Source organism: Enterococcus sp. LJL120, from assembly GCF_054871765.1.
This window is the reverse complement of sequence record NZ_JBTXLV010000003.1, coordinates 230,687-446,354: the sequence shown is the minus strand read 5'-3', so window position 1 is coordinate 446,354 and position 215,668 is coordinate 230,687. Positions and strand designations below refer to the sequence as shown.

Annotated in this window: 211 protein-coding genes, 2 tRNA genes, 3 pseudogenes and 1 riboswitch (1 of these 217 only partly in view); of the genes and pseudogenes, 79 read left to right on the top strand and 137 right to left on the bottom strand. The window is 38.6% G+C overall.

The genetic code is table 11. The features are described from left to right. The 9 genes and pseudogenes from ACYSNU_RS07440 to ACYSNU_RS07400 form a co-directional block, all read right to left on the bottom strand. Nucleotides 1-322 (bottom strand): annotated as a pseudogene (locus ACYSNU_RS07440) (hypothetical protein); the annotation flags it as partial. A gap of 126 nt (nucleotides 323-448) precedes the next feature. Beyond that, entirely contained in the window at nucleotides 449-781 is a 333-nt protein-coding gene (locus ACYSNU_RS07435) for an HNH endonuclease (protein WP_461736545.1), read from the bottom strand. A gap of 80 nt (nucleotides 782-861) precedes the next feature. Next, the gene (locus tag ACYSNU_RS07430) at nucleotides 862-1,272 is read right to left on the bottom strand and encodes a sigma factor-like helix-turn-helix DNA-binding protein (protein ID WP_461736544.1); all 411 of its coding nucleotides are present in this window, start codon (nucleotides 1,270-1,272) and stop codon (nucleotides 862-864) included. An 11-nt stretch (nucleotides 1,273-1,283) separates the two neighbouring features. Next, nucleotides 1,284-1,505 (bottom strand): helix-turn-helix domain-containing protein, encoded by a 222-nt coding sequence (locus ACYSNU_RS07425; protein WP_461736543.1) that lies wholly within the window; start codon nucleotides 1,503-1,505, stop codon nucleotides 1,284-1,286. Further along, nucleotides 1,498-1,731 carry a hypothetical protein gene (locus ACYSNU_RS07420; protein WP_461736542.1) on the bottom strand — a complete coding sequence of 78 codons (234 nt, stop codon included), beginning with the start codon at nucleotides 1,729-1,731 and terminating at the stop codon, nucleotides 1,498-1,500. The genes ACYSNU_RS07425 and ACYSNU_RS07420 overlap by 8 nt, the downstream gene beginning before the upstream one ends. After that, nucleotides 1,732-2,148, bottom strand: coding sequence for a RusA family crossover junction endodeoxyribonuclease (locus ACYSNU_RS07415; RefSeq protein WP_461736541.1), 417 nt, complete (start codon nucleotides 2,146-2,148; stop codon nucleotides 1,732-1,734). Then, entirely contained in the window at nucleotides 2,145-2,534 is a 390-nt protein-coding gene (locus ACYSNU_RS07410) for an HNH endonuclease (protein ID WP_461736540.1), read from the bottom strand. The genes ACYSNU_RS07415 and ACYSNU_RS07410 overlap by 4 nt, the downstream gene beginning before the upstream one ends. Before the next feature lie 196 nt (nucleotides 2,535-2,730). Next, entirely contained in the window at nucleotides 2,731-3,207 is a 477-nt protein-coding gene (locus tag ACYSNU_RS07405) for a hypothetical protein (RefSeq protein ID WP_461736539.1), read from the bottom strand. A 246-nt stretch (nucleotides 3,208-3,453) separates the two neighbouring features. Continuing rightward, nucleotides 3,454-5,706, bottom strand: coding sequence for an AAA family ATPase (locus ACYSNU_RS07400; RefSeq protein ID WP_461736538.1), 2,253 nt, complete (start codon nucleotides 5,704-5,706; stop codon nucleotides 3,454-3,456). A 121-nt stretch (nucleotides 5,707-5,827) separates the two neighbouring features. Here ACYSNU_RS07400 and ACYSNU_RS07395 point away from each other — a divergent pair, with 121 nt between their 5' ends. After that, a complete protein-coding gene (locus tag ACYSNU_RS07395; protein WP_461736537.1) occupies nucleotides 5,828-6,661 on the top strand; it encodes a DUF4393 domain-containing protein in 834 nt (277 codons plus the stop codon). On the opposite strand, the gene ACYSNU_RS07390 is transcribed toward ACYSNU_RS07395, so the two are convergent. From ACYSNU_RS07390 to ACYSNU_RS07370, 5 genes are read right to left on the bottom strand one after another with little or no spacing between them, the layout of a single operon-like run. Then, on the bottom strand, nucleotides 6,648-6,800 hold the full coding sequence (locus ACYSNU_RS07390; protein WP_461736536.1) for a hypothetical protein: 153 nt from the start codon (nucleotides 6,798-6,800) through the stop codon (nucleotides 6,648-6,650). The genes ACYSNU_RS07395 and ACYSNU_RS07390 overlap by 14 nt on opposite strands. Before the next feature lie 52 nt (nucleotides 6,801-6,852). Then, entirely contained in the window at nucleotides 6,853-8,442 is a 1,590-nt protein-coding gene (locus ACYSNU_RS07385; protein WP_461736535.1) for a DEAD/DEAH box helicase, read from the bottom strand. Nucleotides 8,443-8,452: 10 nt separating this feature from the next. After that, entirely contained in the window at nucleotides 8,453-8,959 is a 507-nt protein-coding gene (locus tag ACYSNU_RS07380) for a hypothetical protein (protein ID WP_461736534.1), read from the bottom strand. A gap of 12 nt (nucleotides 8,960-8,971) precedes the next feature. Then, complete coding sequence (locus ACYSNU_RS07375) at nucleotides 8,972-10,009, bottom strand: ATP-binding protein (RefSeq protein ID WP_461736533.1); 1,038 nt, start codon at nucleotides 10,007-10,009, stop codon at nucleotides 8,972-8,974. Nucleotides 10,010-10,012: 3 nt separating this feature from the next. Beyond that, nucleotides 10,013-11,314 (bottom strand): AAA family ATPase, encoded by a 1,302-nt coding sequence (locus ACYSNU_RS07370; protein WP_461736532.1) that lies wholly within the window; start codon nucleotides 11,312-11,314, stop codon nucleotides 10,013-10,015. Nucleotides 11,315-11,367: 53 nt separating this feature from the next. Between ACYSNU_RS07370 and ACYSNU_RS07365 the strand changes: the two genes are divergently transcribed. Beyond that, nucleotides 11,368-11,640, top strand: coding sequence for a hypothetical protein (locus ACYSNU_RS07365; protein WP_461736531.1), 273 nt, complete (start codon nucleotides 11,368-11,370; stop codon nucleotides 11,638-11,640). Between the two features lie 12 nt (nucleotides 11,641-11,652). Here ACYSNU_RS07365 and ACYSNU_RS07360 read toward each other — a convergent pair whose 3' ends face one another. From ACYSNU_RS07360 to ACYSNU_RS07350, 3 genes are all read right to left on the bottom strand, one after another. Then, complete coding sequence (locus ACYSNU_RS07360; protein ID WP_461736530.1) at nucleotides 11,653-11,889, bottom strand: hypothetical protein; 237 nt, start codon at nucleotides 11,887-11,889, stop codon at nucleotides 11,653-11,655. 34 nt (nucleotides 11,890-11,923) lie between these two features. Then, complete coding sequence (locus tag ACYSNU_RS07355) at nucleotides 11,924-12,706, bottom strand: helix-turn-helix domain containing protein (RefSeq protein WP_461736529.1); 783 nt, start codon at nucleotides 12,704-12,706, stop codon at nucleotides 11,924-11,926. An 85-nt stretch (nucleotides 12,707-12,791) separates the two neighbouring features. After that, nucleotides 12,792-12,929 carry a hypothetical protein gene (locus ACYSNU_RS07350; protein ID WP_461736528.1) on the bottom strand — a complete coding sequence of 46 codons (138 nt, stop codon included), beginning with the start codon at nucleotides 12,927-12,929 and terminating at the stop codon, nucleotides 12,792-12,794. A gap of 77 nt (nucleotides 12,930-13,006) precedes the next feature. On the opposite strand from ACYSNU_RS07350, the gene ACYSNU_RS07345 reads away from it, so the two are divergent. Next, nucleotides 13,007-13,429: a hypothetical protein gene (locus tag ACYSNU_RS07345; RefSeq protein ID WP_461736527.1), complete on the top strand. Its 423-nt coding sequence runs from the start codon at nucleotides 13,007-13,009 to the stop codon at nucleotides 13,427-13,429. Here ACYSNU_RS07345 and ACYSNU_RS07340 read toward each other — a convergent pair. The 4 genes from ACYSNU_RS07340 to ACYSNU_RS07325 are packed head-to-tail and all read right to left on the bottom strand — an operon-like array spanning nucleotide 13,404 to nucleotide 14,259. Next, nucleotides 13,404-13,607: a hypothetical protein gene (locus ACYSNU_RS07340; protein ID WP_461736526.1), complete on the bottom strand. Its 204-nt coding sequence runs from the start codon at nucleotides 13,605-13,607 to the stop codon at nucleotides 13,404-13,406. The genes ACYSNU_RS07345 and ACYSNU_RS07340 overlap by 26 nt on opposite strands. Before the next feature lie 19 nt (nucleotides 13,608-13,626). Continuing rightward, nucleotides 13,627-13,818 (bottom strand): hypothetical protein, encoded by a 192-nt coding sequence (locus ACYSNU_RS07335; protein WP_461736525.1) that lies wholly within the window; start codon nucleotides 13,816-13,818, stop codon nucleotides 13,627-13,629. Between the two features lie 12 nt (nucleotides 13,819-13,830). Beyond that, nucleotides 13,831-14,061 (bottom strand): MerR family transcriptional regulator, encoded by a 231-nt coding sequence (locus ACYSNU_RS07330; RefSeq protein WP_461736524.1) that lies wholly within the window; start codon nucleotides 14,059-14,061, stop codon nucleotides 13,831-13,833. A 15-nt stretch (nucleotides 14,062-14,076) separates the two neighbouring features. After that, nucleotides 14,077-14,259 (bottom strand): hypothetical protein, encoded by a 183-nt coding sequence (locus ACYSNU_RS07325; protein WP_461736523.1) that lies wholly within the window; start codon nucleotides 14,257-14,259, stop codon nucleotides 14,077-14,079. 297 nt (nucleotides 14,260-14,556) lie between these two features. Between ACYSNU_RS07325 and ACYSNU_RS07320 the strand changes: the two genes are divergently transcribed. The 3 genes from ACYSNU_RS07320 (at nucleotide 14,557) to ACYSNU_RS07310 (ending at nucleotide 16,615) form a co-directional block, all read left to right on the top strand. After that, on the top strand, nucleotides 14,557-14,925 hold the full coding sequence (locus ACYSNU_RS07320; RefSeq protein ID WP_461736522.1) for a helix-turn-helix domain-containing protein: 369 nt from the start codon (nucleotides 14,557-14,559) through the stop codon (nucleotides 14,923-14,925). Between the two features lie 10 nt (nucleotides 14,926-14,935). Then, nucleotides 14,936-15,361 (top strand): ImmA/IrrE family metallo-endopeptidase, encoded by a 426-nt coding sequence (locus ACYSNU_RS07315; RefSeq protein WP_461736521.1) that lies wholly within the window; start codon nucleotides 14,936-14,938, stop codon nucleotides 15,359-15,361. A gap of 87 nt (nucleotides 15,362-15,448) precedes the next feature. Then, nucleotides 15,449-16,615: a tyrosine-type recombinase/integrase gene (locus ACYSNU_RS07310; RefSeq protein ID WP_461736520.1), complete on the top strand. Its 1,167-nt coding sequence runs from the start codon at nucleotides 15,449-15,451 to the stop codon at nucleotides 16,613-16,615. Nucleotides 16,616-16,739: 124 nt separating this feature from the next. Here ACYSNU_RS07310 and ACYSNU_RS07305 read toward each other — a convergent pair. Then, nucleotides 16,740-16,812, bottom strand: a tRNA-Thr gene (locus ACYSNU_RS07305). Nucleotides 16,813-16,937: 125 nt separating this feature from the next. On the opposite strand from ACYSNU_RS07305, the gene ACYSNU_RS07300 reads away from it, so the two are divergent. Beyond that, nucleotides 16,938-17,180: a hypothetical protein gene (locus ACYSNU_RS07300; RefSeq protein WP_461736519.1), complete on the top strand. Its 243-nt coding sequence runs from the start codon at nucleotides 16,938-16,940 to the stop codon at nucleotides 17,178-17,180. A 97-nt stretch (nucleotides 17,181-17,277) separates the two neighbouring features. Here the strand turns inward: ACYSNU_RS07300 and ACYSNU_RS07295 are convergent, their stop codons facing one another. The 10 genes from ACYSNU_RS07295 to ACYSNU_RS07250 form a co-directional block, all read right to left on the bottom strand. Further along, the gene (locus ACYSNU_RS07295) at nucleotides 17,278-17,565 is read right to left on the bottom strand and encodes a hypothetical protein (protein WP_461736518.1); all 288 of its coding nucleotides are present in this window, start codon (nucleotides 17,563-17,565) and stop codon (nucleotides 17,278-17,280) included. Between the two features lie 251 nt (nucleotides 17,566-17,816). Beyond that, complete coding sequence (gene upp / locus ACYSNU_RS07290; protein ID WP_461736517.1) at nucleotides 17,817-18,446, bottom strand: uracil phosphoribosyltransferase; 630 nt, start codon at nucleotides 18,444-18,446, stop codon at nucleotides 17,817-17,819. Nucleotides 18,447-18,512: 66 nt separating this feature from the next. Beyond that, nucleotides 18,513-19,751 (bottom strand): serine hydroxymethyltransferase, encoded by a 1,239-nt coding sequence (gene glyA / locus ACYSNU_RS07285; protein WP_461736516.1) that lies wholly within the window; start codon nucleotides 19,749-19,751, stop codon nucleotides 18,513-18,515. 74 nt (nucleotides 19,752-19,825) lie between these two features. Beyond that, nucleotides 19,826-20,836: an L-threonylcarbamoyladenylate synthase gene (locus ACYSNU_RS07280; protein ID WP_461736515.1), complete on the bottom strand. Its 1,011-nt coding sequence runs from the start codon at nucleotides 20,834-20,836 to the stop codon at nucleotides 19,826-19,828. Between the two features lie 174 nt (nucleotides 20,837-21,010). Continuing rightward, nucleotides 21,011-21,850, bottom strand: coding sequence for a peptide chain release factor N(5)-glutamine methyltransferase (gene prmC / locus ACYSNU_RS07275; RefSeq protein WP_461736514.1), 840 nt, complete (start codon nucleotides 21,848-21,850; stop codon nucleotides 21,011-21,013). Further along, on the bottom strand, nucleotides 21,843-22,916 hold the full coding sequence (prfA, locus tag ACYSNU_RS07270; protein ID WP_461736513.1) for a peptide chain release factor 1: 1,074 nt from the start codon (nucleotides 22,914-22,916) through the stop codon (nucleotides 21,843-21,845). The genes prmC and prfA overlap by 8 nt, the downstream gene beginning before the upstream one ends. A 109-nt stretch (nucleotides 22,917-23,025) precedes the next feature. After that, nucleotides 23,026-23,607, bottom strand: coding sequence for a thymidine kinase (locus tag ACYSNU_RS07265; RefSeq protein WP_461736512.1), 582 nt, complete (start codon nucleotides 23,605-23,607; stop codon nucleotides 23,026-23,028). A gap of 290 nt (nucleotides 23,608-23,897) precedes the next feature. Continuing rightward, nucleotides 23,898-25,106, bottom strand: a complete 1,209-nt coding sequence (locus ACYSNU_RS07260; RefSeq protein WP_461736511.1) for a glycerophosphodiester phosphodiesterase family protein — start codon at nucleotides 25,104-25,106, stop codon at nucleotides 23,898-23,900. 227 nt (nucleotides 25,107-25,333) lie between these two features. Then, complete coding sequence (locus ACYSNU_RS07255; RefSeq protein WP_461736510.1) at nucleotides 25,334-25,933, bottom strand: histidine phosphatase family protein; 600 nt, start codon at nucleotides 25,931-25,933, stop codon at nucleotides 25,334-25,336. Nucleotides 25,934-26,251: 318 nt separating this feature from the next. After that, nucleotides 26,252-26,668: an Hsp20/alpha crystallin family protein gene (locus ACYSNU_RS07250; RefSeq protein ID WP_461736509.1), complete on the bottom strand. Its 417-nt coding sequence runs from the start codon at nucleotides 26,666-26,668 to the stop codon at nucleotides 26,252-26,254. A gap of 233 nt (nucleotides 26,669-26,901) precedes the next feature. Here ACYSNU_RS07250 and ACYSNU_RS07245 point away from each other — a divergent pair, with 233 nt between their 5' ends. Beyond that, nucleotides 26,902-27,753 carry a hypothetical protein gene (locus ACYSNU_RS07245; protein WP_461736508.1) on the top strand — a complete coding sequence of 284 codons (852 nt, stop codon included), beginning with the start codon at nucleotides 26,902-26,904 and terminating at the stop codon, nucleotides 27,751-27,753. Between the two features lie 104 nt (nucleotides 27,754-27,857). Here the strand turns inward: ACYSNU_RS07245 and rbsK are convergent, their stop codons facing one another. Together rbsK and ACYSNU_RS07235 are read right to left on the bottom strand one after the other, a co-directional pair. Continuing rightward, on the bottom strand, nucleotides 27,858-28,754 hold the full coding sequence (gene rbsK / locus ACYSNU_RS07240; RefSeq protein WP_461736507.1) for a ribokinase: 897 nt from the start codon (nucleotides 28,752-28,754) through the stop codon (nucleotides 27,858-27,860). Between the two features lie 95 nt (nucleotides 28,755-28,849). Further along, a complete protein-coding gene (locus tag ACYSNU_RS07235) occupies nucleotides 28,850-29,359 on the bottom strand; it encodes an HdeD family acid-resistance protein (RefSeq protein WP_461736506.1) in 510 nt (169 codons plus the stop codon). Nucleotides 29,360-29,557: 198 nt separating this feature from the next. On the opposite strand from ACYSNU_RS07235, the gene ACYSNU_RS07230 reads away from it, so the two are divergent. The 3 genes from ACYSNU_RS07230 to ACYSNU_RS07220 all read left to right on the top strand — a co-directional run bounded on the left by ACYSNU_RS07230 (nucleotide 29,558) and on the right by ACYSNU_RS07220 (nucleotide 33,122). Beyond that, nucleotides 29,558-30,958 carry a TrkH family potassium uptake protein gene (locus tag ACYSNU_RS07230; protein WP_461736505.1) on the top strand — a complete coding sequence of 467 codons (1,401 nt, stop codon included), beginning with the start codon at nucleotides 29,558-29,560 and terminating at the stop codon, nucleotides 30,956-30,958. A gap of 111 nt (nucleotides 30,959-31,069) precedes the next feature. Beyond that, the gene (locus tag ACYSNU_RS07225) at nucleotides 31,070-32,419 is read left to right on the top strand and encodes a MurT ligase domain-containing protein (RefSeq protein WP_461736504.1); all 1,350 of its coding nucleotides are present in this window, start codon (nucleotides 31,070-31,072) and stop codon (nucleotides 32,417-32,419) included. Further along, nucleotides 32,412-33,122, top strand: a complete 711-nt coding sequence (locus tag ACYSNU_RS07220; RefSeq protein WP_461736503.1) for a type 1 glutamine amidotransferase — start codon at nucleotides 32,412-32,414, stop codon at nucleotides 33,120-33,122. Before ACYSNU_RS07225 ends, ACYSNU_RS07220 begins: the two co-directional genes overlap by 8 nt. Nucleotides 33,123-33,206: 84 nt before the next feature. On the opposite strand, the gene manA is transcribed toward ACYSNU_RS07220, so the two are convergent. Both manA and ACYSNU_RS07210 read right to left on the bottom strand, forming a co-directional pair. Then, on the bottom strand, nucleotides 33,207-34,157 hold the full coding sequence (gene manA, locus ACYSNU_RS07215; protein ID WP_461736502.1) for a mannose-6-phosphate isomerase, class I: 951 nt from the start codon (nucleotides 34,155-34,157) through the stop codon (nucleotides 33,207-33,209). Between the two features lie 81 nt (nucleotides 34,158-34,238). After that, nucleotides 34,239-35,267: a serine hydrolase domain-containing protein gene (locus ACYSNU_RS07210; protein WP_461736501.1), complete on the bottom strand. Its 1,029-nt coding sequence runs from the start codon at nucleotides 35,265-35,267 to the stop codon at nucleotides 34,239-34,241. A gap of 186 nt (nucleotides 35,268-35,453) precedes the next feature. Between ACYSNU_RS07210 and ACYSNU_RS07205 the strand changes: the two genes are divergently transcribed. From ACYSNU_RS07205 to ACYSNU_RS07135, 15 genes are all read left to right on the top strand, one after another. Further along, nucleotides 35,454-35,526: transfer RNA gene (locus ACYSNU_RS07205), tRNA-Thr, on the top strand. Between the two features lie 447 nt (nucleotides 35,527-35,973). Further along, on the top strand, nucleotides 35,974-36,621 hold the full coding sequence (locus tag ACYSNU_RS07200; RefSeq protein WP_461736500.1) for a hypothetical protein: 648 nt from the start codon (nucleotides 35,974-35,976) through the stop codon (nucleotides 36,619-36,621). 284 nt (nucleotides 36,622-36,905) lie between these two features. Continuing rightward, nucleotides 36,906-40,016, top strand: a complete 3,111-nt coding sequence (locus ACYSNU_RS07195; protein ID WP_461736499.1) for a DNA methyltransferase — start codon at nucleotides 36,906-36,908, stop codon at nucleotides 40,014-40,016. Between the two features lie 704 nt (nucleotides 40,017-40,720). After that, nucleotides 40,721-40,876: a hypothetical protein gene (locus ACYSNU_RS07190; RefSeq protein WP_461736498.1), complete on the top strand. Its 156-nt coding sequence runs from the start codon at nucleotides 40,721-40,723 to the stop codon at nucleotides 40,874-40,876. A gap of 1 nt (nucleotide 40,877) precedes the next feature. Next, nucleotides 40,878-41,657 (top strand): hypothetical protein, encoded by a 780-nt coding sequence (locus tag ACYSNU_RS07185; protein WP_461736497.1) that lies wholly within the window; start codon nucleotides 40,878-40,880, stop codon nucleotides 41,655-41,657. A 56-nt stretch (nucleotides 41,658-41,713) separates the two neighbouring features. Then, a complete protein-coding gene (locus tag ACYSNU_RS07180; protein WP_461736496.1) occupies nucleotides 41,714-42,019 on the top strand; it encodes a hypothetical protein in 306 nt (101 codons plus the stop codon). Nucleotides 42,020-42,397: 378 nt separating this feature from the next. Further along, nucleotides 42,398-44,047, top strand: a complete 1,650-nt coding sequence (locus tag ACYSNU_RS07175) for a hypothetical protein (protein WP_461736495.1) — start codon at nucleotides 42,398-42,400, stop codon at nucleotides 44,045-44,047. Beyond that, the gene (locus ACYSNU_RS07170; protein ID WP_461736494.1) at nucleotides 44,047-45,009 is read left to right on the top strand and encodes a DUF6998 domain-containing protein; all 963 of its coding nucleotides are present in this window, start codon (nucleotides 44,047-44,049) and stop codon (nucleotides 45,007-45,009) included. The genes ACYSNU_RS07175 and ACYSNU_RS07170 overlap by 1 nt, the downstream gene beginning before the upstream one ends. A 75-nt stretch (nucleotides 45,010-45,084) precedes the next feature. Then, nucleotides 45,085-45,714, top strand: a complete 630-nt coding sequence (locus tag ACYSNU_RS07165) for a recombinase family protein (RefSeq protein WP_461736493.1) — start codon at nucleotides 45,085-45,087, stop codon at nucleotides 45,712-45,714. 277 nt (nucleotides 45,715-45,991) lie between these two features. Next, a complete protein-coding gene (locus ACYSNU_RS07160; protein WP_461736492.1) occupies nucleotides 45,992-46,249 on the top strand; it encodes a hypothetical protein in 258 nt (85 codons plus the stop codon). A gap of 15 nt (nucleotides 46,250-46,264) precedes the next feature. After that, complete coding sequence (locus tag ACYSNU_RS07155) at nucleotides 46,265-46,645, top strand: hypothetical protein (protein WP_461736491.1); 381 nt, start codon at nucleotides 46,265-46,267, stop codon at nucleotides 46,643-46,645. Between the two features lie 27 nt (nucleotides 46,646-46,672). Next, nucleotides 46,673-47,785 carry a hypothetical protein gene (locus ACYSNU_RS07150; RefSeq protein ID WP_461736490.1) on the top strand — a complete coding sequence of 371 codons (1,113 nt, stop codon included), beginning with the start codon at nucleotides 46,673-46,675 and terminating at the stop codon, nucleotides 47,783-47,785. 605 nt (nucleotides 47,786-48,390) lie between these two features. Further along, a complete protein-coding gene (locus ACYSNU_RS07145) occupies nucleotides 48,391-48,555 on the top strand; it encodes a hypothetical protein (RefSeq protein WP_461736489.1) in 165 nt (54 codons plus the stop codon). Between the two features lie 11 nt (nucleotides 48,556-48,566). Further along, on the top strand, nucleotides 48,567-48,689 hold the full coding sequence (locus ACYSNU_RS07140; protein ID WP_461736488.1) for a hypothetical protein: 123 nt from the start codon (nucleotides 48,567-48,569) through the stop codon (nucleotides 48,687-48,689). A 269-nt stretch (nucleotides 48,690-48,958) separates the two neighbouring features. Continuing rightward, complete coding sequence (locus tag ACYSNU_RS07135; protein WP_461736487.1) at nucleotides 48,959-49,237, top strand: helix-turn-helix domain-containing protein; 279 nt, start codon at nucleotides 48,959-48,961, stop codon at nucleotides 49,235-49,237. A 369-nt stretch (nucleotides 49,238-49,606) separates the two neighbouring features. Here the strand turns inward: ACYSNU_RS07135 and ACYSNU_RS07130 are convergent, their stop codons facing one another. Continuing rightward, nucleotides 49,607-50,386: a hypothetical protein gene (locus ACYSNU_RS07130; RefSeq protein ID WP_461736486.1), complete on the bottom strand. Its 780-nt coding sequence runs from the start codon at nucleotides 50,384-50,386 to the stop codon at nucleotides 49,607-49,609. Nucleotides 50,387-50,501: 115 nt separating this feature from the next. Between ACYSNU_RS07130 and ACYSNU_RS07125 the strand changes: the two genes are divergently transcribed. From ACYSNU_RS07125 to ACYSNU_RS07105, 5 genes are all read left to right on the top strand, one after another. Next, the gene (locus ACYSNU_RS07125; RefSeq protein ID WP_461736485.1) at nucleotides 50,502-52,412 is read left to right on the top strand and encodes a DNA methyltransferase; all 1,911 of its coding nucleotides are present in this window, start codon (nucleotides 50,502-50,504) and stop codon (nucleotides 52,410-52,412) included. Further along, on the top strand, nucleotides 52,412-55,036 hold the full coding sequence (locus tag ACYSNU_RS07120) for a DEAD/DEAH box helicase family protein (protein ID WP_461736484.1): 2,625 nt from the start codon (nucleotides 52,412-52,414) through the stop codon (nucleotides 55,034-55,036). Before ACYSNU_RS07125 ends, ACYSNU_RS07120 begins: the two co-directional genes overlap by 1 nt. A 265-nt stretch (nucleotides 55,037-55,301) precedes the next feature. After that, a complete protein-coding gene (locus ACYSNU_RS07115; protein WP_461736483.1) occupies nucleotides 55,302-55,922 on the top strand; it encodes a hypothetical protein in 621 nt (206 codons plus the stop codon). Between the two features lie 59 nt (nucleotides 55,923-55,981). Beyond that, complete coding sequence (locus ACYSNU_RS07110) at nucleotides 55,982-57,466, top strand: FRG domain-containing protein (protein ID WP_461736482.1); 1,485 nt, start codon at nucleotides 55,982-55,984, stop codon at nucleotides 57,464-57,466. Nucleotides 57,467-57,761: 295 nt separating this feature from the next. After that, nucleotides 57,762-58,520 carry a hypothetical protein gene (locus ACYSNU_RS07105; RefSeq protein ID WP_461736481.1) on the top strand — a complete coding sequence of 253 codons (759 nt, stop codon included), beginning with the start codon at nucleotides 57,762-57,764 and terminating at the stop codon, nucleotides 58,518-58,520. Between the two features lie 10 nt (nucleotides 58,521-58,530). Here the strand turns inward: ACYSNU_RS07105 and ACYSNU_RS07100 are convergent, their stop codons facing one another. Then, on the bottom strand, nucleotides 58,531-58,746 hold the full coding sequence (locus ACYSNU_RS07100; protein WP_461736480.1) for a hypothetical protein: 216 nt from the start codon (nucleotides 58,744-58,746) through the stop codon (nucleotides 58,531-58,533). A gap of 147 nt (nucleotides 58,747-58,893) precedes the next feature. Between ACYSNU_RS07100 and ACYSNU_RS07095 the strand changes: the two genes are divergently transcribed. From ACYSNU_RS07095 to ACYSNU_RS07065, 7 genes are all read left to right on the top strand, one after another. Then, nucleotides 58,894-59,910, top strand: coding sequence for a hypothetical protein (locus ACYSNU_RS07095; RefSeq protein WP_461736479.1), 1,017 nt, complete (start codon nucleotides 58,894-58,896; stop codon nucleotides 59,908-59,910). A 160-nt stretch (nucleotides 59,911-60,070) separates the two neighbouring features. Beyond that, nucleotides 60,071-61,390, top strand: coding sequence for a tyrosine-type recombinase/integrase (locus ACYSNU_RS07090; RefSeq protein WP_461736478.1), 1,320 nt, complete (start codon nucleotides 60,071-60,073; stop codon nucleotides 61,388-61,390). A gap of 545 nt (nucleotides 61,391-61,935) precedes the next feature. After that, the gene (locus ACYSNU_RS07085; RefSeq protein WP_461736477.1) at nucleotides 61,936-62,550 is read left to right on the top strand and encodes a hypothetical protein; all 615 of its coding nucleotides are present in this window, start codon (nucleotides 61,936-61,938) and stop codon (nucleotides 62,548-62,550) included. 247 nt (nucleotides 62,551-62,797) lie between these two features. After that, nucleotides 62,798-63,457: a response regulator transcription factor gene (locus ACYSNU_RS07080; protein ID WP_461736476.1), complete on the top strand. Its 660-nt coding sequence runs from the start codon at nucleotides 62,798-62,800 to the stop codon at nucleotides 63,455-63,457. Between the two features lie 88 nt (nucleotides 63,458-63,545). Then, on the top strand, nucleotides 63,546-64,448 hold the full coding sequence (locus tag ACYSNU_RS07075; RefSeq protein WP_461736475.1) for an ABC transporter ATP-binding protein: 903 nt from the start codon (nucleotides 63,546-63,548) through the stop codon (nucleotides 64,446-64,448). Beyond that, on the top strand, nucleotides 64,445-65,191 hold the full coding sequence (locus ACYSNU_RS07070) for a hypothetical protein (RefSeq protein ID WP_461736474.1): 747 nt from the start codon (nucleotides 64,445-64,447) through the stop codon (nucleotides 65,189-65,191). The genes ACYSNU_RS07075 and ACYSNU_RS07070 overlap by 4 nt, the downstream gene beginning before the upstream one ends. Before the next feature lie 21 nt (nucleotides 65,192-65,212). Next, nucleotides 65,213-66,112 carry a sensor histidine kinase gene (locus tag ACYSNU_RS07065; RefSeq protein WP_461736473.1) on the top strand — a complete coding sequence of 300 codons (900 nt, stop codon included), beginning with the start codon at nucleotides 65,213-65,215 and terminating at the stop codon, nucleotides 66,110-66,112. Nucleotides 66,113-66,280: 168 nt separating this feature from the next. Here the strand turns inward: ACYSNU_RS07065 and ACYSNU_RS07060 are convergent, their stop codons facing one another. The 14 genes from ACYSNU_RS07060 to ACYSNU_RS06995 all read right to left on the bottom strand — a co-directional run bounded on the left by ACYSNU_RS07060 (nucleotide 66,281) and on the right by ACYSNU_RS06995 (nucleotide 82,522). Further along, nucleotides 66,281-67,882 (bottom strand): CTP synthase, encoded by a 1,602-nt coding sequence (locus ACYSNU_RS07060; RefSeq protein WP_461736472.1) that lies wholly within the window; start codon nucleotides 67,880-67,882, stop codon nucleotides 66,281-66,283. A 214-nt stretch (nucleotides 67,883-68,096) separates the two neighbouring features. Next, entirely contained in the window at nucleotides 68,097-69,206 is a 1,110-nt protein-coding gene (ald, locus tag ACYSNU_RS07055) for an alanine dehydrogenase (protein WP_461736471.1), read from the bottom strand. Nucleotides 69,207-69,471: 265 nt separating this feature from the next. Continuing rightward, nucleotides 69,472-70,812 carry a type I glutamate--ammonia ligase gene (glnA, locus tag ACYSNU_RS07050; protein WP_461736470.1) on the bottom strand — a complete coding sequence of 447 codons (1,341 nt, stop codon included), beginning with the start codon at nucleotides 70,810-70,812 and terminating at the stop codon, nucleotides 69,472-69,474. Between the two features lie 47 nt (nucleotides 70,813-70,859). Next, nucleotides 70,860-71,240 carry a MerR family transcriptional regulator gene (locus ACYSNU_RS07045; protein ID WP_265458574.1) on the bottom strand — a complete coding sequence of 127 codons (381 nt, stop codon included), beginning with the start codon at nucleotides 71,238-71,240 and terminating at the stop codon, nucleotides 70,860-70,862. 220 nt (nucleotides 71,241-71,460) lie between these two features. Next, complete coding sequence (locus ACYSNU_RS07040) at nucleotides 71,461-72,315, bottom strand: formylglycine-generating enzyme family protein (RefSeq protein ID WP_461736469.1); 855 nt, start codon at nucleotides 72,313-72,315, stop codon at nucleotides 71,461-71,463. Nucleotides 72,316-72,319: 4 nt separating this feature from the next. Further along, nucleotides 72,320-73,099, bottom strand: coding sequence for a sulfite exporter TauE/SafE family protein (locus tag ACYSNU_RS07035; RefSeq protein WP_461736468.1), 780 nt, complete (start codon nucleotides 73,097-73,099; stop codon nucleotides 72,320-72,322). After that, nucleotides 73,096-74,220 (bottom strand): SPASM domain-containing protein, encoded by a 1,125-nt coding sequence (locus ACYSNU_RS07030; protein WP_461736467.1) that lies wholly within the window; start codon nucleotides 74,218-74,220, stop codon nucleotides 73,096-73,098. The genes ACYSNU_RS07035 and ACYSNU_RS07030 overlap by 4 nt, the downstream gene beginning before the upstream one ends. A 30-nt stretch (nucleotides 74,221-74,250) precedes the next feature. After that, on the bottom strand, nucleotides 74,251-75,726 hold the full coding sequence (locus ACYSNU_RS07025) for a sulfatase-like hydrolase/transferase (protein ID WP_461736466.1): 1,476 nt from the start codon (nucleotides 75,724-75,726) through the stop codon (nucleotides 74,251-74,253). A 44-nt stretch (nucleotides 75,727-75,770) separates the two neighbouring features. Beyond that, the gene (locus ACYSNU_RS07020; protein ID WP_461736465.1) at nucleotides 75,771-77,690 is read right to left on the bottom strand and encodes a beta-glucoside-specific PTS transporter subunit IIABC; all 1,920 of its coding nucleotides are present in this window, start codon (nucleotides 77,688-77,690) and stop codon (nucleotides 75,771-75,773) included. Nucleotides 77,691-77,795: 105 nt separating this feature from the next. After that, nucleotides 77,796-78,620, bottom strand: coding sequence for a PRD domain-containing protein (locus tag ACYSNU_RS07015; RefSeq protein WP_461736464.1), 825 nt, complete (start codon nucleotides 78,618-78,620; stop codon nucleotides 77,796-77,798). 233 nt (nucleotides 78,621-78,853) lie between these two features. Next, nucleotides 78,854-80,092, bottom strand: a complete 1,239-nt coding sequence (hflX, locus tag ACYSNU_RS07010; RefSeq protein WP_461736463.1) for a GTPase HflX — start codon at nucleotides 80,090-80,092, stop codon at nucleotides 78,854-78,856. 1 nt (nucleotide 80,093) lies between these two features. Next, the gene (miaA, locus tag ACYSNU_RS07005; RefSeq protein ID WP_461736462.1) at nucleotides 80,094-81,029 is read right to left on the bottom strand and encodes a tRNA (adenosine(37)-N6)-dimethylallyltransferase MiaA; all 936 of its coding nucleotides are present in this window, start codon (nucleotides 81,027-81,029) and stop codon (nucleotides 80,094-80,096) included. Then, nucleotides 81,022-81,804 (bottom strand): glycerophosphodiester phosphodiesterase family protein, encoded by a 783-nt coding sequence (locus ACYSNU_RS07000; protein ID WP_461736461.1) that lies wholly within the window; start codon nucleotides 81,802-81,804, stop codon nucleotides 81,022-81,024. The genes miaA and ACYSNU_RS07000 overlap by 8 nt, the downstream gene beginning before the upstream one ends. Before the next feature lie 196 nt (nucleotides 81,805-82,000). Further along, nucleotides 82,001-82,522: a hypothetical protein gene (locus ACYSNU_RS06995; protein ID WP_265458762.1), complete on the bottom strand. Its 522-nt coding sequence runs from the start codon at nucleotides 82,520-82,522 to the stop codon at nucleotides 82,001-82,003. A 207-nt stretch (nucleotides 82,523-82,729) separates the two neighbouring features. Here ACYSNU_RS06995 and clpP point away from each other — a divergent pair, with 207 nt between their 5' ends. After that, a complete protein-coding gene (gene clpP, locus ACYSNU_RS06990; RefSeq protein WP_265458566.1) occupies nucleotides 82,730-83,323 on the top strand; it encodes an ATP-dependent Clp endopeptidase proteolytic subunit ClpP in 594 nt (197 codons plus the stop codon). Between the two features lie 58 nt (nucleotides 83,324-83,381). Here the strand turns inward: clpP and ACYSNU_RS06985 are convergent, their stop codons facing one another. The 3 genes from ACYSNU_RS06985 to ACYSNU_RS06975 form a co-directional block, all read right to left on the bottom strand. Further along, on the bottom strand, nucleotides 83,382-83,867 hold the full coding sequence (locus ACYSNU_RS06985; RefSeq protein ID WP_461736460.1) for a gamma carbonic anhydrase family protein: 486 nt from the start codon (nucleotides 83,865-83,867) through the stop codon (nucleotides 83,382-83,384). Between the two features lie 95 nt (nucleotides 83,868-83,962). Continuing rightward, a complete protein-coding gene (locus ACYSNU_RS06980; protein WP_461736459.1) occupies nucleotides 83,963-85,729 on the bottom strand; it encodes an ABC transporter ATP-binding protein in 1,767 nt (588 codons plus the stop codon). Beyond that, the gene (locus ACYSNU_RS06975) at nucleotides 85,726-87,456 is read right to left on the bottom strand and encodes an ABC transporter ATP-binding protein (RefSeq protein ID WP_461736458.1); all 1,731 of its coding nucleotides are present in this window, start codon (nucleotides 87,454-87,456) and stop codon (nucleotides 85,726-85,728) included. Before ACYSNU_RS06975 ends, ACYSNU_RS06980 begins: the two co-directional genes overlap by 4 nt. A 561-nt stretch (nucleotides 87,457-88,017) precedes the next feature. On the opposite strand from ACYSNU_RS06975, the gene ACYSNU_RS06970 reads away from it, so the two are divergent. The 5 genes from ACYSNU_RS06970 to ACYSNU_RS06950 all read left to right on the top strand — a co-directional run bounded on the left by ACYSNU_RS06970 (nucleotide 88,018) and on the right by ACYSNU_RS06950 (nucleotide 92,817). Continuing rightward, complete coding sequence (locus ACYSNU_RS06970; protein WP_265458558.1) at nucleotides 88,018-88,230, top strand: DNA-directed RNA polymerase subunit epsilon; 213 nt, start codon at nucleotides 88,018-88,020, stop codon at nucleotides 88,228-88,230. Between the two features lies 1 nt (nucleotide 88,231). After that, nucleotides 88,232-89,908, top strand: a complete 1,677-nt coding sequence (gene rnjA / locus ACYSNU_RS06965) for a ribonuclease J1 (protein ID WP_265458557.1) — start codon at nucleotides 88,232-88,234, stop codon at nucleotides 89,906-89,908. A gap of 227 nt (nucleotides 89,909-90,135) precedes the next feature. After that, nucleotides 90,136-90,672, top strand: a complete 537-nt coding sequence (locus ACYSNU_RS06960) for a TetR/AcrR family transcriptional regulator (protein WP_265458555.1) — start codon at nucleotides 90,136-90,138, stop codon at nucleotides 90,670-90,672. 239 nt (nucleotides 90,673-90,911) lie between these two features. Further along, a complete protein-coding gene (locus ACYSNU_RS06955) occupies nucleotides 90,912-91,490 on the top strand; it encodes a LemA family protein (protein WP_461736457.1) in 579 nt (192 codons plus the stop codon). Between the two features lie 10 nt (nucleotides 91,491-91,500). Then, the gene (locus ACYSNU_RS06950) at nucleotides 91,501-92,817 is read left to right on the top strand and encodes a TPM domain-containing protein (RefSeq protein WP_461736456.1); all 1,317 of its coding nucleotides are present in this window, start codon (nucleotides 91,501-91,503) and stop codon (nucleotides 92,815-92,817) included. A 61-nt stretch (nucleotides 92,818-92,878) separates the two neighbouring features. Here ACYSNU_RS06950 and ACYSNU_RS06945 read toward each other — a convergent pair whose 3' ends face one another. The 4 genes from ACYSNU_RS06945 to ACYSNU_RS06930 all read right to left on the bottom strand — a co-directional run bounded on the left by ACYSNU_RS06945 (nucleotide 92,879) and on the right by ACYSNU_RS06930 (nucleotide 98,278). Then, entirely contained in the window at nucleotides 92,879-93,337 is a 459-nt protein-coding gene (locus ACYSNU_RS06945) for a GNAT family N-acetyltransferase (protein ID WP_461736455.1), read from the bottom strand. Nucleotides 93,338-93,529: 192 nt separating this feature from the next. Continuing rightward, nucleotides 93,530-95,977 (bottom strand): DNA translocase FtsK, encoded by a 2,448-nt coding sequence (locus ACYSNU_RS06940; protein ID WP_461736454.1) that lies wholly within the window; start codon nucleotides 95,975-95,977, stop codon nucleotides 93,530-93,532. Nucleotides 95,978-96,093: 116 nt separating this feature from the next. Continuing rightward, on the bottom strand, nucleotides 96,094-97,191 hold the full coding sequence (locus ACYSNU_RS06935; protein ID WP_461736453.1) for an aggregation-promoting factor C-terminal-like domain-containing protein: 1,098 nt from the start codon (nucleotides 97,189-97,191) through the stop codon (nucleotides 96,094-96,096). Nucleotides 97,192-97,426: 235 nt separating this feature from the next. Continuing rightward, a complete protein-coding gene (locus tag ACYSNU_RS06930) occupies nucleotides 97,427-98,278 on the bottom strand; it encodes a putative ABC transporter permease (RefSeq protein WP_461736452.1) in 852 nt (283 codons plus the stop codon). Between the two features lie 185 nt (nucleotides 98,279-98,463). Here ACYSNU_RS06930 and ACYSNU_RS06925 point away from each other — a divergent pair, with 185 nt between their 5' ends. Beyond that, nucleotides 98,464-100,203, top strand: coding sequence for an ABC transporter ATP-binding protein (locus ACYSNU_RS06925; protein WP_461736451.1), 1,740 nt, complete (start codon nucleotides 98,464-98,466; stop codon nucleotides 100,201-100,203). Beyond that, nucleotides 100,193-101,938, top strand: coding sequence for an ABC transporter ATP-binding protein (locus ACYSNU_RS06920; protein WP_461736450.1), 1,746 nt, complete (start codon nucleotides 100,193-100,195; stop codon nucleotides 101,936-101,938). Before ACYSNU_RS06925 ends, ACYSNU_RS06920 begins: the two co-directional genes overlap by 11 nt. Nucleotides 101,939-102,079: 141 nt before the next feature. Here ACYSNU_RS06920 and ACYSNU_RS06915 read toward each other — a convergent pair whose 3' ends face one another. After that, nucleotides 102,080-103,027: an alpha/beta hydrolase gene (locus tag ACYSNU_RS06915; RefSeq protein WP_461736449.1), complete on the bottom strand. Its 948-nt coding sequence runs from the start codon at nucleotides 103,025-103,027 to the stop codon at nucleotides 102,080-102,082. Between the two features lie 218 nt (nucleotides 103,028-103,245). On the opposite strand from ACYSNU_RS06915, the gene adhP reads away from it, so the two are divergent. Beyond that, the gene (gene adhP, locus ACYSNU_RS06910; RefSeq protein ID WP_461736448.1) at nucleotides 103,246-104,262 is read left to right on the top strand and encodes an alcohol dehydrogenase AdhP; all 1,017 of its coding nucleotides are present in this window, start codon (nucleotides 103,246-103,248) and stop codon (nucleotides 104,260-104,262) included. A gap of 37 nt (nucleotides 104,263-104,299) precedes the next feature. Here the strand turns inward: adhP and ACYSNU_RS06905 are convergent, their stop codons facing one another. Then, the gene (locus tag ACYSNU_RS06905) at nucleotides 104,300-104,827 is read right to left on the bottom strand and encodes a folate family ECF transporter S component (protein WP_461736447.1); all 528 of its coding nucleotides are present in this window, start codon (nucleotides 104,825-104,827) and stop codon (nucleotides 104,300-104,302) included. A gap of 34 nt (nucleotides 104,828-104,861) precedes the next feature. Continuing rightward, a riboswitch (THF riboswitch) is annotated at nucleotides 104,862-104,960 on the bottom strand. A 175-nt stretch (nucleotides 104,961-105,135) separates the two neighbouring features. On the opposite strand from ACYSNU_RS06905, the gene ACYSNU_RS06900 reads away from it, so the two are divergent. From ACYSNU_RS06900 to ACYSNU_RS06885, 4 genes are read left to right on the top strand one after another with little or no spacing between them, the layout of a single operon-like run. Next, nucleotides 105,136-105,510 (top strand): GntR family transcriptional regulator, encoded by a 375-nt coding sequence (locus ACYSNU_RS06900; protein ID WP_461736446.1) that lies wholly within the window; start codon nucleotides 105,136-105,138, stop codon nucleotides 105,508-105,510. Continuing rightward, on the top strand, nucleotides 105,510-106,361 hold the full coding sequence (locus tag ACYSNU_RS06895) for an ATP-binding cassette domain-containing protein (protein WP_461736445.1): 852 nt from the start codon (nucleotides 105,510-105,512) through the stop codon (nucleotides 106,359-106,361). The genes ACYSNU_RS06900 and ACYSNU_RS06895 overlap by 1 nt, the downstream gene beginning before the upstream one ends. Next, nucleotides 106,358-107,014, top strand: a complete 657-nt coding sequence (locus ACYSNU_RS06890) for an ABC-2 transporter permease (protein WP_461736444.1) — start codon at nucleotides 106,358-106,360, stop codon at nucleotides 107,012-107,014. The genes ACYSNU_RS06895 and ACYSNU_RS06890 overlap by 4 nt, the downstream gene beginning before the upstream one ends. 33 nt (nucleotides 107,015-107,047) lie before the next feature. Then, a complete protein-coding gene (locus ACYSNU_RS06885; RefSeq protein WP_461736443.1) occupies nucleotides 107,048-107,302 on the top strand; it encodes a hypothetical protein in 255 nt (84 codons plus the stop codon). Nucleotides 107,303-107,383: 81 nt separating this feature from the next. On the opposite strand, the gene ACYSNU_RS06880 is transcribed toward ACYSNU_RS06885, so the two are convergent. From ACYSNU_RS06880 to ACYSNU_RS06870, 3 genes are read right to left on the bottom strand one after another with little or no spacing between them, the layout of a single operon-like run. After that, a complete protein-coding gene (locus ACYSNU_RS06880) occupies nucleotides 107,384-109,285 on the bottom strand; it encodes an ABC transporter ATP-binding protein (protein ID WP_461736442.1) in 1,902 nt (633 codons plus the stop codon). Then, nucleotides 109,282-111,009, bottom strand: coding sequence for an ABC transporter ATP-binding protein (locus ACYSNU_RS06875; RefSeq protein WP_461736441.1), 1,728 nt, complete (start codon nucleotides 111,007-111,009; stop codon nucleotides 109,282-109,284). Before ACYSNU_RS06875 ends, ACYSNU_RS06880 begins: the two co-directional genes overlap by 4 nt. Continuing rightward, on the bottom strand, nucleotides 111,010-111,675 hold the full coding sequence (locus ACYSNU_RS06870; protein ID WP_461736440.1) for a TetR/AcrR family transcriptional regulator: 666 nt from the start codon (nucleotides 111,673-111,675) through the stop codon (nucleotides 111,010-111,012). 361 nt (nucleotides 111,676-112,036) lie between these two features. Here ACYSNU_RS06870 and ACYSNU_RS06865 point away from each other — a divergent pair, with 361 nt between their 5' ends. After that, entirely contained in the window at nucleotides 112,037-112,660 is a 624-nt protein-coding gene (locus ACYSNU_RS06865) for a WxL domain-containing protein (RefSeq protein WP_461736439.1), read from the top strand. Nucleotides 112,661-112,672: 12 nt separating this feature from the next. Continuing rightward, nucleotides 112,673-113,713: a DUF916 and DUF3324 domain-containing protein gene (locus tag ACYSNU_RS06860; protein ID WP_461736438.1), complete on the top strand. Its 1,041-nt coding sequence runs from the start codon at nucleotides 112,673-112,675 to the stop codon at nucleotides 113,711-113,713. A gap of 80 nt (nucleotides 113,714-113,793) precedes the next feature. Here the strand turns inward: ACYSNU_RS06860 and ACYSNU_RS06855 are convergent, their stop codons facing one another. Continuing rightward, nucleotides 113,794-114,561 carry a formate/nitrite transporter family protein gene (locus ACYSNU_RS06855; protein WP_461736437.1) on the bottom strand — a complete coding sequence of 256 codons (768 nt, stop codon included), beginning with the start codon at nucleotides 114,559-114,561 and terminating at the stop codon, nucleotides 113,794-113,796. 283 nt (nucleotides 114,562-114,844) lie between these two features. Here ACYSNU_RS06855 and ACYSNU_RS06850 point away from each other — a divergent pair, with 283 nt between their 5' ends. Beyond that, nucleotides 114,845-115,465: an FMN-dependent NADH-azoreductase gene (locus ACYSNU_RS06850; RefSeq protein WP_461736436.1), complete on the top strand. Its 621-nt coding sequence runs from the start codon at nucleotides 114,845-114,847 to the stop codon at nucleotides 115,463-115,465. Between the two features lie 245 nt (nucleotides 115,466-115,710). Here the strand turns inward: ACYSNU_RS06850 and ACYSNU_RS06845 are convergent, their stop codons facing one another. After that, nucleotides 115,711-116,889, bottom strand: coding sequence for an AI-2E family transporter (locus ACYSNU_RS06845; RefSeq protein WP_461736435.1), 1,179 nt, complete (start codon nucleotides 116,887-116,889; stop codon nucleotides 115,711-115,713). Between the two features lie 210 nt (nucleotides 116,890-117,099). Next, a complete protein-coding gene (locus ACYSNU_RS06840; RefSeq protein WP_461736434.1) occupies nucleotides 117,100-117,459 on the bottom strand; it encodes a PTS glucitol/sorbitol transporter subunit IIA in 360 nt (119 codons plus the stop codon). Nucleotides 117,460-117,602: 143 nt separating this feature from the next. On the opposite strand from ACYSNU_RS06840, the gene ACYSNU_RS06835 reads away from it, so the two are divergent. Beyond that, complete coding sequence (locus ACYSNU_RS06835; RefSeq protein ID WP_461736433.1) at nucleotides 117,603-118,625, top strand: lactonase family protein; 1,023 nt, start codon at nucleotides 117,603-117,605, stop codon at nucleotides 118,623-118,625. A 77-nt stretch (nucleotides 118,626-118,702) separates the two neighbouring features. Here ACYSNU_RS06835 and ACYSNU_RS06830 read toward each other — a convergent pair whose 3' ends face one another. The 6 genes from ACYSNU_RS06830 to ACYSNU_RS06805 form a co-directional block, all read right to left on the bottom strand. Then, a complete protein-coding gene (locus ACYSNU_RS06830) occupies nucleotides 118,703-119,809 on the bottom strand; it encodes an NAD(P)/FAD-dependent oxidoreductase (protein ID WP_461736432.1) in 1,107 nt (368 codons plus the stop codon). Continuing rightward, on the bottom strand, nucleotides 119,806-122,379 hold the full coding sequence (locus ACYSNU_RS06825) for a YfhO family protein (protein ID WP_461736431.1): 2,574 nt from the start codon (nucleotides 122,377-122,379) through the stop codon (nucleotides 119,806-119,808). The genes ACYSNU_RS06830 and ACYSNU_RS06825 overlap by 4 nt, the downstream gene beginning before the upstream one ends. A 153-nt stretch (nucleotides 122,380-122,532) precedes the next feature. Further along, complete coding sequence (locus ACYSNU_RS06820; RefSeq protein ID WP_461736430.1) at nucleotides 122,533-122,823, bottom strand: DUF5960 family protein; 291 nt, start codon at nucleotides 122,821-122,823, stop codon at nucleotides 122,533-122,535. A gap of 287 nt (nucleotides 122,824-123,110) precedes the next feature. Beyond that, nucleotides 123,111-125,015: an endonuclease MutS2 gene (locus ACYSNU_RS06815; RefSeq protein ID WP_461736429.1), complete on the bottom strand. Its 1,905-nt coding sequence runs from the start codon at nucleotides 125,013-125,015 to the stop codon at nucleotides 123,111-123,113. A gap of 320 nt (nucleotides 125,016-125,335) precedes the next feature. Continuing rightward, nucleotides 125,336-125,686 (bottom strand): DUF488 domain-containing protein, encoded by a 351-nt coding sequence (locus ACYSNU_RS06810; RefSeq protein WP_461736428.1) that lies wholly within the window; start codon nucleotides 125,684-125,686, stop codon nucleotides 125,336-125,338. Between the two features lie 14 nt (nucleotides 125,687-125,700). After that, nucleotides 125,701-126,126, bottom strand: a complete 426-nt coding sequence (locus tag ACYSNU_RS06805) for a GNAT family N-acetyltransferase (RefSeq protein ID WP_461736427.1) — start codon at nucleotides 126,124-126,126, stop codon at nucleotides 125,701-125,703. A gap of 137 nt (nucleotides 126,127-126,263) precedes the next feature. On the opposite strand from ACYSNU_RS06805, the gene ACYSNU_RS06800 reads away from it, so the two are divergent. Beyond that, entirely contained in the window at nucleotides 126,264-127,172 is a 909-nt protein-coding gene (locus ACYSNU_RS06800; RefSeq protein ID WP_461736426.1) for a lactate/malate family dehydrogenase, read from the top strand. A gap of 170 nt (nucleotides 127,173-127,342) precedes the next feature. Here the strand turns inward: ACYSNU_RS06800 and ACYSNU_RS06795 are convergent, their stop codons facing one another. The 13 genes from ACYSNU_RS06795 to ACYSNU_RS06735 all read right to left on the bottom strand — a co-directional run bounded on the left by ACYSNU_RS06795 (nucleotide 127,343) and on the right by ACYSNU_RS06735 (nucleotide 138,945). Then, nucleotides 127,343-127,810: an Lrp/AsnC family transcriptional regulator gene (locus ACYSNU_RS06795; RefSeq protein WP_461736425.1), complete on the bottom strand. Its 468-nt coding sequence runs from the start codon at nucleotides 127,808-127,810 to the stop codon at nucleotides 127,343-127,345. 296 nt (nucleotides 127,811-128,106) lie between these two features. Beyond that, nucleotides 128,107-129,114, bottom strand: coding sequence for a DUF4340 domain-containing protein (locus ACYSNU_RS06790; RefSeq protein ID WP_461736424.1), 1,008 nt, complete (start codon nucleotides 129,112-129,114; stop codon nucleotides 128,107-128,109). A gap of 9 nt (nucleotides 129,115-129,123) precedes the next feature. Further along, nucleotides 129,124-130,734, bottom strand: a complete 1,611-nt coding sequence (locus ACYSNU_RS06785; RefSeq protein WP_461736423.1) for a Gldg family protein — start codon at nucleotides 130,732-130,734, stop codon at nucleotides 129,124-129,126. 10 nt (nucleotides 130,735-130,744) lie between these two features. After that, nucleotides 130,745-131,608, bottom strand: a complete 864-nt coding sequence (locus tag ACYSNU_RS06780) for an ABC transporter permease (protein WP_461736422.1) — start codon at nucleotides 131,606-131,608, stop codon at nucleotides 130,745-130,747. Continuing rightward, entirely contained in the window at nucleotides 131,608-132,615 is a 1,008-nt protein-coding gene (locus tag ACYSNU_RS06775; RefSeq protein WP_461736421.1) for an ABC transporter ATP-binding protein, read from the bottom strand. The genes ACYSNU_RS06780 and ACYSNU_RS06775 overlap by 1 nt, the downstream gene beginning before the upstream one ends. 300 nt (nucleotides 132,616-132,915) lie before the next feature. Next, nucleotides 132,916-134,313, bottom strand: a complete 1,398-nt coding sequence (gene gltA, locus ACYSNU_RS06770) for an NADPH-dependent glutamate synthase (protein WP_461736420.1) — start codon at nucleotides 134,311-134,313, stop codon at nucleotides 132,916-132,918. After that, entirely contained in the window at nucleotides 134,306-135,139 is an 834-nt protein-coding gene (locus ACYSNU_RS06765) for a sulfide/dihydroorotate dehydrogenase-like FAD/NAD-binding protein (protein ID WP_461736419.1), read from the bottom strand. The genes gltA and ACYSNU_RS06765 overlap by 8 nt, the downstream gene beginning before the upstream one ends. A gap of 256 nt (nucleotides 135,140-135,395) precedes the next feature. After that, nucleotides 135,396-135,809, bottom strand: coding sequence for a DUF3021 domain-containing protein (locus tag ACYSNU_RS06760; protein ID WP_461736418.1), 414 nt, complete (start codon nucleotides 135,807-135,809; stop codon nucleotides 135,396-135,398). Beyond that, the gene (locus tag ACYSNU_RS06755; protein WP_461736417.1) at nucleotides 135,810-136,265 is read right to left on the bottom strand and encodes a LytTR family DNA-binding domain-containing protein; all 456 of its coding nucleotides are present in this window, start codon (nucleotides 136,263-136,265) and stop codon (nucleotides 135,810-135,812) included. Between the two features lie 16 nt (nucleotides 136,266-136,281). Continuing rightward, nucleotides 136,282-137,142: an ABC transporter permease gene (locus tag ACYSNU_RS06750; protein WP_461736416.1), complete on the bottom strand. Its 861-nt coding sequence runs from the start codon at nucleotides 137,140-137,142 to the stop codon at nucleotides 136,282-136,284. Beyond that, nucleotides 137,126-138,025: an ABC transporter ATP-binding protein gene (locus ACYSNU_RS06745; protein ID WP_461736415.1), complete on the bottom strand. Its 900-nt coding sequence runs from the start codon at nucleotides 138,023-138,025 to the stop codon at nucleotides 137,126-137,128. The genes ACYSNU_RS06750 and ACYSNU_RS06745 overlap by 17 nt, the downstream gene beginning before the upstream one ends. 307 nt (nucleotides 138,026-138,332) lie before the next feature. Beyond that, nucleotides 138,333-138,746: a hypothetical protein gene (locus ACYSNU_RS06740; protein WP_461736414.1), complete on the bottom strand. Its 414-nt coding sequence runs from the start codon at nucleotides 138,744-138,746 to the stop codon at nucleotides 138,333-138,335. Further along, on the bottom strand, nucleotides 138,736-138,945 hold the full coding sequence (locus ACYSNU_RS06735) for a helix-turn-helix transcriptional regulator (RefSeq protein ID WP_461736413.1): 210 nt from the start codon (nucleotides 138,943-138,945) through the stop codon (nucleotides 138,736-138,738). Before ACYSNU_RS06735 ends, ACYSNU_RS06740 begins: the two co-directional genes overlap by 11 nt. 219 nt (nucleotides 138,946-139,164) lie before the next feature. Here ACYSNU_RS06735 and ACYSNU_RS06730 point away from each other — a divergent pair, with 219 nt between their 5' ends. Continuing rightward, on the top strand, nucleotides 139,165-140,403 hold the full coding sequence (locus tag ACYSNU_RS06730; protein ID WP_461736412.1) for an MFS transporter: 1,239 nt from the start codon (nucleotides 139,165-139,167) through the stop codon (nucleotides 140,401-140,403). Between the two features lie 92 nt (nucleotides 140,404-140,495). Here the strand turns inward: ACYSNU_RS06730 and ACYSNU_RS06725 are convergent, their stop codons facing one another. From ACYSNU_RS06725 to ACYSNU_RS06715, 3 genes are all read right to left on the bottom strand, one after another. Beyond that, nucleotides 140,496-140,759: a type B 50S ribosomal protein L31 gene (locus ACYSNU_RS06725; protein ID WP_265458465.1), complete on the bottom strand. Its 264-nt coding sequence runs from the start codon at nucleotides 140,757-140,759 to the stop codon at nucleotides 140,496-140,498. A 99-nt stretch (nucleotides 140,760-140,858) separates the two neighbouring features. Beyond that, entirely contained in the window at nucleotides 140,859-142,154 is a 1,296-nt protein-coding gene (gene rho / locus ACYSNU_RS06720) for a transcription termination factor Rho (protein WP_265458464.1), read from the bottom strand. Next, entirely contained in the window at nucleotides 142,151-143,428 is a 1,278-nt protein-coding gene (locus tag ACYSNU_RS06715) for a UDP-N-acetylglucosamine 1-carboxyvinyltransferase (RefSeq protein WP_265458462.1), read from the bottom strand. Before ACYSNU_RS06715 ends, rho begins: the two co-directional genes overlap by 4 nt. 180 nt (nucleotides 143,429-143,608) lie before the next feature. Here ACYSNU_RS06715 and ACYSNU_RS06710 point away from each other — a divergent pair, with 180 nt between their 5' ends. Beyond that, nucleotides 143,609-144,358 (top strand): helix-turn-helix domain-containing protein, encoded by a 750-nt coding sequence (locus tag ACYSNU_RS06710; RefSeq protein ID WP_461736411.1) that lies wholly within the window; start codon nucleotides 143,609-143,611, stop codon nucleotides 144,356-144,358. A gap of 46 nt (nucleotides 144,359-144,404) precedes the next feature. On the opposite strand, the gene ACYSNU_RS06705 is transcribed toward ACYSNU_RS06710, so the two are convergent. Continuing rightward, a complete protein-coding gene (locus ACYSNU_RS06705) occupies nucleotides 144,405-145,274 on the bottom strand; it encodes a class II fructose-bisphosphate aldolase (protein ID WP_265458459.1) in 870 nt (289 codons plus the stop codon). Nucleotides 145,275-145,555: 281 nt separating this feature from the next. On the opposite strand from ACYSNU_RS06705, the gene ACYSNU_RS06700 reads away from it, so the two are divergent. Next, nucleotides 145,556-146,413, top strand: coding sequence for an AraC family transcriptional regulator (locus ACYSNU_RS06700; RefSeq protein ID WP_461736410.1), 858 nt, complete (start codon nucleotides 145,556-145,558; stop codon nucleotides 146,411-146,413). A 427-nt stretch (nucleotides 146,414-146,840) separates the two neighbouring features. On the opposite strand, the gene ACYSNU_RS06695 is transcribed toward ACYSNU_RS06700, so the two are convergent. Continuing rightward, a complete protein-coding gene (locus tag ACYSNU_RS06695) occupies nucleotides 146,841-147,494 on the bottom strand; it encodes an HAD hydrolase-like protein (RefSeq protein WP_461736409.1) in 654 nt (217 codons plus the stop codon). 185 nt (nucleotides 147,495-147,679) lie between these two features. Here ACYSNU_RS06695 and ACYSNU_RS06690 point away from each other — a divergent pair, with 185 nt between their 5' ends. Both ACYSNU_RS06690 and ACYSNU_RS06685 read left to right on the top strand, forming a co-directional pair. Next, nucleotides 147,680-148,654, top strand: coding sequence for a ring-cleaving dioxygenase (locus ACYSNU_RS06690; RefSeq protein ID WP_461736408.1), 975 nt, complete (start codon nucleotides 147,680-147,682; stop codon nucleotides 148,652-148,654). A gap of 218 nt (nucleotides 148,655-148,872) precedes the next feature. Continuing rightward, nucleotides 148,873-149,493 (top strand): flavin reductase family protein, encoded by a 621-nt coding sequence (locus ACYSNU_RS06685; protein ID WP_461736407.1) that lies wholly within the window; start codon nucleotides 148,873-148,875, stop codon nucleotides 149,491-149,493. A gap of 223 nt (nucleotides 149,494-149,716) precedes the next feature. Here ACYSNU_RS06685 and ACYSNU_RS06680 read toward each other — a convergent pair whose 3' ends face one another. From ACYSNU_RS06680 to fumC, 15 genes and pseudogenes are all read right to left on the bottom strand, one after another. After that, nucleotides 149,717-150,292 carry a hypothetical protein gene (locus ACYSNU_RS06680; protein ID WP_461736551.1) on the bottom strand — a complete coding sequence of 192 codons (576 nt, stop codon included), beginning with the start codon at nucleotides 150,290-150,292 and terminating at the stop codon, nucleotides 149,717-149,719. A gap of 264 nt (nucleotides 150,293-150,556) precedes the next feature. Continuing rightward, on the bottom strand, nucleotides 150,557-151,444 hold the full coding sequence (gene rsmA / locus ACYSNU_RS06675) for a 16S rRNA (adenine(1518)-N(6)/adenine(1519)-N(6))-dimethyltransferase RsmA (RefSeq protein ID WP_461736406.1): 888 nt from the start codon (nucleotides 151,442-151,444) through the stop codon (nucleotides 150,557-150,559). Next, nucleotides 151,441-152,028, bottom strand: coding sequence for a ribonuclease M5 (gene rnmV / locus ACYSNU_RS06670; RefSeq protein ID WP_461736550.1), 588 nt, complete (start codon nucleotides 152,026-152,028; stop codon nucleotides 151,441-151,443). Before rnmV ends, rsmA begins: the two co-directional genes overlap by 4 nt. Further along, the gene (locus ACYSNU_RS06665) at nucleotides 152,021-152,794 is read right to left on the bottom strand and encodes a TatD family hydrolase (protein ID WP_461736405.1); all 774 of its coding nucleotides are present in this window, start codon (nucleotides 152,792-152,794) and stop codon (nucleotides 152,021-152,023) included. Before ACYSNU_RS06665 ends, rnmV begins: the two co-directional genes overlap by 8 nt. 160 nt (nucleotides 152,795-152,954) lie before the next feature. Further along, nucleotides 152,955-154,106: pseudogene (gene nagA / locus ACYSNU_RS06660) on the bottom strand (N-acetylglucosamine-6-phosphate deacetylase). 34 nt (nucleotides 154,107-154,140) lie between these two features. Further along, a complete protein-coding gene (locus ACYSNU_RS06655) occupies nucleotides 154,141-154,863 on the bottom strand; it encodes a GntR family transcriptional regulator (protein ID WP_461736404.1) in 723 nt (240 codons plus the stop codon). Between the two features lie 199 nt (nucleotides 154,864-155,062). Continuing rightward, nucleotides 155,063-156,103 (bottom strand): PTS system mannose/fructose/sorbose family transporter subunit IID, encoded by a 1,041-nt coding sequence (locus ACYSNU_RS06650; protein WP_461736403.1) that lies wholly within the window; start codon nucleotides 156,101-156,103, stop codon nucleotides 155,063-155,065. Further along, complete coding sequence (locus ACYSNU_RS06645; RefSeq protein WP_461736402.1) at nucleotides 156,093-156,896, bottom strand: PTS mannose/fructose/sorbose/N-acetylgalactosamine transporter subunit IIC; 804 nt, start codon at nucleotides 156,894-156,896, stop codon at nucleotides 156,093-156,095. The genes ACYSNU_RS06650 and ACYSNU_RS06645 overlap by 11 nt, the downstream gene beginning before the upstream one ends. Before the next feature lie 27 nt (nucleotides 156,897-156,923). Beyond that, complete coding sequence (gene agaB, locus ACYSNU_RS06640; protein WP_265458436.1) at nucleotides 156,924-157,406, bottom strand: PTS galactosamine transporter subunit IIB; 483 nt, start codon at nucleotides 157,404-157,406, stop codon at nucleotides 156,924-156,926. A gap of 92 nt (nucleotides 157,407-157,498) precedes the next feature. Beyond that, on the bottom strand, nucleotides 157,499-157,777 hold the full coding sequence (yajC, locus tag ACYSNU_RS06635; protein ID WP_461736401.1) for a preprotein translocase subunit YajC: 279 nt from the start codon (nucleotides 157,775-157,777) through the stop codon (nucleotides 157,499-157,501). A 2-nt stretch (nucleotides 157,778-157,779) separates the two neighbouring features. Next, complete coding sequence (locus tag ACYSNU_RS06630) at nucleotides 157,780-158,211, bottom strand: PTS sugar transporter subunit IIA domain-containing protein (protein ID WP_461736400.1); 432 nt, start codon at nucleotides 158,209-158,211, stop codon at nucleotides 157,780-157,782. Nucleotides 158,212-158,888: 677 nt separating this feature from the next. Next, nucleotides 158,889-160,208: pseudogene (locus ACYSNU_RS06625) on the bottom strand (ISL3 family transposase). A gap of 267 nt (nucleotides 160,209-160,475) precedes the next feature. Continuing rightward, nucleotides 160,476-161,978: a glucosyltransferase domain-containing protein gene (locus ACYSNU_RS06620; protein ID WP_461736399.1), complete on the bottom strand. Its 1,503-nt coding sequence runs from the start codon at nucleotides 161,976-161,978 to the stop codon at nucleotides 160,476-160,478. A 513-nt stretch (nucleotides 161,979-162,491) separates the two neighbouring features. Further along, entirely contained in the window at nucleotides 162,492-164,498 is a 2,007-nt protein-coding gene (gene metG, locus ACYSNU_RS06615) for a methionine--tRNA ligase (RefSeq protein WP_461736398.1), read from the bottom strand. A 121-nt stretch (nucleotides 164,499-164,619) separates the two neighbouring features. After that, nucleotides 164,620-165,987 carry a class II fumarate hydratase gene (gene fumC / locus ACYSNU_RS06610; protein WP_461736397.1) on the bottom strand — a complete coding sequence of 456 codons (1,368 nt, stop codon included), beginning with the start codon at nucleotides 165,985-165,987 and terminating at the stop codon, nucleotides 164,620-164,622. Between the two features lie 141 nt (nucleotides 165,988-166,128). Between fumC and ACYSNU_RS06605 the strand changes: the two genes are divergently transcribed. Beyond that, nucleotides 166,129-166,410: a hypothetical protein gene (locus tag ACYSNU_RS06605; protein WP_265458425.1), complete on the top strand. Its 282-nt coding sequence runs from the start codon at nucleotides 166,129-166,131 to the stop codon at nucleotides 166,408-166,410. 80 nt (nucleotides 166,411-166,490) lie between these two features. Here the strand turns inward: ACYSNU_RS06605 and murB are convergent, their stop codons facing one another. Further along, nucleotides 166,491-167,402 (bottom strand): UDP-N-acetylmuramate dehydrogenase, encoded by a 912-nt coding sequence (murB, locus tag ACYSNU_RS06600; RefSeq protein ID WP_461736396.1) that lies wholly within the window; start codon nucleotides 167,400-167,402, stop codon nucleotides 166,491-166,493. 83 nt (nucleotides 167,403-167,485) lie between these two features. Continuing rightward, nucleotides 167,486-168,400 carry a Gfo/Idh/MocA family protein gene (locus tag ACYSNU_RS06595; RefSeq protein WP_461736395.1) on the bottom strand — a complete coding sequence of 305 codons (915 nt, stop codon included), beginning with the start codon at nucleotides 168,398-168,400 and terminating at the stop codon, nucleotides 167,486-167,488. Nucleotides 168,401-168,492: 92 nt separating this feature from the next. Here ACYSNU_RS06595 and ACYSNU_RS06590 point away from each other — a divergent pair, with 92 nt between their 5' ends. Together ACYSNU_RS06590 and ACYSNU_RS06585 are read left to right on the top strand one after the other, a co-directional pair. Then, on the top strand, nucleotides 168,493-169,248 hold the full coding sequence (locus ACYSNU_RS06590; RefSeq protein WP_461736394.1) for an exodeoxyribonuclease III: 756 nt from the start codon (nucleotides 168,493-168,495) through the stop codon (nucleotides 169,246-169,248). A 24-nt stretch (nucleotides 169,249-169,272) separates the two neighbouring features. Further along, the gene (locus tag ACYSNU_RS06585) at nucleotides 169,273-169,809 is read left to right on the top strand and encodes a 3'-5' exonuclease (protein ID WP_265458417.1); all 537 of its coding nucleotides are present in this window, start codon (nucleotides 169,273-169,275) and stop codon (nucleotides 169,807-169,809) included. Between the two features lie 175 nt (nucleotides 169,810-169,984). Here the strand turns inward: ACYSNU_RS06585 and rfbD are convergent, their stop codons facing one another. From rfbD to ACYSNU_RS06560, 5 genes are all read right to left on the bottom strand, one after another. Continuing rightward, the gene (gene rfbD / locus ACYSNU_RS06580) at nucleotides 169,985-170,830 is read right to left on the bottom strand and encodes a dTDP-4-dehydrorhamnose reductase (RefSeq protein ID WP_461736393.1); all 846 of its coding nucleotides are present in this window, start codon (nucleotides 170,828-170,830) and stop codon (nucleotides 169,985-169,987) included. Between the two features lie 111 nt (nucleotides 170,831-170,941). Beyond that, nucleotides 170,942-171,970 carry a dTDP-glucose 4,6-dehydratase gene (rfbB, locus tag ACYSNU_RS06575; protein ID WP_461736392.1) on the bottom strand — a complete coding sequence of 343 codons (1,029 nt, stop codon included), beginning with the start codon at nucleotides 171,968-171,970 and terminating at the stop codon, nucleotides 170,942-170,944. A 19-nt stretch (nucleotides 171,971-171,989) separates the two neighbouring features. Next, complete coding sequence (gene rfbC / locus ACYSNU_RS06570) at nucleotides 171,990-172,571, bottom strand: dTDP-4-dehydrorhamnose 3,5-epimerase (protein WP_461736391.1); 582 nt, start codon at nucleotides 172,569-172,571, stop codon at nucleotides 171,990-171,992. Between the two features lie 2 nt (nucleotides 172,572-172,573). Continuing rightward, a complete protein-coding gene (gene rfbA / locus ACYSNU_RS06565; RefSeq protein WP_461736390.1) occupies nucleotides 172,574-173,443 on the bottom strand; it encodes a glucose-1-phosphate thymidylyltransferase RfbA in 870 nt (289 codons plus the stop codon). Between the two features lie 129 nt (nucleotides 173,444-173,572). Beyond that, complete coding sequence (locus tag ACYSNU_RS06560; RefSeq protein ID WP_461736389.1) at nucleotides 173,573-174,697, bottom strand: MraY family glycosyltransferase; 1,125 nt, start codon at nucleotides 174,695-174,697, stop codon at nucleotides 173,573-173,575. A 174-nt stretch (nucleotides 174,698-174,871) separates the two neighbouring features. Here ACYSNU_RS06560 and ACYSNU_RS06555 point away from each other — a divergent pair, with 174 nt between their 5' ends. Genes ACYSNU_RS06555 through ACYSNU_RS06540 form a run of 4 tightly spaced genes read left to right on the top strand, consistent with a single transcriptional unit; the run spans nucleotide 174,872 to nucleotide 178,188 of the window. After that, complete coding sequence (locus ACYSNU_RS06555; protein WP_461736388.1) at nucleotides 174,872-175,663, top strand: glycosyltransferase family 2 protein; 792 nt, start codon at nucleotides 174,872-174,874, stop codon at nucleotides 175,661-175,663. A gap of 21 nt (nucleotides 175,664-175,684) precedes the next feature. Continuing rightward, entirely contained in the window at nucleotides 175,685-176,512 is an 828-nt protein-coding gene (locus ACYSNU_RS06550) for a glycosyltransferase family protein (RefSeq protein WP_461736387.1), read from the top strand. Beyond that, entirely contained in the window at nucleotides 176,509-177,222 is a 714-nt protein-coding gene (locus ACYSNU_RS06545) for a glycosyltransferase family 2 protein (protein ID WP_461736386.1), read from the top strand. The genes ACYSNU_RS06550 and ACYSNU_RS06545 overlap by 4 nt, the downstream gene beginning before the upstream one ends. Before the next feature lie 18 nt (nucleotides 177,223-177,240). Beyond that, complete coding sequence (locus ACYSNU_RS06540) at nucleotides 177,241-178,188, top strand: glycosyltransferase family 2 protein (protein WP_461736385.1); 948 nt, start codon at nucleotides 177,241-177,243, stop codon at nucleotides 178,186-178,188. Nucleotides 178,189-178,347: 159 nt separating this feature from the next. Here ACYSNU_RS06540 and ACYSNU_RS06535 read toward each other — a convergent pair whose 3' ends face one another. From ACYSNU_RS06535 to map, 11 genes are all read right to left on the bottom strand, one after another. Continuing rightward, nucleotides 178,348-179,610, bottom strand: a complete 1,263-nt coding sequence (locus ACYSNU_RS06535; RefSeq protein ID WP_461736384.1) for a lipopolysaccharide biosynthesis protein — start codon at nucleotides 179,608-179,610, stop codon at nucleotides 178,348-178,350. Between the two features lie 17 nt (nucleotides 179,611-179,627). After that, nucleotides 179,628-180,410: a glycosyltransferase family A protein gene (locus ACYSNU_RS06530; protein ID WP_461736383.1), complete on the bottom strand. Its 783-nt coding sequence runs from the start codon at nucleotides 180,408-180,410 to the stop codon at nucleotides 179,628-179,630. Beyond that, nucleotides 180,400-180,753, bottom strand: a complete 354-nt coding sequence (locus ACYSNU_RS06525) for a DUF2304 domain-containing protein (RefSeq protein WP_461736382.1) — start codon at nucleotides 180,751-180,753, stop codon at nucleotides 180,400-180,402. The genes ACYSNU_RS06530 and ACYSNU_RS06525 overlap by 11 nt, the downstream gene beginning before the upstream one ends. Then, nucleotides 180,753-181,469 (bottom strand): glycosyltransferase family 2 protein, encoded by a 717-nt coding sequence (locus ACYSNU_RS06520; RefSeq protein WP_461736381.1) that lies wholly within the window; start codon nucleotides 181,467-181,469, stop codon nucleotides 180,753-180,755. The genes ACYSNU_RS06525 and ACYSNU_RS06520 overlap by 1 nt, the downstream gene beginning before the upstream one ends. Before the next feature lie 289 nt (nucleotides 181,470-181,758). Then, nucleotides 181,759-183,021: a glycosyltransferase family 4 protein gene (locus ACYSNU_RS06515; RefSeq protein WP_461736380.1), complete on the bottom strand. Its 1,263-nt coding sequence runs from the start codon at nucleotides 183,019-183,021 to the stop codon at nucleotides 181,759-181,761. Between the two features lie 19 nt (nucleotides 183,022-183,040). Next, on the bottom strand, nucleotides 183,041-184,363 hold the full coding sequence (locus tag ACYSNU_RS06510; protein ID WP_461736379.1) for a DUF2142 domain-containing protein: 1,323 nt from the start codon (nucleotides 184,361-184,363) through the stop codon (nucleotides 183,041-183,043). Then, nucleotides 184,360-186,405: a rhamnan synthesis F family protein gene (locus tag ACYSNU_RS06505; protein WP_461736378.1), complete on the bottom strand. Its 2,046-nt coding sequence runs from the start codon at nucleotides 186,403-186,405 to the stop codon at nucleotides 184,360-184,362. The genes ACYSNU_RS06510 and ACYSNU_RS06505 overlap by 4 nt, the downstream gene beginning before the upstream one ends. 2 nt (nucleotides 186,406-186,407) lie before the next feature. Next, nucleotides 186,408-187,664 (bottom strand): ABC transporter ATP-binding protein, encoded by a 1,257-nt coding sequence (locus ACYSNU_RS06500; RefSeq protein WP_461736377.1) that lies wholly within the window; start codon nucleotides 187,662-187,664, stop codon nucleotides 186,408-186,410. Between the two features lies 1 nt (nucleotide 187,665). Beyond that, complete coding sequence (locus ACYSNU_RS06495; protein ID WP_265458385.1) at nucleotides 187,666-188,463, bottom strand: ABC transporter permease; 798 nt, start codon at nucleotides 188,461-188,463, stop codon at nucleotides 187,666-187,668. A 232-nt stretch (nucleotides 188,464-188,695) separates the two neighbouring features. Continuing rightward, nucleotides 188,696-189,703, bottom strand: coding sequence for a YihY/virulence factor BrkB family protein (locus ACYSNU_RS06490; RefSeq protein ID WP_461736376.1), 1,008 nt, complete (start codon nucleotides 189,701-189,703; stop codon nucleotides 188,696-188,698). A gap of 22 nt (nucleotides 189,704-189,725) precedes the next feature. After that, on the bottom strand, nucleotides 189,726-190,490 hold the full coding sequence (map, locus tag ACYSNU_RS06485; RefSeq protein WP_265458381.1) for a type I methionyl aminopeptidase: 765 nt from the start codon (nucleotides 190,488-190,490) through the stop codon (nucleotides 189,726-189,728). Between the two features lie 375 nt (nucleotides 190,491-190,865). On the opposite strand from map, the gene ACYSNU_RS06480 reads away from it, so the two are divergent. The 3 genes from ACYSNU_RS06480 to ACYSNU_RS06470 all read left to right on the top strand — a co-directional run bounded on the left by ACYSNU_RS06480 (nucleotide 190,866) and on the right by ACYSNU_RS06470 (nucleotide 194,305). After that, a complete protein-coding gene (locus ACYSNU_RS06480; RefSeq protein WP_461736375.1) occupies nucleotides 190,866-192,725 on the top strand; it encodes an LTA synthase family protein in 1,860 nt (619 codons plus the stop codon). Nucleotides 192,726-192,744: 19 nt separating this feature from the next. Next, nucleotides 192,745-193,185 carry a flavodoxin gene (locus tag ACYSNU_RS06475; protein ID WP_461736374.1) on the top strand — a complete coding sequence of 147 codons (441 nt, stop codon included), beginning with the start codon at nucleotides 192,745-192,747 and terminating at the stop codon, nucleotides 193,183-193,185. Between the two features lie 289 nt (nucleotides 193,186-193,474). Next, nucleotides 193,475-194,305: an NUDIX hydrolase gene (locus tag ACYSNU_RS06470; RefSeq protein ID WP_461736373.1), complete on the top strand. Its 831-nt coding sequence runs from the start codon at nucleotides 193,475-193,477 to the stop codon at nucleotides 194,303-194,305. Between the two features lie 124 nt (nucleotides 194,306-194,429). Here the strand turns inward: ACYSNU_RS06470 and ACYSNU_RS06465 are convergent, their stop codons facing one another. Further along, nucleotides 194,430-194,870 (bottom strand): hypothetical protein, encoded by a 441-nt coding sequence (locus ACYSNU_RS06465; protein WP_461736372.1) that lies wholly within the window; start codon nucleotides 194,868-194,870, stop codon nucleotides 194,430-194,432. 440 nt (nucleotides 194,871-195,310) lie between these two features. Between ACYSNU_RS06465 and ACYSNU_RS06460 the strand changes: the two genes are divergently transcribed. After that, nucleotides 195,311-196,030, top strand: a complete 720-nt coding sequence (locus ACYSNU_RS06460; RefSeq protein WP_461736371.1) for a CoA transferase subunit A — start codon at nucleotides 195,311-195,313, stop codon at nucleotides 196,028-196,030. 13 nt (nucleotides 196,031-196,043) lie between these two features. Next, a complete protein-coding gene (locus tag ACYSNU_RS06455; RefSeq protein WP_461736370.1) occupies nucleotides 196,044-196,694 on the top strand; it encodes a 3-oxoacid CoA-transferase subunit B in 651 nt (216 codons plus the stop codon). Nucleotides 196,695-196,956: 262 nt separating this feature from the next. On the opposite strand, the gene ACYSNU_RS06450 is transcribed toward ACYSNU_RS06455, so the two are convergent. Beyond that, nucleotides 196,957-199,632 carry a cation-translocating P-type ATPase gene (locus ACYSNU_RS06450; RefSeq protein ID WP_461736369.1) on the bottom strand — a complete coding sequence of 892 codons (2,676 nt, stop codon included), beginning with the start codon at nucleotides 199,630-199,632 and terminating at the stop codon, nucleotides 196,957-196,959. A 293-nt stretch (nucleotides 199,633-199,925) separates the two neighbouring features. Next, nucleotides 199,926-200,870, bottom strand: coding sequence for an SMP-30/gluconolactonase/LRE family protein (locus ACYSNU_RS06445; RefSeq protein WP_461736368.1), 945 nt, complete (start codon nucleotides 200,868-200,870; stop codon nucleotides 199,926-199,928). Between the two features lie 167 nt (nucleotides 200,871-201,037). Between ACYSNU_RS06445 and ACYSNU_RS06440 the strand changes: the two genes are divergently transcribed. Next, nucleotides 201,038-201,922: a helix-turn-helix transcriptional regulator gene (locus tag ACYSNU_RS06440; protein ID WP_461736367.1), complete on the top strand. Its 885-nt coding sequence runs from the start codon at nucleotides 201,038-201,040 to the stop codon at nucleotides 201,920-201,922. Between the two features lie 113 nt (nucleotides 201,923-202,035). Here the strand turns inward: ACYSNU_RS06440 and ACYSNU_RS06435 are convergent, their stop codons facing one another. From ACYSNU_RS06435 to ACYSNU_RS06410, 6 genes are all read right to left on the bottom strand, one after another. Further along, nucleotides 202,036-202,779, bottom strand: coding sequence for a tRNA 2-thiocytidine biosynthesis TtcA family protein (locus ACYSNU_RS06435; protein ID WP_461736366.1), 744 nt, complete (start codon nucleotides 202,777-202,779; stop codon nucleotides 202,036-202,038). A gap of 157 nt (nucleotides 202,780-202,936) precedes the next feature. Further along, nucleotides 202,937-204,793, bottom strand: coding sequence for an LTA synthase family protein (locus tag ACYSNU_RS06430; RefSeq protein ID WP_461736365.1), 1,857 nt, complete (start codon nucleotides 204,791-204,793; stop codon nucleotides 202,937-202,939). A gap of 400 nt (nucleotides 204,794-205,193) precedes the next feature. Continuing rightward, nucleotides 205,194-206,018, bottom strand: coding sequence for an ammonia-dependent NAD(+) synthetase (gene nadE / locus ACYSNU_RS06425; protein ID WP_461736364.1), 825 nt, complete (start codon nucleotides 206,016-206,018; stop codon nucleotides 205,194-205,196). Nucleotides 206,019-206,045: 27 nt separating this feature from the next. Further along, nucleotides 206,046-207,509 carry a nicotinate phosphoribosyltransferase gene (locus ACYSNU_RS06420; protein ID WP_461736363.1) on the bottom strand — a complete coding sequence of 488 codons (1,464 nt, stop codon included), beginning with the start codon at nucleotides 207,507-207,509 and terminating at the stop codon, nucleotides 206,046-206,048. A 339-nt stretch (nucleotides 207,510-207,848) separates the two neighbouring features. After that, nucleotides 207,849-208,202 carry a DUF1827 family protein gene (locus ACYSNU_RS06415; protein ID WP_265458363.1) on the bottom strand — a complete coding sequence of 118 codons (354 nt, stop codon included), beginning with the start codon at nucleotides 208,200-208,202 and terminating at the stop codon, nucleotides 207,849-207,851. 27 nt (nucleotides 208,203-208,229) lie between these two features. After that, on the bottom strand, nucleotides 208,230-208,586 hold the full coding sequence (locus ACYSNU_RS06410) for a DUF1827 family protein (protein ID WP_461736362.1): 357 nt from the start codon (nucleotides 208,584-208,586) through the stop codon (nucleotides 208,230-208,232). Between the two features lie 135 nt (nucleotides 208,587-208,721). Here ACYSNU_RS06410 and ACYSNU_RS06405 point away from each other — a divergent pair, with 135 nt between their 5' ends. After that, entirely contained in the window at nucleotides 208,722-209,483 is a 762-nt protein-coding gene (locus ACYSNU_RS06405; protein ID WP_461736361.1) for a MerR family transcriptional regulator, read from the top strand. Between the two features lie 160 nt (nucleotides 209,484-209,643). Here ACYSNU_RS06405 and ACYSNU_RS06400 read toward each other — a convergent pair whose 3' ends face one another. From ACYSNU_RS06400 to ACYSNU_RS06385, 4 genes are all read right to left on the bottom strand, one after another. Next, nucleotides 209,644-210,570, bottom strand: coding sequence for a LacI family DNA-binding transcriptional regulator (locus tag ACYSNU_RS06400; RefSeq protein ID WP_461736360.1), 927 nt, complete (start codon nucleotides 210,568-210,570; stop codon nucleotides 209,644-209,646). Between the two features lie 119 nt (nucleotides 210,571-210,689). Beyond that, a complete protein-coding gene (locus ACYSNU_RS06395) occupies nucleotides 210,690-210,971 on the bottom strand; it encodes a hypothetical protein (protein WP_461736359.1) in 282 nt (93 codons plus the stop codon). 304 nt (nucleotides 210,972-211,275) lie between these two features. Further along, the gene (locus tag ACYSNU_RS06390; RefSeq protein ID WP_461736358.1) at nucleotides 211,276-212,640 is read right to left on the bottom strand and encodes an aldehyde dehydrogenase family protein; all 1,365 of its coding nucleotides are present in this window, start codon (nucleotides 212,638-212,640) and stop codon (nucleotides 211,276-211,278) included. Between the two features lie 209 nt (nucleotides 212,641-212,849). Then, nucleotides 212,850-213,197, bottom strand: coding sequence for an iron chaperone (locus ACYSNU_RS06385; protein WP_461736549.1), 348 nt, complete (start codon nucleotides 213,195-213,197; stop codon nucleotides 212,850-212,852). Between the two features lie 173 nt (nucleotides 213,198-213,370). Between ACYSNU_RS06385 and ACYSNU_RS06380 the strand changes: the two genes are divergently transcribed. The 4 genes from ACYSNU_RS06380 to ACYSNU_RS06365 all read left to right on the top strand — a co-directional run. Then, nucleotides 213,371-213,811, top strand: a complete 441-nt coding sequence (locus ACYSNU_RS06380) for a GNAT family N-acetyltransferase (protein WP_461736357.1) — start codon at nucleotides 213,371-213,373, stop codon at nucleotides 213,809-213,811. A gap of 12 nt (nucleotides 213,812-213,823) precedes the next feature. Beyond that, a complete protein-coding gene (locus ACYSNU_RS06375) occupies nucleotides 213,824-214,408 on the top strand; it encodes a DEAD/DEAH box helicase family protein (RefSeq protein ID WP_461736356.1) in 585 nt (194 codons plus the stop codon). 13 nt (nucleotides 214,409-214,421) lie between these two features. Continuing rightward, the gene (locus ACYSNU_RS06370) at nucleotides 214,422-214,952 is read left to right on the top strand and encodes a putative immunity protein (protein ID WP_461736355.1); all 531 of its coding nucleotides are present in this window, start codon (nucleotides 214,422-214,424) and stop codon (nucleotides 214,950-214,952) included. A 369-nt stretch (nucleotides 214,953-215,321) separates the two neighbouring features. After that, nucleotides 215,322-215,668 carry the 5' portion of a hypothetical protein gene (locus ACYSNU_RS06365; protein ID WP_461736354.1) on the top strand. It continues 304 nt past the right edge of the window, so the window shows 347 of its 651 coding nt (coding positions 1-347); it begins with the start codon at nucleotides 215,322-215,324; its stop codon lies beyond the right edge, outside the window.

Here is a 215,668-nt window from a genome sequence, read left to right as displayed (position 1 = left end):
TATAAACAAAAGAACACGATGCAATCAACGCTGAAAGCACCGCACTATCAAAAAACACATCTGGATTGTTCGCTTGAAAAATCTCATTCACTTCAAAATTATCATTGATAAATTCTCGAAACACCAAGCGGTCCGCAAGGCTGTCAACACCCTTTGCACACCAACCTAAAACTGAGCGATATCGTCGTCTAATTTCTTCTGGAATAGTGATGCCTACACTTCTATCAGTGTATTGCATAGCGTATTGCCTATAGCGCATATCCACTCTTTGTTTATGTGATTCAAGCTTTTTTCGTAAGTATTCAATGCCTTTTGATTCCATTTTTTCAACTCCTTAAAATGTCGCGCGAGAAAAAATGTACAGTGACGGCGTGAAGTACGGGCAAGCCGCCGGTGGGGTGGGTATCCCCCCTTATATATTTTCTCTAAAATTCTTCACCTTTAAACTTTATGATCTATACTCAGACCAATTTAAGCTTTGCGGCAAATTCCTATTTCCTAATGTTTTGGGTTCATTTTGTTTGTTATTAAACAGTTTGTCCGACTTCTGTCTGTTACAACTCCAGTGAGCTAGCTGTAGGTTCTCAATGGCTGATGGGTGTCCACCTTTATTTATCGGTACAATATGATCGACAACCGGACTCATTGGGTCGGGTGCCCTCAACCTTTTATCAATTGGCTTACCACAAATCCCACAAATGTTTTGAATCTTTAATAGTTTCTTTTTATTTTTATCAAAAGCAACCCGGTGGGGTCCTTGTCTATCAGCTCTTAATACCAATTCACACCTCCGACTTACATAAAAAAGGCAGCCCCTAGGGGACTGCCTAAAAATGATATAAATTTTCTAATATCAGTATATCATGATTTTGCAATGGGTAGTGTCACATCATTGTCACTATCTATCTTTTTAAGGATATCCCGATGTTTATTCCGAATATAACCATAATTATGGTTTAATTCCTTTGCGATTTCTTTCAAAGTCAGACCTTCAATATATTTCATTCTTAAAATATGCTGGTCCAGCCCTTTAAAACTATATATCAGGGTCCGCAAATCATAGATCTGATTCATCTTGTCGGCTAAACGTTTCTCATGATCTGCAATAATATCCTCTAACTTGGAGGCTTTAGATTCTTTTGTTAACGAATAGCGGCCAAGGTCTTCAGGATTGCACCAACGCTTTAACTCTGATTTATACGTTTCAAGCTCCCAATCAAGATAATATATTTCCTGTTCTAATTTTTGATAGCCATTTAACCACTCGTACAACGGCGCCCCTCCTAAACTGTTCTGAAAAAATTAATGACATCCACACCTAATCCTTTTGCTAGTTTCTCTAAAACATCGATGCCGGCATTCATTTTTTCATGTTCGATTAAATAGATTGTGTTGGTAGAAATGCCTGACTTTGCAGCTAATTGTTTTTGCGTGATGCCATTTTTAGCATTTCGATAATAATAAACGTTCATGGCTACACTGTTTCTAATATCGTTGTCAGCCATGTAAATTACCTCCTACGATTTTTTGATAATTCTCATCTTGATACTTCAATATCCCAGTTAAAAAAATATTCACAAGCGGATGATTGTTGTACTTATCCCCTAATTCACCAAGGGATTTCATTAACCAATCCCAATAGTATTCAGTTGTAATAGGATATTGCTGCATCATCTGATTTGAATCATCCATAAAATTCTGAATGTCTTTAAACACTGATTCCCAATCCATCTACACCGCCTCAATTCGAATATAAATTCCTGGTATCTCCGCCCAAAATTTTTCTGCTATCAAACTAACCACATAAGAATCATCTTTCCAGAAACCTAGCTTAGTCATGCAATCCTGCAGCAACTTATTGCTGTTGTCTAAATCCGGCTTTGTATATTTCCATTCGCCATCCTCGTGATTCCCTGTAATTGGGAAACACCATTTAACAATTAACCGCACGGGCACCAGATATTTCTTTTCAGGAGCATGTTTAGCCAAGTGACTCATTAGCTTCATTCTTGCATTTTGTAAATCAGGTGGTTCGTAAAAATGCGGCTTACCATTTACTACAGAAACTTTCTTTTCCTGAGCTGTGGTCTCTGGGGCGATCATATGCATAAAAAATTCAATAGTTTCATTACCATGTTTTTCAATCATTCAGCGTACCTCCATATATATCCTAATGAGGTACCCTTCTTGGTTTTACATACTTTTATAATATTTTGCCTTCGGGCCCCAGTAATCCTTTCAGCCTCCCTAACGCTTGGATAGGTTTTAACAAAATTACCATCTTTATCAAATTGGCTCACTTTTTTTGAAGTCGTTTTAGCTCCGTTGATTGCTCCAATTTTACTATCTGCATTTCTATGTTTATCACTAATGACGTGTAATCCTGTTTCGAAAGCATGGATAGCATTGTCTGAAAATGTAACCCATTCTAGATTAGTTAACTTTGGATTTCCTTTATTGCCATCAATATGATTTACAACTGGTAAATTATCGGGGTTAGGAAGAAATGTTTCTGCTACTAATCTATGAATCATCCGTTGATTTACAACACCATTATTACTTAATCTAATACTAAGATATCCATCATATTTTTTTATAGGGGCTAATAATCTATTTGATTTATAAGAAAAAATATCTCCTCAGTTGAAACTCTGTATATACCTTCATACCCTTTAATATCTTTAAAAACTTTTTGAGTTTCAGGCGGAATTATTGGCATAAAAAATTCAATCATTCCATCTCGCCTTTCTCATAGTCCGAGAACATTTCAATGTACTCATTTGTTTTATTTTTGAATACCATAGGTTCCTCCGCTACATACACACACCCATAATTATTCTTTTCGCCAGGAATATCTGTAGCAAATCGATTGAATAATTTCTCTTGGCATTTCGGACATTTACAAAACGAGTTTCCCCACATAGTAGTCGACTTTCCACTGTAGCCACAGAATGGACAAAGTATTTCAACCTCAACACGAGTACCCTTTTCAATCCATTCGTTCTTTTTAACTGGCATATCCAAAGATTTTTCAATAGCGGAAGATGAGGCATTTGTATTTTCGCCATTTGTCGGACTATCTTCAATAAATAAAGATTCAAAATTTCCTGTAGACAATTGATGCGCCATCAAAATTTCATTTGTACTCAATTCTCTATCAGATTTCAGTGTAACTGTTAGTTCCATTCCTTGAATAACTATTCTCATTGTAAAAGCACCACTTTCTTGTTATTTTATTTTGGTATAGTCCAATATTTTTTATTTTTTTCCTAGCCATTTTTGTCTCGCTGTATCCTTTTGTCTACTCTATCCCTTGAAAAGGGAGAGTAGACAAGGATAGCGGACAGCGGTGCGACAACGTTTATAATATTGTCGAAGCTAGTCGAAGCTATTTAGCTATCAACGAACAACTTTGAATTGTCGAAGCTAGTCGAAGCTATTTAGTTTAGACGATTAAGAGTCCTTCTTCTTCGAAAGACTTCCATCTTCAATTGTAAATTTCTCGTGTTTTTTTACACGAGAATAAACTGTATTCCGTGCGACATCTAAATAGTCTGCTACCATCATTACATCAACTGGTCCGCCGTTTTCACTCAAAATATTAAAAGCTTCTTCTAATTCCTTTTTGCTTTTCTCACTGCGGGTTTCATTGGCTTTCTGAGTTCCTTTTCTCCATTTTTCCTTTGAGTCTTCTTCTAAGGAAATATCCTGTAGAGCGTCATCAAGCACATGGATTGGGTATCTAAACCATGCATTGACTGTTTTAAATTTAGGGAACTCTCGTAATGTACCATCGATTCTCCATGCGCTGGCCTGTCTGGCTAATTCAACGGCTTTGACCCTGTTTTGTTCGACAACTTTAAGAACTTCCTGAGATTTAATGGCTGCCATTAAATGATGTTCCATTTGCTTTTTGCTGAAGCGGTCATCAATACCAATATCATCATAAGAAGGATTGAACTGGCTAATAGCTGCAGAATAGGTATCGCAGATTGCTTGATTTTCCAACACCATATACCTATCTTCTGTGACGGGTAGCTCAATTAAATCTAAGATAGCATCCGGATCCCGAGCAAATACACCTGAACCACTTGAACGGTCAATAGAGTTTTTCCCGCCCTGAGAACCCTTTGAATGATGATGACAATAGATGACTGCGCAACCTAGTTCAGTCGCAATCTTATCGAATTGATTGGTGAAGTTAGCCATTTCGTGTGCGCTGTTTTCATCACCAGTTAATACTTTGTAAATTGGATCAATAATAACTGCGATATAATTTTCTTTTTGTGCTCGACGAATTAACTTGGGGGCCAATTTATCCATCGGTGAAGTTTTACCACGTAAATTCCAAATATCGATGTTCGATACATTGGCATGTCCTTGGCCTAAGGTATTATAAATTTCGACAAATCGTCTCTTAGCCGAACGTTCATCTAATTCAAGGTTGACATACAAAACTTTTCCTTTAGTACAATCAAACCCCATCCATTGACGACCTTCCGCAATAGCTATGGCTAATTGGATTAGTGAAAAAGACTTGCCGGCTTTTGATGGTCCGGCGATTAGCATTTTATGTCCTTGTCTTAAGACATCTTTAATCAATTCTGGGGCTAAAAATATTTCACTATCAAACAGGCTTTCAAGACTTTCAGGATCTGGCAAATTATCATTCATATCTTCGATGTACTCTTGCCAATCCTCCCAACTAGGTTTACCGATATTTGTAGCAACTAAAAATTGCTTGCTATTTCCACGAATAAAACCAGGGAATCGAGATAAGCGAGAAGGATTTTTATTTTGCTTATCAACTTTTAAGCCATTTTTTTCTACGATTTTATAGAGATAATCCACCCGTTCTTGATATTGAGGATAATTAACGGCATCCACTTTAACAATCGCGTGAAGGCTTTTTGAACCACTATGAGTCAAAGCAACGATTGGCAACTCTAATTCTCTTAAAATTTCATTTTGTTGTTCTATAGCCATGCTGTCTGATTCGACTAAAGCATATCTGAAATCAACGACATTAGTATTTTTAACGCCTTCACCGTCTAATGGATTGAAACGAATCCATGCGCCACTGTTCGGGTTGGGATCGCCTAATACTGCCCCAATATCCCCCTTACTACGCCGGATTCCATCAATCAATTCACCAGCTGTTTTAGTATATACACCAGATGATTTAGGCAGCCATTTCTCACTGTCGTCGCCTCGTTTAACTGGAAATCCATCGTTAACGTAGCCAACGATATCACCAGGATTGAATACAGCTTCTAGGTAATCAATGATTTCTTTTGATGGGTCCCAAATTTTCGGCTCATTGATTTCCTTCCCCATTACCCAGTCTGTATTAACTAGCCGATAGCCTTTATCCACTTCAACTGGAACAAAACTATCGTTCCAGCCAATTACTGAATCGCCGTCCTCACCAGAGTATTTATAATCACTCTCCCATCCATTGTCTTTGGCTAGTTGTGTGATAGTAGCGCCAGTAACGGGCTGGTTACTTCCTTCAAAGCTATCCCATTTTTTGTAGGTTTCACCTGAATGATACCTGCCGCTGTCTTTTGCAGACCAACTATCCCAATCGGAAGCGGTGTATCCTTCATGCTTCAGTGCCATCCCAACGTTGACCCACTCTTGATAAGAAAGCAGAGCGGGATCAACATATTCTAATAATTCAACTAAATCTAGTTTGCTTTCCAATTGACTAGTTCCTTTCGATTACTAATTATTTATAGTGGGCTAAACCCCACGTTAATTTACTTTTTGAACATTTCCTATTTGACCTCATTCTGTTAAACTTAATTAAAAAAGAGGTGGTCGAATGCTGGAACTAATCCCCACTGCTGTAACAACTTTTGCTGCAGCTATGACAGCTAATGCTTTCAAAGGAGCAAAAGGTCCTGCGCAAGCTTTAGATGATATAATGACCTTGGCAGGTTTTGATAAACTTAATTTTTATGCTGAAAAAAAACGTGCTAACAAAGAAATTTACATCAAAGATTATAAAGAAAAAATCGCCCAAGAAATTATCCATATTCCGGAAGAAAATTTGCAAGAACCAAAATTATCAATAGTTGGGCCTGCAATAGAAGCATCTAAGTACTATATAGAGGAAGATATACTTCGATCTATGTTTGCAAAATTAATAGCTTCCTCTATGGATATCAAGAAGAATAATTATATTCATCCATCATATATAGAAGTGATTAAACAGCTATCTCCAGTTGATGCGGAAATTATATCAACTCATTTTCTTAGAAAAAGCCCACAAGAAATAATTTCACTATCCTTAGTAAGTTCAACTGGACAATTTAAAAAGACGCACTCGAATCTTTTTTACAATACCCATTATCGTAATCATCAAGTTCTTATTGCTGCATCTATTGAGAATCTTGAGAGACTTGGCCTTCTTGAAATAGATTACACTTCTCAATTAAGTAGCGCACAATATTCTGACGACTACATAAAACATTCAACGGAATACAAAGAAGCTTTACATCAAATGAAAGAAAGAAATCAAGATTACTATATGCGAAATGCTATAGCAGGAAAAAAACTTGATTCTGATTTTAAATATTTTACTGATATTCAGATACAAAGAGGAAATATTACTATGACAAATTTTGGGAATAATTTTTGTACTACTTGTCTCTAGACAAGTAGTTTTTTATTCTTTCTGTTTCTTCTTCAAAAAAAATATCCATCCATTTTTCAATCATCTTCATCTGAAATTTCATAATCCCAAAAGAAACCGATGCTGAAACCATTGCGGAGACTATTATTATTTTTATCATTTGTTCCTCCTTACCAGTCTGCTAAAGCCGCAGTTAACCGACTTTAGCTAAATTAATTATTTTGATAGGTTGCAGGAATAATTCCAGCAGGAGTCCGCCATCCGTTTGAAGCAAATCGATCTATCATACGTTTTGCTGATTCGAATTGCCAGGTCCCGACATTTACAAAACCCCGACCTTCTAAAAATCTAATTTGTTTTGGTGTCGCTAAGCCTTCGACTCGACGCTTTTCAAGGCGGTCTAAAATCATTGCTGCTTTACCGGCATTGTCAACTTGATCAGGTAAAATTCCTAATTTTTCTAGAGACTTCACCTGTTTTTCAGAAGGCGGAGCCATTTCCCAGCCAAAACTTGGCACATAACTAGTAAGGTCCTCGGCTTGAATTGACATTTCGAATTGTAATGGGTCCACTAATTTCCGTTTACGCTTACGCATTTCCGCTAATTGCTTGGCTAAGGCTTCTTCACGTTCAGCAATGACATCTTTTTCAGCTTGGGCCTCAGCTTCTTCTAAATCTAGTCCAAAACCGGCTAAACCTGCTTCTTCGATATTTTCAGTCATTTTATCAGCTACATCTTTGTTTTCAGCTATTAAATGCGCTGGATGACAAAGCTCATGGCGTTCTGTATGCCAAAGGAAATCGAGCAGTAAAAGTTCTTCCTTCCCGGGGAACAATCTAGTGCCACGGCCAATCATTTGGCTATAAAGTGAGCGGACTTTCGTAGGACGGAGAACAACAATACAATCAACAGCTGGTGAATCCCAACCTTCGGTCAGTAGCATCGAGTTGCACAAAACGTTGTATTTATTATTTTCGAAGTCTTCCAAAATTTCCGCTCGGTCCTTTGATTCACCGTTAACTTCAGCAGCTTGAAATCCTTTTTCGTTTAAAATATCTCTAAACTTTTTTGATGTTTTAACTAACGGTAGAAAAACAACTGTCTTCCTGTTTGAACAGTGCTTCACCATTTCATCAGCTATTTGGTAAAGGTATGGCTCAAGTGCCGTGCCTAAATCTTTTGTTTTAAAGTCACCGGCTTGTTGAGCAACAGCGGATAAGTCTAACTTCAGAGGAATAGTTAAAGCCTTAATTGGAGATAAAAAACCTTCTTTTATTGCTTTTGGCAGTGTATATTCGTAAGCCAAGGATTCAAAATAAGAACCTAAATTTCTCATATCCCCTCGGTCAGGTGTTGCTGTCACTCCTAATACATTCGATTCCTCAAAATGGTGTAACACCCGTTGATAGCCATCACTAATGCAATGATGAGCTTCATCAACAACAATTGTGTCAAAAAAATTGGGAGGAAATTTACTAAGCCGTTTCTCACGCTGCATAGTTTGAACAGAACCAACCACTACCCGAAAGAAACTTCCGACACTTGTTTCTTCGGCCTTCTCTGTTGCCGTTTTTAGTCCTGTAGATTTTTGAAGCTTGTCAGAGGCTTGGTCTAATAACTCACCTCTATGAGCAAGGACGAGCACACGCTCGCCCATCTTCACTCTATCTTCAATTACTTTCGAGAAAACTATTGTTTTCCCACAACCAGTTGGTAAAACTAATAGAGTGCGCTTTTTTCCTTCTTGCCATTCCTGCTGAATAGCTGTTCTAGCTTCTTCTTGGTACGGTCTAAGTTCCATCTAATCACTCCTAAAATGCTCCTGGTTGAAATCCAGTATTAGCTGCTTGTTGTTGTGGCGCTGCTTGTTGGAATGTTTGAGAATTTGCTGTTGGTTCCAAATATTCATCAATTTGATTATTCTGAACTTCTTTACCTGTTTTAGAACTGGTGTACTTATTAATTAACAATTTTGCTGACCCGCGACTTCCGATAACTTGACTCCAATTTGGCGAAAATGGTTGTCCAACAATAGGTGCTTGGCCAATCCCCGTGAAGAATTGAGTCAATTTCCACTGCCATTTTTTTACCATATAAAGACGATCAGTCACTTTTGTACTGCCTAAAGGCCCTGTAAACTCCATTTCAATTTCAGCATAAGGCGTACCATTTTGGATTTTATCGCTATTTCCATCATAAATTTTTCGTTCAAACCCTGTGACTACAAACGGATATTCTCCAGCTTCAAATAGTTTGAAATTACTTTCTTCAGCAACAAAACTGTCGCCCCATCCAATAAATTCGTTCTCGTTGTTCATTCAAAAGTCCTCCTAGAATTGTCTAATTTGTGTATTAAGTAATCCAATTGCTTTATCCCAATTTGCAATAAAGTAATTCCATAATTCTTCTGGTACATTTTCCAATGGTGTCTCTGCAGGCATAAATCCACCTTTATAGATGACTTGCATAATTTCTTCATTCGTTACCTGATCAGTAACCATTAAATCAGCTAGCCCCTTTGGAATAATCGGTGATACGGCTACAGATTCTCTTTCCGGAGCAAAAGATTGTTGTTGTTGCGTTACTTGCTCTATAGTTTCAGCCTGTTCGATTTTAGGTGTTTCAGTAGATGTAACTGTTTTTGGCGCCGCAGTTGTTGCTAAAGTAACAGCAGCAGCAATCTGACTATATTCAAAAGGTAATTCATCCTGCAGCCCCCAACGGTTTTTTGCATCCCAAGCTGGTCTGTGGGTGGTATACATCATCCGTTGTCCGCCGGTTGCTTTTTTGCTATTCGTTTTACTATCGGTGATGACCGTTGTTTTATAATTTGCAAAAATTACAGCATCTGCCCATTCTTTTACTAATGGAGCTGTTTTCTTTTCAAGTTTTAACTCATAGCGGTCATAAGCACCCATTTCATCAGGTTCTTCTTTTTTTCGCAGCATAGCATGAGCAGTAATCACTACATTAATTCCGACATCGACTACGTCACTTAATTTGTTTAACAAATTTCCCATTTCTTTAGCTAGGGCCACGAATTTTTTTCCATATATTTCAGAATCAATTGCGCTCCATCCGTTGGCGTCCATTAAGTGACGTTTACAAATTTCTTCCGCCCAGTCAATTGTGTCTATAACTAATGTCTGGCATGGCTTATTAGCTTTCACATAGTCAATCTGCTGAAGTAAAAGCGTCCACGAAGTCGGTTTGTCAAATCGCTTTACATCCATATGAAGTGTTGAATCTTCCGTATCAATAAAGATTGGATTGGGGAACTGACTGGCAAAAGTCGACTTCCCAATTCCTTCAACACCATACAAGACTACCTTTTGCGCTTTTTGTATTTTTCCTGTTGTAATGTTCATTGATTAAAATGCTCCTTTCCCTGACCATCCTGTATTAATTTTTGAATCAGTCGTAAGTGTTTCGTTTTTCACGGCATAGCCATCTTCAATGAGGATTTCACACTCTTCACCAGTTGACACACGAGTGGCAATTGCTTGGAGGCCTTCCTGTTCTAGCCATTTTCCAAATTCGTTTAAAGTATTCAAGTCCATCTGCTCCAATTTGTCTAAAAGAATGAATCCGCAATTTGGTTTTAATTTACGCACAATCGCAGTAGACACTTTTAACTGATCAGAACCAGACATATTGTCCCAACGCTGACCGTTATAGATTAACTCACCTTCTTCGACAGTTAATCCCTGTAATGGTAAAGCAGCATTATTGAGTAACTTAGTTTTTTCCATTCGAATAGCTTCAATTTGAGTGGTTAACGTGTCATACTGATTCTTATACTCATTAGCTTCTTCCTCAGCCATATCCTTATCTAAATTAGCTCGAACTTTTCGATTAATTTCATCAATTGCAGCAATACTATTTTCAAGCTCTGCTGTAGATTCGTCCTGCAAATCAAGGGCGGACTTCTTCGCAAATTCCAAATCTTGACCGGTCTGGTCATGCTTCTGCTGAAGTTCATAAAGCTGAGTTTGGAGTCGTTTAATCTCTTGATCTTCTAATTCAAATTGTTGGCTAATTTCCTTCACTCTTTGCCGCTTGGCTTGGTTTTCACCATTCTTAGCTAAGATATCCTGTTGTTGCTTCACAAGCTCAGAAGCGGCTACAGGCTCTTTTGGAGCGTCCGGGAAATAGGTTTGTTCATCAGCGAATTTTTTCTTCTGATCGGCAATCTGTCCGATGGTCCGTCGCTGGTTATACAGTTGGCTTTCGTCGTATTCAAGCTTTGCCAGCTGCTCTCCTACTCCAATAATTTCAAGCAAGGTAGTTGCTTTTTCCTTACTGGTAGACTGCATGAATTTAGGCAAATTGATAGCCAACTCTTCCACAAAGCCATCTAATAGCTGTTGACCGGCTTTGTTTCCACTTGGATCAATGACTTTCAGGTCAGAGTTTTTCCCACGACGCTCAACTACTAGACCGTTGTCCATAGTGATTGATAAATGTGGAGGTGTTACGGAGCCTTCCCTCGTTGCTTGACTAGGTTTAAATTTGTTACCACCTAAGGCCCAAGCGATAGCATCCAAGACACTGGTCTTCCCTTGATTATTATTCCCTCCTACTATTGTTAAGCCATTAGCTGTCGGTTCAATTTTTACGGCCTTCACTCGCTTAACATTTTCAATTTCTAGTTTATTGATTTTAACTACCATATGATTTATGCTCCTCATTTTTGATATACTCTCCTTAGTAAGGAGGTGAAATTATGCCAGAAATTAAAGTTTATTTCGCTGATGGGACTGTAGAAACTTTTCATGAAGAGCAAAGCTTTATGAGTATCAAAAGTTCGCTTTCCAGTAATGAAATTCCTGAAAAGCTTTACCCTTCTCAATCAGGCGTCTATTCTTTATGGAATCATACACATGATGGGTTAGTCCCTAGCCTATTAGAGTTGTTGGCCAACTCGGATTATTTCTTTGATATTGAAAATCCTCAAAATTATTACAACTCAAATTCTATAGTGCGTATCGAAAAATAACTTTACTTGCAATTACTTCCACAGAGTAATTGCATTTTTTTCTTGTTCAACAATTTCTAATGCACGGTTCACAACTACTAAGAAAGGATTACCATGAAATACACATTGAGCTTTAAGTTTTTCCAAACTCTGTGTCACATCACCAAAACAATGTGCTTCAGACTTATTTTCCAAAATTAATTTTGTAGCTTTCTTGTCCACTACTTCATTAAAATCCTTACTAAGCTTTTCAAGTTTTTCATTTTCCATGTTATAATCTCCTTGTAGAATAATTTTTGACTGACTAATTGCTTGCAGGCGTAGTCAGTTCTTTTTTTGCAATCAATCTTCCTTCTTTAGTAAAATACTGTTCTGTCTGATAGCCATTCACGATAGTAGTTGTCAAAATTAACGTTACTTCTCGTGAGTCAACTGATACTGCCGGTGTCTCTTTAGTTTCCATGACAGTCTTCTCCTTCTTTTTAGGATAACTGGCAAATCTAGCATTGTTGAACTTATCCATGGCTTGTTTAGACTTCACACTAGTTTTGCATTTATCGGCTCCTACAGTAATCAAGCCTTGCTTTCTAAGATTCGTTACTTTTTGTGTTAGTTGCTGATAATTTTTTCCCAACAGGTTGGACAATTCGCTGTAATTTTCGACATAGCCATTTTCGTCAAATTTAATATTGGCACTTAACTTTTCAACGTCTTCATGGCTCCAAGACGCTCTATTGCTTTTTAATTTTCCCTTTGTTATCAACTTTGCACCTTTGGCAGCGCAAGTTTTTTCAGTACGATTTAGTGCTTCAGCAATTTCTTGATAGGTGGCTCCCCGCTTTCGCATAGCAATAAGACGCTTCTCTTCGTCTTTACTCCAAGGTCTTCCATGGCTGTCAATCGCATTTTCACGATTCACTTTCGGCAACTCGCCTTCTTTTCTAAGCAAATAAATTTTTTTTGCTACTGCTCTCTCTGAGCGATTCAACTTTTTTGCTAACTCAGCGACATTCAATACCTCGTTAGTTTCAGCTAGTAGGGCATTTTTCTTGATATACTCAATTTCTTTTGTGGTCCAAAATTTCATCCTGTATCACCTCACTTCCAAAAGCCGCCTTCTTCTAACACAATCTGCTTGTACATCTTGAGCCATTCTTTATATGCTTTTAGCACTATCTAAGCACCGCCCAAGCTGAGAAAGCCAATAAGACGATATTTAGCATAAACGACACATAACAGAGCGCCTGTAACTGTCGCATCTTCTTTTTAGGTGTTGTTGCATACAATCTAGCTAATAACTTTTTTTCCATGTAGTCCGATTCCTCCTTTGGTATAATTTCCTTATCAGCAAGTGGTCTGCTGAAATAACTGATAAGGTGGTGAAAAAATGAATATTGATAAATCAGCCTTATATTTATACTGTTTTGAAATGCTATTTGGTGATGATTTTAAGCAAAAACAAGTTGTCTTTTATTTTAAAAATCACTATGTGACTGCAAATTTTTACAAATCAAATCCCTTTGAACAAAATGCGCATGACATTGAATTTAGAAAAAGCTTTTTTAATACCTTTCTGAATAACGATCCGTTTGAAGACAAAAGAAATCTGTTACAACAAGATTTGATAGGAACGATGAGAAAATTTGAAAACTTTGTTACTAAATGCAAAATAGAGGTGTCTAGTATTGAATCTTCAATAAAAGATGTTGAATTCCTAGATATCAAAGGTTTGAAATTTCCTTTTTTAAGAACTGATAGCAACGATGTCTTCGAGCCTGTTTCAATCATTTTTGATGAAATTCTGGACTAAATTTTTGCAATTTGTTTAATATCTCATTTAGCTCAGCCATTTTTAGCTGGGCTTTTTTGATTTCATCGATTAAATCTTGCCCATTGGTGAGAACCAAGGTTACGTTAGGTAACTCATATTTTGTTTCGTTGTCAATAAGATTGGTTTTTATAACTGCGGGTTTATTGTTTTGTTCCATCCTGTCGTCCTCCTTATGTTTATTTAGCCCATATGTGTTCTTGTCGGCGAATATCATAATTGGTTGATGCAAGAAATTGGCTAAGCTTTTTGGCATCAATTGTCAGATTACAACTTACCAATGTAGGAGCTACCCCGGTGTTTTTTTCTTTCTTTATTGAAGAAGCGCTGGGGTTTTTGTACCCTCTCTGATATGGAAATTTCTGTTTCATGTCGTTGCCTCCTTATGTTGATTTATTTGCTACATATTCATATAGAGCCAGAGAGCTAAACTTCCAATCCTTACCAATGCGAACCCCGGGTACTTTTCCTTGTTCAGCTTCTTTGATTAACGTAGGAACACTAGTAGTCAGATACTCTGATGCTTGCTTAGAATTCCAAACTTCATTCGGTATAACATTCTCGGCAACAAGAATTTTTAAATCATCTAAATTTACTAATGCAAGATTGGTCATTGGTTACACCTCACGCTATCTGATTTTGTAGTAAGCAATAATGTCCGTCATTTGCTTCAAATGTTTGTCTGGCGCATTTAGAATTCGTCGTAAATATTGCTCTGAAATACCTAACGCACTTGCTACATCGGGAATATCCCAATTGTTTTTTTCGAAATGCTTTAAAATTTTTTCTTTCGTTTCCATTATGTTAGCCATCAGAAATTACCTCCTAACTTAATTTTTATAAACAAGTTTAACAACTATTTTCTAAACTATGTTGACATTTTTAGATTATTAATCTATACTATGGGCATAGTTAAACAAGACATAAAACTTCATGATTATATGCTTTCTTGGCGGTTGGCAATTTAAATCAATTGTGTTTTTTGTTGTCTTTATATTTGTTAAACTCGTTTACAAAAATTAGTATAGATTAATAATATAAATTTGTCAACAGGTTTTATATTATTAATCTAAACTTTTTTGTAAGCATTCAGAAAGGTTGATAAAACAATGAATACTTACGAAAGAATAAAAGAACTTGCGAAGGAAAGAAAACTGTCTATAAGGCAATTAGAAATGAAATTTGGATATTCAAATGGTTACATTGGTAGTTGGAAAAGACAAACTCCTAATTCCACAGAACTTGTGAGACTTGCCGACTATTTTGGAGTTTCTGTTGACTATTTGCTAGGCAGAAATCAAGCCCCTAAATGGGCGGACAAAGACGATTTAATTGAATTAGACAAATTGTTAGATTCAAATGTGAACATGGCTTATAATGGCGAGAATTTGACACCAGAGGAAATACAACGGGTCAAAGATATTTTAACTGGTGTATTTTGGGAATATGCTGAGAAGGATAAGAAGCTGAAAAAATAGAGGTAGCGGTATGGATTATTTAGAACTGATTGCTAAATTAAAATCTTTAAGCAGGAGTTACAATCCCTTTATTATTTGCGCCTTTTTAAATATTGATATTCGGTATGTTCCGTTTCTAGATAACCCTCGAGGCCAATTTCAAGAGATTTTAAACAGGAAAGTTATTTTCTTATCCGATTCATTAATGGAAAGTCCAGAAAGATTTTATGTGTGCGCTCATGAGTTGGGTCACGCACTCCTACATGAAGGGATATCCAACTACTACGTACTAAATAGGACGACTAGAAGTAAAATGGAAAGTGAAGCCGATCGTTTTGCCACAAACATTTTGCTTAGTTGTCACAAAGAAGATACAGGTTCATATCCTAGAAAATTTGAACATTTGCAAACGGCTTATGGTGTTCCTTTGAAATCGGAAAGATATTTACTAGATTAAGCTTATTATTTTTTAGCAAAAAAACGAACATACATTCTTTTTTTGAATTAGAGATAGGAAGTAGTTAGGGAAGGAGCTTACTTTGTTATGGCTGTAGAGAAAGGGACTGTTGAAAAAAGAGGAGATAAATTCAGGCTTCGTGTTACTGTTGGTTATAACGAGAACGGCAATCCAATTAGACTTAGCAAAACTGCTGATTCGTTAACACTTAGAAAAGCATATCTCGAACTTGATGAGTGGATAGCGGACTTGGAAGAACACGGTTATGAAGATGTGACAACTATCACTTTTTCACATTTCTATAACAATATGTGGAAAAAAGAAGTAACTACAACATTGGAGCCCAGAACAATACGTGAATACTCCGACATAATCGAAAAACGTTTCTTATCTTCATTATCCAATAAAAAGATGACAGAAATAAAACCATATCAAATTAAAGACATTGTCATGGCTGCACAACCACTTTCAAAAAGAAGTCAGGTTCTTTCGAGAAAAACAAAGAAACGTTTTTTAAACGCCCTTAGTAGCGTTTTTAACGTCGCAAAAGACCAATATAGGATAATTAGCCACAATCCCGTTTCCGACGTTAAACTACCCAAGGAAGCCCTTAAAAAGAAGTCTACACCTGAACCTTATTCTATTGAAGAAGTAAACAGATTACTAACAGCTTTGGATGATGCGGCTTCACAAAAAACGAAAGCTATAGTCCTGACTGCTTTCTTTACTGGAGCTAGAGAAGGAGAAATAGCAGCTGTCGAAGAAACCGACTTCGATTTTATCAACAACACTGTACACTTTCATCAACGGATTGTTTTAAATGACAAGAAGCAATATTTAAGACGAGATGGTCTTAAAGCTTCCGATTCTAAGATTATCCCTGTACCTCAGAACTATATGAATTTCATGCAAGGCTTTATCTTAATCAACCAAGAAGCAAGAAAGAAACTTCGTATAAACCCAAAACACAAGTATGTATTCGGCTCACCAGAAGGAAACTTCGAACTCCCAACATCTTTATATAGAAATTGGATTCGATTTGTGAAACGCTCTGGACTTCGTGAGATTCGTTTTCACGACCTTAGACATACCTCGGCATCCTTTTTACTAGCCGACCCAAACATCCCAATTAAAGCAGTACAAGAGCTTCTAGGACACAAAGATTACAGAACGACAATGAACATATACGGACATGCGCTGGAGGAATCAAAAAGAGCAGCAAGCGATAGATTCTCAAGTCTACTAAGAGATTAATACGTTATTTAAAAAAATATTTTAAAAATCTCTGCCCCATTCTCTGCCCCAAACAGCAATTTATTGTAAAACAAAAAGCCGTCACATCATCTACAAACGTTGATGTGACGGCTTTAAAATAAGATGCCAGCTGCAGGAATCGAACCTGTGACCTACGCGTTACGAGTGCGTTGCTCTACCGACTGAGCTAAGCTGGCTTTAGAATAACAAAGAAAATTATAGAACTTTTAGCATATTTTGTAAAGCTCAAACCCCGCAAAAGTCAAATATATGAAATATTGACCAAAATTTGTTAGAATAGAAGTAGAAAGAGGGTTATTGCATGGGAACATTTGGAAAATTTGAAGCTACTATCGACCCGTCCGCACTTGGCAAGTCGTTTACAACTGGAACCCACGTCGCATTTATCTTTAGAAATCAAGGTCAAACTGGAACCATTACTAAGCAGCTGAAAAATTCGGCCGTTGTTAGAATGGATGAAACATCAGAAAACAGTTCTTTGATTTCACAGTCCAATGGTGTTGTTATTATCAATTACAAGGAACTTCGTAAATTAAATAGTTAAGCAACAAGTAGTGTCAAAGTTTTAGACAGCTATCAAAGGAAAAATTCAGCCCTTCGCTGAGCCTCCTTCACCGGCGTCTTTAGCTTTGGCGCTTTTTTTAGATGACAATTTTACGGTCGACTTCTTTAAAGCCGTAAATCGGCTGTTTCTTGCCCTTTTGCCACTGCATTAAGTAGCGATTTTTGTGAAGCATCAGCTGGGTATAAAAATCCTTCATCGCCAGTGGCGGCTGTTGTCTCGCTGAATACAAAACTAAATCCCCCGCTTCATCTAATTGAAGCCCGGTGAAAGCCACTAATTTATCATGTTCTGTTTGATAAATCCCCACAAAATCCCCCCGCTGCGGGCCATTCATTAAGGCGGTTAATAATTCCTGACTACGCAAATGGATTCCCCCTAGTTTTTTAGCAAATAATTTTCAAGGTCCTTCAAAATGAATTCTGGTATCAAGGACAATTAAAAAAATTGTCCTAACAAAAAATAAGATTGCTTCTAAGTCGTCTAGCAAACTAGCATTGAACACAAGGAAACCGGCGCACACTCCGCTGATTTTTACAGACTACCGCTTTAAAGGCTGACTGCATTGGTTCTCTATTTTTGCCAGAAGCTAACTTAAAAACAATCTCAAGCTTCACTTTATTTTGTACCGAAGAGACGGTCGCCGGCGTCCCCTAAACCAGGAACGATGTAGCCGTGCTCGTTTAATTTTTCATCAAGCGCGGCGGTATAGATATCAATATCTGGATGGGCATCTTGTAAGGCCTTGACCCCTTCAGGAGCAGAAACTAAGCTGACAAATTTGATATTAGAAGCGCCATGCTTTTTCAAAGCATCAATTGCCATGATTGCTGAACCGCCAGTTGCTAACATCGGATCAACGACGAACAGCTGACGAGCTGCAATATCTTCCGGCAGCTTCAAGAAATACTCGTGGGGCTCTAAAGTTTCTTCGTCCCGGAACATTCCGATATGCCCAACCTTCGCTGCGGGAATCAATTCTAAAATTCCGTCAACCATGCCTAAGCCAGCTCGTAAAATTGGTACGATTGCAACTTTTTTACCGGTTAAAGTTTTTTGCACACTTTTGGTCATTGGTGTTTCAATTTCAATGTCTTCTAACGGCATGTCCCGTGAGACTTCATAAGCCATCAGCATGGCAATTTCATTGACAACTTCCCGAAAAACCTTCGTGCCGGTATCCTTTTCCCGAATGATAGTTAACTTGTGCTGAATGAGTGGATGGTCAATTACTTGGAATTTTCCCATTTTTAAAATCTCCTATCTGATTTTTTATGTCCTAAACTTTCCAAAAAAAAATTTAACTGGATATTTTTAAGCGTAAAGCGGGTGATTATTTGTTAAAGCCAATACTTCTTGATGAACTTCTTCTAAAGCTGCTTGATTATTGTGAGCCTTCAGCGCTCTGACAACTAGCTCTGCCACTTGTCGTGATGCCGCTTCATCAAAACCACGGGAGGTAATCGCTGGCGTGCCAATCCGAATACCGCTGGTTTTAAATGGGCTTAAGCTTTCAAAAGGAATCGAATTTTTATTGACGGTAATGCCAACAGAATCCAAAATTGTTTCGGCTTCTTTACCAGACATTCCTAAGTCGGTCACTTCTACTAATAATAAATGATTGTCAGTGGCACCTGAGACCAAACGGACTTCCGGTGTTTTATTAAAGACATCGGCCATCGCTTTGGCATTATCAATCACTTGCTGGCTGTATTCAGTAAAACTTGGATCAAGGGCTTCTTTAAAGGCAACTGCTTTAGCGGCAATCACATGTTCTAATGGTCCCCCTTGAATGCCCGGGAAGACTGCGCTGTTAATTTTTTTAGCCAATTCTTCATCGTTGGTCAAAATCAAACCACCGCGAGGCCCTCTTAAAGTTTTATGAGTCGTTGAGGTAGTAATATCAGCATAAGGAACTGGATTTGGATGCAGACCCGCTGCAACTAAACCAGCGATATGCGCCATGTCCACCATTAATTTTGCACCGACTTCATCAGCGATTTCCCGAAACTTTTTAAAATCAATTGTGCGGCTGTAGGCACTTGCTCCCGCTACAATTAATTTCGGTTGATGTTTGCGGGCTAAAATTCTCACTACATCATAATCAATCACTTCGGTCGCTGGATCTACACCGTAAGGTACGAAATGATAGGTTTTGCCGCTAAAATTAACCGGCGAACCGTGGGTCAAATGACCGCCAGCAGATAAGTCCATCCCGAGAACTGTATCCCCTGCTTCAATTAATGAAAGATAAGCCGCTGTATTCGCTTGTGAACCTGAGTGAGGCTGAACATTGGCAAATTTTGCAGCAAATAATTCTTTGGCCCGCTCGATGGCTAAATTTTCCACCACGTCAACAAATTCACAGCCGCCATAATAACGGCGACCTGGATAGCCTTCAGCATATTTATTGGTCAGCACGCTGCCTTGTGCCGCCATGACACCTTTGGACACGATATTTTCAGAGGCAATTAACTCCAAATTATTTTCTTGCCGTTGGTATTCATGATTAATCGCATTCCATAAATCCGGATCAAATTCTTTAAAATCCATACTGACAACACCCTTCATGACATTATTTTTTATTGAATTGTATCATAAGTTAGCAAATTCCGGCACCAAGAAAACTAGTTTTTCCAAAATTTTTGGTTACTGGCTTTTTTTAAGCGGTTCATATAGGCTACCGCTAAGCCGGCTTCCTCAAAGGCCGGCGCTAAAATAAGACTAACGCCAGCTTCATCCAATGCCCGTAGGCCAGCGAATAAGCCGTGGGTGGCGGCTTCAATTGAGTCGTCTGCCAGAGGATATTTTTCTATGTCTTGAGGAAATAATTTTAAAATTTCCTGACTGGCAATCACACCAACTTTTTTATTTTCACTCCATCTGGCTGCTTCTGGCCATTCATTCTGACGAACCATCAGCACTTCTGCGTTAGGGGCGTAATGTTTATACTTCATACCGGGAGCTTTCGGTGTTTCGCCCTCTGTGACAAGATGTTGGTCAATTAAAATTTCTGTTTCCAAAAAATTTTCCAACGCTTCTTTGGTGACTGCTCCGGGACGCAAAATCATTGGTGGCTTTAAAGGATCACTCAAATCTAATACGGTAGACTCGACGCCAATTGTGGTCGGGCCATCATCTAAAATACCGGCAATCTTCCCCTTCATATCGTGAAGCACATGGGCCGCTGTTGTTGGGCTCGGCTTACCGGAAGTATTGGCACTGGGACCAACTAACGGTGCAGCTGTTTTTTCAATTAATAACAAAGTTTTTTCGTTTGCTGGCATTCTAAAAGCTGCTGTGGATAAGCCGCCGGTGACATTCGCCGATAAGCTGTCTTGTTTCACCGCAAAAATTAAAGTTAAGGGTCCCGGCCAAAATTTTGCAACAATTTTTTCAGTTAAAGGATGAAACTTATCCACAAATTTTTCCACCATTGAAAATTGATTGACGTGTAAAATTAAGGGATTATCGGCAGGTCGACCTTTAACGGTAAAAACCTGCTGAACGGCTTCAGTCATGAGACCATTGGCACCCAGACCATAGACTGTCTCTGTCGGAAAAGCAATCAATCCACCATTTTTTAAAATTTCAGCGGCTTGATCAATTGTTTCTTCAGTAAAAATTTTTGTTTCCACAGTTTATCCACACCTTTAATTATCTGTAAATGACTAGTTTTTAAACCTTTACAAACTTATCCCCAACTTTGTGGATAAGTTTTTTTATTACTGTGGACAAGCTTGTTGAAAACTGTCCAAAATGAAAGCTTATTTTCATTCAATTAATTAAATTTAATAACAGACTTATCCACATTAAGTGTGAATAACCACAAATCGATCCAAACCAGCTAAATCTTTTTTGACTGCAATTTGCGCTGCAGGAAAAGCTTTTTCAAATATTTCTTTGACAGCTTGCCCCTGTTGAAAGCCAATTTCTAAATAAATTTTACCGCCTGCTTTTAATTTGGCCACCGCCTGCTGGGCAATCATTTGATAGATGGCTAACCCGTCAGCCGCCGCAAAAAGCGCCGACTTTGGTTCATAGGTGCGCACACTTTCATCCATCAATTCCCATTCTGCCTGACTGATGTATGGTGGATTGGAAATAATAAGATCAAATGTTTTTTCAGCAAAGGGTTCCAGCACACTGCCTTTGCGAAAATCAATTGCTGTTTCTAATGTCAGACTATTTTTTTTCGCAATACTCAGAGCCCCTTCAGAAATATCACTAGCAAAGAGCTGCCAGCTGTCAGCTTCAGCCTTCAAAGTAATCGCAATTGCTCCGGTTCCCGTTCCAATATCGACGACCTGCAAATTTTTCTCAGACGAATTTTCCTTAAGAACCAACTCAACTAATTCCTCAGTCTCTGGTCGAGGAATTAAAGTATCGTGGTTCACAAAAAAATTACGACCATAAAAATCAGCATAGCCTAGAAGATATTGCGGCGGCTGATTTTCCATCAGAGCCTTCACATCTAATGCAATTTGAGTCTCGTCGGCAGTTGGAATTGCTTCATTCATCTGTAATAACCAATCCGTTTTACTCCAACCTTTGCGCTCCAAAAAAAGGTAGTGGATGGCATAGCCTTCTTTGCCTGCTGCTTCCAAAAAAGAAGAAGCCCGCTGGAGGACTTCTCGATAGGTTTTAACCATTTTGCAATTCTTCCAATTTTGATGTTTGGTCGTACATCACCAAGGCATCAATAATTTCATCTAATTTTCCTGCCAAAATTTGATCCAACTTTTGAATCGTCAAACCGATGCGGTGATCGGTGACCCGATTTTGCGGAAAATTATAGGTGCGAATGCGTTCAGAACGGTCGCCAGTTCCGACAGCTGACTTACGGCTGGCATCGTATTCACTTTGCGCCGCTTGAGAAATTTGGTCATAGACTCTAGCCCGCAAAATTTTCATCGCTTTTTCCCGATTTTTAATTTGTGAACGCTCATCCTGCATCGCTACAGCAATTCCTGTTGGAATATGAGTCAGACGAACGGCAGAAGCTGTCTTATTGACGTGCTGGCCGCCAGCTCCAGATGCATGATAAATATCAGTCCGAATATCTTTATCGGCGATATCAATTTCGACTTCTTCGGCCTCTGGCATCACGACAACCGTTGCTGTCGATGTATGAATCCGCCCCTGCGATTCTGTTGAAGGTACCCGTTGAACTCGATGAGCGCCGCTTTCGTATTTTAATTTTGAAAAGACACTGTCGCCGGTAATCATCATGATTACTTCTTTATAACCACCGATGCCCGTAACATTGGCATCCATCACATCGACTTTCCAGCCTTGCGCTTCCGCATATTTTTGATACATATTAAATAAATCACCGGCAAATAAAGCTGCTTCATCGCCACCTGCGGCTCCGCGAATTTCCATGATAATATTTTTATCATCATTGGGGTCTTTTGGCAGCAGCAAAATTTTAATCCGGTCTTCTAATACTTCTTTTTCTTTTTTTAACTCAGACAGTTCTTCTTTGGCCATCTCCGCCATATCGGCATCTAAGCTTTCACCTAATAATTCTTCGGTGTCAGCAATCCCTTGAACAACCGTTTTGTAACGGCGATAAACCTCCACCGTTTCTCTTGTGTTGGCTTCTTCTTTAGACAACTGCATAAACCGCTGGGTGTCGGTAATAACAGCGGGATCACTTAATAATTCACCAAGTTCTTCATAGCGATCTTCAATCGCCTGTAACTGATCGTACATGGATTCGCTCCTTTATCTCTTCTTCATACCATAGCTCACTCTCACTGAATACTTTAGCTAGTTTTCCAGTAGAATGCAACATCTAAACAATCTATCAACTAATGTAGCTTTACTTCTCAACAATTTTTCCCGGTTCAAAATAATGTTTGCGACAGACAGGATAATAAGCTTCATTGCCGCCAATTTGAACCTGATTGCCTTCATAGACTGGCTGTCCGTCAATATAATGCAAGTTCATCGTCGCCTTTTTATGGCAGAACCAGCAAATTGTCTTTAATTCTTCTATTTTATCTGCATAGAGCAGTAAATATTTTGAGCCTTCAAATAGCTCATTGCGAAAATCATTTTTCAAACCGAAAGCCATCACCGGGATGTTTAATTTATCAACAACATTTGCCAAAGCCAAGACATGATGCTTTTGCAAAAATTGCGATTCATCAATTAAAATGCAATAGGGCCGATAATCCAAATTGACAATCAGCTCATATAAATTAGTTTCCGCAAAAATCGGTGTCGCTTCCCGCTTTAAACCAATGCGACTGGAGATAACCCCGACACCTTCCCGGGTATCGAGACCGCTAGTCAATAGGACAACCGGTTTATTTTGTTCTTCATAGTTGTGGGCTACCTTTAAAATTTCAATTGTCTTACCGCTATTCATTGCCCCATATTTAAAAAATAATTGTGCCATCTCTGCTCACCCTTCGTCAACATTCCTTTGGTATTATAGCTGAAAACCAGAAAAATTTACAGAGGGAGATTTCCCGAGAAAAAAATTTAGCAAAATAATCAGTATCGTCTTGAATTTCAAAAAAAATTCCCCTTATGCCGCTGCTTTCAAAATGAAAACAAGCGGCATAAGGGCAATTTGATTATTTTCATAAATTATCTACTTTGATAAGCGTTGCTTGAGAGACTAGCAGTAATCAATTCTTAGCGAAAAAAATCTTATTGATAGACAATGAAAATTTTTTCAAAATTTTAGCGAGGCGCTTGATCGGTGGTCACATAGTCCACCCGCATGTCTTGCATATCTAAAAATTGGTTTTCTGGAACGGTCCACGTTCCAACGGTCAAACCGGCATTGCGTGCCTTTCTGACAGCGGTACTGGTTACTTGCCCATAGTGAGAATCAATTCCCGGCTGATTGCCTAATTGTAAAGCTGCATTAATTGTAGCTTGGTTAATTTCATAAACCAAGTATAGATAAGGAAAATCTGGATTAATCTGACTAGCCAGTTGCAGTTGCTCAAAATGGAAGGAAATTATTTTGGTATTATCACTGGTAAAACCATAATTTGCTAAAGTATCGAAGACTTTTTGCAAATCTTCAGTCGTCGCCGAGGCATCCTTTAGTTCAAGAAAAGGAATCTTACCTTCTACCATACAAATGAATAAATAATCTTCCAAGGTAGGGATTTTCAAATCTGCCGCTGAATAACTGCCGACATTCGCCCCTTGGTCAATTTTAAAATTGCTCAATTCAGCCAAGGTATAATCGCTAACTGCACCAGTGCCATTGGTCATGCGATCAAGGGTATCATCGTGCATCAAAACCCATTGACGATCCTTCGTCAATTTTAAATCCGTTTCAACCGCTGGAGCATTAGCTTGCCGAAAAGCTGGCAGGGAATTTTCTGGAGCACTATAAGTGTTGCCCCGATGATTGACATAAGTCGTTTGAAAACTTTCTGCCTCCACACCGTACCAACCAATCCCTTCATTATGCCATCCTCGATTAATGAGGCTCTCTTGCTCAGTCCAAGTAATTGCGTAGTTATGACTGCCGGTATTAACGTTCGGATTAAAAGCTCGGTACAATGGTACACTTTGATTCGGGTCTGAATACCAGCCAATGCCTTCATTTCGCCAGCCGATTTTCACCAGATTATCCCGCTCAGTAGCACTTAAAGTATAATGGTGATCACCATTATACGGATTGTACAAACGATAAACCGGATTACCTGTTACCGGTGCATACCAGCCGATTCCCTCATAATTCCAGCCGACACTTTGTAAATCATTTCGTTCAAAACGATTTTCCGTATAGAAATGCTCACCGGAATTGGGATTGTACATCCGATACATCGGTGTACTATCGGTTGCTGCCGCTTCCCCTGATGCTGGATTAAAAAAACTAATTTCTAAAAAGACTGTGACTGCCAACAAAAATTTCCCTAAATTTTTCACTTCTCCACCTGTTTTTCCCCAAACGTAAAACTTTGACATTTTATTTTTAGATTAATAGCCATATTTTACTATCAATTCCCATTAAATATCAACAGATATGTGCCTAAACGAAAGCTAGTTCTTTTAAACTACTGACTTTTTGAAGAAAAATTTAGTTTTGACAATTTCTTTTTACACCTGCATATTAAATTTCCATCAAAAGTAATTTTTGCTAAGTGAGAGCGTTATTAATCAAAATCACCAATAAAATTTCCCAGTGATTCGCCTCTAAAAGACATAGGGTAACTATTTTTGATTTTTAATGTCAAAGTTTGTTCCTCATCCAAATTTAGTAACAATTTTATCATCAGACGGATTGCAACATAATGGGAGAAAATCGCTACTTTGTTAGCTGCCAAGTTTTTTGTCAGTTCCTTAAGAAATTCGCCGACCCGCTTTTCAACATCAGCATAATTTTCTCCGCCTGGCGTCCTATCAGTAAAACTATGGCCAAGTGATTGGTTTTGCAAAAAATCATGCCCTTGCGGCAAATCCGTGATGTTTTTCCCATCAAGCATTCCTAATGATCGCTTCTTTAGCCGCTTATCTAAAATAATGTCCTGCCGGCCTGTTGCCAATCTGGCGGTCTCATACGCTCGGCTAAGGGGAGAAGCATACACTTGATCAACCCCTGAAAAAATTGCTAATCTACTGAGTTCGTGTGCTTGCTGACGACCCTTGTCTGTAAGGGGAACATCGCTTTGACCTGAAAAAAAGCGGCCAGTCTCAGTCGACCGATTGGCTTGATTAAAAAGGGATTCTCCATGACGAATTAAAATGATTTCCATTGTCTGCCTCGCTTCTTCGTTAAGTTTATTTCGGTGCCTAATCTAGATTTTTCTGCCCATTTATTCTCACCCAACCTCAACATTTTTGCAAACCTAGACAGTTTGCAACTATCGCTGTTATACCACTTTTGCTTGTTTTGTTGTAGATTGCAAATAATTAAACCCCTCAATAAGATTCGAAAAAAAACATGATAATTATTCCGCTGGCATAAACTCTCTGTAGACACCTGAAATCTTCCCTACTTATCAGATTGGCTAGAAACAACAAAAAAAAGCCACAGAACCCAGAAAATATTTAGGCTCTATGACTTAAAATTTTTAATTAATTTCAATCCGTTTACGGTCTTTATCATTAGTTGCTGCTTTAGCTAATTCTAAATGCAGAACGCCGTCTTTAAAGTTAGCAGTTATTTTATCTTCGTCGATGCCCTTTAGCATAAATTGCCGACGGAAGGATTGGCTGCTACGTTCGCGTCTTAAGAAATTGCCGTCTTCATCCTTATCTTCAACTGTATTGTCTCGCTTGGCATCAATAGTTAAAATATTGTCATCGTAAACAACATTCAAATTTTCCTTGTCAAAGCCGGGTAAATCCGCCTTAACTTCATAAGCAGTTTCAGTTTCTTTAATATCGACTTTGAATTCATCTGCTCTAAGATTATTTGGAAAAAAATTATCAAAAAAGTTATCTCCCATTGACATCCAATTATTGTTTCTTGTTGTTAAGTTTGCCATAGTCTCCATCTTCTTTCTCTAAAATTATTTAGAACCTTAAAAATCTGGCATAATTTTCAAGGGGAAAGTTATCTTTGACCTTTCCTGATGTTTATATTGTACTGCTGATTAGCACTCTTGTCAAGAGAGTGCTAACTCAAAACAAAAAAATTTTAATCCGCAAACATGACAAGAAAATTGAAAAGAGGTTTAATAGAAAGTAACTGATACAGTTAACTGAAGGAGGCTTTACAATGGACTTTTTAACAAATAATTTATTGCATGAACTAAAAGTGAATTTATACGAAGCTTACACTGAAATTTTTGGACCCAATGATTTAACCATTTTTATTACCAAGCCAGTTGCTGCTGATGCTAAAAATATGGGCTTTTCTTTTCAAAGCGAACATGATTCTGGTTTTCTTTTCTTTTTAAATGCTGGAAAAGTTGTGGCCTTAGCTACCACGAATGCCTTTGAAGATCCAGATGTTCCCTTTGACCAATTAATTTATTTGGATTTCCCTTTAGAAACAGAAAAAGATTATTACAGCACTTATTTAAATAATGTGCTGCATACTGCTGGCCAGCCCTATGCTGCGAAATTGAAAAAGACAGCTCTGCCGGAAAATATCGAAAAAATTATTATCCCCGCTTTCGCAGACAGCTTTTTGATTTTGGAACGCTTTGGCTATCCTCTGACCCGTCCACAAGCCGCTGAGGAAAAGCCCAGCAAAGCAAAGGGTGGTAAGCCCCGCCATAAATGGACGAAGGAAGTTAGTGAAATTGAATTTTCTGTTGACCGACCAGATGCACAAGCAAAAGTTTTCTGGATTAAGCGCAATGAAATGCTGATTAAAGCCGGCGCTAAAATGCTGCCACAAGCGCCATTAAATAAAGATGGTTCGTTGGGCTTTTCCGCTCGGTTTGGCGAGCAGTTACGGCAGGAACATCAGCACCAGTTTAAAGATTTTACAACAACTGAAGATATTATTTTAAAAAGTGTCAGTGAAGTCGGCCTCTTTTTATATTTCGGCGGCACCAATAGCTGGTTAGAATTACTCGATAAAAACGGCAAGAGCATCAATGAATGGACCGTTGTAAACTAATTTTTCTGCCGATTATCTCCACGAAAAAACTGCCAATTTTGGATTAAGCTAGTTTAGCTACAATCCGAATCGGCAGTTTTTTGTGCTTTAGATGGCACTTTCCCTTAAAACTTAAAAGTAAAATCAGCAGAAGTTTTTAAATCCGCAAGGGTCGGCATCCCACCTTGGGCTCCAAATCCTTGGACCGAAAAACTGGCAGCTAAATTGCCCAAGCGAATTGCCTCGGCAATCGGTAAGCCCCGCAAGATTCCCACGGCAAAAGCCCCATTAAAAGTATCGCCGGCCCCTGTTGTGTCGACAGCTTCTGTCGCAAAAGCTGGCACTGTAATTTCTTCTTCCCCATCAAAAAAGATTGCCCCTTTTTTCCCCAGTGTGACAATTAATTGATTGGGGAATTGTCGTAAACTTTCTGACAAACTATTTTTCGGAAATAATTGCTGCACTTCTTGCTCGTTCGGTGTAAAGTAAGTCGTTTTTGCTAAAGCCACAGCAGAAATTTCTCGAGCCGGTGCAGGATTATACAGTAAAGGGATTGCCTTTTCTGCACAAAAATCAATCACCCAAAGATTACTTTCTTGGGGAATTTCATTTTGCAAGATAACAAAATCAGCTGTGCTGAGCACCGAACTGTATTGTTTCAAATAGGCTACCGTCAATAAATTATTGGCAGCTGGCACGACGATAATTCGGTTATCCCCTTCATAAAGGGTGATATGCGCCGAACCAGAAGACTGCTGGGCTGTTTGCTTAAAATGTTGGACATCCACTTGATTGGCCTGCAGATTTTCAGTGATTTTTTCTCCAAAGGAATCTGCGCCGACACTACCAATCATAGTGACCGCTACCCCCAGACGACTGGCGGCCACCGCTTGATTAGCTCCCTTGCCGCCAAAGCGGGTAGCAAAAGCTTCTCCAAAAACTGTTTCACCGCTTGCTGGCAATTGTTTGGTGGTGACGATAAAATCCGTTGAGGAACTGCCGATGACTAAAATAGTTTTCATAAAACCGCTCCTTATCTAATTTAAATCTATTTTAAAATAAAAAAACCTTCAACAAGGATTGTAACATCCCTGCTGAAGATTTGCGCTGTTATCGATTAAAAGGCCGCCACTAGATAAGTAATGCCGGTAATCATAAAGTAAATTCCGACTAAAAAGGCTAGCGTCAAGGCAGCTGATAGCGGATTAAAGAGTAAGATAAAGCCTAAAATAATTCCCAAGATGTTGACAATTACCATAAACCAGTAGTATCCGGTGCTGACTTCTTTAAAGGCACTGGAAATCATCAATTCACCGATGGAATCAATAATAAACCAAATAGCGAAAATAATTGGCAAAGCCAATACGCCGGCTGACATGTTGAACAAAAGGAAGATTCCTAAAATAATATCGATAATCCCCATCACTAATACGAAAGTTCCTTTACCGCCAGTAGTATTTTGCAGCGGCCGGCGAATCGCAATTTCAAAAATCCCCTTCAAGATTGCCATCACCGCAAAAAAGACCACCAAAGCCACTAAATTACTAGCGGGATCTCTAAAGGAAATAATGGAGATGAAGATAAATAATAATCCCAAAATGAAATAACCTAAATTAAATTTTCTCATGTTTCTCAAACCCCTTTTTATTTTTTTAATCATATTAAGAAAAATTCTTATAATGAAATTCTTCTTGTCACAATTAAATACTAGCGCATTCAGGCATTTTTTTGAAACAATTCGACTTATTTCGTTGTTGCGGTGTTCCCCTAAATTTTTTTATTAAATCTGTTATACTGGTGACAAGAACCTGCAAGGAGTTTAAAGATGAGTGTAACGACTTTTATTCGCAAAAAACAACGGGCCTTAAAGCTTTTTTCGGCCAAACATTTTACCTCCATCCAAATAATTGTGATGTATTATGTGGTGATGACCTTGTTATCCCTGCTCTTATTTTACCTGCCGATTTTTCGGGAACCGGACAGTCACCAGCCCTTTATTGACATGTTTTTCATGGCGGTCAGCACCGTCAGCGTGACCGGTTTGACCACCTTTAATATTAACGATGTTTTCAATCAAAATGGTGTAGTCCTCTTAGAAGTCCTTTTTCAAATCGGTGGGCTAGGAATTATGATGATTTCGACGTTTTTCTTTATCGTCTCCAAACGCCGAATATCCTTAAAGCAACGGCAGCTGATTATGACCGATATGAACCAAACCAAGCTTAGCGGCATTGTCCGTCTGATTCGCATCACCTTTGGGATTATTGTCTTTTTCCAAGTTATTTTCGGTGGCATTTTTTCGTTGTATTTCTACTTTAGAGGCTATTACCGAAATTTTTGGGATGCAGTCTTCTATGGCTTTTATCAAGCCATCTCAGCCGTCACCAACTCCGGCTTTGATGTCACAGGAGAATCGATTACTCCCTTTGCCCACGATTATTTCTTTTTAAGTATTATTATGTTTTTAATTTTTATCGGCGGCATTGGCTTTCCTGTTCTTATGGAGTTTCGCGAGTGGCTGGCTTATAAAAAGCAGCCGACACCGATTCCGTTTCGTTTTTCTTTGTTCACCAAATTAGCCGTTCTGGCCTTTTTTGTCTTATTTATTGCCGGCACCATTGCGATTTTCTTATTAGAAAAAGACCATTTCTTCTTAGACAAGGGGCCGATAGAGCAGTGGATGACTTCGATGTTTTATTCGATGACCACCCGTAATGCCGGCCTGCAAATTAATCCTTTAAGTGATTTTCAAGTGACCACTTTGATTTTCTTCTCACTTTTGATGTTTGTCGGCTGTTCGCCTAGTTCTGTCGGCGGTGGTATTCGAACCACGACAGTCGCCATCTTAGGACTGTACATTATCTCTTTTCTACGGGGAGAAAAAAATGTCAATGCCTTTGGCCGCCAAATTCCCGATGATGATGTCCGCAAATCAATGGTCGTCTTTATGCTTTCTTTGGGCATGTGTTTTGGTTGCGTCTTGTTTTTAACCGCCACCGAAGAACAATCATTAATTGCCATCATTGTTGAGGTTGCCTCCGCTTTTGGGACGACCGGTCTTTCAATGGGCATCACCGCAGAATTAAGCATGACGGGAAAATTAGTCATCGCGCTTTTGATGTTTATCGGTCGAATCGGTATGCTCTATACCCTTTTGTTATTTATCCCGAAGGAACGCCGAGACAGTGGCTACAAATATCCTCAAGAAAAAATCATTATCGGTTAAGCCGGTCATGATTTTTTTGCTTTTTCTTAAGCTAGAGAAAGAGCATTTAAGTTTTTGAAATGAATGTGGTAAGATAAGTTGAATTTATGAAAGTTTGATGGAGGGAACACTATGAGTCTACGCAGTCAGCTGGCAATCGCTGCTGGAAAGTCCTCGCAATGGGTTTTAAAAACTTTTTTCAAAGGCGGTTCCAGCTTTCCGGGGAAATTAGCTTTGACGATTGACCCTGATGTTTTAAATAGTTTATCAAAGGATTATCAAGTCGTGGTAGTCACCGGCACCAATGGCAAAACTTTAACCACTGCCTTGACTGTAAATATTTTAAAACAGCAGTTCCCTGAGGTTTTAACCAATCCTACCGGTGCCAACATGGCCCAAGGAATTGTCTCCACCTTCTTAAATGCGAAAAAGCAAAAGGGTGAAAAATTCGCCGTTTTAGAAATCGACGAAGCCAGCCTAGCAAAGGTCACTGAATACATTAAACCGGAGCTCTTTGTCTTCACGAATATTTTTAGAGACCAGATGGACCGCTACGGCGAAATCTATACGACTTATCGCTTAATTGTCGAAGGGGCGGCAAAATCACCGACAGCGCCGATTTTAGCAAACGGCGACTCGCCCATTTTTAATTCAGTGGCAACTGTTAATCCCCGCAAATATTATGGCTTTAATCACGAGCCTGATCAAGAACAGATGGCCCACTACAATACCGATGGTGTTTTATGCCCTACCTGCCATCACATTTTGCATTATAAAATGATTACCTACGCTAATCTCGGCAAATATTATTGCCCGAACTGTGGCTTCCATCGTCCTGAGCTGGATTATCAATTAACAAAAATGACTGCGATGGATAATGTTTCGGCTGATTTTGTGATTGATGATGAACAATACGGTATTGAAGTCGGTGGCCTTTATAACGTCTACAACGCTCTTGCCGCAACAGCTGTGGCCGAATATTATAACGTGGCACCGGAAAAAATTCGTCAAGGTTTAGGCTATGATGAAAAAGTTTTTGGCCGTCAAGAGGAATTTACGATTGAAGGCAAACACTGCACATTGGTCTTAGTTAAAAATCCGGTCGGCTTAAACCAAGTGATTGATATGATTAATTTAGCACCTTATGATTTCTCCCTCGTCTCTTTATTAAATGCCAATTATGCAGACGGGATTGATGTCAGCTGGATTTGGGATGGCGATTATGAGGCGCTGGCTAAGCGCAACATTCCAGAAATTATTGCAGGGGGCGACCGCCATCATGATATGGCGCTGCGCTTAAAAGTTGCCGGGCTGCCAGAAGAAAAAATTAAGGAAGAAGAATCCTTAAGCCAAGTCATTGAAGATATTAAACAATTACCAACTGAACATGTTTATATTTTAGCGACCTACACCGCTGTTTTACAGCTGCGCAAAGAGCTAGCTCAAAAAGGTTATATAAAAGGAGGAATGGACCGTGGCTGATTATCAATTAAACCTCGCCCATCTCTATGGGAATTTACTTAACACTTACGGCGACAATGGCAATCTTTTGATGCTGCAATACTATGCTAAAAAAATGGGCGTCACCCTGAACACTGAAATTGTTAGTATCCACCAAGAGTTTGATCCGGAAAAATACGATATCGTTTTTTTCGGTGGCGGTCAAGACTTCGAACAATCGATTGTTTCTAATGACATTCAAGCTAAAAAAGAAGATATCATCCGCTATATTGAAAATAATCGGGTGATGCTAGCAATCTGTGGCGGTTATCAATTATTAGGCCATTATTACACTGGGGCTAATGGCGAAAAAATTCCCGGCATCAGCGCCCTCGACCATTACACCTTGAGCCAAGACAACAATCGTTTTATCGGGGATATTGTGATTCACAACGAAGAGTTTAACGAAACTTATTACGGCTTTGAAAATCATAACGGCCGCACCTTCTTAGGCGAAGGTGAGCGTCCTTTGGGTAATGTTGTTAAAGGCAAAGGCAATAATGGTGAGGACCAATCTGAAGGCGTGATTTATAAAAATGTGTATGGCTCTTATTTCCACGGACCGATTTTATCCCGCAATGAAAAATTAGCCATCCGCCTTATTAAAACAGCTTTAAAAAATAAATACGGCGAGCCGCTTGATTTACCAAAAGAATTTCAAGAGGAAGCAGCCACCAGCAATTAGTAAAAAGCAGCACTAGGCAAGGAACTTTCCACCTTTGGAAAGCACCGACCCCAGTGCTGCTTTTTTATTCATTCTGAAACTAAATTATTTTTTTCCAGGTTCAGAAGCAATCACAATCATTGCCCCTTTGACTTTCCACTCGTCGATACCATTAGGAATAATACAACTACTGCCAGCTGTCAACGGATATTCTTGACCGTCAATGACTAATTGACCGGCGCCGTCTGTCACGGTCATCAGCGTATACGGTGCATGGGCCTTAACGGTAAGACTGCCGGCCACTTGCCATTCATAGACATTGAAAAAAGCTGATTCAATATACGTGATGATTGAGGATTGTCCTTGCCGCACTTCCTTGACATTTAAAATTGACGTGTCACCAGGAATCGTCGTCACATCGATTGATTGTTGGATGTGGAGCTCCCGCGGATTACCTTGATCATCTTTGCGATCATAATCATAGACCCGATAAGTGGTATCTGAGCTTTGTTGCGTTTCTAAAATTAAAATTCCTTCGTTAATCGCATGAATTGTCCCACTAGGCACATAAAAGAAATCGCCTTTTTTAACCGGCACTCGCTTCAATAAATCATCCCAACGGCCTTCATGAATCATCTCAGCCAATTCTTCCCGTGTTTTTGCGTGGTGTCCGTAAATAATTTCCGAACCAGGCTCCGCATCGATAATGTACCAGCATTCAGTTTTCCCAAGTTCCCCTTCATGGGCCATTCCATAGGCGTCATCTGGATGAACTTGTACAGATAAATCATCTTCTGCATCCAAAATTTTGGTTAACAAAGGAAACACTGGTTCACTTGAATGGCCAAATAGTTCCTGATGCTCTTGCCATAAATCATCTAAGCGCTGCCCTTTGAACTTGCCATTTTCAACGGTAGATACGCCGTGGGGATGAGCGCTGATTGCCCAATCTTCGCCAATTTTTTCATTGGGTAAATCAAAGCCAAACACCGTATGCAGACGGTTGCCGCCCCAAATTTTTTCTTGAAAAACTGGTTTTAAAAATAATGGTTCCATGACTGACTCCTCTTTCTTCATTGTCTAATAAAAAACATCTAAATCGCTTTACTTTCCTCGAAAATTATACCACAGCTTTTCTTAAAACGGTTTATTTTCCTGTAGCTCAGCTAAATAAACTGTCAACAACTGATTGCGTTTTTCAATGTATTGATTTCGTTGATCAAGGGGATGCACTCGATTCGATAAAAAAATGAAACTAGTACCGGCAAGCAAGTCCATCAAGATAAAAGTCCCCGTATAACCTGTGTGAAATAACATTGGTTTTCCCGCAGTCCCTTGATAACGAATATCCCAGCCTAAGGAACGGTTGACATTTTTTAAAGGTGTCTGATCTTGCAACAGTCCAGTAATCGTGGTCTTTTTTAAAAATTGCCCCGATTCCGTTTCACCAAAATTTAAATACATCTCCGTAAATTTACTGACATCACCTAACGTTGTAAAAAGGCCGGCATTGCCAGCATGCTCTGCTAAAACTCGCGCCTTCGGGTCATGGGTCACACCTTTCAAAATGCCTAACTGCGGATGATTTTCTGTCGGTGCTACAAGACTGACATCAGTAAGTAAAAAGCCGCTATCTGCCATTTTCAATGGTCGTAAAACTTCTTCTTCAAAAATCGTCACTACCGGTTTTTGAAAAATTTTTTCCAGCATAAAACCTAATAAAATAGTGCCTGCATCCGTGTACTGCATTTTTTTCCCTAAATCAGCTCCCGGCTGTAATTGGTAATATGCTTGACGCAATTCTAAAGCCGTCAGCTGATCTCTCTGAGGAATATAAGTCTGAATATCTGACGTGTGGGTCAGAAGATGCCGCAAAGTAATGCTATCATTTTCAAATTCTGGAAGATATTTTTTCAATGGCGCATCTATCTGCAATTTCCCCTTTTCTAACAACTGCAAAACAACAGTTGTCGTACAAATAACCTTTGTTAAAGAAGCGACATCAAATATAGTCGTAAGCTCCATACTTTCTTTACTTGGTAATAGCTGACGCCAGCCAAGGGCTTGGTGCTCAACGGCCTCTGGGGTTCTAAATTGATAAACGGCTCCTGGGAAAATTCCTTCTGCCATAAATTTTTGAATCAATGCCTGAGTTTTCGGATACATCGCTTCACATCCTTTTTTTAATCTTAACAAAGCACTTCGATAAGATAAATCCAAAATAAGTTTAACAAAGAAAACTTAAACTACGCCAAACTTTTAGAAAAAAATTGTTTCTCAAAAATATTTTTTCTAAAAGCATTGACAACAATCGCCTTCTTGGTTATCCTATATCTTGTGTTCAATCACTACGCCGCTTTAGCTCAGCTGGTAGAGCGCATCCATGGTAAGGATGAGGTCAACGGTTCAAGCCCGTTAAGTGGCTTTATAAAATAGTCTGTAAAACCCTATTAAATTAGGATTTTCAGACTATTTTTTGTTTTTCTTTTGTTATTCAATTTTCGTGATTTTTTGTGTCAACTCTACATTTTTAACCAAAAATAAAAAAAATTGAGTAGACTCTTGAGTAGACTATTTGAGTAGACTTTCTACTCTCCAAAATTTTCTAGTTCTTGGGACCGTAAGTCAAAATAAAATTATGAGTATAATAAGAGAGTAGACAACATTTAAGATTTTTCTTCATGAGTAGACTTTTGAGTAGACTTTACCGTTTTTCCTTGTATTTTGAAACGGTATAAATAACTAAGATTTTAAGGATAAACAAATAACAATGTTGACATAATAGATTTCATTTAAAAAAAGACTTGCTACAGATAACATACAGAGCTATCCTACAGACGTTAAATAAGTTAAAAATAGGAGGATGATTCATATGTCAACAACTTCAAATGTTAAATTAGCTTTGAAAGGTATTCTAAGTGACGGTAAAGGACGCACACACGGCGAACTATGGAAAGAGCTTATTGGTATTGCTACCTTAAAAGTTCAGTTAATTAAGCCAAATGGTATTGAAAGAAAAGGTGTTTTAAGTGGCATTTTTACTCGAGTTCAACAAGGAAAAGAAGAAGGATTTAGGATTGTCAAAAAAGATGGAAAGTCTGTAATGGTTTACTCTATCAACAAAGCTAATACGCTATTAAAGCTTACAGATAACTATTTACAAGATGTTACATCTATCAAGTTTAGTGAATCGGAACTAACTGATGATAATAAAAAATTGATAAAAGGGTTCCAAGATGCTTGTAATACCCTTGCTAATCTTAAACCAGATTTGAAAATAATAGCAAGCAGTATTGATAAAAACGGAACTTCATTAAAAACGAATACGGAAGATAATCACGATGCCAAAATGGCATTAATTCAAGTATCTGAAGTCAACAAAAGTAGCAATTCTCAAAACAAGTTGGATGATAATATAGAATTATCTACTATTAATAAAGACAACAAGTCAGCTAAAAAAGATAAATCTGACTCATTGAAACTTAAACAGACAGCAAATAAAACCACTAAATCAAAATAGAAATTTAAAAAGAAGCCAGCTGGCTTCTTTTTTTTATCCAATCCTCTCCCTCATATTCATCACTACGATATAAACCATATCATAAACAATCAGGAATAAAGTCACTGGTCAGTACATGAATCATATCATTTCGAGTCAACAAAATGATATAAGTATAATATATATAGCAGATGAAAACGCTAGTGATAATCATGCTCTTAATTCAAGGCAAATTATTGATAATGATAACGCTTGTAATCGTTTTAATGATAAAATGGAATAAAAACGGAATAAAGGTGATTTCCTTGGCGGAAAAGGATTATGTTAGCAGTTTGATGATTCAAAAATATGAAAAACAATTAGATAAACTTATTAAAGATAAAGTTTCAAAGAATTTTTTTATTGAAACAAAAGATAAAACACTTAAAGAAAATAACAAGCAGCTTATCCAAAGATTGAAGGTTCAATTAAAAGAAGCAATTGAATTTGCCATCAATAAATATAGAGCCACTCTAAATGAAGATTTTCAGCATCCAAATTTATATCATGCTTTTTTAGGTTTTGATAAAACTTTTGAAAGTTTATCAAATAAGTACTTCTATGTTTATAATTCCTCAGTATCAGAATTTCTTAACGATAAACTTTATTTAGAACTAACTTCTGAAGAAAAAAAAGCTATTAATAATGTAAACAAAACAATTGAACAATTAGAGTTATTGCAAATAGAACTTAAAAGCTTGAGGGACTTGCATGATATTTATGCTTTGATGGATGAAGATGAATTCAATTCTCTACATATTGATTTATTCTTACATGAAGAAAAAATCATAGAGACAGAAAATAAAATTGAAGAATTACAGAGAAAATTTAACGATGCTCTTAGTACAAATGAGTCGAATGAGTCGAAATTTGAATACAAATATCCAGAGCTACAAAGTTTAAATTTAGATAATATTTCTGACTTTATAAAAGAATACATTTCCATTGATATTAAGGCTTTAAGACGATACTACGAGCTTGAAGGCTTCGATAAAAGTGAAGAAAAATTACATGAGTTAAAACTTGGAAATACAGAATTCAATCAGATTTACAATGTTGGTTACGAGGAACTACATAAGAGCCTTGAATTAGGTTATAACACTGTAGATGTTGTATTAACAGACCCTCCATATTTCATTGGTATGGCGAGTTGGGACGATAAAGCTACTGTTACTGACCGAAGTAGATATTTTTATAATTACCTAAAATCGTTAATGCCTATTTTACATGAAGAGAGTGTTGTCATGATTTTTAATGATTACTCAAATGTAGATGTAATTCAAACTGCTTTTGACGAAATAAAGATAGACCTGTCAAACGAGGACCTATTTTTTGATTACACTAACATCTTACCTCAATATGCTAATCCTGAAGACCTATTTAATTTTACGGTTGTTGGCTATGTTGAATGGACAAAATCAAACTCAACTTCTCTAAGAGCTCAGGGAAAAGATAAATCAACAATGGGTAGCTATCAAGGTTCAGAATACTTAATCATAGCGATTAACAATATTGATACTAACCCAAAAACCAAAAAATTTCTGAATTTAGAAAAAGAATCTCGTGAAATATACGCCTCAGTTAACGAAGACTCTGTAATAAGAGATAGAGATGGCAGAATACATTCAACAACAAAAAAAGCAAAAGTTATTGAAGAAATCATACAACGATTTACAGAACCAGATGATAAAGTTTTGGATAGTTTTTCAGGGTCAGGAGCTATAAGTTTAGCGTTGATGGAAAACGGTCGGAAATTTATCGCATCAGAAATTGATAGATATATGTATCAACTTTCCATTTCAAGATTATATAGCGTAGAAGGATTAATTGGAACTCGGCCTTTCCCAATAAACATCATAGAACCTTTTAAAATTGAAAAGAGTTTCATTTATCAAAAATTTGAAAATTTGATTGAAGAAAACTATACAAATTATATCTATGCATTAGACTATGAAACGAGAATATCTTATTGTAGAGAATCTTTAACTGCCATTTCAAGTAAGTTCGGTAAGTTGAATATTGAAATTAAAGAATTGACCCAAGATGAATTGAGTTTTCTAATCGGATTTTATGGACACTACATGGATTCTTTTGAATTCCATAGAATTTTTGGAACGAGTCGTCTAAGTCCAGACAAAATTTTTAAACTGTTTTCCAATTATAAAGAAATTGAGGAATTACAGAAAAAGGAAGATGATTTATTACTGAACGAACCAATTCTTTTTCAAGGAGATGCTCTGAGTTACCACGACTTTTTAAGTATTTATTATTCGGAAAATATTTCTCCCAAAAACCACGTTTTAATGAAAAAAGCTTTACACAAACACACAAGTAAAATCAAGAAACTAAAAATTCCAATTTCTAAAGAAATTAAAAAACTTGAAGGTGAAGGTAAATTTATCATTGATAAAGTGGTTAGGTTTTACTACCTTACATTAGCACCATTTAATATTGATATTGATGAAGCTATTAACTTTTACAAGAATGGTTATAGAGCTTTTGCGAATTACAAAAATAAAACGATAGCTGAAAAGCAAGATGCTCAAATTAAATATATGAACTATTTAAAGAAACTTGCTAAAGTTCTACTTTCTTATGAAGACAAGGCTCAAAAATTATTGGTACAAAGAAAAAGTGTATCTGACAATAAACTAAATCAAGTAAGATATTACTATAAAATATTGGCAAAAGTTTTTGGTTACCTTGTTTATTTATCTGAAATAACCGATTATCCAGAGGATGATATTATCATTCAGTCAAAGAAACTATTTGGGAAATACATTCATTTAGTTTCTGGCAAAGAGAGAAGCCTTCTTCTTACAAAATTAAATTTGAATTTATCTCAGGAAATACCTAATGGATTAAATAAAACTATTCAAAACTCAATTCAGATTGGTCTGATAGAATTAACCCAATTATTAAGGAATCCGTTTATTATTGAAGAATTTGAATATAGTGATATTTACAGCAAAACAAATTCTGTAACAGGTAAAGACAATATACTAGGTATTTTGGATTATGCTACTTATAGTAAAGAATGTGAAGATACAGATAAAGAAGGGCATCCTAAACTAGGGGAAGATGGTAAACCTAAAATTAAAAAAGTAGAGGTCCGATTTAATTCTTTGACACCTTCAGAACTCAAAATCTCTTTAAATCGATATTTTGAGCGGTGTTATGCGGAGCTATTTATTGAAGAAGTTAAAGAACCTAATTCGAAACTTTTTAAAGAAGTAAAAAAGATTTATTTACAAGGGAATAAAGAGCCAAAGGAAATTGCCAAAATTTTGAATCATTCCAAAAAAGATACAATTTACAAGCATGTAGAGATAATTAAAAAGTTGGAAAAACAAGGTTCACAACAAGAAAATAGATAAATGCGGAACAATCCTTAATATAAATACGGAACAAATTTCCATTCGCTAAGTACACTATTATTGATATCCCCTATTAAACTAGTTATTGTTGGTGAATGCAAAAATTAGTCTTAGCTACAATTTACCATTTACCAAATAAAAACTGACTAACAATGGTACCAACAGAAAAAATTCCTGTTGGTACCATTGTTTATTTAGAAGTATCTTTTGGGTTAAATTAGGTCTTTCTATCTTTTCTTAAGATTTTCTTAATAATTAGTATTCGTCAAAAGAAGAATTATTCCTCTACTGAAATGTTTCTAAAATAACTGACTCAACAGTTCAAAAAAATTGCATAAGTTGTCCCGTTAGTTTACTTCTTTTTTTTGATAAAAATTCCAAATAAATGATAAAAAAGACTTGAAAAGAAATTTGATGAGAGCTACAGTGTAGACGTAGATAAGATAACAAAAAAAATCCATTAGAAGAGCTATAAACTAACAATAAAACATAATAATAAAACAAACACTCAACCTTTTAACCAAATACTACATACATAATACATACATAGGTTAAAGCAATCATAGCTGTTTAGCTTAAACCAAAATAATGAAAGGAGGAAAAATGTATTAGGTAGTATTTTATAAACTTAGGTCTATTTATGCTGCCCAAAAATGAAAGGAGCTATGAAAACACTAATTAAAAATAGAAAGAGGGAATTAAAAATGGCAAAACAAATGACAACAAAAGAATACAGGAAATGGGTGGTGAACAAAGATAAGCCAACAAAGTTGAAGGCACTTATAGTTTATGTAGGTAGTAAAGGAACTGTAGCAACTATTGAATTAGTAGAAATTACATTACAGAAAAGGGGGAAATAAAATGATTGAAATTTTTGAAAAAGAAAATATTGAAACTTTAGGTGAAAATGCATTACAAGCAAAATATGGAATATTTAATCCATTATTTATAGTGGGGAATGGAAGAACAATAGAATTTATTGATAAAGATAGTGGTGATGTGGTTTCAGTGTATAAGTTAGATGAGAATCTAAAGGGTTTCAGGCAAATTTCTAACAGTATCAGTAAGCATTTAGATGATAATTTTGTTGCTTCAAAAATTTATAAGGTAGGAGAATCCATTCAAGGTATTTCTCAACATTATGAAGGTGGTCAAGTAGTAGTCAATGACCAAGGAATCAATGTGTTAATTGCAATGCCAAACATTTGCTCAAAAGAACGAAGAGCTTTTAAGAATGGACTACTCAAAGTCCATGTAGGGATTTTCAATCATAATTTGCCAATTATTAGTTTTAGGACTGATAACATTTTCTTTTTTGATACAGAGATTATGTTGGAATCTGTGTACGGCAATGGAACCATTAGTAAAGACTTTAATACCCAACGGGACTTCTTAACATCAAATCGGGTTGTTTTGCAAAAAAATCTTGAAGAAAGAAAAATCACATTTTATTTTAGTGATTCACAAAAAAATGAAGTAGTGGCAGTTAGGAAAGGTATACTCTCTCAAAAGTATGTGAATAATTGTATGGCAATTATTCATCAAGAAGGAGACCTTGAAAAACTGATACATGACTTACTTTATTATCATGTACTAAATGATGCTGTTACAACACTAAGAAACCATGGTGAGTTTATTTAGAATATCTAAAAATGAAAATAACATATGAAAATAGAAAAAGAAAGAAGGAATAGGAAATGGAAAAAATTATAGAAGGAAAAATTTATAGTACGGAAACGGCAATTTTAATTGCCGATTGGAGTTATGGATATAGAAATGATGCAAAGTACATTCATGAAGAGTTATATTTGAGTAAAAAGGGTCAGTGGTTTATTTTCGGTGAAGGAGAATCAAGTTCTGATTACGGTTTGCAGGTTGCAACAGGTACTTTTTCTAGTTCGGAAAAATTGTATTTGGTCGATGAAGAAGATGCTAAGGATTTCCTTGAAGAGCATGGAGATGCAGATATTTACCAAAAATATTTTGAAGTAGAAGAGGGATAATAACAAGAAATACTAATCCGCACAAAAACTGCTGGGAGCCATTCTGGGTCGTTTTAAGATAACAAGGTTCATTTATACCAAAGTTATTTCAAAACTACCCAAAACGGCACTGGTTGTGACACGTTGTAGTTCAAACTAAATTTATCAACAGGAACCATTCTCAAATCTTTAATCATCAATGATACACATGAAAGTAAGATTTAAACTAGCAAACACTTAGGTGAACCTATCAAACTGAGTCAACAGTTTGATATAAGTATAATATATATAGCAACTAAAAACGAAGTGTTAGTCATTAGATAAAGAGAAGCAAAATTTTGGTAATACGAATATCTAAACAGAAAGGAAGTGATTAAGATAACAACTAATGAGGAAAAATTGAGTCGAGATGATTATATGAAAATAATAATGGGTAGTAATGGAATTCCAGAAAAATATATAGTTGACCCTTTACAACACAACAAAGATTATCGGCCAGATATTTTACAAAAACGAGATTACTCAAACACAGATAAAATTCTAACAAATAAACCATTCAGGGCAAAAAATATTTTTCAGTTAATAGACGAGCTGAACCAAGTTGCCCAAAACTACACTACTGAAACAGTTATAGACCAAAGAAAAGTTGCTAATGTAATCTCTACATTCTTTGCTGATTTATATGATGGGGTTGACAGACACAAAATTTATTTAACAAAAAATATACAATTCAAAGAAGAACTGGTACAAGTAAATATTAATATTGCGGAACTGCTAAAAAAGGGAACATTCCAAGATTATTTAAAAAATGAGTTCAGTAACAACTTAGAGAACATCTACTATACGCCAAACATTTTTAAGCTTACTGCAACAGGCAAGAGCAAAGTTAACACCGCTATTTTGAATTGTTTATGGGCAGATGTAGATGAGGATGATTTAACTGCAAAAGAATTAGAAGCAAGGATAGCCGAAAAAGGTTTGCCCGAACCCTCTTTTATAATTAGTAGTGGCCATGGTTATCACATTATATGGAAATTGCGACCTTTTATTATACTAAGTGGAAAATACAAAACTTCTTTTTTAAAAAAATGGAAGAGAATCATTGAATATATCAACAATGATTTAAGTGCTGATGGCAACGCAATATCTGAAGAAAAATATCTTCGTTTACCGTATACAATAAATAATAAAAGAAACAGCAAAGCTATTTGTATGAGTTCAATCGTTAAGTACCAACCACAAAATTCTTATAATATCACTGAGTTTTATTTCAAAAAAGAAATAGAATGGAAAGAGTATTGGAAAGAAATTTATTTTAAAAACGGAAGTTTTTATAATTTAAATACGGAAGTTAAAAAAAGCAAAAAAATTACTCACAGTGTGGAGAATTGGAGTTTGACTGTCAACCGTGTTAAGGCTCTAAAAGATTGGCTAAAGATGAGAAACTATAATATTGAAGGCAAGCGAAATACCTTTTTGAGAATCATGCAGATGGGTAACCAGAATATCAAAGAGATAAACAAAATGTTCACATCACCCCTTGAAGAGTATGAACTTGATAATATAATTAAGAACTTTTATAACCAAAAGAATAAAGGTAACTATTTTATCATGCCTAATAAGCAAAAGATTATTGAGATGTTAGGAATAACCACTGAAGAAGCAGAGCAATTAGATACCTTTAAAACTGATGAATATTATACTAATGAGAAATTTGATAAATATTGTACGACTATAAAAAAATCTTTAGTCAAAGTGGCTACGTATAAGTACTTGCAAAAATATAAAGGCCTGTTGAAAAATTTAATTGGTGTAGTTGGTAGCACTAAACAAAATATTTCACTTCTAAAAAAGAAATCCACAGCAGAAAATATCGAAAAGGAGCTAAACAGAATTGATAGGAATCTTAAAAAGCTTGAAAAAGAACCATTAAATCTGAATCAACGACAATACCTTGATAAAATTATTGAACAAAAAAAACTTTTAAAGGGTGGTTTGGGACAAAAAGAACTGGTAACATTAATTAAAAAGCATAGGGGTGATGAATAATGATGACTCCAGAAGATATTCGTGAATCTTTAAAAGAAAATATTGAATTTCTAAAAAAAGAATTGAAACGTGGTGCTCCACTTGGCGAGCTTCGTCATTTAACTGGTAGAATTGGAGAACTATATGTTGCCAATAAATACAACGGTGAAATGGCAATTTACACAAATCAATCTGGCTTTGATGTAAAAGCACCTGATGGAAAGAGGATAAGTGTAAAGACAACTAGTTCTACTAACGGCTCCCATCAGTTTTTCTTTAATAAAAACACTTTAGATGAAGTAGACCATGTAGTGATTTTAAGAATCTCAGATACAGCAAATATTACTACACTTTTTGATGCAAGTGTAAAAGATGCCAGAAAATTAATGGTTGAAAGAGGAAAATATGCCATTAGTCAAAGTAAACTAAGTAATCAAAAAAAATATTTATCAGAAGGGTCTGGCTTTGAGAAAGAACTGGTAGTTTCCACTAATGTAGATTTAGCTTCCATGGATTATTATGAGTTTTCAATTGATGGTACTCTATATGGAATGTTTAAAAATAATAATTTGATACGGCTACAAAAGAATCTAAAACTTGTTAAATCAGTGAAACCGGAATTAAGAAATATGTGTTTTCTTCTGAGAATTCCTGTTACCTATTCTGGTAGTGGGGGTGATGCCATCACAAATAGATTATACTCAAGTAAAATATTAAAAAAATTAGGCCTCACAGATACTAAAGATATTGAGTTTAGGAACTATGTATTTGCTTTAGATGGAACTGTATTCGCTTTGTATTATGAGAATAATAATGAGAATAGAGTTAGATTGATAGAAAACGGAACAAAAGTATCTGCAGTAAAACCTAAACTAATAGAAATATCCTCATATTTAGATTTGGATATCTATCGCTCTGATGATAATAAATATACAAACAAACAATATGCAAAAAAAATCCTTCACAAACTTAACTTAGAATGAGAAAAATCAGATATAGTGAAACTTCTTTTTGATTGAAACTTGTAATATAAAGTATCAACAGAAGGAGGTTTCAATATGAGTAGAAAAAAGAAAGTAGAAAAGAAAATAATTAAGGTGGGATATTGCAGAGTCAGTACAGACGATAAGCAAGAGATGTCGTTAGAAAATCAAATAGCAATGATGGAACAACAAGGTTGTGATTTCGTTTATTCTGAGCATGGTAGCGGTAGAAATGATAACAGACCAGAGTTTAAAAAAATGTTGAGTCATGTGATAAGATTGGCCAATGATGATGTTAACAACGTGTATCTGGTTGTGTTTAAGAATGATAGGCTTTCAAGAAAATTTAGAACTTTAGTCAATACGATTGAAGACTTAATGGATTTAGACGTTAATTATGTTAGCTTAATCGACCATATCGATACAAGCACAATCGGCGGAAAAATGTTTTTTCAAATATTGAGCAGCTTTAATGAATATGAGGTTTCTAATACGCGAGAACGGGTTATTATCGGCCTACAACGTGCCAAAGAAAAAGGGAAAATACTAGGTAGACCGCCTATCACAAAAAAACAATACAATAAATTAATTCGATTGTACCAATTGAATTCTTTAACAGTTGAAGAAATTGCTAATCGTTGCGGTATTAAATCTTCCACAGCATATAAATATTTGAAGAAAGCGAACATACAGCGGAGAAGGTAAAAATCTATTTGAAGAATTGAAATAAGATGGTAAAATAATTATGTTAGTGGTCATCGTGTACCAATAATGCATTAATCAGTTGTTTTATAGAGTATTACCTTAAAAAAATATAACATCTACATAAAGCTTGTGAAGATTGGGTCTCCGATTTTCATGAGCTTCTTTTTTTGCCCTTTTTTCGATTTTTATAAAACAACTGATTAATAGAGCAATAAAATGTTTCACAGCTAGACCTAACTAATTTTCAAAAGGATGAGGTAGAAAGGAAGAGATTTTAATGGCATTTTATGAGTTAGAAAATTTAGAAGATGCAGTAAATGCAAGTCGATTAGCAGTAGAGGAAGGAAAGTTAGTTTTCGTTTTAGCGAATGGAAAACGAGAGGAACACTCTATGGACGGTGAGGTTTCTGCTATGTCGGCAATCGGATTTAGCGGAGACCGACTATCTTGGAAAGAACGTGGTAAAAAAGTGGAGAAACCACTGTCTGCTTTTAAATCTGTGAATGGAGTTCAAAAGGATAAATACAAAAAGTAAAGGAGGAGAAAAACTTTGGAAGAAGAAAATCAACAAAATAGTTTTGGATTTGTTCGAGCACTTTTAAAGCTAGGCTATTATGCAACATTTGTTTGCCAAGCAATCATGGTCATCCTTTGGATTAGCTCAATCTTTTCTCATGATACATCATTTTTTCTAAAAATGAATTTTGTGACGGGGATTCTCATTTTTATCTTGAATACAATTGTTTTAAAAAATGGGTGGGATAAGGTTGGTGGTTCAAATGGGTTTAATACGTTGTATATTTTTACAGGTATTTTGATGGCTTTAAATGTATTCTGTTTGCCCGTTGCCGTTGTCTATATTGCCGTACCGGTTTTCATGAGATACAAAGAGAAAAAGGCAAATTCTATATACAACAAAGATAATTTTTAATTAAAAACAAACAGAGGAGTAAAATTCATGAAAAATAAAATTTTATTGACGACAGGAATTTCCATGCTGGGGTTGTTTGCATTTGCGAATCATGCTTCAGCTGCACAGACAATGAATCGCTTATATAATCCATATTCTGGAGAACATTTCTATACCGCAAGCACGGCAGAAAAAATAAATTTGGTCAATTTGGGATGGAAAGATGAAGGAATTGGATGGACAGCTCCAAATATAGGAGATGCAGTTTATCGCCTGTATAATCCAAATTCAAGCGACCATCATTATACAACTTCATTATCTGAGTATAATTTTTTAAGCACAATTGGGTGGAAACAAGAAGGTATTGGCTGGTATTCTTCAACAAGCAAAGAAGTTCCTTTATATCGCTTGTTTAATCCAAATGTTTCAATTGGAACGCATCATTACACAATAAGCAGAAATGAAGTAAACAATCTCGTACCTCTTGGTTGGCAAGACGAAGGGATTGGTTGGTACGGAGTGAACGCAGATAATTCCAATACAATCGATAAAACGAAACTACAAGCACTAGTTGATAAATGGGACGGAGTTGCACAAGGAGATTATACTTTAGAAACCTATAATAATTTAATCAATGCGCTTAATAACGCAAAATCAATGCTATTGAATGCTGATGCTACACAATATGCTGTATGGTCTGCAGAATCTAACTTAAACAATGCCGTATTAAGTTTGAAAACTGTATCTAATGCTGTAGACAAAACAAAATTACAAGCATTAGTTGATAAATGGGACGGAGTTGCACAAGGAGATTATACTTCAGACACCTATAATAATTTAGTCAATGCGCTTAATAACGCAAAATCAATGCTATTGAATGCTAATGCAACACAATATGCTGTATGGTCTGCAGAATCTAACCTAAATAATGCTGTATTAAATTTAAAAATTGCATCTAATACTGTAGATAAAACAAGATTACAGGCACTAGTCGATAGATGGGATGGAGTCGCACAAGGAAATTATAGTTCTGAGTCATATAGTAATTTAATTAATGCACTTAATAACGCAAAATCAATGCTATTGAATGCTGATGCTACACAATATGCTGTATGGTCTGCAGAATCTAATCTAAATAATGCAGCGCTTGCTCTAAACTAGCTAAACAACCTATGTGCAAAATGAGAAACACATATTAAAATTAGAAAAGGGGACATTTATAGTCTCCTTTTTTTATATTCTCTGGGAGCCGTTTTAAGGTATTCATCAACGGAAAGGTATAATTATGCCAAAACCATTTTTTGATAGCACACGGCTCGACTGGTGGCGACACGTAATCAGTTATTAAGTTTGAGACATTAGTTCAGTGAAGAAAATAAAGTTTGAAATATTTCTGAAAAGGCCATTATTAAATAACTACATTTATGGCGTTCTTATGCTTTGAAAAAAAATTTAACAAAAGCATTTCGATGGAACTAGTTGCAACTATTGGATTTCCACAATTTAAAATCTGCTGGATTACAATAACTGAAATCTCAAGGCACGTGTAAATACTAAGCAAATAAAATAACGATAGCAGATGATAAAAAAATCCAACAACATTATAATTTGGATGCTATACTTATTTAGAACTTAATAAATAAAAAATAATTAAAGCAAATTCTCTATATACACATAGCAGTAGAAATGAATAAAAGAAAAGTAAGAAGTAAAGGTAATAAGTGTTCAATCAACATTATAGGATAACAATTATGAGGAGGGAGGCCATGAACAACAAAGAGAAAGAAATCATACGAGAACTGATTACATTGATGGAAAATAGTAATTATCAGTTAGATGAAAGTAGTCAAAAAGATTTTAATCATCAGGCAGTTTTAATGCTTGAAAAAATCTTGGAAATGGATTATTTAGTGCCATTTATGAAAATTTAGGAGGGAGTGAAATGAAATTAACAAATACTGATAAAAATAAAATTAATTACATATTGAATAGGTTATCTGAACAAAATGAAGTAAATACATTTTTAATTCAGCTATTAAAAAAGATATTAAAAGAGGACAAATAGTTGGATTAATTGCAAAAGAAAATGGGCAACTTTATGTCCTATTTTTTTGCAAATATTGTAAAGATGTTCGGAACATTCATTTTAAAAAATGAAGAGTAAAAATGTCTTTTGAAAGGACTATTTCATTTTTTAAGTTCTAAATGTCATCTGAAATTTATGGAACAGGTGATAATAAAGATGACATCAGAGGTGATATAGATTTAACTTTTTGTCCTAATACTTCAAAGTGAAAAAACAGACATAAAGTTTTATAGGAGGGGTGAAGTGATGTGGAAGAAGCTAGGAATCAAATTAAAGTGATTTATAGTGAGATAACTGGGAATGAATTATTGAATTGCTACCAGTCAATTATTAAGAATAGAAATATCTCGAAAGGTATACAAAAAACTGTAAAAGTAATCGGAAGACCTAGTAAAATCTCAGATAAACAAATTGAGAAAGCGTATAAACTGTGGAAAGCAAAACAAATGACTCAAAAGCAAATTTCAAATAAACTTGAAATCTCAGAAAGAACACTTCGAAGATATTTTAGCGAAAGAAGCCATTAGTATTGCAGTAAATAGATAATCCAGTATTGAAAACAAAAGATATCAACTGGGATTTCATTCATGGAAAGTTGGAGATGCTCTAAATAGGAAATGGGCTCGTTTGAAGTGATTTTTTAGATGGAAAATGTATAGACAAATTGGCAATTGAAATAGATATCCAAAACAAAAGATTTAATCAATTAAAGGGGACTAGGAAAAATTATAAGAGATGATATGGATTTCCTTTTTGGAAGATAGCATATAGACCTAAAAATAAGGAGTTAGTTCCCTTAGGGATATTTTAACTTAAGACGATAATGCAATGTCTATACGAATAATACAATAAAAAGAGATATCAGATTTTAGAACTGACCCTGATATCTCTTTTTATTATCTGTTAAGTAAATTTTTCAGAATTTTTCCACAAGGTAAGATTAAACGATTTGTAGAGTTTACATATTCATCATAACTCATTCCAGAATTATTCTTATAAGAAAAAACATCAACTAAAGAGTCGTTTTGTAAAGGTATATCTGTATTTGGGTGGTCATTGTGTACTGTAAAGAAGGGAATGCCTAGCATATCGCTGACCGCCATTAATTGAAGATAATTATTTTTATCATTAGGGTACGGAGTCCAGTGACCAACTTTCTTAGCCGCACTTCTTTTAGTCTCAAAAAGACAAGAAATCCTATTATCTTTTTCAGAGAGGACAACCATATCCAAGTCTTGTTTCTTCACCTTAATACCATCAAAAGTTGACCGACTCCAAGTATGGAAAGAATCTGTTACCTTCGATAGATTGTTGACTGGTTTCACATTTGTAAAAAAAGAAGTTGCTAAAGGAAGTCCAAATTTTTCAGAAATGAGATGAGCACCAGCATGAATATCATAGTTAGTTCCGTTGATAATTAAATATTCCATATTCATAGGATATTTTATATACAAATTAGGAATATTGCACATTTCAAAATGTTTTAGAATGTCATTAATTCTTGCATATTCGTTTGGAGAAAGTGAATACTCAATTGATTCAACAACTGTTATTCCAGAGATTTTCGTTATATCCTCACACGACCATATTAAAATAGCTGGGCCAGGAGGATTGCTGACAAATATTGGCAAAAAGCTTGAATTACTGTTATACATGTATTGACAAAATAAATCCATAAAGTCAACTCCTTTTTCCTATAACTATATAATAGTTGTTGCTTTCAATCCAGTGTGTTTAGGGACTAGATTTGGTATAATTAGACTTATTGATGTTAAAAGGGAGTTTAATGATATGGATACAAATCTAATGAAACAAATTCGGAAAATTTTAAAAGAATACCCCAAATATTGGCAAGATGAAGAACTCCAAAGAGCTGTGGTTATAAACGATTTGAGAAATTATGATGTATTATTAATATCTGCTTTATTAAAGAATAAGAAGATTCGAGAGGTTTTTAGTATACAAGCAGGTGAAATCTCTATTTTTAAAGTAGAGGAATTTATAGACTTATTAAGATATAAAGATTATTGGTCAAATAGCTATACAAGATACTCTAATACACTTGGATTATCCGCATCTGGAAGATACATTCAATATAATACTGATGTTGTTTTGGAGTTTCCGTATAAAGATACTGTTTTAGAGGGAGGCATGACTAAGGAAGAACAAAAGAAAGAAGAAATATTTTATAATGAGATAATTGCTAAGGATGAAATTGATACTTTATTTGATGCAAAGATTTTAAAAGATGGAAAAATAGTAAACAAAGACGGTGTAAAACCAGTTTCAACTATTTCTGAATCAGAAAACTTAGTGATAAAAGGGAACAATTTAATCGCATTACACTCAATTAAGGAACGATATCAAGGGAAAATCAAAATGATTTACATTGACCCACCGTATAATACTGGTGGTGATTCTTTTAAATATAATGACAGATTTAATCATTCAACGTGGTTAACTTTTATGAAAAATCGTTTGGAGATAGCAAAAGAATTACTAAGTGAAGATGGTAGTATTTGGATTAATATTGATGATGATGAACAGGCATATTTAAAAGTGTTATGTGATGAGATATTTGGACGAGACAATTTTACAAATACTGTTATCTGGGAAAAAAGATATTCTCCTACTAATGATTCAAAATGGTTATCCGATAGCCATGACTTTATCATGATTTATGCGAAAAACAAAGAAATTTGGAGACCTAATTTATTACCAAGAGGCGAGAAACAAAATAAATATTATAAATTCGATGATAATGATGGTAGAGGCAAATGGAGGTCTGATAATGTTTTAGTTAAAACTTTCTCCCAAAGCGGTGTTTTTCCGATAAAGAATCCTAAAACAGGGATTGAATACTATCCACCTGAAGGTAGTGCATATAGATTTAGTTTTGAAACTGCCAAAAGATATCTTGAAGAGAATAGATTCTATTTTGGTAAAGATGGAACTGGAGCACCTCAATTGAAACGATATCTATCTGAAGTAAAGCAAGGTGTTACACCTCTTACTATCTGGAAAAGAGAAGATGTTGGAGATAACCAGGAAGCCAAAAATGAAACTCGTACTTTGGGAATATCAAATGAAATGTTTTCAACCCCTAAGCCAGAAAGATTACTTCAAAGAATTCTTCATATAGGGTCAAATGAAAATGATTTAGTATTGGATTTCTTCATGGGTTCAGCAACCACTCAAGCTGTAGCAATGAAAATGAATAGAAAATTTATTGGTATTGAACAGATGGATTACATTAATACTGTTTCAATTCCTCGACTTCAAAAGGTGATTGATGGTGAACAAGGTGGAATCTCTAAAGATGTTGATTGGCAAGGTGGGGGTTCATTCGTATATGCTGAACTAATGGAATTAAATCAAATATATATGGATAAAATAGACCAAACTACTACTAAAGAAGAATTAATTGAATTGTGGAATGAGCTAGACAATAATGCGGATTTAAATTTTCAATTAGATAAGGAAAAGCTAACCAATGAATTACTAAAGGAACGGGTTGAGGAGCAAGATTCGATTTCTTTTAATGACCTAACTTTCGAAGAACAAAAGAAAATTTTCAAAAAAGCATTGGATAAAAATCAGCTATATGTGAACTTCTCAGAAATCGAAGATAAAGATATAATTATTTCTAAAAATGACAAAGAATTTAACTATAGTTTTTATGAAAAAAGAGGTGATGCATAATGGCAAAAGAACGCCTTTATGAATGGTTAGATACAGAAATGAGAACCATTTCTTATACCATGAATCCCCATGAAGTACCTGATTATGTAAAAACAAATTTAAAAGATGACCTACGTTTTTATCAAGATGAAGCATTTAGAAGATTTCAATTGATGCAAGATGACCGCTATTCAAGTGGGATTAGTGATGCGGGATATCAACGGAAGCATCTTTTATTTAATATGGCAACTGGCTCTGGAAAAACAATGGTGATGGCAAGTCTAATTTTATATTTATATAAAGAATTAGGGTATCAAAATTTTATTTTTCTTGTGAATACAGATGCGATTATTAAAAAAACTCAAGAAAACATGCTAAACAGTAGCTCCGAAAAATATCTTTTTAATCCCAATGGACTATTTATAGATGGAGAAAAAATAGTTATTCAATCCGTAGAAAATTTTCCAGAGGTGAAAGATAAACATACAATTTATCTAAAATTATCTACTATTCAAAAACTCCATGGTGATTTAAACAATCCAAAAGAAAATGGAATTTCATTAGAAAGTTTAGAGGATGAGGATATTATCATTTTAGGTGATGAAGCGCACCATTTTAATGCTTCTACCAAAAAGGAAAAGCAAGAAGAGACTTCTTGGGAGAGTACAATCAATAAAATGTTGTATTTGAGAAATAATAATAAACTTTTGGAGTTTTCCGCAACAATCAATATGGATGACAAATCAATTTCACAAAAATACAGTGATAAAATTATCTATAAATATGATTTAGGTCAATTTATGACCGATGGTTTTTCAAAAAATGTGTTACGTTTACAAGCAACAGATAGTGATGAAATGAAAATAAAAGATGCCATTTTGTTGAGTCAATTTAGAAAATTAATTGCACGTGAAAATGACATCAATTATTTCAAGCCAATTGTCATGTTTAAATCAAGCAAAATTAAGGTTTCAGAATCGAAACAACAAGAATTTAACGGTATTGTTGAATCACTTTCAGTTGAAGAACTAACACGCTATATCAAGCAACGAAAGGCAAGTGTGGTTCCAAATTCTACTTTGGACATTGTTTTTACCTATTACTTAAACGAAGATTTAGATTCAATCATTCGAGAAATACAAGAGGACTTTGAACCTCGAAATATTTTAAATGCCAATGAAAAAAATATGTTAAGTGTGGATAATGCCGTATTGTTAAATAGTTTAGAAAATGTTAATAATCCTATTCGAGTTATTTTTGCAGTAGCGAAATTAAACGAAGGTTGGGATGTACTTAATCTTTATGACATTGTTCGTATTTCAGAAGGTGCCGGTACAACAAGAAATGCTACTGATAGTGAAGCACAGTTAATTGGTCGTGGCGCAAGATATTATCCTTATGAATATGAGAAAAAGCGCAGTTATACAAGAAGATTTGACAATACCAATAATGATTTGAGATTTTTAGAAACACTTCATTACCATACCATAAATGAAAAAGGGTATTTAGCAAATCTTGAGAAGTCTATGAACGCTGTCAACTTGATTACAGCAAATGATGAAACGGTTCGCTTGTTATCTACAAAAATTAAGAATAGTTTTAAAAACACAAAAGTGTTTACACAAGGTCAATTATTCGTTAATGAGAGTCGGCCAACTACTCCCGATGACTACTCTTCGTTAGATAAATTTACTATTCCCAAGGAATGGATAACGGAATATATAGGAAATACATTTGAGGTGAAATTTCAAGATAAAGAACAATTTCAAAAAATTGAACGTCATGAGCAAGCCTTAAATGTGGATAAACGCTATTTCAAAAAAGCCATTCAACGAAATCCATTTTATCGTTTTTCAAATTTGAAGGAATACTTACCCATGTTAAAATCGACAACTGAATTACTGAGTAGCGAGCGATACTTTAAAGGAGTTTCACTCACTGTTTCTTTGCCTAAAGAACAAAATGTGTCCGATTTACTTCCAGAAGAAAAGTTAGAGTTAGTCGACAAATTTTTGGCCTTTTGTGAGGATAAAATCCGCCGGAATTATAAAAAAGAAATCGGCCTAAAAGTCTTTAAACCTGTAGCAATCAATCAAACCTTGAAAGATTATGAAGTTATTGTGCCAAAATTTGAAACAGGGCAACATATTACCCAAAGGATTGATAGCTATCCTATGAAAGGCAAAGATTGGTTTGTTTATACTAACGCTATCATGAATAATCTGGAGTATGATTTGGTAGGCCTTTTAGGGAATTTTATAGACCAATTGCAGTTAACCTACAAGGATATCTATCTTATTCGAAATGATGAAAAAGCAACTCGATTTAAGTTAACTGAATTTGACGGGCCACGAGGATTTATGCCAGATTTTATTCTCTATTTAGCGGATGAAAATTTTGTCTATCAAATTTATATTGAGCCAAAAGGCGAAGACCGTGTTAAAGAAGACAGTTGGAAAGAAGAGATGTTAGGGGCGATTAATGGCGCTGATATCGAAATAATCGGTGAAAATGATTCTGTCAAACTAATGGGTGTAAAGTTCTATAACAAGACCAATAGACGGATTTTTATTGATGATTTATCAAATAAAATTAATAACGGTGAACCTTTAGATGGGAAAATTGAACTGTTGAATGAAATTTAAAAGTGGAAAGAAGAGCTTGTTATAGGTTTTTGAAGAGATTGAAAATATTTTTAATCTGGAAATGCAAGTATATGATTTTATAGAGTAGATAATGTTGAATCCATCTACTCTATTGGCGAATAGTTACAGAAGGATAGGATTTCCTATCCTTTTTTGTGTTCAAACCAGTATCATTCAAAAAATTGTCGTTTTAATTAAAAATAGACATAAAAAAAGATTTCTTTGCAGAACATGGTACAATTGGATAAAAAAGGAGATTTACAACATGGTAAAAATTGGAAAACAGCGAAAAATAAGTAATAGTCGGGAAATTGCGGAAAACTTGATAAATCTTTATTTTGATGAAGAAAAGTCAGAATTACAATATTCAAACATTGTGGAAAAATTAGCTGGTAGCAAGTATCTAAACTTATCAGATAGGATGAAGAATTTAGAATACTATCACAATGAAGATGCTTTTGAAAAGAATTACAAACCAGCTAATGTTTTCGAAAATGAAGTACGAACCGTTAGAGCGGAATTAATTAGAAAAAAGGTTCTAAAAGAAGATACTCAAGCTGGAAGCTATGAATTAACTTCCAGTAATCAGGATGAACTTTTGGAGTTAGTAGACACGTTATTTAACACAGCTGACTCTAAAAGAGAAAGTAAAGTATGGTACGAATCTTTGGATTGGGTTATTAGAAATTATTTAGATATAAGCCTAACACCCTTAACTTTAGAATACTTAACAGACGATGTTCAAGAATTTGTCAATTTCTCTGATAGAAATAGAAGCGAAGTTGAGGGGGTAATTTACAATCGATTAGAAAAAATGAAGAAGATTAATTCAGTCATAAAAACAAAGAACGAATCCGGAGAAACCGTTTACAAATATTTTTTGTAAAGACATGCCCTAGCGTTTTCAATTTATTAAGTAAGGCACTGTTTTTAAGGGGTGAAAAAATGAAAAATAACAGTAAAATTAAAACTGAAAAAACAATCAATTCGCTTTCGGAATTTACAAATTTCCTACTAAAAAAGAGAAAAGAGACTGGTCTTGAATTTGTTTATAGAGGTGAAGAGGATTACCCTAACAATGTCGGAAATTTGACTCCGTACATCTTTAGAAATGACAAGAAAAGAATAGTCGAAAAAGATTTAATTAATGGGGTCATAAATGAACGGCCAAATGACTTTGAAAATTCAAACAGTACTTTAGATGTATTGATAAAGATGCAGCATTATGGAATTCCAACAAGACTTTTAGACATATCGTTTAATCCCTATAAGGCTTTATACTTTTCGCTAGAGAACCCTTTTGATAGGAATAAAAGAGCTGATGGATATTTTTATTTGATTGATAAACGAAACTTCAGCGAAAAAACTATCAATAGTGATGCGGTATCAATTGTATCCTCAGTGTCAAGATTAAGTAATGAAGATAAAAGAGAACTTAGTGAAACCTATAAATTTTTTCTTTTATGTAAAGCTTTAATATATAAATTATTAATACTAAACATTGAACAAAGCACCGATATTAAACCTAGTCACATAAACTCTGACAATACTTTAATCGAATTTGAACGACTTTCAAAAAAATTAATTATGGACTATGAGCTAAAAAATATTGAGTCATTTCTACAGACAAAAATAAAAACTCTCGGTAACCCTGAAGAACTATTTTCATTTTATCAAACTAATGCTAGCATAAATGAATTTGGAATACCATTTTGCTCCCATGAGGATATAGAAAAACTTTTAACATATATAGAAAAAGAATATAAAATCTTGTTGGGAAACATTGAAAAAGATTTGCCAATCTATATTCAAGATAGCTTGAAAGGAACTGAAATAAACAATTTCTATTATTTAAAAAAGAGTTTCAACCATTTTTTTATAGTCGAAAAATTATTGCATGAAGTTCGTAATTTTAATCCTGGATTTACTAATGGGATAGTAATGGAAGATTTGGTAAAAAATTTTTTGATTCTCCCTAGAAATACCAATCAAAGAATTATCAATCAAGAAGGTGGATTTATTTTAAGTGGGTTGCAGCTTTCTAATAAAAATATATTAATTAAGGATGATAAAGTGATTATTATCAAGATACCATATAAGAGTAAAAAAGCTATACTAGATGAATTAGAAAGCTTGCATTCTATATCCGAAAGCTATATTTATCCTGAGTTAGACCATTACAATTTTCGAAAATATGAAAAAAATCAATATACGGTTGATGACCACAGAATAAAAATTGATGGTAGTACAGTCACAATATATTCTGAAACTGAAGGTAAGTATCTTCAAAATAGGCAAAACTTTTTACTAGCTACTTTAAAAAAATGGAACGATGGAACATCTGAAGTACCTACCAGCACCACTACTAATGCAGAGCTTGCGAAGAAAATCTTTAATATCCTCCATGATAGAAATGAGAATATTAAATAGTTTAAATGCTTATCAAAATTAACAAACAAAAGTAAAAAATTCTCAACAACTTATTGAAATATCAATTTAAAGAATATTACTAATATATTGAAGAATGCAAGTAGTAAGCTTGATGCATATAGTAAGGACGATAGTCACGATTATAATTGGTTTGGCAGAACATGTGAAACAGAGTCACAATATTAGTTTTGAAAGTGAAATAATAGGAAATCTTGAAGCAATATTAGACTTCATACAAAGCTTTAATATATTTATGGTTCTATTTATTATCATCTTGTAATAGGAGGTTGAATTAATGAGCAATTTATTTTCTAACCATTCTTTTCTTTCACTTACATTAAAACATAAAATACTACCTATCTATAAAACTGATGAATTTGATTTTTTTAGATGTGTTGCCATTGATGAGTGGGTATATGATTTAAATATTAGTTCTCTTCATGCGGGGAACTTAAGAGATAACGATAATGGAGGAAGATATTCCAAATTATTTCCAAATGAAAAAATTTCTTATTGGGCGGATAGTAAGTCTACTGCATTAGCTGAAATTAAAAAACATGGAGGCAACAAAAATTATTTAACCTTCCATTCGTACGATGATGCAAGCAGTAGTTTTCCTACTATGAATATTAATGAACCACTTACAATAATAGATGGTAGAGATATAGCCTTTCATGAAATCCTATTGAAAGTTGAAAATAGTGCCAATTTATCAATAAAAGAACAAGAAATAATTCAACTAATAACCGAAGAAGGTCCTGATTGTTTGGCGTATTGTTCTGTAGCAAAAACGAATGGCGTTAACTTTCTTTTTTTTGAAAAAGGATTCCAAAAATTGGCATTAAGGAAAGTGCAGCTTTATCTAGGTGAAAGAAGTAGTAAGAACAAATCTACAGTAATGTGTGCTGTTACAAGTGACTACATGCCAATAATTGAAAATTATGGAAAATACTTTAAACCTATAGCAAAAGTTGCTGAGGATAAAACTTACAAAAACACGAACGAATACAAGACACGAAAACTAAACTATGGGAAATTTATGGAAAATAGATAATGTATATATTTTATTGCTTCCAGATTTCTATTTTTGTTTTCAGATTACTATTAGCATAATCAGTAAGCTTAATCGCATCATGCAAATTAATACGCTCTACTTTGCGTTCTCCGCTTTTTAATTTTGAAATGCTAGATTTACTAATACCCGTGCCTAAAGCTATCTCATTGGCTGAATATTGTTTTAAAATTGATTCTATCTTTACTATATCAGCTATCGTTCCCAAAAACTCTCCTCCATTCATCTGAATACCATGGTAATTAAAGTGTAGTATTATCACAATCATACTAGTCAATTTATAAGGATATTTCAATAATTATTTACTCATAAAAACAATATAAAATTAAACAAGAAGAAAGTAAAAGGTCAAATTATGAACGATGTTGTAGAGAAATTCCACAAGTTTTGGAACAATGAAAATTACTCAATTAATCAGTACGATAATTATGAAGAATTTCTAAATAATGTACCTAATAAATATTCTATTTTCCATCCTGAAGATAGAACTGTTATTGAGGATTTAAAAAAAAGCAATGAAAAAAACCTCAAAATCTCTGAAAAAATAAGGCAAATGATTAATTACGCAAACGGACTTTATGATGTAAATGATAAAGTGATAAAAAACGCAGACTTAAGGCCTATAATACCGCAACCCGCTCATTTCATGGCATTAAAACAAGAAGAATTAAGAGAAATGAAGATTGTAGTTTTAACTACAAACCCTGGCTATACTCCTAGAATAGAAGATGATTTTCCGAAAGATATGATTTTTAGCCAACAACGTATGCTTAATTCTTTAAATGGAACACAAAAATATGTACCTTGGGAAAAGCCAGAAATACCTGAGGAATTTCTTAAGGAAGAAAATGGTAAGGAATATAAAGATTTTATAAAAAAATATTGGCACTACAATCATTTTGTTAATGCAGGACACTCTAAGAAACCTTCGAGCAATTCATTTAAAGCACTTAAACTTTTCGAAGATAGCAAGCATGATATAATGCAAATTGACTATTTTCCATATCAATCAAAAAGTAGTTATTCTATCCCTGACTGCTTTGTTAAAATTAATAAGAACGCTCTTAAAGATGTTAAATTGAAGTCACAAATTTACAATTTCGAACTATTAAAGTTCATGATTAAAGAAACAAAAGCAGTATTTATTTGTAGAAAATATGATTTATGGGCAGATACAGTAGGACATTTTTATAAAGAGCTTCTTGTGGACTTTGAGGATAGAGCCTTTGTATTTAATCAAGAGCAATCTGTCTATCTTTCGATAACAAGAATACGAAGTTTAGCTGAGCAAAGAGAAATAGACAATATTATAGAAAATTCGAAAAGTAAAAAAGGTGATACCTACATTAGACTAAAATCGTTAAAATCTTAAATAGTCAAGTAAAACCGATGTATTAATAAAAATACTGATGTATTAAGGGTTTAACCTCCCTCCTAATGAAAAGTTAGATTACCACCAAAGTGGCATTTTAGTTTTTCCGTGGTGTACTGTAGTGGTAAACTGAGCTAAAATAAAGGAAAGAGGTGTTAAAGTGGCTAAAAAGAGCGAAAAGCCTATTTGGGGCGATAAAACAAACGGGATTTATGATAAAAACGGAAAATATCAACTTAAAGTACGAATAGTTAATCATAATAGAGTTAAACCACTTTTTGCTAAACAAAAAAGTATTAAAGCAAACAATTTAGATGAAGCCATAAAGGAATGGAAGAAATTTAAAAAAGAGGTTCAAAAGCTATATGATGAAGAAGAAGTAAGGTTAGCAACTCGACAAGAGATAGTTAATGAACAATACTTGAATGAAAATGCTGCTGATGATTTGAAACAACTTACCTTCTATGATTTAGTTTATTACAATTCGATTGATGACAGAGGACTCCTTTGGGATAATTATCCTCAAAATGGAGATAATCCCTACTCCGCAAATTCGATTGCAAATCATAAGTCACAGTTAAAATTGATATGTAAAGACGAGTATTCCGATTTTAATTCAAAAAAGGTAATCAATATTGATGCTAAAGATGTAGAGGAACTATTTAGTAACATAAAAAGCAGAGGAGTTTCTGTTGCGACAATGCAGAAATATAGAGGTTCTTTAAACATTGCTTTTAAAGCATTAGAAACCACTATTCCATTAAGAAAAACTGGAACTAATCCTATGACAGCAATTAAAGTCGGAAGTGCTCCTAGGAAAAAGGAAAATAAAACAAGTTTAAATGTTAAAACTGAATATGGACCGGTTAAGAAGTTGCTGTTTAAACAACTCTATGAGAGTGATGAAATTAGTTCAAGAGAAGCTCTGTTTTTCTTATTTGCTCTAATCTCTGCAATGAGGCGAGGCGAAATTGTAGCATTAACTTGGGAAGATATTGATTTTGAAAACAAAATTATTCACATAAATGGAACATTAACAAAAAATGCAATAACATATGAAATAGAATTTAAACCAGAAACCAAAAGTGGAAATCAACGTGATACTATTATGAGCAGTGAATTAGTTGAAGGATTAAAATATTTTAGAGAAAAATATGGTAATGATATTATCTGGAGAGATGGTAGCGGTAAAGCACATAACCTAATTTTTAATTATGACGAAGGACAAGCTTACACTCCGCATAATTTCACTCGTTCTTGGGGAGAATTTAGAAATCAATTAATGGCAAGTGGAATTATTGAAAATCAGACTACGTTACATGATTTAAGAGCAACTGCTATCACCTATCTTTTGCTAATAAAAAAATTAGATGTTGAAGTGGTGGCAAAAATTGTGGGGCATGAAGACATCAGTATTACCTTAAATGTTTACGCAAACACACCAAAAGAACTCATTTATGAAGCTGCAATAGATTACTAATAAGATATATTAGACATCCACTTTTTCTGGTGGGTGTCTATTTTTGCTTAAATAGCTCTATAATAACGTTTATAAGGCCTTAAAAATATGCTTTTTGTATGGTTTCATGTTAACTTTTGAGAAACTATACAAAAAGTCTACATAAAAGTTAACATTTTGAACTACTTTACATATTTTTGTTTTCAGAAAACCTCTGCTATATAAAGTTAAATAACACTTTTTAAAAACGAAAACACCATCCATGGTAAAGATGAGGTCAACGGTTCAAGCCCGTTAAGTGGCTTACTAAAAAAATTACGAAACCTTATTATGCTAAGGTTTCACTCTTTAAAAAAATAGGATTTTAAGAGACCAGCACTCTTAAGATCTTATTTTTTTGTTTCTTTTTCAAAAACTGTCAGAATCAAAACGCTTGTTTCAACTTAAACAAGCGGTAAGCTTCTTTTATTTTACAAGTCAAGTAAACCCTTTCCTTGCCTCTTCTCTTTCTTCTCTTAAATTGATAAAATAAAAGAGTACCTGTTATAGAAAAAGGAGGAAAATAAATGAAAAAGTATTTGGGTGTCACTTTAGGGATAACACTTCTCATGAGCCTTGGTGGCTGTTCAAATCCGTCAGAATCATCTTCAGGCTCTTCAGTAGCAAATTCTAGCAGCTCTTCTAGTCTCCCTACTACTGAAGAGAGTACAGCCGATAGTTCCATGTTGGGGGAACCGGAGATCTATGAGACAGACTTTGGTACATTTGAAGTCGCAATACCCGCTGGGTGGAAAAATGTCGATCCTAGTGAGTTTTCTGGGGATGCAGATATTGCCTTTGAAAATGCTGTAGAGTATGCGTATCTCAATATTTTAAGCGAAAACAAAGAAGACTTTGCAAGTTTCACCGCTTATAAAGAGCTTGTTTACCCAAGCTTAGTTGAAGGCTCTGAAAATCTTACCGAAGAAGAAGTTAGCTACAATAATTTTTCTGGAACTCGTTATCGTTTTGACTATCAAACTGAAGATGGTCTTAATACTTCGTTTATCACCGATATTTTAGACGGCAATGAATATTACATTCAAAGTATCTCGTGGACTTCAAAGAGCGGAATTAGTGAAAACCAAGCCGAAATGGTAGCCATTATGGAATCTTTAACAGAAATTCCAGCTAGCGAATAAGAAATAATTTAAAAAATTTGCCGGAATGGGGTTGAACAAAACCTGAATTGAGTTGAATAAAATATCTTCTCTGAGTGTCTGGCAAAATTATCAAATTTACCAATATTCCGTAAGCCCTTGCTATATTGCAGGGCTTTTTTCTATCCGCAACTTTCCTTCAATAACCGCAGCTTTATCCAAGCTGGCTATTCCCCTTTCAATCATCTTCTCTTATACTTAACTCAATAGTCTTAAAACGGAGGCCCTCATGAAAAAAATTTTACTTGTGGAAGACGACAATGGCATCAATAAATTGTTAACTATTTTATTAAAGGATACTTATCAAGTGGTAAGTGCTTTTTCCGGCACTGAAGGTTTGTTGCAGCTTAATCAGCAGAGGTTTGATTTGGTTTTACTTGATTTGATGCTGCCGGGACTCAGTGGTGAGGAATTATTGGAACAACTGCCGCCGCAACAGCCGGTCATCATTATTTCAGCTAAAAAAGACGTCAGTGATAAAGTGAAACTACTTAAACTGGGCGCAGATGATTATATCACGAAGCCCTTTGACCAAGCAGAGGTTTTAGCTCGGATTGAAGTGCAGCTACGAAAAAATCAGCCTGTCAGTCAAAATAAGCAATTGACTTGGCGGCAACTGACACTTTTTAAAGAAAAGCATCAGGCGTTTATTGAAGAACAGCTACTGCAATTAACCAATGCCGAATTTGATATTTTAGCTTTATTGATGGCTCACCCTGAGGAAGTCTTTTCAAAGGGAAAAATTTACGAGGCTATCTGGCAGGGGACCTATTACGGCGATGACAACACCATCAGTGTTCACGTCTCTAATTTACGAAAAAAAATTGCTCAAGTGACCTCTGAAGAATACCTTAAAACCATTTGGGGCATTGGTTTTATGCTTGTCTGATTGGCTTTATGATTTCTTTATGATTTGCTTAAATTATATTAAAAGGACATCCCTTATAGTAAATGTATCAAGTAAAGGGAGTGAAAAAATGAAGATTATTCAGACGCAACATCTCAGCAAAGTTTACAAAAACGGTTCGGGGATTACCGATATTAACTTCACTTTAGAACAAGGTGAGATCTGTGGCCTAATCGGCAAAAACGGGGCCGGCAAATCTACTCTGTTCAAATGTTTAGCGGGGCGCACAGCAGCGACTGAGGGGAGCTTTCAATTATTTGAAAGTAGCAACCTGACCGGTAAACGCCATAAAATGAGTTTTCTAATTGAAACTCCAGCCTTTTTCGATGATTTTACAGCCACCCAAAATCTTGAATATTTTCGCCGGCAGCGGGGCATCACCAATCAAAATCGCGTAGCCGAAGTGATTGAAATTGTCGGGCTTAGCGATGCCCGCAAGAAAATTTTTGCAGAATATTCTCTGGGGATGCAACAGCGGCTAGGAATTGCCTTAGCCCTTTTAGCCAATCCTGATTGTCTTGTGTTGGATGAACCGATTAACGGTTTGGATGCCCAAGGAATTAATGACTTTCGCCGGTTATTGAAACGGCTAAATCAAGAACAACAGATTACGATTTTAATTTCCAGTCACATTTTGGTGGAGTTAGAGTTGTTAGCCAATCGTTTTGTCTTTTTGCACCAAGGAAAACTGGTGGAGGATTTATCCCAAGCCGACTTGTTAGCAAAAACCCGCAAATCGTTACAGCTTCAGGTGGATAATCCTAGCCATGCGGTCCAAATTTTAGAACGCAGTTATTCTGATATTCGCTACCAAGTGTTGCCGGATAATTGGCTGATTTTAGAAAATCATTTGGAAGAAAGCGGCACAATCAACCGTTTATTGAGCCAAGGAAACATCACAGTCGAGGAAATGCATAAAAGCGGCGGCTCTTTAGAGGATTATTTTTTGAATTTAGTGGAGGATGAAAAATGATGAATTATTTAACTAGCGATATCTACCGACTTTTGAGAACCCGCAATTTTTATGTGGTCAGCGGCATTTGTCTTGGATTAATTGCCGCAGCTGGCTTGACCGTTTCCTTTTTTGCAAACAGCGATCCGAACTTTCCTTATGGAACCAATGCTTTTCTCTATTCCAATGTGTTAGGCTTAAGCGGTTTGGTGATTATTGTCAGCTATCTATTTGCTTTGATGCTAACCAGCCACAACCACGAAATTATCGGCCAATCAATTTCTTTTGGTACCCAGCGGAAAATCATCTTTTGGAGCAAATGGTTCTTAGCTTTAGCTGCCTTTGCGGTCCTCTGTATTCTAGCAAGCGTGTTGCTTATTGGCTTGGGCAGCAGTCTTCTTGAAGTTCAACCTCAGGCAAACTCACAGTTTTTAATTGCGCTGCTTAACACAGCGCCGCTTATTTTAGCTGCTTTTTCCTTTAGCTACGTGCTGAGTTTATTAGCAGTCAGCGATGTTGCCAACTTTATCTTAACCTTGGTAGCTTTTGGCGGAGTAGGCTCACTATTAGAACGGCTCTTGTCCTTCAATAGTTCACTGCAAGAAATTGCCGACTATTTCCCCGACCGCTTAATCGCAGATATTCTTGATGATTATTTAAACGGCAGCGGCCAGTTCAATCCAACTTGCTGGCTGGTGGGCATTACTTTAACCGTTATCACATTAGCAGTAGGCGCTTATAAATTTAAGCGAGTTGATATTTAGTTATAAAAAAGGACGTGACTTATGAGGCTAGCACTGGGCATTGCTATTTTATTAATTCTTTTTCTCCTCAGCCAAAATCTGTTAAGGCGCCGCAATATTCACCGATTAAATCAGCAGCTAAGTGAAATTCTAGAAAATTTCGGCACCAATGAATTATTGCGGACTAGCTTACCTGATGCGGCGATGAATCGCTTTTCTGAGCAGGTCAATTTATTGATTCAGCGCTACAAACTAGAGCAGCAAAGGATGCAGAAAAATAATGATGCCCTGCGCCAAGAGGTCACCAACCTTTCCCATGATCTGCGCACACCACTGACTTCAATTAAGGGCTTTACTGAGCTATTACAACGGGACTTATCTTCAGCTGAGCGGCAAGAATACACTGAGTTAGTCCTGCAAAAAGTGATCAGCCTCAATGAGATGATTGAACAGTTTTATGACCTGGCAAAAATTGAGTCTGCGGATATTCAGCTGCATTATCAGGAAATTTCGTTGCCGCAGTTATTGGCGGAAGCCGTCATGCCCTTTCAACAGGATTTTGAGAAAAGAGGTCTGACAATTACTTTAGAGGAAACAAATCTAAATCAAAAATTATTGGTAGATCCCCTCTATACCAAAAGAATTATCACAAATATTTTGCAAAATTGTTTACGTTATAGCCGCTCCTTTGTCAAAATCAGCGGCACTTTAACGGAGTCAGGGCAATTTAGTTTAACTTTTAAAAATGATACCGATTTTCCCGTACCCGATAGTCAAAAAATTTTCCAGCGGTCCTATTCGGCTGACACCAGCCGTAGTCAAGGGCAAACTGGCTTAGGTCTCTATATTTCCCGACAGTTAATAGAGCTGCAGGGAGGAAAAATAGCTGCCGATTACCAGCAGGAAATTTTTAGAATCAGCCTGACCTTTGCCAAAAACTAAAAAGCACTTATCAGACTTCAGCGCAATGTGCAGCCCTCAAAAGTTAGATCAAAAATCTAACTTTTTTGGTCACTACACAATCGGTGAAGGTCTGATAAGTGCTTTTTGCATCTCAAAAAATTGCCAGCGGATTGACCAAGGACTCCTATCTGCTGGCAATCAGTCTACTTATTGGTTTTCAATCGCTGCTCCGACAAACGCTTTGATTAGTTTTTGCGGGCGATTTGGTCGAGAAATTAATTCTGGGTGGAACTGGCAACCCACAAAGAATTTTTTATCCGTAAGCTCGACAATTTCAACTAAACGATTATCCGGTGAAACGCCTGAGAAGGTCATACCGTTATCTTCAAAGATTTGACGGTAGCCGTTGTTAAATTCATAACGATGGCGATGACGTTCCTGTACAACCTCTTCATTGTCATAAGCGGCAGCTGTTTTGGTATTCTTTTTAACTTTACAAGGATACAATCCAAGGCGTAAAGTACCACCAAGATTTTCAATGTTCTCTTGGTCAGCCATTAAGTCAATAATATTGTTGCTAGTATCTGGATTGGTTTCTGTTGAGGCAGCATCAGCTAACCCTAAAACATTGCGGCCAAATTCAACACAGGCCATTTGCATTCCTAAGCAAATACCCAAGAATGGAATATCATTTTCCCGTGCATAACGAATGGCTTCGATTTTCCCTTCAACACCCCGGTCACCAAAGCCACCAGGTACTAAAATTCCATCGGCATCCTTCAATGTTTCTGCAACATTTTCAGCGTTGATATCTTGGGCTTTAATCCATTGCAAATCAATGTCTGCGTCATACGCAAAGCCAGAATGCTTCAAGGCTTCCACAACAGAAAGATAGGCGTCTGGTAATTCAACATATTTTCCGACCAGAGCAATTTTGACCGTTTTCTTCAAGTTTAGCACACGTTTTTCCAGTTCCCGCCATTCAGTCATGTCGGCCTGCGGTGCATCGATTTTCAGATGGTCACAGACAATCTGATCCATATTTTGCGCTTGTAAAGCTAATGGAATTGAATACAAAGTTTCCACATCACGGGATTCAACTACAGCTTCTGGTGCCACATCACAAAATTGAGCTAATTTATTTTTGACATCTTGCGAAACTGGTTGTTCGGTCCGCACAACTAAAATATTCGGTTGAATTCCTAAGCCCCGTAATTCCTTGACGCTGTGTTGCGTTGGTTTAGTTTTCATTTCACCGGCAGCTTTTAAATAAGGAATCAAGGTCGTGTGGATGTACATAACATTATCTGAACCGACATCGGCCTTCATTTGACGCAGTGCTTCTAAAAATGGCAGCGATTCAATATCGCCGACAGTCCCGCCGACTTCAGTGATAATCACGTCTGAATCAGTCATCTTAGCAGCCCGCATGATTTTTTCTTTGATTTCATTGGTAATATGGGGAATGACTTGGACCGTCGCGCCTAAGTATTCTCCTTTGCGTTCTTTGCGCAGGACTTCTGAGTAAATTTTCCCTGTGGTAACATTTGAATACTTGTTTAAATTAATATCAATAAACCGTTCATAGTGACCTAAATCTAGGTCCGTCTCCGCACCATCATCTGTTACAAAAACTTCTCCATGCTGATAAGGACTCATTGTCCCGGGATCGACATTGATATAAGGATCAAATTTTTGAATCGTCACCTTGAGTCCGCGATTTTTTAACAAGCGGCCGAGTGATGCTGCGACAATTCCTTTTCCAATTGATGAAACAACGCCGCCTGTAACAAAGATGTATTTGGTCATAAGTAGTAATGCTCCTCTTCTTTTCTTTGGTAGGAAAATTTATTAAAAATAGAAAAGCCCCCCATTCAAATGAACAGGGAGCGTGAATTCAAAATAAATCTTGACCTCTTTAAAGGTGCCCAAACAGTATAATACAAGGTTGGTTTTCGAAAGTCAAGCAGGGATTTAAACTGCTAATCTTTTGTTAAGAAATTTTCTATCAGGATTTGTCGAGTCAAAGCAACTCTGTCAGATTATATTTCGCTAAATTTAAATCATCAGCAATCGCTGCCACTGTCAATTTTCCTTGCCATAAATTAACGCCTTTTTGCAGAGCTAAATCGGCTTTTAGTAATGTTTCCAAAGGCTGATTGGCTAAACGTAAAACGTAAGGCAAAGTTAGATTGCTCAGGGCATAGGTTGCCGTTTGGGGTACGGCCCCCGGCATATTGGCCACTGCATAATGGACCACGCCTTCTTTTGTATAAGTCGGCTGATCATGGGTCGTCACTTCGCTACCAGTTTCAAAAATTCCCCCTTGGTCAATCGCCACATCAACAATTACAGAAGCATTCTCCATGCCGGCCACCATTTCTTTAGAAACCAAGGTTGGCGCTTTATGATTAGGAATTAGCACCGCCCCAATCACTAAATCTGCCCGTTTTAAAGCCGAAGTCAAATTGGCTTGATTAGAGACTAACGTCTGAATTCGCTGATTGAAATTATTTTCTAAAGCCTTTAACCGTTTGATATTTACATCTAAAATCGTGACCTCAGCTCCGAGACCCAAAGCAATCTGAGCTGCATTTTCACCGACAACGCCGCCGATGATGACAACTCGGCCTTTTCTAACGCCAGGAACACCGGCTAATAAAATTCCTTTACCGCCGTTAACTTTTTCTAAATAATAGGCGCCAATTTGCGCTGCCATTCTACCGGCAATCTCACTCATCGGTGTTAAAAGCGGCAAGGCCCCATCTGCTAATTCAACACTTTCATAGGCGATGGCTGTGACTTTCTTTTCAATCAAAGCCTCTGTTAATTGCTGATTGGCCGCTAAATGCAAATAGGTGAACAGCAATAAATCTTCCCGGAAAAAAGCGTATTCGGCGGGAACAGGCTCCTTCACTTTGACGACCATCTCCGCTGACCAAGCCGTTTGACCATCGGGAACAATTTTACCTCCTGCTTTTTGATAGTCCTCATCGGTAATGCCAGAAGCCAATCCTGCATTGGTTTCGACTAATACCTCATGGCCCTGATGCACCAATTCATAGACTGCAGAAGGCGGCAGCGACACACGGTTTTCGTTGTTCTTAATTTCTTTAGGAATGCCAATAATCATTTTCCCTTCACCTCTTCATTTCAGTTTTAAACGCAAAAATTAAAGCGCTTACCATCTTTCTTCTATTATAATATATTTTTTATTTGTCAAAAGAAAAATGAGAACTTTGCTATCAGAAATTAGCAGATGATAACCCTTTTCTTTTTTTTCCAGTACAGTAGGCTAAATTTATTTTTTATAATTAGACAGTTGACACAAGTTCGGCTTTTGATGCCACAAAAAAACCATTAGGAAGAAATACCCTTCCTAACGGTTAAACTAATGATTAATATAATTCTAAGTATTGGTCAACTTCCCATTCAGAAACTGTTTGACGGAAGCTCGCCCATTCTAAACGTTTAGCTTCAATAAAGTTATTGGCAATGTGTTCGCCTAACGCATCTAAAACGATTTGGTCTTTACGCAAAGCTTTAACAGCGTTGTGTAAAGTTGAAGGTAGGTCAGAAATTTGTGCTGCTTCTCTTTCTTTTTCATCCATCACATAGATGTTGCGGTCAACTGCAGGTGGCGGTGTTAATTCCCGTTTGATTCCGTCTAAACCAGATTGTAGCAAGACTGCCAAGGCCATGTAAGGATTAGCAGATGGGTCAACTGAACGCAATTCTAAACGAGTGGATAGACCACGAGATTCAGGTACCCGCACCAATGGAGAACGGTTGCGGCCAGACCAAGCAACATAAACTGGTGCTTCATAACCTGGTACTAAACGTTTGTATGAGTTAACAGTTGGGTTACATACTGCAGTGAAAGCCCGCGCATGTTCCAACAAGCCGCCTAAGAAATGGTATGCAGTTTGGCTCAATTGCATTGGACCATTTTCATCGAAGAAGGCATTGCCATCCTTCGTAAATAAAGACATATTACAGTGCATACCTGATCCATTAATCCCGAATAATGGTTTTGGCATGAAGGTTGCGTGCAAACCGTGTTTGCGAGCAATTGTTTTTACAACTAATTTGAAGGTTTGGATATTATCACATGCTTCTACTGCGTCAGCATATTTGAAATCAATTTCGTGTTGTCCTGGAGCAACTTCGTGGTGAGAAGCTTCCATTTCAAAGCCAAGGCTTTCTAATTCTAAAACGATATCGCGACGACAATTTTCTCCTAAGTCAGTTGGCGCAAAGTCAAAGTAGCCACCTTTATCATTTAGGTCCATCGTAATTTCGCCGTCTTTATCTAACTTGAATAAGAAAAATTCTGGTTCAGGTCCTAAGTTGAAGGAAGTGAAACCTAACTCATGCATGTCAGTTAAAGCCCGTTTTAAATTGCCTCGAGGATCACCGGCAAATGGAGTGCCATCTGGATTGTAAATGTCACAGATTAAGCGCGCAACTTTTCCATGATCGCTTTCCCAAGGGAAGATCATCCAAGTGCTTAAATCTGGGAATAAATACATGTCGCTTTCTTCAATCCGCACAAAACCTTCAATTGAAGAACCATCAAACATCATTTTATTTTCTAAAACTTTATCTAATTGGCTGACGGGAACTTCCACGTTTTTAATTGTTCCCATAATGTCAGTGAACATCAGGCGCAAGAAGCGCACGTTTTCTTCTTCAACAATTCGTTTAATGTCGGCTGCAGTATAATCTTTTTTTGGCATAATATCCCTTCCTTGTACTTCATTTTTTTTATTTCCACAAACGGGTCTTAAAATCTGGGACCTGTTTGAAATGGACTTTGTTGATGCATGTTACCTTGAGCCAGCATTTCATCATGTAAAATTCTTCTGACGTCATTGTCAGTCAAATGACGCTTAGCTTCTTTGGCTTTCTTTTCTTCGGCGATTTTCATCTCATACACTCGTTTAATGCCGGCCATGTTCAAGCCATCAGAGAGATAATCTTTAATTTCTAACAACACGTCAATGTCATTTAAAGAATACAGTCGGCGATTTCCTTCGCTCCGCTCGGGATGAATTAAATCCTGCTCCTCGTAATAACGAATCTGTCGTGCAGATAAGTCCGTGAGCTTCATCACTGTACCAATTGGAAAAACAGACATGGAGCGTCGGAGCTCTTTTTCTTGCATGGCGCTACCTCCCGACAATTTTCTCTTGCAACAGGTATATCTTTTTAAGCTGTTTTTAGAATACCAATTTCTTTTTTTACTGTCAACCCTTTTATGTGACATTTTCTAACATAAAGAAAAATAGTTTTCTGACATCGGATACATTCCCTATCTGAAAACTAATCAAGGAAAAATAAATAACCCTGAAAAATGCAGACTGAGCTTTTCCAGAGTTTATTTTTTAGTTTACACAACGAAAGCCTAAATTATTAGACGCTGACATACCACTATTGCCGTTTCTTGCGGCAATCCGATATCTTTTACAATAAGATTCGTGGCATAAAAAAGAGCCTCCACGAATCGCATAAATCCTATCATCTACTCCGAGATGGTCCTGCCAGATACAATTGTCCTCTTTTTCAAATCTAACTAAAGGAATTCGGGCAGGATTAGCACACCATTCCCAAACATTACCAATCATCTGGTAAAGTCCGTAGCCGTTCGGTTCAAAAAATCTTGCAGGTGCCGTGTTTAAAAACCCATCTTTTTGTGTATTCTGGTGTGGAAAATTCCCTTGCCATATATTACATTGATGCTCTCCATTCTGTAAAAAATCAACTCCCCACGGATAACGTTCGTAAGTTGTCCCGCCTTTTGCTGCAACCTCCCATTGCGCTTCATTCGGTAATTTCTTTTTAGCCCATAAACAATATGCGATTGCATCATTTCGCGAAACTTGTACAACAGGATGGTCGCTTCGATTTAGGATGTTACTCCCGATCCCTTCAGGTTGGCGCCAATTTGCTTCTGGCACTGCATACCACCAATTCAAATCTGAAACTTTTTGGCTGCTTTTTTTATTTGCCTCACTTAAAAAGTAGTGAAACACAAAGGACCATCCAAAACGCTCCGCTTCTGTTACATAGCCGGTTGCAGAGACAAAATCTTCATATGATCTATTTGTAACCGTCGTCTCATCTATCCAAAAACTTGCTAATTCAATGCTTTTTTTAGGCCCTTCATTATCTGTCGGAAAACCGTCAGCAGAATCTGTTCCAATTGTATAACTGCCACCAGGAATATGAATCACTTGCATCACCTCAATTTAAAATTTGGTACCCATTATAAATATTTATCACTAAAACTAATAGAATAACTGCTTGAAAGACAGTTGTCACATTTTTCGCCGATAGCAAATTACTAAATTTCGCTCCCACCAATCCTCCTATTGCGGCTGCGGGTATAATAAAGAAAAGCATAGATAAATCGTAACGGGCAAAGCCAGTACCAAAAGTAATTGTCAGTATCTTAGCAAGCTGTGAAAATAGAATCACACAGATTGAATAGATTGTCGCCTCTTTAATAGGAAAGCCAAACATCAACATTATTAAGGCCACGTTAATCGGACCCCCACCAATCCCTAGCAAACTGGCTAAAAATCCTAAAATCAATCCACAAAGACAGCACCATATAGATGAACTCAAATGGAAACTTTTCCAATTATAATGGGTAAAAAGAAAAGCGAAAATTAAGGTTAAAATCGTCAAAACAATTTGAATTAATTGGACTGAGTCTTCGTTGGAGAAAAAAGCTAACAGTTTTTCAAAGGTAAAATTCCCAACAACACCTCCAAGAATTGCTCCTCCTACAATCCAACTAAGGACTGACCCTTTAATTTGAATACCATTCAAAAGTTGGCGGATAGTCGAAACTACAGCCATTGTAAAGACAGCAACTGTAGAATAAAAAGAAATCGTGGGGACAGAGTGAGCTCCAATTAAGTCCAAAAGCGGCTTAATCAAGACGCCCCCCCCCATACCTGAGATTGCTCCAATAGAATTTGCAAAAAGAATAATCAAAAAGTAAATGATACCCATCAACTGGCTGGCTCCTTTTCAAGTTTTTGAAGGTTTTCCATTAGCTGACTAATTTTTGGCAGAAAAACTTGCAGGAGATTTTGATAACCGCAGTAACTTGTTTCATCCAGATAGATAGCCTGTTTCATTCTTTTGCAACCACCAAAGCACACTTTAAGAAAAGGGCACTGTTGGCATTCTTTTGCTAATGGTGCTTTTTCACAGCGGAATTCGTGACTAATCTCGGTTTCAAACAAGCTCCTCAAACTTTTTTCTTGAATATTTCCTAAACGATATTGATCCAATACAAAAAAATCACATGGATATACACTACCATCTGCCTCGATAACATACTGAACCTGGCAGTCTCCTAAAATTCCACATGCCGTAATTTGCTGATTACCAAAGAGTTGCAACAAATCATCAAAAAGCTTCACCTTCACATAGTGCCCCCTCTGCAACTCCTCACTCCACATAGTCAATAGCTCTTGATAAAATTTCGCAAAATGACTTGGTGTAAGAGCCTCCCTACTAGACTTTTTTGCATCAAGATCATCCAAACACGGAATAAATTGTATATACTCAATATGATTACTTAAGATAAAATCAAAAACTTCAGCTGCTTTTTGGGCTAGATTATTGGTTAAGACGCACAAAATATTGTAGTCAACTCGGTAATGATCAAACATTTTCTTCGTAGCTAATACTCTTGTAAAGGTGCCTTGCCCTCTAGTATCCACACGATTAAAATTGTGTTCAGCTGCCACGACATCCAACGAAAGGCCGACTAAAAATTGATTCTCTGCTAAAAATCGACACCACTTTTCATCAATAAGTATTCCATTTGTTTGGATAGCATAATGTACATCAATGTTTTTTGCTTGAGTATTTACTAAAGAAACAATGTCTTCATAATATTTTAAGCCGGCTAATGTTGGTTCACCACCTTGAAAAGCTAAGGTCAAGTGGTCACCATCCTCAAGATCAACGAAGATGTTATCTATCATCTTTCTTGCTACTCCTTGCTTCATTCGCCCATAGGAACGAACCTCTCTTAAGGAACTAACATCAGCATAAAAACAGTAATTGCATCGTAAATTGCAAAGTGCTGATGCGGGTTTTATCATGACAGAAATATGTTTCATAACCTTCACTCCTTAAAATGCGCCTCTTAACTATCCCTCCAGCAACCCTAATCGGATAAACTCACTTTTAGGAGCTTCAATTTCTCTCATAATCTGCGTCAATTTACTCATCATTTCTTTTTCAATAATTTCATCTGTTATTGGATAATTTTGCTCAGGGTCTTGCTCTAAATCAAATAATAAATGTCCGGTTGAATAAGAATCAATATAAGTTTTAATTGTTAGCTCAGTATAAGGATATTGATTTGTAAAACGATTTCCGGTTCTCAAGACCATCCCATCTAAAACTTTTTTTGGTAAAAAGCCCCGCAGCTGTGAATAGTCTAAAGTCTGGATTGTAATCGGTCCGTTGTCAGGTCGAACTGAAGCCCGCATATATACATAACGTCCATCGTATACACTTACATGTCCGCCATTTGTACCAAAGATAATCCAATCATGTAACCGTTCCTGCTGTTTCTTTAAAACTGGCAGCAATGATTTCCCATCCATATCTAAATGATTTTCAATATTAAAATAATCTAATAAAGTAGCCGGAATATCAATAGTTTGGCTCAAAACTTGGCAGCTAGTACCAGCTTCACTATCTGGATAACTAATGAAGAATGGTAAATGAATAACCTCTTCATACATTGGTGCTACATTTTTTCCAAGCCACTCATGCTCACCTAATAAAAAACCGTGATCGGTATTCACAATAATTAAAGTGTCTTCGAACATCTGATGCTGCTCCACAAAATCTAAAACTTTCCCCAAATGATAATCGCACATCGAAATCAGTGCTGCATATTCCTTTTGTAAATCGGCTAAATCTTCATTCGTAATATCTTCTGTTACCCGACCGTATTTAGGCCAAAAATAAGGATTTTGCTGAGGCTGCTGTTCGTACAATTTCCGATATTTTTCTGGCACATAAAAAGGTTCGTGGGGATCAAAGCATTCAATTTGTAAAAACCAATTATCTTCTTCTTGGTAATTTTCCAAAAATTCTAAACCAGCGTTAATCGTTTGAACACTGGACATATCTTCTTCAAAAACTTGACGGGTTCGGTTCGCAAAATGCTGATCGACAGAAACGCCTGCTTTATTTAAAGGATTCAAGGGAGGATGGTTTGCTCCCATTTTCCTAGGTACCCAACGATCTCCCTCTTGCCCCCGAAATCCTTCCCAAGTAGAATACCGATTATGATAGGTAGCTCCCCCATCTTCAAAATAATGGGAATGGTCCGTAACTAAATGGCAATAAACACCATTTTTTTGAAGCTCATCAAATATTGAGTAATCAAAGGGTTCTAATTGTCCCCACATCCGGTGCATAAAATTATAGCGACCAGTATGAAGCTCTCTCCGGGCAGGCATACAAGGCATACTTCCCCCATAAAAATTGTCAAATGTCACAGTTTTTTCTTTCAAGCGTTCAAAATTTGGTGTCTCAATCCAGCTGTTTCCATAATTTGATAAATAATCTCTGGCTAAGGTGTCAAACATTATCATTATTGCCCGCATTCTTATCTCCTCTTTCCAACTAATCCTCTAACTTGAAATTTTTTTTAATTTACAACCTTAATTTTCCCCTGATCTAGTTCACCAATCACATCTAAATAATCTTTTGAGTTTGTTACCACAATAGGCGTTTCAATGGAGTAGCCTGCCTCGGTAATTTTTTCGGTATCAAAAGTTAATAACAATTGTCCTTTTTTAACTTGATCTCCTTGAGCAACTTTTGCTTCAAAATATTTTCCTTCTAAGTTCACGGTATCCATTCCTACATGAATTAATAATTCAATACCCTCTGGCGATTTCAGGCCTATTGCATGATTAGTTGGAAATAAAGTTTCAACAATCCCATCAAAAGGTGCGTAAACCTTACCGTCTTCTGGCTGAACAGCTAATCCTTTACCTAACAATCCTTGCGAGAATGCTGCATCTGCCATTTCATTCAAGGGGAGCACAACTCCTTTAACAGGCAATTCGATTTCAGTTTCTTGAATCAATTGATTGGGGCTTGCCAACTCATCAGACTCTGGCAAACTTTCTTCTACTTTTTCCTCCACTGCTTCTAAGCGATCATCTGTCGGATCATAGAGCACGGTCATCGTCAAAACAAAAGATAATGAGAATGCAACTACAATCGCTAATGCAAAGCCATAAAAGCCATTGCTAATGCCAGTTTCAGGGCTGATATAATTTGGCAATCCAAAAATACCCATCCCTCCCATAATATAAGACTTAGTTCCAAAAAACCCCATAATTAGGCCCCCTACAGAAGCCGAGATAAGCGTGGCAATAAAAGGTTTTTTCCTTGGTAATGTGACTCCGTACAAGGAAGGTTCTGATACCCCGAATAAACTAGAAATAAAAGCCGGAATGCCAATTGAACGAACAGAATTATTTTTGGAACGAATAATGACAGCCAGCACAGCACCAGCTGTTGCAAAAGAGGTGGCTTGACCTAATACCATGACCGGATCATAACCTAAAACACTAATATTATTAATCGCAATTGGAATAATTCCCCAATGTAAACCGAACATTACTAAAATTTGCCATACACCACCAACAACAATACCTGCTAAAATTGGGCTGAAATTATAAACGCCTAAGACCGCCGCTCCTAATAAATCCCCAATCCACGTTGCAATCGGTCCGATGACAATAAAAGTCAACGGTACCATGATTAAAACAGTTAAAAAAGGCACCAAAAAGCTTCTTAAAACACTAGGCATAATTTTTGTTACAAATTTCTCTAATTTAGCTCCAAAAAATGTAGCGATAACGATTGGAATAACGCTGGAACTATAACTCATCAAAATTACAGGGATCCCTAAGAAAGTCACATAAACCGGTGATTCAAAAAGTGTGCCAGAAAAAAGTGTATAGAGTGGTTCAACTCCTATAGTTAAGCCAGCAAGAGCTGGATAGACCAAAGCCGCACCAATCGCCATCCCCACAAAAGGTTTTAAACCAAATTTCTTGGCAGCTGTGTAACCTAAAAAGATTGGAAAAAAATAAAAGAAACAATCACCGGCTGCTTGTAGAATTGCATAAGTTCCAGAATCAATCGAAATCCAGCCTAAAGCGACAAACAAAACATTTAACCCTTTAATCATCCCAGTAGCTGCCAACAACCCTAATACTGGTGTAAAAATCCTAGAAATAATATCAATAAATGCATCCAGAGGACCTTTTGATTTAGTCGGCTCTTCAGATGAATCCTCTGTTGAAAGCCCAGCGAAGTTAACAAATTCCTGATAAACTTCTGGCACGTGATTGCCAATAACTACTTGGTACTGGCCACCACTTTGAACTACTGTTACAACACCTTTTGTTTTTTTTAATTTTTCGGTGTTAGCTTTGCTTTCGTCTTTTAGCTTGAACCGCAACCGTGTCACACAATGGGTCAGATCGTTGATATTTTCCTTTCCTCCAACATCTTCTAAAATGTCTTGAATTAATTCTTGGTAAGCCATATCACATAATTCCTTTCATAAAATATTTTAACCAAAAAAACAAGACAAACAAACACTTCACCACTGAAGTCCTTGTCAGTCTTGCCTGCTTTACCAGTAACAACCTTACTCGTTCTCTATTATTTTTTGAATGTGTAAAGAAAGGTACAATTTTTCATCATCATTCAGTATAACTTGTAAATATTTTTCTACCAGTAACATCGTTTCAAACGCTTGGTAATATTGATCTTTTACATGATTTAATAAGGGGTTTTCTTTATTCTGCCCTTCACGATTTTCTAAACGTTGAAAGAAAAACCGTAGATGTGTCACAAAGCGATCAAAAGCTAGAGAGTTTTCATTAATTTCAATTTTGTTAGATATGCGAATTATAGCAATAATATCACGAATCTTCTTTGCAATCTGTTGAACATTTTCAGGATTATCAATCTCATCAGATAGTTGCGCATTAATCAAATGCATTGCAATATTGCCTGCTTCTTCTTCTAGTAAAGATACTTTAAACTCTGTTTCAATTAATTCGAGTGACTTTTTTCCTAAAGCAAATTCCTTCGGATAAAATTTCTTGATTTCCCACGAGAGTCGGTTGTGCAGTACAACCCCTTGTTGTGAAAGTTTGACTAGATTGTATAGATGATCCGTCAAAGAAACGTATAAAGAGTCACTTAAATCATGGGTTAATTCCTTTTGGGCCATTGAGATAATATCATCCGTTAAGGAAGCATACTCAATTGGGATGGCTTCCATCAAAGATAGAAATCTTTCGGAGGCCTTTTTTTGGTGCAAAACAAATACTTTTTCAATTTTTTCTTCCTCAGCTTCTTGTCCGGGCTTTTTTTGAAAACCTAATCCAGCTCCAATCCAAATGAAATCCTGTCCATCTTTACCAACTAAGACAGCATTATTATTAAGTATTTTTTTTATCTTCACACTTCTTGACAGCCTCCTTTCACCAATTAAAAAGGCCATACCTTAATATGCGTACTGTATGCACGTATAAAAAGGTATAGCCTGCTTAACCAGTAACCATCCACTTAGTTCTCTTTCAATATACAACAATTCACAAAAGATTGCAAACGTTTTATTAAAATAAATGTTTGGTTCTTAAACTTAACCCTTGAAAAGCCTCTTTCAAAAAAACTTTTCAAGGGTCGGCTCAATACTTAAAATTCTTCCTTCGGCAAGTCCCGTGGTAACCAACGGGAACCTTCTTGGGCAAAACCACGGACGCTGTAAGTCGAATTAAACTCATCAAATTTTTCATCGACAACTAAAGTCTGCCGCTTCAATTCACTTAATTCTTTGCCGCTGGAACTAGGCAGGCTGATTTGATATGGCTGCAAAATCTCCATCATCTGCCGGCGGATTGCCTCTGTGACTGTTTCCCGGCCGGTGGAACTTTTCGCAGATATCAGCACGCTTGGAAATAAGCTGGGAATAAATTCATTGGGATTAATTTTGTCCGCCTTATTGTAGATGGTCAGCACGGGTTTGCCGGCCATTTTTAAATCCTCCATCAAAGACAAGACTGTGCTTTCTTGCAACAGACGATCTTGTGAAGAGGCATCCACGACATGTAAAAGTAAATCAACCGTGGCACTTTCCTCTAAAGTAGAATGGAAAGCATCGACTAATTGCGTTGGTAAATCTTGAATAAAGCCAACCGTATCAGTAATGGTCACTTCCATCCCCTGCGGCAGCTTCCATTTCTTTGTCAAAGGATCCAAAGTCGCAAACAATTGGTCTTTGGCGTAAGTTTCCGCACTGGTCAACAAATTCAACACGGTTGACTTGCCGGCATTCGTGTAGCCGATTAAACCAATTTGGAACACCTCATTTTGACGTTTTTGGCGACTGCGCTCCCGATGCGCCGCCACTTCCTTTAATTCTTTTTTGATAGCAGTAATTTTATTACGGATATGGCGTCGGTCTGTTTCTAATTTAGTTTCCCCGGGACCTCTCGTACCGATGCCGCCACCTAATCGGGAAAGATTTTTTCCTTGCCCTATAAGTCGTGGCAATAAATAATTCAGCTGAGCCAATTCCACCTGTAGTTTGCCCTCTTTTGAACGAGCCCGCAAGGCAAAAATATCTAAAATCAGCTGGACACGATCAATGACCGGCACGGCGATGACTTCGGCAATATTTTGGCTTTGGCGAGGGCTTAATTCGTGATTAAAAATAATTAAATCCGCTTCGTGGGCCTCCGCCAGTTGCGCTAACTCGGCTAATTTTCCTTTGCCGATAATGCTTTGAGAATCAAACTTCGGCCGTTTTTGAATCAGCGTATAGACAATTTCGCCGTCAGCTGTTTTGGTCAAGCCTTTTAATTCCAGCATCGATTCTGTAAAATTGCGATTATTTTCTGGTGTCTCCACACCGACTAAGATAACTTTTTCCAACTTACCCTTGCCCTCCTTCAGTCAGCCATTTGGTAGTCAGCTCGATGATTTTCTCTAGAGCTGCAGAATCTTCTAATAAATCAAACCACTGAGCCTGGCTGCGATTGCGAAACCAGGTTAATTGTCGTTTTGCGTAACGGCGGGAGTTTTGCTTCACTGCCGCCACGGCATCCGCTAAATTTTCTTCACCTTTTAAATAGGCAAAAAATTCTTTGTAGCCAATGCCCTGTGCTGATTGGTACTCAGGATGCTGGCTCAACAGCTCGGCTTCTCTTAACAAGCCCTGCTCCAGCATTAAATCTACCCGCAGATTTATCCGCTCATAAAGCTGTTGGCGTTGGGTATCTAAACCAATCATCAGATAATCATACAAGGCTTTTGGCTTTTCTTGGGCGAAAATACTTTTGCCAGTCAGTTCAAAGACTTCTAAAGCGCGGATAACCTTGCGGCGATTATTAAAATGAATTTTGGCAGCAGCTGCCTGATCCACTGCTTCTAATGATTCCCAGAGTCCTTGATTGCCAATTTTTTCGGCCAAGGCTTCGTATTTTTCACGAATCCGCTGACTGGCCACCTCAGCAGCCGTTGTCGGAGCGCCTAATTGAAAATCGTAGAGCAACGCTTGAATATAAAGACCCGTGCCGCCGACCACAATCGGCAGCTTGCCGCGTTTGGTAATCTCACTGATTTTTTGACGGGCCTTGAGTTGAAAATCAGCGACGGAATAATTTTCAGCCATCGAAATTTCATCAATCAAGTAATGGGGGATGCCCGCCATCTCCGCTTCCGTGACTTTGGCGGTACCGATATCTAGCCCTTGATAAATTTGCAGGGAATCGCCACTAATAATTTCGCCGTCAAATCTTTGGGCCAGTTCAATGCTGAGAGCCGTTTTGCCAACGGCTGTCGGCCCGACAATTACCAAAACTTTATCCATACATTTTTGCCTGTACCTCTCTAGCAAATCGGGGATTATCTGTAAAAATTCCCGCCACCTGATTGGCAAAGCATAACTTCAAATCTGCTTCTTCATTAACCGTCCAAAAACGCTGCGGCTTGGTAATGGTCACTTTTTCAGGTGTTTTTCGCTTTAGCCAATTTTTCTTTGGCGCTTCATTTGTAAAAAATTGCTGATGCTTTCTCAGCCAAACAATTTTCGGATGCATCGCCGTTAAAAAACTAGTTTCTTCCGTTAGTAGCACCTTATCTGTTTCATTGCGAAATATATAAGCATAATTCCCCGCCGGATAAAGCTGAGCCAGTTTTTCTAAAGTTGGCAGATAAAAACTAGAAAAAATGATAGGAAAATCCAAGCGATACTCCTGCAATAAATCTAACAGAATCGCCTCAATCCCCTGATAATGAATAATATCTGTTTTTAATTCTATATTTAAAGTCCCTTGGAAATTTTGGCGAATTAATAACGCCAAGACCTCTTTAAAGGTGGGAATTTGCGTCGCCAGCGGATTCTTTGCAAAATGCGCTCCCGCATTGAAGGTTTGCAATTGGGCGACAGTATAATCCGCCACAAAACCTTGACCGTTGGTGGTGCGTTCCAAAGTTTCATCGTGAATGACCACTAGCTGTTGGTCTTTTGACAGCTGAACATCCAGCTCAAGGCCGTCAGCAAATTCTAGCGCCGCTGAAAAAGCCGGCAAAGTATTTTCTGGATACTCACTGCTAAAGCCCCGGTGAGCAAAAATTTCAGTCATTTGGCAACCTCCAATCTGTTTTATTTTATCATTGAATGGTCCTTTAAAACAGTCTAATCCTTAAGTTTGTTTTCGCCGCTGATTTACCGACCTTTTGTTTAGTTGCAAACAAAAAAACACCGCCACTCTTACAAAAGTCAAAACAGTTGAAGACAAAGCTTTAACAACTTTCGTTAAGCAGGCAGGTGCTTTTTATTTATGAGACAAAATAACTCAACGGCTGATTGGAGAGCTGTTTCAAGTAGATTTTTTTCTCTTCCATGATTCTGACTAAATCATCGGAAAAAGTTTCCATCAAAGCCCGGCCGCCTTTATAGGTATATCCCCCTAAGCGAACCGTTTCCTCTGGCGACAAAATCACCCGTCGATGGGAATTATTTTTAAAAAATTCCTCAACTAGATAGGTCGGCAAATAAAAATTATTTTGCGAGGTGAAGGTCTGCAGAAATACAAAATCATCAATCGTAATGTAATTATCATCAAAGGAATCAAAGCTGACATAATCCGAGCGAAAGAGATTGCGCTTTTGCAGGATTTCATTGACCTTTTGATTTAATAAATTCAAGGTTTCGATTTCTTTGACAGTGTATTCCAGCTCCCGGCTGCGGCGTTCTTTGCCCTCGTCATATTTGATGCGTAAATTAAAGGCAAAAATTACTAAAATTGCCCCAACTAAAATTCCAAAAAACCCGGCGATTGCCGCAATTAAAATCGTCATGTTTAAATTATCCACTGATTATTCCTCCTGCGTTTTTGAAGACTTGCTGCAGTTTTTATGATAGCATATTCCTGTTCTAAAAAGTATCCAGATACGGGTTTTATCATTTGACCTTTATTGACCTTTTGGGTATACTAGCATTTAGATACTCGTTCTGCCAACTTTGTGGTAAACTACTTTTGAACGAATCAAAGGAGGACCTTACAAATGAATTTAATTCCTACAGTTATTGAACAATCATCCCGTGGGGAACGTGCTTATGATATTTACTCACGCTTATTAAAAGATCGTATTATTATGTTGAGCGGCCCAATTGATGACAATGTGGCAAACTCAGTGATTGCCCAATTGCTTTTCTTGGACGCACAGGATTCTGAAAAAGATATTTATATTTATATCAATTCTCCTGGTGGTAGCGTCTCAGCCGGCTTGGCCATTTTTGACACGATGAATTTTGTCAAAGCTGACGTGCAAACCATCGTCTTAGGGATGGCAGCATCGATGGGTAGTTTCTTGTTGACAGCTGGTACTAAAGGCAAACGTTTTGCTTTGCCAAACGCTGAAATCATGATTCACCAACCACTTGGCGGTGCTCAAGGACAAGCTACTGAAATCGAGATTGCGGCTCGTCACATCTTAAAAACCCGTGAACGCTTAAATAAAATTTTAGCTGAACGGACTGGTCAACCGCTAGAAGTGATTGAAAAAGATACCGACCGGGACAACTTTATGACAGCCGAAGAAGCTAAAGCTTATGGCTTGATTGATGAAGTCATGGAAAACAGCGGTAAATTGAAATAAAGTTTAGATGAAATAAAAAGCCTCCTTCGTAAAAATGCGAAGGAGGCTTTTTATTTTATTAATCCGTAATTTCTTCGTAACGTTGTGCCAGATATTCATAACCAGCTTCAACATAATGTTGAGAGTTGGCCAGATTTTTGGCAATTTCTTCTTCAGTTAATTGACGAATCACTTTGGCTGGTCGGCCGAAAGCTAATGAATTCGGCGGAATCACAGTTCGTTCGGTCACCAGAGAGCCTGCGCCAATCAAAGAATTGTCACCGATGACAGCATCATTTAAAATCGTGGTACCCATCCCAATCAGAGCGCCGTTTTCAACGGTACAGCCGTGGATAATACAGCTGTGGCCAATCGTCACATCGTCGCCAACAACGACCGGCGAATTAGTATCCACGTGAACGACGGTACCATCTTGAACATTGGTCCGATCACCGATTTTTATCGTATTATAATCGCCGCGAATGACCGCCTGAAACCACACAGTCACCTCATCACCTAGAGTTACTTTTCCAACTACATCAGCACTTTTTGCAATATAGCGCATATTAAACTCCTCTCAGAATAAACGAAATTTTTTTAAGAACTGCTTATAGTTTACCCTATTTAAAACAAAAAAAGAAGTCCGCAGACTTCTTTTTGCTAGTCGTAATCCCCTTCTTCAGCGAATTGACTATTGTATAATTTTTCGTAAAAGCCGCCTTCAGCCAGCAAGCTTTCATGGGTGCCTTTTTCAATAATTTCCCCTTGGTTCATGACTAAAATTAAATCAGCATCGCGAATCGTTGATAGGCGGTGGGCAATTACAAAGCTGGTACGCCCTTCCATCACCCGATCCATCGCTTTTTGAATCAAAGCCTCCAAACGGGTATCCACTGAAGAGGTTGCTTCATCCAAAATTAAAATTTTCGGATCAGAAATAATTGCCCGGGCAATCGTCAACAATTGCTTTTGCCCTAAAGAGACATTGTCCCCTTCTGAGTTAATCATCATCTCGTAACCATCAGGCATCGTGCGGATAAAGTGATCAACATTGGCAGTTTTAGCGGCATCGACAACTTCATAATCGGTCGCATCCAATTTACCAAAACGAATATTATCGGCAATGCTGCCGGCATACAGCCAAGCATCTTGTAGCACCATGCCGAAAACTGAACGCACATCGCTGCGGTTCATGGCCTTCGTATCGACACCGTCAACTCTAATTGCACCGGAATCAACATCGTAAAAGCGCATCAATAAATTAATCAGCGTCGTTTTACCGGCGCCGGTTGGTCCGACAATCGCTACCGTTTGTCCAGCCTTCACTTCAAAGTTTAAATCTTTAATTAAAGGTTTTTTCGGATCATAACTAAAGGCCACATGGTCAAAGACAACATTGCCTTCTAAAGGTTGCGGCAACGGTAAATCGACGTCATTTTGAATTTCCTCTGGTTCATCTAAAATTTCAAAAACCCGATTCGTTGAAGCCGAAGCACTTTGGAGCATTGAAGACAGCTGCGTAATATTGCCCATTGGCTGAGATACTTGCCAAATATATTGGATAAAGGCCTGTAACTGTCCGACTACAATAATGCCGCCAATTACAAAATAACTCCCGAGAACAGCCATCCCGATATAAGTTGCGTAGGCCGTTAATTGCACTAAGGGCATCATCAAACCAGAAATAAAGGTTGCTCTAAAACCAAAATGCTGCAGGCGACCGTTAACTTTTTTGAAACCTTCTAAAGTTTCCTTTTCCCGCCCGTATAATTTCAAGACGCTAAAGCCGGTCATATTCTCTTGAACATACCCATTTAAATCACCTAAAGCGTTTTGCATGTTCTGGAAATACTTTTGCGAAATTCGAACAATCGTCCGACTGATAAGTAACGATGCCGGAATCATAATCATCGAAATTAGCGCCATAATCCAGTTGATATAAAACATCATTGCCAGCGCCATCACAATACTTAACAAAGCTGAAACAATGTTGATGACAGCCTGCTGCATAGCACCGCTGACAGCATCGACGTCATTGGTAACCCGTGACAAAACATTTCCCTGTTGATGGGTGTCAAAATAAGACACCGGCAAACGGTTAATTTTTTCGTCGATATCCGTCCGCAAATCCTTCATCGAATTTTGAACAACATTGGCCATCAAAACCCCTGATAATAGTTGGGCGATACAATAGACGACACCGATAATCGCAATCCAAATCAAACACATAATCACGTAATCGAAGTCTAGCGGTTCACCGGCCAAGACGTTCGCTGTAATCCGCGTAATCGGTAAGCCAGTCACATAAGGCATCAACGCATTAGAAGCTACTGTGACTACAACAAAAAACAAGACCGAATAAAAGGTCATTTTATAAGGTTTTACATAAATCCATAAGCGTTTTAAAGAAGAAAATGATTTTGTCATGCCAATTCCTCCTCTGAAAGCTGGGATGCGGCAATATCATAATAAATACTGCTGCTCTTTAATAATTCTTCATGGGTGCCTTCGCCGACAACCTTACCTTCATTTAAGACGATAATTTTATCTGCGTGCATGATGGTTCCCACCCGCTGTGCGACAATTAGCACAGTGGATTCTGTCGTTTCTTTTTTCAAACGGGCCCGCAGTTTGGCATCCGTTTGGTAATCCAAAGCTGAGAAACTATCATCGAAGACATAAATTTCCGGCCGGCGAATCACGGCCCTAGCAATCGCCAAACGTTGCTTTTGACCACCAGAAAAGTTCGAGCCACCTTCGGATAATTCTTCATCATAGCCTAAAGCTTTTTGGCTGATAAAATCAGAGGCTTGCGCAATATCTGCCGCGGCTTCCATTTCCTCCATGGTTGCATCTTCTTTTCCGTAGCGCAGATTATCGGCAATTGTGCCAGTAAACAAAATCGCTTTTTGAGGAATGTAGCCGATTTTTTGGCGCAAGGCCCGCAAGCTATATTCTTCAACATTCACGCCATCAATTAAAATTTCTCCCTCGGTGACATCATAAAAGCGAGGAATTAATTGAATCAGCGTTGATTTCCCGCTGCCGGTACTGCCGATAAAGGCGACCGTTTCACCAGGGCTCGCCGTAAAGCTGACATTGCGAATCACTGGTGATTCTGAATGCCCCGTGTAAGCAAACGTTACATTATTAAATTCGATGTAGCCATGTTTTTCCGTGGTGGTAACGCCAGCGGCATCATCTTTAATCGCCGGATTGGCATCCAACGCTTCTTGAATCCGTTTCGCGGAAACTGCCGCCCGCGGATACATCATAAAGATGCTGGCAAACATCATAAATGAAAACAAAGCGTGGAAAATATATTCAATAAAGGCAATCAAGTCCCCGACTTGGATAGCGCCTGAATCAATTTGCACAGCTCCGTTCCAAATGATAATGACCATTACAATATTAAATAGGAAATAAAAACCCGGTTGGGCAACCGCCATCAAGCGGAATAAGCTTTTCGAGCTTTGGGTATATTGGTCGTTGACCACTTCAAAGCGATCTTCTTCAAATTTTTCATTGACGAAGGCCCGAACAACCCGCAAGCCAGATAAGTTTTCTCTTAAAATACCATTGATGCTATCAAGATTTTTTTGCTGTTTAGTAGACAATGGCTCAGAAAATTTAGCAATCAATAATACTGAAACCAAAAGTACCGGTAGAGCCAGCAGCACATACATCCCTAAAGAGGCACTGCTGCGCATGACCATATATAAACTAACGACAAACATCATCGGCGTCATAAACCCCGTCCGCAAAATATTTTGCATAAAGAGCATGATTTGATACGCATCATTTGTTGTTCTGGTAATCAATGATGAGACACCCAGACGTTCATATTCTAAATGTGAATACGTTTGGATTTTAGCAAATAAATCATTGCGAATTTCCTGGACGATATTCGTTGTGATGCGGGCGCTAAAATAGCCCAGTAAAATATTCATCACAATCCCAACCACGACAATGGCAATCATCCACAGGCCTTGGCGCTTGATGTAGTCAAAATCATTATTGGCCATCCCAACGTCAATCATTCTTGCTAAAATAGTTGGCAGACCCAACTCAATTAAAATAAAGCCAAACACACAAATGAAATCTCCTAGGAGTAATTTTTTATTGCGCATGGTATACTGCCACATTAATTTCATTCGTTTATTACTCTCCTTTTCAACTTCCAGACGCCCTGTCTGTCATCCCCTTTCTCAAACAGGCCCATCCGCTGATTCAAATTTCCCCAGATGATCCAGAATTTTATTGATCAAATGAAAAAAGTCCGTTTATCCCCACTATACCACACGAATTTTTCAATGGCTATCTTCTTTTAGCTTACTTTCTATACTTCTTTCATTAACTATGATAGAATTAACCTAACTATTTAACACACTCGGTGAATAAGAAATTCCTACATCAAAGAAAGTAATCCAAGACTTTCCTTCAGTGATTAGCTGGCCCTCATCACTGAAAATAACTCAAATGGATGTGCCATAAGTCGACTGACAAGCTGGCTGTCTGCAAAAATAAAATTTTGCCTTGAGAATCCCAAAAATTCTCTGTTGCTATTTCCTTTTGTTTTGCAGCGCTATAAAGCTTAGCCTTTTTTCAGCTTTCGATTCTGTTTTGACTTATGTCACAACGGTTTTGCATGTAGCTTTTTTATTGTGAACTGAAAATTAAAAAATTTGCCAATTTTGGCTGAAGGAGAATACTTTATGATTTACAAAGTTTTTTATCAAGAAAGCAAAGAAAGAAACCCAAAACGGGAAGAAACCCAATCGCTTTACATTGAAGCAGATACAGAAGTCGAAGCTCGTCAACGTGTTGAAGAAAACACCCCATACAATATTGAATTTCTTCAAGGATTAACGGGTAACCATCTCGATTACGAAAAAGAAAATACAGAATTCAAATTGGTGGACTTCTAATATGAAACCTTCCATAAAAAACAACGAGACGGGCGTTTTTGCCATTGGTGGTCTTGGTGAAATTGGGAAGAACACGTATGGGGTACAATTCCAAGATGAAATCATCATTATTGATGCCGGTATTAAATTTCCGGAAGACGATCTATTAGGGATTGATTACGTCATTCCCGATTACAGCTATATCGTCAACAATATCCAAAAAGTCAAAGCTTTAGTCATCACCCACGGCCACGAAGATCATATCGGCGGCGTGCCATATCTTTTAAAGCAAGCTAATATCCCAATTTATGCTGGCCCTTTAGCGCTAGCTTTAATTACGAATAAATTAGATGAACATGGTCTATTGCGGGATGCTGAATTGCATGAAATTAATGAAGACACCATTTTGCGCTTCCGTAAAACGTCGATTAGTTTCTTTAGGACAACCCACAGTATTCCAGATGCCTTGGGTGTTGTCGTTAAAACTCCATCCGGTAATGTCGTAGCAACTGGAGACTTCAAATTTGATTTCACACCGGTGGGAGAACCGGCCAATCTTCACAAGATGGCCCGTATCGGTGAAGAAGGCGTCCTCTGTTTACTATCAGATAGTACCAACGCAGAAATTCCGACCTTTACAAAATCAGAAAAAACAATTGGCGCATCTATTTTAAAAATCTTTGAAAAAATCGATGGCCGCATTATTTTTGCCAGCTTCGCCTCCAATATTTTCCGGTTGCAACAAGCAGCCGATGCCGCTGTTGCCACCGGCCGTAAAATTGCCGTCTTTGGCCGCAGTATGGAAAATGCGATTGTTAATGGCCAACGCCTCGGGTACATTAATGTCCCCGATGGTACTTTTGTTGAATCCCATGAAATCAATCGGATGCCAGCAAATGAAACGATGATTTTATGTACCGGTTCTCAAGGTGAACCAATGGCGGCTTTAAGCCGAATTGCCAATGGTACCCACCGGCAAATTCAAATACAACCGGATGATACGGTGATTTTCTCTAGCTCACCGATTCCTGGTAATACCACCAGTGTTAACCAGCTGATTAATTTATTATCAGAGGCTGGTGCCAACGTAATTCACGGAAAAATTAACAATATTCATACTTCTGGTCACGGTGGCCAAGAGGAACAAAAATTGATGCTGCGCTTAATGAAGCCAAAATACTTTATGCCAGTCCACGGGGAATTTCGGATGTTGAAAATCCATACCCAATTGGCCCAAGATACCGGCGTGCCAGCTGAAAATTGTTTTATCATGGGCAACGGCGATGTGTTAGCTTTGACAGCAGACTCTGCCCGCCAAGCTGGCCATTTTAATGCCAGCGACGTCTATGTTGACGGCAGCGGCATTGGCGATATCGGCAATGTGGTCTTACGGGATCGCCGGATTTTATCTGAGGAAGGCCTAGTCTTAGTAGTAGCGACTATCGATATCGCTAAAAAAGAAATCTTAGCAGGCCCAGATATTTTATCCCGCGGCTTTGTCTACATGCGGGAATCAGGCGATATGATTAATACCGGTCAACGGTTATTATTTAACGCACTAAGAGAAGCTCTTAAAGAAACAGATTGCACCGAACAAAAATTACGAGATGTCATGACGGAAACCATCCAGCCCTTCTTGTTTGAACAAACAGAACGGCATCCAATGATTCTTTCAATGGTCATGACACCAGATAATTGAGCAACCTTGGAAAAACTGTCACAATCTATGACAGTTTTTCCTTTTTTTGTATCGATTGATAAATCTCATATATATTTCTCATAAAAAAACCGATAAATTTTATTTAGTGAAGAAAAAAGATTAAATTATGCCAATAAATGTGATAAAATTACTTTAAGAGATAAAAGTCTCTACGTACAGAAAAATTTTGAACGTTTTGGGTGTTGTTGTATCAAAGGAGGTTTATAATGGTTAGAACTAAAAAGATTTATCGGGAGCACTTGTTAAACGGTGCTTATCAACTGGTTGTTGCAGAAGGTTTTAAAAATTTCCATGCACGGAATGTCGCTAAACAAATCAAGTGTTCGACGCAGCCAATCTATCGTGAATTTACGAACTTGACAGAGTTCAAGGATAGCCTCTGTGATTTTATCATCGCCAAAATTGAAAATTATTTTAAAAAGAATAGCATCACCTCTCTAGAAGGATTGTCTGCTACCGTTAGCTCTTATGCTAAAAAATATCCTAAAGAATTTTTGCGGTTTTTCGTTGAAGATGCAGAATGCAGTATGCGGGTGGAGGGTTATATCCGTGGCTACTTCAACCAAATTGCCAAGGAACAGCACGACTATGACAGTTTAGAAGAAGATGAGCGCAATGCTATGTTTCAAATGTTTTGGTATTATATTGTCGGCAAAGGTTCGTTAATTGCCTATCAAGATCGTGAAATTCCTGACACCAAGGTTTTCTTAGAAAAAATTGAGACACTTTATATTTTAGAATAGTCGTCTTGCCAAAACACACAATACACGAACCTCAAAATTTAATGCATCCCCCTTGAGTAGCCGGCCTCTGTCAATGGTTACCGCCTCATGGGTTAGACTAAGACAACGTGCAACAAATTGTCTTAGTCTTTTTTTCTACTCCTAAAGACTGATGTTAGTTTTTTTTATTCTGATATTATTAAATCATTCCACTAAAATTCAAGCACCTGCTGACAGTGGAACGAAAGGGATGAAAAAATATGAAAAAAAGTAAAACGGGATGGATTATTTTAGGGGTCGTTGCAGTCGTTATCATTGCAATTGGCGGTTACTTTGTCACCACTTACAATTCTTTGGCTCGAGCAGAGAATAACGTGGATGCCACTTGGTCGCAAGTAGAAAATGTGATGCAACGGCGGGCTGATTTGATTCCAAATCTAGTAAGCAGTGTCCAAGGAAGCATGGATCATGAAAGCGAAATTATTCAAACGATTACCGAAGCCCGCAAGTCCTATGATGATGCCACAACACCAGAGGAACAAATTGCCGCCAATGACCAACTAGAACAAAGCGTTGGGACTTTGGTAAACGTGATTCAAGAAAGCTATCCAGAGTTAAGCTCCAATGAAAATGTTAAAACCTTAATGACGCAACTAGAAGGTAGTGAAAACCGCATTTCTGTTGAGCGGAAAAATTATATTGATGAAGTGCAAACCTATAATCAACAATTAATTGCTTTTCCTAAAAATATTGTCGCCGGTTTGTTAGGCTTTGATAAAAAAGCCAACTTTGCCGCCGAAGAAGGTGCTGACCAAGCTCCAGATGTCAGCTTCAATTGAGGTGAAGCTGATGAAAAATAGACAGACTTCCCAAGATGCTGCTGCTTTAAATCAGCAGGTAGTAACGAATTACCATCATCTGCGGCGGCGTAGTTTGATTGCTGCTGGTCTGTTTTTAATTGCTTTAATTGTCAGTGGTTTTATCTTTTTTAGAACTGCTGTCAACAATACTTCATATCAAAACAGACTGTCAGACTACTCACAACAATTAGATACGCTGTCTGAACAGCGCCAGGGCATTTTAGATGGCACAATTGAGCCTGAGACGATTGATTTTGATCAAACACTAGAGGATAATCTAGCTAATCTCAAGGATTATCCCAGCAATGAAGACAACTATCAGGTTCCTATCGATGGCACAAATATTACCTTAGCCATCAATCGCAACAATATTTTCGCCACTGACAATGCGGGAATCTTAGACAGTGCAACGAAGGAAAAAATATACAGCTTAAATAAAGAATTGGCTGCCAGTACCAATGGTGCGCAACTAATGGTCGTCACCTTACCAGATTTAGCTGGTGAGGATATTGATGAACTGGCGAATGATATTTTTAATCAGCTGGGAATCGGCAACGCCGAGGAAAGCAATGGCGTCTTATATTTAGTTGCCGTTGACGACCGAGAATTTCGTCTTGAGGTTGGCTATGGACTGGAGGGCACGATTACCGATAGCTTAGCTAGTGATATTACCGAAGATGATGCCGTGGTTGAAGCCTTTAGAGATGAGGATTACAATACTGGCGTCAATCAAGTGCTGGATGAAACCTTCAATTTGATGAATTCTAAAACCGCATTGGTGGACTCCAATATCGCACGCATTGAAGACGAGCTGGGCACAGCCAAATTAATTCATTGGCTGCTGATTATCAGCATGCTGCTACTCGCCTTCATTAGTCTATTGATGATTGGCCTTTTGTTAAGAAGTCGCAGCTACTTAAAACATTATCTGCAGGATTATCAGGAAAATATTTCTGAAGCAAACACTGCTCAGTTATCAACAAGTGCCATCCGCAAAACCGATTTGTTTTACATTTTGAAAAGCGGTCTCTTCTTAGCCCTGACTCTGCAAGGCATACGGCGTGCCGTAATTCAAGGACGGCTCTTGAACACTTCCGGAGCCACAGCGAAAGGCTTAGGCCGCGTGCTGATTGGCGACACCTTGTATTCAAGTGACGGGACCATTTTAACAACAGCTTATCTAGCTTCAAACTATAATTCCAGCAACTGGTCCGACAATAATAGCTCTGGTTCTGGTAGCGGCGGCTCGTGGGGTTCCTTTGGCGGCGGTTCTTCCGGCGGCGGTGGCTCCTCAGGCGGCTGGTAAAAAATAAAACAAAATTGCCACTGATGAGGCTGTTTCAGCTCTTCCATCAGCGGCAATTTTTTTATTTCAATTTGAAAAGCATCACGCTTTCCCCTTCGACAATTTCACCGGTCTTATAAAAGCCAGCTGTTTCATATAAATGAATTGCAGCTTGATTGTCCGGTTCAACACTTAAGGCCAATATCTCGGTTAGACCTTGAGCTTTCTCTCTAACAATTTCAAGGGTGGCCAGTAAAGCTAATCTGCCATAGCCCTTGCCTTGAAAACGTCCGTCTATTAGAAAATGCCAGATATTATACATCTGGTCCTCTTCATCAAAAATAATTGAGACGTAACCAATCAGTTCCTCGGCTAAATAAATGCCATAGGGATTGACGAAATCCCGCATAACATAGGCATAGGCCAAGCTTTTACAGGTGCTCGCCACGTAGCCCTCTTGACTTTTTTGCACGGTCAAAGCCAAAATCTGGTCGATATTTTCCGTGGTAACTGGTGTTAATGTGATATTTGCTTGTGTCATAGAACCTCTTTCTTATCTAATTCAAGTGACGTTGCATAAATTCTTAGCAGCAGCCTGATTTAAATTTTTCTTCATAATGACCACTCCATTCTCTTTACTCATCCCTATTTTAACAAAAATCAACGTAAAAAAAACAAAAAAATTGTGTCAACTGAATTTTACATCAGCCAACACAATTTTAATCAATTCGGTTTATTCAAAAACCTCCGGCTCATCTGTCTCCGGTTCTTTTTGCAGATAGACTTCCCGCGGCTTACTGCCAACTGAAGGTCCAATCACGCCATTTTCCTCTAGCTCATCAACGATTCTTGCTGCCCGATTATAGCCGATTCTAAAACGCCGCTGTAAAAAAGAAATACTGGCGGTTTGCATATCCACCACCAACTCTTTGGCCGGTTCGTATAAATCGTCTAAAGGATGCTCGCTGGGATTTGAGGTCGGCTCCTCTTCTTCTGTCACCATCATGCTTTCTTGATAGTCAGCTTCTTGTTGATCCGTGACAAACTTAACGACCCGCTCAACTTCATGATCAGAGATAAAGGCTCCTTGCACCCGAATCGGTTTATTTTCTCCCATCGGTAAAAAGAGCATATCACCGCGGCCCAATAATTTTTCAGCACCATTGCTGTCAATAATCGTCCGGGAATCAGTCCCGCTGGAAACCGCAAAGGCAATCCGTGAAGGCACGTTGGCTTTGATGATACCAGTGATAACATCAACACTTGGTCGTTGCGTCGCTAAAATCATATGAATTCCCGCTGCCCGAGCCATCTGGGCCAAACGAATAATTGCATCCTCGACTTCATTACTGGCCACCATCATCAAGTCAGCTAACTCATCGACAATCACCACAATAAACGGTAAAATCGGATGGTTTTGACCATCCTCAAGATTTTTTTGAGTAATTAATTCGTTATATCCGCTGATATTACGAACTCCCGTTGCAGCAAATTTTTCGTAACGCTCTTCCATTTCCTTGACTACTTTTTGCAAAGCTTGCGCAGCTTTTCGCGGGTTAGTCACCACTGGCGTTAGCAGATGGGGAATCCCGTTATACACATTTAGCTCCACCATTTTTGGATCAATCATCATCAATTTTACTTCATGTGGCTTGGCCCGCATTAAAATACTCGTAATGATTCCGTTAATGGCCACTGATTTCCCACTACCAGTCGAACCGGCAATCAAAAGGTGAGGCATCTTAGTTAAATCTGCCACCTGAACTAAGCCAGAAATATCTCGACCTAAAGGCACTTCCAGAATTTTATCTGGATGATCTGGCTGAGCTTCAATAATATCTCTGAAGGAAACAGTGCTGACAGTCGAATTCGGCACTTCAATACCAATCAGTGATTTTCCTGGAATTGGTGCTTCCATCCGGACATCCTTGGCGGCTAAAGCCAAGGCAATATCGTCAGTAAGATTGACAATCTTGCTGACTTTAACACCAACAGCCGGTTGAATTTCAAATTTTGTTACTGATGGTCCTAGGCTAGCTTTGACCACCCGGGCCTCAACGCCAAAACTTTTGAAGGTATTTTCCAACACGCCGATATTTTCTTCAATTTTTTTGTATTCGCCACTTTGATCCGCTGTTGGAATCGAATCTAACAAGGTGGATGGTGGCAATTGATAATCACGGTCTTCCGGTTCTGCTTGAATCGCAAATTCTAAATCTTCATTATCGGCTTCTTCTGGCTCTTCGTAATGCTTTTGAGCTGATGTTGAAACCGAATTATTTTGAAAGCTATCAATCGGAATTTCCAGCTGCACGGGTACCGGCTCGCTTTCTTCTTCCCGATACATCTCTTGAGCCAATTCTTCACCGGGAGACAACGGCCGCACTTGGTTTTGCTTGCGACGGGCCACCTCAGCCTCGGCAGCTTCCCGTTGAGCTGCCACTCGTTCGGCTTTTTTTAGTTTTCGCTTTTGAGCCCAGCTTAAATCTTCATCATCCGTAGCACCCTCAGCAAATGCTGGCTCAGCTGGTGCTGCTTTAGTTTTTGCTGCTTTTTTCTCAGGAGCTCTTTGCTGTCTAGTTGTTTTTTGTTCTTTCTTTGGGTCCCCTTGAAGCCATTCATTGACCTTTTGCAGAAAGTCTAAAATCCGCTGCAAATCTATGCCACTGAAAAGATAAATTCCTATTAGCCAGAATAATAAACAAATGATGTAGCTGCCAAAATCAGCCACTAAAAAATGACTGCCACTGTATAAAACAGCCCCGAGTATACCACCGCCGACATTAGCCGAAATTTGATTGTGGCGGATATCCTGCAACAAAAGATCCCAAGTGATCGTAATGACATTTCCTTCGGTTTGCATTCCGCTAAATAAGCGAATGTGTAAGAAAAGTAAAATTCCCAAAAGAAAAATTGATCCGCCAGCAAGTCGCCGGGGCTTTTTGATTTTGAAGGTTTTGTTTTGCAGAATTAAAAATCCGCCGTAAATCACTAAGAGCACCGATAAAATCGGATAGGCGTTACCGCCAATTAATCTTAAACCATTGGCGACCAAGCGGCCTAAAAAGCCTAATTGAAATAAACTAAAGCCTGCTAAAAAAATAAAGCCAATGCCAATCAAAATTAGCATCAACTGTTCCTGTTGTTTTTGCTGTTTTTTGGTTTTTCTTTTTTTTGCCATGTCCTTCCCCTCACTTAATCCTTCTCTATTATACATAAAAAACGATGGGAACAAAAGTTTTCCTTTTGACTGTCAGTTAAAAAAAGTGCAAAAAAAAACTGACTTGCGTCAGTTTTTTAATACCAATTATGACTTAGGTGATAAGCTTTTGCAGCCACCCATGAGCCATAACGTTGTTTGACATAATTATCAGCAACCCGCTCTTGATTTTCCGGAGATAAATCGCCGCCAAGATAGCTTAATAATAATTGATAGCGACCATAATGCTGACCACTTGCTGAATAAACAGTATACGAACCGCCCGATTCCTTCATGGCAATCCATTCTTTAGCTGCTAATTCTTCTGCATCAGTAACTGTTGATGAGCCACCAGTTGAACCACTATTGCTATTACCATTATTGGTTGAGCCAGTTGAACCGCTATTGTTTGTATTAGAATTTGTTTCTGGTTGAGCGACAGGTGTTTCTGCGGCCTGCGCTTGCTCAGCGGCTAAACGATCCGCTTCTGCTTGAGCATCTGCAGCAGCTTGTTCGGCTGCTAAACGATCGGCTTCTGCTTGAGCTGCAATGCGAGCTTCCTCTTCTTCTTTGCTGGCAACAACACCGGCTAAAGCGTCTTGATTATTCGCTAATTGAACTTTTAAGTCATTCACCTGCGTGATATAAGCCGCACTTTGAGTTTCTAAGTCTGCTTGATTGGCTTCAAGCTCAGCTTGTGTATCAGCCAATTGGGTTTCTAATTCTTCTAACTTAGCTTGTTCTGTATTCAGGCTTTCAATTTTATCGTTTTCAGCGTTTTGTAAAACAGTCATTGCATAAACGCGGTTGACAAAGTCAGTAATACTTTCCACATCTAATAACGCCTGCCAATCTCTTTCGCTGGAACCATTTAATTGAATATCCTGCATCCGTTCGGCTACCGCCGCTTTGCGTTCTTCAATATTGGCTTTGGTTGTTTCGATATCCGCTTGGGTTTGTACTAATTTTTCTTGGTTATCGGCAACCGAAGTACTTAAAGCATCGATTTGATCTGCAGTTGCTTGCGCTTGATCCATTGCGCTGTTAATTTGTGAGTTGATTGAATCTGCTTGATTGTTTAAATCACTTTCTTGTGAATTTAAGTCATCAATTGTATCGGCACCCACAAACATTGGTGAAACCGTACTGGTTAAAAGTAACGCAGATAGTAACACTATGCTTTTTCTTGCTTTCACTAAATCCCACACCTTTCATCAAAGTTTCTCAACTTGATCTCCGCAGTAATTATACAGATTAATAAAAGGTTTTTTGTTGCAGTGAGATTACATTTTGTTACAAAAAAAGCAGAAATCTCCTCGATTGGATTAAAGTTTTTTAAGAGTCTGGAGAACTCCTTAACAAATCAAGGTTTTTCTTAATTTTTCCTTATTTTCTTTCTTGTAACATTCTGGTAACATTTCTGGAAGTTTTTTATTTTTCTCTTTTTTTCAAGAGCAGTTCTTGGATATCTTTGATATTGCTGCGATTTTTATACTTCAAATTAGGAAAGGCCCGCACAATCCGTCGTTGGTTAAAATTGAATTTAGGCAATTTCCCTCTTAAATCCGGATTACTGGTTAAATATTCCTGCCAAGATTTAGCGGCTTCACTCCGTCGTTGACTCAAATCATTTTGAACATCAGAAATTTGACCAGCAATTTTATCCTTCACATTTTGAACATTTGTCTGCAATTCTTGATGACGAGTTTGGCGACGAGCTTCAAATTCCGCTTGCGAAGTTTCAATCACCTGAGCAACCTCCTTGGTAACTTTCTTGAAGGAAGCCATGTTGGTGACTGTATAAGTTAAATCAGCTAAGGTAATGACAATCATAATAATTGGCAGGACGACACCAAAATGAGCCGTCAACCAGCCTTCTGCCATTAAAACTCGGGGATGGATAACTTTGACAATCAAGACACAACCCACACCCCAAAAAAGGGAAACAGGAATTGCCACTCTGCCATTAATATTTAATGGTACCTTTGAATAATCCCACAGAGAAGCATTAAAAAGTTTTTCCAAAGCAAAACTAGTGACATATTCCAAAACACTCACCAAGATGGCCGACAAGACATATAATAGAAGCAAATTATTTTGGTAAGGTTCAATAAAATACAAAACCCCTAAAATTCCGAAGCCATAAATCGGTGTAATGGGTCCGATTAAAAAACCTCGATAGACAAAGTGTCCTGCCTTTAAGGAACAATAAACTGTTTCCCACAACCATCCGATAAAAGAATAAATGTAAAATAGCCAGACTACCTTAATAAACTCATCCATATTTTTCTCCAATTTCTATTCTCATTTTAAAACTATTTTAGCAAAAAAATCGAAAAAGTACTCGTTTCAACCTTAAAATATAGCGCCGGACTTTCTTTGCTAGAAAAGTTAGTCTACAATAGACGAGTATCTTTCTTCTATTATTATGTAAAACTAAATAATCTACTGCTGCAAAGGAGTTTAAAATGGTTCAATTATTAAAATATGCCAAAAATTATCGTAAACAAGTGATTCTCGGACCGATTTTCAAATTTTTAGAAGCGGTCTTTGAGCTGCTGCTGCCTTTATTAATGGCTGCCCTAATCGACCAAGGGATTACTGCTGGCAATCGCAGCGAAGTCATCCGCATGACAATTTGGATGATTGTCTTATCCGTCGTCGGCTTGATTTGTGCCATGATTTGCCAATACTACGCTTCCATTGCTTCTCAAGGCTTTGGTACTGAGCTGCGCAATCAATTGATGAACAAAATCAATCATTTTTCCCACAGCCAATTAAATGAATTTGGCACGGATACTTTAATTACCCGCATGACCAGTGATATCAATCAGTTGCAGCTAGCCTTAGCAATGTTGATCCGCCTTGTTATTCGGGCGCCATTTTTAAGTATCGGCTCCGTTGTGATGGCCTTTTATATCAATTGGCAGATGGGGCTTATTTTTCTTTTGCTACTGCCGCTTTTTTGCATTATTTTATTTTTTATTGTCACCAAGACTGTTCCTTTATATCGGCAAGTTCAGCAAAAACTTGACCGGATCAATGAGCTAGTCAGCCAAAATTTAAGCGGGGTCAGAGTAATTCGCGCCTTTGCCCGTCGCAATACTGAAAAAAAGAATTTCAATGAAAGTACAGATGACTTATCGAAAGTCTATCTGCGGGTCTCAAATATTTCTGCTCTCTTAAGTCCGGCAACTACCTTCATCATGAATATGGGGATTGTCGCCTTACTTTATTTCGGTGGCATTCGGGTTAATATCGGTTCTTTGCAACAAGGAGAAGTCGTTGCGTTAGTCAATTATATGAACCAAATGCTGTTGGCTTTGATTGTTGTTTCCAATTTGGTGGTGATTTTCACCAGAGCCGCCGCCAGCAGCACCCGGGTCAAAGAAGTCCTAGCTAGTGAAAATAATTTAAGTGCTGACGGCAGTCAAGGGATAGAAACTAGCTCAACAAAAACCCTTTTAGCTTTTCAAAATGTTGACTTTCGCTACACCGCTGATTCTGGTTTGGCTTTAGAAAATATCAGCTTTACGATGGCCAATAATTCCATCTTAGGGATAATCGGCGCTACCGGTAGCGGTAAATCCACTCTTACACAATTAATTCCCCGCTTCTATGATGCTACAGCTGGGCAAGTGAACTTTGGGGAGATTGATGTTAAAGCTTGGTCTTTAACAGAACTTCGCAGCCAAGTCGCAATGGTTCCGCAAAAAGCCGTTCTCTTCAATGGAACAATCAGAGAAAATCTGCAATGGGGGAAAGCTGCTGCCACAGATGAAGAATGCTATCAAGCACTAACCATCGCCCAGTGTCTAGAGTTTGTCCAACAACTACCTAAAGGGCTCGACACTAAAGTAGAAGAAGGCGGCAAGAACTTTTCCGGCGGTCAACAACAGCGTCTGTGTATTGCTCGTGGCTTGATGGCCCAAAGCCAGCTCTTGATTTTAGACGATTCTTTGAGCGCTTTAGATTACCAAACAGATTTACTTTTACGCCAAGCTTTAAAACGGGATTATCAAGGTGCCGTCATCATCATTTCTCAAAGAGTGCGCTCGATTCAATCGGCTGACCAAATTTTGGTCATGGAAAATGGTCGCTTGGCGGATATGGGCCGCCATTCAGATTTGCTGCAGCAATCAGCGGTCTATCGTGAAATTGTCGCTTCTCAAGCAGAAACCGATCAGGAGGTCAGCGATGAAAACTAAAGGAACTTTTAGCTCATTAAAACGATTTCTACCTTTTTTAATGCCTTATAAAAAAGAAATTATCTCCGCTATTTTCTTGGGAATCATCAGCGGAATCGCGACTGTTTTACTAACTTATGAAATCGGCCACAGTGTTGATCAGCTGATTGGTGTCGGCCAAGTCGACTTTAGCCAACTGGTAGCCATTTTGATGATGTTTGTCGCAATTGTCTTTGTCGCCAGCATCAGTCAATTTTTTATTCAAAAATTAGGTAATAACTTGGCTTATCTTTCTGTTGCTGATTTACGAAAAAAAGTCTTTGAGCACCTTAATTTTTTGCCTTTAAAATATTATGACCAGACGCCCCATGGCAATATTGTCAGCCGTTTTACCAACGACATGGATAATATTTCCGTAGCCGCTTCTGCTGTTTTTAATCAATTATTTTCCGGGGCAGCTGTTGTCATTGCCTCCCTTGGATTTATGCTTTATCTTAGCCCAACACTGACCTTGATTGTCCTAGTCACAACACCGATTATTTTTATCGTAAATTGGTTGGTAACGAAGGCCTCACAAGCAAATTTTGGCAACCAGCAACGGATTGTCGGCGAACTATCTGGCTTTATCAGTGAGATGGTCAGCAACCAAAAAATTGTGATTGCCTTTCAAAGAGAACAGCAAAATCAGCAAAATTTTGAAACCATTAATCAGGAATTAAATGTCAAAGGGCAAAAAGCCCAGTTTTCTTCCTCCTTGACAAATCCCTTGTCTCGCTTTGTCGACCATGGTGCCTATTTGATGATTGGCTTAATTGGCGGTCTTTTAGTCTTAAACGGCAGCCCGACTGTGACTGTCGGTGTGATTTCAAGTTTTATTATCTATTCCAGTCAGTTTTCCAAGCCTTTTATTGAGCTATCAGGTATTACCACGCAAATCCAAACAGCGATTGCTGGTTTGGATCGGGCCTTTGAAATTTTGGACAATTCAGTGGAAAAAGATGATGGCCAACTTATTTTAGAAAAAGTTGCCGGTAAAGTTCGCTTTGAAAACGTGGCATTTTCCTATGATCCACAGCAAAAATTAATCACTGATTTTAATTTTACCGCTGAACCCGGTGAAACGATTGCGATTGTCGGACGGACTGGTGCAGGCAAATCCACTTTAGTCAATTTGCTGATGCGGTTTTATGAGGTTGATCAGGGGAAAATAACCGTTGATGATACGGATATTACCGATTTAAAGCGGGATAATCTGCGGCAACAATTTGGGATGGTGCTACAGGATACTTGGCTCTTTGACGCCAGCATCCGCGAAAATTTACAATTTGGCAATGCTGAAGCCAGTGATGAAGCAATTTATCAGGCTTTGAAAAAAACGTATATGTATGATTTTGTGATGCGGTTACCGAAAAAACTCGATAGCATCATCGGTACCTCTGGCTTAAAAATTTCCGAAGGTCAGCGGCAATTGCTAACAATTGCCCGCACCATGTTAAGTAATCCGCCTATGCTTATCTTGGATGAAGCAACAAGTTCTGTCGATACCTTAACAGAAAAAAATATTCAAGCGGCTTTTCTGGCAATGATGGAGGGTAAGACCAGTTTTGTGATTGCACATCGCCTCTCGACCATAAAAAATGCCGATAAAATTCTGGTGATGGAGCAAGGTCAAATTGTTGAAGCCGGCACCCATAATCATCTATTAAAAATCGACGGTTACTATTCTCAGCTTTACCATGCCCAATTTAGTGAATAAAAGTCATTTTCGCTTTATTTACTTAGATAAAGAAAAAAACTCCTTTGCATTAAGCCTATGCAGTGACCCCTGAAAGTTAGATTTTTGGTCTAACTTTTGGAGGTCGCTACACCTATTCGCTTTTTGCAAGGGAGTTTATTTTTATAAAATATTTTTCACGATAAAATTCATGACGTTGGTGACATAAGTTTCTGGATCACTTTCATAGGCCATGCCATGGGCAGCTCCTACGACAGTTAAGCTTTCCTTCGGAGCATCTGTGGCAGCATAAACTTCTGCTAGCATTTCATAAGGCACGAAAGCATCTTGATCGCCATGAATAAACATAATCGGCCGTTTATTTTTTGCCAATTGTCTGACTGCGGAAGCTTCTTTCAAGCGGTAGCCCGCCCGTAGATTAGCCACTGTGCTAGCAGCATTCATCAACGGGAATTCCGGCAACTTAAAAATCTGTTTCAATTGAAAGGCTAAAATATCATGAATCGAGGTATAGCCGCAGTCTTCGACAATACATTTGACATTTTCTGGCAGCTCTTCGCCAGCGGTCATCATAACAGTTGCACCCCCCATTGAGATTCCAAATAAAACAATTTCACTGTCTGAATCATAACGGACAATTGCCTCCGCCCACTCTTTCACATCCAAGCAGTCGTAACAACCCATCGTCGTATACTCGCCTTCACTGCTACCGCAACCCCGACAATCAATCGTTAAAATATTGAATCCAAATTGATAAAATTCTCTAGCAAAAGGATACATTGCTTTTTGGTCGGCCATATAGCCATGGACCATAATCATCCAGCCGTGGGAACCGCCCTCTTGCAAAAAGGCGGTGCCCTTTAACTGCAACCCATCAAAAGAGAGCATTTCCATATTTTTTTTCGGGGTTGTTTCCACCCACTGCCTGACTTTGGCTTGACGGTCTGCCTGCTCTTCTGCGGTACCGCTAGTGCCCATCGGTAAATTAGGATTGTCCTGCAGGAAAAATTTATCCCCCCGCTTCATTGCTAAATCATAAAAATAAGTTCCAGCACCAAAATAAGCTGCACCGGAAAGGCCGGCAGCGGCTAAAAGATGTTTTGCTTTCATTTGCTTCCCCTCCTCAATTCTCTTCTCTTTATTTTCCCACAGATAGTCTATCTGGGAAAGCAAAAAAATTTGCAGGAAATTCCAGCTGATAACTTCTACTTATTTTTTAAAAATAAATAACATAACTTATCTTTTAATAAAACGTTTACAAAAAGATGTTACGGGTTTATAATAACAAATGTGAAAAACATAACAATATTTAGAAGAGGTGTATTTATATGAAAGCAATCATAGCTGGAGAAGACAAAAGAGCTCAAGTAGTCGAAAAGGAACTCCGCCCTTTAAAATCAGGAGAAGCTTTACTAGATATGGAATGTTGCGGAGTTTGTCACACAGATTTGCACGTTAAAAATCAAGATTTTGGCGATGTAGCTGGAGTTGTTTTAGGTCATGAAGGAATTGGTACAGTCATTGCCGTTGCCGAGGACGTCACCAGTCTTAAAATTGGTGACCGTGCATCTGTTGCTTGGTTTTTTGAAGGTTGTGGCCATTGCGAATACTGTACAACTGGTCGCGAAACTCTTTGCCGCAGCGTTCGCAATGCCGGTTACACGGCCGATGGCGGTATGGCCGGAAAATGTATTGTCTGTGCCGACTATGCAGTGAAGGTGCCAGAAGGCTTATCTTCAGAAGCTGCTAGCTCAATCACCTGTGCAGGCGTTACTACCTATAAGGCAATCAAAGTGTCCAACGTTCATCCCGGTGAATGGATTATTATCTCCGGACTCGGCGGGTTGGGAAATTTAGCTTTACAATATGCAAAAAATGTCTTTAACCTAAAAGTTATTGCTGTTGATATCAATGATGACCAGCTGGCCTTCGCCAAAGAATTTGGTGCTGACATGGTTGTCAATCCAATGAAGGAGGATTTAGGTAAAGTTATTCAAGAAAAAATTGGCGGTGCCCATGGTGCAGTTGTCACGGCTGTTGGTAAATCAGCCTTTAATGGCGCTGTCGATACGGTGAGAGCTGGAGCCAGAGTGGTTGCCGTTGGCTTGCCGGTTGAATCAATGGATCTGAGCATCCCTCGGCTTGTCCTTGACGGAATCGAAGTGGTTGGTTCATTAGTCGGCACGAGAAAAGATTTAGAAGAAGCCTTCCAATTTGGAGCTGAAGGCAAGGTCGTTCCTCAATATCATATGCGGGACATGGAGGACATCAATACAATTTTTGAAGAGATGGAAGCCGGTCAAATTCGTGGCCGAATGGTCCTTGACTTAAGAAATATCGATTAAAAAAACTGAGCAGTCGGGATGTGGCTGCTCAGTTTTTTTATTTAAATAAATTTGCGGTTCTTAACAAACGTTTATAGGGAACACTTTTGGCAACTAGATAAGTAATGGCCACTTGAATTGGAAAAGAAATTGCTGCACTAAGCAGGCGCTGTCCCCAGATAACCCAACTGAAAAACGGAACATGATACATCAGCCCTAACCATAAAGGCGTCAAAAATAATCGGCTGACCAGAAAAACTACCAGTACACAGATAATCGTCCGCTGCCAGGTAATATTTTTCTTATAAAGAAACCAACCGTAAATACTTCCTTCAACAAAAGCACTGATTGTAAAACCGATAAAAAATGGCGCTTTCCCCAGCAGCGTTATGCCGATAAAGTCCGCCAGCACTCCACCAATTCCAGACCACAGAGGTCCAAATAAAATGCCCATCATCACCTGAGGGACAAATCCCAAACTCACTCTTAGAAAGGTTGTTTCAACAGAGAACAGTCTAGTCATGACAATCGTCAACGCAATTAGAAGTCCCATAATTGCAATCGAATAAGTCGTCAATTTTTTCATTGCAAGCATCTCCTTTTAGAGCTGCTACATGCTATGCAGCGAATGCGAAAACAAAACCGCGGAAAAAAATTCCTTCGTCCAACGGGCAACATCCCATCCCATCGGCACTTAACGCTTTGTTTCCTACTCTGATATTTTTTGGACTTTTGTCCGTTTAGAATATACCACATTTAACTGCTGAGGTATAATTCTTTACTAGTTTTTCCAGAGGCTTTCTTCATTTCGTTCGGAAATTTTCGGATAAACACTATAAACAGTTGACAACAGAACATGAACTGTTTTATACTGTTTACAAGGAGTTGTCGACAATGCATTTAATTATCAATCACTCATCGATGGTACCAATCTATGAGCAAATTATTGAACAAATTAAAGAAAATCTGATTTCCGGTGAGCTAAAAGAAAATGATATGCTGCCTTCGATTCGTTCTCTGGCTAAGGACCACAAAATTTCTTCGTTAACAGTTAAGAAGGCCTATGACCAACTAGAGGCTGAAGGCTACACAGTGACGGTTCATGGCAAGGGTTCTTTTATTGCCACGAATAATCAAAATCTCGTGCAAGAAGATGTCAACAAAGAAATTGAAACAGCCTTTGAGGCGATTATCACCAAGGCTGAAAAAGCCGGAATTAATAAAAAAGAACTATTCGAACTATTTGAAATGTTATTGGAGGAATCATAATGTTGTTGGAAGTGAATCATCTCAAAAAAAATTACGGGGACTTTCAGTTGGACTGTTCTCTACAGGTGGAAAATAATCAAGTTGTTGGCCTGATTGGTCGCAATGGTGCCGGCAAAACGACTTTATTTAAAATATTGATGGACTTAGTGCCCTATGAAGCGGGTGAAATCAAACTCTTCGGTAAAGAGTTTGCTGCTTTGACAGCGATGGATAAAGAGAAAATCGGCGTCGCCTACTCAGATAGTGGCTTTTCAAAAGATTTAACCTTAAAACAGGTGGCTCAAATCTTAGCTGGCTTTTACCCTGCTTTTCAAAAGGAAAAATTTTTAACGGATTGTCAGTCTCAAAAATTAAAACCTAGCCAAAAATTAGCAGAGTATTCAACCGGGATGCTGGCAAAATTAAAAATAATTATTGCCACTAGCTTTGGTGCTGATTTATTAATTCTTGATGAGCCGACAGCGGGCCTTGATTTGATGGCCCGCAATGATTTATTACAGCGGCTGCACCAGTTTATGGAGGAGGAAAATCACGGGATTTTAATCAGCTCACATATTTCCAGTGACCTTAAGGGGCTTTGTGATTTCATCTATCTGATTGATGACGGGAAAATTATATTTAAAGAAGAAACTGCCGCTATCACCGACTTCTATGGTGTCGTTAAATTAACACCTGAACAATATCAAGTCATGGAACCGGATTATCTGCTCTTTACAGCCAAGGAAAATTGGGGCTATCAATGCTTGACAGATCAGCGGCAATTTTTCTTGGATAATTATCCAAATGTAGTCGTTGAAAAAGCTACACTTGACAATGTTTTAGAAATTATTTTAGGGAGGGTTGCTGTATGAAGGGCCTACTAATCAAAGACTTAGCGTTACTCAATGACCGGCGGAAACTATTGATTTATCTTGCTATTCTGCTGCTTTTTTCCTTCAATATTCAGACAATGCCTTTTCTTGCTGTTATTGTCATCCCCTTTTTGACGATGACTGTCATTATTGGGACCATCGCAATGGACGCTACCGATAACAGCGAACGCTTTTTATTCAGCCTGCCGATTTCTCGAAAAATTTATGTGGCAGAAAAATATTTGCTGAGTTTATTAGGTGCTGCGTTAGGGTTGCTTATTGCTATTTTTCTAATCATCGGCCTGTTTACTTTAAACCAAAACCAATTAGATTTACCAAGTTTTGGCTTGGTCCTTTTAGGCGGCTTGCTTTTTGTCACCTTGTATTTGGCTTTTTCACTTCCTTTACAGTTAAAATTTCAAGGAGAAAAAAATCAAAGTATTGTTTTGGTGAGTACCATGGGGATTATTATTATTGTGTTTTTTGGTATTCAGCGGTTGCCGCAAGCTTGGCTGGCAAAAGGCCTTGAGTTATTGCAAAAAATGATTGAAGAACCGGTTTTATCGGTGATTGTCGTTTTCAGCATTTGCGTTTTGCTTTTAGGTTGCTCTTACCTAATTGCCAAAAAAATTATGACTAAAAAAAGTTTTTAAGACTGCTTTTCATTGGCACAAGGAGGAATACTGATGACAATCTTTGAATTAGCCGCCTTAGCTTTGTGTTGTTTATGCTTTTTTCTCTGTGGCTACAGTGTCGCCCTCTTAGCTCTTTACCAACGCTGGCGCTTGGCTGTTATCGGCATATTCTTTGGGATGTTCTCCCTCGTCTATTTCTTTTATGTTTTTCGCTATCAGTTTTACCCGATAGCGTTGACTATCTATTTTGGATTTAGTTTATTTTCGGCGGACTTTTTCAACCGCCGCCTGAAAAAATGGCTGTAAAAAAAGTCCCTGCGAAAAGTTTGGCTAAGAGCTAACTTTTGCAGGGACGTTTTTGTTTCTATTAAAGTAGTTTAATAATTTTTAAGCGACATCTTCACTGAATTGACTGTTGTACAAATCAGCATAGAAGCCATTTTTCGCCATCAACTCATCATGATTTCCTGTTTCGACAATTGAACCGTGATTCATCACGATAATATTGTCGGCATCACGAATTGTTGATAAACGATGGGCTACAACAAAGCTGGTCCGATTTTCTAATAAGCGGCTCATCGCCCGTTGAATCAAGACTTCAGTCCGAGTATCGACACTGGAGGTTGCTTCATCCAAAATTAAAACATCTGGATTGGCTAGAAAGGCCCGGGCAATGGTAATTAATTGCCGTTGACCTTGAGAAATATTGCTGGCATCTTCATTTAAAATCGTGTCATAGCCATCAGGCAATTTTCTAACAAAATCATCCACATGGGCGGCTTTGGCAGCGATCAACACTTGTTCTTCTGTGGCATCTTCATTGCCATATTTGATATTATCTTTGATACTGCCGGTGAACAGCCAAGTATCCTGCAGAACCATTGATAAGTGTTCCCGCAATTCTTCCCGTTTCATATCCCGCGTATCAACGCCATCAAAGCGAATGCTGCCGCCTTTCACATCATAAAAGCGTTCCAGCAGATTAATCATCGTGGTCTTACCGGCACCAGTTGGCCCAACAATCGCCACCATTTCACCGGGCTCAACATCCAAACTAAAGTCTGTCATCAATGGTTCATTTTCAGAATAGCCAAATTGGACGTGTTCAAAACGAACTTTATAAGGTGAATCTTTTTCAACTGGTAAATTAGATGGTTCGTTATCCATCTCTGCTTCGTCCAACACTTCAAAGACCCGTTCAGCTGAGGCCACCGTTGATTGAATGGTATTCATCAAGCTGGCAATTTGGGTAATTGGTTGTGAAAATTGATTGGTGTATTGCAGGAAAGCTTGAACGTCCCCTAAAGTCATATTTCCGTTAGCCACTTTAATCCCACCAAGAACGGCGACAAAGACATAGCCTAAGTTTTTAATAAAGTTCATTAAGGGCATAATAATCGCTGAAATAAATTGCGCTTTCCAGCCGGCGTTGTATAATTTTTCATTTTCTTTTTCAAAGACTTCTTGATCGGCATCTTCATGATTAAAGGTTTTGACAATCGTGTGACCGGCATAAGTTTCTTCGACTTGATTATTTAATAAACCCAAGCTCTTTTGTTGTGCGGCAAAATATTTTTGCGAGCGAGGCGCAACCACCATCACGACAACCAAGCTTAATGGAATGGTTGCTAATGCGACTAATAATAATTGCCAACTAATTGACCCCATCATGATAATGACGCCGACTAATGTGACAATACTTGTCACAAACTGGGTCAAATTTTGTTGCAGAGTGCTGGCGATATTATCCATATCATTAATCGCCCTGGACATGATATCCCCGTTAGTGTGGGTATCGTAATAAGAAATTGGTACCCGATTCATCTTTTCTTCTAAATCCTTCCGCAAATCATAAACGGTCCGTTGGGAAACCCGGGTCATGATTAGCTGTTGCAGAAAACTAAACAATGCTGCTGTCAAATACAGCGCAATCACGACTAAAACGATTTGACCGACTTTAGTAAAGTCAATTGGATAGGACGTGATTTTTTGGCCAGCCTGCATTTGTTTGACACCAGTGACAATTCCGTTAAAGATTTCCGTTGTTGCCTCCCCCAAAACTTTTGGTGCTCTGATTTGGAAGATAACTGCGGCGATTGCCAAAATTAAAACTGTCACTAAAGCAATCATTCGACTGGACATATAACCAAACAATCGCCGGACGGTTTTCCAAAAGTTTTTCGCCTTCGGACCTTTGGCACCCATGTTGCGGCCGGGACCACCACCATGGCCGCCGCCCATCATACCGGGCCGACCTTGTTGGAGTGTTGTGCTATTTTTTTCGCTCATGCCAAGTCCTCCTCTCTCAGTTGAGAATGAACAATTTCTTGATAGGTTTCATTCGTTGCCAATAATTCTTTATGGGTTCCTTGACCAACGACTTTCCCTTGGTCTAAAACTAAAATCGTATCGGCATCAATTACAGTACTAACCCGTTGTGCCACTAGCACCACGATACTGTCAGTAACATTTTCTTTCAACGCTTTTCTTAGATTGGCATCCGTTTTAAAATCCAATGCTGAAAAGGAATCATCGAAAACATATAGGTCAACTTGTTTGACTAAAGCCCGAGCAATCGCCAACCGTTGTTTTTGACCACCGGAAAAATTACCGCCGCCTTGTTCCACATGACTGTCTAAGCCGTCTTCTAAGTTTTTAACAAAGTCGCTGGCTTGAGCAATTTCTAAAGCTTTCCAAATTTCGTCATCGGTGGCATCTTCACGACCGTATTGCATATTTTCCCGAATCGTTCCTGAAAACAGCACAGCCTTTTGTGGGACAAAACCAATATTGTCCCGCAGATTTTCCTGAGTCACCTTGCTGATACTTTTATCATTAATCGAAATTTCACCCTCATCGATATCAAACATGCGGGGAATTAAGTTAACCAATGTCGATTTCCCTGAACCGGTCCCGCCGATAATGGCGACCATATCGCCGGAATTTGCTTTGAAATCAATATCCTCTAACGCCAAATTTTCAGCTCCGTGGTAACGGAAGTCAACATGATTGAAGGCTAAGCTAGCAGCTGTGCCTTCTGGCGAAATAGTTTCAGGATTAGTCGGGTCGACGATTTGATCTTTTTCATCTAAGACTTCATTAATCCGAGCGGCTGATGCTTGTGCTCTAGGCACCATCACAAAAATCATGGAGAGCATCATAAAGCTGATTAAAATTTGCGTCGCATAAGTCATAAAGGCAATTAAATTACCGACTTCCATGCTCATATCTGCTACATAGTGGCCGCCAATCCAAATAATTGCTACGTTGGTTCCGCTCATAATTAAAGTCATGATTGGCAGCATCAAAGCAACAATCGTGTTGACTTTCACCGCCGTGTGCAAATAATCTTTATTGGCATCGTCAAAGCGATTTTCTTCATAAGGCGCTTTATTAAAGGCGCGAATAACCCGAACACCAGTTAAGCCTTCCCGGAAAACTAAGTTCAAACGGTCATTTTTCTTTTGCATGCTCTTAAAAAGTGGCACGGCAAAAAACATAATAGCACCAATTAACACAATCATAATTGGAATAACAATCAAAAAGATTTTAGTCAGCTGGGCATCCTTTTGATAGGCTAAGAAGCTGGCACCGATTAAAGTAATTGGGGCATTAATCATCATCCGCAAAAACATTTGCATAACCATTTGAATTTGGGTGACGTCATTAGTCGTTCTGGTAATTAAAGAAGCTGTCCCAAATTTATCAAAACTATTGGTGGAGAGATTTTCTGACTTATGATAAATTTCGCTCCGTAAATCCTTGCCTAGCTTTTGCGATTCCCGCGTCGCAAAGAAGGTATTGCCAAGGGCGGCAATAATACTGATGACAGAAAAACCAATCATCACAAAACCTGTTTGCCAAATATAATCGATGTCGCCTTTTGCAACGCCATTATCGATAATATTGGAGGTTAATGTTGGCAAATATAAATCCGCCATAACTTGCACAATCATAAAGAGAAAAGCGGCGATTGCGGAAGCCGGCGCAATTCTTTTAATAATTTTTAGCATTTATTCCCCTTCTTTCTGTAAATAAATTCCATCCCGCACCCAATTAATTTGCGTTTGGAATTTTTTAATTAAGTCCGTCACTTGAAAATCCGGATCGCTTTGCTGCATCCGATATCCGGTGGCAATCATGATAAACATTTGAGTCATCAGCATGTGCAGCAACATGCGAAAATCCTCTTGATTGTCAATTTTCAATTGACTTTGATCAATGCTATCCCATAAAGAATAATCCTCTTGGTGTCGTTGATGCCGGCGTTTTTCAGCCTTCTCATCGTCATCCATCTGGGCAGTCATTCTTCTGGAAAAACGATAGTCCATGTTCATAAATAAATTTTTGAAGAAGGCCGAATTTTCCCCCGTTAAAATTTCATAAATCATTTTGCTGGAATAGCTTTTTATCCCCTCCAACAAATCACCGTCAGCCGCTTGAATCGACTTATGCAATTCTTGACGGGTATCATGCCGCAGCTGATCAAAATAATAATAATAGAGGTCTTCTTTATTTTCGAAATACTGATAAAAACTTCCACGGGGAATCTCAGCCAGTTTGATTATATTGGAAATCGAGGCTTCATTTAATGAAGCTCTAGAAAACTCAATCTTGGCTGCATCCAACAAACGCTGCTGTTTTTCCTGCGGCAGTCCGAAAAAAGTATTGGTGGGCATTTTTTTCGTCTCCTCTCAACCAAATATATATGACATCTTGTCATATGACGCTTTGTCATTATAGCACGATGGTTGCAGAAGGCAAGTATTTTGCATGAAAGTTTCACACTTATCTAAAAAATGTTCATCTCATTTTTTTGAGATTCCAATTTTATTATTTGGGGAAAATAATGAATTTTTTTGACATCGCATCCACTACTACCGCAGGAAGCCTTTAAAAATAAGCTTTTTTGCTAAAGAAAGCAAAAATCTCCTAACAGCGAATCTGTTTTAAAGAAGCAAAGAGATTGTTCAAAAAGCATTTCTGAATTATTTTTAAACCTCAGAAAAGAAAAAAACTTTTAACTTTTGGAGGAAAAACATGAAAACGAAATATATTTTATCAACGGTGGCTTTAGCGGGAGCATTATTTATTCAAGGGAGTGTGGCATTGGCTAGCACAACGACAATAGGCGGCTTGAACTATGAAGATGCCGGTATCACTTTTAATGGAGACAGCACTATTCCAACTAGTTTAAATTTTGGTGATTTATCTATTCAAACGACAGCAGCTGAAACGAGAACTGCAACTGTTACCGGCACTCAAAGCGATAGCGCAACAACTGGTGCTGTGACGGTCAGCGATAACCGCGGTGATGCAGCTGGTGAATGGTCGATTAAATTGACTCAAGAAAGTCAATTTGCGGCAGCGACCGGAGAAGCTTTAAACAATGCTTCTTTAGTTATTTCCCATGATGCAGCAGTCACTAACCTTACAGAAAACACAATTGCCGGCAATTTTGCAACAGCTGGTGACTTAGCATTAATTCCTGGAACTACTTATGATGTATTGAATGCGGGCGCTGGTGAAGGCTTGGGCGAGACATCGGTTGACTTAAGTCAATTTGCTATGAACATTGCGGAAAACACTCGGAAATTAGCAACTGAATATACAACAACATTGGATTGGACTTTTAGTTCTGCCCCAGCAAATTCTGCTGAATAATAAGGAGAAGATATGAAGATAAAAGGTTGTTCTTGGTTAAAATTATTATCCCTGCTAACTGCAGGGATTTTCTTCTGTTTGTTTCAGCCGGCCTTTACTCAGGCGGCCAGCACGAGTTTAGGAAATTTTACAGCTACCATTGAAGTCCCAGAAAATCAAATCGGTAACAACACGAGTTATTTTGATATTTTACAAGCAGCCGGTACTAGCAGCCAATTGACAATTGATGTGACCAATGACTCGACTGAGGAATTAAATTTGAATCTCAGTTTTAATCGTGCAGTCACAAATATTGTTGGCGTGGTGGAATATTCCGGTAACAATACTGATTTAAGTCAGCCGACTTTAAACATTGAGGACTTTGTTGAGCTGGAGACTAGCCAATTAACATTAGCCGCTGGCGAAACAGCTCAAGTTCCCCTCACTGTCACAATGCCCGAAACATCCTTCGATGGGATTATAGCCGGTGGCATTTATATTTCCGCTGCTGAAACGAGCGGTGAAGACAGTAATGTCAAACAGCGATTTTCTCGAGAAATTGCATTGCTGCTACAGGAAAATCAAACTGCAGTGACACCTGAGCTAGCTTTTGAAGGCGCTGAAGCTGCCCAAGAAAATGGCCGCAACGGCATTGATTTGCTAATCAATAATCAGGCAGCTGCCTATTTGAATCAGGTTAACCTCAGCTACACAATTACCCGAGAGAATGAAACAATTCTTGAAGACAGCAGTCAAAATTTACAATTTGCTCCTAGCTCCCGTTTTAACTTTTTTATTCCTATGGAAAATCAAAGCTTAACAGCTGGCGATTATCAGGCGATTGTCACGGCGACATCTGGGCAGCAGGAATGGCAGGAGACGGTTGATTTTACGATTTCACCAGAAACGGCCGCTGACTTAAATGCAACCAGTGCCGAGCCGGCAACAATTGCAACGGCAACCGATAATTCTTTACTTTATATCGTGATTGCAATTATTGTTGTCCTAGCAATTGGCGGCGGTGGCTTCTTCGCTTACAAATATTGGAAGTTGAAAAAACAGTTGAAGAAATAAAAAAAAACATACTAAACTCAAGAACAGTTGTAAGAAAACTGGTTATCTTAAGCTTTAGTATGTTTTTTTATATTTTTTTCTTAATGAGGCTTCCGCAAATAAATCATGTAATAAAAGAAGCCGACAAAAATTGCGCCACCGACAATATTGCCAAAGTAAACTGGAATCACATTGTTGAAAAAATCTAACCAGTTGTAGCTGCCTTCAAAAATGGCAGCGGGAATCACAAACATATTTGCCACGCTATGCTGAAAGCCGATAGCGACGAAGGTCATCACAGGAAACCAGATGCCTAAAATTTTTCCAGCAGCATCTTTAGCACCATAGCACAGCCAAACAGCTAAGCAGACAAACCAGTTACAACCAATCCCAGAAACAAAAGCCTGCAACCAGGTGGCATCTATTTTTGCTCCGGCCACTGCGATTGTTTCTTCAAGATAGACCCCGGAACCTGTCAAGCCGACAATATGTCCAAAAAAGTAAGCCACAAAAAAAGCTCCTACTAAATTGGCTAGAGTAATCACCAACCAGTTTTTGACGACATCTAGGAAACTAATTTTTTTGGCAAAAAAGCTAATCGCCACCACCATCATATTGCCGGTAATCAACTCACCACCAGCCATCAAAATAACAATTAGCCCAACAGGAAAGACACAGGCACCGATAAAAGATGCGAGGCTGCCTAACTCGTGGGCCACCGAAGAAATCACCCGGATATAAGCTAGATAGCCGAGGGAAATCATCGCCCCACCGATAAAGCCTAAAATTAATTTTTCTACTAAAGTTTTTTTGGTTTTTTTAACGCCCGTTTCGACAGCGATTTCGCCGATTTCATATGGAGTGTACATGTCACTATCCTTTCTTGAAACAATCTCAATAAAAATTATTTTACACCAATGGACTGTGAAAAAATATACTAATTCACGAAAAAAACAATTACGACAAAAAAACTTTCTCAGCAACAAGCACTAGTTTTTTTGCTTAAAAACACAGGAACTTTCTTGCTATTTTACGGTTATTTTAACTAAATCAGTTTTAGTTGAGCATTACTATTGTCATTTAAAAATTTATCAGGTAAAATAATCCCGTTACTTACTTTTAGTTATTAAAAATCCAAAGGAGAATTACTACATGTCTAAAGTTTTAGTTATCAATGCTCATCCATTAACTGGTTTGGAATCAAAATCTTTGAAGGCTGCTGAAGTCTTTTTAGATACTTACAAAGAAAAAAATCCTAGTGATGAAATCATCACTATTAACTTATTTGAAGACGGCGTGCCTGAAATCGACAAAGACGTTTTGACTGGCTGGGAAGCTTTAAGAACTGGCACTGAATTTACAACCTTAACACCTGAACAACAAGGTAAAATCACCGGCTTTAACGCTTCAACTGACCAATTCCTAGCTGCTGATAAAATCGTTATCATCAATGCTTTATGGAACTTAAACATTCCAACACGCTTGAAGGCTTGGTTCGATACAGTTAACGTTGCGGGCAAAACTTTCCGTTATACAGTTGACGGCCCTCGTCCTTTGACTTCTGGTAAAAAAGCAATGCACATCCAATCTGCTGGTGGCATGTACGGCGGCCAAGATTTCGCTTCTCAATACGTTAAAGGTATCTTGAATTTTGTCGGCGTTGCAGACGTGACAAAAATTGAAATCGAAGGTATTGACCATCATCCAGAACAAAAAGATGAAATCTTAAACGCTGGTTTAGCAACAGCTAAAGAAGCCGCTTTGAGCTTCTAAGCTGAAAAAAAGCAGCTATCATATAACCCAAAAAAGCGGCGCCAATCATTTTCAGATTGGCGCCGCTTTTATTTTAAACCTCTTGTAGGCTTTGCTTAACTTGATTAACTTCTTCAAGAACAGCTTGCCCATTCGTGGCAATCACCTGCTGATACCAGCCAAAGGATTTCTTTCCAAAATAAAAAAGCACCTAGCAAAAACGACCTTCGTCTTCGCTAAGCGCTACATCTTTTTTTCTATTTTTTTTACTCTTTAGTTTCTTTATCCGATGGAGTATCTGTCTCTGGCTCATCTTGATAAAGAGAAGAAATACTGCGATACCAATCAAAGATATGGCTGATGACAACTTTGGCGGCGGCATAAACCGGCACCCCTAAAATGACGCCGACAACGCCGAAGAGTCGGCCAGAAGTTAATAGCACCAGTAAAATCGTCACCGGATGAATCGCCAATTGACTACCTAAAATCAATGGGGAAACAAAACGACCTTCAATCGTTTGCTCGATGATAAATACGATGATGACCTTGACTAACATAAAAGGACTGATGACTAATGCGATAAACACTGCCGGAATCATCGCTAAAAAAGAACCGAGATACGGAATCAAATTTAAAAAACCAGCTAAAATTCCTAAAGTGACGGCATAGTCCAAGCCGACAATCGTAAAGCCGATGATAAACATCACGGCAACCAGAAAGGCCACCGTTAATTGGCCACGAATATAGGAAGAGACCTGCTGATTCATCTCAGATAAGACTGAATAGGTCGGTTGACGCCATTTGGTTGGCAAAAATTTTAGAAAATAATCCGCCAAGCGTTTACCGTCTTTTAATAGATAAAAAAGAATAAACGGCATCGTGACAATGGCGACCACGATTGTTGCGACTGTGCCAACAATATTGCCAAGTCCTCTAAAGGTGGTTTGAGAAATATTTTGGACAATACTGCCAATTGAACTGCTAATCTGCTGACCGATTTCATCCAGCTGGGTGCTGAGCTCACCGAAAATCGGATGGCTGGTGATTTCATCAATCATATTGTTCAACGTATTGGCATAACTGGAAAAATTATTAGCAAAGCTTAAGACCTGCTCTTGAATCCGTGGAATCAAGGCAACAATTCCCCAGATAAGCAGCAGCACAATCAAAATAAATACTAAAATAATACTGACAACGCGGGGGACTTTCTTTTTTTCAAGGTAGTCAACCACTGGATTTAATAAATAATACAAGATGGCCGATAAAATAATCGGCAAGCCAACGACTGCTAAAAACTGACCGACTGGTTCAAAAAGATACGACACCTTCGTAAAGGTCAGAATAATTAATAGCACCAACAGGACAATTAACAGCGCCGTGACAACTTGATTATTTAAGAACCAGCGCCAAAACCAAGAAAACTTCTTTTTATTTTCCTCTCCCATGGCGGCCTCCTTAAATTTTTTTGCAGCAAAATCACTTATAGCTGCTTTTAACTACAGTTGAATAACAACCTATTTGCTGCTATTCAATTTTAAAATCCAGATAATTTCTAGCTGGCAGAATTCGTTTATTTAACGCAAGATTCCACCCTAGCTAAGCCGGCTCAAATCGTCTTTTTTTCTACTCAGACTAAAAGCCGCGACCGGATTTTTTTATTTGTAAGTAATCACTGTACCCACAGAAATTGTCGGCACAACTTGCGGCGTTAAATAAACGCCGTTTAAAATTGCATCCTCAGCTGGCACATCTGTAAATACAAAGGCCACGTGATTAATATCCGTTAAATTGCGATTGGCAACTGGCCCCACATGAACGACTTGATACTCTTGGTCATCAAAAGAAATACTACTGCCTTCTTTGAGGTCAAATTCCGGTACTTCTCCAGCAATTTCTTGAATGATGACATGATTTTTTAATTCCTCTGTTTCTTTGACGCTGTCATTAAAAAAAAGTAGCAGCGGTTCGTCACTCATTGCTGCTTTACCAATCCCATTGACTTTCGCTTGAATCATTTTACAACTTCCTCCCAAAGGTATTTTTCACTTCACATTATAACATAGCCAAAATTCACTGGCACAGTAAGCGTTCTTTTTTCCACAGCTTTTTAGAATATGTTAGAATAAAAAAGGAAATTAATTTACGGAGGTTAGTCTGAATGAAGAAAAAAATTTTACTGGGTACTTATACCCGTCGTGTCAGTGAAGGAATTTATTCGATTGTCTTAGATACTGAGACTGAAACGCTGACAGATTTAAAGTTGGAAACAAAGGAAAACAGTCCAACTTATTTGACTAAAAGTTCAAAAGGCGACTTATATACGGTGACTGCCGTTGATGGCAAAGGCGGTTGCGGTGCCTATGATCAAGACTTTAATTTTTTAAATGCTGTCACTGAAGAAGGCGCACCTTTATGTTACGTTGCAGTCGATGAGCCAAGACAATTAGTCTATGGCGCTAATTATCATAAAGGCGAAGTAACTGTCTATAAAATTTTGGCAGACGGCAGCTTAGAATTTGCTGACTCTGTGACCCATGAAGAAGCAACTGGTCCCCATGAAAATCAAAATACAGCTCATGTTCATTACACTGATTTGACGCCTGACCAACGCTTAGTAGTTTGTGATTTAGGCACGGATATCGTCTACACTTATGATGTTAGCGACGCTGGGAAATTATCTTTGGCTAGCCAATTTAAAACGGCTGCCAGCGTAGGTCCCCGTCACATCGTCTTTCATCCAAATGAAAAAATTGCTTACCTCTTTGGCGAATTAGATAGCACAGTCAGAGTCCTTTCCTATGATGCTAAGGACGGTAGCTTTACTGAATTGCAAAGTATTTCTACTTTACCAGCGGGCTTCACTGAATTTAACGGCGGCGCAGCCATCCGAGTTTCACCAGACGGCTTGTTCGTTTACGCTTCAAACCGTGGTCATGACTCAATCGTTGTCTATGCTGTTGGCGATGATGGCAAACATTTAACCCTAGTTGAACATGTTTCAACAGAAGGTAAAATCCCCCGTGATTTCGCCATGGACCAAAATGGCGAATACGTAATTGCCGCTAATCAAGATACCGACAATTTAACGCTTTACAAACGCAACAGCGAAACCGGCGAATTAAAACTTTTACAAAAAGATGTCTTCGCCCCTGAAACTGTCTGTGTTTATTTTGAAAAATAATTAAACTAGTCGCAAAAAAACCGCTACCAGCTGAAACATCCCAAAAGTATAGGGTTGTTTCACTGAATAGCGGCTTTTTAATTTATTGCAAGATAATCTTTCAGCGGTTTTTGATACTGCTGCCAATCGTTGCTGCCTTCGTTAAAATATTTTGCCAACAAAAAGCCAATCAGCGGGCCGGTAGTTAAGCCAGAAGAACCTAACCCGCTGGCTACAGCAATGGCCGGATCAGCCGGCAAACAATTAAAAAATGGCGCAAAATCTTCTGTATAAGCTCTGGTCCCAACTCGATAGTGATACGGCTGGCTAAACAAAGCCGCCTCAGCTAAAAAAGGTAGCGTCTTTCGTTGTAAATCTGCAAAAGCGGCCGGGGTCGCCTCTAAATCAAACCCTTGATTATTTTCATGGGTGGCTCCCACTAAAATTTTTCCATTTTCAAAGGGAATCAAATCACTTTCACCGTCTAACATCGCCACTGGCCAATTTCCGCTAGTAGAAAAATTGGTTTGAAAAACCAATAGCTGGCCCTTTTGCGGTCGAACCTTGGCGAGATAGCCTAAAGGTTCTAAGGAGTTTGGTAAATGGGGCCCGTTAGTAAAGGCGATAAAATCAAAATCTTTTTTGCCAGTTTGCGGACTTAAAACTTCATAGGCTGAAGCTTTACGCTGAACAGTCGCTTTTTCTGGAATAAACTGAATTCCTTTGGCTGCAGCAATTTTTCTTAATTGCTGCAAACAAGCTTTGCCATCTAAACGGGCACCGCCGTCAATCAGTAAGGACGGCTGCGGCTTTAACAGCGGATTGCGTTCCGCTGTTTCCTCTGCTGTTAAAAGTTGAATCTCACCAATAGCTGGTGCTGTTTTTTTACGCTCCGTCGCTAATTCAGACAGCTCAGCTACATCCTGAGACTTGCGCAAAATTAACGTGCCACTTTTTTTATAGACTGTCGGCTCCAATTTAAAATCACTGACTAATTTTTGATAAAAGGCGGCCCCGTCACGAGCCAACGCGTACCATTTTTGATTGCGCCGCTTTGACAGCCAGGGGGAAATAATTCCGGCACTCGCCTTTGTTGCTTGACCAAGCCCTTCATCGTAAACAGTCACAGCAAATTTAGTTGTATCTAAATAATTAGCTAAGGTCAGACCGATTATTCCGCCGCCAATCACAGCAATTTTTTTCATTTGCGACTCCTTTTCACCAGCCAACGAAGGCCCTTCACGCCATAATAAATTCCGGTTAAGCCAATCACCGACAAGGATAAAATTCCTCCATAAAGATTCGGTTTCGATAAATAAGTTAGGCTGATGGCATGGGTGCCTTCCGGTACTAGCACCGATAAGAAACTACCGTACACTTTTTCAGTTGTAACAGGCTTGCCATCAATTTTAACCGTCCAATCACCATCGTAGGGAATCGAAAGAAACAATCGTTTATTGTCAGAGGCCGCCGTTACGCTGCCATATAAATAATCATCCCGTTGACTATTCAATTGAACCGCAAATTGATCTTGTTCAGCTAATAAATCAGCGAATTGATCTTGGGCCAGCGTGGCAATCTGCCAATCTATATAATCAAATGTATTATCCGTTTTAAAGGTTAAAACAATTTCTGCCTGTGAATCAAAATTACCAAGATTAAATAATTGATTGGTCATAATCGTGATATCGGTTTGATGCTCTTCCCCGTTGACTTTAAAAGAATCAATTTGACGCCAGCGGACATTCGGCAAATACATAAATAAATTTCCGGCGGCGCTGGTCTTTAAGGTCATCGTCGTTTTACCTTCAACGGTTGTATCCACATCAATTAATTCAGCGCTGCGGAAATACGGATTGACCTCCGCTCTAAGCGACTGGAGAATTTTTTCTTGATTTTCAATCACCTGATTGGCTGTCAACTCGACATCTGAGCGATTGACTAAGAGCCCCATGCCTAAAGCTTCTTCATTTTGATACACGTATAAATTATTTTCAACAAATTCCGGCGTCCGGTCTTTGATTTCATTTGGCTTGATTGAGTAACGAACATTTAATAATAAATTTAACACCGGATTTTCATCCACATAGGTGAAGCGGCGCTCATTTTTTGAATAAATCCCCAAATTAACTAGCGTGTCCAAGACATCTTTTTCTAAAGTCGAGGTGTAGCTGGAGATATCAGAAAAATTATATAAAAAGCCGTCATTATAGCTATTGTAGCCAATTGAATAGCCGTTGTTCTCCTCATCGCTTTTTTCATTGATTCGAAAGAGCGGCTGGTCATCGGTCAATTGGTCAACTAAATCTTCTTGTGCTACATAATAATTCGCGTATTGTTTTTGCGAGCCGTAGTCTAAATCTTGAATCGCATAACGATAATTGTCCCCCAGCTCACCCAAGGTCAACAGCGCTGCTAAGACCAGCCAGATTTTTTTCTGCTGCTGGAAAAATAAAACCAACAATAAGCCACCGAGCCAGATTACCAGCAGGGACTCGACTACAAAATTCCCGCCAACATAGCTTTCATTAAACCAAGCATCCTCAAAGATAATTCCCAGCTGCCCGATTAAAATTAAACCGCTCAAAATAGCAGCACTTTTCCAAATCGTGCGGGCTGCCCTCTTATAGTTATAATCTTTTTTCAGGTGTAAAAAACCTTCATAGGCGAAGCGAACAACTAAAAAGCTGAAAATAAAAGTATTGCGATACGGGAATCCCGCTGGACTTTGGAACATATGCCAGACGGTATTAAATAATTCAATGATAAAAGAAGCAAAGAGACAGCCGACTAAAAAAGCGGCTCCCTGTTTCTCCCGCGGGTCAATTTTATTTGCCATAAAAAAGCTGATAAACAACAGCATTACGATAATGCCAGTGTACATAGTCGGCAGATGATCTAAGCGCATCTCGAAATTATAAGTGCCCATCCCCAGCTGTGAAAAAGCGGAAAAGAGAAAGCGGGGAAAGGGCAGAAAGTCGGTCAAAGAAAAATCTGTCTTAGCTGTTTGCAGCATTCCATATAACGAAGGAATTAAAATAAAACCGGTGGCCAAACCCGCCGCAATAGAAATCGTCAAAAATTTTCGCCAGCGTTGCCATAAAACCTTTATCCGCCAAGTATCTCTTTGCGGATTGTCCAACCAGTAGAGATACAAACTATAGAGGACTGCAAAAATACAGACCATATAACCTAAATAATAATTGGTGACAATCGTCAACAGCAGACTAATACCGTAAAGAAAACCCGTTTCTCTGCGCCAAAGCTTTTCCAATCCATAAGCGACTAGCGGCAGGAAAATCAACGCATCCAGCCACATAAAATTTAAACTATAGGCGACAACAAAGCCGCAAAAACTATAGGCCGTTGAAAAAACTAATGTCCAGAGGCTCGTCTCTTGATAATGACGGGCCAAATAAAAATACATACTGCCACCAATCAGGGCAATTTTGGTGGTCATAATCCAAATAATTGCAATCGGCATCTGCTCGTCTGCAAACAAAAGGGCAATCAAATTAAAGGGGCTGATTAGATAATAACCACTCAAAGCTTCAATGGAACCGCCAATGCCATTGGAAAAGGAATAGCTGCTAAAGCCTTCTTCAAAAAATTTTTTAAATAAATGAATAAATTCTAAATATTGGGTTCCAGTATCACTCACCAGTAAATTGCCATCACCAAAAGGCGCGACATTTAAACTGGCCCAAATCATCATCATCATCACTAACGGCAGCAAAATACTGCCCATGCCCAACAACCAATTTCTTAATTTCATCATAACCTCAACCTATTTTTCGTATTCAATCTGCATTTAGTGTAGCAAGGGGCTTTTTTTCTGTCAAAAATTAACCGGTTGAAGGCCGAAAAAACCTCTGTAAAACCCAGCCCTTCCTTGTGGTAGGGATAGATTTTACAGAGGTTAAATTTTTTATAACTGTTCGTCTTCGCGAGTTTCCAACTCAATCGCTTCACCGATATAAATGTAGCGATTCTTCAAGGTTTCATCCAATTCATCGGTGTACATTTGTTTATCGAAGGGAAAACTATACGCCCCTTTGGTGAGGCTTTTTTCAGCCGGTAAAATATATTGGCTGGTGAAGTTTTCATCCAAGTAACGTCTGACGCCTTCAACAATTTCATCGTCGCTGCGGTCTTCATCTTTGGCAACTTTGCGGTAATCCTTTAAAAAGTTTTCTTGCCCAACAAAAAATTCTTTCATGGGAGTTCCTCCTAGAATAATTAATTATAAATTTTGTTACCTGAGGTACTGCAATTTTTAAAATGAAGCAGCGATTGGATTGACCGTTGAATATCAAGTATCCCCTTGAAGCCAATCTTTAGCTCACTCATTTCATTATTCTGCCCTGCTAGTTAAAATCCTGCGGGCCCTCAGCAAAAATGCTTTATAAGCCTGCAGATTTTACTAGCTTCCTCAAGTCTTTCTTTTATAATAAATCTTTTTGCCGCATTTAGCCATGAAAAGACTTCCATTGAATATTTTTGTGATTATTTTTGCTCAGTCGCTAACTGTTGCGCCCGCTCCTTGGCTTCTTTAGCCAATTGCTTGTGGGCTTTTTTTGAACCCCGTTCCAAATCACGAATCTTTTTTCGCTCATGGAAATCAGCGAATAAACTTTCTAAATCATAATCAGCAGGATACAAATCTTTGGCGGCGCCTTTTAGTTCTAAACGGCGCTTTAAGACGGTTTTAAATTCCCCTTCTAAATAAATGATGCCATAAGAAGGATCCTTTTCTTCATAGTACAAGCCGGTTTTCTGCAGCTCAGCGGAGTAGACCCGGTCGCCTTTGTCAAAGGCAATCGCTTCGACTTTAGGGGCTGCCTTTTGTCGTTTAGCAAATACTTTTTTCTCTGAGGAATAATTTTTAGTTTGCAGATAATCTCGGCTGCGGGTTAACACATTAGCTGGCACTTGCATTTTTTTGGCAATCCAAAAGGCGTTGCTATCGCCAACTTCTCCTAATAACAGCTGGTACTTCGGTGACAAGCTAGCACTGTCAAAGGCCATCGCCGCTGTAACGAAGTCTTGATGCTGCAAAGCAAAATCTTTAATTTCCCCATAGTGGGTGGTGGCAATCACCAAAGCTCCTTTTAAATACATTTCCTCCATCAAGGCAATGCCTAGAGCGGCCCCTTCTTTGGGTTCAGTGCCGCTGCCGATTTCATCTAAGAGCACGAGGGTATGATTGCGGCTCTTGGCTAAAATTTGCGAAATATTTTGCATGTGACCAGAGAAGGTACTTAAGGCATTTTCTAAACTTTGTTGGTCACCGATATCAATAAAGAGTTCATCCAAAATTGGAATCGTCGTCCCTGCTTGATTGGCGACAAAAATCCCTGACATTGTCAACAAGCAAGTTAAAGCGACGGTTTTTAAAACAACCGTCTTTCCGCCAGCGTTTGGACCCGTGATAATCAATCCTCGATGTGCAGCTCCCAATTCCAAACTTAATGGAACTGGATTATCTAATAAAGGATGCTTGACTTGTTTCAATCGCAAAACATCTTCATGATTGATGTCTGGTTTGCGACCACCGAAGCTGCGGCTTAATTTTCCTCTGGCAAAAATAATATCAAGTTCGACAATAATATCTTTGCTGTAATGAATCGTCGGCAAGTTCTCAGCAATCAGTCCTGTCAGATAAGCTAAAATCTGATAGACCTCCGCCACTTCCTCAGCCTTCGCAAAAATTAATTCTTCGTTGAGTTTGCTGACATCATTCGGCTCAATGTAGACGGTTTGGCCTTGGCGGGAGCTTTCAACAATCGAGCCCTTGACTTTATTTTTGAATTCGACCTTGACCGGCAGTGTGTAGCGGTCGGCTTTTTTCAAAATCAGCCGTTCCTGCAGAAAATTGCTGCCGCTCCAATTTCTTAAATGCTTGGCCATCTTGCCTTCAATATCTTTTTCGATTTTTTGAATCTGATTGCGGATTTTCCTCAGTTGACGAGAACTTTCGCTGGCAATTTGATTGCCTTGGATGCTTTGATTAATCGCCTCTTCAACCTCAGATAAATCCGCCAAGTCTTTGGCATAGCTGGCTAAGGTCGGCGCTTGATACTGATTTTTTTCAAACAGCTTAGTAATCAGCCGAAAGCTCCGTAAAAAGTCGCCGTATTCAATCAGCTCGCCAATTTCTAAAATCAAGCCTTTTTCAATTTTTTTGGTCAGCTGTTGAATCCGTGTCAAGCCCATAAAGGGGACGTGCTGACCTGAGCCAAGTAAATTACTGGCCTCGTCAGTCTCAGCCAGTTTTCGCTTTACGGCATTGAAATTAGTCAACGGTCTGCGGTCTGCTAATAATTCTTTGGCAAAGTCACTGATGGTTAAGTGCATCAGCCGATCATTAATTTCGTTAAATTGCGTGGTTTGTAATAATTGATTATTCATCTCTATTCCTTTCTTTGGGAATAGACACCTGCAGACAGTCTTTCTCCTGTGAACAAAAAGTCGTTTTAGTTTAAAAGTTTTTTTCCGGCGAGAGCTTTGTCCGCCAAAAAAAGACGGTAGGACAAAGACACCCTACCGTCTGGAAAATTCTACTATTTTTGACAGGTATCTATTAGCACACCAAATAAGCTTAGGCTTATTCAGCTATTAAATTGCTTGATTAGATACCGACTACACTCACAAATATACCTCTTTCAGGTTAAACTTTTTCTTCACAAAATCAGTGTACTAGAAAATTTTTTAAAATACAAGCAGTAAATTTACTTTTCCAATAGTTCCTTTAAAATCACCGCTTGGTTTTCTGTTTGATTTTTTGAAGCAAAGAGCAGCGTCACAGTCGCCTGCTCAGCTACAATTTGCTGCAGCTCTTGAAAAGCTGCGGCAGTTGCCCCTGTTGCCAGCTCCTTTAAATAAGCTGCTTTAAACTGAGAAAAAGTCATTTCCCCATGATGAAAGCTTTGGCGTAGTTCCTTACTGGGGCCAATCTCTTTGAGCCACAAATCAATTTTAGCTTTCTCTTTGGCTTCACCTCGAGGCCAAATCCGGTCGACTAAAATTCGATAGCCGTCATTTTCAGATGGGACAGCATAGACTCGCTTAAGTTGAAGCATGCAGACCACTCCTTTTATAAACTTAAATGCAGTAATGGATAAGGCCGGCCCGCATCGTCTAATTCACTGCGACTAATCACAGCAAAGCCGTTTTTCAAATAAAATTCTTTCGCCCGTCGATTTTGTTCATTGACATCAACGGTTTGTACGCCATACTCTTTTTTTAAAATGTCGATAATTTGTCGGCCATAGCCTTGAGCAAAAACATTGGGATCCAAAAAAAGCATCTCCAAGGCTGTGTCCCGTGTTCCAGAAAAACCAACTAGCTGACTTTTGTCATACCACAATAGTAAATCAACTTCTGGCAACATTTGTGGTAGGCTGGCCTTAATTTCATTAAAATCGGCTGATGTCAAAAATTCATGGCTGGCAAGCACTGATTTTTCCCACAGCTCAACGATAACCGGATAATCCTCCGGTCCAGCAACTTTATTAATCATCATAATCCTTCTTTCTCTGTCTTTCTTACAACAACATCATAGCATATAGTCTAAAAAAAATTTGTCAAAAACCTCTGGACAAGTCGAAACTCTCTTGAAATAATAAAGACTATTCTATAAAAAAGGGACTGAAGTAAATGCGTAAAATTGCCATTATTGGTTTAGGTCATGTCGGCAGCACCACCGCTCAGCTACTGATTCAGCGGGGGCTAGTCGATGAATTAATCTTATTTGATAAAAATACTGAAGTAGCTGAGGCTGAAGTCAATGATTTGCTGCAAGGTCAGATTGATACCACCTTAGCAGTTAAATTAGCTGCTAACCAGCTGGCAGAATTAAAAAATTGCCAGCTAATCATCATGGCAGCTGGTGATAGTAGCTTATTAGCCGGTGATGTCGACCGGGTGGAGGAATTGCGTTTTACCCAGCAGGTGATTGAAGAATGGGCACCGAAAATCAAAGCTAACGGTTTTTCCGGCAGCTCGTTAATTATCACAAATCCCTGTGATGTGATTACCGGCTATTTCCAAAAACTTACACAGTTGCCAACTGAAAAAATTTTTGGAACAGGCACTTCTTTAGATACCGCCCGCATGAAACAAACGCTTGCTGAAAAGGCCGGTGTTCACCCGACAGCTATTAACGGTTATGTTTTTGGTGAGCACGGCGATACACAGTTTACCCAGTGGTCAAATTTACAAATTGCCGGCAGCCTCTTCGCTGAAAAATTATCTTTAGCTGAGATTACCGAATTAGAAACCGAATTTCGCCGCAAAGCCTCAAAGGTTTTTCTAGGAAAAGGCTACACCAGCTACGGCATTGCCAATCAAGCCGCCTTAATCGTTGAAGCTATTTTTTCAGATAGTCAAAAAGTTATGCCCGTTTCAGTTTACAATCACAAAGAAAAAATTTATATCAGTCAGCTAGCGCGTCTTGGGAAAAATGGCATTGAAGAAATTTATCCTCTGACTTTAAATGAAGTTGAAACAAAAAAATGGCAGCTTTCCGTGGCCCGCATCAAAGAAATGGTTACTGAACTCCAATAAAAAAAACCATGCCACTAGTCTTTTTTAACAGAGAAAACTCCGAACTAAACGATTGCTTCTGAAGCCCAGTTGGCCCTCGTCGCAAATCGACAATCTTTAGTCGTTCTTGTTAAAAATTGTTCGTGAAATTCGCTTCTGTTTTAACTAATGGCATAGTTTTTTTAAAGGACTTACATTACTTTTTCGCCCAATTTATTTTTTTCTGATTCCAAGATGAGTCCCCGGGATTCAACCTGTGTTGAAAAGACAATATGGGTTCTCGTGTCGCCAAAGCGCTGCAGCTGATTGATAAATTCATCCAGTTCAATCGTGGTTTTAAACACGACCTTCAGCTGCATGGAATAATCGCCAGTGATGCAGTCGCATTCCAACACGTTAGCGACCCCGCCGACAAAGCTATAAAAAGCTTCTTTGTCTTTGGCATTAACAGCACAATGAATGTAGGCTTTAATTAGATAGCCTAATTTTTGATAATCAATTTGGGCTTGATAGTTTTTGATCAAGCCTTGATTTTCCAAATTTTGTAGGCGGACAGATGCTGCTGGTGAAGAGATAAAGCACTCTGAAGCAATCTGCTTAATGGAGACCCGGCCGTTTTCTTGAATAATATTGACAATCTTAGTATCGATTTCGTCCATGTGACACAACCCCTTTATCCGAGAAACAACCAGCGCCTGCTTAAAGCAACCTATTTGAAAATTTCAAGTCAATTCTCATCTATTTTTAATTATGTCTATAATTGTACGCATTCTAACTGGAAATTTCAATAAAAATTTAGTTATTTTTAAAATTGGTCTACAAAATAATTTATCATAGACAAAGATGAAATTATGAGAACGCTTTTTTAGATTCCACCGGCAGGAAATTTCCTGCCCATTGAAAAAATTTATCACAAAGGCTTTCTCGTTTGTTAAAAGGGTTTGAAATTTTTATTTTATGACTCTGAAAAGGCACTCAGTAAATTTTCCACAGTGCTTTGTGACAATTGGTATACGACAGAATTATCCGGCACCTGCAAATAATAATAGCCGGTCTCGCTATCTAAATTACCGATATACATAGTAAAGGTTTCTTCTTCATTTTCAGCTTGATAAACCACTTCATAGGTGGTTCGCGCATCTGTTGACAATCCGTAGCTAGTTAACTCCTCATCAGTCGGCTGATAATTAATTGAGCTAGAAATATACAAAGATGTCAAATAAGAAACTGCATCACTAAAAGGCGTTGCTGCTGCTTCAGTTGATTCAGTGGTCGTCGTTTCTGTGGAAGATTTCGTTGTTGAATCTTCTGTTGCACTGCTTTCCGTCGTTTCCGTCTGATCATCTTCCGCCGTTAGTTCCGTGTAAATGCCATCAGTAATTTGGCTGACGCTAATCACAGTGTCGCTATCTAACGCCGGCACTTCTGGTGTCGCCACTAAAGTATTAACATCAAAAGTTAAATAAGAAACCAGCGTTGAGTCAATCACATAAATGGTGTCACTGTCAGCTAGCTTTGCATAATAACTGCCATCACTGAGGGCGTTGCCGATTAAAATTTCTCCTTCAGCTTCTTCTGTTGCAAACTGAATTTGATACGTCGGTTCAGCCAAACCGTAGGCCGCTAAATCATCCAAGTCCTCAGTTAATTCTTTGTTTGCTGTCAGCTGACCAATTGCTTGGGCGGTGACTTCCAGCGTTGAGGTGCTCAAAGAAACATCCGGCACGCTAGTATCCACCCAGTCATCATCCTTTTTTTCAAAACTGAGTGCCTCACTGTTGTCAGAATAACTAAAGCTGGTTAAATCCGCATAATCCGTCACGTAAATTGTCGCCGCTTCAGAGGAGGCCGCTGTGTCCGCAGCGACATCCTCATTATAATTGGCTAGAAAAATATAGATTATCATCCCAATAATTAGCAGCCCACTTAAAATCACATAAGGATTCTTATAAACTTTTTGCATAATAACCTCCTAAGCCTTTCTTCTTCTCAACCAGATAGCAAAGCCAACAATTAAAATAACCAGTGGAATGATTAAAATCATAAACAGACTGTAGCTGCCGGGATTTGTGACCGTATTGGTGTTAGAAGATAACGTTTTTGCTTCGATGCTGATATTGGAAACATCCGCAAAATTAGCCGTCACCATATTCATAAACAACGTGCTGTTTTCGATTGTTGAAATGGAAGCTAAAATTGAATCATCCATCATGTTTGTGCTACTAACAACGGTCAACATGCCGTCAGAAACTTCTTCAGCCTCCGCATCTTCAGTGGCGTCACTACTTTCAGTTGATTCAGTGCTGCTTTCGGTGGTGGATTCAGCCGTTGATTCACTTGTTGATTCACTTGTTGATTCAGTCGTAGCATCACTAGTTGAATCGGTTGTCGCTTCTTCATCTTCAGTGGTCACCGTTTGCGTTGCAACTGCGCCTAAAAGATACGTCCCTTGAACCTGGTCGTCCTCTGTCACATCATAGCCGCCTGAGCTGGTTTCCATCAAAGAAGTTACTGTAACATTTTCAATCGTTGGATCAACTTCCGTGAAGCCTTTAGTATTTAAAATCAAGACCATTTCATTTTCAATACCTTCTGCATAAGTTCCGCTTAAGGTCAGATTCGGGAATAAATAATAAGGCTGTCCTTGATACGAGCGTTCGGTATCGGCAACATAGCCGGCGGTTTCCGCTAAACCATAAGCCTCCATAAAGCTGCTTAAATTCGGCAGGTCAGGATTTTCAGCGCTTAACACTACCATAACTTTTCCACCGGCGGCAATATAGTCCTCCATCTGAGTGATTTCATCTGTTGTGAAATCTGTGGTCGGCCCGTAGATTAGTAATAAATCGGCATCCGTTGGCAGCTCACCAGTCATCAAAGTGTTGACAGTGTTTGTGGCGTAATTATTTTTTGAGAAAGCATCGGTGATTGACGTCGGCAAGTCTGTTTCGCCGTGTCCCTCCGTTGTGTAAATAACTTGAGCTTCGTTGCTGGTCAAAGCATTAAGGGCACTGGTAATTGCCCCATCGCCATCAAAGGTTGTTACCGTATTGTAGCTGCTGTCATAACCAGAATACAAAATTTCGCTGAAGCTGACGGTCATAGATTCTCCCGTCGTCTGGTCGATAATCACCAAAGTATCTTCATCAGCACTGTATTCAGTTAAAGCAGAAGGATGCAGCGTCGGGTCAATCCACTCCACTGAAATATTTTTTGAGAGACTAGCATACTTTTCAATAAAAGTGCTGATGGTCGTATCAGTTTCTGATTGATTGGCTAAGACTACAAAATCAATCTCGTCTGACAAATTATCCAAGAAATTTTCAGAGGTTGTCGAGACCTCCATGATTTGTTCCTCACTTAAATCAATCGTCTGCACAGAGGCTGGCAATTGATTGGCAATCAAATTGACAAGCATGACTAGAACAATCACCAAAACTGTTAAGCCGCCACGGTATGTCCCCTGTTTGAAATTTTTTGTTTGGAAGGATTTCTTAATAGACTGCCATGAAAATAAGTGCAGCACTTCCTTCAAACTGCGTTTAGGGCCTTTATTTGCGAATAATTTATTTTTCTTCTTCATCTGCTTCCTCCTAGCTCCAACGCCGTTTTTGTAATACTTGCAGCGTCAAAAAATTAAATAAGCCAATTAAGGACAATAAAAAGACGAGGTTTGGCACGCTGAAGAGATTGCTGTCAACTGAATTATACAAGATGCTGGTCAAATCAAAGCCAGCTAATAGATTACTCAACAGGCTTTCATAGGCTGTTCCATTTATCACATAAATCACCACAGCAATTATACCTGTAGCCAAAAAGAATAGTCCGCTGAAAAGGCCACTACCTAGATAAGAAAACAGAACTAGCGCTGCAACCGCTAATAATAAAAGAATCGCAATTAAATTATAGAAACCAATCGTCGGCAGATAAGCACTCAGGCTGCTCCAAAAATACAGCAGTAATAATATTCCCATCGTGCCGATAGCCGCGATAATTTGACTCTCTGTTAAAGAGGAAATCAACATTCCTAAGGCTATGTACAAGGAACCAATCAAAAAGAATAAGAGGATGGTCAAATAATCAATTGTCAAATGGGCGGAACCCAGCGTCAAAATAATAATCGGACAAATACAAAAAATTAAACAGGCAATCGCTAAAATACTAATCATTGAAAGGTATTTGCCTAAAACTATTTCCCATAATTTGACGGGCGCTGTCAGCAGCAATTGGTCGGTTTTGCTGCGGCGCTCTTCTGCAAAGGACTTCATCGTTAAAATCGGCACGGCAATGATCATGATTAATAACCCTGAACCTAGCGCATAAGAAAAATAATTATAGCCATAATAGAGGTTGTAAACCATAAAATAAAAGCCTACAAAGGCAATCAAGAAGGCTAAAAAGACATTGCCAATCATCGTCTGAAAATAGGATTTCAGCTCTCGTTTATAAATTGCCATCATTTTGCATCACCTGCCTCATCTTTAGTCTCTGCTGTTTCTGCAACTGCTTCCCCAGTTAATTCTTCCGGCGCTTCAACTGGGGCTTGAATTAATTCTAAAAAGACATCCTCAAGGCTGGTAGTCGATTGCTGAATTTCCAAGATTGCAATTTGTTCTTTGGCAAAAGCCAAGAAGAGTTCTTCGCGAATATCTGTTTGATCTTTCATCTGCAAATGAATTTTAGTCGTCTCATTTTCTACTTGATAATCCGCCTGTTCAATCTGAGGCAGTTCGGCTAAAATTTTTTCCGCTAAAGCTGGCGTCGTTTTTACCGTTAACTCGATGCTCAGCGGTGCATTCATCAGATTGCCGATATTGTCAGTGGTTTCTTTGATGACTAATTTGCCTTTAGCCATGATTAAAAATTCATCGCAGACCTCTTGGACCTCAGCCAAAATATGCGAACTAAAAATAATCGTGTGCTCTTTAGCCAGCTCCCGAATCAAACTGCGAATTTCAATAATCTGCTGCGGATCCAAGCCGACAGTCGGCTCGTCTAAAATAATAACCTCAGGATAGCCCATGATTGCCTGAGCTAAACCAACCCGCTGTTTGTAGCCTTTAGACAGATTTTTTATCAATCGCTGGCGGACTTCGCCTAATTGGACTTTAGCGATTACTTCTTCAATCCTCTGCTGCCGTTTATTGTGGGGGATTTTTTTTAATTCCCCACAAAAGGATAAATATTCCTCCACCTTCATATCCAAGTACAAAGGCGGCTGTTCCGGCAGGTAACCGATTTTACTTTTGACCATCTCAGGATTTTTTAAAATATCCAGCCCGTCAATTTCCACCGTGCCGGAAGTTGCACCGATGTAGCCGGTAATAATGTTCATGGTCGTTGATTTACCCGCACCATTTGCTCCCAACAAGCCATAAACTTTTCCATTTTCGACAGTAAAGCTCAAATCTGCCAAGGCCAGCTGATTGCCATACCGTTTCACTAAATTTTTTACCTCAATCAAAGCGTATTCCTCCATTTTATAAATATTCAGAAAATAGCATTTTTTTAATATAGAGAAAAGTCTTGGCTTTTTTTTGAAGTTTTTCTGATAATTGATTGAGGAAAAAGGCAAAAATAATTTATGGAAAATTCATATTTTTCTAAAAAAAAGAAACTGTCTCACCAGTTATTCATAGCTAAACGCCTAGTGCTTGCACCTCTTTAGCACTGTCTCCCTAAAGAATTTCAAACACATAGGCTAGCTATTTTTACTGATGTTACAGTTTCAAAATTAATTTATTTTTTTGATTGTTGCAAAAAATTATTTTTTTCCTTCAATGTAGCTGGCAATTTCTTTAGCGGCAATTTTGCCTGCTCCCATCGCCAAGATTACAGTGGCGGCACCAGTCACAATGTCGCCGCCGGCATAAACGCCTGGAATTGAAGTTTGACAGGTCGCTTCTTCAGCGTCGACATAGCCCCATTTATTCAAGGCCAACTCTGGATAAGTTTCCAGTAAAACGCGATTTGGTCCTTGGCCAATCGCTTCAATCGCCGTATCAGCTTCAATCACAAATTCGCTGTCGGCAATGGCAACTGGCCGTTGCCGTCCGCTTTCATCCGGCTCGCCTAATTCCATTTGTAGACACTTAACACCTTTTAAGGAACCATTTTCATCTGCTAAATATTCTGTGGGACTCGTCAGCCAATAAAATTGAATGCCTTCTTCCACCGCATGGTGATATTCTTCTAAACGGACCGGCAATTCATGCAATGAACGGCGGTAAACAATCGCCACTTCCTTGGCACCAATTCTTTTTGCGCTTCTAGCGGCATCCATCGCCACATTGCCGCCGCCGATGACCACGACTTTTTGCGAATTTTGAATCGGTGTATCATAATCAGGAAATTGATTACCGTGCATTAAATTAATGCGGGTCAAAAATTCACTGGAGGAATACACCCCCTTTAATGCCGAACCGGGGATTCCTTGAAAATTCGGCGCTCCGGCACCAATTGCCAGATAGCAAGCGTCAAATTCCTTCATAATTTCTGTCATGGTGATTGTCTTACCCACCACAACATTGGTTTCAATTGTTACGCCTTGAGCTTTTATACCATCAATTTCTTTTTGCACGACTTCTTTTGGCAGACGAAAAGCTGGAATGCCATAAGATAAAACACCGCCTGCTAAATGCAAGGCTTCATAAATTGTCACTTGAAAACCTAAAGCCGCTAAATCACCGGCGCAGGTCAAGCCAGAAGGCCCCGAACCGATAACGGCGACCTTTCCTTGATAAGTTTTAGGTGGCGTGACTCTTTCTGTTGGCTGTTGAATCGCCCAGTCTCCTACTAATCTTTCTAAACGGCCGATTGCCACTGGTTCAAATTTTTTCGATTGACCAAGACGACAGACCATTTCGCATTGTTTTTCTTGGGGACAAACCCGCCCACAAATTGCCGGTAGATTAGTATAGCGATTTAAAATTTTATAGGCTTCTGCTAAATCTTCATCTTCAATCGCTTTAATAAAACCGGGAATATCAATTTCCACGGGACATTTGGCAATACAGGGAGCATTTTTACATTGCAGACAACGGCTGGCCTCTAATTGACCTTCTGCAAGAGTGTAGCCAAAGCTCACCTCGGAAAAATTACGGTTGCGGACTTCTGCCTTTTGCTCTGCCATTGGCGTTTTTGTATAACTTCTTTTAGCCATGGGCCTCCACCTGCTCTCGATATTTTTGATAGGCTGTTTCTTCAGCGCTGCGATACTGTGACATCCGGGCGATAAATTCATCCCAGGCTACTTCGGCGCCTAAAAATTCCGGACCGTCAACGCAGGCATATTTTACAGAATCAGCCACCGTCACACGACAGCCACCGCACATGCCAGTACCATCCACCATAATCGGATTTAAGGAAACATAAATCGGCAAATCAAATTCCATCGCTGTCAGTGTCGCAAATTTCATCATGGGGCTAGGGCCAATTGCCCAACCAAAATCAATCGTTTCTGTTTGCAAAACTTTTTTCATTGCATCGGTGACTAAGCCTTTTTCACCTAGAGAGCCGTCATCTGTCATTAAAATCAGTTGACCAGAATAACGGTTACATTCTTCCTTTAAAATTAATAGGTCAGCCGTTTTTGCCCCTAAAATTGTCGTGACAGTATTGCCAGCTTCCTTCAGCGCTTTAACGATTGGGAATAATGCGGCAATCCCAACACCGCCGCCGACCATTAACACATGACCGTAATTTTTAATTTCGGTGGCCTTGCCAAGAGGTCCGACAAAATCTTGAATCTCATCACCGGTGTTCAGCGCTGCCAATTGAGCAGTGGATTTACCAATCACTTGAAAAATCAGCCGCACCCAACCGGCTTCAGGATCAGTTGCTACCACCGTTAATGGAACTCTTTCGCCAAAATCATCAATCCGCAAGATAACAAACTGGCCGGCCTGCGCTTTTTTGGCAACTCGAGGAGCTTCGATATAAATTTCATATTCTGTGTCAGCAAGTTTATTTTTGGCAATAATTTTCATCTAAATTACCTCCGCTAAAAAATCTATCTTTTTTGGTAAAAGCTACTCTTAATTAGTGCTAATTTTACCCTATAATCCCAGATTAATGAAGATTTATTTTAAAGCTTCATTATTTTTTGAAAAATCGAGGCCTTTCACAAACAAAATCAGCCGCCAAGTACAAGCAACTTGGCGGCCGATATAGCCAATATATATTTTGGGCGCAATAAAGAATTTATTTCATAGTAAACTGTTCCTCAAGTAATTTTTTCAAAAATTATTTTCCTGCTCGATTTTTCCGTAATCGCCGATTAATCTTACTGATTTTACGGCGTTGCAGAATTTTTAATACGAGCCAGACAAAAAGGTAGCTGATGAAAAAATAGCCAAACACAGCAAGACCATCCTCCAGCAAAGCATCCTGCCAACCATTTACCAGAAAAATGAAAATTGTGAGCAGCATGGTACATAGGAAATGTAATAACAGCGCAAAGGAAAAATTGATTTCCAAGTCAAAAATTCCAGTCAGCTGACCTGAGCAGCCGCCTAAAAACAGAACACTGACTACATTGCCAACGCTTAATGGCTCAGTCTGAATCTGAAACAAACGCAAAGTGGCAAAAATGATTGCAGCGAAGATGACCCCGGCAAAAAAACGGGACAGAATTTTCTTAATTATTTTTTTATCCATTTACACGCCCAGCCTTTTCATTAAATTTGGCAGGTATTTGCGGCTGACACTCTCTTGGTAGCCGCCCTTTAAAAATGCCAGCATATTTCCGGAAAAACTATCCTCTAAATAATCCAGCTGATTGATATTAATCACGCAAAATTTTGAAATCTGTAAAAAATCCGGATTACGCAAACGCTCGACAAATTGATATAAGCGTTCCTTCGTTTGATATTCGCCATTTAAGGTTTTAATCGTCAATTCTGCTTTTTGAACGGACACCACGGCAATTGTTTCAACCTTGACTAAGGCAATTCGCTCCTTTTGTTTTAAAGGAATTGCCGTTGGTGTTTCCTCTAATAAGTATTCTAGTTCAGCTACGAGCCGCTGCACCTGCTGATTTGCAGGAGCGGCTTTGATGAAAATTTCTAATTCATCCTCTGCCAGCTGCTCTGTCAGTTGCACCTCAATTTTCATGTTGTTTCTCCTCAGATTAACTCAATTCAGCTTTTCTGCGTCTTGCTGCTAAAACAATCAACAGCAACCCTAAAAGTCCGATCCCTATCAGTATAACAAATTCATAGCCGGCTGCCGCAAAGTTTCCCCATTCAATCTCAATTCCCAGAGAAGTTTTGGCTAAAGCTAATTCATTGGCAGACAGTTGGTTGGTCGCATCTGCAAACGTCGGGGCCAACAAAATTCGACGATACCAAGCTGCCAGATAAATCGCCGTCGTCCCTTTAATCAGACTTTGCCCGAATTCTGGCAATAATCCCAACGGCACATAGACACAGGCCATAAACCCGGCCGCGGTGCCTAAAATGGTTTCAATTTTTCCTAAAGTGTTTTTGCGCTTAATAAAACTAATCACCGCAAAAAAGAGCAGGCTGAAACAAAATGAGCTAAAAAACACCACTACTAAGAGCATTGGCAATTGACTGAAGGGGATGGTAATCTGGTCTACCAGCACAAAATAGCAACCCATGATTAACAATAAAATCAGCTGCATCACACTTCCAATAATAGTTGCACTCAGCACGTAGCTGAGATTTTTTTGTGTTTCCTTCAACCCAACCAAAGTAATATCGTTCAGCACATTTCTTTCCCGGTCCTCCACCATCTGGCCTAACCCCGCCAAAGTGCTGGTAATCGCCGTCACCGCCAATGTTCCACCAATCAACCATAAATCTAATAACTGAACGCCTTGCGCCACTTGAGTCCAGTTCCCCATCATCGTGTCCCGCAAAAAAATGATATACAGAACAAATGAAATCAAGGCCCCCAAGACTGAAAAAATTACGCCACTTCGATTTCTAAAATAAATCATTAAGTTTCGTTCAATTAATCCGCTCATCACTAGTTTCCTCCTTAGTTACCGCTAAAAAGACATCATCCATACTGCCTTCATAAAAATGAAAATTGCTAATTTGATTACGGTTCGCCGTTAAAATTTCAATTGCGGTTTGAACGCGAATATTAGAAAAGGTCAACAGCTGGCCCATTTTTTCAAAAGCCACATCCGAAGGGATTTTTTCGCTAATTTTTTCAGGAACTGCCGTCTCGATTTCTAAAACGTTAGTAGTATAGGCTTGTCGCAATTTTTCGGCTGTTCCCTCTGCAATAATCTGACCTTCTTTGAGAATATAAACGTAGTCGGCATTATTCGCCTCTTCCAGATAATGAGTAGTTAAAAAAATTGTCAGCTGTGTCTCCCGCTGTAATTTTTCTAGGAGTTGCCAAATCATTTTGCGGGATTGAATATCTAAGCCGGTCGTTGGTTCATCTAAAAATAAAATTCGCGGCTGGTGCAACAAAGCTCTAGCGATGTCGACTCGCCTCTTTTGACCGCCGGATAAGGTGCCGTATTTTTGTTTTTCAAAGGTGGTCAATTGAAAAAGCTCTGATAATTCTTGTATTCTCACCTTTGAAACCCGGCCACTCATTTTCCCCCGCAAAGTCAAATTTTCCCAAACCGTCAGTTCATCATCTAAAATACTATTTTGAAAGACAACGCCAATTTGTTGGTAATATTCAGCTGTCTTAACGGGTTGACCGTCTAATAATATTTGGCCGCTGGTTGCCGGCGCTAATTTAGTCAGCATAGAAATTGTTGTTGATTTTCCCGAACCGTTAGGACCCAAAAAAGCCACAAAAGAACCAGCTGCTATTTCCAAATTTATTCCCTTAACCGCTTGAAGTGTTCCATAATTTTTAGTTAGATTGTTGACTGTTAACATCCTCAGCACCTCTTTTCGTACACTCAGTTTATAAAATTTCTCAGCTCTTGTGACAAAAAAGACGGTAAGTGGTGGAAATTTGAAACTGAGTGGTCAAAAAAATACTGTGAAATTTGAATAAAAAAAACCTGTGCCATTAGTCTTTTTAACAGATGAAATCCCGAACTATACTTTATTTGCTCCTGCGGCCCAGTAGGTCTTCGTCGCAAATGAACTATATCTAGTGGTTTTCACTAGCTACCGCTCGTATAGTTCGGCTCTGTTCTGACTAATGTCACAGCCTCTTAAAAAGTGATGATGATGCAGTTTACATTTCTTTGCCCAATTTCAATCGCCAAAAAAGCGAGTACCCTTGAATGACTAAGTAGACAGCTACCAACGAGAGCACAACCGGTAAATTTTCCTTCATCAAGGCATATGCCAACATCAAAGCGCCGAGTGAAATTGTCATCAAATCAAAGCCTTTAGCTTTTGCTAGCAGCGCAATTTGGACATTGCGCTCATCGTTTTCTTCAATTTCAAAGGCTTTTTTTGCTGCCGCATCTTTTTTGAAGGCCAGCTCCTGCAAAATAGCTCCCAAATAATTGCCGAGTAGGCCACAGCCAAAGGCAATTAAAAAATACGGCAGCCCCCAGCTCAACCAAAGCTCTCTATGCAATCCAAATAGACCAGCCAAAAAAAGTATTAGACTGCCGCTTAATTTTACCAGCTTAGCTTTCATCTTCTTCCTCCTCATAAATAAAAATGTCCTCAATTGCCACATCAAAATAGCGGGCCAGCTTAAAAGCCAATAGAATCGATGGATTATAGCGCCCATTTTCTAGAGAGCTAATGGTCTGCCGGGAAACTAACAAGGCCTGCACCAAGTCCTCTTGAGTGACGCCCCGCTCTTTGCGAATTTTTTCTAATTTATTTTTCATGGACTTCTTTCCCTTCTGACGGAAAGTATACTTTACGTTTAAAGTGTATCAAACTTTTTCTTTTACGTAAAGTTTATTTTACGTCGCGGTTGATGCTATTCTAGGTGAAGCTTGCCTTCTCCAACTAAAGTTCGTTTGCGAATAAGACTTAAGGCGGATGAGATTTTACTCATCATCCTCTAAACTTATTTTAAAAATGAAGAAAGTTGGGAAAAAGGGATGGGAAAAAGAAAAAATATTAGCTATTTAATTTTAGGACAATTTATTTCTGTGTTTGGCGGAGCAATTCTACGCTTTGCCTTATCATTGTTTGTTTTGGATATAACGGGTCGGGCAGATGTCTTTGCGACAGTCTTGGCGATTTCCAGTATTCCGGTTTTATTTGCGCCGATTGGCGGGGCAATTGCCGATCGCTTTGACCGCAAAATTTTGATGGTGCTAATGGATGTCGCCAATGCATTTTTAGCCTTATGCTTATTCGTAGTTGTTGGTTGGAGTGAATCGATTTGGGGAATTGGCTTGATTTTATTTTTACTAGCCATTGTCGGCAGCTTTGATACACCGGTAGTTGGCGCCAGCATTCCCTTAATTGTCGAAGAACATGAATTAGAGAAAATTAACGGACTGTCAAATGGAATTTTGCAATTATCAAATGTTGTTGCACCAATTATTGGCGGTATTTTATACGGTGTCTTAGGCGCTCAACTTTTAATCGGTATCAGTATTTTCTTTTTCATTTTGGCAGCAATCTTTGAAAGCTTCTTAAAAATTCCGCGAGTCCATCAAGAACGCAGTGGAGCGATAGTCAAAACATTATTCAAAGATTTGCAGGCTGGCTTTCGTGAAGTGAAAAACAATGCAGTTATCTCAAAGACCATTATTATCGCTGCCTTAATTAATTTTTCCCTCTCGTCATTCTTTATTGTCGGCTTGCCGATTATCTTGCGAATTATTTTAAACGTCAATGATACGTTATATGGAATTGGCATGGCGGTCTTCAGTCTTTCCAATATTTTAGGTGCCATCTTTGCCGGCATCTTAACTAAAAATTTACGCTTTAATAATTTGTACCTAACCTTCGCCTTTTCAGGAATTCTCTTGATTGTCATGAACTTATTACTAAGCATTTTCGGCGGTGGAGTAGGCTACAGCGTTGTTATGATTATTGGAACCATTATTGGCATGATGATGAGTGCCATCTCCATCTACTTGATTTCTTTGGTGCAAAGAATCACGCCAAAGGAAAATCTGGGGAAAGTCATGGCGACCATCATTGCGGTTGCTCAATGCGCCGTTCCCGTGGGGCAATTTATCATGGGGATTCTATTTAAGAACAGCCTGACCTCTTTCTTTATCCCCATGATGATTGTCAGCAGCTTTGTTTTGCTTATTTCCTGTCTGTGTTTCTTTTGGTTTAAGCAAACTAAAGAAAGTGATATTTATGTTGTAAAAGAATAAAGTTGGAGCGTTCTTCAAAAATACAAAAAAACCTTCCCGAAATTTGGGAAGGTTTCGAATCATCTTGGTTAAACCAAAATTTATTGTGCAGATTATTGTTCTGCGTTTGCGTCTGCCAAACCGTATTTTTTGTTGAAACGGTCCACTCGACCATCGGCTTGAGTGAATTTTTGGCGACCAGTGTAAAATGGATGAGAATCAGAAGTTACTTCGACACGAATCACTGGATAAGTGTTGCCGTCTTCCCATTCAACAGTTTCTTGTGAAGATTTAGTTGAACCTGACAAGAATTTGAAACCTGTTGTAGAATCCATAAATACGACTGGATGGTAATCTGGATGAATTTCTTGTTTCATAACTTATTACGCTCCTTAGGCCCTGAAACATTTGCTGAATCAGAGTTATTTGTCGATAAACAACATTCATATAATATCATGAATGAATCGCTTTGACAATTATCTTTTTTGATTTCTTTTCGGGCTGCGGCCGCCGAATTCAACATCTTGGAAGGCTTTTAAGAAAGCTTCGTTATTTTTGGTTTTCTTTAAGAAGCGAATTAGTTGATCGGTATATTCTAAAGAATCACCGCTCATTTGATTCCGCAGCTTCCACGTTTCCTCTAATTGACCCGCTGACATTAACAATTCTTCTTTTCTCGTACCCGATTTCTTAATATCAATCGCTGGGAAAATCCGGCGTTCTGCTAAATCACGGGAAAGATGCAATTCTTGGTTACCGGTCCCTTTAAATTCTTCGTAGATAATGTCATCCATCCGGCTACCAGTATCCACTAAAGCTGTTGCTAAGATAGTCAGGCTGCCGCCTTCTTCAACATTGCGGGCCGCTCCAAAGAATTTTTTCGGTTTGTATAAAGCCGCTGGATCAATCCCGCCGCTTAAGGTCCGACCGCTTGGCGGAATCACCAAGTTATACGCTCGTCCTAAGCGGGTAATACTATCCATCAAAATCACGACGTCGCGTTTGTCCTCGACTAAGCGCATCGCCCGCTCTAAAACTAATTCCGAAACGCGGGTATGATTTTGCGGCTGTTGATCAAAGGTGGAGGACACGACATCGCCTTTAACGCTGCGCTCTAAATCCGTCACTTCTTCCGGACGCTCATCAATCAACAGTAAAATTAATTCCACATCGGGATTATTTTCCGTAATCCCATTAGCAATTTCTTTTAAGACCGTTGTCTTACCCGCTTTTGGCGGCGCTACAATTAAGCCCCGTTGACCAAAACCAACTGGCGCAAACATATCAATCATTCTAGTTGATAAACGGCCAGCTGTCGTTTCTAAAATTAATTGCCGATCTGGATACAATGGCGTCAGCGCTGGAAAATGTGGCCGCTCCTTCGCTTCTTCTGGGTCTTTACCGTTAACCGACTCAACATGCATCAAACCATAATAGCGTTCTGATTCCTTCGGTGGTCGCGCTTTGCCGGCGACTTTATCGCCGTTTCTTAAACCAAAGCGGCGAATTTGCGAGGAGGAAATATAAATATCTTCTTGGCTGGGGCCGTAATTAATCGGCCGTAAAAAACCATACCCCTCTTGACCGACAATATCTAAAACACCCTCCATATAAAAGAAGCCCTGATTTTCCGCTTGGGCCCGAATGACAGCCAGCGCCAATTCTTTTTTGTTCATTTGACTATAATAAGGAATTTTAAATTCCTTGGCATAGGTATAAATCTCCTTCAGAGTTTTATTTTCAAGCTCTGCCATTGTTAAATAATCGCTCATGCTTTTTCCTCTTCCTCAATCATCTTGATATCCGCACCAAGATTGGTTAATTTCTCAACAATGTGATCATAACCTCTTAAAATATATTCCACGTTGTAAATCGTCGTCGTACCGCTCGCCATCAAGCCGGCAATCACCAAGCAAGCGCCAGCCCGCAAATCAGAAGCAACCACTTCAGCCCCCTGCAACTCGGACGGACCTTCTGTGACAATTAAATTTTCTTTGACTGAAATATTAGCTCCCATCCGAGCTAATTCCTGCACATGATTGACACGTTTAGAATAAATAGTATCTAAAATTTCTCCCCGCCCCTGAGCTTTTAATAAAAGCGGCGTAATCGGCTGTTGCAAATCGGTAGCAAAGCCGGGATAAGGGAAAGTTTTGACACTGACCGCCTGTAATTCTTCCGTTGGGAACACTTTAATCGCATCCTCAGAAATTTCCATATGGACACCAATTTCCTGCAACTTCGCAATAAAACTTTCCAAATGTTCAAAAATGACATTTTTCACCACAATGCCTTCACCCGCACCCATCACAGCGGCCATCGACAAATAAGTGCCCGCTTCAATGCGATCGGGAATAATTGAATGGCGGCAACCGTGCAACTCTTTGACGCCTTCAATCCGAATAATATCCGTACCTGCTCCACGAATGTTGGCTCCCATATTATTTAACAAGGTCGCCACGTCGATAATTTCTGGTTCTCTAGCAGCATTTTCAATAATTGTTTTGCCCTCTGCTTTTACCGCTGCCAGCATCACATTGATTGTAGCGCCAATCGAAACCATATCCATAAAAATGCGGGTTCCGTTTAAACCAGCTGCTTTCGTCCGCAAATACATCGCACCATGCTCATTGCTGACAGCAGCGCCTAAAGCTTCAAAGCCCTTAATGTGCAAATCAATTGGCCGTGGTCCTAAATAACAACCGCCAGGCAGTCCAACCACTGCTTCACCAAACTTTCCTAACAAAGAGCCCATAAAATAATAGGAAGCCCGCAAGCTGTTAATTTTTCCGCTGGGCATTGGAATTGAAACTAAGCCACGGGGGTCAATCGTCATTTGATTATTTTCAAAGGTGACTTCAGCACCCATGATTTCTAAAATTTCAATAAGGGAATGCACATCTTGAATGTCGGGGACACCATCTAAAATTACCGGAGAGTCAGCAAGGATAGCAGCGGGGATTAATGCGACGGCACTGTTTTTAGCGCCGCTGACGGTTACTTCACCTGATAAGGGCCGACCGCCGTTGATTACTAATTTTTTCATATATAAGTCACCTATATTTATTTTTCTAGTTGAAACCCTTTTTATCTTACCATATTTCTTTTTAGGATGATATGCAGCGGCGAGAATTGCTGGTTTTTTAAAGAATAAGCCTGTTACAACCGCTAGTTGATTGTTGATTTTAAAAGAAAATAGTAAGCTGAATTTGTAGGAGGGGATTTTATGGAGCTTAGTCAACTATTAAAAAATTATCGCAAACAAAATTGTCTGACCCAGCAACAGGTCGCCACAAAACTTTTTGTCACAACGCAAGCTGTTTCGAAATGGGAGTTGGGGCAATCTGTCCCGAATGTGGATAATTTATTGGCGCTATCGGATTTATACAATATCTCAATAGATGAGCTAGTCCAAGGCAGCCCTTTTTTTAAAAAGCCGTATCGCATCGGTAAACACTATCAAAGACAAAATAGCCTGCTGCTAATTGGTTATTGTCTGCTCTTTGCGCTTATTGTCAGTCAGATGGCTGGCAATTTCTTGATGAATTTTTTGATTGCTGTCGTAGAACTCTTGCTTCTGATGCTACCAACAGCTTTCACTGACTATTGGGTTATTGAACAAAGTGGCATTTCGATGGCTACCTATTCAAAAAAGCCGTTAGAAAAAATCAAACAACTGCTTAAACAAAAACCTGAGATAAATTTCATTGGGTACCAAAATATCCAAGAAGTGAGTTTACTTTACCGGCGAAAAATCCGTACTTCACCCTTTGACTTTGGGCCAGATAGCTTCACGCTATCTTTGATTAGTGGCGATAAAAAATTTGCTTTAAATTTGGAGATGCCTGTGAAGGAATTCTTACCGCAATTTGCCGCTTTTTTAGAGCGGCAAAACATCCCAATAAACGATCAGCAGAAACTTATTTCTAGCATCGTTAGCGGCAAAAATTTATTTCAACAGTTTAATTCAAAATAAAAAACTGCCCATCACTGGACAGTTTTTTTACTCATCGAAAATTTAATTATGCTTTACCAGCAGAACCGAACCAGTCGATATGTTCTTCAGCATCTTTAACGATTGCTGCAACACCTGGTGCTAATAATTTACGAGGGTCAAAGCCTTTACCTTCTAAATCTTTGCCAGCTTCGATGTATTCACGAGTAGCTTTAGCAAATGATAATTGGAATTCAGTATTCACGTTAACTTTAGACACACCCATTGAAATTGCTTTTTGGATTTGTTCTTTAGGAATACCTGAACCACCATGTAATACTAGAGGTACATCATGACCAACTGCATCAGCAATTGCTTGTAAGTGGTCAAATGCTAAACCTTTCCAGTTTGCAGGGTAAACACCGTGGATATTACCGATACCACATGCTAAGTAGTCAATACCAGTTGCAACCATTTGTTTACATTCTTCAATATCAGCTAATTCACCAGCGCCGATGATACCATCTTCTTCACCGCCGATAGAACCAACTTCACATTCTACAGAAACGCCTTTAGCGTGAGCTTTTTCTACAACATCTTTTGCTAATTTCAAGTTTTCTTCGAATGGTAAATGAGAACCATCGAACATAACTGAAGTATAGCCAACTTCGATACATTCTAAAGCAGCTTCGTAGTCGCCATGATCTAAGTGAATCGCAACAGGAACAGTGATGTTCATTGATTCAACTAAATCAGTTACTAAGTCTTTAGCCAATTTGTAGCCGCCCATATATTTAGCAGCACCCATTGAAGTTTGGATTAAAACAGGTGTTTTCTTAGCTTCGGCAGCTTTCAAAATCGCTTGCGTCCATTCTAAGTTGTTGGTGTTAAATCCACCTACGGCATATCCACCTTTACGAGCAGCTTGTAAAAATTCAGCTCCTGATACTACTGGCATAATAATATTCCTCCTAGTTTTAAATAAACTTTGTTTTTTGTCGGACCTTGTCCAACCAACGTTTATATTCTATCAGACATTAAGGTACTTTTCTACTAAAAACACGTTTTATTGGAAATTTCACAAGGCCTTACATATTTTTCACAAAGATTTTCTCACCTGAAGGCTTTTCCTACTTGAAAAGCTCCTAAAACCTGTGTCAAAATAAAGAGGTAAAGTTTTTTCACAACCTTTAAACTATAGACATACCAAAACGATTGGTAAATAACTGAGGTGGCAAAATGGATTGGTTAACACAACTAAATTTAAGTTTAGCTTATTTGGAAGAAAATCTGACGGAAACAGTCTCGATTGATGAGGCAGCCAAGATTGCCCGCTGCTCGACTTATCATTATCAGCGGATGTTTTCTTATATGGCGGATGTTTCTTTAGGAGAATATCTGCGGCGGCGCAAAATGAGTCTTGCCGGTGTCGATTTGCAGCACGGCGCCAAAGTAATCGATGTTGCATTGAAATACGGCTACGATTCCCCGACTGCTTTTAATCGGGCCTTCAAAAGTATTCACGGCATCACCCCGCAGGCCGCCAAACAAAACGGCGCCGTTTTAGTGAGTTATCCCCAATTAAATTTTGCCATCCAAATCAGAGGAGTCGAGAAAATGGAATATCAAATCATCGAAAAATCAAGTTTTACCGTCACCGGGCCAAGTTTGACCTTGGACAAAGACATGGAGAAAAGTCAGCGACTCATTCCTGAATTTTGGAATGAAACTAGTCAAGCAGGCGCATTGGAAAAACTTTTCCCTTTGATGGGCCAAGATGTGCCGGGAGTTTTAGGTGTTAGTTACATGACTGAAATGAATGCAGAAAAATGGGAGTATGTCATTGGAGTTGCCACTGATCAAAAAGTAGCTGATTATAAATCCTTTGAAATCCCAGCAGCTACATGGGCCGTCTTTGCTGGGACGGGTACGATGCCGACTTCCATTCAAGAACTGCAAAAAAGAATTTACACCGAATGGCTGCCAACTTCAGGCTATGAGTATGCCAATCTGCCAGACATTGAGGTCTATTTAAATTCAGACCCTCAGAATGCCGAATTCCAAGTTTGGTTTCCGGTTAAACCAAAGAGCAACTAATTCTGGGACAACCTTTAAAAAAGTTAGTTTAATTTTTATTCTATTCTATCTTACCTGCGGGGATTTAGTTTTTAGCTAAATCCCCGCTGGTTTTCTTCTGAAAATTTTTTATCGCTGGCAGACTTCTAAATAACTTTTTCTATTATTACCCCTCAGAAATACTGTCATTCATTTCTAAATCATTTTTATTTGGTTCAGATTTTGAAATAATTTTGACGATGTAGGGACCCCTAAAATGTTTCGTTTTTTGTCTGAGCTTTTGGGGCAATACACGAGTCTCAGAAGTTCTTTTGGCAGTTTTTTATTTTTGATTTCCGTTACTTCTTATTTTTATTTTAGATAAGAAAACCAAACGGCTAGCTAGTGAACCAAATAAAATGCCCTTCAACCATATTTCAGTTGAGGGGCATTTTGTTTTGCTAGTTAACTAACTAAATTTTTGGAAAATTTCAATTAAATCTGCTGGTTTTTCAGCTAACCACTTTGCCCCAGCTCCACTTAATTCTTTCTGGTCGCCAAAGCCATAAAGAACACCGACTGCAGACATATTATTTTCGTTTGCTCCCAAAATATCATGGGAGCGATCGCCTACCATGATAACTTCTTTAGGATTTGTTTGGCCTAATTCAGCTAAGCCATAGCGGATAACATCGGCCTTTGCGACCCGCTGACTTTCTAAGTCTGCCCCAAAAATTCCAGAGAAATATTTGGGCAAGCCAGTTGTCTGAATAATTTGCTTGGCAAAAATTTCAGGCTTGGAGGTGGCAACCGATAGCAGATAATTTTCTGTCAATTGCGCTAAGACTTCGGGAATTCCCTGATAAACAAATAATTCCTCCATTCCCTGATCAGTATAATATTCCCGATAGGCCTGAACCATTTCCTGACCTTGTGCTTCAGTCAGCTGATAGTTTTCCATAAAAGACGCTAGCAGAGGTGGGCCAACATAGCCCCGCAATTCAGTCAGGCTTGGCTCAGGATAATCAAATTTCTTTATGGCATAACGCACCGAATTGAAAATTCCTTCGCTTGAATCTGTTAAGGTACCGTCTAAGTCAAAAAAAATCCGTTTAATCGTCATTGCTCCAGCTCCCTAATTTTCCAAATAGATTGTTGCCTTTATTATTTGCTATCAAAAAAAATTTGTCAAAGGCTATTTGTTTGTCAAAAAGAACAAAAACCTTTATACTTACTTTTAGTAAGAAAAAGGTCTGGTTGAGGAAACTCAAAGTGGGCACCTTAAAACAACTCAGGAGGAATTTTAAAATGGATACACAAATTAGAGGATTACACCATGTAACAGCAATGACTAGCAGTGCCGAAAAAATTTATCGCTTCTTTACTGATATTTTAGGGCTGCGGATGATTAAAAAAACGGTCAACCAAGATGATATTGCAACTTATCATTTGTATTTTACCGATGACGCTGGTTCTGCCGGCACTGATATGACGTTTTTTGACTTTCCAAATATTCCCAAAGGCACGAAAGGTACGAATACAATTTCTCGGACTTCCTTTAGGGTGCCTAGCGATGCCTCTTTAGATTATTGGCTCAACCGTTTCACTGAAAAAAATGTCGAACACGGTGAAGTTAAAGAACGCTTTGGGAAAAAATATTTTGAATTTGAAGACTTTGATAACCAGCGCTACCAATTAATTTCTGATGAAAAAAATGTCGGTGTAGCTGGCGGAACTCCTTGGAAAAATTCGAATGTGCTAACAGAACATTCAATCATTGGCTTAGGACCAGCTTTCGTCACTGTCCAAAATCTTAAACACATGCGTCTAGTTTTAGAAGATGTTTTAGGTTTTAAAGCAACCGGCCAAGACGGTGACTTTTATCAATTTGAAATCGGCGAAGGCGGCAATGGTGCTACCATTATTGTAGAACATCGGGAAGACTTGCCATTAGCCGGCGAAGGCTTTGGTACTGTTCACCACTTGGCTTTGCGGGTAGCCGATGTTGAAGCTCTACAATTTTGGATTCAAAAAATCAATGAATTGGAATTTCCAAACTCAGGTTTTGTTGAACGCTTCTATTTTGAATCAGAATACTTTATGGCTACGCCTGGTGTCTTGTTTGAATTGGCAACCGACGGCCCTGGCTTCCTAGAAGATGAAACTTACGAACACGCCGGTGAAATTCTTTCATTGCCGCCATTTTTAGAGCCAAAACGTCAAGAAATTGAAGATTACGTGCGTCCTTTTGATACTTCAGATGCCAACCAAAAACGTGCCTAATTAAACTAGAATTGCTAAAATAGGGTTGCCGCAACCATTTCCGTGGTTTTCGGCGACCCTCTTGCTTTACTGAAAAAAATATTTTTCATAGTGCAAATAATTGCGGCATTTTTTAAATAAGGAAGCTTTGGATTCTTTAAAAGAACTAGTAGTGATTGAAGCAATTAATAGGAATAATTTAAACAAATTTTGATTTCATAGCTAGGAGGAGCAACAGAATGATTCATTTTAAAGCGGCAGATTTAACCACCAAACAGATTTACAAATTCCTAACGGGCAGTATTATTCCCCGGCCGATTGCTTGGTTGACCACCCACAATAAAAAAAATGGCGTTGTAAATGCGGCCCCCTTTAGTTATTTCAACGTCGTGGCTAAAGAAGTCGCTTTAGTCAGCGTATCAATCAATCGGAAAAACGGGCAGCTGAAAGATAGCGCCCGTAACTTATTGGATAATGGGCAAACGGTAATTCATTTAGTCAATGATGTCGTCTTAGAAAATATGAATCAAACAGCAGCCAGCCTTGAAAGCGAGCAAAGTGAGTTGGATAATTTAGAACTTGAATTAACTGACAGCAGAGCCGTTCAAGTTCCGGCGATTGCTGACGCCCAAATTCGCATGGAAGCCGTCGTCCATCAATATCTCCCAATCAAAGATCACGAGGGTGAAATCATCAGTGATTTATTTATCTTAGAAATTTTAGAATTCCACTTTGCTGAGGCTGTCTTTGACGAAAAAAATCAATATATCTTACCGGAAGCTTTTCAGCCGGTTTCCCGTCTTGCCGGGAATTTCTACGGCCACTTAAGCGACATTGTAGAAATAGAGCGACCACAATAAATTTTTTTATTTTTTGAAAATCCCTTTAGACCTCTAGCACGATCGCCAGAGAATTCAGCTCGCTATGCTAAGATACTTATATAGTATAAAAATTTCTTTTTCAGCCGATGACAAAGTTTGGCAAATCTGACGACCGCAGATTTCATTTTATACTCCTACCCTTTTTTGATAGTAAAAAGAAAAGACCAAAGTCTGCGCAGACTTTGGTCTTTTCACGTATATATTAGACACTCGGAACTTTTTTCAAGTCAGGCGTTTCATTTTTCGCTAAAGCCTTGGCTTTTGTAAAGACAGGAATATCGATTTGTTTACTGAGAAGATTAGCCACAAAGTAGGCAATGTTGTAATCCACTAGGCTATGAACAAAACCTCCGACTCCCAACAAAACAAATACCGTGTAGAAAAAGCCTTGCGTGTAATAAACCTCTGGCATATTGCCTCCAAAGAAAAAGACACTGACAACCACCATTTCCACCGCCGCATGAATAATGCCTAAAATCACGTTATAGCTTTGAAATTTCCAATTAAATAAAGTAAAGCGACCATTTGCCATTAAAATACCGGGATTTTTTTGCAGGTAAAGTGACCCGATAATCGCAAAAACTAAGTGGGACAACGCTCTTAACGCCACAACTAATGGCAGTGAGACAAAGAAACCAAAAGCAGTTCCTAAAGCTACAGCTACAGCCACAGCTGGTGAAATAAACATCGCAATAAATAATGGCACATGACTAGCTAACGTAAAAGATGCCGGTCCGATAACAATCTTTGGCATAACCATTGGAATAATAATGCCCATCGCAATCAAGAGAGCCGCAATGGTTAACTGACGTACAGAATTTTTGGTTTTCACACTTTTTCCTCCTTCTGCTGTTGCAGAAATAATCAATTTAAAAACTAAAAGGTGTCATGACAGATTCGAATTGTCTTAAGTGTATAGATTTTCTGATTATGTGTCAAGACACCTGGTTGTTTTTTCTGAAATTTATTTTGAAAATAATTTCATGACAAAAAAACCAATCTCTATGCTACACACTTTAGAGATTGGTTCCTTGGAAATTTTTTATTTATCTGTTGGTTTTAATGCTTCCATCGCATTACTTAAATCTGCAAATTCTGATAAAGAAAGAGTCTCGCCACGGCGTTGCGGATCAATAGCCGCTTCCGCTAAACTTTTTGCCAACCATTCTTTTGTGGCTGGCTCTTTGCCAAAGGTCTGTTGCAAATTATTCCATAAGGTTTTGCGACGGGACTGAAAGGCTGCCTTGGTCAATTTGAAAAATTCTTTTTCATTGCTGACAGTCACTGCCGGCTGCTCACGTCGGACTAACTTTAAAATCGCAGAGTCCACATTGGGCTGTGGCATGAAAACTGTTTTAGGGACAATAAAAGCTAAGCTAGCTTCCATGTAATATTGGACAGCAATACTCAAGGAGCCATAAGCTTTTGTCCCCGGCTGAGCGGAAATCCGATCTGCCACTTCCTTTTGCATCATCACGACCATTTCGCTGACTTTAATCTCAGATTCCAAAAAGTGCATCATAATCGGCGTTGTGATGTAGTACGGCAGATTGGCTACGACTTTAAGCGGTAGTACCTCTTTAAATAATTTACCCTTCTCCGGTAAATTAGTCTTCAAAATATCTTCGTTAATCACGGTCACATTCGGGTATGGCGCTAGAGTATCCGCCAAAACTGGAATTAGCCGCTCATCAATTTCAAAGGCTAACACCTCTTTAGCTGAACGAGCCAATTGCTCCGTTAAGGCGCCGATGCCCGGACCGACTTCAATGACGTTCGTTGCTTGATTAATGTCGGCTGTCTCGACAATTTTTCGTAAAATATTCGGCTCGGTTAAAAAATTTTGTCCCAGACTTTTCTTAAAGGAAAAGCCGTGTTCTTCAAGAATTTCACGGGTTCTTGAAGGTGTCGCAATATCTCGTTGACTCAAATTAATTCCTCCACTTGTTTCATCGCAGCCGCCAATTCCTTGGGGGTGATGCGAAACATTCGTAACCTTTTTTCTAGTTGTTTACCATTCGTATAACCAATTCGCAAAATTTCTCCGAGACGTTCCCGTCGTTCCTTGGCTTTATCGCCGGCTATCAGACCAAACTCCAGCAAATCATTTTTAGAAATTATCGGATAGTTCAGCTGTTCTGCCTCTTCAGCCGCAGTCAAAGGCGTACTTACACTTTTCAACGCTTCTAAAATGGCATTGTCACTGGCGTGTTCCACGCCCAAGCTCTTGTATGCGCCCTTCATCGGTGCTGCATCCCGCCTTGCCAAAAAGGCGTGCTTAGCATCTGGTACCACTTCCATAATTTTCTTGCGAATTTTTTCACCGGAAAAATCTGGATCTGTAAAAACAATTACCCCCCGGGTTTCTTGGGCGTGTTCAATTTGTTCTAAAATAGCATCATTAATCGCCGAGCCGATGGTTTCAATCGTATCGGCCACCACGACTTCCTGTAGTCTTCTCGTATCGTCTTTGCCCTCTACAACAATAATTTCTTCAATAATCGGTTTAGTCATCGGCGATACCAAAAAGCTTGTGGGCATTCTGCCGAGTCATTTGGGCTACTTCGTCAAAAGAAATTTCCCGTAGGTCAGCAATTTTTTCCACCGTGTAACGAGTATAACCTGGTTCATTGCGCTTGCCGCGATAAGGGACCGGCGCCAAATATGGGGCATCCGTTTCAACTAACAGTTTATCTAGCGGCACAATTTTAGCAGCCTCCTGCACTTCTAAAGCCTTCTTAAAGGTCACGACACCACTAAAGGAGATATGCATTCCCAAATCAAGAAATTTTTTCGCCCATTCGCCATCACCACTGAAGCTATGCATAATTCCACCGATTGCTTGAACGCCTTCATCTTGCAACACACGATAAGTATCTTCAATCGCATCCCGCATATGAATGCTGATCGGCAACCCAAATTCTTTAGCAATCGCAATTTGCCGGCGAAAAACTTTCTCTTGAACCTCTTTTGGATCTTCCATCCAATAATAATCCAAACCAATTTCACCGAGGGCAACCACCTTTGGCAAAGTCAATTTTTCCAGCAAATCTTTTTCAATACTTTCTGAATAGCTGCCTGCCTCTGTTGGATGCCAGCCGATAATGCTATAAATATCTGGGTATTCAGCACTCAGCGCCAGCGATTTTGCAATCGTTGGCGTATCAAAACCAACCACCGCCATTTCAGTCACGCCAAGCTCCTTAGCCCGAGCGATTGTTTCTGGAATGTCTTCGTTAAATTGTTCTGCGTTTAAATGTGTATGTGAATCAAAAATCACTGTAAATCCCTCCATGGAACACCTTACGACAAGGCTCCGTTAATCCTTATCCACTTTAGCACATTTTGCTAAAAAGCTAAACCTAAAACGCCAGTGATTAGGAAAAGTTAGCAATCAAAAAGGTTGTGCTGCTTTTAATGCATCACAACCTTGATTAAAATTATTTTTTATAAACGGATTGCCCATTTAAATAAGTTTCCTGCAATTCTACTGCGGGGGTAATGACGATAAAATCAGCCTCATGGCCTTTTTGAATACTACCACATTAATTTTCAATCCCTACGCTGACAGCTGGCACATAAGAAGCCATGCGAATGGCTTCTTCAACCGAAGTCAGGTCCCACTTGATGACATTTTTTACACCTTGGAATAATTCGAGGATACTGCCAGCTAAACTGTCGCCATCTTTCAAACGAGCAGCCCCATCTTTCACGGTAACTGGAAATTCTCCTAAAATATATTCTCCTTCAGGCATGCCTCCTGCCCGCATACAATCGGTGATTAAAGCAATTTTATCTGGTGATTTGCTGTTAATAAGGGCTTTGGCAGCTGCTGGATGCACATGATGCCCATCACAAATTAATTCTGCCACAGTCTCTTGAGTTGTCATCGCTGTCCCAACCATCGCCGGTTCCCGATGATTCAAACCGCTCATCCCATTGTAAGTGTGGACAAAAATATCTGCGCCGGCATAGACTGCTGCCCGTGCCTGTTCATAACTGGCATCACTGTGGCCTAAAGCGACATGCACGCCTTCTTTAGTAACAGCTTCGATAAATTCAGTTGTGCCCTTCCGCTCTGGGGCTAAGGCAATTTTTTTAATTAAGCCCTTCGCCAAATCTTGCCATTCATGGAAAACTTCTAGATTGGGGTCACTAAAGTATCCGGGATTTTGTGCTCCCTTATGCTTTTCGGTAAAGAAGGGGCCTTCAAAGAAAATACCTCGGATTTTTGCACCGTTAACTTCTTGATAATGCTCACCAATTGTGCGACTAACATTTTTCAATGTCTCACGGTCAGAAGTCAAAGTTGTCGGTAAAAATGATGTTACCCCGCAGCTTAACAGACCTTCAGACATAATTTTTATTCCTTCAAAATCATTGTCCATGACATCATGGCCTTTAAAGCCATGAATATGAGTATCAACTAGACCAGGAGCAATCCAATTAGCTCCATAATCCCGTACCTCCCAGTCTCCTTTCGGTAGCTCAGGAAAATAAGTACCAAAACAGCCATCAACAATCTCCAAATAACCGCCAGTCACCATTCCGCCTCTTAAAAAGAATCGTTCGGCTTGAATCAGGTAATGCATATTCTCATCTTCTTTCTCTAAATTAAACCATTTCTTACTTTCTGAAACTGTATTTATAGTGAAATAAATCCCCACGAGCAACACTTAACGTATATTCAATCACTTCGTTTTCATCACTGTAGGTCGTGCGCACTAAATTTAGGACTGGAGAACCCATTGAAATATTCAATAACTCAGCATCTTCTTTATTAGCAACACTGGCATAGAACTCTTCGTCAGCGAAACGAATCACTTCATGAAACTCCTCAAAAAAAATATCATACAAAGGTTTGGCCTCAATCATTGCTAAAGTCAGCTGAGCAAATTTTTTTTGTGGTAGAAATGATAATTCCAGCATCATTGGTTCACCATCACCACAACGCAAGCGTTTAAGTCTAATTACCTCTTCATCTTGTTTCACCCGCAAGGCATTTGCTAAAAAGTGGGTTGCAGGAACAATACTGAATTCCAGCACAATAGTTTGCGCCTTCTTTCCTGCAAGCTCCATCTGCTCAGTGAAGCTGTAGTTCTTGGATAAGTCAGTCATCTTTTGATTTCTGTCAGAGACAAAACTGCCCTTGCCTTTTTTTCGATAAATATAACCTAGGCGCTCCAACTCTTTTAGTGCTAAACGAACCGTCGTACGACTAACATGGAAGTCTACAGTTAAATCATACTCAGAAGGCAATTGATCTCCGGGATTTAATTCTGTTGCAATTGTCATTTTAAGTTTTGCAACCAATTGAGAATAAAGTGGTTGCTTAGTCGGAATCGTCATTTGTCATCACTCTTCCTCAATGTTCAAAATAAAAAGAGACTGAGTCATAAGTTAAAACAGAGGGAAATGCTCGAACGAAAGTTTTCACAGTAGCTAAAAATTTTTTCGCAATCTAAACTGCTTAAATTCTAGGAGCACTTTAAAAATAGTTCGATTATTTTTCTGTCAAAAGCTTATGTCACAGTCTCATTAGACAAGGTTACGGCCAGATACTAGGCCAAAGCCCCAGACCTGAACCCAGTAGACCTAAAACTAAGATTAAGGCAATACATTTTAATGGCGTCCAATTCCGTTTTGCCATTAGTAGATACAGTAAGAGGGTAATTGCTAATGGAATAATTTTCGGCAAGATACCATCTAAAATACTTTGTAAGTCAATTGTTACTGGGACAACATCTGCTTGATTAAATGTAACCTCATAATCACCAGAAGCCAATTCTGAAACGCCAAGCGCTTTTTCACCATCTGCAGCATCTTGTACTTCATCCGTCAGATTCCCATTGTCATCTGTTTTATAGATGTATTCATCATAGCGATGCTCTTCTCCAGCAGGAACCACTGTCGTCACAGAATGAATCTGACTCGTTTCGCCATTAGGAATTTTTACATCAATCGTCGTGCCACCAAACGTTACCGTCAAGGCACCAACAACGAAAATCCCCAAAATACTGGCAGCCCGTGTAAATTCTTTAGCATTTTCTGTCAGCATTGAAATCGCATCGGTTCCTAAACGATAGGACCAGTGCATTAAGAAGTAACGAATCGCAAATTGAGCGATGTTAAAAATCAAAAGGAAAATAAATGGTGCAGCGATACTGCCGTTAATCGCCATGTTCGAGGTAATCCCAGCAGTGATAGGTACTAAAGTAAACCAAAACAGTGCATCACCAATCCCACCTAATGGTCCCATTGCAGCAACCCGCACGGCCCGAATAGTTGGAATATCTACTTTATTTTGTTCCAGTGACAAAACAATCCCCATTACAAAAGTAACTAAGAATGGATGAGTATTAAAAAATTCCAAGTTGTGACTCATAGAAGCTGCCAAGTCATCTTTATTTTTGTGAATTTTCTTCAGACCTGGTAAAATTCCATACAGCCAGCCCCCAGACTGCATTCTTTCATAGTTAAAAGAAGCCTGCAGGAAAAGAGACCGCCATACCATTTTATTCAGAGTCTTTTTATCCAGTTGTTCGCCTGGCGTTAAGTCTTGATAATTATCTGGAATATTATATGCCATCTTCGTCACCTCCATAGGAATTAGCAGAAGCTGTTTGTTTGAATTTGGTTTGAATTTGGAAATCCCAGAAAGCTAAAGCAAAGCCGATTAACGCAAGGATAATTAAAGCAGAACCTTGTAGTGAAGAAGCCGCAGTTACAACTAGCGCTAAGGCAAAGCCCAAGAAGTAAAAGCCCCACATATCCCGAGAAATCATTACTTTAATTAAGATAGCAAAACCGACAAAGCGCATCATGCCTCCTGCAGCTGATAAGCCATTCATCAACCAAGCTGGAATTGCATTCACAACTGTTTCACCAAAGGTTGCGCCACCAATGAAGAATAACGTAACAACCAAACCAAAAACGGCGCCTAATAAAATCATGGCTAAGTAATTAATCCGATTGATTCCTTTGTCGTTTGCTTCATGGGCATAATTATCAGCAACAGTCATTAGCGGTGACATTAATGTAAAGATTAAAGTCACGCCATACTGACCTAATAGTGAAAATGGAATTGCTGTTGCCACTGCAGCAGTTGGTTCCAATTTTAAGGTAATCGCTAAGATAGCTGCCATAATCCCACCGATAACGGCATTAGGCGGTTGAGCTCCTCCGACTGGCATATTCCCAATAGTCATTAACTGATAGGTCCCGCCAACGATTAAACCAGTTTGTAAATCTCCTAAAATAAGTCCAATAACCATACCTGTCACAATTGGCTGGTACAGTGATTCCAAAAAGCTGAACTGATCAATCGCAGCGATGAAGGTAACAATAAATACTAAAAGAATCTGTACAATGTTGTAATCCATCTTTACTCCTCCCTAAATTTTAATGAATTAACTAAATAACTTGTTTGTGTCCTCAATCGGTGTCGATGGAACACGACGTATTTCTAATTCCACACCATCTGCCTGCAGCTTTTTAAAGGCTGCTACATCTGCATCATCCACCGCAACAGTCGTTGCAACTTGCCGTTTACCTTCAGCCATATGCATGTTCCCAATATTCAGCTTTTTAATTGGCACTCCCCCTTCAACTAATTTCAAAACATCTTCAGGATTTTCGACAATAATGAAGATTTTTTGTTTTGGTGATGCTTTGTGGATAATATCTATGGTTTTTTGAATCGTGAAATACCGCGTTTGAACGCCATTTGGTGCCGCCATATCCATCAGGCCCTGCCGCAACTTATCAACGGCCACCTTATCATTAGCAACTAAGATTAAATTGGCACCTAAAGTCCCATTCCACTGTGTTGCGACTTGTCCATGGATTAGCCGATTATCAATTCTTGTTAATAAAATATTTGGTTCAGACATAATTACTTCCCCCTACTTCCTTATAATTTTGATTGTTCCTAAAATTTTTCCACAATGATTAATAAAATAAAAAAATGATTTCAGTTTAGCAATTACTCAATTATTTCCGAAATTGCATAGCGGGAAACTTCCATGATTTCTCCCGATTTTATTTGAATATCCACCGTTTCACTATCATTAATTGCTTTGATTTTCCCATAAATTCCATTTGAAAATTTTACTTTATTGCCTACTGCCAATTTTTGATGCAACTCTTTAAAATGATTGCGCTGCGTCTTCATACCTCTAGAGCTCGCAATAAAATAAAGCAATGCAAAAACAAGCAGGAAAGCAATCATCACAATTGAAGAACCCAGAATATAATTCCACATCACTAAATTCCTTCTTCCTCTGCTTCGTCTTCTCGAATCTGTAACTGGGCATGAACCATACCTGCTTTACCAGTTTCTAATAAATTCGTCAGCAATCCTAAAAGGTTCTTTTCAAAGCTGCGCATGCCCACCCCTTCGATTAGCATTGGCAAATTCGTTCCTGCTACAACTTCGACTTTTTCCTGATCTGCTGCCGCTAACATAGCCGCTCTAAATGGACTACCTCCCAACAAATCACTAAAAATAATTACACCTTCTGTTTCATCTAAAAGAGATAATGTTTCCGCTTTCATTTTTTCTTCAAAAGCATCAATATTTTCCCCTTCCAGAAAAGGAATGGTCCGAAACGCTGTCTGCTCTCCAGCAATCATTTCAATAGCGCCAACTAATCCAGGTGCAAAAGAGCCATGACCTGTCACAATAAAGCCAATCATTAATCTCGCCTCCTTCTTAACTTATCGTAATAATTCTAACATGTTACTACCAGTTGCACAATAAGTTTTTCTTCGTTTCGTCAAAATTAAGTCAATAAACGATTTTAAAGATATATAAAACAAACTATTTCAATTGAAAATCTCAAAAATGATGAATTTTTCCATTTTTTACTAAACGTATTGAAATTTTGAATATATAGAAAACTTGTACTATAAGAAAATGTCTCTTGTACGATAAACCTTAAAGCTAAGGTCCCAAGTGTTTTTGATTTTTGTGAGTAATTTTATTAGAGACCATGACAGAGAATCTTTAAACACAACTAAGCGAAGTTAAGTTTAAGTTTTTAGTAAAACTAATGAAATAATGATTCGTGTTCCTTTCCCCAAAAAAAGCTCTAACTTTTCAAGTCATTACGCCATTCTATTGGTATTTAGTTCTTAGATTCACATTCTAAGCGCAACACAAAAATGATTCATAATCGAGATCCTTATAAAACATTTTCGTCGAGAACAATTTTTAGGAGAAATCAGTTAGGAATTACTATACTCATCTTGCTATAGTTACAGGGGAAATAATATTTAACTTAAAGCCCCATTTCAAAAATCTTTCACCGAAGAAAAACGGCTCTTTGTCAACTAGTGTTGGTGAAGTAAAACCAGTAGAATAATGCAAGCGGCTAGGCAGCTTTGTTGCCTAGCCGCTTGTTTGTCGACGGCTGCAGCTTTTTGAAATAGTTTCCTCTGTATAAAAAGATGCGCTCTCTGAAATTGTAGAAGTTTCTGAAGCCATAGGCAATCCGTTTTAGGACCTTGATGTGGTTGTTCAAGCATTCTAATGGCCCATTGGAATAAGGAACCCGCAGCGCCCGCTTGATTTCCTTCTTGTATTTCCGAAATGTTGTTATCACCGTTCGATAATAATCTGGTAGCTCAGAATAGTCCTCGTTAAGTAAGTCAATAAAGCAAGGGGCATTGCGTCTTTTCATAGCGGAAAGAAATCGCTGATAGATGTCATAGCCTTGCGCTAATCCTGGGTCGTAAGAAAGCAAACGATCCACAATCTCAGTTTCTGTCAAGTAAGCTTTGAAAGAAGGCCGCCAATGCCGCATTTCGTAGTCCAAGTCCCACGCATTTTTTTGAAGAAGTTTCCAATACCGCTTCAAGTGTTTGTACATATAGTGGCTCTTTTTGAAGGTCTTCATCACTTAGATACGATGTTGAGTAAACGCACGACCAATATGTTGGCTGATATGAAACCGGTCTGCGACCATCTGTGCGTTAGGAAAGAGTTCTTTCACGAGTGTTCGATAGGGACTATAAAAATCTGTCACCACTAGGCGAACAGCTGCCCTTGCTTCTATTGGATACCGCCAAAAATACTGTCTCAAGTTAGATAGCTGCCGGTTATCAACAATATCAAGGAGTTGATGCGTCTTGCCGTCCATCATGACAAAACTCATAGCACCTGCCACATGTTTGACGGATTTGAATTCATCAACGCATAGCACCTCAGGGAGCGTAGCTGTTGCGCAGACTTTTTTCGTTTCAAAACTGCGTAAGGCCCGAGTAACGGTGGTGGGTGAGACGTGTTTTAATCGTGCGATAAGGGCCATCGACAGTGGCTCTGTCAGTAAATCGAGAATGGCGAGTGTCACTCGACGTGCAATAAAACAGTGGCGGTCACTGACTGTATCTTCAGCTAGAAACGTTCGGTGACAGGCTTTACATTTAAATCGTTGTTTGTTTATCCGAAGAATTGTCTTATAATTACTGACATCATTTAAAAGGATAGCGACCTTTTTCCAGCCCCATTTGATAATCGACTGATTATTTTCTTGGTGACAATGGAGGCAGTGCTCCGGCTTGTAGGTCAGTGTCCCTTCAAACACGTTACAAATTTCTCCCTCAATCAACTCCTGTGAAAAGCAAGAATCAGAAAATGTCAGGTTTAAGTCTAGAATATCAAGCAGTTCTTTGATAAAATTTGAATTGGACATCTTGAAGCACCCCTTTTGATTGGTTTTCGTCGACTTTATTCTAAAGGATTTCAAGGTGTCTTTCTGCTTTTTTCTAAAAAAATAAAAAAAGTGTTCGCGACAATTTCTTGTCACCAACACTAGATATTATAGAGCCAGAAAAACAAACAGTTAGACAGCAGAGTTGCCTAACCGTTTGCCTGATTCTATTGAGTTCACACCACCAATACTAGTTGACAAAGAACCTAAATGGCTGAAGTCAATTGATAATATGAATCTATAACATTCTTACTTATTAACAATATATATATTATTATCTTTTGCATATATTTGTCTGTATATATTAGACACTACCAATTCATCAGCACTAAAAGTTTGTGATGCTATATCAAAATAATCCAAATTTTTATTTATACCTGTATAGGTTTGAAAGAGTAATTGATTAGGCCAATATAGCGATTCTGAACTAGGGACTAGATTCCATAAAATAGGATAATTTGCTGCCGTATTTTCTACTATTGGTGAATTATTAAATAATTTATTAATATAAACTGAATTTGTATCCTCATTCAACACCTCTTTCAAATCTTCAGCAAGTGTTGCAGTTTGCATTTTAAAAGATTCATCTTGATAATATAATGATGATGAATAGACGAAAGAGAAAGTAATTATATAATAACATAATAGAGCTATAATGAGATTCGCGAATTTTTTAAGCATTCTATTTTCAGTATTATTCAAAGTTAAAATGACCAATATTGTGATAAATATTGCAAACCCATAGCTATATCTAGGCTCACCGGCAGCTAAATCTGCAGTAAATACTAAATATACACCGAAGCTTCCAATTGAAGATAGCACTAAGAATATTGAAGTGAATGCTAAAATTCTGATTTTAGTAATTTTATTACTCAATACATTACTGATGAAAAAAATAATAATTACTAATGCTACTAATATAATCCAACTTTTTGGACTTCTTTCAATAATTTTATAAAAATATAGAAGGCAATTCTTAATAAAAGTAGCTATAATATCTTGAGGTTCAGCTATCTCTGTATTACCATATCTATCTGCTAAATTTGGATTAAACATTGTTTCAAACATATACATTATCAATGCAATTAAATAAGATACCATTCCAAGTACAATTCTTAATAAATTTTTTTTTAACTTTTCACCAACAATAAGACTATTAAAAGTTAAAGCTAAAATCATCAAAATGTATATTCCAGAAGAAGATTGATAGGTGTTAAATACCATAAAAATTGAAATTATTGATGAAATAAAAAATGTGAAAGGTTTTTTGTTAAAAAAGAGAAACGGCAAAATAGAAAAAAGAATGCTTAAAGCCATATAAGGTGAATCAAATCTAAAACTTAAACATTGTAGGAACCATGGATTTAATCCAAGCATCGTAGACGCTATAGCTGTCATCATTGTTAATTTTTTTGTTAAAGTATAGACTAATATAATACTAGCAATAGTTAATATTACACCTGTCAAAAAGTGTGTAGTGAGTCCCATATCTGTTAAGTGGCTACTTCCTTGCACAACTCGTGATATGTACTCAGAACCCCATCTAGAATATGCACTCGCAAAACCAGCGATTCCTGAAATCATCCTTCCGATATCGTCGATATAAGGGTAGTTTAGAATACCTATAGAAAGAATAGATATTTGATATATTACAAAAATGATAAATATAGAAAACCTATTTTCATAAATCCAATTTTTCAAAACATTTTTCTTTTCATCCCAAGAAGATAGTTCTAGCCTCATTTTTTTCATTATAAACACTACTCCTATAATTTTTGTTTACTTATTATCAATCAATATATTGTTTTAAGCCAATACGTTGGCCACATTTTATCAAGGGGAGCCACGCTCTTCAATTTTTCGGAATAGCGAACAAAAATTTGCTTAAAACGTTATATCTCAACAGTCAAAGAAAAGTAATAGACTAGTAAAAAATTAGCCCAAAATAAAATAAACGTTAAAAACATTTAGCAAGTAAATATTCCTAAATTATCCACATATTATTTAAGAAAACTTCCCCAAAATGACTGATACCTCGCTAATAGCCTAACTATACTTTATAGCAACTGATGTAACTAAACCAATAAGTCATATCTTGGACATAACTCGCTAACTTAACCCTATTAAGGATTAATGATATAGAAAGTAATAATATTGTTAGTCAAAATTACTTCTTAAAATCACCTAGATTTTGTAAATCAATTACCATATTTATCTCCGACTAAAAATTATCTAATATGGAAAATTATCTTAAAACTTTATTATTTAAGCCACAATCGATCCATTTGGCATGCCTTTAGGTGCTTGAATGACCGTTAGATTGCCTTGGTCATCTTCAGCGGATAAAATCATTCCTTGGCTAATTTGGCCCCGCATTTTGCGTGGTTTAAGGTTAGCGACGATGACGACTTTTTTGCCGATTAAATCAGTTGGATCGTCATAGAATTCGGCGATACCGGAAAGAATTTGGCGATGTTGGGAGTCGCCGGCGTCTAAACGGAACTGTAGAAGTTTGTCGGCGCCTTTCACTCGTTGGCAGTCGATGACTTCGGCAACTTTCAGCTCAATTTTGTCAAAGTCTTCGTATTTAATCTCAGACTTGCTTAAGTTTAGCTCGGTTTCTTCGGGATCCCATTTCATTTCTTCAGCGGGAACGCTCGCCCCTTCGGCCATTTTGTTTTGGATGTATTCGACCTCTGCCTCGACTTCTAAACGTGGGAAGATTGGTGTCCCTTTGCTGACCACCTTAGTGTCGGCAGGAAATTCTCCAAAATGTAGGCCTTGTAAATTCATATTGCTTTCATCAAGACCTAATTGCTCGAAAATTTGTTTTGGTGCTTCCGTCATAATCGGTTGCAATAAAATTGCCACAATTCGCAAACTTTCAGCTAAGTGAACCATGACAGAATCAAGTTCTGCTCGTTTTTCTTCATCTTTGGCTAAAATCCACGGCTCAGTTTCATCAATATATTTATTGGCACGGGAAATCAAGCTCCAAATTTCAGCTAAAGCTGTATTGAATTCCATTTTTTCCATCGCGGAATGATAATTCCCAATCACTTTGGCAGCAGTGGTCGACAACTCGCTGTCAAAAGGCGTTACTAATGAGGCATATTTAGGCACAATGCCCTCGCAGTATTTATTAATCATGGCAATCGTTCGATTTAACAAATTACCTAAATCGTTGGCTAAATCAAAATTAACCCGTGAGACAAAATCTTCTGGTGTGAAGACACCGTCACTGCCAAATGGTACAGCCCGCAATAAATAATAACGCAACGCATCTAAGCCATATCGCTCCACCAACATTTCTGGATAAACGACATTGCCCTTTGATTTCGACATTTTACCGTCTTTCATCAAGAGCCAACCGTGACCGTAGATTTTCTTTGGCAACGGCAAATCTAAAGCCATTAACATAATCGGCCAATAAATCGTGTGGAAACGGACAATTTCTTTACCGACCATGTGGACATCAGCTGGCCAATATTTTTTAAACAGACTATCGTCATCTGAACCATAGCCTAAAGCCGTAATATAATTGGATAGCGCATCAATCCACACATAGACAACGTGTTTTGGATCACTCTTCACCGGAATGCCCCAAGTGTGGGTTGTCCGCGAAACTGCTAAATCTTCTAAACCTGGGCGGATAAAATTATTCAGCATTTCATTTTTCCGTGACTCTGGTTGGATGAAATCAGGATGTGCGTCATAGTATTCAACTAAACGATCCGCATACTTACTCATTCTAAAGAAATAAGATTCTTCCTTGACTAATTCAACTTCATGTCCGCTAGGCGCTTTTCCGCCAATCACTTTATTATCGGCATCCCGATAGACTTCAGCTAACTGGGTTTCAGTGAAAAATTCTTCATCGGAAACAGAGTACCAGCCTTCGTATTCTCCTAAATAAATATCACCATTTTTTAATAGGCGGTCAAAAATCATTTGAACGGCTTCCTTGTGATAGCCATCCGTAGTGCGGATAAATTTGTCATAGGAAATGTCCAAAACATTCCATAATTTTTTAATATCTGTTGCCATTTTGTCAACATATTCTTGGGGATGAACACCTAATTCAGCAGATTTTTTTTCAATTTTTTGACCGTGCTCATCAACACCGGTTAAATAAAAGACATCAAAGCCCATCAAACGTTTATAACGAGCAACTGCATCACAGGCAATTGTTGTATAAGAATTACCAATATGCAGTTTTCCACTTGGGTAATAGATTGGCGTGGTGATATAAAAAGTTCCTTTTTCAGCCATCTAAACGTAGCCTCCTCTTTCAGCTTTAAGCAAAATGTTTCCCAAACAGTATAACATAAATCATAATGAATTTTTAAAAAAAGCTGTTTGCTGGAAAAAATACTAGTCCTCTCTAATTCGTTTATTCTCCTACCATCTTTTCTGGTCGAACCCAAGCGTCATAATCGGTTGCACTTACATAGCCTAAAGCTCGTGCAGCCTCTTTGAGAGTTGTACCTTCAGCAAATGCTTTCTTGGTAATTTCAGCCCCTTTGTCATACCCGATATGAGAATTTAAAGCCGTGACAAGCATTAATGATTGTTCTAATAATTCCGTCATTTTTGCTTGGTTGACTTTTAGCCCAATTAGGCAGTGATCAACAAAAGAATTCAGAGCATCTGTTAATAACTCAACACTTTCTAAAAAATTATAGATAATCACTGGCATGAAGACATTCAATTCAAAATTTCCCTGAGAAGCCGCAATCCCGATGGCAGTATCATTGCCCATCACTTGAACACAGACCATCGTCAAAGCCTCAGCTTGGGTGGGATTAATCTTCCCAGGCATAATCGAGCTGCCGGGTTCATTGGCCGGAATCGAAATCTCACCTAAGCCGCTGCGGGGGCCGCTAGCCAGCCAGCGAATATCATTAGCCATTTTCATTCCATTGGCGGCTAACGCTTTTAAAGCGCCGCTGGCAAAGACGAAGGCATCTTTACTAGCTAGTGCGTGAAATTTATTGGGATTGCTGACAAAATTTTGCTGAGTTGCTTGATTTAAACTATCAATGAAAGCCGCAGTATACTCAGTCGTTGCATTGAGGCCAGTTCCGACAGCTGTGCCGCCGATTGCTAGCTGGCGTAATTCACTTAGACTTTGTTCCAGCATTTTTTTATTGTGTTCTAAGCCAGCCCGCCAGCCACTGACCTCTTGGGCAAAAGTAATTGGTGTTGCATCCTGCAGGTGGGTGCGACCAATTTTAATCACCTTCTGATTTTCTTTTTCAATTTGTTTTAACTGCGCCACCGTTTTTTCAATTGCTGGTAATAATTTTTGAGTTATTTCCGTGACTGCTGCAATGTGCATGGCTGTTGGGAAAACGTCGTTTGAGCTTTGCGACATATTGACATCATCATTGGGATGAATGGTCAGCTCTGGTGTAGAAGCTAGGTGAGCTAAAACTTCATTGACGTTCATGTTTGTCTGAGTGCCGCTACCAGTTTGCCAAACCACTAAAGGAAACTGTCTAAAATCAGGCTTGTCCAGCATCTGTTGCGCTGCCTGTTGTAAAGCTTGATTTTTTTCATCAGATAATTTCCCGGTTGAAAAATTGGCTTGAGCGGCTACTTTTTTGACTAGCAGGAGACTTAATAAGAGCCCTTGCGGCATTTTTTGTCCGCCAATTTTAAAATTATTTAAACTGCGCTGGGTTTGCGCCCCCCACATGGCGGCTTTTGGTACTTCAACTGAACCTAAAGAATCTTTTTCAATTCGATACTCCGTCACAACTTTTCCTCCTTATAATGAAAAACTAAATCGTTGTCCTTATCATACGCTAAGAAAAACCAAGAATAAATAGCGAAAGGCTGCAGCAATTGATTTTTTTCTGCTATAATAAAATGAATTTTTAGAAAGTTGGTTATCTAAATGAAAAAAATGGCAACATGGACAGCCCTCCTCACCATCGTCTTTTCTTTGGCAAATTTTATTCTAGCTCTACGCTATTTGCCTCTCTATGCTTATTTCAACACAAATAATCAATTAGGCGGCTTTTTAATCGCCGTCCAAATTTTCAGAGTCTTGATTTATATCTTAACAATTATTGGCGGCTACTGGGCCCTGCGCCAACAAAAAACGCGGGCCATGCTCTTTTATGTCGCTTTCTTTTTATTTAATCTACTCTTGCCCTTTTTATTTTCGATTAACTAAAAGACGAGAGGGCCAGTGAATGTTTAAAGGGACAAAAATCCAAGCAATTTTGGATTTTTGTCCCTTTTTTTTAAATAAAATCAGCTATCAGAAACCTCTTCCCCAATAATCCGTACTTCGGTCTCCAAGTTGACAGCAAATTTTTCTTTAATCACTGCTTGGATGTGGGCAATTAATTCTACATAGTCTGTAGCTGTGGCATTATCGATATTTACGATAAAGCCGGCATGTTTTTCAGAAATTTGAGCGCCACCCCATTTTAGCCCTTGTAAGCCGGCGTCTTGAATTAATTTGCCGGTAAAATGTCCTGGTGGTCTTTTAAAAACAGAACCACAGGAAGGATATTCCAAAGGCTGTTTTAATTGCCGTAATTCGGTTAATTCATCCATGCGTTGTTTAATTACCGCAAAATCGCCTTTTTCTAAGGCAAAACGAGTGGTTAAAATAATGCCGTCTGTTTCTTGCATCACGCTATGACGATAAGTAAACTGCATCTCTGCAGCAGTCAACGTCTTTAAGCTGCCGTCTGCCAATAAAATATCGACTGAATCAAAACAGTCTTTAATTTCACCATCGTAGGCTCCCGCATTCATAAATACAGCGCCACCGATGCTGCCGGGAATTCCGCAGGCAAATTCCATGCCAGTCAGGGAATGTTCTAATGCTGCATAAGTGGTGTCAATTAATTTTGCACCCGCTTCAGCGCTAATAATGTTACCTAACACGGTTATTTGTTTCATTTCAGACAGCATGATGACCAACCCACGAATGCCGCCATCACGAACAATTAAGTTACTGGCATTGCCTAGCACCAGCCACGGCAGCTGAGCATTTCGACAAAAAGCCATTAATTCTTCTACTTCAGAAGTATTTTTGGGGAAAGCTAGTAAATCAGCTGGCCCACCCGTTTTTGTAAACGTATAATTTTTTAAAGGTTCATTGGTCAATACTGTAATATGATTTAACTCTTTAGGTAAAATGATAGTTTCCACGATTTTATTCCTCTCTTTAAAAACATCCTTCTTATTTTAGCATGTTCCAAAAGAGTTTTCTAGCCAGTCTGAAAAGCCTTAAACTATAGTAAATGTCTTTGGTGCTGAGCGATAATTTCTCCGCAGATTTCATGGGTTAACAAAACTTTTTCTTGGCGCAAAAAGCGGTCATCACCTAAGTCAACTGCACTGATGAAGCTCGTCACCATTTGTTCAAAGCCCCGTTTAAATAAAGTCGTGTCCCAATTGCCAAAGGCTTTTTGACTCCGTTTTTCTCCTTCGATCATCGTCAAGTTGGTCAAATCATCTAGGATCAAGGTTTTTTCTGGGCCAGTCACCTGAAAAATTTCAGTATTGGCGCCACTGCGGTAATCCATCGTGACAAAAGCTGTACTCGTTGGGGTTGATAAGGTGGCTGTCACAAATTCTAATTGGCCGGCTTTCTCAACCACACGACTGTCAATCAACTGAATCGGTCCATCTAGCAGATAAACTGCCGTATCAATCACATGTGAAAACAAATCATAAATAGCAAAAGTAACTGTTCCTTGATTATTTTCACGATTTTTCTGTACTTGAATGATTCGTTTTTCCGGCAAATTTTTTAATTCATCTACCATTGGAGCAAAACGACGGTTAAAAGCGGTCATGAAAATCAGTTCTTTTTCTGCAGCCAATTCCTGCAGCTCTTTCACCTCGTGAACCCGCTCAGAAATTGGTTTATCCATAAAAACATGAACACCATTTGTCAAACAAGCTTTTGCCACTTCATAATGCACTTTAGTGGCCACATGAATAAAACACGCATCAATCTTCGCTGCCAGCAAATCATCAATCGTCGCAACCATTTCTGTAAAACCATATTGCTCTTGAATTTCTTGGCGGGTTTCTGGATTGCGGGTCGCAAAGATAAACTCCCCCAAATTTCTATTTTGACTGTAGGTCGGCAGATACGCTTTTTGAGCAATACCTCCTAGACCAATAACTCCAAATTTCATTTTATTGTCCTCCTGAATTTAGTTACTTTCATCTTACTATAAATTCCGCTAAAATAAAGAGAGAAAAGTTTTTAAGAAGGGATGTAGCAGCAATGAAATTTATTTCGTGGAATGTCAACGGTTTGCGGGCTGTGGTTAAAAAAAGTTTTATGGAAGTCTTTGAGGAGTTGGACGCCGACTTTTTTTGTCTTCAAGAAACCAAACTTCAAGAAGGACAAATTGACTTAGATTTGCCAGGCTATACACAGTACTGGAATTATGCGGTGAAGAAGGGCTATTCTGGTACGGTAATTTTTGCCAAGGAGCCAGCTTTGAGTGTTCGTTATGGCATGGGCTTTGAGGAACACGATCAAGAGGGCCGGCTAATCACTTTAGAATATGCAGATTTTTATTTGATTACTTGCTATACTCCGAATTCTCAAAACGAATTACGCCGGTTAGACTACCGAATGACTTGGGAAGATGCCTTTAGAGAGTATTTAAATAAATTAAAAGCTGATAAGCCAGTGATTTTATGCGGCGATTTAAATGTCGCCCATGAAAATATTGATTTAAAAAATTGGAAAACTAATCAAAAAAATGCCGGCTTTACACCACAAGAGCGGGGAAAATTCAGCGAGTTATTAGCGACTGGCTTCACTGATACCTTCCGCTATTTTTATCCGGACTTAGAAGGTGCTTATTCTTGGTGGAGCTACCGCTTCAATGCTCGACAAAACAATGCAGGGTGGCGGATTGATTATTTTGTGGTCTCTGATGACTTGCAAAGTAAGCTGACAGAGGCTAAAATTCATAGTGAAATCTTTGGCAGCGACCACTGTCCTGTGGAAGTCGACCTTACGTTTTAGTTTTAAAAGAAAGAAGGAATCCTTTTGAATTTTATTGCAATGGATTTCGAGACGGCTAATTATCAAAGCCACAGCGCTTGCTCATTAGCCCTAGTCATGGTTCAAAACAGCCAGATTGTCGGTCAGTATTACTCACTGATTAAACCTGAAACAGAATTTTTCTACCGCAATATTCAAATTCACGGCATCCACCCAGAAGATGTTCGTGAGGCACCCACTTTTCCTGAGGTTTGGCAGACGATTCAGCAATATTTTCAACGGGACCGACTAATTGTCGCCCATAATGCCGGCTTTGATACAAAAGTTTTAGCGGGCTGCTTAGATTATTATCAGTTGACTCGCCCTGAATATCTTTCTTTGTGCACAGTCAGAACTAGTCGCAAACTTTTTCCGGAAATGAAAAACCACCGCTTAAACACAGTTTGCCAAGAATTAGGTATTACATTAGAAAACCATCATGATGCCTTAGAGGATAGCAGAGCCTGTGCAAATATTTTACTTTACCAAGAGGATCATTTCGGCGTGGCACCGCTTAAGAAATTAGTGCGGTTGGAGCAGTAAAAAACATGCTTTTCTCCTAGCTATGGGAAAAAAGCATGTTTTTTGATTGTTATCCAAAATTGTCTGACACAGAAACAGTAAAATCAAAACCATTTTGCTAATCAAACACCATTTCAAAAGAAAAAAGCTACGTATTTAGTCATCAAGCTCTAGATAATCAAGATTAATTTGAACCCTATTTCCCCTTCTCCAACTCCAAAAACTGGGCCAAGGCTTCTTGCCAAGTAGGAATCTTAAAGCCTAGTGCCTCGGCTTTACTTAAATCCATCACAGAATATTGCGGGCGTTTCGCTTTTTGCGGATATTCTTCTGAAGTTACTGGTAAAATTTTAACATTGGTATCCTTCAAAATTTCTGTGGCAAAGTCAAACCATGAGCAGCTGTTTTCATTAGATAAATGATAGATGCCAAAGGGTGCCGCCTCTGCATTTAAAAAAGTAATAAATTCGGCTAAAGTTCTGGTCCAAGTTGGACGACCATATTGGTCATTGACTACCGTCAAAGTATCTCTAGTTTCAGCTAACTTTTGCATGGTATAAACAAAATTATGCCCATAAATTCCAAAGACCCAAGAGGTCCGGACAATATAATAATTCTCCATAATTTCTTGAACCGCTTGCTCGCCTAATAATTTAGTGCGGCCGTATTCGCTTTGAGGATTGGTGGCGTCATCTTCTTGATACATACCGCCTTTTTTTGTGCCATCAAAGACATAATCGGTGGAAATGTACACGAGAGTTGCCCCCACAGCTTTGGCCGCTTCAGCAACATTTTTAGTACCTGTTACATTGATTAGCTCATCTAGTTCTTTACCTTCATCTTCAGCCTTATCAACGGCTGTATAAGCTGCACAATGATAAATTAAACTTGGCTGCACTTCTTTTACTTTTGCCATCGTCGCTTGCGCATCGGTAATATCCATCTCTGCCGCATCTGTTGAAATATAGTCTAACTTTTGTTCATCCAATAAATGGCGCAATTCTGTTCCTAATTGGCCGTTGCCGCCAGTAATTAAAATCATTTAATCTACCCCTTTTCTCTGATGTAAAAAGAGGCTGAAACAAAAGTCGCCAGCAATGAAAGCTTCATTGGGGTTGTTGACTAGTGCCACAGCCTCTCTCAATTGTAAAAATTATTGTCCGTTTTTCGCATAATTCGCTTCAACAGCAGCTTTTTCAGCTTCCCACCATTGGCGATTATCGGTGTACCATTGAATTGTATTGGCTAAGCCATCACGGAAATTGGTAAATTCCGGGGTCCAGCCTAACTCATCTCTTAATTTTGTTGAATCAATTGCATAGCGTAAATCGTGGCCGGCACGATCTTTGACATGATCGTAGGCATCTTTAGATTGGCCCATTAATTCTAAAATTAATTCTAAAACTTCTTTATTATTTTCTTCGCCATCGGCACCGATTAAATAGGTTTCGCCGATTTTACCCTTTGTTAAAATCCTCCAGACAGCCGAAGAATGGTCATTGGTATGAATCCAATCCCGCACATTTTTACCATCGCCATAAAGTTTTGGTTTAATCCCTGAAAGAACATTGGTAATTTGGCGGGGAATAAATTTTTCAATATGTTGATACGGTCCATAATTGTTCGAGCAATTTGAAATGGTTGCCGCCAAGCCAAATGAGCGAACCCAAGCCTTTACTAATAAATCCGAACCCGCCTTCGTTGAAGAATACGGACTGGATGGATTATAAGGCGTTTCTGCAGTAAATTTTTCACCGGGACCATCGCCATGACCTGGCAAATCTTCTCTTAGCGGTAAATCGCCGTATACTTCGTCAGTCGAAACGTGGTGATAACGGACTTGATGTTTGCGGCAAGCCTCGATTAAAGTGTAGGTACCGATAATATTGGTTTGGACAAAAGGAAATGGATCTTTCAATGAGTTATCATTGTGGGATTCAGCCGCATAATGCACCACTGCATCAGCTTTTGCAACTAGCTGGTCAACTAAAGGCGCATCGGCAATGTCGCCAACAACTAACTCAACCCGGTCTTCAGGTAAGCCAGCAATATTTTCTTTGTTGCCAGCATAGGTTAGTTTGTCTAAAACTGTAATGTGGACTTCTGGATGATGATTGACGACATAATGGACAAAATTTGAACCGATAAAGCCGGCTCCGCCCGTGACAATAATATTTTTCATAAATTAAAATTCTCCTTGCTTAAATTTCGCCATAAACAAAATCATTTTCAGTTTCAAAAGCTTTTAAAGTTGGATGATGTTTGTCTTTTTCAGATGTGATGGCCTTTTCTAAATCCATCGGCCACTCAATACCTAATTCTGGATCGTCAAAAGCAATCCCGCCATCCGCTTGGGCATTATAATAATTGTCACACTTATACATAAAATTCACGTTCGGTGTTAATGTCATAAAGCCATGGGCAAAGCCACGGGGTACTAATAATTGCCGATGGTTACTCTCAGAGAGAATGTAGCCTTCCCATTTTCCATAAGTCGGACTACCTTTTCGAATATCCACAATGACATCTAGCACGGCACCAGTGACAACTCGAATTAATTTAGTTTGACTAGCCTGGCCTTTTTGAAAATGCAGGCCTCTAACAACTCCTGCCTCAGAGGACAAGGAATGATTATCTTGAACAAATTTTGTCGTGATACCAGCATTCGTAAAGTCCTCTTCAGAATAGCTTTCAGTAAAAAAGCCACGATGATCACCGAAAACGGCTGGTTCAATGATTAAGACGTCTGTCAAATTAGTTTTCATTACGTTTAATTTTCCCATGATTACTCCTCATTTGCCAAACGCAAAAGGTATTGACCATATGCGTTTTTCTTTAAAGGCTGCGCTAATTCAACCATATGCTCTTTAGTGATATAGCCCATGCGATAAGCAATTTCTTCTAAACAGGCAACTTTTAAGTTTTGGCGTTTTTCAATCGTTTCAATAAAAGTTGAAGCTTCTAATAACGATTCGTGGGTCCCAGTGTCCAGCCACGCAAAGCCGCGGCCCATTAATTCAACCGATAATTTTCCACGATTTAAATATTCTTTATTAACATCGGTAATTTCTAATTCCCCTCTTGGAGAAGGTTCGATGTTTTTAGCAATTTCAACGACGTCATTGTCATAGAAATACAGTCCAGTAACTGCATAATTTGATTTAGGACTTTCTGGTTTTTCCTCAATCGACAACGCCTGCATATTTGCATCAAAATCAACCACGCCAAAACGTTCCGGATCGTTGACATGATAGCCAAAGACCGTAGCGCCTTGTTCTTTTTGGGCTGCCCGTTGCAACATTTTAGACAATCCGCCGCCGTAATAAATATTATCACCTAGAATTAAGCAGACACTGTCATCGCCAATAAATTCTTCTCCGATAATAAACGCCTGCGCCAAGCCATCAGGACTCTCCTGCACAGCATATTCAATATTCATGCCTAATTCATGGCCATCGCCAAAAAGCCGTTCAAATCTTGGCGTATCATCCGGCGTTGAAATAATCAACACATCCCGAATTCCGGCCAACATCAAAACGGACATTGGATAATAAATCATTGGTTTGTCATAGACTGGCATCAATTGCTTTGATGTAGCCTTCGTCAACGGATATAAACGCGTACCAGAACCGCCTGCTAAAATAATTCCCTTCATCGTTTCCTTAACCTCAATTCATCTATTTTTTTAACAAAATTTCTGCTCTCAACAGTTTATGATTATATCATAGCCCTTTCCATAAACAAAGCTATGTCAATAGAAATTAACATAGCTTTAAAGGCTTGATTATTTTTTTGAAAACCATTTTTCTTTTAACTGAGTTCGATAGTCCTTATCACCGAAGAATTTAAACAAGCACATCAACGGCTGGCGATTTGGTCCCATTAAGCCAATCAATTCAACAAACAGCTCTAAACCGATAGCGACGGCCGCAACCAATAAAAGCACCGCCCAAATTGAAGTATTGTAGCTGAGAATTAAAGCGATAAAGGAAAAAATCAGTGCCAAGGCATAAATGGTCAGCACAGCACCTTTATGGCTGAATCCCAACGACAGTAACCGATGATGCAGATGCATTTTATCCGCTGATGAAATTTTTTGTTTATTGATATGCCGGCGGATAATCGCAAAGACGGTATCGGTAACTGGCACGCCCATAATAACCATCGGCGTAACTAAACTGATTAAAGTGGCATTTTTCAAATTCTGCAGGGATAAAACAGAAATCATAAATCCGAGAAATAATGCCCCGGTATCGCCGAGATAAATTCGGGCCGGATGAAAATTATAAGGGAAAAATCCAGCGATCGAAGCTACCAAAACAAAAATTGTAATTGGGACAAAAATCTGCGGCTCTGTTAAAAAGAAATAGCCGATAATCCCTATCGTCGTCAAAGCAATAATCGAAACCCCAGAGGCCAACCCATCCAATCCGTCAATTAAATTCAGGGAATTGGTAATCGCCAAAATCCAAATAATAGTTAGCGGAAAGGAAATCCAGCTTAAATCAATAAAACCAATCATCGGCAAACTTAAGCTATCAAACCGAACATCGCCGATAAAATAAACAATACAAGCGCCAATCACGACGCCAATTGTTTTAGGCAGTGGCTTCAATTCAAAAATATCATCAATAATTCCCGTAATCACAATCGCTAACCCGCCTAGCAGCAATGGAAAGATAAAGCTACGGGGAATCAAATCTTGAAATAAAAAAATCGTGGAAAAGGCAAAGGCCAAAAAAATCGCTAAGCCGCCCATTGTAGGCATCACTTTAGTATTTATTCGTCGCGGGCCGGGATTATCCACAGCCCCCACTTGAAAGGACAATAACTTTACTAAGGGGGTCAAAATAATGCCGATAAACATCGTGACAATTAAACGAACGATCACTGTAAACATAATGTGCATGTCCGACTCTCTTTTCTATAAAAAATCATTTTAAGCATAACATTTGCGTCTTATTTTCTCAAGGTTGGCTAAGATTTTTTAATGAATCCGTTGGAAAATACGTCACAGATTGCTTTTTTTTCTTAAATTGAGTAGTATTATCATGACTTTCATAATTTCATGAAAAGGAGCAGGATGCGTATTAAAAGAATCGCTTTAAGCGTAGTCACTTATAATAGTAGTGACGCCTTTAAAACTATCGATAACTTAATAACAGAAATACTGCCGAACTTTTCAGCAGAACTGTTTATTTTTGACAATAATTCAACACCTGGCTATCAAGAGAAGCTGCAAACCTACGCTTCCGAGCAAGTAACCATTACCTTTTATCCAGAAAATAAAGGCTTTGGCTTTGGCCACAATCACAACGCCCGCTTAACTGACAGTGAGTATCTGGTCATTTGCAATCCAGATATTTTAATTGACCAACATAGTTTAAAAGCTTTGTATGATTATATGGAGGAAAATGTTCAGGCTGCGTTAAGTGCGCCAAAAGTTTTATATCCTGACGGCACCACCCAATATTTAATGCGCCAAAAACTCGATGTCTTTGACTATATGCTGCGTTTTATTCCTTTTCAGTTTGTTAAAGATATTTTTCAAAAACGCTTAGCTTTTTTTGAAACCCGTGAACAGACCGACCGCACTGAGATTCAGCAGATTCCGTTTGTCTCAGGTTGTTTTATGTTTTATCGCAAAAAAGATTTTGATCAAATTGCTGGCTTTGATGAACGCTTTTTTATGTACTTTGAAGACAATGACATCTGCCAAAAAACGCGACAAAGTGGCAAAGAAATTATGTATGTCCCGCAAGCTTCTGTTATTCATTTTTACGGTCGGGATTCCCACCGCAGCCGCAAAGTCTTTATGATTTTTATGCGCTCGATGGTCAGCTATTTTAATAAATGGGGCTGGCGTTTTTTTTAGATCCAGCCTTGAAAGGTGCTTATGAATAAAATTACTGTAGTGGTGGTTTTGTACCAAGAAAAAATTACTGACCTGCCTAGCTTGCCGGTCTTAGAAAAACTCACCTCTAAAAAAAATTTCCAACTTATTTTTTATGATAATAGTCCGCAGCCTCAAGAAAATCCACTTACTGTTGGCCAAGTGCTTTATCACCATGACCAACGAAATTTAGGTCTGGCTACAGCATATAATTACGCATGGCATCAGGCCCAGCAATTCGGTGCTGACGCTTTACTCCTGCTAGATGATGATACTGCTCTGACTGAGAATTATTTACATACAATTGCATCCATTGCAATTGAAGCTACCACCGGTGCCATTGTGCCGCAAATTTTTGCAGGCGGCCAGCAGATTTCACCAGTTTTTGCTGATGTTTATATTAATCGTGACAGCCAATTTCCACCGCCCGGCAGTTGTCAGCGGCATGTGATGGCCATCAATTCTGGTAGCTTGATACCGTTAGCCCTCCTTGGAAACATCGGCGGTTTTAATGAAGCCTTTCCGCTGGATTTTCTCGATCATTGGCTCTTTTGGAAAGTCTTTCAACAAGGTTATACAGTTGAAATTCTAGACTCACAATTACAGCATCAACTCTCTGTTTTAGATTACAGCAAGGTCTCAAATCAGCGCTATCAAAGCATCTTAACTGCTGAAGCAAATTATTATCAGCAGTACCAACAAGAATTACTGCCAAATCATAAAAAGCAACTACTCAAACGACTCGTCAAACAATTTATCAAAGTTAAAAATCGTAAAATTTGGCGGCAAACACTGGCTGCCTATAAAAACTTAACTGGAGGACCGACATGATTTCAGTTTGCATGGCTACTTACAATGGTGCTAAAGTTATTGAAAAACAATTAGTTTCGATTTTAAAACAACTCTCCAGTGTTGATGAGATCATCATTGTCGACGATGCCTCCACTGATGAGACTAGAGGGCTAATCAAAAAAATCGCTGAGCCATATGCAGCTCAGTTAATTCTGCTAGAAAATCCGCAAAACTTAGGCCCCATTCGCTCCTTTGAAAAGGCGCTGCAGGCCTCAAGTGGTGACTACATTTTCTTTACCGATCAAGACGACGAATGGTTTTTAGATAAAGTTGCTACGGTGATGGCAGTCATCACTCGTGAAAAAAGCGACCTTGTTGTCCATGATGGCGTGGTGATTGATGGGCAAGGAGCAATCGTTGACCCATTGTGGAATCACTACAATCATAATGATGTTCATCAAGGTGTCCTTGGCAATCTTAAAAAAAATGGTTATACAGGGGCGATGATGACGATTTCCCGCCGTTTGGCAAATGCTAGCCTACCCTTCCCGAATAAACTTGAAATGCACGACCAGTGGTTTTTTTTAGTCGCAAAAAAACTTGGCTATTCGATTTCAATCATTGAAAAGCCACTGATGAATTATGTTAGACACGGCGGCAATGTGACAGGGATGCGCAAACGAACCGGTTGGGAGCGATTGAGGGGGCGGTTGCGTACCGCAAGAAATTTTTTATCAATAAAAAATTAAAAAAGAAGGAGTTTTAACTTGAGTAATTTGACAAATCAGCCAGCGTTAAGTGTCATTGTCCCTGTCTATAATGCTGAAAAATTTATTGACCAATGTGTTTCTTCGATTTTGAATAATTCCTTTTCAGATTTTGAGTTAATTTTAATTGATGATGGGTCAACCGATAATTCTTTAAAACTATTGAAAAAAGTCCACGATTCTCGAATTATTATCTTGCACCATGAAAATCATGGGGTCAGTTATACTAGAAATCGTGGTATTGAAGTGGCTAATGGTGAGTATTTGGTTTTTATTGATAGTGATGATTTTATTGACCTAGATTATTTAGAAACACTCTATAGCTCAGTCCAAAATTTTGATGTGGGGATTAGCGGAATTAAATATGTAAATCGAGACAGTAGGATTTTGAAGGTTTTACCAATTAAGGATAACAGTTGGCAAAAATTTCGATTGCCACTATCTGGGGGGAAAATATATCGCCGTATTTTCTTGATTGAAAACCATCTGAACTATAGCCCATATGAGATTGGGGAGGACTTATTTTTCAATTTATCTAATTACGCTAACACCGAGAAAGTTAAAATTATCGAATTTATCGGTTACAATTATGTTGAAAACCCCCATAGTGTTTCCCGCAGTAAGAAAAGCACTTTTAACGTTATCCCCTTGTTAAAAGATATGATTAACGTGGGAACAAATAGCCCTTTTATTCATCAAGAGGAGTTGAGTTTTGTTTTAAAGAAGACTTTGATTGACGGGATATTGTTTAACCGCAGAAGTTTACCGGTTACTACGCAAAAAGAAATCCTTATTGCTGGAAACCATTTATTAAAGCAACAGCATATGCAACTTTTTCAAATAGAAAAAAACGATAGTCTAATAGTCAATGGAGCTATCAATATTTTTGCGCTATTTGCAAAACTTCACCTGCTTTCTCCATTTCTTTGGATACTTAGTAAATTATAAAAAGAGTCTATAACATTATTCTTTTTGACAGATCACATCATGAACTATTTTATACTTGTCTCCGTAATCCAATGGGCTTAGGCGCAACTCTATAATATTAGTAGCTCTTACTAATATTATAGAGTTCAAATCTGTCTTGAACTAATACCACAGACTCTTTTATCTTTCGATTTTTTGATGATACATTTTCCACACTGATAGGATTAACAGGAGAACCAAAGCCAAGCAAGAAACACAAAATAAAACTGCTGCCCCCATTAACTCTAAATGTATTACCAAAAAATTCCCGCATAAAGTAGCAAAAACAGCTACAAATCCATAGATAAATAGTAATAATCTTTGACTTTCAAAGACTGTCAACAGATAAACAAATAAATAAGACAGACTATTAACGCCTCCGGCAACTAACAAGATAGCAAATTCAGCTCGATAATCCGCTAGATTCACATTGTAAATAAACGATAAAACTGGTATGCCAATAGTGATTCCCCCTAGAACTACTACTAAAGTCAGAGCAAAAATTAATCCAATAATTTTAAATATAATCTTTCTAAATTTTGGATAGTCTTTTTCGCTCCAAGCTTTTGATATATATGTGTACATTGGGACGAAGACAAATGACGTGAACAAAGCAATAATTGAAGACGGCATAAAAATAATATTATACACGGTCTGAAAACTCTCATTCAAATATAATTCAATAGCATTCTTAGGGGCATTCATAATAAAATTTGTTAAAAAGGCGCTCAAGAAAATCGGAAAACAGGATAGGTATAGCTTCACTAATTTTTTTTTATGCAATTTAGTGAAAATCGGATTCTGCTCTAATCTTCTAACAAATTGAAAATCAAAGATTAATAACCAGCAAATCGAAAGAACAATTGCTGTAATTAAAGCAACAGCAACATTTTTAGTTAGGAGTAAAACAATTAAAAAAGAAGAATCGTAGCTGATAACCCTTCCTAAATAGGACTTGCCAGAAATATCTAGGCGATTTTGTTTTTGTAAAAAACCCGCAAAAACATCTGCAAAGGTTTCCCCAATCATTAAACTAGTCAATAATAATGCGATGGTCATTTTATAACTATCAAAACCAAGCACTATGCCATAAACCAATGTTCCAAGAATCATCAATAGAACAGTCAGACCTTTTGATTGCAAATAATAGGCAAAAGAAAATTTGTTTTTGACATCTGCCACTTGAAAATTACGGCTTCCAAACATCCCAATCGAGAGCATCAACTGGCATACCGCCCAGCCAATCGAAAAGACTCCGGCTTCAAAAGTTCCTAGAAAGCGTGTGACAAATAACAGCAGAAAGACTGAAGAAGCAGCATAAACACTACTGCCGATGCTGTACCAGAGGGTTTCGGTTTTTGGACTGACTTGCCGCTTCAAAATTTTTTGATAAAAATTCTCCATCATTCTTCCTTATTTCTCTAATTTGTATTTTGACTCTTGACATAATAGCGCATTAAAAAGTTCGCAATCGGCTGTGGCCAAAACAAACGATACATAAATAAATCTTCTTTTGTGCGGGAATTGTCGCTGATTGAAGCTGTCGTCTCTGACTCATCATGAATGCGATGGAACATCAGCTTTTGATTGATAAAGGCAAAGCCACCTGTTTTATTCGCAATTTGATACCAAGCGTACCAATCCAACGAGACCCGCATCTCCTCATCAAAACGAAAATCATTTAAAGCTTTTAGATTATACGAAACAGCTGGACAAGAAATGGGGTTACCAAATGCCAACACTCTTTTTCGCCAAAATTTTGACTTAGGAAATATCGCCATTGTCTTTAGCATCAAAGTTTTAATTTTCAAATTCGTATTAGCAGGAATTTTTTGGCCGTCTTTCCATTCATAGTAATCTGGATAAGCAATCAAGGTATCCGCCTTTTCCTTAAACTGTTGCATAATTTCTTCAGAGTAAGTCGCTTCATAGAAGTCATCTTGATGGGCAATTGTTGCATACTGAGTCGTAACAAAGGACAATGCATTGTTCCAATCTTTACCAATCGAGCCTCCCGTTTTGGTGAACAACTCCAGCTGATATTTCTCAGCTAGAAGCTGAATAAAATCATTCGGTGTAGAGGTATAAATAATAATCTTAGAGGATGTCTTTTGATTAAGTAAAGACTGCAGGCAATCCTCTAAATAAGTGCTTTTCTTATAGGCACAAACCACAAACGTATGGTCAGTAAAACTAGTCGTCATCTTTAGCAGACTCCTTATTTTTTGATTTCAAAAGGGATAGTTCTTGGATGATAATATTAATCTGGTCCTTTTGTTTGGATAATTGCAAAGATTGCATAAAGACAATCAGCAATAAGAAAATGACCGCTAAAAATAATAGGAAATTGGAGGTCAGCTGAAAGCCAAACAGTTGGCTCAACCAAGTTGGAATTGGTGTAAAGACAGAAAATATCAGTAGAATAATCCCGACCGTCAGCCAAATTCCAGCATTCTCCAAAGAAAATTTATTTTTATTGATACTTCTGATAATGAAATATAAAAAGAATAAGGCTACTAAAATCATCACAATTGAAAAAATATCCATCAGTCATTCTCCTTCATCAAGCCTGCCACTAAAATGGCTGTGCAGACCTCCGCCATATAGCGAATGGACTTAATCGGCGTAATCGAAGACTCGCCACCTTGGCGTTCAAACATATTAACCGGCTGTTCCTGCACGCGCATTTTGCGCTTCAACATATGCACAATTGATTCCGGCTCCGGGTATTTAACAGGGTACCTGCGGGCAAAAGCTTGGATGACTTTGCGACTAGCCGCCCGATACCCCGACGTCGTGTCATAGATTTTCTTGCCAGTCACGAGCTTGATAAAAAAGGAAATCACATTGATACCAAAGCGTCGCATAAAAGAAGTTTGAAATTCAGAACGATTGGCCCCAACAAAGCGCGAGCCCACCGTTAAATCAGCTTCTCCTTTGACAATTGGTTCAATTAAAACTGCTAAAGAGAGAATATCGTGTTGCCCATCACCGTCAAACTGAACGGCGATGTCAAAATTATTTTCTAAAGCATATTTATAGCCAGTTTGCACTGCCCCGCCAATTCCTAAATTCATCACAAGATTTACATGATGCAACTGATTGGTTTCTAAAATTTCCTGTGTCCGATCTTTTGATCCATCATTAATTACTACATAATCAAGTTCAAAATCAATTGTCCGCTGATATTCCTGAATACTTTGGACTGTCTGCAAAATGCTGTCCTCTTCATTATAAGCGGGAATCACTAATAAAGTTTTCATTGTTCCTCCAATTTTAGCCCTTAAAAAGCCCCTTCGGATAAATTCACTAATGCTTATTGTAACTGAAAGCGTACGATTTTAAAAGACAAGCTCCAGAAAAAAGAGTTAACCTAAAGAAAAATAAAAACTCCACTTTAGCTTCTTAAAAAAGTTTTGCTGATTTTTCTCCACTACAAGATGATGAAGAACCACAAAAAAAGAGTCAGCTGGAATCAATTGGACTAAATGCATCACGACATCTAGCACAACAAACCTGCTCACTCAAATTTTATTATGTATCTTATTGGAACTAAACCCGACCAAAGTAGCGGTTAATCCGATTGACTACTTTGTTTTTAAACCGACGAATTTTCAATTCTAACCGGGCCAAACGTGATTTCTTCTCGTTGGTTGCCAAAACATATTCAAGGTGCCTCAAAGGACTGATACTAGTCGTTTCGTAGCTATCAATATCCTGTAAGAGCTCATTATAAACCGTCGCAATTTGATAATAATCCTTTGCCGTCGGTTTAAAAGTTACTGCAGCTTTTTTCGCTGCCGGGAAATTCTCAAGCAAATCAACAATTTTCTCTGTCAAATCGGCAACATCGCCACTTTGATAAAGTTCTCCAAAATTAAAAATATTGTAGGCTGAAAGGTGTCCGGGATTATCTGATAAAATAACTGGAACGCCATTGAGCAGTGCTTCCACATAGACTAAACCGAATGTTTCCATCGCTGAAGGAAAAACACAGATATCTTGATCCGTCACTTCAGACCATGGATTTTCCAAATTTCCCTTAAAGGTAACCCCTTTGACTTGATGCTCTTTGATATAATTTTTACACAATTTGATGTAATCATCATCCCATGCACCAATTAAGACTAGTTCAAGATCAATTGTAGACAATTGTTCAAATGCCTTGATTAGCTCCAATTGATTTTTTCTTTTTGTGAGACGACCGACTGAAACAATCCGCCGTTTTTTTCCGGCCTTTAATTCTTGAGCATGTATTTCTGTGTAGGGGGAAAATTCTTTCACTAACCGGGGACTGAATAGTTCATTCAGCCGTTGATTTAGCTCGCCACTAACGCTATATAGTTCATTTGAATAAGCCGAAATGAAGTCAATTTTCTCCTTGTAATAGCCAAACTCCCCCTCTGGAAATTCATGAATCATCCAAAAATGTGGCACACCAGTAATTGCTGCAGCTACAGCCCCTTGAAACATATTTACGGTGTTGGTAATTACCAAATCAATCTGGTTCTTCTCAATATATTCTTGGATGACTTTGATATTTTCCCGATGAAACATCGCCCGTTCCTCTAGTGTTCCCGGATAACCGCTGGGGGCTTCTTCCCACCACCATTTCAAAATTGGGATGAAGTTTGTTTCAATTCCTGCCTCACGACTCCGGTCAAAATAAACAATTTGACTTTCATGGCGTGCTTGAGGGGCAACATTAAAGACTTGATGCCCACTGGCCACCAAATATTTCATCAAATTAAAATTAGAAATTTCAGCGCCATTGTCCATGGTGCCAGATGGGGAAATAAATAAGATTTTACGCATTAAACTTACCTTTCTAACACTATAAAATTTGCCGCCAATAAACATAGGCAATTAGATAAACCATTGTTAAAAAATTAAAAATTAAGACGGTAGACATAAAAACCATACTTGTTTTGTCTTTTATCTTCACTTCTAATTTTGCATGCAAGCTTTGGAGAAAAGGAGCAACAAATAGTAAAAATGGGGTGAAATAGCGGCCTTGAGCTCCAGTTGAAATCCAAGCATTTTCACCTAAATCAATGTAAGTCCATTGATAGTACATGCCAGTTATGATGGCCAAAATTTGTAGTGGTATCATCAAACCGGTAAACAGACCAAATACTTTTGGAATCTCCATCTCATTTTTTTGTATCTGATCATAGGCTAAAATAAATACAGCAACTACATCGATAAAAATTAACCACATCGGTAGTTCAATTGTAAAATTACCAAAAAAGCCAAAAATCCCAGCAGTCAGAATGCCATTTAAGTGACCATTCAAATTATTATTGAAAACTGTATTGAATAAAACAATTGCTAGTTTTGGAAGACCACCTTGACTAGCTAGTAAAATCTGTGCACCAATAAGTCCCCCAATAATGACAATAGCGCTTAAAGGATATTTATATCGCCAAACAAAATTCTTAGACTTGTCAACAAATTGGTTCAATTTCTGATATTTCACTGGGAAATGCAGCGGCAGTAGGACAAGTAGCGGTACCAATAACAGGTTATTTGTTTTAGTAATATATAATGTTATGGTACTAAGCAAAATCAAAATAAGGTATTTTCGTGTAACGACTTTTTCAAACAAAAGATTGGTCAGTAAAACATAGAAAGCAGCAATCGCTACATAATTTTCCACATCATAGGAAAGTGAAGCGGTCTGCTGAATCATCATGGGAAGTAGTGAGACAAAGGCTAACAATTTTTTCCCAAACTTAGTAGCCTTGATTAAAAAATATAAAGCAATCAAATAGAACAAAGCATTGAACAATCTTCCCAGAGTAAACATCACACCAATAGAAGGATAGACCCAACTACCAATCAACATACCGATTAATTGAGGTAAGTGATTTAAACTTTTTAACGAAAAACTCAGTTTGAAATTTTCATTCGATAAATCAAGTTTTTCTGTAAAGAGTTCTTTGTACTCAGCCCCAGAAAAATGTTCATCTGCACTGGTTAAATCCATCCATTTGAGGCTTTCCTCAGTGTCTTCATATACGATTCCCCAGGTCATCCTTGCGTGATTTGCTTCGTCAGGTGTACGATTAATCGGCATGAAGAAAATCATAAACCCTACAAAAATCGTTCCCAGTACTAAAAAAATTTTTTCTGGTTTTACATTTTGTAAACTCATTTTAAATACTCCACCAATCCATCCACTTTATTTTCAGTCACACAATTTCCCAAAACATATTGATACGCTTGTTCGGCAATAGTTTGACGCCGTTCCTGATCAATCACAAGGGCTTCCAGTTTTTCAAACCAATCATGGTCATTGACTAAAATGCTAGTTTTCCCCTCTTGAATCATTTCCCGAAATGCTCCGATATCACTAGCAACAGTCGGCACTTTAACTAACGCTGCCTCAAGCCATTTAATTTCTGATTTCGCTTCATTAAAAATTGAGGTTACCAATGGCGCTAAATTAATATCGACTTGGCTTAAAAGCGCTGGTAATTGCCGCCAATCGACAAAATCATGGGTGACAATTTGCTCTTTAAAGCTGGCGATATCCTTTGGCACATCCAAATGACCTACTAGATGCAGCTCCAAATAGGGATATTTTTTTAGTAAATCAATGATAGCCGGTTTAATCAATTCAAAATTTTCATTATGGGTAATCGAACCGGAAAAATAGCCGATGGCAACTTTCTCAGTTGACTGACCATACTCTCGCAAATGTTTTTGACTGATTGCGACTAATTCATTATTGGCTAAATTTCGATTTAGCAAAACTAATGGCTTATAATGATACAACTCCTCCTGCAATTTCCCTGTCGAAGTAATAGCCCCATCGCAGAGCATCAACATTTTTTGATAATTATTAACGGAAGCGTCATAATTTTCTTTTTCAATTTTACTTAATCCTTGGGTATAGCTCAACATATCCGTATATTTGGTATCGATTACTAAATCATCAATATCATAAAGCACTGGTTTATCAAATTGATTAGCCAATTGAATTAACTGCTCCAAAAGTGGGGTGTAGCTGGCACGATAAATAATAATGTGACTGGCATCCTGCGCATCCTTTAACTGCAGCTCAGACAAATTCACTTTGCGAACGGTTAAACCAGTAGAGCGTAGCTGTTCAACTTTATTTTCCACGCGATATTTTGTCAGCTGGGGGATTACATTTTCAACGCCGTCAATAATTAGTACGTAATTTTCCCGATGCCAGTCGTGCATTTGCTGCATAATTGTCTCAATTATTTCTGGAGGATAATCCGTCGTCTTTAGAAAATTTAACAAGGCTGGCACTTCTGTTTCTCTTTGCAAGCCCTGCCAGACAAATTGCTGATTGTCATAATTAGAAAAAGCCGAGTATTTAATTAAAGGCACGCCTTCTTGAAGCATCGTTAAAGGGTGAATGTACATCGCAGAATCTTGATTATTTAAAGTAACTGCCGAATGCAGATAACCTAAATCCGCAAAATGTTTGGTGAAAACTGTTTCATGACGACCGATTGCTTGAAAACGAGTATTAGTTTCGCCAAGGTTTCGCCAATATTCAAAGAAACTATCCGTTAAAAAAAGTGACTTTTCTATCACTAAAAAATAAGATTGCAGGTGGACAGGAATATAACCGTATGGATTAAATCCAGTAATATCTCCTTGCTCTTCACCATAAGAAATTCCCCAAAAATCAACTCTCTTAGCTGCCATCTTTTGAAAAACTGCCGCCAAATCGCCGATTGGTCCAACATTGGTATCATTAACCAGTAAGAGCTCATCATAATCCGCCAAGCCCGTTTTTCCTAAGTAGTCAACGCCAAACTTAAAAGCTGCTGTATCATAGCCGCTATTTTCTCGAAAAACGACTTCGCCGATTTTTGCTAAACGTTTTTCATCGGCCTCCGGCAAACTGCCATTCACCACAATCAAAACTCTGGTGGACAATTTCGCCAAAGCTTTAAGAAAAACAATTTTGTATTCCTGCAGATGAGCTTGATTTTCGTAAATTACATATATCAAAACCCGGCTGGGATTTTCGTAATTGTTTAATTCCCGCTGCCTTTTTAATGCCCGTTGTCGCATTTTTGCTTGTGGATTGGGTAGTCGACTAAGACCGCTTTTCAATTTTTGTTTGATTCGAGAACCCGCGACTCTGATTAAACGAGGTTCCTTAATCATCCGCACACTGTAATAGTGAATTTTTTTTAATTTGTCCTTCATACCTATTCTGCTCCTGTTTCAATGACCCACTGACCATTTCGTTTTAAAATTCCACTGCTGGAAATTCTTTCGCTTTTAGTCATCTCTGTCTTTGGAGAAATAATAATCACCGGCGAATTTTCACTATCAGAAAACGCAAAGGGCTCGTCCTTGTCATTTCTAATGGACACGTTCAATTTGAGTTTGCAATGGTTGATTTCGTCTAGCTGACAAGTATAGCGGAATGTTTTTAATCCTTTCCCGCTCGTCATTTGATCAAAAGAATTATCATTATACATCCAACTATTGCGGTCAATGTCTTCAATGGAAAAAGCAATATAAGTTTGCATATCTTCTAAAACATTGTAGCTGATTTCAAAACTAATTTCGCGATTATCCCCTTCAAGCAGCTGAGGGGATAATAATTTCACTTTAAAATCTTTAATGTGCTGAACTTCTTCTACCATTTCAGCTTCTTTTAAATCTGCTTCCGCTTGATTGCTGCCTTCAATAACTGTTGCTGAACCGCTTTGATTTACATTGTCCAAAGAATATTGATTGGCAACATCATCAGGGGTCCCAATTACTTTGATTTCGCCGCGATCAATTAAAACCGCTCGATTGCAATATTTTCTAACGGCATTCATATCGTGGGTCACTAAAATAATTGTCTTTTTAGCTTCTTTTGCCTCAGTGAAATAATCATTACATTTTCTTTGAAATGCTTCGTCCCCAACGGCTAAAACTTCATCCAACACTAGAATATCACTCTTAGCTTGAATTGCGACTGAAAAGGCAAGCCGCACCTGCATCCCGCTGGAATAATTTTTCAACTTTTGATTCATAAATTCATGCAGCTCTGCAAAGTTTACAATGTCATCATACATCTCATCCACTTCTTTATCAGAAAAACCTAACATTGCGCCATTCAAGTAAACATTTTCTTTTCCAGTTAATTCTGGATTGAAGCCTACTCCCAGTTCAATAAAGGAAACCAGTTTCCCATCAATTTCAACAGTGCCTTGCTCTGGTACATAAATTTGAGAAATTATTTTCAATAAGGTTGATTTACCACTTCCGTTACGACCAACAATCCCAAAGAAGTCGCCTTTTTCTACACCAAAAGAAAGTCCTCTTAAGACATGCTGCTCTTGATAACCCTTGATGCCTTTAAAATAATTCACCAAGGTTCTTTTTAAACTAGTAGTACTCTCAGTTGGTAAGCGGAACGTTTTATATATATTATCTATTTTAACTGCATACTCTTTTTTCTCTTCCATATTAAATAATCTCCGCAAATTTCTTAGAATTTTTAATGAAGATGCGATAACCGATAATTAAAATTAAAAATGGTAAAACATACGGAATCGCAATAAGCCAATTCGTATTAATCATCTGCCAAACCGGTGTGTAGGCTTCACCGATGGTCAAATACCGCAAATCTTGAATCAGCTGGGCCATCGGGCTAAGCATTAATAATTTAGCAATTGTCGGACTGTAATCCACCACTAGAGAAATCGGATAAATAATTGGCGTTAAATACATCCCTGCCTGCAAAACAATTTCCCAAATCGGCCCAATATCTCTAAACCGCACATAGATTGTCGCCAAAATAAAGGAAACTCCTAACGAGAGGGCATAGAGTTCCACTAACAACAATGGTGCCAACCAGAAATAAGCACTTATCGTCACACCATTAATTAAGCCAAACAAAAATACAATGACTAAACTAATTAATAAATTAATCAAAGCATTCAGAGAAATCGATATCACAATAATTGAGGAAGGAAAACTTAATTTTCTTAACAAATCCCCACGGGTTACAATGGAAGACATCCCTAAGTTTGTTGTTTCATTAAAGAAGCTCCAAATCACTGTCCCTAACAACAAAGCAACTGCGAAATTGGGAATTCCTTGTCCGAATTTTAAAAATCGGACAAAAACGATATATTGAACTGTAAACAGCATTAATGGTTTTAAAATTGACCAGACATAGCCCATTAAACTTCCTTGATAGCGCAGTTTAAAATCAGTCTTTACTAATTCCTTTAGCAAAATTAGATTTTTCTTTTCAAACATATTTTTCTCCTTATAACTTCTGGAATATTTTCATTTCATATTATTATAGTAGCTGATATTTTACACTTAAAAAAGTATACTCGACATCGGCCCCTTTCTCAACAAAAATCTGCAGTCTCCACTATAGCAAGCAGAAGTAAAGAAAAGCTTAATAAAAAGCATCTTAAAATCTAAAATTTGATTTTAAGATGCTTTTTTAATATTTCAAGATAAAATACAGTCAAATCTTTACTTATCTGTCAGAATCATGTTGATTGGCAGAGCCAATCATTTCTTTTTCAGCTTTTTGCACTGCAACTGTTGATGACTTTTCCTTATTTCCCTCTTCAGAATCATCTTGCTCATCAGCCCCAGTCAATTTTTTCACTTGATCGACAAGTCCTTTACGCTCTTCTACCTCGTGGCCAGTAGTATACTCAGCCACTACTGCATTGATAATACCACCTAAGATGATAATCATCGCCGCAATATTCAACCAAATCATCAAGACAATGAAACTACCGATAACTTGGTAGCTACTGACCCGAGAAGCAAAAAAACGAGCATAAAGTCCAAAAACTTGTGACAAGAGCATCCAGCCGACAGTTGCAAAAATTGCCCCCGGTAAAACTGAACGCAAGGATACTTTTGCGTTGGGAACCACAAGATAAATCAGCCCCATAATAACTAGTAAGCCGATAGCCGTCACCGGCCAACGCAAGGTTTGAAAAGTTGACAGCCATTCAGTCGGAAATTGTAAAATTGGCTGTAAATATTCTGTAATAATGCGGCCTAAACCAAATACCAACGTCGACAGCGCCAGTGCCACCATAAAAAGAATAATCACCAACAAAGATACGATACGGACGATGATAAAATTACCTCGCTTTTCAACGCCGTAGGCTTTATTCATGGCAATCTGCAGTGCGTTAATACTTTGGCTGGCCGACCATAAGGCCCCCAATGCCGAAATAGACAATAATCCTCCAGACCCTTGTGTTAATAAATCTTCAATGGCATCCCCCAGAAAAGAAAAAATTTGACTGGGAATCACTTCTTTTAAATAGGTTAAAACAACTTCAGCATCCAAATTTAAAAAAGGCAAAATATTACCAATCGCAATCAGCAATGGAAAAAGCGAGAGCAGCAGGTAATATGCCACAACCACCGAGCTATTTGTCAGCTCGGCTTCGGCCATTCGTGATTGAACAACACGAATAAATTGGGAAACCTGTAGTCGCTGTTGCAGTCGTTTAAACACTGTACCCGCTCCCTTAAAAACTTTAGTAAGTTCCTTCTTCCCCTTGTGAGGTTAAAATTCTTGGACCATCCTTAGTTATTGCAAACGTATGCTCATATTGACAGCTTAATCCGCCATCCAAAGTATAGGCAGTCCAACCATTAGGATCCATTTTCATTCGCCAAGTCCCTGTATTTACCATGGGCTCAACAGTAATCACCATGCCTTCTTTCAGACGAAGGCCTTTACCTTTTTCTCCATAATGGGGAATTGACGGACTCTCATGAATGGTCGGTCCAATGCCGTGGCCGACAAAATCCCGCACCACTGAGAACCCTTCACCTTCAACATATGTTTGAATTGCGTGACCAATGTCACCAATGCGATTACCAATTTGCGCTTGTTCAATACCAATATACAAAGCTTTTTTTGTAACTGCCATCAAACGGTCTAATTCTGGTGTCGACTCGCCGACCACATATGACCAGCAGGAATCTGACATAGCACCTTTTAAGTCAATACACATATCAACCTTAATTAAATCACCGCTTTTTAAGGGCTCTTTCCGTGGAAAGCCGTGGCAAATTTCATCATTGATGCTGATACAAGTTGCATACTCGTATCCTTCAAAACCAATTTGGGCTGCAACACCACCATGACTTTCAATAAAGTTGCGAACAAAAACTTCAATGTCCCAACTGCTAATTCCCGGTTTAATAAAGTCCCGCAAATGGCGATGAACATCAGCTAATAATTCTCCAGACTCATCCATAGCATCAATTTCACGGGTGGATTTTAATGTAATCATTTCAATTATCTCCTCAATCTTTCACTTCTCTGGACCTGAGGCTGAGACATTAGTTAGAACAAAGTCAAACTTTACGAACAATAGCTAGTAAAAAACCACTAAAAATTGCTAATTTGCGATTCGGACCTACTGGACAGCGGGAACAAATATAACATAGTTCGAAATTTCTTCTGAAAAAGACTAATCTCACAGGCTCAAGGAATAATCCTTATTCCAAAGAGTTTTCTGAACCTAGTTTAACGAATCTTTTAAAAAAAGTAAAACACTCCCACCTAAAGAAGTTATAAGATGGTTAAACTTAGTTTGTCGACCCTTTAATCTCACCGTTTTTTGTGCTATATTCATAAATAGTTACAATTACAAGGAGTAGATATCATGGGAGTTACAGTTTTATTTTTTTCAGTTTTATTTTTCGGTCTGTTTTACTTTAAGGAAAGAAAATTCCGTTTATTTTCTTTTATATTAGTCACAATTAATAGTTTTTTGCTTAGTTTAATCGTTTATCAGAGTTTCTTTGCATCTCTAGACTTTGCCTCTGCGAGAGAAATCCTTTACATACCTAACAGTGATATGTTGGTAGTGGCTATGACTGTCACTTCATTATTTTTAGTTTTGGTTGTCTGCGATTATTTAATTGAGTTGTCACCAAACGTTAGCATTGTCCTTCGCTATTCAGAGAGCACTACAGTGTTAGCTAATGTGGTACGATTTCTATTATATCTTTTAGCATTTATCTTAATCTTTGCTGGCTTTTTGTTTCTGAATTCTTGTTACTGGGCTTTAGGTTACTTCGGCGAATTAGATATTAATCAGATATTTTATACTTTGAGCCAACCACTTGAAGGTACCTCGTCTATTCAAATTGAGAGCTTTATCTTCGGCCCCTTGTTAACAAGTGCCCTAACAAGTAGTTTGATATGGTGTGCTTTATATTTTTTGATTAGATTTAAGTTTACTTCTGCTAGGCAGAATAAAAAAAGCTCGCGATCTTTCTTGCGCTTTTTGACTATTCCAATCGCCCTAGTATTAACATTTGGAAATCTTTTTTTAGGTGTTTCAGCATTTGGCTTTGAAAATGTCAAAAGTGCGCTTTTCGATAAAACTGAGCTTTATGAAGATTATTACGTAGCTCCTCAATCTGTCGAAATCAGTTTCCCATCAGAAAAAAGAAATTTGATTTATATTTATGTGGAATCATTGGAGACAACATACACATCTATAGATCTCGGAGGTTCTCAAACAGAAAATTTACTTCCAGGATTAAGTAATATAGCTTTAGAAAACATCAATTTTTCAAATGGCGAGCTTTTGGGTGGAGCACGGAATCTACCAGGCATTAATTTTACTGCTGGAGCTTTAGTCGCTCAAACCTCTGGTACCCCTGTAATTACAAATTATGACCCAAATGACTATGGAAATGGCACTACTCAATATTTACCTGGAGTTTATTCTCTTGGTGAGGTTTTAGAATCTGAAGGTTATAGAAACGTTTTCATGCTCGGGTCAGATGTTACTTTTTCTGGTCGGGATAAATATTTTTCTCAGCATGGTGATTATGATTTTTTTGATTATAAGTATGCCGAAAATCATCAATGGATTCCTGATGATTATTACGTTGGATGGGGATACGAAGATGAAAAACTGTTGGAATTTGCAAAAAGGGAATTGAATCAGCTCGCTAATTCATCTACTCTTTTTAATTTTACAATGTTAACAGCTGATACCCATTTCCCAGATGGGTTACTGACTGGCTCGACTCCACAAAATTTTGATAAACAATATGCTAATGTTATTCATTGGACCGATGCTATGTTGACCGAGTTCATCCGATATATTCAACAACAACCTTATTATGAGAATACTACTATTGTTATCACTGGTGATCATCCAAGTATGGATACAAACTTTTTTTCCAACTTAGACACTGATTATATTAGAACTGTCTTTAATACGATTATAAATCCAGTAATCACGATCCCAAAGGAAGACACAAAAAACAGACAATTCTCCATCTTAGATATGTATCCAACTACTCTAGCTGCCCTTGGAGCGACTATTGAGGGTGACCGTTTGGGCTTAGGTACCAACTTGTTTTCCGGCAAAGAAACGCTTGTGGAGAAGCTTGGATATGATACAATGTACAATGAACTGCAAATGCGGTCATCTTATTACACTAAAAAATTGATGGGTAATACAGATGTTGATGTGAGTATCAGTCAAGCAAGTACCGAGTAATAACATAGGAGTGAACAGATTGGCGTTAGCAAAAATTGTTTATGCGAGCTTAACAGGTAATACAGAAGAGGTTGCCGATATTGTCGCAGAAGCTTTAGAAAACTTAGATTTGGAAGTTGAGTTAAACGAATGCACACAGGTTGATGCTTCAGATTTTGAAGACGCAGATTTGTGTATCGTTGCCACTTATACTTATGGCGACGGTGATTTACCGGATGAAATTGTTGATTTTTATGAGGATTTATTGGAATTGGATTTATCCGGGAAAATTTTCGGCGTCTGTGGCTCTGGTGATACTTTTTATGATGATTTTGGCAAGTCGATTGACGACTTTGAAGCTGCCTTTCTTAAAATCGGCGCAACAAAAGGCGCCGATGCGGTTAAAGTTGATTTAGCTGCTGAGGAAGAAGATATCCAAAAATTGGAAGCTTTTGCGAAAAAATTAACTGAGGCACTATAAAATCTCTAAAAAAATGATAGCTATACCTGGTTCACGTTCACTATCATTTTAGAGGTTGATATCACTGCGTATTAAAAGGTTTAGGGAATTTTTTTCCTTAAACCTTTTTCTTTTTTTCAAAAAAGGGGCTGTCGAAAATAAGGCAGCGTTTCAAAACTGAGATCAACTTTCATAAAAACATTTAATCACGGGTAAAAGCCAAGTGCTACTTTTCTCAACTTTGCAGTTTTCTTTTTTCAAGAAAGTGATACAATAAAGTATAAAATACTTTTATTAAGGAGGCAGCTGAATGGACTTTCCTTCTAAAGCAGCTGAAAAAAAATATTTTGAGCAAACGGCCAGTTTTGAAGAATTTATTGCCTGGTATCAGCAACAGGAACATCCCACTTATGAAAAGCCTTCTTTGACAGTTGATATTGTGTTGGTGTGCTACAATAAAATTGCTGATGAGATAAAGTTGTTACTCATTCAAAGAAAAAGTCATCCTTATCGCAATTCTTGGGCTCTTCCCGGTGGCTTTGTCAATCCAGATGAATCAGCGGAAGCCAGTGTGTTGCGGGAAACTTTTGAGGAAACTGGCGTCGGTATTACCGATGAGAATATTGAGCAGCTCCATACCTTTTCAACACCTGGACGTGATCCCCGTGGTTGGGTCGTAACAGTTAGTTATCTAGCGTTCATTGGCGAGGAAGCCTTAGTTGCTGGTGATGATGCAAAAGAAGTTGGCTGGTTCACGTTGAAGCATCAAGGTCAGCAGTTACTTTTAACTAAAGATGAGATTGAAATTGTTTTAGACATTCCTTCGGGAAAATCAGTTGGTAAAAATACTTTAGCCTTTGACCACAATCAGTTGATTTTGAAAGCCTACCAACGAATTATTAATAAAATGGATCATGAACCGCAAGTGCTGTTAGTTTTAGGCGATAGCTTCACGATTACTGAGGCCCGCAAAGTTTTTGCAAATTTCTTAGGGGTCGATTATAAGTCGATTGACCATTCTAACTTTAAAAAAGCAATGTTAGGTTACTTTGAGGAAATCGGTGAGCGCCCTGTTGGCATTGGTCGCCCCTCAAAAATATATCGATTGAAGGCTGAGGTCATTACTGACAGTTCCCGTTAATTTTCAGCTTGGATAGCTCTGTAGTAACTGAACTTAGAAAAACTCAAGGTTGTAAAAGATTTTCCAAAACAAAAACCATATGTCGAAACAATTCCTGTTTTATTGTTTCGACATATGGCTTTATTTATTTTTTCGGACAGAATTTTTTACTGCAGTTTTGCAATAGTTCTAGGGAGTCTAGATTGTCAGCATCTTTGACAATCCTAAAGTAGAAGGTCTCATCGTTTGCCAAAAAACTCAGCCAATACTCTTCGGGTGTCTCTTCCAGAGAAACCTGCCGCAAATCCTGCCAAAAGAAATGGGTGATAAATTTTCGTTTATCAAAAGCTCCCAATCCCAATAACGAATGATTTCGTTTCACAATCAACCGCTTTTTATCAAAAGCTAATAAGTATTCTTCTTCCTTCAACGCGGTCCATGCCAGATTAGCCGAACCCTGCCAATGATTTTTCGAATTAAAATTCAACTGCCGCCGAGCGATAAGATAATTATTCTTGGGAGCTAGACCAACGTAATAAACAAACGAATGCAACTCTCGCGTTGATAACTGCTGAATCTTTTCCATACTCAACCTCCTCGTCCTGGTTAAATCTCAACTGCTTTTGCCTCATAATAAAACTCTGCGCAACACACAACTACTCACTTCATTCTATAAAATAAAAAAATATTCAGAAAATATTTCACCATCATCTTGATACTCTTAATATTACCTCAAGTCCGGCTTTTTGAATATCAGCCCTGAGACCTATTTTTAAAATAAATCCCTGTCAGCTTTGAAAACTACTTGTTTATCAGGCTTTAATTCGAATTTCTGAAAATGCTTCCTCAAAATAATTTTAGAAAATAATATGCCAACTATTTGAAAAGAGTCCGTATTTCACAGAACTGCTTTATGCTATAATTAAATTGCAAGCGTTTTCTTTTTGTTGTTCTGCAATTTTTCCAAACGATCCCGAGCCTTGTTATTGAGTCAAATGAGTTTCATTTACTAAAAGGAGGAGTTCTATGAATAAGGTAATCACCTTGGAGCAAGTAACTGAACAGCTGCATGATGGCATGTCGATTATGATTGGTGGATTTTTAGGAATTGGTGCCCCGTTGCGCTGTATTGAAAAAATTGTTGCATCTGGTGTCAAGGATTTGACGATTATTTCGATAGTCTCGTCAAATCCGCCAGGAGGCTTTGATATTGCTCCCCTATTCAAAAATAAACAGGTAAAAAAATATATTACCTCCCATATTGGAACAACCGAAGAAGTGCAAGAAGCGATTAAGAACAATGAAATTGAGGTAGAGCTTTTCCCAATGGGGACTTGGACAGAAAAAATTCGCTGTGGCGGATATGGCATCGGTGGGGCTTTAACGCCTGTTGGCATCGGAACAAAAATGGAAGAAGGCAAACAGATTATTGAAGTCGAAGGCAAAAAATATATTCTTGAAGTGCCTTTGCGGGCTGACTTGGCCATTATTAAAGGCTATCGAGGAGATACATTAGGTAACATTGAATATCGGGGAGCTTCGATTAACAGTAATCCCATTATAGCAGCAGCAGCTGACTTCACAATTGCCGAAGTCAATGAGATTGTTGCAGTAGGCGACTTAGAACCGATTCGAGTTGGCACACCAAGCGCTTTTGTAAAAGCTGTTGTTCAAGGAAATACTCTTGATGAACAGGAAGAAGTAATGGAACAGCGCTGGATTGAAACCAATCGTTTTGCTAAATAAAGGAGGGATAAAGATGAATGATCGAGATAAAATGTCAAAGAGAGCCGGTTTAGAACTAATCGGTGCTTCTGTTGTAAACTTAGGCTTTGGGATGCCTGTCAATGTCGCCAACTTTATTCCTGACGGTGTGGAGGTGCAGCTGGAAACAGAAAATAGTGCGTTAGGTATGGGGCCGACACCGAAACTTGGTGAGCAAAATTCTGATAATGCCAATGCTGCTGGCTTTCCTATTACTCTTTTACCCGGTGCTTCTATTTTTGATGTCGGGGTTTCCTTTGGCATCATCCGTGGCGGCCACGTTGATGTGGCCATCTTGGGGGCCTTAGAGGTCGATCAAGAAGGCAGTATCGCTAACTGGTCAATGCCGAGCCGTTCACCGGGAATGGGCGGTGCTATGGATTTAGTAGCGGGCGCTAAAAAAATTGTCATCATGCTGACCCACACCAATAAAGCCGGCCAATCAAAAATTTTGAAAAAATGTACCTTACCTTTAACCGGCTACGGGGTTGTCGATATGATTATCACTGAAAAAGCTGTCTTTAAAATGGTGGAGGGGCAATTAGTTTTGAGTGAAAAAGACCCTGCGTTATCAGTGGAAGATGTTAGAGCAATCACTGAGGCGGAATTTGAAGTAGCAGCCGATTTGCGGGATTATCAGATTTAACAGAAAGCTTTCACTCAGCAGAGCTGCGAAATTTCTTTAAATTTGATTAAGTTACGGTATCACAGCAACTTAATTATCTAACAAAAATTAAAATGATTGGAAAACTTCAGCCTGGCTAATCAAACGGTCAGGCTGTTTTTATTTTTTTAAAATAAAAAAAACTTGCCTCAATCAGCCTAGTAGCCAGAGTCAGCAATGATGCTGACTCTAGACGACCGTCTGATAATCGAAGACAAGTTTTATTTATTAAAATTGATAAATGTTACTCTTTGCCCATCGCCCGTTGGATAGCCTTCACAATTTCCACGATTGGAATAATTGCAAATGAGGCACCTAAGACGATTGCCCATTGATACATATCCAGATGTGCCACCCGGAAAATATCATTTAAACCTGGTACGACAATAATCACCATCATTAAAGCAAATGATAATAGAATCGCCCAGTTAAAGGTTTTATTGCGGAACGGTCCAACTTTGAACAGTGACTGGTGAATGGATTTTACGTTAAAGGCATGGAACAATTGCATTAAGCCCAACGTTGCAAATGCCATCGTCAATGCATCACTGTGGATTGCATCGTAACCAGTGTGAACTGGCCATTGAATTGCTGCCCAGTAAACGAAAAGAACCGTCGCACCTTCTAAAATACCTTGGTAGATAATACTGCTAAGAACACCGCCAGAGAAGAGATTGGAATTACGGCCCCGTGGTTTGTGGCTCATCAAATCTTTTTCAGCCGGTTCCATTCCTAAAGCAATCGCTGGGAATGTATCGGTTACTAAGTTAATCCATAATAAATGAATTGGTAACAATGTGTCCCAACCAAGTAAAGTTGCGATAAATAAAGTTAAGACTTCACCTAAGTTGGCAGCCAATAAATATTGAACAGTTTTTTGAATATTGGAGAAGACTTTACGGCCTTCCTCCACGGCAACGACGATAGTTGCAAAGTTATCGTCGGCTAAGACCATATCAGAAGCGCCTTTAGAAACTTCCGTTCCAGTAATCCCCATACCGATACCGATATCTGCTTGCTTCAATGAAGGAGCATCATTTACTCCATCACCGGTCATCGCAACTACTTTACCTTCAGTCTGCCACGCTTTAACAATCCGAACTTTATGCTCTGGTGAAACCCGAGCATAAACGGAGTATTCATGAACCCGCTTAGCAAATTCTTCATCTGACATTTCATTTAATTCAGCACCTGTTAAAACGGCATCATCATCACCGGCTTTGATAATTCCTAAACGCGCGGCAATCGCTTCGGCTGTGTCACGGTGGTCACCGGTAATCATAATTGGACGAATACCAGCTTTTTTAGCCATCCGCACAGCTTCAGCAGCTTCTTTACGTTCTGGGTCAATCATGCCGACTAAGCCAGCAAAAATTAAATTATTTTCTAAGTCTTCTGTCGTTAATTCTGTTGGGATTGCATCAAGATATTTGTAAGCCATTCCCAACACCCGCAAAGCTTGTCGAGCCATGTCGGTATTATTTTCTAAAATAATATTTTTTTCTTCGGCTGTCATCGGTTTTACTTCACCGTTTAATAACACTTCAGTTGTCCGTTGTAATAAGACATCCGGCGCACCTTTAACAGCCACTAAGAATTTACCATTGGCTAATTGATGAATGGTGCTCATCAATTTCCGATCAGAATCAAATGGTAATTCTGCGACCCGTGGTTCAGCAGCAACTTTTTCCGTTACGTTAAAGCCATGATCTAAACCGTATTGCACCAAAGCCGTTTCGGTTGGATCGCCAATCAAAGAGCCGTCTTGGGCAAATTTAGTATCATTGGCATAGTTCATCACTTTTAATGCTAGATTGTCATGACTAACATCATCACCAGCCGGTACTTGGGTATTGTCAAAAAAGATTTTTTCAACGGTCATTTGGTTCAATGTCAACGTACCAGTTTTATCAGAGGCAATAATATCTGTTGAACCTAATGTTTCAACAGCTGGTAATTTCCGAATAACGGCATTTCGTTTGGCCATTACTTGAGTACCTAGAGCTAAAATAATTGTTACAATCGCTGGCAGCCCTTCCGGAATGGCTGCAACGGCTAAGGAAACAGAAGTTAACAGCATATCAATTGGATCAGTTCCGTTAATCACGATTCCTACTACAAACATGATGACCGCAATCACAATAATTGCGATGGTTAAGAATTTACCTAAGTCATTTAAATTGGTTTTCAACGGTGTTTCTGTTTCATCCGCTTGAGCTAACATGTTGGCGATTTTACCAACTTCGGTATTCATCCCAGTGTTTACAACAACCCCGGTACCACGACCGTAAGTCACGTTAGAGTTTGAATAAGCCATGTTGATTCGGTCACCGATACCAATATCAGTGCCTTCTAAAACAACGATTTCTTTTTCAACTGGCACTGATTCACCGGTTAAAGCTGCCTCTTCAATTTTTAATGAATTAGAGCTGATTAGACGCATATCCGCTGGAACAACATCCCCAGCTTCCAGCAAGACGATATCCCCTGGGACTAATTCATTACTTTTAATTGATAAGGTGTGGCCATCCCGTAAAACATTCGCATTGGGCGTTGACATTTCCTTCAAAGCTTCAATCGCTTGTTCGGCTTTGGATTCTTGGAAGACACCCATCACGGCATTGATTACAACTACTAGAAGAATGATGATAGAATCAACAAGCTCGTGGGAGACGACTGCTGAAATAATTGCTGCTGCAATCAATACAATAATCATCATATCTTTGAACTGTTCTAAAAATTTCATGAAGAGACTTTTTTTCTTGCCCTCTTCCAGCTCATTGAGACCATATTCTTGAATTCTCTTTTGGGCTTCACTAGCACTTAACCCTTCGGCAGACGACTGAACTTCCTGCAGGACCTCAGCCTCTGTTTGCGCATAAAAGGGAGCTTGAACCTGCGCCTTTTTTTCTTCTGACATTTTCATCCTCCTAATTTTTAAATATGTGCTGCGGGATTTCAGAGTAAAAAAAATAGACTCACGTACACTCAAAAAGCGTACATAAGTCTCACTATTTAAGACAGCGCCAGAAAATTTCTTCCGGTGTTGGTGACGCTGTCACAGCAAAATCCTTGCTGCTAGTTACTCCCTCATGTAAATACCACAGGCGATATTTAATTACAAAATCAATTATAACTGTTGCAAGAGGGGACTGCAATCTTTTTAAGGAATTTTTTCAGGTAAAGGTTTTCACCCTGTTATAAATAAAAAAATTATTGAAATTGGAAATTTTTATGACCGACTGCAAAACTCTTAGCATGATACAACCAAGAACCGCCATCACCGCTGCCGTCATTTGAGCAGATGACCAGCTGCTTTTGCTCTGGATAAACGGCAACACTTGTCGAACGCAACATCTGCCGCTGGATTCTTTCCGGCAAGAAAATTTGTTCAATCGGCAGGCCTTCTGGATTAAAGACCAGCACACGCCCTTGCATATACATCGCAACGTATAAATTTCCCAGAGCATCGATACAAATTGAATCTGGCCCTTCCAAGCCGCTAAAGTGATAAGGCACGGCACTGCCGTATGCCGGGATTGTGACATGATCTTCCGCTAGACTCCAGAAATGCAAACGATTGTTGCTCATCTCTGTTGTCCACAAGCCGTCATTGGTTGGATTTAAAGCTACACCATTAGGCACGGCCATATTGCCCATCACTTGGGTAATTTTTTGATAATCGGCAGACACATAATAAACCCCGCCAATCGGGTTGCAGGAATACCCTTTAAAATCAGTAAAATAAAAACCGCCTGCTTCATCAAAAATCAAATCATCAATCACAAAACCAAAGGAGGCATCAACAATTGTTTCCAGTCCGCTACCATCTGGCTGCATGGCAAGGACGCTGCCGGTACTCTCCATATCGCCTAGACAGCAAATAAATAAGCGCCCGTCTCGATGAATTTTCAAAGCTGCCGGATTTTGATTTTCCAACAGCGCAATTTGTGTCAGCTGCATTTCAGGCAGCTGCAAACAATAAATCCCGCCACCAAAAACATCGACAAAATATAAATCCCCCTTACGATCAAAACAGAGTCCCTCCAGCTGCATTTGCTGGTTTGATACTTTAAACCACGGCTCAGCCACTTGATAAGGGATCGTTAATTCATGATTTGGTAGTAAGCCTGGCTGTAAAAATTTATCGCTCCGCATAAAATTCCTCCTCTATCAAAGAAAACGATTTCATTGAAATCATAGCATTTTTTTCAATGAAAGAAAAATTTTCTTTTTTAGCTCGTCATTTTTTCAAAATTGAGCAAGATATATCAAAAAAAGTTTTTTTAATCCTGCTATACTTTGATTACAGGAGGAAGCAGCCTATGCATACCGCTGAAATTCAACAAGCGATTACTTTCATTGAAGCTAATTTGACTGAAAACTTATCTTTGGCGTCAGTCGCCGACAATGTCGGACTGTCGAAATTTTACTTTCACCGCCTGTTTAAAAAAGAAGTTGGCATCCCCCTTTATACCTACATCAAGGAAAGACGGTTAACGCTAGCCAGCAAACTATTGACCCAAAGCCAAATCAGCATTTTAGAGATTGCCTTAGTCGCCCAATTTGACTCACAGGAAGCTTTTAGTCGGGCCTTTAAACAAAAATTTCACCTGCCACCTAAGCTTTATCGAAAGACTTTAACAAATTTAATTTCTCAGGAGGAAAAAAATATGACAACAACTACTGAAATTTCTGGCTGGCTGTTTTCCGGCAGTGCCAGTGAAAAATATCGACTAGAGCTCGACCAGCAAACCTTTCATTCTGGAACCCAAGCCGCTCTGCTGAAAAGCATCGCTGACACTTTTGAACAACCGGACTTTGCCACAATTTTGCAGCAGTTTACACCGGAAAATTATTTAGGTAAACGGGTAAAATTTTCGGCCTTTATTAAAGCCGATGAAGTCGTTGGCTGGGCTGGTTTATGGATGCGGATGGATGGTGGCTTCACCGACACAATTTTAAAATTTGATAATATGCAAAACCGGCCTATTCAAGGCACCCGTGATTGGAACTACTATTTTACTGTTTTAGATGTCCCTGTGGAAACCACCATCATCAATATCGGCATTCTTTTACAGGGGGCCGGAAAAATTTGGGTGGATAGCGCCAAGTTTGAAGTGGTCGACCACACTGTGCCCACCACCGATTGGAAGGAAGAAGAAATCTATCAAGCTGGGCCAACGAATTTAGACTTTGAAAAAAACTAACAGCACAAAAAATATCCTGATTGGTGACTGTGCCAATCAGGGTATTTATCTGTTTATCAACTTAACGTCAAATAATTTTTTTGTTAATTTAAAAATTAGCAGTCCATACCAACCTATTTATCCGCACTCCAAAAATCAGCGGCCGTGCCCTGCTCCATACCCATCACAAATTTTTCGCGAATATCTCCATAAGTCTCTGAAAGCTGGGTCACCAAATGTTTCATTTCTTCTCGCTTGGTTTTTTTATCCACCGGGCAGGGATTAAAAATCACCGGCAGCTCTTCTCTTTTGACAAAGCGTTTGATTTCCATTTCCTCTAAATAAAGCAGCGGGCGAATTAAAGTGACGCCAGTTCTTGTCAGATAGCTTTTAGGTTCAAAGCTATTCATTTTCCCATGGAGTAAAAAATTCATAAAATACGTTTCAATAGCATCATCCAAATGATGCCCCAACGCAACCTTCTGGCAGCCTAATTCTTTTGCTCGGTTATATAGATAGCCGCGGCGCAATTTAGCACACAAGGAGCAGGGCGATTTTTCTTCGCGGATATCAAACACGACTTGGGCAATATTAGTATCCACAACATCTAATTGATAACCTAAGGATGCCACAAAATTTTCTAGAGGTGTTATATCCATTTCAAAGCCCATCGCTAAACTAATTGGTACAATTTCAAAATCAAAACCTAGCCGCTGCTGACGGCGAATCATCTCTAAAAAATAGAGCAAACTGGTACTGTCCTTCCCACCGCTCATGCCAATCGCTACTCGATCCCCCGGTTGAATCATTCCATGATTTAAAATCGCTCGGCGAATCGGATTGTAAAATCGCTGATTATCTTTTTTGACAAACGTCATTCTCTCACCTCAATAAGTTCTTTTCATTTATTATTGCTGAGGAATTTTCAGAAGTCTAGGGAAATTAAAAAAATCTCAGCTAACCAAAAAACCGCTAGCAACAAGTAAGACTCCTTCTTGCTGCTAGCAGTTCGTCAAAAATTTCAGCTGCGCTCTCTTACTCGTCTTGATAAAAGCCCATGTCAAGACTGTACTGCTCACCACTGACAATGTCGTATTGAATCATTTGGTACTCCTCGTAAATTTCCTCCTGTGGGCTGGAGAGCTGGGCTGTTTCGAACCATTGATTGCCTTGGTAGTACAAGCCCTTTTCAAAGGCTGGTAAGAAATCCTCAACAGCTAACAGCATCTCATAAAAACCTGTCGTTGATTGATTGCTTTGACTCAATAAATTAGGCGCAAAGTAAAACGGACTTGTAATGGTATCATGGGTCTCCTGCTGCGTTAACTCACCGGCAGAATCATAGATTAAAAATTGTGTCTCATGCAGTGTTGCTCCAGCATTTTCCTCTTGAATCTCATCGGAATAAATTCCTGGTAAATGATCGCCCCAAAACACAACTAGCGTCCGTCGATCTAATTGATTCAACTCTGTCAAAAATTCCTGCAACGCTTCAGAGCTATAGGCAATATCCTGCAGATAATTATTTAACGAAGCGCTGTTGTCATTGCCAGTAGCGGAATAATTCAAAGTCGAATATTTGCCAGAATACGGCATGTGGGTCTGCATGGTGACCAGATGGACAAACTGTGGCGTCTCATCGGTGCTCAACAGGTCCATAATTTCTGAATAAGCCGCAGCGTCAGAAATGTAAGGATTATTTTCAATCGTATCGGTATGGGTCATCGTGTCCTCATATAAAAAGTCATCAAAGCCCAGCTTTTCATAGACATCTTGCCGCTTATACATCGAGGTATTGTAAGGGTGAATGGCCGTCGTTTGATAGCCTCGGCCACTTAATAGCGAAACCATCGACGGTAACTGATCGAGATTAGAGACTAACATCGTGTATGGTGTGGTCATTTGAACATTCATCAAGCCCATCGACAAACTGGTTAGAGCTTCAAATTCAATGTTGGCAGTCCCGCCGCCGTAATTTTGCGACAGCATTTTTCCGCTGTAGGTTTCATCAGCAACCGCATAATAATCTGCTAAAGGATCACCTTCAACGGTAATGCCGCTTAAATTGGCTGGATCTGAAAAACTTTCACTCATCACATAAATGATATTCGGCTCTTCATCGGTTGCCGTTTGATTGTTTTCCGTTGCTTGACTTTGGTATTTATCGACAATTTCTTGGACGGCTTCTTTAGAATAGCCGGCTGGCTCATCCATCGCATCAACGTTTAAATTATATAAAAAGCCGCCGACAAAGCCGACATTATAATAATTCATCTGCTGGCTGTAGGGAATCCATAGAGCCGTCTTATTATAGGCTTGCCGCAATAGATTGTCTTCATTATTAAAATCACTGAAATAAACTAATAAACCACTGGAAAGAACCAAACCCACTACCCGCAGAATCTGCAGCTTGCGGTTCATCTTAAAGCTGCGGTAAATTTGATAGATAAAGACCGCCAAAATTAAAACGGCTAAAATCATCAAGAAGACAAATGGACCGGTGCCGACCATTTCCCGTAATAGTCCGAATTCGACAATCATTTTTAAATCATCGGGATAAATCGGCTCCTCCCGATAGAGCATTTTCAAATAATCGGCATAGCCTAAAACGCCAATCACAAACGTATAAAAAATGGCGCCAATAGTGACTGAGCCGGCAATCGACATGATAAAGACTAATAGCGTGCCTAAAACCAGACTGCCTAAGAAAAATTTTTCGACATGCCATGAAAAAGCAAATTTAAAAGCTAGACTTGTATCATAATCATTTTGACTCCACTGCAGATAAAGATTGCTGATAATCACTAAGATAAACAATAAAACGACCGTCAAAACCAGCTTGACGATTGGCTGTTTCAAAAACTGTTTGATTTTTTTTCCTACTGCTTTCACTAGGTCCTCTTTCCTCAGAGCCGGTACTTTGAAAAATATCCATTCGCAAATGCTTTCCAGCGCAAAAGACTGGGGCAATTGTTTAATTTTGCCCCAGAATATCCTGTTGACTCGATTGCAACTGTGACATTAGTCTTTTTAACAGATGAAAGCCCGGACTAGCTTATATTTGCTTCTGCGGTCCAATAGGTCCGAATCGCAAATTAACACTATCTAGTGGTTTTCACTAGCTAGCCCTCGAAAAATTCCGCTCTCTTCTAACTAATGTCACGGTCTCAAAAAATCCGCTGTATTTCGTTAATAGTCACACTTGCTTTATGTTTCGCTACCAGACTCGACATTTAACTCTATGTACCAGGACACCTTAACTCAAGTACGAGTCAACATGTCCTGCGTCGATTTATTTCCAAAAATCATCAAAAATTGTGATGGGTAGATGACGTTTGTGGAGCGTCTTTTGCCACCAGCCTTCAATTGTCGCTTGAGCTTTGGCTGAGACAGCCTTGCCTTCTGTGTAATCATCAATCTCATCATAGGTGACACCTAAAGCCGCTTCATCGGCCAAGAGTGGCTGGCCGTCTTCTAAATCAGCTGTCGGCGTTTTCGTGTAGATTTCCGGTGCTGCGCCTAATTCTTTTAAGAGCATTTTCCCTTGCCGTTTATTCAAACGAAACAGCGGTAAAATATCCGCCCCGCCATCGCCAAATTTTGTAAAGAAACCGGTGATGTTTTCAGCGGCGTGATCGGTTCCTAAAACGGCACCGTTTTTTTCGCCGGCAATCCCATATTGAGTAATCATCCGTTGACGGGCTTTGATATTGCCCTTATTAAAATCGCTAATCGTTACACCAGCTTCATTTAAAGCTGCGACTTGTGCATCGACAGCTGGCTTAATGTTGACCCGCAGTGTGACGTCCGCTTGAATAAAATCAATGGCCCGCATCGCATCCGCTTCATCCGCCTGCTCACCATAAGGTAAACGCACGGCGATAAATTGATAGCTGTTATCGCCAGTTTCTGCGCGCATTTCAGTCATCACCAGTTGCGCCAGCTTACCGGCCAAAGAAGAATCTTGGCCGCCGCTAATGCCTAAGACGAAAGTTTTTAAAAATGGGTATTTTTTTAAGTAGGCTTTTAAAAAATCGACGCTTTTACGAATTTCCTCTTGGGGATTAATCGTCGGCTGAACCCCTAATTCAGCAATAATTTCTGTTTGTAATGTCATCATGAAACTCCCTTCATTTTGCAATTCTCAATTGAGATTTTGGACTTCTTTACGCACTTTTTCAATCAAGCGCATTTTGTGATTCCAACAGTCAGTTGATAAATCGACTGGGTATTTTTGCGGATTGAGATCACGTTTGTACTCATCCCACAAGGAATCTTTGACCTGATTAGAATACTCTTTGATTTCATTCAAGCTTGGCAACTGATAGACCCGGTTGCCATCAACAAAAATCTCCTGCATCAGCGGCCGGGCTTCAAAATCACGAACCGTTTTATTAATAAAAGTATGGACGGGATGGAACATAAAGATTTCCTCTTCTAAACGGGGATCTTCCTCCCAAAGCGTTACATAATCTCCTTGACTCTTGCCATCAGCCCGACTAGTAATCCGCCAAACTTGTTTTTTTCCGGGAGTGCTGACTTTTTCTGCATTAGAAGATAACTTGATGGTATCCTTCATCTTGCCTTGTTCATCTTCAATTGAAACTAATTTGAAGACCGCACCTAAAGCCGGTTGATCGTAAGCCGTAATCAGTTTAGTGCCGACACCCCAGACATCAATCTTAGCCTTTTGCATCTTTAAATTTAAAATTGTTTCCTCATCTAAATCATTTGAGGCATAAACTTTAGCTTCTGTGTAGCCGGCATCGTCCAATTGTTCCCGCACTTTTTTAGAAATATAGGCCATATCGCCGCTATCAATCCGCACCCCTAAGAAATTAATTTGGTCGCCAAGCTCACGGGCCACTCGAATGGCGTTAGGCACACCCGAGCGCAAAGTATCATAAGTGTCCACCAAAAAGACACAGTCCTTGTGGGTTTTGCCATAGGCCATAAAAGCATCGTAATCATTGCCATAGGATTGGACTAACGAATGGGCATGGGTACCGCTAGCTGGAATGCCGAAAATTTTTCCCGCTCGGACATTAGAGGTCGCATCGGCACCGCCGATATACGCTGCGCGAGTCCCCCAGATAGCCGCATCTAATTCCTGAGCGCGACGCGTTCCAAATTCCAATAAGGGTTCATCGCCGACAACAGATTTAATTCTGGCCGCCTTAGTCGCAATCAGCGTTTGAAAATTAATAATATTTAACAGTGCTGTTTCCACAAGCTGGCAATGTGCCAAAGGACCTTCCACTTGAACAATTGGTTCATTGTTAAAGACGATGTCCCCTTCTAAAGCCGAACGAACGGTACATTTAAATTTAAAATTTTTCAAATAAGTTAAAAACTCTTCTGAATAGCCGCTGACTTCCCGTAAATAATCGAGGTCACTCTCAGAAAAAGTTAGATTTTCTAAATAATTGACCAAGCGTTCTAAACCGGCAAAAATCGCATAACCATTGCGAAAAGGCATATCCCGAAAATAACACTCAAATACTGCATGCAAGTCTGCTCGCCCTAAATCAAAATAGGTTTGCATCATATTGATTTGATACAAATCCGTATGCAAGGTCAAACTGTCATCTGCATAATTTTTATTCATCCTGAAACTCCCCTGTCATTTATTTAACTGCTATTATAACAAAAAACTTTTAAACAGTAGCCAATAACGCAAAACTTCTTGCAGAAATCTCTTAAAACTGCTGAAAATTTCACTAAAAAATGAAAAGAGTCTGCCGTACCAACTACTATCCAATTAGCAAAACCAAAACCAGCCTCAAAGAACTGCTGAACTAGCTTGATTTAGCTTTAAACGCTAAATTTATCAAGCTTCTCAGCAAAATCCTTGCTAAATCTGAGTCCTCTGAATTTCAGGTGACCCAGATGCGCCTTATTTTGATAATTTCTTTAGATAGCACTGATACTACAGGCTCTCTGTCTTTTAGTCTTGTGTCACGGCTTTTTGGATAACAACGAAATCCTTCGCTGTAAATTCCAAGCCCTGTGCGGCCATTTTTTCTAGTACGCCGTCCAGGTAAATGCAATCGCCGCCCTTTACTCCTGCTAACAATTTATCACAAACAAAATCAATTTCGGTCTGCTCAATTTTCCGGCTTTTATTAAAAAGCACGAGGACAATCGAATCAAAGGTGTCCACCTTCAAGATAGTCGTCCGATCCAAAGTATAAATTTCATAGGATTTAATCCGCACATTGTCGAATAAATAAGAACAAATGATGGGATAGACACGTCTCAAGGACACGCTGGTGTTTAACTGGCTTTTGATTAATTTCATAAACTAAATCCTCTCTTTACAGTTGCCTTAATCTTCTGGTACCGGCATTTCAATTACCACAATATCCTTGCGGGGCTGCGTAAATTTAAAGCCGGCTTGGGTCATCTTTTCCTTGACCCCCACAGTAACTTTGACCTGCTCTCTAGTCGCATGCAGGAGCCGATGAATTGTAAAGTCGACCTCTTGTTTGGTGATTTTCTTCTTGGTATTAATCATGACAATCCGAATGACATCATACAAATCCGCATAAATAATTTGATTGCGGTCCAATGAGTACATTTTGTAAAATTTAATTGCCCGTGAATCAAAGATATACTTGGTAATATTGGGATAGGTATTTTCCAAATTCAAATTGGAATTAATCGGTGTTTCAATTAATTTCATACTCTCAATCCTCCAGTTATGAATAATTTATTATACATCAACTTTCAAAAAAAATTGACCATAACCCCTTGACCTTTACCTAACGTCAAGGTTTAAACTAAGGTTAGCCAGAAAAATTGCGAGGAGACTAAAAAAATGGAATACACGGTGCAAAAACTAGCAAAATTATCTGGAATCAGCTCCCGCACGCTGCGCTATTATGACCAAATTGCTCTTTTAAAGCCAGCACGCCTTAATTCGGCCGGTTATCGCATCTACGGTAAAAATGAAGTCAACCGCCTGCAGCAGATTCTTTTTTATCGGCAATTAGAATTTTCTCTAGAGGAGATTCAAAAAATTCTCGATCAAACGGATTTTGATTATCAACAGGCGTTGCAACAGCATTATCAGCAACTATTAGCTAAAAGAGAGCAAATTGATTTATTATTGCAGACCGTCAGTGAAACATTAGCTTATTATAAAGGAGAAAAAGACATGCCAGATTCAGAAAAATTCGCCGCTTTCAAAGCCGCCAAACTAGCGGAAAATCAAAGAAAATATGGTGCAGAACTAAAAGAAAAATATCCAGCCGAGCAATTGACTAGTGCCAATCAAAAATGGCAGGAATTGACAGAAAGTCAATTTGATGAGCTGCAGACAGCTGAAAATACGCTGATTGAAATCCTCAATCAATTATTGGAAACAGCGACGCCTGCGATTCCTAGCCCACTGGCCGAAGCGGCCTTTACCGCCCATAAAAAATGGCTGACACTAGCGGCCCCTTTTTATTCAAGAGAGTATCATAAAAATTTAGCCTTGATGTATGTTGAGGACCCCCGCTTTGCCAAGTATTACAATGAAAAAACTGAGAAGGATTCGGTTGCTTTACTTAAACAAATTATTGATTATTATGCGTAAAGTCACTCCATAAAAATGGTTAATGAAAAAATTTTAAAAACACAAAAAAGACTGGAGCAGCCAGTCTGTCATATAGCAGATAGAGCCGCTCTATTTTTCGATGATGTTAGCGAAAATAGGGCGGTAAAATCTTTTGCTGACGGCTGACTGCTCCAGTCTTTTATTGATTACTCCGGCGGATAAATTCATAGGGCATTGAATAAATGCCCTTTTTAGCTTGGATTGCCAGTTCAAAGGCTGTGCTGCCACATTCAATTAAATGATGATCAATCGTTGAAATGTGCAGGACATCGCTGATAAAAAGATTTTCCCGACCAATTAGTAATTCCATTTCCGGCATGAGCATCCGAATCCCCGCGGCTACCAAGTCGCCGTTGGTAAAAATTCCATCCACTTGCCGTTCTTTAAAAAACGGCACTGCGTCTTTGCCGTCCTCAATAGTTAAACTGTTCCAAAAAATATTCTCTTCGGTAAAATCCTCAAAAATTTCATGACATAATTGCACCGTAATTTTTGAATTATAACTCAACGTCCGACTGCGACCAAGAGTCACCCCCGGATTACGCACTCCTTTAGCTTTCAAATAGTTAAGGGCCTCTGTCAGAGAATCGATGCGGTTGATAAACGTACAGCCGTCGGATAATTCGGGAATATCCTCACAAAAGACAATCCGGCCATAGTCTAAATAAGGAAAGATATCGACTAATTTATTGGCCCGTGAAGTTAAAATCAAACCGTCAAAACTTTTAGCTGCTAACTGCTGCAGGTATTTTTTCTCCGTTTCCGGGTCATATTTTGTCGGCAGCAGGGTAATCTGATAGCCGTAATCAAAGGCTGTTGTCATAATGCCGCTGATTAATTGGTCAAAATAAGGGTGATTCACATAGGGGACAATCACCCCAATATTTTTAGTTTTCCCAGAACTCAACACCTGCGCTGTTCGATTGGGAATATAATTGACTTCAGCCATCACTTTCAAAATTTCTTGCCGTTTTTTTTCATCGACATAGGGATTGTTGTTGATAACACGAGAAATCGTGGCGACCGAATAACCGGTAAGTTTAGCGATATCACGGATATTGGCCATCTTGTTGCCCTCCTGATTTTGCAAGTAAACAAATGTCTGTGAACCTAGACTCAATCTGCTTAACTTCATTTTTCTATTCGTTTAACAAAAAACGCTGACTGTTGCAGCTAAATGCTGATTTAGCTCGCTACCGCCGTCAAATGTTCCTGTAGATATTCTACCACACCTAATCCATAACACTGAAATTGATACAAGCTATGCTCATAATAAAAGCTAATGCCATCCACGCCAAAGAAATCAGTTGTATCGAGATGGCTGATTTTAGCTAAAGGAATTTCACAGATTGCCTTTTGGTAGAACCCTCGCGGTTGCTGTAACACCATTTTACCAGCTGAAAAATCAATAATCGCGTAGAAAAACTTTGTTTCCTTGGCATCGGTAATTTTCACATAAGTATACATAAAATCATCCTTCTTTCATTATTTATAATAAGTTTTTTAACTGAGTTAAGTATAAGTTATGAAACGCGTACCAGAGCAAGTAAAATATTTTAGAAATTTTGATTTTTTTTAACCGCAAGAAACCCTCTAAGATTCGACTGAACAGCCGCCTTAGAGGGTAGTTTTATTTTTTTTAGTTACTCAAAGTACCTGTCTTTTATTTAAAGACTCGATAAATTTCCAATTGAATGGAATATTAAAATGAGGTAGCAACTGTAAAGCTATCAAAGTAGTTGCTCAAGCTGTTTATTTTTTTCAGGAACTACTACTCCCATAAATTATCCACTATTTGCGGCGCTAGCGGCAACGCCACCCGCTGAACGTTGATTAAATGCCGATATGTTAGATTTTCAGAAATGATATTATTTCCCCACGAGCCGCAACCTAAAGATGAAGTTGGATTTAATCCATTAGTCGGCGAACCACCCGCATCAATGGTCGGCTGATTAACTACTACCCGACTGACAGGTAATGTCAAACCTGTATACACTATGTGCTCTTGATTATTTGAAAAGAGCCCTGCTGAATGGCCAGCCCCTTCTAATAAAAGATTGGCCTTCGCATAGTCGACAGCCTCTTCAAAGGCTTCATAACTTTTCATCACGAGCACCGGACACATTTTTTCCTTATTGAATAATTCTGCTGACCCGATTCCCGCAACCTTCACGGCAATAATTTCGGTATCTTCCGGCACCGCTAAGCCAGCCGCTTTAGCAATTATCTCAGGATATTGTCCAATCATTTCAGGATTTGTGCGACCCGCTGGAAAAATTATTTCCCGCAATCGACTGACCTCCGCTTCATCGGTAAAGATGGCGGTTTTTTGATTTTCTAAGGCTGCAAAAAGTTCCGCTTCTTTTTCAACCGGATAAAATAAGCTCTGCTGACAGGCGCACACAATGCCATTGTCAAAGGAACGACCGACAACAGACAATTCAGCAGCCGTCGCCACATCAAAATCGCGATCTAAAATCGCTTGAACATTTCCCGGGCCAACGCCGAAAGCCGGTTTTCCACTCGAGTAAGCAGACTTAACCAAGCCCGGTCCACCGGTTGCCACAATTACATCACTTTTTTTCATCAGCTCTTGAGATAATTCAATGTTGGGCTCTTCAATCACCTGCAACAAGTCAGCCGGGGCACCGAGGCTAACTAAAGCCTCCCGCATCAGACGGATTGTTTCTGTCGTCGTTTTTTTAGAACGGGGATGGGGTGAAACAATCATTGCATTGCGGCCTTTGATTGCCATTAACCCATTGCCTAGCGGGGTAATCGTCGGATTCGTTGTCGGCGTTACCGAACCGATAACGCCCATTGGATGACCGATTTCAATCAAGCCGACTTCAGGAATTTCCCGCAGGACACCAACAGATTTTTTGCCCACCAGACTGCTGTAAATATTGGTCGCCATGCCAATATTTTTATTGATTTTATGATCCACGCGGCCTAAGCCGGTTTCTGCTCGTGCGAGTTTGGCTAAAGGCTCAGCGTTATCAAAAATCGCCTTTGCGATTACTTTGGTTAAAGTATCAACTTGCTCTTGGGAATAATCATGAATTTCCGCCATCGCCCCTCTAGCTTTTACAACCTTTTCTTCTATTGAAATTGAAGTTTTTTCCTCTACAACCATTGTTATCTAACTCCCTTCAAACTTAAAATCCAAATTAGGATGTTTATCATGTATATCATAACACAATTAAAGCGCTATCATTTCGTGGAATAAAAAACTTGTTGCCTTGTAAACAACAAGTAAACGACAAATTTTTTGTAATCAGTTTTTCTGTTGGCTTGACGATATCAAACTTATACAGTCTTTCGAATCTTGTAAAAACCTGCATCCTAACTATCCTGCTGAGTTACTTGTTGCCAACGCCAACGGGTCATCTCTTGAATTAATTCATAGGGAATCTCCTTGGTGTAAGGGAATTGAATAGCACCTTTCGACGTTTTATAGGGACGCAAAGCCTCTGCAAAATTTTCAATAGCCACTGGAGCTGGATAAAATCCTAAGTGTTTTTTAGCTGCAGCAAAATGAACCAAATTTTCTTTATAATAATAAGTCGGCATCCGATATTTAATGGTTTCTTCGGCCTCGGGCAGTGTTTCTTGGATAAGTTTGCGGACCCGAACTAGAATTTCTTGGATCTCTGGAGGGAATTGAGCAATGTACTCTGCTACTGTCGTTATCGCCATCGTTTCACCTTTTCTACTAAATTTATTATCCTAATGATAGACTAGCCCAGTCAATTTAGCAAAGATTTCACAACAAAAATTAGCTAGATAAATTGCAAAAAAACTTTGACGGGCCCTCTGAAATCCTTTATCTTAAACATACACCATTTTTAAAGGAAGCAGAGTAAATGATAAAAAAACTGGACACTGTCACTTCAGAAAACTTAGCTGAGTTGATTCCTATCTGGCTCAAAGGAAACATTGAGGCCCATGATTTTATTGAACAAGAATATTGGGAAAGCCAACTACCGCTTGTAAGCAAACTTTTGCCAGCTGCAACGCTGCTTGTTGAAGAACAGGCTGGAACAATCGTTGGTTTTCTTGGGCTTCAAGAAAATTACATTGCCGGCTTATTCGTCCTAAAAGAATTTCGCCGCTTAGGTATCGGTCAGGCTCTGTTAAATTACGCAAAAACCCAACGCAGTCAGCTCAATTTATCCGTGTATCAAAAGAATACAGGCGCCTGTCGATTTTATCAAAAAAATGGTTTCAAACTGATTGCTGAAGAGCTTGACCAGTCCACCCAAGAAATTGAATTGCAGCTGAGCTGGCACAGTTCAGCTGATTGAAAGGAGCAAACGATGTCATTAATTGTCTTAATTGGTGCCCAAGCCGTCGGAAAAATGACGGTAGGCAAGGAATTAGAAAAAAAGATTGAAGGTCGGCTTTTGTTCAACCATCAAACTCTAGATGTTTTTGCTAACTTTTTAGGGTATAACCAAAAAACCTTTGCCCTGTCCGACCAAATGCGGAAAGCTTTGTTTCAGGCCTTCGTGGAAAATCAAGGCCATAATCAGACGAAGACAATCATCTTTACTGTGATGATTAATTTTGATGATGCTGACGACCGAGAATTTCTGCAGGATATTGCAGCAATTTTTCTTACAAAAAACCAAGAGGTCTACTTTGTCGAGTTAACCGCCGAGCTGACAACTCGCCTAGAGCGCAATAGTCACGAGGAACGGTTAGCGGCCAAACCTTCAAAAAGAGATCTCGACTTTTCCCGTAGCGAGCTGTTAAGCAGCCATCAAAAAATGCGGTTAGAAACTCGACCGCAGGAATTAACTGAGCTTTTTCCAGCAATCAAAACGCTAAAAATCGAGACCACATTACTAGAGCCAGCTGAAACCGCCGCAAAAATTGTCGATTATTGGCAACTGACATAGGGAGTTTATCGGGATGAAAAAAACAGACTACGCTTGGAATGCCCATGAGCAAAGTCAATTTGACAAAGGCCTTATTTCAAGGGCACCGAAAATAAAAATTTTTGATGATGCTGAATTGCGCCAGACCTTAGTGCTTGATTTAGAAAAATTGCCGCAAAACTTATTAGCTGAGTGGGCTCTGGAAAATGCTGAGCCCTTTTTAAGCTACCTAGATGCCCCCTTCATGGAAGATCAACGAATTAAACTTGCTAAAGAGGCGTTAAAGGAACGGTTAGCGGGCAAGCTCTCAGCTGCTGAACTTCGAAAAGCTGGATTTTTAGCAAATCAATTGGCCAAAGAAGCCACGACAGAAATCGGCATAGCAGCGGCTCGGGTCTTTGCTCAAGCGATTGCTGTTGGTCACATGCGAGGACACGCATTGGTTTCTGCTGATTACGGGGTTAAAACCATCAACCTCTTGTATCCGCAGCAGCTTCCACCAGTCAGTCAGCTGAGACAGCGACAAATTGTTTCTGCCCACACTTTTTTGAAAAATTATTTGTGACAAAAGTCTGATTGTGGTTGAAAGCGAATCGAACATCATGAACAATAACTAATAAAATTTCTCAATACTTTTATCAAAATTTAGGACCAATTTGAGTTGAGGAACACACGCTTATTTAACTTGTGGACTTACTGGAACAGAGACAACGGGGATAATTCGAGGTTTCACCCTTCAAATAATTATCGACATTTTCTGTTTCTCATAAATTATTCTGACAAAGGATTAAATGAAAAAAAGTTGTCACCATAAAAAATCCCGACAGGAAATCACTTGCGCCGTTTTTCTGCTACCGCCTACCCAGTTTTGAAAAAAACTGCATATTCACGATAAAAGATTTATCTTATACTGAGTAGATGGAGGTGAAGTCCGATGGCCAATTTAAAAATCAAAGAGTTGACCATTCAACTTGCAAATCAAATGGTTTTAGAACACTTGGATTTGGAATTGAACGCCGCGGAAATTATCGGCGTCGTAACCACTAATCAATTGGAGCATGCCCATTTCTTCAATCATTTCACCCGACACTTCCCAGAAAACAAACTGACAGCTCAACGCCCGCCCTTTCCCAAAAGAATTTTTTTCACTGCTGATCACAATCGTCTGAAAATCAATTTAACCCCGTTGGAATTGCTAAATTGTTTAGAAATAAACAGCAAAAGTTACCGGCGCCTCCAAGAATTTCTCGCCGCCGCTCCTTCACAGCAATCCTCCTTGAA

What these genes read in the sequence shown, in the direction of transcription:
- ACYSNU_RS06390 (WP_461736358.1), bottom strand. Translation starts at nt 212,640, where the DNA reads ATGGTTGTAGAGGAAAAAACTTCAATTTCAATAGAAGAAAAGGTTGTA.
- clpP (WP_265458566.1), top strand. Translation starts at nt 82,730, where the DNA reads ATGAATTTAATTCCTACAGTTATTGAACAATCATCCCGTGGGGAACGT.
- rbsK (WP_461736507.1), bottom strand. Translation starts at nt 28,754, where the DNA reads ATGAAAACTATTTTAGTCATCGGCAGTTCCTCAACGGATTTTATCGTC.
- ACYSNU_RS06960 (WP_265458555.1), top strand. Translation starts at nt 90,136, where the DNA reads ATGGTTAGAACTAAAAAGATTTATCGGGAGCACTTGTTAAACGGTGCT.
- ACYSNU_RS07070 (WP_461736474.1), top strand. Translation starts at nt 64,445, where the DNA reads ATGATGAATTATTTAACTAGCGATATCTACCGACTTTTGAGAACCCGC.
- ACYSNU_RS07105 (WP_461736481.1), top strand. Translation starts at nt 57,762, where the DNA reads ATGAGCAATTTATTTTCTAACCATTCTTTTCTTTCACTTACATTAAAA.
- ACYSNU_RS06955 (WP_461736457.1), top strand. Translation starts at nt 90,912, where the DNA reads ATGAAAAAAAGTAAAACGGGATGGATTATTTTAGGGGTCGTTGCAGTC.
- ACYSNU_RS07265 (WP_461736512.1), bottom strand. Translation starts at nt 23,607, where the DNA reads ATGGCACAATTATTTTTTAAATATGGGGCAATGAATAGCGGTAAGACA.
- ACYSNU_RS06865 (WP_461736439.1), top strand. Translation starts at nt 112,037, where the DNA reads ATGAAAACGAAATATATTTTATCAACGGTGGCTTTAGCGGGAGCATTA.
- ACYSNU_RS07020 (WP_461736465.1), bottom strand. Translation starts at nt 77,690, where the DNA reads ATGGCTTACCAAGAATTAATTCAAGACATTTTAGAAGATGTTGGAGGA.
- ACYSNU_RS07300 (WP_461736519.1), top strand. Translation starts at nt 16,938, where the DNA reads ATGGGAACATTTGGAAAATTTGAAGCTACTATCGACCCGTCCGCACTT.
- miaA (WP_461736462.1), bottom strand. Translation starts at nt 81,029, where the DNA reads ATGGATAAAGTTTTGGTAATTGTCGGGCCGACAGCCGTTGGCAAAACG.
- yajC (WP_461736401.1), bottom strand. Translation starts at nt 157,777, where the DNA reads ATGTGGAATTATATTCTGGGTTCTTCAATTGTGATGATTGCTTTCCTG.
- ACYSNU_RS06375 (WP_461736356.1), top strand. Translation starts at nt 213,824, where the DNA reads ATGTCATTAATTGTCTTAATTGGTGCCCAAGCCGTCGGAAAAATGACG.
- ACYSNU_RS07025 (WP_461736466.1), bottom strand. Translation starts at nt 75,726, where the DNA reads ATGCGGGCAATAATGATAATGTTTGACACCTTAGCCAGAGATTATTTA.
- rfbB (WP_461736392.1), bottom strand. Translation starts at nt 171,970, where the DNA reads ATGAAAAATATTATTGTCACGGGCGGAGCCGGCTTTATCGGTTCAAAT.
- ACYSNU_RS06760 (WP_461736418.1), bottom strand. Translation starts at nt 135,809, where the DNA reads ATGGATAAAAAAATAATTAAGAAAATTCTGTCCCGTTTTTTTGCCGGG.
- ACYSNU_RS07255 (WP_461736510.1), bottom strand. Translation starts at nt 25,933, where the DNA reads ATGGAAATCATTTTAATTCGTCATGGAGAATCCCTTTTTAATCAAGCC.
- ACYSNU_RS06930 (WP_461736452.1), bottom strand. Translation starts at nt 98,278, where the DNA reads ATGGATGAGTTTATTAAGGTAGTCTGGCTATTTTACATTTATTCTTTT.
- ACYSNU_RS06560 (WP_461736389.1), bottom strand. Translation starts at nt 174,697, where the DNA reads ATGCACATTATGTTTACAGTGATCGTTCGTTTAATTGTCACGATGTTT.
- ACYSNU_RS07230 (WP_461736505.1), top strand. Translation starts at nt 29,558, where the DNA reads ATGAGTGTAACGACTTTTATTCGCAAAAAACAACGGGCCTTAAAGCTT.
- ACYSNU_RS07180 (WP_461736496.1), top strand. Translation starts at nt 41,714, where the DNA reads ATGGAAAAAATTATAGAAGGAAAAATTTATAGTACGGAAACGGCAATT.
- ACYSNU_RS07160 (WP_461736492.1), top strand. Translation starts at nt 45,992, where the DNA reads ATGGCATTTTATGAGTTAGAAAATTTAGAAGATGCAGTAAATGCAAGT.
- ACYSNU_RS06725 (WP_265458465.1), bottom strand. Translation starts at nt 140,759, where the DNA reads ATGAAACAAGAAATTCATCCAGATTACCATCCAGTCGTATTTATGGAT.
- ACYSNU_RS07235 (WP_461736506.1), bottom strand. Translation starts at nt 29,359, where the DNA reads ATGAGAAAATTTAATTTAGGTTATTTCATTTTGGGATTATTATTTATC.
- agaB (WP_265458436.1), bottom strand. Translation starts at nt 157,406, where the DNA reads ATGTCTGAACCAAATATTTTATTAACAAGAATTGATAATCGGCTAATC.
- ACYSNU_RS06905 (WP_461736447.1), bottom strand. Translation starts at nt 104,827, where the DNA reads ATGAAAAAATTGACGACTTATTCGATTGCAATTATGGGACTTCTAATT.
- ACYSNU_RS06890 (WP_461736444.1), top strand. Translation starts at nt 106,358, where the DNA reads ATGAAGGGCCTACTAATCAAAGACTTAGCGTTACTCAATGACCGGCGG.
- rnjA (WP_265458557.1), top strand. Translation starts at nt 88,232, where the DNA reads ATGAAACCTTCCATAAAAAACAACGAGACGGGCGTTTTTGCCATTGGT.
- ACYSNU_RS06450 (WP_461736369.1), bottom strand. Translation starts at nt 199,632, where the DNA reads ATGTCAGAAGAAAAAAAGGCGCAGGTTCAAGCTCCCTTTTATGCGCAA.
- ACYSNU_RS06845 (WP_461736435.1), bottom strand. Translation starts at nt 116,889, where the DNA reads ATGGGAGAGGAAAATAAAAAGAAGTTTTCTTGGTTTTGGCGCTGGTTC.
- rfbA (WP_461736390.1), bottom strand. Translation starts at nt 173,443, where the DNA reads ATGAAGGGAATTATTTTAGCAGGCGGTTCTGGTACGCGTTTATATCCG.
- rho (WP_265458464.1), bottom strand. Translation starts at nt 142,154, where the DNA reads ATGAGCGATTATTTAACAATGGCAGAGCTTGAAAATAAAACTCTGAAG.
- ACYSNU_RS07345 (WP_461736527.1), top strand. Translation starts at nt 13,007, where the DNA reads ATGAATATTGATAAATCAGCCTTATATTTATACTGTTTTGAAATGCTA.
- ACYSNU_RS07000 (WP_461736461.1), bottom strand. Translation starts at nt 81,804, where the DNA reads ATGACTGAAATTTTTGCTCACCGGGGCTTTAGCAGTGAGTATCCAGAA.
- ACYSNU_RS07080 (WP_461736476.1), top strand. Translation starts at nt 62,798, where the DNA reads ATGAAAAAAATTTTACTTGTGGAAGACGACAATGGCATCAATAAATTG.
- ACYSNU_RS06850 (WP_461736436.1), top strand. Translation starts at nt 114,845, where the DNA reads ATGTCTAAAGTTTTAGTTATCAATGCTCATCCATTAACTGGTTTGGAA.
- ACYSNU_RS06370 (WP_461736355.1), top strand. Translation starts at nt 214,422, where the DNA reads ATGAAAAAAACAGACTACGCTTGGAATGCCCATGAGCAAAGTCAATTT.
- ACYSNU_RS07130 (WP_461736486.1), bottom strand. Translation starts at nt 50,386, where the DNA reads ATGGATTTATTTTGTCAATACATGTATAACAGTAATTCAAGCTTTTTG.
- ACYSNU_RS06525 (WP_461736382.1), bottom strand. Translation starts at nt 180,753, where the DNA reads ATGGATATTTTTTCAATTGTGATGATTTTAGTAGCCTTATTCTTTTTA.
- ACYSNU_RS06685 (WP_461736407.1), top strand. Translation starts at nt 148,873, where the DNA reads ATGATTCATTTTAAAGCGGCAGATTTAACCACCAAACAGATTTACAAA.
- ACYSNU_RS06395 (WP_461736359.1), bottom strand. Translation starts at nt 210,971, where the DNA reads ATGTATACTTATGTGAAAATTACCGATGCCAAGGAAACAAAGTTTTTC.
- ACYSNU_RS06920 (WP_461736450.1), top strand. Translation starts at nt 100,193, where the DNA reads ATGAAAACTAAAGGAACTTTTAGCTCATTAAAACGATTTCTACCTTTT.
- ACYSNU_RS07250 (WP_461736509.1), bottom strand. Translation starts at nt 26,668, where the DNA reads ATGGCAAACTTAACAACAAGAAACAATAATTGGATGTCAATGGGAGAT.
- ACYSNU_RS06915 (WP_461736449.1), bottom strand. Translation starts at nt 103,027, where the DNA reads ATGAAAGCAAAACATCTTTTAGCCGCTGCCGGCCTTTCCGGTGCAGCT.
- ACYSNU_RS07385 (WP_461736535.1), bottom strand. Translation starts at nt 8,442, where the DNA reads ATGGAACTTAGACCGTACCAAGAAGAAGCTAGAACAGCTATTCAGCAG.
- ACYSNU_RS06550 (WP_461736387.1), top strand. Translation starts at nt 175,685, where the DNA reads ATGAATAAAATTACTGTAGTGGTGGTTTTGTACCAAGAAAAAATTACT.
- rnmV (WP_461736550.1), bottom strand. Translation starts at nt 152,028, where the DNA reads ATGACTAAACCGATTATTGAAGAAATTATTGTTGTAGAGGGCAAAGAC.
- ACYSNU_RS06420 (WP_461736363.1), bottom strand. Translation starts at nt 207,509, where the DNA reads ATGAATAAAAATTATGCAGATGACAGTTTGACCTTGCATACGGATTTG.
- nadE (WP_461736364.1), bottom strand. Translation starts at nt 206,018, where the DNA reads ATGACATTACAAACAGAAATTATTGCTGAATTAGGGGTTCAGCCGACG.
- ACYSNU_RS06840 (WP_461736434.1), bottom strand. Translation starts at nt 117,459, where the DNA reads ATGATTCAAGCGAAAGTCAATGGGATTGGTAAAGCAGCAATGAGTGAC.
- ACYSNU_RS06455 (WP_461736370.1), top strand. Translation starts at nt 196,044, where the DNA reads ATGAATGATCGAGATAAAATGTCAAAGAGAGCCGGTTTAGAACTAATC.
- ACYSNU_RS06650 (WP_461736403.1), bottom strand. Translation starts at nt 156,103, where the DNA reads ATGGCATATAATATTCCAGATAATTATCAAGACTTAACGCCAGGCGAA.
- ald (WP_461736471.1), bottom strand. Translation starts at nt 69,206, where the DNA reads ATGATTATTGGCATTCCTAAAGAAATTAAGAACAACGAAAACCGTGTG.
- ACYSNU_RS07125 (WP_461736485.1), top strand. Translation starts at nt 50,502, where the DNA reads ATGGATACAAATCTAATGAAACAAATTCGGAAAATTTTAAAAGAATAC.
- ACYSNU_RS06940 (WP_461736454.1), bottom strand. Translation starts at nt 95,977, where the DNA reads ATGGCAAAAAAAAGAAAAACCAAAAAACAGCAAAAACAACAGGAACAG.
- ACYSNU_RS07335 (WP_461736525.1), bottom strand. Translation starts at nt 13,818, where the DNA reads ATGAAACAGAAATTTCCATATCAGAGAGGGTACAAAAACCCCAGCGCT.
- glnA (WP_461736470.1), bottom strand. Translation starts at nt 70,812, where the DNA reads ATGCCAAAAAAAGATTATACTGCAGCCGACATTAAACGAATTGTTGAA.
- map (WP_265458381.1), bottom strand. Translation starts at nt 190,490, where the DNA reads ATGATTACATTAAAATCCACCCGTGAAATTGATGCTATGGATGAGTCT.
- ACYSNU_RS06985 (WP_461736460.1), bottom strand. Translation starts at nt 83,867, where the DNA reads ATGCGCTATATTGCAAAAAGTGCTGATGTAGTTGGAAAAGTAACTCTA.
- ACYSNU_RS07075 (WP_461736475.1), top strand. Translation starts at nt 63,546, where the DNA reads ATGAAGATTATTCAGACGCAACATCTCAGCAAAGTTTACAAAAACGGT.
- prfA (WP_461736513.1), bottom strand. Translation starts at nt 22,916, where the DNA reads ATGTACGATCAGTTACAGGCGATTGAAGATCGCTATGAAGAACTTGGT.
- ACYSNU_RS07170 (WP_461736494.1), top strand. Translation starts at nt 44,047, where the DNA reads ATGATGACTCCAGAAGATATTCGTGAATCTTTAAAAGAAAATATTGAA.
- ACYSNU_RS06500 (WP_461736377.1), bottom strand. Translation starts at nt 187,664, where the DNA reads ATGGAAGAGAAAAAAGAGTATGCAGTTAAAATAGATAATATATATAAA.
- ACYSNU_RS06800 (WP_461736426.1), top strand. Translation starts at nt 126,264, where the DNA reads ATGCGTAAAATTGCCATTATTGGTTTAGGTCATGTCGGCAGCACCACC.
- ACYSNU_RS07310 (WP_461736520.1), top strand. Translation starts at nt 15,449, where the DNA reads ATGGCTGTAGAGAAAGGGACTGTTGAAAAAAGAGGAGATAAATTCAGG.
- ACYSNU_RS06505 (WP_461736378.1), bottom strand. Translation starts at nt 186,405, where the DNA reads ATGAAGGACAAATTAAAAAAAATTCACTATTACAGTGTGCGGATGATT.
- ACYSNU_RS07120 (WP_461736484.1), top strand. Translation starts at nt 52,412, where the DNA reads ATGGCAAAAGAACGCCTTTATGAATGGTTAGATACAGAAATGAGAACC.
- ACYSNU_RS07065 (WP_461736473.1), top strand. Translation starts at nt 65,213, where the DNA reads ATGAGGCTAGCACTGGGCATTGCTATTTTATTAATTCTTTTTCTCCTC.
- ACYSNU_RS07165 (WP_461736493.1), top strand. Translation starts at nt 45,085, where the DNA reads ATGAGTAGAAAAAAGAAAGTAGAAAAGAAAATAATTAAGGTGGGATAT.
- ACYSNU_RS07315 (WP_461736521.1), top strand. Translation starts at nt 14,936, where the DNA reads ATGGATTATTTAGAACTGATTGCTAAATTAAAATCTTTAAGCAGGAGT.
- ACYSNU_RS07420 (WP_461736542.1), bottom strand. Translation starts at nt 1,731, where the DNA reads ATGGATTGGGAATCAGTGTTTAAAGACATTCAGAATTTTATGGATGAT.
- ACYSNU_RS06730 (WP_461736412.1), top strand. Translation starts at nt 139,165, where the DNA reads ATGGGAAAAAGAAAAAATATTAGCTATTTAATTTTAGGACAATTTATT.
- ACYSNU_RS06460 (WP_461736371.1), top strand. Translation starts at nt 195,311, where the DNA reads ATGAATAAGGTAATCACCTTGGAGCAAGTAACTGAACAGCTGCATGAT.
- ACYSNU_RS07325 (WP_461736523.1), bottom strand. Translation starts at nt 14,259, where the DNA reads ATGGCTAACATAATGGAAACGAAAGAAAAAATTTTAAAGCATTTCGAA.
- ACYSNU_RS06785 (WP_461736423.1), bottom strand. Translation starts at nt 130,734, where the DNA reads ATGAAGAAGAAAAATAAATTATTCGCAAATAAAGGCCCTAAACGCAGT.
- rfbD (WP_461736393.1), bottom strand. Translation starts at nt 170,830, where the DNA reads ATGATTTTAATTACTGGCGGCAACGGCCAATTAGGAACAGAATTGCGC.
- ACYSNU_RS07360 (WP_461736530.1), bottom strand. Translation starts at nt 11,889, where the DNA reads ATGGAAAATGAAAAACTTGAAAAGCTTAGTAAGGATTTTAATGAAGTA.
- ACYSNU_RS07425 (WP_461736543.1), bottom strand. Translation starts at nt 1,505, where the DNA reads ATGGCTGACAACGATATTAGAAACAGTGTAGCCATGAACGTTTATTAT.
- ACYSNU_RS06830 (WP_461736432.1), bottom strand. Translation starts at nt 119,809, where the DNA reads ATGAAAAAAATTGCTGTGATTGGCGGCGGAATAATCGGTCTGACCTTA.
- ACYSNU_RS06860 (WP_461736438.1), top strand. Translation starts at nt 112,673, where the DNA reads ATGAAGATAAAAGGTTGTTCTTGGTTAAAATTATTATCCCTGCTAACT.
- ACYSNU_RS06975 (WP_461736458.1), bottom strand. Translation starts at nt 87,456, where the DNA reads ATGAAATTAATGTGGCAGTATACCATGCGCAATAAAAAATTACTCCTA.
- adhP (WP_461736448.1), top strand. Translation starts at nt 103,246, where the DNA reads ATGAAAGCAATCATAGCTGGAGAAGACAAAAGAGCTCAAGTAGTCGAA.
- ACYSNU_RS07185 (WP_461736497.1), top strand. Translation starts at nt 40,878, where the DNA reads ATGATTGAAATTTTTGAAAAAGAAAATATTGAAACTTTAGGTGAAAAT.
- ACYSNU_RS06630 (WP_461736400.1), bottom strand. Translation starts at nt 158,211, where the DNA reads ATGATTGGCTTTATTGTGACAGGTCATGGCTCTTTTGCACCTGGATTA.
- ACYSNU_RS07200 (WP_461736500.1), top strand. Translation starts at nt 35,974, where the DNA reads ATGTCAACAACTTCAAATGTTAAATTAGCTTTGAAAGGTATTCTAAGT.
- glyA (WP_461736516.1), bottom strand. Translation starts at nt 19,751, where the DNA reads ATGGATTTTAAAGAATTTGATCCGGATTTATGGAATGCGATTAATCAT.
- ACYSNU_RS06470 (WP_461736373.1), top strand. Translation starts at nt 193,475, where the DNA reads ATGGACTTTCCTTCTAAAGCAGCTGAAAAAAAATATTTTGAGCAAACG.
- ACYSNU_RS07350 (WP_461736528.1), bottom strand. Translation starts at nt 12,929, where the DNA reads ATGGAAAAAAAGTTATTAGCTAGATTGTATGCAACAACACCTAAAAAG.
- ACYSNU_RS07320 (WP_461736522.1), top strand. Translation starts at nt 14,557, where the DNA reads ATGAATACTTACGAAAGAATAAAAGAACTTGCGAAGGAAAGAAAACTG.
- ACYSNU_RS06765 (WP_461736419.1), bottom strand. Translation starts at nt 135,139, where the DNA reads ATGAAAATTATTGCCAAAAATAAACTTGCTGACACAGAATATGAAATT.
- ACYSNU_RS06790 (WP_461736424.1), bottom strand. Translation starts at nt 129,114, where the DNA reads ATGCAAAAAGTTTATAAGAATCCTTATGTGATTTTAAGTGGGCTGCTA.
- ACYSNU_RS07330 (WP_461736524.1), bottom strand. Translation starts at nt 14,061, where the DNA reads ATGACCAATCTTGCATTAGTAAATTTAGATGATTTAAAAATTCTTGTT.
- ACYSNU_RS06855 (WP_461736437.1), bottom strand. Translation starts at nt 114,561, where the DNA reads ATGTACACTCCATATGAAATCGGCGAAATCGCTGTCGAAACGGGCGTT.
- ACYSNU_RS07045 (WP_265458574.1), bottom strand. Translation starts at nt 71,240, where the DNA reads ATGCAAGAAAAAGAGCTCCGACGCTCCATGTCTGTTTTTCCAATTGGT.
- ACYSNU_RS06880 (WP_461736442.1), bottom strand. Translation starts at nt 109,285, where the DNA reads ATGAGCGAAAAAAATAGCACAACACTCCAACAAGGTCGGCCCGGTATG.
- prmC (WP_461736514.1), bottom strand. Translation starts at nt 21,850, where the DNA reads ATGGTTAAAACCTATCGAGAAGTCCTCCAGCGGGCTTCTTCTTTTTTG.
- ACYSNU_RS06680 (WP_461736551.1), bottom strand. Translation starts at nt 150,292, where the DNA reads ATGGGCATTATTATTCCAATGGTTATGCCAAAGATTGTTATCGGACCG.
- ACYSNU_RS06605 (WP_265458425.1), top strand. Translation starts at nt 166,129, where the DNA reads ATGAAAAAAATGGCAACATGGACAGCCCTCCTCACCATCGTCTTTTCT.
- ACYSNU_RS06735 (WP_461736413.1), bottom strand. Translation starts at nt 138,945, where the DNA reads ATGAAAAATAAATTAGAAAAAATTCGCAAAGAGCGGGGCGTCACTCAA.
- ACYSNU_RS06980 (WP_461736459.1), bottom strand. Translation starts at nt 85,729, where the DNA reads ATGACAAAATCATTTTCTTCTTTAAAACGCTTATGGATTTATGTAAAA.
- ACYSNU_RS06520 (WP_461736381.1), bottom strand. Translation starts at nt 181,469, where the DNA reads ATGAAAACTTTATTAGTGATTCCCGCTTATAATGAAGAGGACAGCATT.
- ACYSNU_RS07415 (WP_461736541.1), bottom strand. Translation starts at nt 2,148, where the DNA reads ATGATTGAAAAACATGGTAATGAAACTATTGAATTTTTTATGCATATG.
- ACYSNU_RS06710 (WP_461736411.1), top strand. Translation starts at nt 143,609, where the DNA reads ATGGAGCTTAGTCAACTATTAAAAAATTATCGCAAACAAAATTGTCTG.
- ACYSNU_RS06410 (WP_461736362.1), bottom strand. Translation starts at nt 208,586, where the DNA reads ATGAAATTAATTGAAACACCGATTAATTCCAATTTGAATTTGGAAAAT.
- ACYSNU_RS06745 (WP_461736415.1), bottom strand. Translation starts at nt 138,025, where the DNA reads ATGTTAACAGTCAACAATCTAACTAAAAATTATGGAACACTTCAAGCG.
- ACYSNU_RS07365 (WP_461736531.1), top strand. Translation starts at nt 11,368, where the DNA reads ATGCCAGAAATTAAAGTTTATTTCGCTGATGGGACTGTAGAAACTTTT.
- ACYSNU_RS06925 (WP_461736451.1), top strand. Translation starts at nt 98,464, where the DNA reads ATGGTTCAATTATTAAAATATGCCAAAAATTATCGTAAACAAGTGATT.
- ACYSNU_RS06405 (WP_461736361.1), top strand. Translation starts at nt 208,722, where the DNA reads ATGGAATACACGGTGCAAAAACTAGCAAAATTATCTGGAATCAGCTCC.
- ACYSNU_RS07370 (WP_461736532.1), bottom strand. Translation starts at nt 11,314, where the DNA reads ATGGTAGTTAAAATCAATAAACTAGAAATTGAAAATGTTAAGCGAGTG.
- ACYSNU_RS06825 (WP_461736431.1), bottom strand. Translation starts at nt 122,379, where the DNA reads ATGAAATTAAGAAATTGGTTGTTGGGCATGGGCAGTATTTTGCTGCCG.
- metG (WP_461736398.1), bottom strand. Translation starts at nt 164,498, where the DNA reads ATGGCTGAAAAAGGAACTTTTTATATCACCACGCCAATCTATTACCCA.
- ACYSNU_RS06400 (WP_461736360.1), bottom strand. Translation starts at nt 210,570, where the DNA reads ATGGCCAATATCCGTGATATCGCTAAACTTACCGGTTATTCGGTCGCC.
- ACYSNU_RS07145 (WP_461736489.1), top strand. Translation starts at nt 48,391, where the DNA reads ATGAACAACAAAGAGAAAGAAATCATACGAGAACTGATTACATTGATG.
- ACYSNU_RS07115 (WP_461736483.1), top strand. Translation starts at nt 55,302, where the DNA reads ATGGTAAAAATTGGAAAACAGCGAAAAATAAGTAATAGTCGGGAAATT.
- ACYSNU_RS06590 (WP_461736394.1), top strand. Translation starts at nt 168,493, where the DNA reads ATGAAATTTATTTCGTGGAATGTCAACGGTTTGCGGGCTGTGGTTAAA.
- ACYSNU_RS06945 (WP_461736455.1), bottom strand. Translation starts at nt 93,337, where the DNA reads ATGACACAAGCAAATATCACATTAACACCAGTTACCACGGAAAATATC.
- ACYSNU_RS06995 (WP_265458762.1), bottom strand. Translation starts at nt 82,522, where the DNA reads ATGACGATTTTAATTGCGGCAATCGCCGGGTTTTTTGGAATTTTAGTT.
- ACYSNU_RS06835 (WP_461736433.1), top strand. Translation starts at nt 117,603, where the DNA reads ATGAAGAAAAAAATTTTACTGGGTACTTATACCCGTCGTGTCAGTGAA.
- ACYSNU_RS06690 (WP_461736408.1), top strand. Translation starts at nt 147,680, where the DNA reads ATGGATACACAAATTAGAGGATTACACCATGTAACAGCAATGACTAGC.
- ACYSNU_RS06755 (WP_461736417.1), bottom strand. Translation starts at nt 136,265, where the DNA reads ATGAAAATTGAGGTGCAACTGACAGAGCAGCTGGCAGAGGATGAATTA.
- ACYSNU_RS06480 (WP_461736375.1), top strand. Translation starts at nt 190,866, where the DNA reads ATGGGAGTTACAGTTTTATTTTTTTCAGTTTTATTTTTCGGTCTGTTT.
- ACYSNU_RS06645 (WP_461736402.1), bottom strand. Translation starts at nt 156,896, where the DNA reads ATGGATTACAACATTGTACAGATTCTTTTAGTATTTATTGTTACCTTC.
- ACYSNU_RS07410 (WP_461736540.1), bottom strand. Translation starts at nt 2,534, where the DNA reads ATGATTCATAGATTAGTAGCAGAAACATTTCTTCCTAACCCCGATAAT.
- ACYSNU_RS06700 (WP_461736410.1), top strand. Translation starts at nt 145,556, where the DNA reads ATGGATTGGTTAACACAACTAAATTTAAGTTTAGCTTATTTGGAAGAA.
- ACYSNU_RS06810 (WP_461736428.1), bottom strand. Translation starts at nt 125,686, where the DNA reads ATGCTTCAACTTAAGCGAGTCTATGCTGTCCCATCTGAAAATGACGGC.
- ACYSNU_RS06655 (WP_461736404.1), bottom strand. Translation starts at nt 154,863, where the DNA reads ATGACGATTCCGACTAAGCAACCACTTTATTCTCAATTGGTTGCAAAA.
- ACYSNU_RS07110 (WP_461736482.1), top strand. Translation starts at nt 55,982, where the DNA reads ATGAAAAATAACAGTAAAATTAAAACTGAAAAAACAATCAATTCGCTT.
- ACYSNU_RS06465 (WP_461736372.1), bottom strand. Translation starts at nt 194,870, where the DNA reads ATGGAAAAGATTCAGCAGTTATCAACGCGAGAGTTGCATTCGTTTGTT.
- ACYSNU_RS07380 (WP_461736534.1), bottom strand. Translation starts at nt 8,959, where the DNA reads ATGAACAACGAGAACGAATTTATTGGATGGGGCGACAGTTTTGTTGCT.
- ACYSNU_RS06895 (WP_461736445.1), top strand. Translation starts at nt 105,510, where the DNA reads ATGTTGTTGGAAGTGAATCATCTCAAAAAAAATTACGGGGACTTTCAG.
- ACYSNU_RS06950 (WP_461736456.1), top strand. Translation starts at nt 91,501, where the DNA reads ATGAAAAATAGACAGACTTCCCAAGATGCTGCTGCTTTAAATCAGCAG.
- ACYSNU_RS07355 (WP_461736529.1), bottom strand. Translation starts at nt 12,706, where the DNA reads ATGAAATTTTGGACCACAAAAGAAATTGAGTATATCAAGAAAAATGCC.
- ACYSNU_RS06415 (WP_265458363.1), bottom strand. Translation starts at nt 208,202, where the DNA reads ATGAAATTAATCAAAAGCCAGTTAAACACCAGCGTGTCCTTGAGACGT.
- ACYSNU_RS06705 (WP_265458459.1), bottom strand. Translation starts at nt 145,274, where the DNA reads ATGCCAGTAGTATCAGGAGCTGAATTTTTACAAGCTGCTCGTAAAGGT.
- ACYSNU_RS06555 (WP_461736388.1), top strand. Translation starts at nt 174,872, where the DNA reads ATGCGTATTAAAAGAATCGCTTTAAGCGTAGTCACTTATAATAGTAGT.
- ACYSNU_RS07225 (WP_461736504.1), top strand. Translation starts at nt 31,070, where the DNA reads ATGAGTCTACGCAGTCAGCTGGCAATCGCTGCTGGAAAGTCCTCGCAA.
- ACYSNU_RS06510 (WP_461736379.1), bottom strand. Translation starts at nt 184,363, where the DNA reads ATGAGTTTACAAAATGTAAAACCAGAAAAAATTTTTTTAGTACTGGGA.
- ACYSNU_RS06715 (WP_265458462.1), bottom strand. Translation starts at nt 143,428, where the DNA reads ATGAAAAAATTAGTAATCAACGGCGGTCGGCCCTTATCAGGTGAAGTA.
- ACYSNU_RS06970 (WP_265458558.1), top strand. Translation starts at nt 88,018, where the DNA reads ATGATTTACAAAGTTTTTTATCAAGAAAGCAAAGAAAGAAACCCAAAA.
- ACYSNU_RS07395 (WP_461736537.1), top strand. Translation starts at nt 5,828, where the DNA reads ATGCTGGAACTAATCCCCACTGCTGTAACAACTTTTGCTGCAGCTATG.
- ACYSNU_RS06870 (WP_461736440.1), bottom strand. Translation starts at nt 111,675, where the DNA reads ATGCCCACCAATACTTTTTTCGGACTGCCGCAGGAAAAACAGCAGCGT.
- ACYSNU_RS07390 (WP_461736536.1), bottom strand. Translation starts at nt 6,800, where the DNA reads ATGATAAAAATAATAATAGTCTCCGCAATGGTTTCAGCATCGGTTTCT.
- ACYSNU_RS07140 (WP_461736488.1), top strand. Translation starts at nt 48,567, where the DNA reads ATGAAATTAACAAATACTGATAAAAATAAAATTAATTACATATTGAAT.
- ACYSNU_RS06440 (WP_461736367.1), top strand. Translation starts at nt 201,038, where the DNA reads ATGCATACCGCTGAAATTCAACAAGCGATTACTTTCATTGAAGCTAAT.
- ACYSNU_RS06795 (WP_461736425.1), bottom strand. Translation starts at nt 127,810, where the DNA reads ATGGACGAAATCGATACTAAGATTGTCAATATTATTCAAGAAAACGGC.
- ACYSNU_RS07150 (WP_461736490.1), top strand. Translation starts at nt 46,673, where the DNA reads ATGAAAAATAAAATTTTATTGACGACAGGAATTTCCATGCTGGGGTTG.
- rfbC (WP_461736391.1), bottom strand. Translation starts at nt 172,571, where the DNA reads ATGGGAAAATTAAACGTAATGAAAACTAATTTGACAGACGTCTTAATC.
- ACYSNU_RS06445 (WP_461736368.1), bottom strand. Translation starts at nt 200,870, where the DNA reads ATGCGGAGCGATAAATTTTTACAGCCAGGCTTACTACCAAATCATGAA.
- gltA (WP_461736420.1), bottom strand. Translation starts at nt 134,313, where the DNA reads ATGGCTAAAAGAAGTTATACAAAAACGCCAATGGCAGAGCAAAAGGCA.
- upp (WP_461736517.1), bottom strand. Translation starts at nt 18,446, where the DNA reads ATGGGAAAATTCCAAGTAATTGACCATCCACTCATTCAGCACAAGTTA.
- ACYSNU_RS06495 (WP_265458385.1), bottom strand. Translation starts at nt 188,463, where the DNA reads ATGTTTGAAAAGAAAAATCTAATTTTGCTAAAGGAATTAGTAAAGACT.
- ACYSNU_RS06515 (WP_461736380.1), bottom strand. Translation starts at nt 183,021, where the DNA reads ATGCGTAAAATCTTATTTATTTCCCCATCTGGCACCATGGACAATGGC.
- ACYSNU_RS07095 (WP_461736479.1), top strand. Translation starts at nt 58,894, where the DNA reads ATGAACGATGTTGTAGAGAAATTCCACAAGTTTTGGAACAATGAAAAT.
- ACYSNU_RS06530 (WP_461736383.1), bottom strand. Translation starts at nt 180,410, where the DNA reads ATGACGACTAGTTTTACTGACCATACGTTTGTGGTTTGTGCCTATAAG.
- ACYSNU_RS07210 (WP_461736501.1), bottom strand. Translation starts at nt 35,267, where the DNA reads ATGTATCCGAAAACTCAGGCATTGATTCAAAAATTTATGGCAGAAGGA.
- ACYSNU_RS06380 (WP_461736357.1), top strand. Translation starts at nt 213,371, where the DNA reads ATGATAAAAAAACTGGACACTGTCACTTCAGAAAACTTAGCTGAGTTG.
- ACYSNU_RS07375 (WP_461736533.1), bottom strand. Translation starts at nt 10,009, where the DNA reads ATGAACATTACAACAGGAAAAATACAAAAAGCGCAAAAGGTAGTCTTG.
- ACYSNU_RS07085 (WP_461736477.1), top strand. Translation starts at nt 61,936, where the DNA reads ATGAAAAAGTATTTGGGTGTCACTTTAGGGATAACACTTCTCATGAGC.
- ACYSNU_RS06535 (WP_461736384.1), bottom strand. Translation starts at nt 179,610, where the DNA reads ATGGAGAATTTTTATCAAAAAATTTTGAAGCGGCAAGTCAGTCCAAAA.
- ACYSNU_RS07030 (WP_461736467.1), bottom strand. Translation starts at nt 74,220, where the DNA reads ATGAAACATATTTCTGTCATGATAAAACCCGCATCAGCACTTTGCAAT.
- ACYSNU_RS06750 (WP_461736416.1), bottom strand. Translation starts at nt 137,142, where the DNA reads ATGAGCGGATTAATTGAACGAAACTTAATGATTTATTTTAGAAATCGA.
- ACYSNU_RS06435 (WP_461736366.1), bottom strand. Translation starts at nt 202,779, where the DNA reads ATGACGTTTGTCAAAAAAGATAATCAGCGATTTTACAATCCGATTCGC.
- ACYSNU_RS06545 (WP_461736386.1), top strand. Translation starts at nt 176,509, where the DNA reads ATGATTTCAGTTTGCATGGCTACTTACAATGGTGCTAAAGTTATTGAA.
- ACYSNU_RS06885 (WP_461736443.1), top strand. Translation starts at nt 107,048, where the DNA reads ATGACAATCTTTGAATTAGCCGCCTTAGCTTTGTGTTGTTTATGCTTT.
- ACYSNU_RS06820 (WP_461736430.1), bottom strand. Translation starts at nt 122,823, where the DNA reads ATGAAAGAATTTTTTGTTGGGCAAGAAAACTTTTTAAAGGATTACCGC.
- ACYSNU_RS06620 (WP_461736399.1), bottom strand. Translation starts at nt 161,978, where the DNA reads ATGAAAAAAATGAGGCTAGAACTATCTTCTTGGGATGAAAAGAAAAAT.
- ACYSNU_RS07245 (WP_461736508.1), top strand. Translation starts at nt 26,902, where the DNA reads ATGGACTTTTTAACAAATAATTTATTGCATGAACTAAAAGTGAATTTA.
- ACYSNU_RS07405 (WP_461736539.1), bottom strand. Translation starts at nt 3,207, where the DNA reads ATGAGAATAGTTATTCAAGGAATGGAACTAACAGTTACACTGAAATCT.
- ACYSNU_RS07040 (WP_461736469.1), bottom strand. Translation starts at nt 72,315, where the DNA reads ATGCAAGTGATTCATATTCCTGGTGGCAGTTATACAATTGGAACAGAT.
- ACYSNU_RS06815 (WP_461736429.1), bottom strand. Translation starts at nt 125,015, where the DNA reads ATGAATAATCAATTATTACAAACCACGCAATTTAACGAAATTAATGAT.
- ACYSNU_RS06780 (WP_461736422.1), bottom strand. Translation starts at nt 131,608, where the DNA reads ATGGCAATTTATAAACGAGAGCTGAAATCCTATTTTCAGACGATGATT.
- ACYSNU_RS07190 (WP_461736498.1), top strand. Translation starts at nt 40,721, where the DNA reads ATGGCAAAACAAATGACAACAAAAGAATACAGGAAATGGGTGGTGAAC.
- manA (WP_461736502.1), bottom strand. Translation starts at nt 34,157, where the DNA reads ATGGAACCATTATTTTTAAAACCAGTTTTTCAAGAAAAAATTTGGGGC.
- ACYSNU_RS06595 (WP_461736395.1), bottom strand. Translation starts at nt 168,400, where the DNA reads ATGAAATTTGGAGTTATTGGTCTAGGAGGTATTGCTCAAAAAGCGTAT.
- ACYSNU_RS06875 (WP_461736441.1), bottom strand. Translation starts at nt 111,009, where the DNA reads ATGCTAAAAATTATTAAAAGAATTGCGCCGGCTTCCGCAATCGCCGCT.
- ACYSNU_RS06805 (WP_461736427.1), bottom strand. Translation starts at nt 126,126, where the DNA reads ATGATTAATAAAGTTGCTGGACCGGAGGATTATCCGGTTATCGTTGAG.
- ACYSNU_RS07060 (WP_461736472.1), bottom strand. Translation starts at nt 67,882, where the DNA reads ATGACCAAATACATCTTTGTTACAGGCGGCGTTGTTTCATCAATTGGA.
- ACYSNU_RS06740 (WP_461736414.1), bottom strand. Translation starts at nt 138,746, where the DNA reads ATGAAAGCTAAGCTGGTAAAATTAAGCGGCAGTCTAATACTTTTTTTG.
- ACYSNU_RS07340 (WP_461736526.1), bottom strand. Translation starts at nt 13,607, where the DNA reads ATGGAACAAAACAATAAACCCGCAGTTATAAAAACCAATCTTATTGAC.
- ACYSNU_RS06695 (WP_461736409.1), bottom strand. Translation starts at nt 147,494, where the DNA reads ATGACGATTAAACGGATTTTTTTTGACTTAGACGGTACCTTAACAGAT.
- ACYSNU_RS06900 (WP_461736446.1), top strand. Translation starts at nt 105,136, where the DNA reads ATGCATTTAATTATCAATCACTCATCGATGGTACCAATCTATGAGCAA.